Origin of the sequence: Millisia brevis NBRC 105863 (assembly GCF_001552615.1) — a bacterium.
GTDB classification, from domain to species: Bacteria; Actinomycetota; Actinomycetes; order Mycobacteriales; family Mycobacteriaceae; genus Millisia; species Millisia brevis.
In genome coordinates this window covers 1-230,686 of record NZ_BCRN01000008.1, presented here as the reverse complement: position 1 = coordinate 230,686, position 230,686 = coordinate 1, and the positions used below count along the sequence as shown (strand labels likewise).

202 protein-coding genes, 4 tRNA genes, 1 other RNA gene and 1 pseudogene (1 of these 208 cut by a window edge) are annotated in these 230,686 nt (G+C 68.6%); 99 read left to right on the top strand and 109 right to left on the bottom strand.

Annotation, left to right across the window (positions count from 1 at the left end; all coding sequences use genetic code 11):
* A protein-coding gene (locus tag MB1_RS13500) for a DUF6668 family protein (RefSeq protein ID WP_157084060.1) crosses the window boundary here: on the bottom strand, nt 1-434 show its 5' portion. Its footprint begins 673 nt before the window's first position; the window shows 434 of its 1,107 coding nt (coding positions 1-434); its start codon is at nt 432-434; the stop codon falls past the left edge of the window.
* A gap of 130 nt (nt 435-564) precedes the next feature.
* Complete coding sequence (zwf, locus tag MB1_RS13495) at nt 565-2,058, bottom strand: glucose-6-phosphate dehydrogenase (RefSeq protein ID WP_066907917.1); 1,494 nt, start codon at nt 2,056-2,058, stop codon at nt 565-567.
* A gap of 277 nt (nt 2,059-2,335) precedes the next feature.
* Between zwf and MB1_RS13490 the strand changes: the two genes are divergently transcribed.
* From MB1_RS13490 to MB1_RS13480, 4 genes and pseudogenes are all read left to right on the top strand, one after another.
* Nucleotides 2,336-3,973 (top strand): MDR family MFS transporter, encoded by a 1,638-nt coding sequence (locus MB1_RS13490; protein WP_084351737.1) that lies wholly within the window; start codon nt 2,336-2,338, stop codon nt 3,971-3,973.
* Between the two features lie 82 nt (nt 3,974-4,055).
* Nucleotides 4,056-4,151, top strand: a pseudogene (locus tag MB1_RS26960) (DUF2510 domain-containing protein); the annotation flags it as partial.
* Nucleotides 4,152-4,391: 240 nt separating this feature from the next.
* Nucleotides 4,392-4,661, top strand: coding sequence for a hypothetical protein (locus tag MB1_RS26560; protein WP_245650177.1), 270 nt, complete (start codon nt 4,392-4,394; stop codon nt 4,659-4,661).
* A complete protein-coding gene (locus tag MB1_RS13480) occupies nt 4,651-5,505 on the top strand; it encodes a hypothetical protein (RefSeq protein ID WP_157084058.1) in 855 nt (284 codons plus the stop codon). Before MB1_RS26560 ends, MB1_RS13480 begins: the two co-directional genes overlap by 11 nt.
* Nucleotides 5,506-5,575: 70 nt before the next feature.
* Here the strand turns inward: MB1_RS13480 and MB1_RS13475 are convergent, their stop codons facing one another.
* Nucleotides 5,576-6,514 carry an SMP-30/gluconolactonase/LRE family protein gene (locus tag MB1_RS13475; RefSeq protein WP_169801659.1) on the bottom strand — a complete coding sequence of 313 codons (939 nt, stop codon included), beginning with the start codon at nt 6,512-6,514 and terminating at the stop codon, nt 5,576-5,578.
* Nucleotides 6,515-6,658: 144 nt separating this feature from the next.
* On the opposite strand from MB1_RS13475, the gene MB1_RS13470 reads away from it, so the two are divergent.
* Nucleotides 6,659-7,150, top strand: coding sequence for a nitroreductase/quinone reductase family protein (locus tag MB1_RS13470; protein WP_066907909.1), 492 nt, complete (start codon nt 6,659-6,661; stop codon nt 7,148-7,150).
* An 85-nt stretch (nt 7,151-7,235) separates the two neighbouring features.
* Here the strand turns inward: MB1_RS13470 and MB1_RS13465 are convergent, their stop codons facing one another.
* Complete coding sequence (locus MB1_RS13465; protein ID WP_174531956.1) at nt 7,236-8,384, bottom strand: hypothetical protein; 1,149 nt, start codon at nt 8,382-8,384, stop codon at nt 7,236-7,238.
* A 178-nt stretch (nt 8,385-8,562) separates the two neighbouring features.
* Here MB1_RS13465 and MB1_RS13460 point away from each other — a divergent pair, with 178 nt between their 5' ends.
* Complete coding sequence (locus MB1_RS13460; RefSeq protein WP_066907907.1) at nt 8,563-10,011, top strand: aldehyde dehydrogenase family protein; 1,449 nt, start codon at nt 8,563-8,565, stop codon at nt 10,009-10,011.
* A 22-nt stretch (nt 10,012-10,033) separates the two neighbouring features.
* On the top strand, nt 10,034-11,719 hold the full coding sequence (locus MB1_RS13455; RefSeq protein ID WP_066907904.1) for a sigma-54-dependent Fis family transcriptional regulator: 1,686 nt from the start codon (nt 10,034-10,036) through the stop codon (nt 11,717-11,719).
* Between the two features lie 83 nt (nt 11,720-11,802).
* Here MB1_RS13455 and MB1_RS13450 read toward each other — a convergent pair whose 3' ends face one another.
* Nucleotides 11,803-12,930 carry an NDMA-dependent alcohol dehydrogenase gene (locus tag MB1_RS13450; protein WP_066908054.1) on the bottom strand — a complete coding sequence of 376 codons (1,128 nt, stop codon included), beginning with the start codon at nt 12,928-12,930 and terminating at the stop codon, nt 11,803-11,805.
* Between the two features lie 203 nt (nt 12,931-13,133).
* Here MB1_RS13450 and MB1_RS13445 point away from each other — a divergent pair, with 203 nt between their 5' ends.
* On the top strand, nt 13,134-14,858 hold the full coding sequence (locus tag MB1_RS13445) for an AMP-binding protein (protein ID WP_245650176.1): 1,725 nt from the start codon (nt 13,134-13,136) through the stop codon (nt 14,856-14,858).
* A gap of 24 nt (nt 14,859-14,882) precedes the next feature.
* Nucleotides 14,883-15,554 (top strand): thiamine phosphate synthase, encoded by a 672-nt coding sequence (gene thiE, locus MB1_RS13440; RefSeq protein ID WP_084351704.1) that lies wholly within the window; start codon nt 14,883-14,885, stop codon nt 15,552-15,554.
* 66 nt (nt 15,555-15,620) lie between these two features.
* Here the strand turns inward: thiE and MB1_RS25115 are convergent, their stop codons facing one another.
* From MB1_RS25115 to MB1_RS13430, 3 genes are all read right to left on the bottom strand, one after another.
* Nucleotides 15,621-16,052: a helix-turn-helix domain-containing protein gene (locus MB1_RS25115; protein WP_169801658.1), complete on the bottom strand. Its 432-nt coding sequence runs from the start codon at nt 16,050-16,052 to the stop codon at nt 15,621-15,623.
* Nucleotides 16,053-16,156: 104 nt separating this feature from the next.
* A complete protein-coding gene (locus MB1_RS13435) occupies nt 16,157-16,675 on the bottom strand; it encodes a hypothetical protein (protein ID WP_157084057.1) in 519 nt (172 codons plus the stop codon).
* On the bottom strand, nt 16,672-17,088 hold the full coding sequence (locus tag MB1_RS13430; RefSeq protein WP_066907895.1) for a hypothetical protein: 417 nt from the start codon (nt 17,086-17,088) through the stop codon (nt 16,672-16,674). The genes MB1_RS13435 and MB1_RS13430 overlap by 4 nt, the downstream gene beginning before the upstream one ends.
* A 618-nt stretch (nt 17,089-17,706) precedes the next feature.
* Between MB1_RS13430 and MB1_RS25645 the strand changes: the two genes are divergently transcribed.
* Nucleotides 17,707-17,862 carry a hypothetical protein gene (locus MB1_RS25645; RefSeq protein ID WP_157084056.1) on the top strand — a complete coding sequence of 52 codons (156 nt, stop codon included), beginning with the start codon at nt 17,707-17,709 and terminating at the stop codon, nt 17,860-17,862.
* Between the two features lie 242 nt (nt 17,863-18,104).
* On the opposite strand, the gene MB1_RS13425 is transcribed toward MB1_RS25645, so the two are convergent.
* From MB1_RS13425 to MB1_RS13420, 3 genes are all read right to left on the bottom strand, one after another.
* A tRNA-Thr gene (locus MB1_RS13425) sits at nt 18,105-18,177 on the bottom strand.
* A gap of 69 nt (nt 18,178-18,246) precedes the next feature.
* Nucleotides 18,247-18,369 carry a hypothetical protein gene (locus MB1_RS26815; protein ID WP_281190055.1) on the bottom strand — a complete coding sequence of 41 codons (123 nt, stop codon included), beginning with the start codon at nt 18,367-18,369 and terminating at the stop codon, nt 18,247-18,249.
* A gap of 57 nt (nt 18,370-18,426) precedes the next feature.
* On the bottom strand, nt 18,427-19,620 hold the full coding sequence (locus MB1_RS13420) for a DNA polymerase III subunit delta' (protein WP_066907892.1): 1,194 nt from the start codon (nt 19,618-19,620) through the stop codon (nt 18,427-18,429).
* A gap of 119 nt (nt 19,621-19,739) precedes the next feature.
* On the opposite strand from MB1_RS13420, the gene MB1_RS13415 reads away from it, so the two are divergent.
* Nucleotides 19,740-20,168, top strand: a complete 429-nt coding sequence (locus MB1_RS13415; protein WP_084351700.1) for a response regulator transcription factor — start codon at nt 19,740-19,742, stop codon at nt 20,166-20,168.
* A gap of 24 nt (nt 20,169-20,192) precedes the next feature.
* On the opposite strand, the gene MB1_RS13410 is transcribed toward MB1_RS13415, so the two are convergent.
* Nucleotides 20,193-21,164 carry an isopenicillin N synthase family dioxygenase gene (locus tag MB1_RS13410; protein WP_066907889.1) on the bottom strand — a complete coding sequence of 324 codons (972 nt, stop codon included), beginning with the start codon at nt 21,162-21,164 and terminating at the stop codon, nt 20,193-20,195.
* Between the two features lie 176 nt (nt 21,165-21,340).
* Here MB1_RS13410 and MB1_RS13405 point away from each other — a divergent pair, with 176 nt between their 5' ends.
* Nucleotides 21,341-22,282 carry an SDR family oxidoreductase gene (locus MB1_RS13405; protein ID WP_066908046.1) on the top strand — a complete coding sequence of 314 codons (942 nt, stop codon included), beginning with the start codon at nt 21,341-21,343 and terminating at the stop codon, nt 22,280-22,282.
* A gap of 9 nt (nt 22,283-22,291) precedes the next feature.
* On the opposite strand, the gene MB1_RS13400 is transcribed toward MB1_RS13405, so the two are convergent.
* The gene (locus MB1_RS13400) at nt 22,292-24,031 is read right to left on the bottom strand and encodes an ABC transporter ATP-binding protein (protein WP_066907886.1); all 1,740 of its coding nucleotides are present in this window, start codon (nt 24,029-24,031) and stop codon (nt 22,292-22,294) included.
* A complete protein-coding gene (locus MB1_RS13395) occupies nt 24,028-25,860 on the bottom strand; it encodes an ABC transporter ATP-binding protein (protein ID WP_066907883.1) in 1,833 nt (610 codons plus the stop codon). Before MB1_RS13395 ends, MB1_RS13400 begins: the two co-directional genes overlap by 4 nt.
* Nucleotides 25,861-25,942: 82 nt before the next feature.
* On the opposite strand from MB1_RS13395, the gene MB1_RS13390 reads away from it, so the two are divergent.
* Nucleotides 25,943-26,752, top strand: a complete 810-nt coding sequence (locus tag MB1_RS13390; RefSeq protein WP_066907880.1) for a TetR/AcrR family transcriptional regulator — start codon at nt 25,943-25,945, stop codon at nt 26,750-26,752.
* On the opposite strand, the gene MB1_RS13385 is transcribed toward MB1_RS13390, so the two are convergent.
* Both MB1_RS13385 and MB1_RS13380 read right to left on the bottom strand, forming a co-directional pair.
* Nucleotides 26,657-27,481, bottom strand: a complete 825-nt coding sequence (locus tag MB1_RS13385) for an ABC transporter permease (protein WP_066907877.1) — start codon at nt 27,479-27,481, stop codon at nt 26,657-26,659. The genes MB1_RS13390 and MB1_RS13385 overlap by 96 nt on opposite strands.
* Nucleotides 27,478-28,473, bottom strand: a complete 996-nt coding sequence (locus MB1_RS13380; protein WP_066907874.1) for an ABC transporter ATP-binding protein — start codon at nt 28,471-28,473, stop codon at nt 27,478-27,480. Before MB1_RS13380 ends, MB1_RS13385 begins: the two co-directional genes overlap by 4 nt.
* 99 nt (nt 28,474-28,572) lie before the next feature.
* On the opposite strand from MB1_RS13380, the gene MB1_RS13375 reads away from it, so the two are divergent.
* The gene (locus tag MB1_RS13375) at nt 28,573-29,253 is read left to right on the top strand and encodes a TetR/AcrR family transcriptional regulator (protein ID WP_066907870.1); all 681 of its coding nucleotides are present in this window, start codon (nt 28,573-28,575) and stop codon (nt 29,251-29,253) included.
* On the opposite strand, the gene MB1_RS13370 is transcribed toward MB1_RS13375, so the two are convergent.
* Together MB1_RS13370 and MB1_RS13365 are read right to left on the bottom strand one after the other, a co-directional pair.
* Complete coding sequence (locus tag MB1_RS13370) at nt 29,238-29,861, bottom strand: YitT family protein (RefSeq protein ID WP_066908043.1); 624 nt, start codon at nt 29,859-29,861, stop codon at nt 29,238-29,240. The genes MB1_RS13375 and MB1_RS13370 overlap by 16 nt on opposite strands.
* A 267-nt stretch (nt 29,862-30,128) precedes the next feature.
* Entirely contained in the window at nt 30,129-30,821 is a 693-nt protein-coding gene (locus MB1_RS13365; RefSeq protein ID WP_066907867.1) for a DUF2848 domain-containing protein, read from the bottom strand.
* 131 nt (nt 30,822-30,952) lie between these two features.
* Between MB1_RS13365 and MB1_RS13360 the strand changes: the two genes are divergently transcribed.
* Nucleotides 30,953-32,284 (top strand): MFS transporter, encoded by a 1,332-nt coding sequence (locus MB1_RS13360; protein WP_066907864.1) that lies wholly within the window; start codon nt 30,953-30,955, stop codon nt 32,282-32,284.
* Here MB1_RS13360 and MB1_RS13355 read toward each other — a convergent pair.
* Entirely contained in the window at nt 32,256-32,897 is a 642-nt protein-coding gene (locus tag MB1_RS13355) for a GntR family transcriptional regulator (RefSeq protein ID WP_066907861.1), read from the bottom strand. The two genes, MB1_RS13360 and MB1_RS13355, sit on opposite strands and share 29 nt — an antisense overlap.
* A gap of 56 nt (nt 32,898-32,953) precedes the next feature.
* On the opposite strand from MB1_RS13355, the gene MB1_RS13350 reads away from it, so the two are divergent.
* Entirely contained in the window at nt 32,954-33,796 is an 843-nt protein-coding gene (locus MB1_RS13350) for a carbon-nitrogen hydrolase family protein (protein WP_066907858.1), read from the top strand.
* Nucleotides 33,797-33,870: 74 nt separating this feature from the next.
* Here the strand turns inward: MB1_RS13350 and MB1_RS13345 are convergent, their stop codons facing one another.
* Both MB1_RS13345 and MB1_RS13340 read right to left on the bottom strand, forming a co-directional pair.
* The gene (locus MB1_RS13345; protein ID WP_066907855.1) at nt 33,871-34,197 is read right to left on the bottom strand and encodes a helix-turn-helix domain-containing protein; all 327 of its coding nucleotides are present in this window, start codon (nt 34,195-34,197) and stop codon (nt 33,871-33,873) included.
* Between the two features lie 2 nt (nt 34,198-34,199).
* Complete coding sequence (locus MB1_RS13340; RefSeq protein ID WP_066907852.1) at nt 34,200-34,553, bottom strand: type II toxin-antitoxin system RelE/ParE family toxin; 354 nt, start codon at nt 34,551-34,553, stop codon at nt 34,200-34,202.
* Nucleotides 34,554-34,728: 175 nt separating this feature from the next.
* Between MB1_RS13340 and MB1_RS26035 the strand changes: the two genes are divergently transcribed.
* The 19 genes from MB1_RS26035 to MB1_RS13245 all read left to right on the top strand — a co-directional run bounded on the left by MB1_RS26035 (nt 34,729) and on the right by MB1_RS13245 (nt 55,364).
* Nucleotides 34,729-35,073 carry a hypothetical protein gene (locus MB1_RS26035; RefSeq protein ID WP_066907849.1) on the top strand — a complete coding sequence of 115 codons (345 nt, stop codon included), beginning with the start codon at nt 34,729-34,731 and terminating at the stop codon, nt 35,071-35,073.
* Nucleotides 35,070-35,627 carry a DUF3558 family protein gene (locus MB1_RS25110; RefSeq protein WP_169801656.1) on the top strand — a complete coding sequence of 186 codons (558 nt, stop codon included), beginning with the start codon at nt 35,070-35,072 and terminating at the stop codon, nt 35,625-35,627. The genes MB1_RS26035 and MB1_RS25110 overlap by 4 nt, the downstream gene beginning before the upstream one ends.
* 269 nt (nt 35,628-35,896) lie before the next feature.
* Complete coding sequence (locus MB1_RS13325; RefSeq protein WP_066907843.1) at nt 35,897-36,256, top strand: NADH-quinone oxidoreductase subunit A; 360 nt, start codon at nt 35,897-35,899, stop codon at nt 36,254-36,256.
* 72 nt (nt 36,257-36,328) lie between these two features.
* Nucleotides 36,329-36,883: a NuoB/complex I 20 kDa subunit family protein gene (locus MB1_RS13320; RefSeq protein WP_066907840.1), complete on the top strand. Its 555-nt coding sequence runs from the start codon at nt 36,329-36,331 to the stop codon at nt 36,881-36,883.
* The gene (locus MB1_RS13315; protein WP_066907837.1) at nt 36,880-37,554 is read left to right on the top strand and encodes an NADH-quinone oxidoreductase subunit C; all 675 of its coding nucleotides are present in this window, start codon (nt 36,880-36,882) and stop codon (nt 37,552-37,554) included. Before MB1_RS13320 ends, MB1_RS13315 begins: the two co-directional genes overlap by 4 nt.
* Nucleotides 37,554-38,897 (top strand): NADH-quinone oxidoreductase subunit D, encoded by a 1,344-nt coding sequence (locus MB1_RS13310; RefSeq protein ID WP_066907836.1) that lies wholly within the window; start codon nt 37,554-37,556, stop codon nt 38,895-38,897. The genes MB1_RS13315 and MB1_RS13310 overlap by 1 nt, the downstream gene beginning before the upstream one ends.
* Nucleotides 38,894-39,703, top strand: a complete 810-nt coding sequence (gene nuoE, locus MB1_RS13305; protein ID WP_066907832.1) for an NADH-quinone oxidoreductase subunit NuoE — start codon at nt 38,894-38,896, stop codon at nt 39,701-39,703. Before MB1_RS13310 ends, nuoE begins: the two co-directional genes overlap by 4 nt.
* 1 nt (nt 39,704) lies before the next feature.
* Nucleotides 39,705-41,081, top strand: a complete 1,377-nt coding sequence (gene nuoF / locus MB1_RS13300) for an NADH-quinone oxidoreductase subunit NuoF (protein WP_066907829.1) — start codon at nt 39,705-39,707, stop codon at nt 41,079-41,081.
* Entirely contained in the window at nt 41,078-43,627 is a 2,550-nt protein-coding gene (locus tag MB1_RS13295; protein ID WP_066907826.1) for an NADH-quinone oxidoreductase subunit G, read from the top strand. The genes nuoF and MB1_RS13295 overlap by 4 nt, the downstream gene beginning before the upstream one ends.
* Nucleotides 43,627-44,970, top strand: coding sequence for an NADH-quinone oxidoreductase subunit NuoH (gene nuoH, locus MB1_RS13290; RefSeq protein WP_066907824.1), 1,344 nt, complete (start codon nt 43,627-43,629; stop codon nt 44,968-44,970). The genes MB1_RS13295 and nuoH overlap by 1 nt, the downstream gene beginning before the upstream one ends.
* Nucleotides 44,963-45,562, top strand: coding sequence for an NADH-quinone oxidoreductase subunit NuoI (gene nuoI, locus MB1_RS13285; RefSeq protein ID WP_066907821.1), 600 nt, complete (start codon nt 44,963-44,965; stop codon nt 45,560-45,562). Before nuoH ends, nuoI begins: the two co-directional genes overlap by 8 nt.
* Complete coding sequence (locus tag MB1_RS13280) at nt 45,562-46,416, top strand: NADH-quinone oxidoreductase subunit J (protein WP_084351696.1); 855 nt, start codon at nt 45,562-45,564, stop codon at nt 46,414-46,416. Before nuoI ends, MB1_RS13280 begins: the two co-directional genes overlap by 1 nt.
* Nucleotides 46,413-46,712 (top strand): NADH-quinone oxidoreductase subunit NuoK, encoded by a 300-nt coding sequence (gene nuoK, locus MB1_RS13275; RefSeq protein WP_066907818.1) that lies wholly within the window; start codon nt 46,413-46,415, stop codon nt 46,710-46,712. Before MB1_RS13280 ends, nuoK begins: the two co-directional genes overlap by 4 nt.
* A gap of 1 nt (nt 46,713) precedes the next feature.
* Nucleotides 46,714-48,606, top strand: coding sequence for an NADH-quinone oxidoreductase subunit L (gene nuoL / locus MB1_RS13270; RefSeq protein WP_066907815.1), 1,893 nt, complete (start codon nt 46,714-46,716; stop codon nt 48,604-48,606).
* Between the two features lie 28 nt (nt 48,607-48,634).
* Entirely contained in the window at nt 48,635-50,191 is a 1,557-nt protein-coding gene (locus MB1_RS13265; RefSeq protein ID WP_066907812.1) for an NADH-quinone oxidoreductase subunit M, read from the top strand.
* Nucleotides 50,188-51,780: an NADH-quinone oxidoreductase subunit NuoN gene (gene nuoN / locus MB1_RS13260; RefSeq protein ID WP_066907809.1), complete on the top strand. Its 1,593-nt coding sequence runs from the start codon at nt 50,188-50,190 to the stop codon at nt 51,778-51,780. The genes MB1_RS13265 and nuoN overlap by 4 nt, the downstream gene beginning before the upstream one ends.
* Before the next feature lie 133 nt (nt 51,781-51,913).
* On the top strand, nt 51,914-52,828 hold the full coding sequence (locus tag MB1_RS13255; RefSeq protein WP_066907806.1) for a polyphosphate polymerase domain-containing protein: 915 nt from the start codon (nt 51,914-51,916) through the stop codon (nt 52,826-52,828).
* Between the two features lie 92 nt (nt 52,829-52,920).
* The gene (locus MB1_RS13250) at nt 52,921-53,598 is read left to right on the top strand and encodes a DUF4956 domain-containing protein (protein WP_066907803.1); all 678 of its coding nucleotides are present in this window, start codon (nt 52,921-52,923) and stop codon (nt 53,596-53,598) included.
* On the top strand, nt 53,598-55,364 hold the full coding sequence (locus MB1_RS13245; RefSeq protein WP_245650175.1) for a CotH kinase family protein: 1,767 nt from the start codon (nt 53,598-53,600) through the stop codon (nt 55,362-55,364). Before MB1_RS13250 ends, MB1_RS13245 begins: the two co-directional genes overlap by 1 nt.
* Before the next feature lie 96 nt (nt 55,365-55,460).
* Here the strand turns inward: MB1_RS13245 and MB1_RS13240 are convergent, their stop codons facing one another.
* From MB1_RS13240 to MB1_RS13210, 7 genes are read right to left on the bottom strand one after another with little or no spacing between them, the layout of a single operon-like run.
* Nucleotides 55,461-56,159 carry an HAD family hydrolase gene (locus MB1_RS13240; RefSeq protein ID WP_066907800.1) on the bottom strand — a complete coding sequence of 233 codons (699 nt, stop codon included), beginning with the start codon at nt 56,157-56,159 and terminating at the stop codon, nt 55,461-55,463.
* Nucleotides 56,156-57,229, bottom strand: coding sequence for an alkene reductase (locus MB1_RS13235; RefSeq protein ID WP_066907797.1), 1,074 nt, complete (start codon nt 57,227-57,229; stop codon nt 56,156-56,158). The genes MB1_RS13240 and MB1_RS13235 overlap by 4 nt, the downstream gene beginning before the upstream one ends.
* Nucleotides 57,222-58,184, bottom strand: coding sequence for a pseudouridine-5'-phosphate glycosidase (locus tag MB1_RS13230; RefSeq protein ID WP_066907794.1), 963 nt, complete (start codon nt 58,182-58,184; stop codon nt 57,222-57,224). The genes MB1_RS13235 and MB1_RS13230 overlap by 8 nt, the downstream gene beginning before the upstream one ends.
* The gene (locus tag MB1_RS13225) at nt 58,181-62,017 is read right to left on the bottom strand and encodes a non-ribosomal peptide synthetase family protein (RefSeq protein WP_066907792.1); all 3,837 of its coding nucleotides are present in this window, start codon (nt 62,015-62,017) and stop codon (nt 58,181-58,183) included. The genes MB1_RS13230 and MB1_RS13225 overlap by 4 nt, the downstream gene beginning before the upstream one ends.
* A complete protein-coding gene (locus tag MB1_RS13220) occupies nt 62,014-62,985 on the bottom strand; it encodes an EamA family transporter (protein ID WP_084351694.1) in 972 nt (323 codons plus the stop codon). Before MB1_RS13220 ends, MB1_RS13225 begins: the two co-directional genes overlap by 4 nt.
* Nucleotides 62,982-63,689 (bottom strand): uracil phosphoribosyltransferase, encoded by a 708-nt coding sequence (upp, locus tag MB1_RS13215; protein WP_245650174.1) that lies wholly within the window; start codon nt 63,687-63,689, stop codon nt 62,982-62,984. The genes MB1_RS13220 and upp overlap by 4 nt, the downstream gene beginning before the upstream one ends.
* A complete protein-coding gene (locus MB1_RS13210; protein WP_066907789.1) occupies nt 63,670-64,341 on the bottom strand; it encodes a phosphoribosylanthranilate isomerase in 672 nt (223 codons plus the stop codon). Before MB1_RS13210 ends, upp begins: the two co-directional genes overlap by 20 nt.
* Nucleotides 64,342-64,461: 120 nt before the next feature.
* On the opposite strand from MB1_RS13210, the gene MB1_RS13205 reads away from it, so the two are divergent.
* Both MB1_RS13205 and MB1_RS13200 read left to right on the top strand, forming a co-directional pair.
* Entirely contained in the window at nt 64,462-64,962 is a 501-nt protein-coding gene (locus MB1_RS13205) for a MarR family winged helix-turn-helix transcriptional regulator (RefSeq protein ID WP_066907786.1), read from the top strand.
* A gap of 43 nt (nt 64,963-65,005) precedes the next feature.
* A complete protein-coding gene (locus MB1_RS13200) occupies nt 65,006-65,644 on the top strand; it encodes an NAD(P)-dependent oxidoreductase (RefSeq protein WP_066907783.1) in 639 nt (212 codons plus the stop codon).
* Nucleotides 65,645-65,755: 111 nt separating this feature from the next.
* On the opposite strand, the gene MB1_RS13195 is transcribed toward MB1_RS13200, so the two are convergent.
* From MB1_RS13195 to MB1_RS13170, 6 genes are all read right to left on the bottom strand, one after another.
* Nucleotides 65,756-66,733 carry a glycine betaine ABC transporter substrate-binding protein gene (locus MB1_RS13195; protein ID WP_066907780.1) on the bottom strand — a complete coding sequence of 326 codons (978 nt, stop codon included), beginning with the start codon at nt 66,731-66,733 and terminating at the stop codon, nt 65,756-65,758.
* Nucleotides 66,730-67,470, bottom strand: coding sequence for an ABC transporter permease (locus MB1_RS13190; RefSeq protein WP_066907777.1), 741 nt, complete (start codon nt 67,468-67,470; stop codon nt 66,730-66,732). The genes MB1_RS13195 and MB1_RS13190 overlap by 4 nt, the downstream gene beginning before the upstream one ends.
* Nucleotides 67,467-68,717: an ABC transporter ATP-binding protein gene (locus MB1_RS13185; RefSeq protein WP_066907774.1), complete on the bottom strand. Its 1,251-nt coding sequence runs from the start codon at nt 68,715-68,717 to the stop codon at nt 67,467-67,469. Before MB1_RS13185 ends, MB1_RS13190 begins: the two co-directional genes overlap by 4 nt.
* Nucleotides 68,714-69,355: an ABC transporter permease gene (locus tag MB1_RS13180; RefSeq protein ID WP_066907771.1), complete on the bottom strand. Its 642-nt coding sequence runs from the start codon at nt 69,353-69,355 to the stop codon at nt 68,714-68,716. The genes MB1_RS13185 and MB1_RS13180 overlap by 4 nt, the downstream gene beginning before the upstream one ends.
* Before the next feature lie 157 nt (nt 69,356-69,512).
* Nucleotides 69,513-71,867, bottom strand: a complete 2,355-nt coding sequence (locus MB1_RS13175; protein ID WP_066907768.1) for an arylsulfatase — start codon at nt 71,865-71,867, stop codon at nt 69,513-69,515.
* 200 nt (nt 71,868-72,067) lie between these two features.
* Nucleotides 72,068-72,940, bottom strand: a complete 873-nt coding sequence (locus MB1_RS13170) for a LysR family transcriptional regulator (protein ID WP_066907765.1) — start codon at nt 72,938-72,940, stop codon at nt 72,068-72,070.
* Between the two features lie 143 nt (nt 72,941-73,083).
* Between MB1_RS13170 and MB1_RS13165 the strand changes: the two genes are divergently transcribed.
* Nucleotides 73,084-73,416, top strand: a complete 333-nt coding sequence (locus MB1_RS13165; RefSeq protein WP_066907762.1) for a YidH family protein — start codon at nt 73,084-73,086, stop codon at nt 73,414-73,416.
* A gap of 30 nt (nt 73,417-73,446) precedes the next feature.
* The gene (locus MB1_RS13160; protein ID WP_066907759.1) at nt 73,447-73,791 is read left to right on the top strand and encodes a DUF202 domain-containing protein; all 345 of its coding nucleotides are present in this window, start codon (nt 73,447-73,449) and stop codon (nt 73,789-73,791) included.
* 9 nt (nt 73,792-73,800) lie between these two features.
* Here the strand turns inward: MB1_RS13160 and MB1_RS13155 are convergent, their stop codons facing one another.
* The 3 genes from MB1_RS13155 to MB1_RS13145 all read right to left on the bottom strand — a co-directional run bounded on the left by MB1_RS13155 (nt 73,801) and on the right by MB1_RS13145 (nt 78,567).
* Complete coding sequence (locus MB1_RS13155; RefSeq protein ID WP_500778534.1) at nt 73,801-74,742, bottom strand: formylglycine-generating enzyme family protein; 942 nt, start codon at nt 74,740-74,742, stop codon at nt 73,801-73,803.
* A gap of 125 nt (nt 74,743-74,867) precedes the next feature.
* Nucleotides 74,868-77,960, bottom strand: coding sequence for a type I DNA topoisomerase (gene topA / locus MB1_RS13150; protein ID WP_084351692.1), 3,093 nt, complete (start codon nt 77,958-77,960; stop codon nt 74,868-74,870).
* 403 nt (nt 77,961-78,363) lie between these two features.
* Nucleotides 78,364-78,567 carry a cold-shock protein gene (locus tag MB1_RS13145; RefSeq protein ID WP_066907756.1) on the bottom strand — a complete coding sequence of 68 codons (204 nt, stop codon included), beginning with the start codon at nt 78,565-78,567 and terminating at the stop codon, nt 78,364-78,366.
* 323 nt (nt 78,568-78,890) lie between these two features.
* On the opposite strand from MB1_RS13145, the gene MB1_RS13140 reads away from it, so the two are divergent.
* Complete coding sequence (locus tag MB1_RS13140; protein WP_439646944.1) at nt 78,891-81,365, top strand: DEAD/DEAH box helicase; 2,475 nt, start codon at nt 78,891-78,893, stop codon at nt 81,363-81,365.
* Nucleotides 81,366-81,439: 74 nt separating this feature from the next.
* Here MB1_RS13140 and MB1_RS13135 read toward each other — a convergent pair whose 3' ends face one another.
* Nucleotides 81,440-83,212 (bottom strand): BCCT family transporter, encoded by a 1,773-nt coding sequence (locus MB1_RS13135; RefSeq protein ID WP_084351690.1) that lies wholly within the window; start codon nt 83,210-83,212, stop codon nt 81,440-81,442.
* Between the two features lie 372 nt (nt 83,213-83,584).
* On the opposite strand from MB1_RS13135, the gene MB1_RS13130 reads away from it, so the two are divergent.
* The gene (locus MB1_RS13130; RefSeq protein WP_066907753.1) at nt 83,585-85,333 is read left to right on the top strand and encodes a BCCT family transporter; all 1,749 of its coding nucleotides are present in this window, start codon (nt 83,585-83,587) and stop codon (nt 85,331-85,333) included.
* A gap of 202 nt (nt 85,334-85,535) precedes the next feature.
* On the opposite strand, the gene MB1_RS13125 is transcribed toward MB1_RS13130, so the two are convergent.
* The 5 genes from MB1_RS13125 to MB1_RS13105 all read right to left on the bottom strand — a co-directional run bounded on the left by MB1_RS13125 (nt 85,536) and on the right by MB1_RS13105 (nt 91,622).
* Nucleotides 85,536-86,099: a type II secretion system F family protein gene (locus MB1_RS13125; protein WP_066907750.1), complete on the bottom strand. Its 564-nt coding sequence runs from the start codon at nt 86,097-86,099 to the stop codon at nt 85,536-85,538.
* The gene (locus MB1_RS13120) at nt 86,096-86,935 is read right to left on the bottom strand and encodes a type II secretion system F family protein (RefSeq protein WP_066907748.1); all 840 of its coding nucleotides are present in this window, start codon (nt 86,933-86,935) and stop codon (nt 86,096-86,098) included. The genes MB1_RS13125 and MB1_RS13120 overlap by 4 nt, the downstream gene beginning before the upstream one ends.
* Nucleotides 86,932-88,110: a TadA family conjugal transfer-associated ATPase gene (locus MB1_RS13115; RefSeq protein WP_066907745.1), complete on the bottom strand. Its 1,179-nt coding sequence runs from the start codon at nt 88,108-88,110 to the stop codon at nt 86,932-86,934. The genes MB1_RS13120 and MB1_RS13115 overlap by 4 nt, the downstream gene beginning before the upstream one ends.
* Nucleotides 88,107-89,282, bottom strand: a complete 1,176-nt coding sequence (gene ssd / locus MB1_RS13110) for a septum site-determining protein Ssd (RefSeq protein ID WP_169801654.1) — start codon at nt 89,280-89,282, stop codon at nt 88,107-88,109. The genes MB1_RS13115 and ssd overlap by 4 nt, the downstream gene beginning before the upstream one ends.
* 1,566 nt (nt 89,283-90,848) lie before the next feature.
* Nucleotides 90,849-91,622: a Fic family protein gene (locus tag MB1_RS13105; RefSeq protein WP_066907739.1), complete on the bottom strand. Its 774-nt coding sequence runs from the start codon at nt 91,620-91,622 to the stop codon at nt 90,849-90,851.
* A 238-nt stretch (nt 91,623-91,860) separates the two neighbouring features.
* Between MB1_RS13105 and acs the strand changes: the two genes are divergently transcribed.
* The 3 genes from acs (at nt 91,861) to MB1_RS13090 (ending at nt 95,456) form a co-directional block, all read left to right on the top strand.
* Nucleotides 91,861-93,789, top strand: a complete 1,929-nt coding sequence (gene acs, locus MB1_RS13100) for an acetate--CoA ligase (RefSeq protein ID WP_066907736.1) — start codon at nt 91,861-91,863, stop codon at nt 93,787-93,789.
* Nucleotides 93,790-93,871: 82 nt separating this feature from the next.
* The gene (locus MB1_RS13095; protein ID WP_066907734.1) at nt 93,872-94,387 is read left to right on the top strand and encodes a phage holin family protein; all 516 of its coding nucleotides are present in this window, start codon (nt 93,872-93,874) and stop codon (nt 94,385-94,387) included.
* 130 nt (nt 94,388-94,517) lie between these two features.
* Complete coding sequence (locus MB1_RS13090) at nt 94,518-95,456, top strand: alpha/beta fold hydrolase (RefSeq protein WP_066907731.1); 939 nt, start codon at nt 94,518-94,520, stop codon at nt 95,454-95,456.
* A gap of 60 nt (nt 95,457-95,516) precedes the next feature.
* On the opposite strand, the gene MB1_RS13085 is transcribed toward MB1_RS13090, so the two are convergent.
* The 3 genes from MB1_RS13085 to MB1_RS13075 all read right to left on the bottom strand — a co-directional run bounded on the left by MB1_RS13085 (nt 95,517) and on the right by MB1_RS13075 (nt 98,252).
* Nucleotides 95,517-96,707, bottom strand: a complete 1,191-nt coding sequence (locus MB1_RS13085) for a MarP family serine protease (protein WP_066907728.1) — start codon at nt 96,705-96,707, stop codon at nt 95,517-95,519.
* An 88-nt stretch (nt 96,708-96,795) separates the two neighbouring features.
* Nucleotides 96,796-97,623 (bottom strand): NUDIX hydrolase, encoded by an 828-nt coding sequence (locus MB1_RS13080; RefSeq protein ID WP_084351686.1) that lies wholly within the window; start codon nt 97,621-97,623, stop codon nt 96,796-96,798.
* Entirely contained in the window at nt 97,620-98,252 is a 633-nt protein-coding gene (locus MB1_RS13075) for a TlpA family protein disulfide reductase (RefSeq protein WP_245650173.1), read from the bottom strand. The genes MB1_RS13080 and MB1_RS13075 overlap by 4 nt, the downstream gene beginning before the upstream one ends.
* Before the next feature lie 159 nt (nt 98,253-98,411).
* Here MB1_RS13075 and MB1_RS13070 point away from each other — a divergent pair, with 159 nt between their 5' ends.
* Nucleotides 98,412-98,690: a hypothetical protein gene (locus MB1_RS13070; RefSeq protein ID WP_066907725.1), complete on the top strand. Its 279-nt coding sequence runs from the start codon at nt 98,412-98,414 to the stop codon at nt 98,688-98,690.
* A 233-nt stretch (nt 98,691-98,923) separates the two neighbouring features.
* Nucleotides 98,924-99,598 carry a Crp/Fnr family transcriptional regulator gene (locus MB1_RS13065; protein ID WP_066908026.1) on the top strand — a complete coding sequence of 225 codons (675 nt, stop codon included), beginning with the start codon at nt 98,924-98,926 and terminating at the stop codon, nt 99,596-99,598.
* 74 nt (nt 99,599-99,672) lie between these two features.
* Here MB1_RS13065 and MB1_RS13060 read toward each other — a convergent pair whose 3' ends face one another.
* Genes MB1_RS13060 through sp36 form a run of 3 tightly spaced genes read right to left on the bottom strand, consistent with a single transcriptional unit; the run spans nt 99,673 to nt 101,127 of the window.
* A complete protein-coding gene (locus MB1_RS13060; protein ID WP_245650172.1) occupies nt 99,673-100,476 on the bottom strand; it encodes an MBL fold metallo-hydrolase in 804 nt (267 codons plus the stop codon).
* A 4-nt stretch (nt 100,477-100,480) separates the two neighbouring features.
* Nucleotides 100,481-100,960, bottom strand: coding sequence for a RidA family protein (locus tag MB1_RS13055; RefSeq protein ID WP_066907723.1), 480 nt, complete (start codon nt 100,958-100,960; stop codon nt 100,481-100,483).
* 2 nt (nt 100,961-100,962) lie between these two features.
* Nucleotides 100,963-101,127: a Sp36 family protein gene (gene sp36, locus MB1_RS26030; RefSeq protein WP_169801652.1), complete on the bottom strand. Its 165-nt coding sequence runs from the start codon at nt 101,125-101,127 to the stop codon at nt 100,963-100,965.
* Between the two features lie 49 nt (nt 101,128-101,176).
* On the opposite strand from sp36, the gene bagA reads away from it, so the two are divergent.
* Complete coding sequence (gene bagA, locus MB1_RS13050; protein ID WP_066908018.1) at nt 101,177-102,211, top strand: ATPase BagA; 1,035 nt, start codon at nt 101,177-101,179, stop codon at nt 102,209-102,211.
* Nucleotides 102,208-103,329, top strand: a complete 1,122-nt coding sequence (bagB, locus tag MB1_RS13045; RefSeq protein ID WP_500778533.1) for an ATPase BagB — start codon at nt 102,208-102,210, stop codon at nt 103,327-103,329. The genes bagA and bagB overlap by 4 nt, the downstream gene beginning before the upstream one ends.
* Nucleotides 103,330-103,472: 143 nt before the next feature.
* On the opposite strand, the gene MB1_RS13040 is transcribed toward bagB, so the two are convergent.
* Nucleotides 103,473-103,790, bottom strand: a complete 318-nt coding sequence (locus MB1_RS13040; RefSeq protein ID WP_066907721.1) for a WhiB family transcriptional regulator — start codon at nt 103,788-103,790, stop codon at nt 103,473-103,475.
* 330 nt (nt 103,791-104,120) lie between these two features.
* Here MB1_RS13040 and MB1_RS13035 point away from each other — a divergent pair, with 330 nt between their 5' ends.
* The 3 genes from MB1_RS13035 to MB1_RS13025 all read left to right on the top strand — a co-directional run bounded on the left by MB1_RS13035 (nt 104,121) and on the right by MB1_RS13025 (nt 107,804).
* Nucleotides 104,121-106,487, top strand: a complete 2,367-nt coding sequence (locus tag MB1_RS13035; RefSeq protein WP_066908015.1) for a penicillin-binding protein — start codon at nt 104,121-104,123, stop codon at nt 106,485-106,487.
* Between the two features lie 121 nt (nt 106,488-106,608).
* Nucleotides 106,609-107,604 carry a metallophosphoesterase gene (locus tag MB1_RS13030; protein ID WP_084351684.1) on the top strand — a complete coding sequence of 332 codons (996 nt, stop codon included), beginning with the start codon at nt 106,609-106,611 and terminating at the stop codon, nt 107,602-107,604.
* Between the two features lie 126 nt (nt 107,605-107,730).
* Nucleotides 107,731-107,804: transfer RNA gene (locus MB1_RS13025), tRNA-Pro, on the top strand.
* Between the two features lie 126 nt (nt 107,805-107,930).
* Here MB1_RS13025 and MB1_RS13020 read toward each other — a convergent pair.
* The 5 genes from MB1_RS13020 to MB1_RS13000 all read right to left on the bottom strand — a co-directional run bounded on the left by MB1_RS13020 (nt 107,931) and on the right by MB1_RS13000 (nt 115,281).
* Nucleotides 107,931-110,162 carry a SulP family inorganic anion transporter gene (locus MB1_RS13020; RefSeq protein ID WP_066907719.1) on the bottom strand — a complete coding sequence of 744 codons (2,232 nt, stop codon included), beginning with the start codon at nt 110,160-110,162 and terminating at the stop codon, nt 107,931-107,933.
* A gap of 436 nt (nt 110,163-110,598) precedes the next feature.
* Entirely contained in the window at nt 110,599-112,062 is a 1,464-nt protein-coding gene (locus tag MB1_RS13015; RefSeq protein ID WP_066907717.1) for a catalase, read from the bottom strand.
* Nucleotides 112,063-112,376: 314 nt separating this feature from the next.
* On the bottom strand, nt 112,377-112,961 hold the full coding sequence (locus MB1_RS13010) for a hypothetical protein (RefSeq protein WP_066907714.1): 585 nt from the start codon (nt 112,959-112,961) through the stop codon (nt 112,377-112,379).
* Between the two features lie 26 nt (nt 112,962-112,987).
* Entirely contained in the window at nt 112,988-114,010 is a 1,023-nt protein-coding gene (locus MB1_RS13005) for an aspartate-semialdehyde dehydrogenase (protein ID WP_066907711.1), read from the bottom strand.
* A 5-nt stretch (nt 114,011-114,015) separates the two neighbouring features.
* Entirely contained in the window at nt 114,016-115,281 is a 1,266-nt protein-coding gene (locus tag MB1_RS13000) for an aspartate kinase (RefSeq protein WP_066907708.1), read from the bottom strand.
* Nucleotides 115,282-115,571: 290 nt separating this feature from the next.
* On the opposite strand from MB1_RS13000, the gene leuA reads away from it, so the two are divergent.
* Nucleotides 115,572-117,383 carry a 2-isopropylmalate synthase gene (gene leuA / locus MB1_RS12995; RefSeq protein ID WP_066907705.1) on the top strand — a complete coding sequence of 604 codons (1,812 nt, stop codon included), beginning with the start codon at nt 115,572-115,574 and terminating at the stop codon, nt 117,381-117,383.
* 114 nt (nt 117,384-117,497) lie between these two features.
* Here leuA and MB1_RS12990 read toward each other — a convergent pair whose 3' ends face one another.
* The 7 genes from MB1_RS12990 to MB1_RS12960 form a co-directional block, all read right to left on the bottom strand.
* Nucleotides 117,498-118,085, bottom strand: a complete 588-nt coding sequence (locus MB1_RS12990) for a sugar O-acetyltransferase (protein WP_066907702.1) — start codon at nt 118,083-118,085, stop codon at nt 117,498-117,500.
* A 50-nt stretch (nt 118,086-118,135) separates the two neighbouring features.
* Nucleotides 118,136-119,329, bottom strand: a complete 1,194-nt coding sequence (locus tag MB1_RS12985; protein WP_066907699.1) for a globin domain-containing protein — start codon at nt 119,327-119,329, stop codon at nt 118,136-118,138.
* A gap of 66 nt (nt 119,330-119,395) precedes the next feature.
* On the bottom strand, nt 119,396-119,884 hold the full coding sequence (locus MB1_RS12980) for an RrF2 family transcriptional regulator (RefSeq protein WP_066907696.1): 489 nt from the start codon (nt 119,882-119,884) through the stop codon (nt 119,396-119,398).
* A gap of 180 nt (nt 119,885-120,064) precedes the next feature.
* Nucleotides 120,065-121,117, bottom strand: coding sequence for an NAD(P)-dependent alcohol dehydrogenase (locus MB1_RS12975; RefSeq protein WP_218000238.1), 1,053 nt, complete (start codon nt 121,115-121,117; stop codon nt 120,065-120,067).
* 135 nt (nt 121,118-121,252) lie between these two features.
* Nucleotides 121,253-121,852 (bottom strand): hypothetical protein, encoded by a 600-nt coding sequence (locus tag MB1_RS12970; protein ID WP_066907694.1) that lies wholly within the window; start codon nt 121,850-121,852, stop codon nt 121,253-121,255.
* Complete coding sequence (locus MB1_RS12965; RefSeq protein ID WP_218000237.1) at nt 121,845-123,557, bottom strand: vWA domain-containing protein; 1,713 nt, start codon at nt 123,555-123,557, stop codon at nt 121,845-121,847. Before MB1_RS12965 ends, MB1_RS12970 begins: the two co-directional genes overlap by 8 nt.
* Nucleotides 123,554-124,615 (bottom strand): hypothetical protein, encoded by a 1,062-nt coding sequence (locus MB1_RS12960; RefSeq protein ID WP_218000236.1) that lies wholly within the window; start codon nt 124,613-124,615, stop codon nt 123,554-123,556. Before MB1_RS12960 ends, MB1_RS12965 begins: the two co-directional genes overlap by 4 nt.
* 212 nt (nt 124,616-124,827) lie before the next feature.
* On the opposite strand from MB1_RS12960, the gene MB1_RS12955 reads away from it, so the two are divergent.
* Nucleotides 124,828-125,667: a crotonase/enoyl-CoA hydratase family protein gene (locus MB1_RS12955; protein ID WP_066907688.1), complete on the top strand. Its 840-nt coding sequence runs from the start codon at nt 124,828-124,830 to the stop codon at nt 125,665-125,667.
* Between the two features lie 25 nt (nt 125,668-125,692).
* Here the strand turns inward: MB1_RS12955 and MB1_RS12950 are convergent, their stop codons facing one another.
* Nucleotides 125,693-127,270 (bottom strand): long-chain-fatty-acid--CoA ligase, encoded by a 1,578-nt coding sequence (locus MB1_RS12950; protein ID WP_066907685.1) that lies wholly within the window; start codon nt 127,268-127,270, stop codon nt 125,693-125,695.
* 376 nt (nt 127,271-127,646) lie between these two features.
* Here MB1_RS12950 and MB1_RS12945 point away from each other — a divergent pair, with 376 nt between their 5' ends.
* From MB1_RS12945 to MB1_RS12935, 3 genes are all read left to right on the top strand, one after another.
* Nucleotides 127,647-128,363, top strand: a complete 717-nt coding sequence (locus MB1_RS12945) for a GntR family transcriptional regulator (RefSeq protein ID WP_084351683.1) — start codon at nt 127,647-127,649, stop codon at nt 128,361-128,363.
* Nucleotides 128,364-128,426: 63 nt separating this feature from the next.
* A complete protein-coding gene (locus MB1_RS12940) occupies nt 128,427-129,710 on the top strand; it encodes a Mur ligase family protein (RefSeq protein ID WP_066907682.1) in 1,284 nt (427 codons plus the stop codon).
* 70 nt (nt 129,711-129,780) lie between these two features.
* Nucleotides 129,781-130,506, top strand: a complete 726-nt coding sequence (locus MB1_RS12935) for a type 1 glutamine amidotransferase (protein ID WP_281190041.1) — start codon at nt 129,781-129,783, stop codon at nt 130,504-130,506.
* Nucleotides 130,507-130,521: 15 nt separating this feature from the next.
* Here the strand turns inward: MB1_RS12935 and recR are convergent, their stop codons facing one another.
* The 5 genes from recR to MB1_RS12905 form a co-directional block, all read right to left on the bottom strand.
* Entirely contained in the window at nt 130,522-131,151 is a 630-nt protein-coding gene (recR, locus tag MB1_RS12930) for a recombination mediator RecR (RefSeq protein ID WP_066907679.1), read from the bottom strand.
* A 7-nt stretch (nt 131,152-131,158) separates the two neighbouring features.
* Nucleotides 131,159-131,488 (bottom strand): YbaB/EbfC family nucleoid-associated protein, encoded by a 330-nt coding sequence (locus tag MB1_RS12925; RefSeq protein ID WP_066908001.1) that lies wholly within the window; start codon nt 131,486-131,488, stop codon nt 131,159-131,161.
* Between the two features lie 152 nt (nt 131,489-131,640).
* Entirely contained in the window at nt 131,641-131,826 is a 186-nt protein-coding gene (locus MB1_RS12920) for a hypothetical protein (protein ID WP_157084055.1), read from the bottom strand.
* Nucleotides 131,827-132,681: 855 nt separating this feature from the next.
* Nucleotides 132,682-133,386 carry a helix-turn-helix domain-containing protein gene (locus tag MB1_RS25105; protein WP_157084054.1) on the bottom strand — a complete coding sequence of 235 codons (705 nt, stop codon included), beginning with the start codon at nt 133,384-133,386 and terminating at the stop codon, nt 132,682-132,684.
* Between the two features lie 145 nt (nt 133,387-133,531).
* A complete protein-coding gene (locus MB1_RS12905) occupies nt 133,532-133,981 on the bottom strand; it encodes an SRPBCC family protein (RefSeq protein ID WP_066907667.1) in 450 nt (149 codons plus the stop codon).
* Between the two features lie 190 nt (nt 133,982-134,171).
* On the opposite strand from MB1_RS12905, the gene MB1_RS12900 reads away from it, so the two are divergent.
* From MB1_RS12900 to MB1_RS12885, 4 genes are all read left to right on the top strand, one after another.
* On the top strand, nt 134,172-135,566 hold the full coding sequence (locus MB1_RS12900; RefSeq protein WP_066907998.1) for an FAD-binding oxidoreductase: 1,395 nt from the start codon (nt 134,172-134,174) through the stop codon (nt 135,564-135,566).
* A 76-nt stretch (nt 135,567-135,642) separates the two neighbouring features.
* The gene (locus MB1_RS12895; protein ID WP_066907665.1) at nt 135,643-136,950 is read left to right on the top strand and encodes a class I SAM-dependent methyltransferase; all 1,308 of its coding nucleotides are present in this window, start codon (nt 135,643-135,645) and stop codon (nt 136,948-136,950) included.
* Between the two features lie 34 nt (nt 136,951-136,984).
* The gene (locus MB1_RS12890; protein ID WP_218000235.1) at nt 136,985-138,145 is read left to right on the top strand and encodes an alpha-hydroxy-acid oxidizing protein; all 1,161 of its coding nucleotides are present in this window, start codon (nt 136,985-136,987) and stop codon (nt 138,143-138,145) included.
* Between the two features lie 163 nt (nt 138,146-138,308).
* Nucleotides 138,309-139,898 carry an MFS transporter gene (locus MB1_RS12885; protein ID WP_066907659.1) on the top strand — a complete coding sequence of 530 codons (1,590 nt, stop codon included), beginning with the start codon at nt 138,309-138,311 and terminating at the stop codon, nt 139,896-139,898.
* A gap of 10 nt (nt 139,899-139,908) precedes the next feature.
* Here MB1_RS12885 and MB1_RS12880 read toward each other — a convergent pair whose 3' ends face one another.
* From MB1_RS12880 to sigK, 5 genes are all read right to left on the bottom strand, one after another.
* On the bottom strand, nt 139,909-140,778 hold the full coding sequence (locus MB1_RS12880; protein WP_066907656.1) for a sigma-70 family RNA polymerase sigma factor: 870 nt from the start codon (nt 140,776-140,778) through the stop codon (nt 139,909-139,911).
* Between the two features lie 4 nt (nt 140,779-140,782).
* Nucleotides 140,783-141,019 carry a hypothetical protein gene (locus MB1_RS12875; RefSeq protein ID WP_066907653.1) on the bottom strand — a complete coding sequence of 79 codons (237 nt, stop codon included), beginning with the start codon at nt 141,017-141,019 and terminating at the stop codon, nt 140,783-140,785.
* Nucleotides 141,020-141,059: 40 nt separating this feature from the next.
* Nucleotides 141,060-141,491: a hypothetical protein gene (locus tag MB1_RS12870; protein ID WP_066907650.1), complete on the bottom strand. Its 432-nt coding sequence runs from the start codon at nt 141,489-141,491 to the stop codon at nt 141,060-141,062.
* A gap of 133 nt (nt 141,492-141,624) precedes the next feature.
* Complete coding sequence (locus tag MB1_RS12865; protein ID WP_066907646.1) at nt 141,625-142,356, bottom strand: anti-sigma factor; 732 nt, start codon at nt 142,354-142,356, stop codon at nt 141,625-141,627.
* Nucleotides 142,346-142,915, bottom strand: a complete 570-nt coding sequence (gene sigK / locus MB1_RS12860) for an ECF RNA polymerase sigma factor SigK (protein ID WP_066907643.1) — start codon at nt 142,913-142,915, stop codon at nt 142,346-142,348. Before sigK ends, MB1_RS12865 begins: the two co-directional genes overlap by 11 nt.
* A gap of 265 nt (nt 142,916-143,180) precedes the next feature.
* Between sigK and MB1_RS12855 the strand changes: the two genes are divergently transcribed.
* Together MB1_RS12855 and MB1_RS12850 are read left to right on the top strand one after the other, a co-directional pair.
* On the top strand, nt 143,181-143,840 hold the full coding sequence (locus MB1_RS12855; RefSeq protein ID WP_066907640.1) for a fasciclin domain-containing protein: 660 nt from the start codon (nt 143,181-143,183) through the stop codon (nt 143,838-143,840).
* Between the two features lie 20 nt (nt 143,841-143,860).
* A complete protein-coding gene (locus tag MB1_RS12850) occupies nt 143,861-144,424 on the top strand; it encodes a lipocalin family protein (RefSeq protein WP_369406869.1) in 564 nt (187 codons plus the stop codon).
* A gap of 71 nt (nt 144,425-144,495) precedes the next feature.
* Here MB1_RS12850 and MB1_RS12845 read toward each other — a convergent pair whose 3' ends face one another.
* Both MB1_RS12845 and MB1_RS12840 read right to left on the bottom strand, forming a co-directional pair.
* Nucleotides 144,496-146,634, bottom strand: a complete 2,139-nt coding sequence (locus MB1_RS12845) for a 3-hydroxyacyl-CoA dehydrogenase NAD-binding domain-containing protein (RefSeq protein ID WP_066907634.1) — start codon at nt 146,632-146,634, stop codon at nt 144,496-144,498.
* 17 nt (nt 146,635-146,651) lie between these two features.
* Nucleotides 146,652-147,896 carry an acetyl-CoA C-acetyltransferase gene (locus MB1_RS12840; RefSeq protein WP_066907631.1) on the bottom strand — a complete coding sequence of 415 codons (1,245 nt, stop codon included), beginning with the start codon at nt 147,894-147,896 and terminating at the stop codon, nt 146,652-146,654.
* 171 nt (nt 147,897-148,067) lie between these two features.
* Between MB1_RS12840 and MB1_RS12835 the strand changes: the two genes are divergently transcribed.
* Entirely contained in the window at nt 148,068-148,643 is a 576-nt protein-coding gene (locus MB1_RS12835; RefSeq protein WP_066907629.1) for a nucleosidase, read from the top strand.
* Here the strand turns inward: MB1_RS12835 and MB1_RS12830 are convergent.
* Genes MB1_RS12830 through MB1_RS12820 form a run of 3 tightly spaced genes read right to left on the bottom strand, consistent with a single transcriptional unit; the run spans nt 148,579 to nt 152,971 of the window.
* Entirely contained in the window at nt 148,579-149,982 is a 1,404-nt protein-coding gene (locus MB1_RS12830) for a condensation domain-containing protein (RefSeq protein WP_084351675.1), read from the bottom strand. The two genes, MB1_RS12835 and MB1_RS12830, sit on opposite strands and share 65 nt — an antisense overlap.
* A 2-nt stretch (nt 149,983-149,984) precedes the next feature.
* The gene (locus MB1_RS12825) at nt 149,985-151,487 is read right to left on the bottom strand and encodes a hypothetical protein (protein ID WP_066907626.1); all 1,503 of its coding nucleotides are present in this window, start codon (nt 151,485-151,487) and stop codon (nt 149,985-149,987) included.
* A 17-nt stretch (nt 151,488-151,504) separates the two neighbouring features.
* Nucleotides 151,505-152,971: a condensation domain-containing protein gene (locus MB1_RS12820; protein ID WP_084351673.1), complete on the bottom strand. Its 1,467-nt coding sequence runs from the start codon at nt 152,969-152,971 to the stop codon at nt 151,505-151,507.
* Between the two features lie 751 nt (nt 152,972-153,722).
* Between MB1_RS12820 and MB1_RS12815 the strand changes: the two genes are divergently transcribed.
* The 3 genes from MB1_RS12815 to MB1_RS12805 all read left to right on the top strand — a co-directional run bounded on the left by MB1_RS12815 (nt 153,723) and on the right by MB1_RS12805 (nt 156,476).
* Nucleotides 153,723-154,718, top strand: coding sequence for an ATP-binding cassette domain-containing protein (locus tag MB1_RS12815; protein ID WP_066907621.1), 996 nt, complete (start codon nt 153,723-153,725; stop codon nt 154,716-154,718).
* A 62-nt stretch (nt 154,719-154,780) separates the two neighbouring features.
* Nucleotides 154,781-155,566: an ABC transporter permease gene (locus tag MB1_RS12810; RefSeq protein WP_066907992.1), complete on the top strand. Its 786-nt coding sequence runs from the start codon at nt 154,781-154,783 to the stop codon at nt 155,564-155,566.
* Nucleotides 155,567-155,606: 40 nt separating this feature from the next.
* Nucleotides 155,607-156,476, top strand: coding sequence for a glycosyltransferase family 2 protein (locus tag MB1_RS12805; RefSeq protein WP_066907989.1), 870 nt, complete (start codon nt 155,607-155,609; stop codon nt 156,474-156,476).
* Here MB1_RS12805 and MB1_RS12800 read toward each other — a convergent pair.
* Nucleotides 156,456-157,748 carry a glycosyltransferase gene (locus MB1_RS12800; protein ID WP_066907986.1) on the bottom strand — a complete coding sequence of 431 codons (1,293 nt, stop codon included), beginning with the start codon at nt 157,746-157,748 and terminating at the stop codon, nt 156,456-156,458. The genes MB1_RS12805 and MB1_RS12800 overlap by 21 nt on opposite strands.
* Nucleotides 157,749-157,852: 104 nt before the next feature.
* Here MB1_RS12800 and MB1_RS12795 point away from each other — a divergent pair, with 104 nt between their 5' ends.
* Nucleotides 157,853-160,714 (top strand): glycosyltransferase, encoded by a 2,862-nt coding sequence (locus tag MB1_RS12795; protein WP_066907618.1) that lies wholly within the window; start codon nt 157,853-157,855, stop codon nt 160,712-160,714.
* A 2-nt stretch (nt 160,715-160,716) separates the two neighbouring features.
* A complete protein-coding gene (locus MB1_RS12790) occupies nt 160,717-162,138 on the top strand; it encodes a hypothetical protein (RefSeq protein WP_369406868.1) in 1,422 nt (473 codons plus the stop codon).
* Nucleotides 162,139-162,222: 84 nt separating this feature from the next.
* Here MB1_RS12790 and MB1_RS12785 read toward each other — a convergent pair whose 3' ends face one another.
* Nucleotides 162,223-163,131: a cation diffusion facilitator family transporter gene (locus tag MB1_RS12785; protein ID WP_066907615.1), complete on the bottom strand. Its 909-nt coding sequence runs from the start codon at nt 163,129-163,131 to the stop codon at nt 162,223-162,225.
* Between the two features lie 145 nt (nt 163,132-163,276).
* Here MB1_RS12785 and MB1_RS12780 point away from each other — a divergent pair, with 145 nt between their 5' ends.
* Nucleotides 163,277-164,155 carry a class I SAM-dependent methyltransferase gene (locus MB1_RS12780; RefSeq protein WP_066907612.1) on the top strand — a complete coding sequence of 293 codons (879 nt, stop codon included), beginning with the start codon at nt 163,277-163,279 and terminating at the stop codon, nt 164,153-164,155.
* A 25-nt stretch (nt 164,156-164,180) separates the two neighbouring features.
* Here the strand turns inward: MB1_RS12780 and MB1_RS12775 are convergent, their stop codons facing one another.
* The 6 genes from MB1_RS12775 to ffs all read right to left on the bottom strand — a co-directional run bounded on the left by MB1_RS12775 (nt 164,181) and on the right by ffs (nt 171,428).
* Nucleotides 164,181-164,942, bottom strand: a complete 762-nt coding sequence (locus tag MB1_RS12775) for a hypothetical protein (RefSeq protein ID WP_157084052.1) — start codon at nt 164,940-164,942, stop codon at nt 164,181-164,183.
* 111 nt (nt 164,943-165,053) lie between these two features.
* A complete protein-coding gene (locus MB1_RS12770) occupies nt 165,054-167,477 on the bottom strand; it encodes a DNA polymerase III subunits gamma/tau (RefSeq protein WP_066907608.1) in 2,424 nt (807 codons plus the stop codon).
* A 9-nt stretch (nt 167,478-167,486) separates the two neighbouring features.
* Entirely contained in the window at nt 167,487-169,157 is a 1,671-nt protein-coding gene (locus MB1_RS12765) for a hypothetical protein (RefSeq protein WP_157084051.1), read from the bottom strand.
* Nucleotides 169,158-169,324: 167 nt separating this feature from the next.
* Nucleotides 169,325-169,906 carry an HhH-GPD-type base excision DNA repair protein gene (locus MB1_RS12760; RefSeq protein ID WP_066907602.1) on the bottom strand — a complete coding sequence of 194 codons (582 nt, stop codon included), beginning with the start codon at nt 169,904-169,906 and terminating at the stop codon, nt 169,325-169,327.
* 61 nt (nt 169,907-169,967) lie between these two features.
* Entirely contained in the window at nt 169,968-171,242 is a 1,275-nt protein-coding gene (locus tag MB1_RS12755) for an aspartate aminotransferase type Ic (RefSeq protein ID WP_066907980.1), read from the bottom strand.
* Between the two features lie 89 nt (nt 171,243-171,331).
* Nucleotides 171,332-171,428, bottom strand: an RNA gene (gene ffs / locus MB1_RS12750) — signal recognition particle sRNA small type.
* Between the two features lie 137 nt (nt 171,429-171,565).
* Here ffs and MB1_RS12745 point away from each other — a divergent pair.
* The 5 genes from MB1_RS12745 to MB1_RS12725 all read left to right on the top strand — a co-directional run bounded on the left by MB1_RS12745 (nt 171,566) and on the right by MB1_RS12725 (nt 175,616).
* Nucleotides 171,566-171,650: transfer RNA gene (locus tag MB1_RS12745), tRNA-Ser, on the top strand.
* A 106-nt stretch (nt 171,651-171,756) separates the two neighbouring features.
* Nucleotides 171,757-172,707 (top strand): alpha/beta fold hydrolase, encoded by a 951-nt coding sequence (locus MB1_RS12740; protein ID WP_084351719.1) that lies wholly within the window; start codon nt 171,757-171,759, stop codon nt 172,705-172,707.
* A 53-nt stretch (nt 172,708-172,760) separates the two neighbouring features.
* On the top strand, nt 172,761-173,675 hold the full coding sequence (gene gluQRS / locus MB1_RS12735) for a tRNA glutamyl-Q(34) synthetase GluQRS (RefSeq protein WP_066907599.1): 915 nt from the start codon (nt 172,761-172,763) through the stop codon (nt 173,673-173,675).
* 202 nt (nt 173,676-173,877) lie between these two features.
* Nucleotides 173,878-174,801 (top strand): DUF2189 domain-containing protein, encoded by a 924-nt coding sequence (locus MB1_RS12730; RefSeq protein WP_066907596.1) that lies wholly within the window; start codon nt 173,878-173,880, stop codon nt 174,799-174,801.
* A gap of 83 nt (nt 174,802-174,884) precedes the next feature.
* Complete coding sequence (locus tag MB1_RS12725) at nt 174,885-175,616, top strand: queuosine precursor transporter (protein ID WP_245650168.1); 732 nt, start codon at nt 174,885-174,887, stop codon at nt 175,614-175,616.
* Here the strand turns inward: MB1_RS12725 and tgt are convergent.
* Complete coding sequence (gene tgt / locus MB1_RS12720) at nt 175,586-176,842, bottom strand: tRNA guanosine(34) transglycosylase Tgt (RefSeq protein ID WP_439646943.1); 1,257 nt, start codon at nt 176,840-176,842, stop codon at nt 175,586-175,588. The genes MB1_RS12725 and tgt overlap by 31 nt on opposite strands.
* Before the next feature lie 151 nt (nt 176,843-176,993).
* Between tgt and MB1_RS12715 the strand changes: the two genes are divergently transcribed.
* From MB1_RS12715 to MB1_RS25100, 6 genes are all read left to right on the top strand, one after another.
* Nucleotides 176,994-180,428: a bifunctional proline dehydrogenase/L-glutamate gamma-semialdehyde dehydrogenase gene (locus tag MB1_RS12715; protein ID WP_066907590.1), complete on the top strand. Its 3,435-nt coding sequence runs from the start codon at nt 176,994-176,996 to the stop codon at nt 180,426-180,428.
* Between the two features lie 360 nt (nt 180,429-180,788).
* The gene (locus MB1_RS12710; protein WP_169801651.1) at nt 180,789-181,820 is read left to right on the top strand and encodes a Fic family protein; all 1,032 of its coding nucleotides are present in this window, start codon (nt 180,789-180,791) and stop codon (nt 181,818-181,820) included.
* Nucleotides 181,821-181,895: 75 nt separating this feature from the next.
* On the top strand, nt 181,896-182,270 hold the full coding sequence (locus MB1_RS12705; protein ID WP_066907584.1) for a PadR family transcriptional regulator: 375 nt from the start codon (nt 181,896-181,898) through the stop codon (nt 182,268-182,270).
* Nucleotides 182,270-183,625 carry a permease prefix domain 1-containing protein gene (locus MB1_RS12700; protein ID WP_066907580.1) on the top strand — a complete coding sequence of 452 codons (1,356 nt, stop codon included), beginning with the start codon at nt 182,270-182,272 and terminating at the stop codon, nt 183,623-183,625. The genes MB1_RS12705 and MB1_RS12700 overlap by 1 nt, the downstream gene beginning before the upstream one ends.
* Nucleotides 183,626-183,706: 81 nt before the next feature.
* Nucleotides 183,707-185,131 (top strand): MFS transporter, encoded by a 1,425-nt coding sequence (locus MB1_RS12695; RefSeq protein WP_066907577.1) that lies wholly within the window; start codon nt 183,707-183,709, stop codon nt 185,129-185,131.
* A 198-nt stretch (nt 185,132-185,329) separates the two neighbouring features.
* A complete protein-coding gene (locus MB1_RS25100; RefSeq protein ID WP_245650167.1) occupies nt 185,330-186,778 on the top strand; it encodes a plasmid pRiA4b ORF-3 family protein in 1,449 nt (482 codons plus the stop codon).
* A gap of 195 nt (nt 186,779-186,973) precedes the next feature.
* Here MB1_RS25100 and MB1_RS12685 read toward each other — a convergent pair whose 3' ends face one another.
* Both MB1_RS12685 and MB1_RS12680 read right to left on the bottom strand, forming a co-directional pair.
* Nucleotides 186,974-188,893: an ABC transporter ATP-binding protein gene (locus MB1_RS12685; RefSeq protein WP_084351671.1), complete on the bottom strand. Its 1,920-nt coding sequence runs from the start codon at nt 188,891-188,893 to the stop codon at nt 186,974-186,976.
* An 11-nt stretch (nt 188,894-188,904) separates the two neighbouring features.
* On the bottom strand, nt 188,905-190,641 hold the full coding sequence (locus tag MB1_RS12680) for an ABC transporter ATP-binding protein (RefSeq protein WP_066907572.1): 1,737 nt from the start codon (nt 190,639-190,641) through the stop codon (nt 188,905-188,907).
* Between the two features lie 209 nt (nt 190,642-190,850).
* Here MB1_RS12680 and MB1_RS12675 point away from each other — a divergent pair, with 209 nt between their 5' ends.
* A complete protein-coding gene (locus MB1_RS12675) occupies nt 190,851-192,923 on the top strand; it encodes a CocE/NonD family hydrolase (protein WP_245650166.1) in 2,073 nt (690 codons plus the stop codon).
* Between the two features lie 40 nt (nt 192,924-192,963).
* Here the strand turns inward: MB1_RS12675 and MB1_RS12670 are convergent, their stop codons facing one another.
* From MB1_RS12670 to MB1_RS12660, 3 genes are all read right to left on the bottom strand, one after another.
* Nucleotides 192,964-193,734, bottom strand: coding sequence for an LppP/LprE family lipoprotein (locus tag MB1_RS12670; RefSeq protein WP_066907569.1), 771 nt, complete (start codon nt 193,732-193,734; stop codon nt 192,964-192,966).
* A gap of 263 nt (nt 193,735-193,997) precedes the next feature.
* Nucleotides 193,998-195,053: an alpha-hydroxy acid oxidase gene (locus MB1_RS12665; protein WP_066907566.1), complete on the bottom strand. Its 1,056-nt coding sequence runs from the start codon at nt 195,051-195,053 to the stop codon at nt 193,998-194,000.
* 18 nt (nt 195,054-195,071) lie between these two features.
* On the bottom strand, nt 195,072-196,070 hold the full coding sequence (locus MB1_RS12660) for an ABC transporter permease (RefSeq protein WP_157084049.1): 999 nt from the start codon (nt 196,068-196,070) through the stop codon (nt 195,072-195,074).
* A 103-nt stretch (nt 196,071-196,173) separates the two neighbouring features.
* Here MB1_RS12660 and MB1_RS12655 point away from each other — a divergent pair, with 103 nt between their 5' ends.
* Together MB1_RS12655 and MB1_RS12650 are read left to right on the top strand one after the other, a co-directional pair.
* Entirely contained in the window at nt 196,174-196,869 is a 696-nt protein-coding gene (locus MB1_RS12655; protein ID WP_066907562.1) for a TetR/AcrR family transcriptional regulator, read from the top strand.
* Between the two features lie 10 nt (nt 196,870-196,879).
* Nucleotides 196,880-197,857 (top strand): NAD(P)H-quinone oxidoreductase, encoded by a 978-nt coding sequence (locus MB1_RS12650; RefSeq protein WP_066907560.1) that lies wholly within the window; start codon nt 196,880-196,882, stop codon nt 197,855-197,857.
* A 13-nt stretch (nt 197,858-197,870) separates the two neighbouring features.
* Here MB1_RS12650 and MB1_RS12645 read toward each other — a convergent pair whose 3' ends face one another.
* Genes MB1_RS12645 through MB1_RS12635 form a run of 3 tightly spaced genes read right to left on the bottom strand, consistent with a single transcriptional unit; the run spans nt 197,871 to nt 200,837 of the window.
* Nucleotides 197,871-198,764: an NAD(P)-dependent oxidoreductase gene (locus tag MB1_RS12645; protein ID WP_066907558.1), complete on the bottom strand. Its 894-nt coding sequence runs from the start codon at nt 198,762-198,764 to the stop codon at nt 197,871-197,873.
* A gap of 50 nt (nt 198,765-198,814) precedes the next feature.
* Complete coding sequence (locus MB1_RS12640) at nt 198,815-199,849, bottom strand: HtaA domain-containing protein (protein ID WP_245650179.1); 1,035 nt, start codon at nt 199,847-199,849, stop codon at nt 198,815-198,817.
* A gap of 10 nt (nt 199,850-199,859) precedes the next feature.
* Nucleotides 199,860-200,837 (bottom strand): IS481 family transposase, encoded by a 978-nt coding sequence (locus MB1_RS12635; RefSeq protein WP_066907556.1) that lies wholly within the window; start codon nt 200,835-200,837, stop codon nt 199,860-199,862.
* A gap of 223 nt (nt 200,838-201,060) precedes the next feature.
* Between MB1_RS12635 and MB1_RS12630 the strand changes: the two genes are divergently transcribed.
* Nucleotides 201,061-202,050 carry a cation diffusion facilitator family transporter gene (locus MB1_RS12630; protein WP_084351714.1) on the top strand — a complete coding sequence of 330 codons (990 nt, stop codon included), beginning with the start codon at nt 201,061-201,063 and terminating at the stop codon, nt 202,048-202,050.
* 12 nt (nt 202,051-202,062) lie between these two features.
* Here the strand turns inward: MB1_RS12630 and MB1_RS12625 are convergent, their stop codons facing one another.
* Nucleotides 202,063-204,090, bottom strand: a complete 2,028-nt coding sequence (locus MB1_RS12625) for a heavy metal translocating P-type ATPase (protein WP_066907554.1) — start codon at nt 204,088-204,090, stop codon at nt 202,063-202,065.
* A 117-nt stretch (nt 204,091-204,207) separates the two neighbouring features.
* Here MB1_RS12625 and MB1_RS12620 point away from each other — a divergent pair, with 117 nt between their 5' ends.
* The gene (locus tag MB1_RS12620) at nt 204,208-204,585 is read left to right on the top strand and encodes an MmcQ/YjbR family DNA-binding protein (protein ID WP_066907552.1); all 378 of its coding nucleotides are present in this window, start codon (nt 204,208-204,210) and stop codon (nt 204,583-204,585) included.
* Between the two features lie 24 nt (nt 204,586-204,609).
* Here MB1_RS12620 and MB1_RS12615 read toward each other — a convergent pair whose 3' ends face one another.
* From MB1_RS12615 to MB1_RS12605, 3 genes are read right to left on the bottom strand one after another with little or no spacing between them, the layout of a single operon-like run.
* A complete protein-coding gene (locus MB1_RS12615; RefSeq protein WP_066907549.1) occupies nt 204,610-205,062 on the bottom strand; it encodes an NUDIX hydrolase in 453 nt (150 codons plus the stop codon).
* Between the two features lie 56 nt (nt 205,063-205,118).
* Entirely contained in the window at nt 205,119-206,168 is a 1,050-nt protein-coding gene (locus tag MB1_RS12610; protein WP_084351667.1) for a CPBP family intramembrane glutamic endopeptidase, read from the bottom strand.
* A gap of 35 nt (nt 206,169-206,203) precedes the next feature.
* Nucleotides 206,204-206,653 (bottom strand): hypothetical protein, encoded by a 450-nt coding sequence (locus MB1_RS12605; RefSeq protein ID WP_066907546.1) that lies wholly within the window; start codon nt 206,651-206,653, stop codon nt 206,204-206,206.
* Nucleotides 206,654-206,939: 286 nt separating this feature from the next.
* Between MB1_RS12605 and MB1_RS12600 the strand changes: the two genes are divergently transcribed.
* Both MB1_RS12600 and MB1_RS12595 read left to right on the top strand, forming a co-directional pair.
* The gene (locus MB1_RS12600; RefSeq protein ID WP_084351665.1) at nt 206,940-207,722 is read left to right on the top strand and encodes an ABC transporter ATP-binding protein; all 783 of its coding nucleotides are present in this window, start codon (nt 206,940-206,942) and stop codon (nt 207,720-207,722) included.
* Between the two features lie 63 nt (nt 207,723-207,785).
* Nucleotides 207,786-208,928, top strand: coding sequence for a SufD family Fe-S cluster assembly protein (locus MB1_RS12595; protein WP_066907540.1), 1,143 nt, complete (start codon nt 207,786-207,788; stop codon nt 208,926-208,928).
* 92 nt (nt 208,929-209,020) lie between these two features.
* Here MB1_RS12595 and MB1_RS12590 read toward each other — a convergent pair whose 3' ends face one another.
* Nucleotides 209,021-209,650, bottom strand: a complete 630-nt coding sequence (locus MB1_RS12590) for an acyl-CoA-like ligand-binding transcription factor (protein WP_066907965.1) — start codon at nt 209,648-209,650, stop codon at nt 209,021-209,023.
* A gap of 118 nt (nt 209,651-209,768) precedes the next feature.
* Here MB1_RS12590 and MB1_RS12585 point away from each other — a divergent pair, with 118 nt between their 5' ends.
* The 4 genes from MB1_RS12585 (at nt 209,769) to MB1_RS12570 (ending at nt 213,475) form a co-directional block, all read left to right on the top strand.
* Nucleotides 209,769-210,596, top strand: coding sequence for a mycofactocin-coupled SDR family oxidoreductase (locus tag MB1_RS12585; RefSeq protein WP_066907537.1), 828 nt, complete (start codon nt 209,769-209,771; stop codon nt 210,594-210,596).
* A 63-nt stretch (nt 210,597-210,659) separates the two neighbouring features.
* Nucleotides 210,660-211,514: a mycofactocin-coupled SDR family oxidoreductase gene (locus MB1_RS12580; RefSeq protein ID WP_066907535.1), complete on the top strand. Its 855-nt coding sequence runs from the start codon at nt 210,660-210,662 to the stop codon at nt 211,512-211,514.
* Nucleotides 211,511-212,488 (top strand): AAA family ATPase, encoded by a 978-nt coding sequence (locus MB1_RS12575; RefSeq protein WP_439646942.1) that lies wholly within the window; start codon nt 211,511-211,513, stop codon nt 212,486-212,488. Before MB1_RS12580 ends, MB1_RS12575 begins: the two co-directional genes overlap by 4 nt.
* 6 nt (nt 212,489-212,494) lie before the next feature.
* Nucleotides 212,495-213,475 (top strand): vWA domain-containing protein, encoded by a 981-nt coding sequence (locus MB1_RS12570; RefSeq protein WP_369406867.1) that lies wholly within the window; start codon nt 212,495-212,497, stop codon nt 213,473-213,475.
* Between the two features lie 146 nt (nt 213,476-213,621).
* Here MB1_RS12570 and MB1_RS12565 read toward each other — a convergent pair.
* From MB1_RS12565 to MB1_RS12555, 3 genes are all read right to left on the bottom strand, one after another.
* Nucleotides 213,622-213,712 (bottom strand) — tRNA-Ser (locus MB1_RS12565).
* Between the two features lie 55 nt (nt 213,713-213,767).
* Entirely contained in the window at nt 213,768-214,532 is a 765-nt protein-coding gene (locus MB1_RS12560; RefSeq protein WP_066907532.1) for an ABC transporter permease, read from the bottom strand.
* Nucleotides 214,529-215,593 carry an ABC transporter ATP-binding protein gene (locus MB1_RS12555; RefSeq protein WP_066907529.1) on the bottom strand — a complete coding sequence of 355 codons (1,065 nt, stop codon included), beginning with the start codon at nt 215,591-215,593 and terminating at the stop codon, nt 214,529-214,531. The genes MB1_RS12560 and MB1_RS12555 overlap by 4 nt, the downstream gene beginning before the upstream one ends.
* A gap of 105 nt (nt 215,594-215,698) precedes the next feature.
* Between MB1_RS12555 and MB1_RS12550 the strand changes: the two genes are divergently transcribed.
* A complete protein-coding gene (locus tag MB1_RS12550) occupies nt 215,699-216,445 on the top strand; it encodes a TetR/AcrR family transcriptional regulator (protein WP_066907526.1) in 747 nt (248 codons plus the stop codon).
* Nucleotides 216,446-216,472: 27 nt separating this feature from the next.
* Here the strand turns inward: MB1_RS12550 and MB1_RS12545 are convergent, their stop codons facing one another.
* The 3 genes from MB1_RS12545 to MB1_RS12535 all read right to left on the bottom strand — a co-directional run bounded on the left by MB1_RS12545 (nt 216,473) and on the right by MB1_RS12535 (nt 218,494).
* Entirely contained in the window at nt 216,473-217,333 is an 861-nt protein-coding gene (locus tag MB1_RS12545) for a DNA/RNA non-specific endonuclease (protein ID WP_245650165.1), read from the bottom strand.
* A 151-nt stretch (nt 217,334-217,484) separates the two neighbouring features.
* The gene (locus MB1_RS12540) at nt 217,485-217,952 is read right to left on the bottom strand and encodes a nucleoside deaminase (RefSeq protein ID WP_066907523.1); all 468 of its coding nucleotides are present in this window, start codon (nt 217,950-217,952) and stop codon (nt 217,485-217,487) included.
* A gap of 8 nt (nt 217,953-217,960) precedes the next feature.
* The gene (locus tag MB1_RS12535) at nt 217,961-218,494 is read right to left on the bottom strand and encodes a tRNA adenosine deaminase-associated protein (protein WP_066907520.1); all 534 of its coding nucleotides are present in this window, start codon (nt 218,492-218,494) and stop codon (nt 217,961-217,963) included.
* A 151-nt stretch (nt 218,495-218,645) separates the two neighbouring features.
* Between MB1_RS12535 and MB1_RS12530 the strand changes: the two genes are divergently transcribed.
* The 4 genes from MB1_RS12530 to MB1_RS12515 all read left to right on the top strand — a co-directional run bounded on the left by MB1_RS12530 (nt 218,646) and on the right by MB1_RS12515 (nt 224,767).
* On the top strand, nt 218,646-219,539 hold the full coding sequence (locus MB1_RS12530; RefSeq protein ID WP_066907517.1) for a prephenate dehydrogenase: 894 nt from the start codon (nt 218,646-218,648) through the stop codon (nt 219,537-219,539).
* Nucleotides 219,540-219,700: 161 nt separating this feature from the next.
* Nucleotides 219,701-222,463 (top strand): ATP-binding cassette domain-containing protein, encoded by a 2,763-nt coding sequence (locus tag MB1_RS12525; protein ID WP_066907514.1) that lies wholly within the window; start codon nt 219,701-219,703, stop codon nt 222,461-222,463.
* Nucleotides 222,460-224,202: an ABC transporter ATP-binding protein gene (locus MB1_RS12520; protein WP_066907511.1), complete on the top strand. Its 1,743-nt coding sequence runs from the start codon at nt 222,460-222,462 to the stop codon at nt 224,200-224,202. The genes MB1_RS12525 and MB1_RS12520 overlap by 4 nt, the downstream gene beginning before the upstream one ends.
* Nucleotides 224,203-224,221: 19 nt before the next feature.
* Nucleotides 224,222-224,767 (top strand): YceI family protein, encoded by a 546-nt coding sequence (locus tag MB1_RS12515; RefSeq protein WP_066907508.1) that lies wholly within the window; start codon nt 224,222-224,224, stop codon nt 224,765-224,767.
* Nucleotides 224,768-224,811: 44 nt separating this feature from the next.
* Here MB1_RS12515 and MB1_RS12510 read toward each other — a convergent pair whose 3' ends face one another.
* Nucleotides 224,812-225,447, bottom strand: a complete 636-nt coding sequence (locus MB1_RS12510; protein ID WP_369406866.1) for a putative glycolipid-binding domain-containing protein — start codon at nt 225,445-225,447, stop codon at nt 224,812-224,814.
* Between the two features lie 398 nt (nt 225,448-225,845).
* Between MB1_RS12510 and MB1_RS12505 the strand changes: the two genes are divergently transcribed.
* Together MB1_RS12505 and MB1_RS12500 are read left to right on the top strand one after the other, a co-directional pair.
* Complete coding sequence (locus MB1_RS12505) at nt 225,846-226,991, top strand: DNA cytosine methyltransferase (protein WP_066907502.1); 1,146 nt, start codon at nt 225,846-225,848, stop codon at nt 226,989-226,991.
* 70 nt (nt 226,992-227,061) lie between these two features.
* Nucleotides 227,062-227,904 carry a hypothetical protein gene (locus MB1_RS12500; RefSeq protein ID WP_066907500.1) on the top strand — a complete coding sequence of 281 codons (843 nt, stop codon included), beginning with the start codon at nt 227,062-227,064 and terminating at the stop codon, nt 227,902-227,904.
* 58 nt (nt 227,905-227,962) lie between these two features.
* Here the strand turns inward: MB1_RS12500 and MB1_RS25640 are convergent, their stop codons facing one another.
* On the bottom strand, nt 227,963-228,301 hold the full coding sequence (locus MB1_RS25640; RefSeq protein WP_157084048.1) for a hypothetical protein: 339 nt from the start codon (nt 228,299-228,301) through the stop codon (nt 227,963-227,965).
* Complete coding sequence (locus MB1_RS25635) at nt 228,298-229,674, bottom strand: phage exclusion protein Lit family protein (protein ID WP_169801650.1); 1,377 nt, start codon at nt 229,672-229,674, stop codon at nt 228,298-228,300. The genes MB1_RS25640 and MB1_RS25635 overlap by 4 nt, the downstream gene beginning before the upstream one ends.
* 239 nt (nt 229,675-229,913) lie before the next feature.
* Here MB1_RS25635 and MB1_RS12495 point away from each other — a divergent pair, with 239 nt between their 5' ends.
* Nucleotides 229,914-230,360, top strand: a complete 447-nt coding sequence (locus tag MB1_RS12495) for a very short patch repair endonuclease (protein WP_281190025.1) — start codon at nt 229,914-229,916, stop codon at nt 230,358-230,360.
* Nucleotides 230,361-230,686: the final 326 nt, after the last annotated feature.

The window sequence follows — 230,686 nt, the reverse complement described above, 5'->3', positions numbered from 1 at the left end:
CCCTGCCAGTCGATCCGCCAGGACGCCGGGGCCGCCCCCACGACCTCGGCCCGCAGCTCGGCGATGCCCTCGGGCATCGGGTCGGGCCGGTGGGCGACGGTGATCAGCCCGATCAGCACCGCGGCGCCGGTATCGCCCGCGGCGTATTGGTCGAGCAAACGCTGGGCCGCGTGCAGCCCACCAGCGGTTTCGCGGGCGACGATCACCACATTGGTGCTCTGCCCGGTGTCGTCGGCGCCCGGCCAGCGGCGACCGGCGTCGGCCGCGAATCCCAGGACCCGTTCGAGCGTGGTCACCCCGGCACCACCGGACGCGCCGAGCAGCCACACCCGCGGCGGCGCACTGGCGACGTACGGGATCGGCCCGCTCCACACCCCGGCGGCACGGACCACGGCGTCCGACACCGGCCGCGAGGCCACCGGCCTTCGACTCACACCTGACACGAGATCCTCAGAGTTCGTTGTCGTCATCACTCCCCCTCGATGCAGAGTGTCCCACGCAACTTACTCCCCGAAGCGACCCCGTCGCCGAAACAATGGTGAGTTGTTCGGCACGGAAAACGGCTCAGTGCCGGGTTTCGCGCCACCGCCGCTCGAATGGGAGCCGCCAGGCGTGGGGTGCGACCAACTGATGAATCGCATTCGGACCCCAGGTCCCTGGCTCGTAGATCTTCACCTCGGGAGGATCGTTGAGCAGTGGGATCGACCGCTCCCACAAACTCTCGATACCGTCCGCCGTTGTGAAAAGGGTCTGATCACCGCGCATCGCGTCGAGAATCAAACGTTCGTACGCCTCGAGAACTTCGTCGGCCCGCTCGGTTTCCTTGGTCGAAAACTGCATCGACAACTTGTCCAGGCGCATACCGGGGCCCGGCCGCTTTCCGTAGAACGACAGCGAGACCTTCGACTCGTCGGCCAGGTCGAAGGTCAGATGGTCCGGCCCCTGGGAGCCGACCCCGGAACCGTTGGGGAACATCGAGCGCGGCGCCTCCTTGAAGGCGATCGAGATGATGCGCTGTCCCTCGGCCATCCGCTTGCCGGTGCGCAGGTAGAACGGCACCCCGGCCCATCGCCAGTTGTCGATGCCCACCCGCAGCGCGATGAAGGTCTCGGTATCCGATTCCCGCGAGACACCCTCCTCCTCGCGGTAGCCGACATATTGCCCGCGCACGACGTCGGCCGGCTGAATCGGCAACATCGACCGGAAGACCTTGTTCTTCTCCTCGCTGATCGCGCGCGGCTCCAATGCCGTGGGCGGTTCGATCGCGACGAATGCCATCACCTGGAACAGATGGGTGACCACCATGTCCTTGTAGGCGCCGGTCGATTCGTAGAAGTTCGCACGCCGATCGAGGCCGAGCTTTTCCGGAATGTCGATCTGAATGTGGTCGATGAAGTTGCGGTTCCAGATCGGCTCGAACAGGCCGTTGGCGAAGCGGAACGCCAGGATGTTCTGGGCGGCTTCCTTGCCCAGAAAGTGGTCGATGCGGAAGATCTGGCTTTCCTTGAAGATCTTGTGCACCTGCCGGTTCAGCTCGACGGCCGATTGCAGATCCACACCGAACGGCTTTTCCATGACCACGCGGGCGCCGCGCACCAGATCGGCTTCCTTGAGCATCTCGATCACCGGCAGCGCAGCCTTCGGCGGCACCGAGAGGTAGTGCAGCAGATGGGTATCCGCGCCGAGGTCCTCCTTGGCCTTCTTGACCGCCTCCGCCAGCGCCTCGGCTCCGGCCCCCTGCGGGACGTAGGTGAACCGACCGGCCAACGCCTCCCACTGCGCATCGGTCAGCCCGCGGCTGCCGAACTCGCGCACCGACTCGACGACGATCTGCCGGAACTGGTCCTCGCTGAGTTCCTCGAGCGATGTTCCGACGACCTCGATATGCGGCGCGATCGTCGAGAGCATCAGGTGGATCAACCCGGGTAGCAACTTTCGGCGAGCCAGATCGCCGGTCGCACCGAAGAGCACCACCACATGGGGGGCGATCAAATCGCCCTCGAACTTGTGGGTCCGCGGACCCGGATATGCGATGGTCCGTTCAATCGGATCGGTCATGCACGGATCATCCCATCGGGTACCGGGTTTCTGCAGGACACGCGCACCTTTTCGATCGGTGAACAACCGGTGTCGAAGCCGTCGCCGAGCCGGGCCGGTCGCCCGCTTCGATATCCCCCGTTTGCCTCCCCATGACGGGATCAGCATACTTACATAGGTGAAGTATGAATCTCCGGATCGGCGCACGCCGACACCGTCGCCCTCCGGCGACCATTCCCCGGTATCCGCCCCCGCCGACCATCCGCACCCGACGCACGTGCCGGGCGAGAGCGCCGCGATGACCCACCGCGAGATCCTCGAGGCCCTGACCGGTCTGCTGGCGGCCCTCTTCACCGCCCTGATCAGCGTGACCATCGTGTCGACGGCGCTTCCGACGATCATCGCCGACCTGCACGGATCGCAGACCGCGTACGCCTGGGTGATCACCACCGCCCTGCTGACCAATGCGGCCTCCACCCCGATCTGGGGCAAATTGGCCGACATCTTCAACAAGAAGCTGCTCGTTCAGCTCGCGATCATCATCTTCGTCGCCGGCTCGGTCCTCGCGGGCCTGTCGACCAATGTCGCGATGATCCTGAGCGCCCGCGCGATCCAGGGTGTCGGCATGGGCGGCCTGACCGCTCTGGTGGTCGCGATCATCGGCACGATTGTCTCGCCGCGACAGCGCGGGCGGTATTCCGGCTACCTCGGCGCCGTCATGGCCGTGGCGATGTCGGGCGGACCGATCCTCGGCGGCCTGATCGTCGACAGCCCGCTCGGGTGGCGCTGGTGCTTCCTGATCTCGATCCCGCTGGCCGTGATCGCCTCGATCATGTTGCAGGCCAAGCTGCGTATCCCGACGCGCCGCAAGGAGCAGGTGTCGATCGACTGGCTCGGCGCGGTGCTGATGACCACCGGCGTCAGCGTGCTGTTGATCTGGGTGTCGTTCGCCGGCGACAGCTACCCGTGGATCTCCGCGCAGACCGCCGGTCTGGTCACCCTGGGCGTCGCCCTGCTGGCCCTGACCGTCTGGGTCGAGTCGCGGGTCTCCGATCCGGTGATCCCGCTGACGATCATCCGACAGCGCACCACCGCCCTGGCGATCGTCGCGTCGATCTCCGTCGGTATCGGACTGTTCGGTGCGACCACCTTCCTGACGCTGTACTTCCAGACCTCGCGCGGATACTCGCCGACCGCGGCGGGCATGCTGACGATCCCGATGGTCGCGGGCATGCTGATCGGCTCGGTCGGGTCGGGTCGGCTGATCACCCGCTTCGGCCGGTGGAAGCCCTTCCTGATCGCCGGGTCGACGCTGCTGACCCTCGGCTTCTTCCTGCTCTCGACGATCGATCACACCACCGACGTGCGGGTGGTCGGCGCGATGATCACGGTGGTGGGACTCGGCACCGGCCTGTTGATGCAGAACCTGGTGCTGGCCGTCCAGAACACCGTCGGCGTCGCGCAGATCGGGGCCGCGTCGAGCATGGTCGCGTTCTTCCGCACCTTCGGCGGCGCGATCGGCGTCTCGGTTCTCGGTTCGGTGCTCGCGACGCGGGTGGCGTCGCTGATGAGCGCGGCTCTCGGTTCGGCCGGTGGCGGCGATTCGTCTTCGGGAACATCCGATCTCAACCTCGACACCCTGCCCGAACCCGTCCGCGAATTGGTGCGGGCGGCCTACGGTGACGCGACCGGACGGGTCTTCCTGATCGCCGCATTTGTCTCGGTCATCACCATTGTCGCGGTGTCGTTGATCCCGAATCGCCCGCTGCGCACCACCATCGATATGTCGCAGGCCGAGACCGCCGGTACGGAGAAGGTCACGAACGGGTCGCCGGCAGTCGGTGAGCGTCCCGGAGCCGAAGCCGACACGACAGGCTCCGCGCCCGGCCCGCGGGCTTCGGAGACCCCTGCCGACCAGCGGGTGGTGCGATCCTGACAGCCGTCCGGGGGCCCGCGACCGATCCGGACCGTATCGCTGCTCACGAGCCTGTTTCTGTGGTATCTGGTAGACCGGATCTATGACCATTCCGCAGCCTGCTGCCGGCTGGTATTCCGACCCGGTCGGTTATCAGCGGGAACGGTACTGGGACGGTTCGGAATGGACCGGCAAGGTGCGCAATACGGGCAGTTCGGATATAGATCGCCGTTCATTCGCCGGATATGCTGCGCGGCAGGGATATTCGTCCCGGCCGGCACCTCAGCGATATGCACATCGACCGGCCGGCTATCCGTCCGACGGCGCCGGCCGGCCGATGCGGGACGAGGGTGCCCCTCGTAGGTCCCACGCAACACCCGTCGGTCGGCAGCCCTACGCGCCGCAGCCCGGCGTCGGGGTCGACCAGCAGTTGTCCATCATGCCCGCCGCGCTGGCCAACGCCGTGATGCGCGAACTGGCGGGCGGGTCGTATCTGATCTCCTCGTCGCCGACCGCTGCGATCGTCGGGCCCCGCCCGGTGCCGCACGGGCTGCACCTGCTCGCCACGATCATCACCGCCGGCATGTGGTCGGTGGTCTGGTTGGGGCACACCGTTTCCCAAGCGCATGTTGTTCGCCTGACGATGGACCCGGTCCGCGGAGTGGTACGCGAGTACCTCCCCTTCCGAAGGAGCCCATATGCGGCGTAATCCTCGAACCAATGCCGTGCTGATCATCTCCGGCCTCTTCGTCCTGCTGGGCCTGGTCTCCGGCGACATGATGGTGCTGCTTCCGCTGGCGATGTTGCTGACGGTGTTCATGCTCGCCCGCCGACCCACCATGGACGATCGTGGCGACCTCGAGTTGCGGGCCCGCGCCGAGTATGAGCACCACGCCCTGATGCTCGGCCACGACGCGGTCGGCATCTACGGGCGGTTCCAGCCGACTCCGCTCGATGCGGTCCGCGAGGACCTCCTGCCCGAGCAACTGCGGTCGAGCACCACCGCCGCGACCCCGACCGCCGCTCCCACCGCCGCGACTCCCACCGCTGTCCCCGCGCCGCCCGTCCCGGCCGCGCCCACCACCCCCGCGACGGCCGGCGACGCACCGGACACCCCCGCCTCGACCGACGCCGCACCGGCACCGGCACCGGCACCGGCACCGGCACCGGCACCGACGATCCCCGCACCCACCGCCACACCGGCACAGGCACAGGCACAGGCACAGACGGTCGATCACCGGCCCACCGTCGGTGTCACCCCTGCGGCCGCTGCACCCGAGGCGCCCACGGTCGTCCATCCCACCGAGGTCTACGAGTCCGGCACCACACGCAAGCTCGGCAGCGGATCGCTGGACTGGGTGCCGCGCCGGTCGCACGCAGCGCCCGCCACCCGCGCGACCCCACCGATTCCGCGGGAGTCGGCGATCTTCACCGAGGCGAGCACCGTGCCGACGGTCGACGACGCGGCCCCCTCGTATGCCGGCGGCGAGACGCTGCCGAAGCCGGCGACCCGCCCGCGTCGACAGGATCATCTCGAGGCCGCCGCGGGCTGATCGAGCCCGCCTCCCGGGCCACGCTTCGAGCCCTGCCGATGCCTGCGGTCGGGAGAGCCGGTCGGGGTGGTCAGGCCCCGTCGAGGACCAGCAACGCCCCGCTCAATGTGGTCGCGTGCGCCCGCTGTGGGGTGCTCGGGTCGACCGCCAGGGCCGTGACCGGCTCGCCGGCGTAGACGGTGCACCCGGCGCCGGTCGCCGGGTCGACGCGCACGATCCGCCCGGTGGTCGTACCGACCAGCAGTGCTCCGTCCGCGGCCACCACCAGGTCGTCCGGTATCGCGGTGCCCGCCGACGAGAGCAGGTCGGTCAGTACCTCCGGATGCGCCGGGTCGGCGACGGGTACCCGAAGAATCCGCCCGGTCGGGCTGCCGGTGATCGTCACGTACAGGTCGCGGCCGTCCCCGGACAGCGCGAGCCCGTTGAGCGACACCCCGTTGACCTGCGGCTGCGGGGAGAGGTTGTGCGGCGCGGCGGCGGTCCACGGCTCGTCGAGGCCGCCGTCGGGATGGATGCGCAGCAGCCCGCGGCTGCTGTCGGCGACGAAGATCGTGCCGTCGTCGGCGATCGCCATCCCGTTGGGCATCCCGAGTCCGTCGATCACCACCGTCGGCGTCGGCTGCTGCGCGGTCGGGTCGAACCGCAACACCGCACCGGCGGCGGGCCCCGGCAGCAGTCCGGTCGGCGAGTTGCCGGTGGTGACGTACATCCACCCGTCCGGCCCGAGTCGCACCGCGCCGGGAGACGGAACCTCGACAACGGCGGTAACCTCGCCCGCCCCGTCGTACCGCTCGACGCGGCCGGTCAGATTGCGGGACACCCACAGCCGACCGTCCGCGTCGATACCGAGGTTCTCGGCCCAATCGAGGACCGGCACCGCCGGGGCGAGCCGCGTGACCGCGACCGGCGCACAGCCCTGCGCCGCGGCGACACCCGGCGCCGTCACGCCGACCCCGAGCGCGCCCACCAGGACACCGCCCGCCAGCACGCCGATCACCCGGTTCACCACCGCGGCCCTCGCTTCCGTTGCACACGACGTTCCCTGGAGCGTCGCCGAGGACAATAATGCCGCGCCGCCCCTGTGCGGACCGTGTTGTGCAAGCCACCCACTTCACAGCCCGCGGCGAGCTCGCCGGCGACTACCCTCATGGCTATGGCCGGTTCCGGGTTCGCGCACCGACTGAAGCGGTGGATCTATCGCGGCGACCGGCCGGACAGCATCGCCAAGGCGTTGAATCGCTTCTGGGGCAATCGGTATCGGTCCGGCGGCCCGTTGGCCCGGTCGCGTGATGTCGAGTTGGAGATCACCGGCCGCTCGACCGGACGCCCGGTGGCCTTCCCGATCGTGCTCGCCGATTACGACGGCGCGACTTATGCGGTCTCGATGCTCGGCGCCCGCGCCAACTGGGTACTCAACCTGCAGGCGGCGGACGGCCGGGCGATCCTGCGGCACGGGGCGGCCGTGCCGGTGCGGTTGATGGAGGTACCGGCCGCACAGCGGCCCCCGATCCTGCGGCGATATCTCCAGGTGGCACCGGGTGCGCGCCCACACATTCCGGTGGACCGATCGGCGCCCGTGGACGACTTCGCGGCGATCGCCGCCGACTATCCGGTCTTCCGTGTGGAAGGCTTCGCGCTCGATTGAGTTCGGTACCGCCCGGGCCGACCGGCGCCGGCGCGGCACCGGGTCGCCCGTGCCGACCGGCCCGGGCGACCCGACTCCGGCGCACCTATCGACGCGCGACCGCCTCCTCCTTCTCCTCGGAGGCGGTCGCCGGCGCCGCACCATCGACGGGTTCGGGGGTACGCAATCCCCAACTGTCGGCGCCGACCACGTAGAGCAGCAACACCAGGATCAACCAGTTGATGAAGCCCAGACCGTTGCCGCTGATCGAGGCCCCCTCGGCCACCGCCGGTTCGTGCAGGATGCTGCCGGCGAGGACGTGAAAGTAGAGCAGGAAGAGTCCCACCGCGATCGCGGCGGTGACCAGGATGCGCACCAGCGGCGTGCCGATATTGCCGAAAGCGTTGGCCCACAGCACCATCGCGAATACCCAGCACACGCCCAGCTGGGCGGGGTACTGGTGGATCACGTCACCCAGGATCTCCGCGTTGCGCGAGCCGACCAGTACCCGCACGACGGGCAGCAGAACGAAGTAGAGCGCGGTGCCCAGTCCGACGGCTCCGACGGTCGAGGCGATCGCCACCGCGGCCGGTGAGCGCAGGCGCGACCAGGGACGGTTGTCGAGCAGGGAGCCGGTCAACACGATCACCACGATGCTGCAGTAGAACCAGCCGATCACCGTGTCGACCGACATCAACGCGGCGCCGGGCGGCGTGGACAAGGAGATCGCCGGCAGACCGAGGATCAGAAACAGCGCCAGGGTTACCGGGAACCAGAAGGCGATCTCGGACCACCCGATCAACGGCTGCCGCAGACCGAGCTGCGGCCACGGCCAGTGCTGCCAATTGACCACCGTCAACACGTAGGTGCCGAAGGCGAACAGGACGAAGAGCGCGCCGCTGAAGTAGCCGAGGCCGTCGGCCCGGTCGGCGGCGAAGTCCGGAAAGAAGTGCCCCAGGCCGTAGGCGAGCAGCAGGGTGACGACGATCGAAAAGACCGCTGTGGCACCGGTGATCGCCAACCCGCGCCAGGGCTGCGGGAGCGCGGCGAAGGGGTGGAATTCGAGATTGAAGCCGGCGAACACCACAAAGATGATCGCCCAGAACAGATATCCGTTGAACGGCAGCGGATAGATCCCGAGGGGGCTCCACTGGGGATCGGCGAGCAGCCACCAGCCGAGCAGGGCGAGAACGACGGTGATGGCGGTGGCCGCGGCGCCGTGCCGCAGCCACGCGCCGGTAGATGAAGTGAGCAACGAGACTCCTTGGATCGAGGTCCGCAACATCGTGTGACCCCGCACACAGCGCTATCTGTCCGCGAATCGGGCAGTGCCCGGTCGAACGGCGACGGTGTCCGGAAAGCGGACAGTTGCCGCCCGGGCCATCGGCCGAAGATGAGCCACGTCACACTTCCGCTCGACCCAGGAGAAAGCCATGACGTTCGCCGCACCGGCCATCGATCTCACGGGAGTCGAGGATCATGCCTTCCACCAGCTCATCGACGGCCGCCCGGTGCCGGGAGCCGATACCCAACCGGTGATCGATCCGGCCACGGGCCGAGTGATCGCACAAGCGCCGGTCGCCGACGACGCCCAGGTCGACGCGGCGGTGGCCGCGGCGAAGGCGGCATTTCCGCGGTGGCGCGACACCCCGCTCGCCGAACGCGCCGTCGTCATCGAGCGGATCGCGGACGCGATCGAGGCGCGCCGCGAGCAGATCGGGCGGGTGATCGTGCTCGAGAACGGCAAGCCGATCGTCGCGGCGCTCGGTGATGTGGACCTGGCGGTGCAATGGGCGCGCCACGTCGCCGGTATGTCGCTCGACGGTGAGGTACTGCGGGACGACAGCGACGCCTATATCGAGGTGCGCCGCAAGCCGATCGGGGTGGTCGCGGCGATCATTCCCTGGAACTTCCCGTTCTTCCAGACCGTCTACAAGCTTGCGCCCGCGCTGCTCGCGGGAAACACCGTGGTGGTCAAACCGGCGCCGACCACCCCGCTCAACGCGATGCTGCTCGGTGAGATCCTGGCCGACCTGGTACCGGCCGGGGTGGTCAACATCGTCGGCGACGCCGGCGCGGTCGGCCCGCAGTTGACCGACCACCCGGACGTCGGCAAGGTGTCCTTCACCGGCTCGACGGCGGCCGGCCGCAAGGTGATGGCAAGCAGCGCCGCAAGTCTCAAGCGTGTGGTGCTCGAGCTCGGCGGCAACGACGCGGCGATCGTGCTGGCCGATGCGGATATCACCGCAGCTGCGGCCGGCATCTTCACCTGGGCCTTCGTCAACTCCGGGCAGGTCTGCATCAACATCAAGCGCATCTTTGTGCCCGCCGCGATCTACGACGAGTTCTGCACCGAACTCGGCCGCCTCGCAAGCGCTGCGGTGCTCGGCCACGGGCTCGATCCGGCGACCGAGTTGGGGCCGATCCAGAATGCCCGGCAGTTCGAGGCGGTGCAGCGCTATCTGGAGGTTGCCCGCCGCGACGGCACGATCGTCGCCGGTGGCCATGTGGTCGAGGGTGACGGCTACTTCGTCGAGCCGACCGTGGTGCGCGATATCGACGACAGCAGCTCGCTGATTCGCGAGGAGACCTTCGGGCCGATCCGGTCGGTGCTGCGGTACGACGATCTCGACGATGCGATCGCCCGCGCCAATGACACCCCCTACGGCCTGGGCAACTCGGTGTGGGGCACCGATATCGCCGCTGCCACCGCCGTCGCCGATCGGCTCGAGAGCGGAACTGTGTGGGTGAATACCCACTTCGCGCTCGAACCGGGGGTGCCGTTCGGTGGCCGCAAGCAGTCGGGGCTCGGCGTCGAGTTCGGTCGGGAGGGGCTCGAGGAATTCACCGACGCTCATGTGATCCACGTCTCCCGACAGTAGGTTCGAAAGTACAGTTGTGACCATGTCCGGAGCGTTTGCGGTGCCGCCGTTGCGGTATGTGCCGCCTCCGATGACCAGGGCGGCGATCGTGCAGTCGTGGCAGCGATCGGAGCGTGCGGGTCTGGTCCCGCAGGACACGATCGGCGAGGTCGAACGCGAGTACAACCCGTCGAGCAGACTGGTGGCGACCGCCCGCCCGGTCCTGGATGTTCTCGCGGAGGAATTCCGCGGGCTCCGGGCCGGCGGGCTGCTCGCCGACAACTCGGCGACCGTCGTCGACGCGTTCTTCGGCGATCAGGACCTGGCGACCGCGACCGAGGGGATCGGCGCCCGACCGGGGGTGGTCTTCGACGAGGAGAACACCGGCACCAACGCGATCGCCACCTGTTACGAGACCCGCGAACCGGTCGAGATCCACGGTGCGGAGCACTACCTGGAGTGCATGAAGACGCTGAGCTGCTACGGGGTGCCGGTCATCAACCCGGTGACCCGCAGGCTCGAGGGGATTCTGGATCTGATGATGGATTCCGGGATCGATACCCGCGTCATGCACACCGTGCTCACGCAGACCGTCCGGGACATCACCGCGAGGATGCTCGCCGACTACGACACCGATGTGCTGCACTCCCTGGCGGCTTTTCGCGCCCTGACCCGCCGTACCGACGACGTGGTGCTGCTGTTCGGCCGCGATTTCGTTCTGCAGAACAACCGCACCGCGGACGTGCTGTCGGCGGTGGATCTGGCCGACCTCGAACGGCTGGCCGGTGAACTGCGGGGACGGTCGACCACCGTCGCCCTGGAGTTGGAATCCGGCCGCGTCGTGGGCGTCGAATCGCACGTCGTCGGCAGTATCGATGCATCTCTGCTGCGGGTGCGGGACGGCGGCGGTGGTCGTCCGGCGGTGCCGCGCGCGATCGGGCGAACCCTCTCCTCGACCGAACGGCTCTCCGACCGGATCGCTGCGCTCGCCGGGCAGGACGGCAATGTCCTGGTCGTCGGAGAGCACGGTTCGGGGCGCAGCCGCACCGCGCGGCAGATCGCCGGGCCCGCCGCGACCGTCCTCGATGCCGCCGAGCTGGCCGGGGGCGTTCCGGTCGATCTGCCGGACGGACCGGTGGTGATCGAGGATGTTCGCAGCCCCGGAGCGGACCCGGATGTGAGCCCGGATGCGAGGATCGATGCGGTGATCGGGGCGTTGGCCCGGCAGCGCCGACGGTTGATCATGACCGCGACCGGGACGGCCACCGACAGCGCCGCACTCGGCTATGCGGGCAGCTTGTGCCCGGAGTGGGTGGAGCTGCCGCCGTTGCGCGAGCGACTGTCCGATCTGTCGACGATCACCGGGGAGATGCTCGGTCGGCCGGAATTCACTCGGGGAGGTCGGGTTCGGCTCAGCCGCCCGGTGCTCGATGTGCTGCGGGCACACAGTTGGCCCGGGAATTGTGCCGAGCTCGAAATGGTCCTGCGGCATGCGGTCGATCGCCGGTCGGTGGGCGACATCGTGGTCGCGGATCTGCCGGCGCGCTACCAACGGCCCTCGCCGGCGCGAACGGGGTTGACGCCGTTCGAATCCGCGGAACTCGACCTGATCGAGCGAACCCTGGCCGCGTACAACGGCAACAAGGTGCACACCGCCAAACATCTGGGCATCAGCAGGTCCAAGCTCTACTCGCGGATGCGCTACTTCCAGGAGGCGGCGGCGCGCTGACCGCGCGGCCACCGAGTGGAGCGGGCCGTAGACCCACCGAGAAAGGGGGCGCCGGGCGGCGCCCCCTTTCTCCGGCGAGCCGGTCAGTCCTCGTAGAGGATGACCCCGCGGATGTTCTTTCCGTCGAGCAGGTCGGTATATCCCTGGTTGACGTCGTCGAGAGTGTATGTCTGCGTGACCAACTCATCGAGCTTGAGGATTCCCTGCTGGTAGAGCCGCAGGAGCTTGGGGATGTCGGCACGCGGATTCGCCGAGCCGTAGAGCGCGCCGCGCAACTGCTGCTGGTAGTGGGTCAGCGTGAACAGGTCGATCTTCGCGTCGCGGGCGACCGCCTCGGCGACCGAGGTGAAGACCATGATGCCGAGCTTGCCGATCAGCGAGAACGCGGTCTCGATATCGGAGCCGAGGCCGTTGCCCACCGTGTAGGCGAGTCGATCGGCCATCCGGTTGTGGGTCAGGTCCGAGACGATCCCGCGCGCCTCCTCCATCGACGACGCACGATGGGTGGCGCCGAACTTCTCCACCGCCAGTTCGGTCTTCCAGTCGAGCGGATCGACCGCGACGATCGTGGTGGCCCCGGCGACGCGGAAGCCCTGTACCGCGTTCATCCCGATACCGCCGCAGCCGACCACCACCGCGGTGTCGCCGATGCGGGTATCGGCCGCCCACGATCCGGTGCCGAATCCCGTTGCCACACCGCAGCCCACGAGCGCCGCCTTGTCCAGCGGAATGCTCTTGTCGATCTTCACCGCCGAGTTCTGGTGCACCACCGTGTACGGCGTGAAGGTGCCGAGCTGCACGAACTGACCGACGCCCTGCCCCTGCCAGTGGAAGCGGTGGGTGCCGTCGTAGACGCTGACCCCGGAGAACAATTCGGCCCCCATATCGCACAGGTTGCTGTGCCCGGAGACGCACGGCGGACACTTGCCGCACGACGGAATGAAGGTCAGCACCACGTGATCGCCGACCTCGAGGTCGGTCACCTCGTCGCCGACGTCCACGATCACCCCGGCGCCCTCGTGCCCGCCCAGGCAGGGCGACCAGTCCAAATCGTAGGCCCCGTAACGCAGGTGCTCATCGGAGTGGCACAACCCGGAGGCCGCCAGCTTCACCCGAACCTCGGGCCCCCTCGGAGGATCGAGCGTCACATCCTCGATGGTGAACTTCGCGTCCGGGCCCGCCTTGTGCAGCAGCGCGGCGCGGGTGGCGATCGTTTGACCTTGCATCTCATCTGCCTTTCGTAGAAGCGCAGGCACATCGTGTGACGCGCGCCACCCGGATATGTGTCCGTTCTCGAGACAGTCCCGAGCAACCCGGCGGTGATGTGTGAATCCCGGTCAGTTGCAGGCGGTGTCGAATGTGACGATTCCCCACTACGGCAGCGCGTGACATCGCCCGACCCTGTGAGGATGACGTGACATCGAAACCGTTCGAGGAGAACCGAACCGGCGAGGAGGCAACCAGCGAACGGCGGCCGGCAGAACCGTGGTGGCGGCCGATCACCGGCGCCGATTTCGGCCGGCACATCCCCGACTCGTTCAACATCGCCCGGGCGTGCGTCGACCTGCCCCACCCGCACGACACCGCGCTGATCGTCGACACTGCCGGCGTGTCGACCACCCATACCTTCGGGGATGTCGCGTCGCTCAGCCGCCGAGTCGCCGGGGCGTTGGGTGAGCTGGGACTCGCTGTCGGCGACCGTGTCGCGGTGATGATCCCGCAGGGTGTCGAAGTCCTCGCCGCCCACCTGGGTGCGTTCCGCGCCGGGCTGGTGACCGTGCCGCTGTCGGTGAAGTTCGGCGCCGAGGCGGTCGGTCATCGACTCCGCGACTCGGGTGCGCGGGTTCTGATCATCGACGCCGCGATCCATCACCGTATCGCCGACGAACTGGTCGACATCCCCGACCTCGCTGCGACGGTGCTGGTCGGAGAGCCGGACATGAGCAGCGGACCAACGGGATTCGAGCCACCGGGATTCGGGCGACTGCGATTCGATGCTCTGCTCGCCTCCGCGCCGGAGTACCACGGGACGGCCGACACGACACCGGATTCGCCGGCGATCATCATCTACACCTCCGGCACCACCGGTAGTCCCAAGGGTGCGGTGCACGGACATCGCGCCTTGGCGGCGCATCTGCCCGGCGTGCGAATCGCGTTCGATGATGCGCCGCAACCGGATGATGTGTTCTGGACCCCGGCGGACTGGGCCTGGATCGGTGGACTGTTCGATGTGCTCTTCCCGGCCCTTGCCCTCGGCTGCCCGGTGGTCGCGTCACCGGATCCGTTCACCCCACAGGGGGCGATCGACCTGATGCGGCGCCACCGGGTCACATTGGCGTTCATCCCACCGACGGCCTTGAAGCATATGCGCGGCGCCGACCTGCCACCCTCGGCCGATCAGCTGGTGTTGCGAATGATCGCCACCGGCGGTGAATCGCTCGGTTCCGCGCTGCCGAACTGGGTGAACGCGACGCTCGGTGTGCCGATCAACGAGTTCTACGGGCAGACCGAGATCAACATGACCGTCGGCACGTCCCGGTCGCAGTGGACGCCCGCACCGGAGTCGATGGGCCGCGCCTTCCCCGGCTTCACCGTGGCGATTCTCGACCCGGACTCTCGACCGGTGCCGGCCGGCGAGGTCGGCGAGATCTGCGTCGCGGCGGACAATCCCGGGCAGTTCCTGGAGTACTGGCGGCAACCGGAGAAGACCGCGGACAAGCGGCGCGACGGCTGGATCCACACCGGCGACCTCGGCTCGAGCGACGCGGCGGGCAACCTCTGGTACCGCGGCCGCATCGACGACGTCATCTCCTCGTCGGGGTATCGGATCGGTCCCGGAGAGATCGAGGAGTGCCTGCTCGGGCATCCCCGGGTGGCGATGGCGGGCGTCGTGGGCGTACCCGACGCGCTGCGCGGCGAGTCGATCCAGGCGTTTGTTGTCCTCACCGAGTCGCCGGGTGGTGAGAGCGACACCGACCGGGACCTGATCGCCGGACAGCTCCAGGTGCGGGTCAAGCAGAAGTTGGCCTTCTACCAGTACCCCCGGGTGATCCGCTTTCTCGACGAACTGCCGCTGACCACCACGGGGAAGATCCTGCGCCGCGAACTGCGACGGCTCGCCGGCGCGGCGGACGCCTGAACCGCGGCGCTCTATCCTGCGGGGATGGACCGAGCGGCGGGCAATGTGATGGTCGATCTGTCGATCTATCTGGTGACCGACGGCGCGCAGGCCGCCGGGCGCGGGCACGACATCGCTGCCGTCGTCGAGGAGGCGGTCGCCGGCGGGGTGACGACGGTGCAGGTGCGGGAGAAGCATGCGCCCGCCCGCGATGTGTTGGCGCTGGTGGAGACGTTGGTCGAGCGGCTGCCGGGGCACGTCCCGGTGCTGGTGAACGACCGGGTCGACGTCTTCTGCGCCGCCCGGGCGCGCGGGGTGGGCGTCGCCGGGGTACACATCGGGCAGGGCGACCTGCCGGTCGAGGTGGTGCGCGAATTGGTCGGACCGGACGCGATCATCGGGTTGACCGCCAATACGGCGGCGGAGATCGCGGCCGCCGAGGCGGCGGACGTGCGTATCGACTACGTCGGGATCGGCGTGGTGCGGGCGACATCCTCGAAGGCGGACGCCCCGGAGGCGATCGGTGTGGCCGGGGTGGGGGCGCTCGCGCGCGGCACCGCCCTGCCGGCGGTGGCGATCGGCGGCATCGTGGTCGACGACGTTCCCGGCCTGCGCGCCGAGGGTCTCGCGGGGGTGGCGGTCGTGTCGTGGATCTGCGCGGCCGACGATCCCCGCGCCGCCGCGCAGGAACTCACCCGCGCCTGGGGCCGGGTATGACGCCGAACCATGGAGCCGCCCAGGGAAATCGAAACCCGACCTTTCATTAGGAGTACATACCCCATATCAGACCGGGCGCCCCGTTTTTAGGGTGGGTTTGGCGGAGGACGGTTCGCGTTGGCACCCGGGACTGTTGATGCCGCCGTCCTTCAGTCCCGCAATGTACCCGCGCACCTGCGCAACCTGCATCGGGGTCAGGTCTGATACATCCAACTGGCGGATACGGGGCGGAGGCGCCGGTTCCCAGTCTTCCGGCTCCCCGAACCCGGCGGCACGCAGCACATCGGCAACATCGGCCCCGACAGCTTGCGCGGCCGACCGCAGGGTTGCCAACGGGGCCGATGTTGGCCGGCCGTCGTTGACACCGCTTTCCAGTTGCCTCCATCGGGTTTCGCTGATCGAGGCCGCCTTGGCAGCACCGCGACCGGACAACCCGGCCGCCTCCCTGGCGGAACGCAACAACTCACCCACTGCCCGAGACTCCTCAAGATTGGTCATGCGCACCAATATAGACATATTGCGCGCAACTACGCGATCTCAGTACGCACGCTAGCTTTCGTGGACCGTGGACCGGCTTCTCTCGTGGCCCCATACCGACCTGATCAATCCTCCGCGATCAGCGATTCGTTGAGCTTGAACAACCTCTTCTGCATCCACTCAACCAAGCAGCCACTATCTGGCGACACCTCGGTATCCGGCACCTCACCGCCGACATTCCGGGCCCAACGGTCACCTTTCGGCGACCTATGAGGGGAGTGGTGGGTGAACAGGTGTATGCCGCGCAGGAACCTGCCGACCGCCACCGCGGGCGATAGTTCATCTCCGGGCTTGTACCGAAAGTCCTCGGCCGCGAAAACATTGTCCACCTGCAGGTGGACCCCGCCCCACCGTTCGGGATTGATCCGCCCGTGAGTGGCTCGAAGCTCCTTGGCCTCGGGACTTGTCGGGTCATACACCGTCACCAGCATCGCCACTGGCGGGCCGTCGTACCCGACTCCCTCTCCCTGTTCGACGACAGCCGCATATGCCACCCTCATCGTCTCGGGCCACCCGTCGACCTGGCGAATAGTGACCACACCAACCCGGTGGGTCAGAACACCGATCTCCGAACCGAGCTTCACCGGGTTTCCTCTCGCCGGTCATCCGCACGAAGATCCAACCCGATACTGATCCCCTGATCGTCCCGGTCGTTGGCCCAGACGCGGAACCCGTACCTGCCAAGCTTCGTGATGCGATGCTCAACCGGAAACCACAACACGCGGTTCTCTGCCGTCGATGCGTGTCCCGGGTACTCGAAGTCAATGCCACCGACCGCCACTCCGTCAGGGTCGTAGACGACGGCGTGAATGATGTGGTCCCGGTTGAGATCGTCCGGTGTGGCTTGCCCAAGCACCACCATCTGGAGGAAACCAGTGTGGCCGGTCCCCACATGTTCCCTGGGCACGGTGACGTAATCCCACACCCCGCCGGTGATGTCGGCTTTTGCGCCGTTGCCTTCGACGTGGTCGGCGAACAGGGCGCCAGTGATTAACATTCGGTTATCGACCCCTCCCGGTCGGTCACGCCCTCGGAGCCTGATCCGCTCGCGAGGGCACTATTTCCTCGCCGATGGTAAGTGGCCGGGCCGACAGGTTTCGGGTCGCCGGGTGACGGTGCGGCAACTGTTGCCGTGGTTACGGTTCGCCGGTGTAGGCAGCTGGGTCGTCGGGGCCCAATCGTGCGAACCCGCCAGCAACACCGTGGCCGCCTTCTTGGCCCTGCAACTCGGCTTGCACTTGCTCGGCGATGAGGATGTGCAACGAGCACCGGCAGTTGATTAGCGACTCCGGTGGTTCTGCGGGGTCCCGGAGGTGGAGTAGTCGGGCGACGGGTCCGACGGTGAACCGTTCGCACAACCTGACGATCTGCCCATCGGCTATGCGGTGGTGGTGTCGCACCCCGTGGTCTCGTTCCGATAACCACGCTTTGCCCCCCGGCCAGTTCGGAGGCCAACACGGCGGCCTGCAGCGTCCCGGCGTTCAGAGCCGCGGTAGTTTCGGTGCGGGCGATGCGTTGGGCTCGCCACCGCCACTCCAAATCCGCATCCGTTTTCGCATCCAACAGGCGGGCCAACCGGGCGCGCATGCGGCGCCGGTGTTCGGGCCACATCGGGGTGGGCGAGCCGGTGTTGCAGGGCGGTGATGCGGTCTCGGAGCCGCCGGGATTTCGCGTCGATACCGAGGATCCGGCCAACCCGGTCGGTCACCTGATCCACCGTTTCGGCGTGCTCGAGTGCTTCCACGAGTTCGGGGCGGATGTCTTCGAATAACCCTGCAGGCCAGTCCCGCAACCGGTCACGAACCTGCCGCATGTAGTCGGCGGCGAACCGGGTTGGGGCCAGGTCGGGGGCGTCACACAGACCGCGTTCTCGAAGAAGCTTCGAGAACGCGGTCTTCTCGATCGGGGAGCTGTCGCTCCTCGCCGAAATGTTGGAGGTGCCGGTAACCGAGCTTTGGCCGCGGGTGGAGACGATCCCCGGAACCGATCCGACATCGGGCGCCCGGGGGGTTGAGCCGCCTGGGGGAATCGAACCCCCGACCTTTTCATTACGAGTGAAGCGCTCTACCGACTGAGCTAAGGCGGCGTGGCCGTGTGGGCCGCGGACGAGTGTAGCCCGGGGACCACGTCGCGGAGAAACGAGTGGGTGCGACGGTCAGCGCCGGTTGGAGTAGTCGTGCTTGTTCGTGTCGTCCCGGCGGAAGACGCGACGGGCGTAGGGCCACACGACCACCAGCGCGCCGATGATCATCACGAGTGAAAACAGTTCGAACAGCATGCCTCCAGTCTGCGTGGATCGTGCGCCCGCCGCCACCGTCCGCCGCCGGACGATCGGTCAGCGCGCGGCCGCGGCGGCGGTGATCTCGGCGACCATCGCCGCGAGCGCGAAGCGCGGTTTGACGTTCATATCCAGCGCCGAGCGGCAGGCGAGCACCGCTTCGAGGCTGCGCAACAGTTGGGTGGACGACAGCTGTTGGGCCAACTCACGGGCCTGACGATCCCGGTCCGGGTGCGTCGCGGCGACCGAGGCGCGCATCGAGACCGCCAACGCGTCGCGGAACATCCCGGCGAGGTCGATCAGCGCCCGGTCGAGGGTGTCGCGGCCGGTGCGGGTGGCGCGCGACTTCTGCCGCCGCTCCAGATCGCGGATCACGCTCATCGCGCCGCGCAGGGTGCCGGCGGTCCCCTTGCCGGTACCTCCGGCGCCGAGGGCGGTGCGCAATTCCTCGAGCTCGCGTTCGTCGCGCTGCTCGCCGACCTGGCGGGCTTCGAGGTCGGCGGCCGCGGCCAGCGCCTCGGCGGCGGCGTAGGCGCGGGCCGGCTGCAATGCCGCCGACGCCAGATCGAGGGCGCGGTTGCGGTGTTCGCGAGCCTGCTCGTCGCGGGCGAGGCGGCGGGCCCGGCCGACGTGACCACCGGAGATCCCGGCGGCGATCCGCGCCTGCTCCGGGTCGAAGCCGTCGGCCTCGATCAGCACCCGGGCGATCGCATCGACGGAAGGGGTCGTCAGCGCGACATGCCGGCAGCGGGAGCGCAGCGTCACCGAGATGTCCTCGGGGTCTACCGACGGGGCGCACAGGAGAAAGACGGTGCGGGCGGGCGGTTCCTCGACGATCTTGAGCAGCACGTTGCCGGCGCCCTCGGTGAGGCGGTCGGCGTCCTCGACGATCACCACCTGGTAGCGCCCGACACCGGGCCGCCGGGACGCGACGGACACCAGCTCGCGCATCTCCTTGACGCCGATGCTCAGCCCCTCGGGGATGACGCGGCGGACGTCGGCGTGGGTGCCGGCGAGCACGGTGGAACAGGAATGGCAGTGCCCGCAGCCGGGCATGCCCGGGTCGGTGCATTGCAGGGCGGCGGCGAAGGCGACCGCGGCGTTGGAGCGGCCGGAGCCGGGTGGGCCGGTGAACAGCCACGACTGCGTCATGCGGGAGCCGGGGTCGTCGAGGCGCGCCGCGACCGCGGCGTCGGTGAGGCCGGCCACCACCTCGTCCTGGCCGACCAGCCGATCGAAGACGCTCCCCATCCTCCGGACACTATCGGTCGGCACCGACAGTCGGATGCGGCGTCTCCCCCACGCCCGGGGCAGACGGCCGGCCCGCCCATCCCCGTCCGCGATCGGGCCACAGCCGCTACCCTCGTGGTGTGGCAGAGATCACTCGCGGGAACACCCCGGACCAGGGGCTGGCCATCCTGCTCTACAGCACGTCGGCGCTGGTGCGCGAGCAGATCCGCCAGGCGCTCGGCGTCCGTCTGCATCGCGATCTGCCGCCGCTGCGGTATATCGAGTCGGCGACCGCCCCCGCCGCCATCCGGCTGATCGAGCAGGGCGGGATCGCCTTGGCGGTCCTCGACGGCGAGGCGAGCCCGACCGGGGGCATGGGTCTGGCCAAGCAGTTGCGGGACGAGGTCGACCCGTGCCCGCCGATCCTGGTGTTGATCGGTCGACAGGACGACCGGTGGCTGGCGCGCTGGTCGCGGGCCGACGCGGTGGTCGCGCAGCCGATCGATCCGCTGGAGTTGTCCGAGACGGTGACCTCCCTGTTGCTCGAACAGCTCGCATCACGCCCCTGATCGCCGACCGGAACTGCCAAGCGTTCACCCGAGGGTGATCGCCTCCAGGCGTTCGGCGATGAACTCCCCGGCCACCACCGGCGGTAGGTCATCGCGTACCCCGATCGGCGGCCGCAACGGGGTGACGACGGCGTCGTGGTCGAGTTCGTAGAAGAAGATCAGCGACACCAGGTCCTCCTCGGGGGCGTCGTCCTGCGGCGGGAGCACCCGATGACGCCCGGCCGGCCAGCGCCCACCGGACCAGTATTCGAGCAGGTCACCGATGTTGATGGTCAACGCCGCCGGATCGTACGGCGCATCGGCCCAACCACCGTCGGCGCTGAAGACCTGTAGACCGCCGGGACCCGGCTCCCGGTCGAGCACGGTGACGGTTCCGAAATCGGTATGCGGCCCGATGCGGAACTGCCCGGGCTCGGGCCGGCCGACCGCGGTCATCGGCGGATAGTGATTGATATTCGACGTCCATGTGGCGGCGCCGGCAAGGTCGCGGAAGGGATTGTCGGCGTCGACCATCCCGAGCGCGCCGGCCATCAGGGCCAACAGATCGTCGGAAAGCGCCTTGACCCGGGTTGTCCACGCCTCGAACAGTTCTCGCAGACCGGGAGTCTCGGCGGGCCAGACGTTCGGAGCGAACCAGAAGTTGTCGACCTCGGGGATGCCGACCGGGGTTTGGGCCCCCGAGTTGTAGGTCTCCTTCAGGTCGGGCGGCGTCTCGGTGCCCTCGGCGTAGCCGTTGGCCTCCATCCCGGGCCCGATCCAGCCGCGGCCGCCGACGCCGACGGCGTACCGCCCCTTGGTCTCCGCCGGCAGGGCGAAGAACTCGCGGGCGGCGGCGCGCAGGTCGACGGGCAGACTCGGGTCGATCCCGTGTCCGGTCACCAACAGGAAGCCCGCCTGCTGCAGGGAGGTGTCGACGTCGACGCAGACCTGTCGAGCCTCGTGACCGCCGGCGCGCCATCGGGCGAGGTCCACCGTCAGGATCGGGCTCTCGCTCATGGTCGTCTCCGTTCTGCGGCGGTAGGACGCCTTCATGATCGCCCGGTGGCCGGCATTTCGCCGGATGGGCGGTCGGCGGCCGCGGGCACGTCCCGGCTATCGGTGGATCGGCAGGTCCTGGATAGGCCCGGGCGGGTCGACCATCCTGGAGGAACACCACCAACAAGGAGAATGTGATGCCCCGCAGGCCCATCGAGATCGACGTACCGGATCTGACCGGAAAGCGAGCCGTCGTCACCGGCGCGAGCGACGGGATCGGCCTGGGGATCGCAGGTCGGCTCGCCGCCGCGGGAGCCGAGGTGATCATGCCGGTGCGCAATCCCACCAAAGGCGAGGCCGCGATCGCGTCGATCCGGAAGGCCACCCCGGACGCGAACGTCTCGCTGCGACAGTTGGATCTGTCGTCGCTGGCGTCGGTCGCCGCATTGGGCGAGACGCTGCTGGCCGAGGAGCAGCCGATCCACATCCTGATCAACAACGCCGGTCTGATGACCCCGCCGGAGCGCCAGGCCACCGGCGACGGATTCGAAATCCAGTTCGGCACCAACCATCTCGGTCACTTTGCGTTGACCGGCCACCTGCTTCCGCTGCTGCGCGCCGGGCAGGCGCGGGTGACCTCCCAGGCCAGCGTCTCCGCTCGCAGTGGCGGTATCAACTGGGACAACCTGCAGTGGGAACGCGAGTACAACGGCGACAAGTCCTATAGCCAGTCCAAGATCGCCTGCGGCCTGTTCGGTCTCGAACTGGATCGCCGCAGCCGAGCCAACGGTTGGGGCATCACCAGCAATGTCTCGCATCCCGGTGTGGCGCCGACCAGCCTGCTGGCCGCCCGACCCGAGATCGGCCGTGACAGCGACACCCTCGGCGTGCGCCTGATCCGCGCGCTGTCGTCGCGGGGCATCCTGCTGGGCACCGCGCAGTCCGCCGGCCTTCCCGCCGTCTACGCCGCTACCTCGCCGCGGGCCGAGGGCGGAAAGTTCTACGGTCCCAGCGGCCCCGGCCATCTCGGTGGCGCCCCGGGTGAGCAGAATCTCTACAAGCCGCTGCGCAGCACCGCGGACGCCGCCCGACTCTGGGACGTCTCCGAGGAGCTCACCAAGGTGCAGTACGCCGCCTAACCCCGTCGTTCAGCCGGTCGGCGCGAGCCGCCATCCCGCCGCCCGGCTGCGTTCGTTCCAGAACGCCGCGTACCGACCGGCCAGCGCGAGCAATTCGTCGTGGGTGCCCTCCTCGACGATCCGCCCCCGTTCGAGGAACAGGATGCGGTCGGCGTGGCGGATGGTCGACAAGCGGTGCGCGACCACCAGAACGGTTGCCCCCGCGGTCAGTTCGCGAACGCCACGCACCACCGCCGCCTCGCCGGCCGGATCGAGCGCGCTGGTCGCCTCGTCGAGCAGCACCACCGGGGCGGCCTTGAGCAGGGCGCGGGCGATCGAGACGCGTTGACGTTCACCACCGGACAGCGCCGCGCCGCCCTCGCCGACGCGGGTATCCCACCCGTCGGGCAGCCGGTCGACGATCTCGTCGACCCGCGCGGAGCGGGCCGCCCGCAGCACCTCCTCGTCATCGGCGTCGGGGCGACCGATGCGGATGTTGTCGATCACCGACTGGTCGAAGAGGTAGACGTCCTGGAAGACCGGCGAGATCCGCGACAGCAGAACGCCGGAGTGGTAGTCGCGCACATCGTGGCCGCCGAATTCGACCGTGCCGGAGTCGACGTCGTAGAAGCGGGCGGCCAGCCGCAGCAGCGTGGTCTTGCCGCTGCCACTCGGCCCGACGATGGCGGTGGTCGTGCCGGGGGCCGCGGTGAACGACACATCGGACAGCACCGGTGTCGGATCGTCCTGCCGGTAGCCGAAGGTCACGCCGTCGAAGCGCAGCCCGGTATCGCGCGGCTGTGCGGACTGCTCCGGTTCGGCGACGGCGGGGGTGTTGAGCAGATCGTTGATCCGGTCGGCGGCCACCGCGGCGCCCCGGATCGCGGTGCTCATGTCCGCGGCCTGGGCGACCGGCTCGATGAAGCGTGAGCCGACGGCGATCAGGGCGATCGCCACCGCCGGCGACAGGTCTCCCCCGGTGGCGAGGCTCAGCACCAGCCAGACCAGCAGGATGAACGCCAGTTGGACGACGAAGGCGAACAGGAAGAGCGAGGGAACGGCCGCGAGGATCGAGGTGCGTCCTGCCTTGCGCTGCCGGTCGAGCGCATCGGCCAACTGTCCGGAGCCGTGCTCAACGGCGCCGAATGCCCGCAGAACGGGTTGTGCCTGAGCGAATTCGAGGACCCGAGTGTTGGCCTCTGCCGCGGCGGCATGGCTCCCGACGGCGGCGCGGCCGTAGAGCGAGTTGCCCCACCGATTCACCAGATAGAGCACCGGCGCGGCGATCACCATCGCCACCGAGACCCGCCAGTCGACGAACAACATCGCCACCGCAACGGTCGTGGGGACGATGATCGCGGTGACCAAGGGGGCGACCAGATGAGCGAAGACACCCATCACCTCGCGGGTACTGGAGACGATCACTCGCGACGCCCGCCCCGCGGTGGCGGGTCCGAACCAGCCGAGCGGCAGCGTGGCGAGGTGGTCGCCGAGCCGCATCTGCAGGTCGCGCAGCATGCCGATGCCGATGTTGAGGCCGATCATCGCCTGTTGGTAGCTCGCCACCGCGACGACGATCAGGGCAACACCGATACCTGCCAACCATGTCCAGGCCTGGTTGAGCCGGTCGTCGAAGACCGCTTCGAGCAACGGGGCGAGCATCGCGTATGCGATCCCCTGGGCCACGGCGAGAATCACCAGGGCGGCGGCGTAGCGCGGCAGCAGCGACCGGTGCGCCGGCGGTACCAGTGCGATCAGGGAGCGGATCATCGGGCGACCTCTTCGCTATCGGCGAGGTCGCGCACCGCGGCCTCGTTGGCATCCCACAGTCGGCGGTAGACACCGTCGACGTCGACCAGTTCCCGGTGGGTCCCTTCCTGGACCACCCGCCCCTCGTCGAGGACCACCAGACGATCGACGTCGGTGATCGTGTGCAGGCGATGCGCGATCACCAGGACGGTGCGGTCGGCGACCAGATGGGCCAACGCATCCTGGATGGCGGCCTCGGACTCCGGGTCGGCGAAGGCGGTGGCCTCGTCGAGGACGAGGATCGGGGTATCGGCCAGCAGGGCGCGGGCGATCGAGAGGCGTTGCGCCTCACCGCCGGAGAGCACCGCGTCCTCGCCGATCACCGAGTCGTAGCCGCGGGGCAGCTCCAGGATGCGCTCGTGGATCTGCGCCGCGCGGGCGGCCCGCTCGATCGCCGCGTCGTCGGCATCCGGGTCGGCGATCGTGAGGTTGGCGCGGACGGTGTCGCGCAGCAGCCGCACATCCTGGAAGACGAATCCGACGAGACGGTAGAGCTCCGCCGCCGGGATCGATCGGATGTCGCGGCCGCCGATGGTGATCCGCCCTCGCGTGACGTCGAAGAAGCGGGGCAGCAGCCGCGCGAGGGTCGACTTGCCGGAGCCGCTGGGGCCGACCAGGGCGGTGATGGTTCCCGGTGCGAGTTCGACGGTGACGCCGCGCAGCACGTCCCGGTCGGAGCGGTAGGCGAAGTGCACGTCCTCGAAGCGCACCCGGCCGGGTTCGCCGTCCACCTGCTCCGTCGGCAGATGGTCGAGTTCGGCGGTGGTGTCGAGGTCGCGCAGTCGGACCGCCGCCGCGTTCGCCTGCCGCAATGACTGGGTGGCGAAGCCGACGGTCAGCACCGTCGCGCCCAAGCCCGGCCCGAGCAGCAGGAACGGCAGCAGATCCAGCGGCGGCATGCCCGCACCGATCAACAACAGACCCGCGACCAGGACCACCGACATCAGGAAGACCGGGTTGAGCAGCACACCGGCACCCGCCTCGATCCGGGTCATCGGCGCGGTCCAGGCGCGGAAGTAGGCGGCGAATCCGTCGACGGATTCCTGAAATCGCTTGTGCGCGCGCCCGATCTGTCCGAAGGTCCGCACCACCTGGATGCCGTCGACGAATTCGACGGTCGCGGCCTCACCGCGCCGTTCCCAGGCGTAGTACTCGCGCATCTTTTCGCTGTATCCCGAGCCCATCATCTTGGCCAGCGCCAGGCTGTAGCCGAGCAACGGCAGCAACAGCACGATCGCGAGCCGCCAGTCGACCCAGAACAGATAGATCAGGGAGATTCCCGGAACGGCCATGGCGGCAACAAATTCCAGGCGGGCGTGGGCGACCATGACGTGCAGGGCATCGACGTCATCCTGCAGGAGCTTCTTGACGTCGGCCGAGCTGCGGTCGGTGAACCAGCCGAGCGGCACCCGGGTCAGCTTGGCGGCGAGCATCGTTCGCAATGTCAGCTGGTTGCGGTTGTCGAGGAAGTGGGTCCACAGCAGGGAGCCGGAGTAGAGCAGTCCGCGCACACCCAGGACGGCGATCGCGATCAACGCCGTGCGCCGGGCAGCGTCCGGGTCGCCGTCGAGCAGCAACCGGGAGGCTTCGACGATCAGCACGAAGGGCGCGACCGCGCAGACCGAGGCGACCAGCACGATCAGGCTCGCAACGGTCAGCCGACCACTGATCGGCGCCAGGATGAAGGCCCTCGCCTCCCGTTCGGCCCGCTTGGCCGCTCGCGGGTCGGCCGGCTCGGCCCCGGCCTCGGCCTCGGCCTCGGCCGGAGGTTTCTGATCGACGCCGTCCATCTCGCTCCTATTTCTCACACGCTATGGGAAACTGGCGCCCAGGGTATCCCCGAATCGTGAAGAAGGAAAGGCTTCCCTAAGCATGAGTCCACGGCGTATATCCGAGGGGTCCGGAGCGCGGCCGGGTCGACCGGCCCGCATCTCGCGGTCCGCGATCATCGAGACCGTCCTCGACCTCGGATTCGACGCCGCGACCACCTCGACGGTCGCCGAACGCCTCGGGGTCGACCAGTCGACGCTCTACGGTCACGTCCGCAATCGGGCGGACATGTTGGACGCCGCCGCCGAGGAGGCGATCCGCCGCATCGAGATGCCGCAGCCCGACGGGGGGTGGCGCAGCTACGCGCGGTCGTGCACCGAGGCCATCTGGGATATCTACGAACGTGTTCCGGGCCTATCGCGCTACCTGCGCACGACGATGAGCACGCCGCCCACCATGATCACGCACGCCGCGACCATGATGCAGACCCTGATCGATCTGACCGGATGCTCGGAGTATCTGGCCGCGTTGGTCGTCGACACGATCGGCGACATGGTCACCGATTCACACCTGATGATCACCGCGCTGGACGCTCCGGTCGCCGGGATACCGGGTACGCCGACCGGCCGGGAGCGGGCGTCGGCGATCGTCGACTCCGGCGCCTCCGATGCCACTGACGCCTCCGATGCCACGGATCGGTTCGCCCACATCATGTTCGAAGCGATGGGCACGCCGGAAGCACCCAGCACCTGGTGGCGCGACAAGATCGACCTGGTGCTCGACGGGGTCGCACATCGATTGGCGGAACCGGGTCGATCAGGCAGCGACCCGGAAGGACCGGGCGGCGATGGCCGTCCCGACCACCCCGATCACGATCGTCCACATGATCGAGGCGGCCACGGGTTCGCGTAGCGGCCACGCACCGGACTCGACCGGCACCTGCCCGCCGAACAGTTCCCGCAGCGCGGCGACGACGGCGCTGATCGGATTCCACTCGGCGACCTGCCGCAAGCCGACCGGCATGGTGTCGACCGGAACGAAGACGTTCGACAGCATCAGGGTGCCGAAGATCAACGGCGCCACCTGCTGCAGCATCAGCGGGTCGCGGATCGCCGTCCCCAGGGCCACCCCGAGGATCGACAGGGCGACCCGAAAGGCCAGCAGCAGAGCAAATCCGGCCACGACCATGCCCGCCGACGCATGGATGCGCCAGCCGATCAGCAGACCGGCTCCGGTCATCGCGCCGATGACGACGACGCCGGTGATCGCCTCGGCGACCGCGGATCCGAGCGGTACCGTCACCGATCGGATCGGCAGCGCCCGCAGCCGGTCGCTCATCCCCCGGTTCGCATCGGCATTGGCGGTGCCCGCGGTGGAGGTCAACCCCATGGCGGCGACCAGCACCAGTACCCCCGGCACCAGGAAAGCGCGATATTCGGCCGCGGTGCCTCCACCGGCGAGGGCCCCGCCGAAGAGGTAACCGAACAGCAGCATCATGCCGAGCGGCGCCGCCAGGGTGACGGCGAGCAGGCCCGGCGAATGCCGGTAGACCGTCAACGACCGCCGTGCGACCACCCCGACCGCAGGGAGGAGCGCGACACGGCGTTCGGTCGTGGGAGTCGTTGTGACACGGTCGATCACGGAGCTGTCCTTTCGGTCGCGGCGAGGAAGGCGTCGTCGAGAGTGGGCCGCCGACGGTCGAGGTCCCGGACCACGATTCCGGCGCGATCGAGCGCCCGCACGACCTCCACCAGCAACAGGTCCGCCGGGATCTCGAAGGTGATCCGATCGGCAACCGATCCGCCGGCGGCGCCCGCTCCGACCCCGGATCCGGTGTCCGCCTCGGTCGCGCCGGGCGCAGGCAGCGCGCGGCGTCCACCCAGTGCGGCGATCACCTCCTCGAGCCCATCGGGTTCGGCGGCATCGACCAGTTCCACGTCGAGGCATCCGTGGGCGCGGCGCACCACGGCGTCCGGCGCGCCGGTGGCGACCACGACGCCGCGGTCGACGATCGTCACCGCATCCGCCAATCGCGCAGCCTCGTCGAGATATTGGGTGGTCAACAGCACCGCGGTACCCCCGGCGACCAGGCCGCGTACGTGGTCGTGCACCGCCCGACGGTTGCGCGGGTCGAGCCCGGTGGTCGGTTCGTCGAGGAAGAGGACCGCCGGGGACGCGACCACCGCGCAGGCGATGTCGAGGCGCCTGCGCATACCGCCGGACCACGTCGAGACCAGTCGATGCGCGGCGTCGGCCAGCCCGAATCGGGCCGGTAGGTCGTCGATGGCCCGACGCGTCTCAGTCCTGGACAGCCCGCCCAGCCGGGCGATCATGCGCAGATTCTCGACGCCGGTCATCCTCGGGTCGACGGCACTGTCCTGCCCGATCAACCCGATGCGCCGGCGCACGAGGTCGGCGTCACGCACGACATCGGCGCCGAGGACGCGGGCGGTGCCCGCGGTCGGACGCAGCAAGGTGGCGAGCATCCGCACGATCGTGGTCTTGCCGGAGCCGCTGGGCCCGAGCAGCGCGTGCACGGTGCCGGGCTCGACCAGCAGATTCAGGGTGTCGACCGCGGTTCGATCGCCGAATCGTCGGGTGAGATCGATCGCCTCGATGGCTGCGTCCGTCATGAGAACCTCCGATCCGCAAACACTGTAAGCAGTTATAGCAGATTGCGTACATCGTTCGCATTTGTCGAAGGTGACCGGGCGTGCGGCATGCTGTAGGTCATGTCGGACGGGCGATCACTGTGGCGGCGGTCCGCCGATCGTCGACCGGGCCCCAAGCCGACCCACACCCTCGAGGACATCGCGGCGGCCTGCGTGCGGATCGCCGACGCGGACGGGATCGGCGCGGTGTCGATGCGGCGGGTCGCCGCCGAGTTGAACGCCGCGGCACCCTCGCTCTATCGGTACGTCGGCGGCAAGGACGACCTGCTCGCGCTGATGGCCGACGCCGTCCTGTCCGACGTCACCTATCCGCGCCCCACCGGCGACGTCCGCACGGATGTCCATGCCCTCGCGGAGGTGTCGCGGGCGATCCACCTGCGTCATCCGTGGTTGGTGGCGACCGCTTCGACGACGCAGCCCGGACCCCGCGCGCTGGTCTTTCTCGACCGCCTGGTCGGCGCATTGGCGCCGGGCATGCGGGAGGGCGATTCCCCCATGCTCGGCGCCGCGATGATCTCCGGCTGGGTGGCCATGTTCGCCGCCCGGCAGTCCTCCACCGAGTCGACCGCCGCGGTCGGCGCACATATCGCGGCGATGCTCGCCGACGGCGATCTGCCCCACCTCGCCGGGGCGATGAGCTCGACCGGACCGACACCCGGCGACGACGACACCTTCACCGCCGGCATCGACGCCCTGCTGTTCGGCATCGTCCGGGCGCGGACGGATCAGCCGCCGAGATAGCGCCCCGGCCGATGATTCAGGGCCAGAACGATATTGAGCACCACGGCGCCCAACGCCGAGATCAAGACGTTGGTGAACGGCACCACCGCGAGAGCGACCAGCACCACGACGACGTCGAGAGCCATCTGGACGTAGCCGGCCCGCCAGCCGAACCGCTCCTGCAGGATCAGCGCCAGGACGTTGAAGCCGCCGAGGCTCGCGCCGTGCCGGAAGAGCACCAGGATGCCGACGCCGATCATGAGGTTGCCGCCGAGCGCCGCGTAGAGCGCGGGCAGGTGAATGTCGCCGAGCGCCCACTGGTGCACCTCGCTGAACAGCGACATCGCCGAGACGCACACGATCGTCTTGAGCGTGAACGCCCACCCCTTGAGCCAGAGCCCGAGGCCGAAGAAGGGGATGTTGACCAGGATCAACAGCACGCTCAGCGGTAGCCCGGTCGCCAGACTGACCAGCAGCGCGACACCCGCCGTTCCGCCGGTCACCGCGTCCGCCGAGCGCAGCAGGAACAGCCCGAGCGACGCGAGGAACGTACCGGTCACCACGGCGAGGACGTCCTCGGTCGTGGTGTGGCGGATGACGGCCGGCTGCGGAATCGGCGGAACGGTCACGGCGAGTTCTCCTTCGCTCGACTCGGCTCGGTCATCGTAAGCGCGCCCGACCGGCCCCGCCCGTCCGCGATGCCACTCCACCGACCTCACCGTCCGCCGGGCCGCCCATCCGCATCGACTCCGGTCTGTATCGACCCCGTCCGCATCTGCCCCGGTCTATATCGACCACCGCCGGCATCGATCACCTCCGGTCGGGTGCGTCACCCGGGTGGTCGCGGGTCCCGACCCGGACCGATCGGGACCGGCGCGACCGCAACCGGGTCGGTACTAGCCGATCGGAGCGGGCATCGGCGCAACCCGGTACCCACACTCGAGCGTGTCGCCGGTCGTCGGATCCCCGAGCTCGACCCGCCAGGTGTCGACGAACTGGTCGACTCCCGGCAGCATCGAGATCGTTCCCGAGATGAGCACGGTGCCGCGGGTTTTCAGGCCACGCTCGGCAAGCACGTCGAGCCAGTAGAACGGATCGAGCAGGTCGGCGACCGTACCGTCCTGGATCAACGTATCGGCGCCGGCCCCTCCGTGACCGACCCACGCCCGCATGGTGATCCGGTCCAGGTGCCCGGCGATGTCGATCAGCCGCCACGCCTTTCGCGACAGCACATCCGGGGACGCGTTCTTGCTCCAGGCGACGCCGTGCCGTTCCAACTCCCGGTCGGTGTGGTCGCAGGCCGCGACCAGCAGGACGTCCTCGTCGCGATCGCCCAGCAGGACGATGCCCCATTCGGCCTCTCCCGACGTGCGGCCGTGCTGAACGCTGACGATGTCGGTCTGCTGCGCCAGGTAGGGCGAAACGGCGTACAGCGACGGCGTGGTGGTCGGCGCCGGAACGCCGAGTTCGGCCAATTCCGCGATGTGGTGCGCCACCTCGGCTTGGTTGCGTCCGGCGTAGCCGGCATTCAGCAGCACGGTGGGTTCGACGGACTCCGTGCGGCCATCGGGCAGGTGAAAGGTCAGCATGGCTACAACTCCTCGTTACGAGCTTGTTTCCGAATCTTCCGCGCAGTTGCGCATACCGCTTGTATACATCAAGTATGGAGGACGTACAACGGAACCCGGAACGACCGGGACTGAACTGGAGCTGAATTGCGATGACGACACCAGTCGACAGAAAAAGCCTCGTCAAGGCATTCGCGGCAAGCCTCACCGGCACCGCATTGGAGTGGTACGACTTCGCCATCTACTCCGCCGCCGCGGCCTTGGTTTTCCCGGCGGTCTTCTTCCCGTCGGACGATCCACTGACCGGAACCCTGCTGGCCTTCTCCACGTACGCCGTCGGATATGTGGCCCGCCCGTTGGGCGGCTTCGTCTTCGGACGGCTCGGCGACATCATCGGCCGCAAGCAGCTTCTGGTCATCACGCTGCTGTTGATCGGCGTGACCACGTTCCTGATCGGCCTGATCCCGCCCTACGCCAGTATCGGGATCGCGGCTCCGATCCTGTTGGTTCTCATGCGCTTTGCCCAGGGCGTCGCCGTCGGCGGCGAGTGGGGTGGCGCGGTCCTGCTGTCGAGCGAATACGGAAAGCCGTCGCAGCGCGGGTTCTGGTCATCTGCCGCGCAGATCGGCCCGCCCGCCGGCAACCTGCTGGCCAACGGCACCCTCGCCCTGCTCACGTTGGCCCTGACGGACAGTCAGTTCGAATCCTGGGGCTGGCGTATCGCATTCCTGCTGTCGGCCGTGCTCGTCGGATTCGGCCTGTGGATCCGCCTCAAGCTCGAGGACACCCCGGTCTTCAAGGCCCTGCAGGAGTCCGGCGAGCGCGCCGAGGCGCCGATCAGCGCGGTCTTCCGCACCCAGACCCGACCGTTGGTGGCCGCGATCATGTCCCGGATCGCCCCCGATGTGATCTATGCGTTGTTCACCGTCTTCTCGATCACCTACGGCGTCAACAAACTCGGCTTCGACCGCAGCCAGGTGCTGGTCGCCATCCTGATCGGCTCGGCCTTCCAGCTCGGACTGATCCCGCTGGCCGGCGCGATCTCCGACAGGATCAACCGGCGCCTCGTCTACGGCATCGCCGCCGTCGGCGGAGTCCTCTGGGTCCCGGTGTTCTTCCTCATCATCGGTGGCAGCTCGTGGCCGCTGATGATCCTGGGAATCGGCGTGGGGCTGGCCTTCCACTCCTTCATGTACGGACCGCAGGCCGCGTTCGTGACCGAGCAGTTCACCGTCCGGCTCCGCTCCACCGGCAGCTCGCTCGCCTACACCATCGCCGGCGTCTTCGGCGGCGCGCTTGCCCCGCTGATCTTCACCTACCTGCTGAGCCGGACCGACTCCTGGGTACCGGTGTTCTTCTACATCGCAGCCGTCGGCGTCATCACCATCACCGGGTTGGCGCTCGGCCGCAATCCCGACCTCGACGAGGAGGAGAAGTTCGCGGCGGTGCCGGCCGCTACGTCCGGAGAAGTACCTGCAAGGTGACCTCGAGGTGATCGTCGATCGCCTCGTGCGTACGAGCCTCGTCGCCACTTTCCAGAGCGGCGACGATGGCCTCGTGCTCGACACAGACCCGGCGTTGGCGATTCGGCGAGGCGAACAACGCGGCGAGACCCGCACGCATCTGCCGCACCCGCAGGCCGGCGTAGGTACGCGAGAGCAGATCGTTGCGCGCCGCGTCGATCAACGACTGATGAAAGAGCCTGTCCAGATCGATGAACGCCTTCGCATCATCACGGGAATCGCTGCCCGCCAGGGCATCCTGCGCCTTCGCCGCCTCACGCATCTCGGCGACCGGCGCGGTCCCCGTCGCAAGTACCCGCGATGCGGCGTGCCGCTCGAGCGCCCCTCGCAGGTCCATCAACTCGGTGAGCTGTCGCCCCGACATCGCGGGCACCAGGGCGCCACGCTTCGGGACCAGTTCGATCAATCCTTCGGCCTCGAGCATCAGCAGGGCCTCTCGGACCGGGGTGCGCGACACCCCGATCTGCGTCGCGAGGTCCTGTTCGTTGAGGAACGTCCCTTCGCTGGTCGGCGAGGTGAGGATCTGATCGCGCACGTACGTGTACGCCTTTTCCCGGCCCGAGAGCTTCTGCATACTGCCTGTATACACCCCGGCCGTGAGCCGGCTCGATCGAACGAGGAGCATGTCGTATGTCATCAACCCGGCGGATAGCGCTCGCGCAGGTGAACAGCACCGCGGACCCGGACGAGAATCTCGGAATCATCGAGAACCACACAGCCGCAGCCGTTGCCGACGGGGCGTCGATCGTCGTGTTCCCGGAGGCGATGATGCGTCGATTCGGTGAGCCGTTGGCCGAGGTGGCGCAGCCCGTGACCGGACCGTGGGCGAATGCCGTGCGCAGGATCGCCGAGCGCCACGGCGTCACTCTGGTCGCGGGCATGTTCACCCCCACCGACAGTGGGCGCGTGCGCAATACGGTGATCGTTGTCGGCCCCGGTGTCGACGCCCACTACGACAAGATTCATCTCTATGACGCCTTCGGGTTCGCCGAATCCGACACCGTGGCGCCCGGCACCGAGCCGCTCGTCGTCGACATCGGCGGGCTGATGCTCGGTGTCGCAACGTGTTACGACATTCGCTTCCCGGCCCTCTTCCAGACCCTGGCCGACCGCGGAGCGCAGTTGATCTCCGTATCGGCCTCGTGGGGCGCGGGCCCCGGCAAGGTCGATCAGTGGCAGCTGCTCGCCCGGGCGCGCGCACTCGACTCGACAACCTTCGTCGCGGCCTGCGGGCAGGCCGATCCAGCCGCCGATGGCGGGCCGGCGAGCGGATCCGCTCCGACCGGCGTCGGGCACAGCCTGGTGGTCGGCCCGAACGGCGTCGTCCACGGGGCCCTGGGAGCGGCATCCGAGCTGCTGATCGTCGACATCGATCTCGACGAGCTGGGAGCGGTTCGGGCATCGTTGCCGGTTCTGGCGAATCGCCGCAGCTTTCCCTCCGACGCGGAGGTCCTCACGTCCGAGCGGGCGTGAGGACGCCACCCGAGCGGCCGCGGACAGGCCGACCGAGCCATCATCGGTCGGGCTCCGCACCGGCCGCCGAAGCGTCACTCCCCCGCAGCCAGCACCAGTGTGCGATCACCGAAGGTGGCGGTCACCGCGATGGTGCCTCCGAGCGCTTCGACGTACGCCTTCAGGGTGGCGAGCGCCGATCGACCGAGATCACCGGCCTCCAGGGCGGAGATGGTGGGTTGGGTGAGGTCCAAACGCTCGGCGAGTTCCTTTTGGGTCACGCCCTGCTCTTCACGAATCTCGCGAAGTCGGTAGGCCCGCTCCTCCACCTCCATGCGCACCACGTGCTCGGTCACGGTGGCGATATCCACGGGACGCTTCGCCCGCACGTCATTCCAGGAAACAGTCTTGGGCTTGCTCATCTTCACTCCACCTCACCGTCGAGCCATCGATCGAATCGGTCGTCCGCTATCGGAATATTCGTGTCGTACCACTGCGTCCACTCGCCCGCCTTGTCGCCGGCGACGAGCAGGATCGCTCGGCGCCCCGGGTCGAAGGCAGACAGAATCCTCACCTTGCTGCGCCCCGTCGAACCCGGACGCAGCTCCTTCATGTTGTGATGCCGAGAACCCCGGATCCGATCGGCCGTCGGTCGACCCAATGAGGGGCCCTGCGATTCCAGGCGGGCGATCGCGGCAGCGACCAGGTTGTAGGTTGCATCGTCCAATCCCAAAACCCACGACTCCACGTCCTCCCAGAGCCGCACATCCCAGGGCACACCTCCGAATATAGATCAGGAGCGATATCGATTCAAGTCGATATTCATCGATCCATCCCGCGGCGTGCACACTCGGCTTCCGTGGTCACCGCGCCGACAACGACCGAGATACTCGGGAACCTCTTCCGCAGGAGTTGCGTCCAAGACAAAGGACCGCTGACGACGGAGGTAGACCATGCCCGAGGGTGACATCCTGCGCATCGAACCCGGCGCAGCCGAGCGCATCGCGCAAGCCTTCGACAAGCATGCGGACAACCTCGCAGATGCGGCCTTCCGCCTGAGGAATGCGCGATACTCCACGGGTTTCGCGGGCTTCCCGTCCGCAGTGGAACTCGACGACGGCTTCAAGAACAAGGCCACATCGGCGATTTCTCATCTGCAGGTCCAGATAGACGCGGCCCGAACCTGCGCCGCCCAGCTTCGTGCCGCCGGCGCGGCGTACGCGGAGACCGACACGTCCAGTTCGACGGCGATCCACGCCTCGGGCGACAGTGTTGCCCCCGGGCCGGGCCTGCGGTGAGGGTTCGAGCCACGATCGCGGGAACAGTTATCGCGACATCCGCCCTCGTAGGCTGCTCCAGCTCCCCGGACACCGCACCGACCGACACCCCTCAACCGACATCTGCGCAATCCTCGGCGTCCGCAGCAACGGCTCCCGCGTTGCCCGAGGTCACCTTCAACCCGTGTGACGACATCGGCGATGCACTACTGCTTCGATTCGGTTTGGATCCCGCAAATCGGGACCGGAACGAGTTTGCGCTCGGGAGGGAGACCATCCTGGCGTGCAATGTCGTCGGCGACCACCGCGCGGTGGGCTTCGTCGCCCAAAACACAGCATGGGAGGACATACCCTTCGACGTCACGCCGCAGCCGGCCTCCGTCAACGGACGGGAAGCGTGGTACGTCCCCGGCGGACTGAGCGATGACTCGTGCACCGTCCTGATGCGCACGAACTTCGGGGCGGTCATCGTGGACAGCGCCCCCGGACTGAGCCGACATCCGGACCCGAGTCTGGATCGCTGCGACTCGATCATGGAGATCGCCGAAGCGGTCGAACCGCTTATCGACAACTGAAATCTCGGGCATCGCACCGAATCGCGGCGTGCACTCTCGGCTTTATTCATCGACAACCACCTGAGCACCGCAGCCGGCTACAGGCACGCCAACGACGCCGTTCGGAACATTCGGATAGCCTTGCCTTACTTATCATCTGAATTTTCCGAAACCTCGCTTCGGCCCCATCCAATCACCTGACGTTGTCGCCCACACCGCCTACTCTGAGTGTCGTAGCTCACATTGGTACGCCCGTGTGATTTCTGCGATGGCGATGGGGAGGTGGGTCGGTGAACCCGTTCGTGCCGATCCTCGTGCTCGGCGGAATCGCCGCGGTCTTCGCCGTGGTGTCGATGGGGATCGCCCAGTTGGTCGGGCCCCAGCGGTACAACCGCGCGAAGGTCGAGCCCTACGAATGCGGTGTCGAGCCCACCCCGCAGCCCGAGGGCGGTGGCCGCTTCCCGGTGAAGTTCTATCTGACCGCAATGCTCTTCATCATCTTCGATATCGAGATCGTCTTCATGTACCCGTGGGCGGTCCACTTCGACGCGCTCGGCCTGTTCGGCCTGGTCGCGATGGCCATCTTTCTGTTCAACGTCTCGGTGGCCTACGTCTACGAGTGGCGGCGGGAGGGTCTGCGATGGGACTAGAACGCGCCCGCGCGACCCGTCGGCAGCGGGCACGCGACCGACCTCGACCGGAATGCGACTAGGAGCGGATCGATGGGTATCGAAGAGAAGGTTCCGAGCGGCTTCCTGCTGACCACGGTCGAGAAGTTCGCCGGCTTCGCCCGCCGCGGCTCGCTGTGGCCGGCGACCTTCGGCCTCGCCTGCTGCGCGATCGAGATGATGGCGACGACGGGCGGTCGATACGACATCGCCCGGTTCGGCATGGAAGCATTTCGCGCCTCCCCCCGGCAGGCCGACCTGATGATCGTCGCCGGCCGGGTCAGCCAGAAGATGGCCCCGGTCCTGCGGCAGGTCTACGACCAGATGGCCGAACCGAAATGGGTACTGGCCATGGGTGTTTGCGCTTCCTCGGGTGGCATGTTCAACAACTACGCCGTCGTCCAGGGCGTCGATCACGTCGTCCCGGTCGACATCTACCTGCCCGGCTGCCCACCGCGCCCCGAGATGCTGATGAACGCGATCATCACCCTGCACCACAAGATCCAGGAGATGCCACTGGGCGTCAACCGGGAGTTGGCCATCGCAGAGGCGGAGAAGGCAGCGTTGGCCTCGCCGACCACCCTCGAACTCAAGGGGCTGCTGCGATGAGCGACTCCCCGAACCGCGGCGGCGCCGAGCGACGCGGCATGTTCGGCGTCCTCGGCAGCGGCGATACCTCCGGCTACGGCCGCCTGGTCCGGCCGATCCCGCTGCCGAACGCGACCCAACCCCCGTACGGCGGCTGGTTCGACGAGGTGGTCGACACCCTCACCGAGGTGCTGCCCGAGTACGGCGCCGACGCCGAGGCGGCGATCGAGCAGGTGGTGATCTTCCGCGACGAGGTAACTCTGCACATCGCCCGCGAGCATCTGCCGACCGTCGCCCTCGCCCTGCGGAACGACCCGCAGCTGCGGTTCGAATTGTGTCTGGGCGTCAACGGCGTTCACTATCCGGAGCAGACCGGCCGGGAACTGCACGCCGTATACCCGCTGGTGTCGATCACCCACAATCGGCGGCTGCGGCTCGAGGTCTCGGTCGGCGACGACGACCGGCACATCCCCTCGCTGTATCCGGTCTATCCGACCAACGACTGGCACGAGCGGGAGACCTGGGATTTCTTCGGCATCATCTTCGACGGCCACCCGTCGCTGACCCGCATCGCGATGCCGGACGACTGGGACGGCCACCCGCAGCGCAAGGACTACCCCCTCGGCGGCGTCCCGGTCGAGTACAAGGGGGCGCGGATCGCGCCGCCCGATCAGCGGAGGTCGTACAACTGATGACCGACACCACGCACGAGGCCGACACCCGCCCGGCACCCACCGAGATCACCGTCGCCGGCGGCGACTGGGAGGACGTCATCGAGGCGGCGCGGCAGACCTCCGGCGGCATCGAAACGATGGCCGAGGAGCGCATCGTCGTCAATATGGGTCCGCAGCATCCGTCCACCCACGGGGTGCTGCGGCTGATCCTCGAGATCGACGGCGAGACCGTCACCGAGGCCCGGTGCGGAATCGGCTACCTGCACACCGGAATCGAGAAGAATCTCGAACACCGCACCTGGACGCAGGGCGTCACCTTCGTCACCCGGATGGACTATCTGTCGCCGTTCTTCAACGAGACCGCGTACTGCCTGGGCGTCGAGAAGCTCCTGGGCATCACCGACGACATCCCCGAACGCGCGACGGTGCTGCGCGTGTTGTTGATGGAGCTCAACCGCATCACCTCGCATCTGGTGGCGCTGGCCACCGGCGGCATGGAACTCGGCGCCGTCACCCCGATGTTCACCGGATTCGGTATCCGCGAACGCATTCTGGACGTCTTCGAGGCGATCTCGGGCCTGCGGATGAACCACGCCTTCGTGCGGCCCGGCGGGCTCGCGCAGGACATGCCGGACGGCGGCGAGGAGGCGATCCGCGATCTGCTGCGCATGCTGCCCGGCTCGCTCGCGGAGATGTCGGCACTGCTGACCGACAACCCGATCTGGAAGGGCCGCACCGAGAACGTCGGCTTCCTGGACCTGACCGGGTGCATGGCGCTCGGGGTGACCGGACCGGTGCTGCGCGCCACGGGGCTGCCCTACGACATTCGTCGGGCGCAGCCCTACTGCGGCTACGAGACCTACGACTTCGACGTGATCACCGGCACGGGTGCGGACTGCTACGAGCGCTACCTGATCCGGGTCAAGGAGATGACCGAGTCGGTGAAGATCGTCGAGCAGTGCATGGATCGGCTGCGGCCCGGGCCGGTGATGATCACCGACCGCAAGCTCGCCTGGCCGGCCGATCTGCAGCTCGGCCCCGACGGTCTGGGCAACTCGCCCGAGCACATCGCCACGATCATGGGCCGCTCGATGGAGGACCTGATCCACCACTTCAAGCTGGTGACCGAAGGGATGCGGGTCCCCGCCGGCCAGGTGAACGTGTCGGTGGAATCGCCGCGCGGCGAACTGGCCGTGCACATGGTCTCCGACGGCGGAACCCGGCCCTATCGGGTGCATTTCCGCGATCCGTCGTTCACGAACCTCCAGGCGGTCGCCGCGGTCTGCGAAGGCGGCATGGTCGCCGACGTGATCGCCGCGGTCGCGAGTATCGATCCGGTGATGGGAGGTGTCGACCGATGAGCGCCACCGGGACCAACGGAGACCACGGCGCGGCGGGGGGCACCGGACCGATACTGCTGCGGATCGGCCGCCCGCCGAGCGAGCAACCCGCGGAGCCGTATCCGGCCGAGGTGCGGATGGGGCTCGAACGCGATGCCCGCACGATCATCGCCCGCTATCCGCAGAAGCGGTCGGCGCTGTTGCCGCTGCTGCATCTGGTCCAGTCGGTCGACGGCTACGTCACCCCGACCGGAATCGCGTTCTGCGCGGACATGATCGGGCTGACACAGGCCGAGACGGCGGCCGTCGCCACCTTCTACTCGATGTACCGCCGCGAGCCGACCGGGACCTACCGGGTCGGGGTGTGCACCACGACGCTCTGCGCGGTCCTCGGCGGCGACGAGATCCTCGCCACGCTGCGCGACCATCTCGGCGTCGACCACGGCGAGACCACCGACGACGGGGCGATCACGCTCGAACACCTCGAATGCAACGCCGCTTGCGATTACGCCCCGGTGATGATGGTCAACTGGGAATTCTTTGACAATCAGACACCGCAGTCGGCACGCGATCTGGTCGACGCCCTGCGCGCCGGGCAGACGGTGTCGCCCACCCGCGGGGCGCCGCTGTGCACCTTCCGGGAGACCGAGCGCATCCTGGCCGGCTTCCCGGACGAACGGCCCGGCGCGCTCGACGCGAGCGGCGCGGGCGGCGATCCGACCCTCGCCGGTCTGCGGGTGGCCCGCGCGAACGGCATGCGCGCCCCCGCCTTCCCCGAACCCACCGGTGACGCCACACCGGATACCGGCCCGGCGGAAGGGAACTGACATGTCCGAACAGCCGCAGACGGTCACCCCCGGCGGGCCCCGCTTGGCGCCGGTCCTCAGCGCGCAGTGGGACCAGCCGTTCAGTTGGACGCTCGACGCCTACCGCGATGCCGGCGGCTATCGGGCGGTCGAGACCGCACTGGCGATGCATCCCAACGACGTGATCGCGCTGGTCAAGGACGCCGGGTTGCGCGGACGCGGCGGCGCGGGCTTTCCCTGCGGGCTCAAATGGTCGTTCATCCCGCAGCCGGACCCGCAGCGTCGGCTGCCCGATCCCGCACATCCGCACTACCTGGTGATCAACGCGGACGAGTCCGAGCCGGGGACCTGCAAGGACATGCCGCTGATGTTCGCGAATCCGCACGCGCTGGTCGAGGGGGCGATCATCGCGTCGTACGCGATCCGCGCCTCGCACGCGTTCATCTACCTGCGCGGCGAGGTGGTGCCGGTACTGCGTCGACTGCGCGCCGCGGTCGCGGATGCCTACGCCGCCGGCTATCTCGGAAAGAATGTGCGCGGCAGCGGTTTCGACCTCGAGCTGATCGTGCACGCCGGCGCCGGCGCCTACATCTGCGGCGAGGAGACCGCGCTGCTCGATTCCCTCGAGGGCCGGCGCGGACAACCCCGGCTGCGTCCGCCGTTCCCGGCGGTCGCCGGCCTGTACGCCTCGCCGACGGTGGTCAACAACGTCGAATCGATCGCGTCGGTGCCGGCGGTGATCTCCGGCGGGATCGACTGGTTCCGGTCGATGGGATCGGAGAAGTCGCCCGGCTTCACGCTGTACTCGCTGTCCGGGCACGTCGTGCGACCCGGTCAGTACGAGGCCGCGCTCGGCATCACCCTGCGCGAGCTGCTCGACCTCGCCTGCGGTGTGCGCCCCGGCCACACCCTCAAGTTCTGGACGCCCGGCGGCTCGTCGACACCGATCCTCACCGAGGAGCACCTCGACATCCCGCTCGACTACGAGGGCGTCGCCTCGGCCGGTTCGATGCTCGGCACCAAGGCATTACAGATCTTCGACGACACGGTCTGCGTGGTGCGGGCGGTCCGGCGGTGGATCGAGTTCTACGCCCACGAATCGTGCGGCAAGTGCACCCCCTGCCGGGAGGGCACCTACTGGCTGGTGCAGGTCTACGCCCGGATCGAACGCGGTGAGGCGACCGCCGCCGACCTCGACACCCTGGTCGACATCTCCGGAAATATCGCCGGCAAATCGTTCTGCGCGCTGGGAGACGGCGCCACCAGCCCGATCCTGTCGTCGCTGAAGTACTTCCGGGACGAATACGTCGCCCACCTCGACGGGGCCGGCTGCCCCTTCGACCCCTACGCGACGACGGTATTCGCGCTCGAGAGCTCCGGAACGGAGGGCGCCCGATGACAATCACCAGTGGTAGCGACGAAACGGTCGCCGCGGACGCGGTCGAGACGGTCACCGTAACGATCGATGACCACGAGATCAGCGTGCCCAAGGGCACGTTGGTGATTCGCGCGGCCGAATTGATCGGTGTCGAGATCCCCCGGTTCTGTGATCACCCGCTGCTCGATCCGGTCGGCGCCTGCCGGCAATGCCTGGTCGAGATCGAGGGACAGCGCAAGCCGATGGCCTCGTGCACCGTCACGGTGGCCGACGGCATGGTCGTGCGCACCCAGCACACCTCCGCGGAGGCCGATCGCGCCCAGGAGGGCGTGATGGAGCTGCTGCTGATCAACCATCCGCTCGACTGCCCGGTCTGCGACAAGGGCGGCGAGTGCCCGCTGCAGAACCAGGCGATGTCGACCGGACGCCCGCAGACCCGGTTCACCGACACCAAACGCACCTACCCCAAACCGATTCCGCTGTCCCCGACGATCCTGCTCGACCGGGAGCGCTGTGTGCTCTGCGCCCGGTGCACCCGCTTCTCGGAGCAGGTCGCGGGCGACCCGTTCATCACCCTGCTCGAACGCGGAGCGCTGCAACAGGTCGGCATCTACGGCGACGAGTTCGACTCCTACTTCTCCGGCAATACCGTGCAGATCTGCCCGGTCGGCGCGCTGACCGGCGCCGAGTACCGCTTCCGCGCCCGCCCCTTCGACCTGACGTCCTCGCCGAGCGTGTGCGAGCACTGCTCGAGCGGCTGCGCGCAGCGCACCGACCACCGCCGCGGCAAGGTCCTGCGCCGCCTCGCCGGCGACGATCCGCAGGTCAACGAGGAATGGAACTGCGACAAGGGGCGGTGGGCGTTCTCCTATCCGACGCTGCCCGACCGGCTGAGCACCCCGCTGGTCCGCTCGCCGGAGGGCACCCTGGAGCCGGTCTCGTGGTCCTACGCCGTCGATGTCGCGGCGCGCGGGCTCGAAGCCGCGCGCGGCGATGCCGGGGTGATCGTCGGCGGCCGCGCGACGCTCGAGGACGCCTACGCGTACGCAAAGTTCGCGCGGGTGGTGTTGGACACCAACAGCATCGACTTCCGCGCGCGGGCGCACAGCACCGAGGAGAGCCGCTTCCTCGCCGAGCGGGTGGCGGGCGCCCGACCGGTGCACTACGCCGATATCGAGCGCGCGAGCGCGGTCCTGTTGGTCGACTTCGAGCCGGAGGAGGAGTCGCCAATCGTGCATCTGCGGCTGCGCAAGGCTTCGCGGGCGGGTCTGCCGATCACGACGATCGCCCCCTTCGCCTCCCGCGGTGCGCAGCGCCTGCACGCGACCGTCCTGGCGACCGCACCCGGCGGGCAACCGGCCATCCTGCGCGCCCTCGGCTGCGCACCTGCCACCACCCATACCCACACCCCGGCCGACACCGACACCGACACCGGAATCAACGACGCGATCGCCCGCATCGCCGCGCAGCTGCGTTCCGCGGGGGCGCTGATCCTGGTCGGCGAGAACGCCGCGGCGACACCCGGCACGCTGACGGAGGTCGCCCGCCTGGCCGATGCCACCGGCGCCCGGATCGCGTGGATCCCCCGGCGCGCCGGGGAACCGGGGGCGATCGCGACCGGCGCCCTGCCCGATCTGCTGCCGGGCGGCGCCCGGGTCTCCGATCCGGTGGCCCGCGCGATCCTCGCCGAACTCTGGCAGGTCCCGCTGCTGCCGTCGGACTCCGGCAACGAGTCCGCGGGCATGCTCGCCGCGGGCGGCGCCGGCTCGGGCGCCCTGGTGATCGGCGGCGTCGACCCCGCCGACCTGCCCGATACCGCCGAGGTCCTGGCGGCGATCGAGGCGGCGGCGTTCGTGGTCAGCCTCGAACAGCGCCCGAGCGCGGTGACCGAACGGGCCGACGTCGTCTTCCCGGTCGCCGCGGTGGTCGAGAAGGACGGCACCTTCCTGAACTGGGAGGGCAGGCCCCGCGGCTTCACCGCGGCGCTGCCCAGCGCGGGCGCGCTGTCGGATCTGCGGGTCCTCGACCGCATCGCCGACGAGATGGAGATCCCGCTGCGACTGCCCGAACCGGCGGTCGCCCGCGCCGAGTGGATCACGGTGCGCGATCGCCTCGCCGAGCGCAGGCCCGCGACGGCGACCGCGGCCCCCACCGAAGCCGCCCCACCGACCGAACCCGCCCCGCAGCCCGAGATGCCCGGCCCCGGTCGCGCCATCCTCGCCGCCGGCCGCACACTGCTCGACCACGGGCGGCTGCTCGACGGCGACCCGCGCCTCGGCGAGACCGCGCGACCGGCCGTGCTGCGCCTGTCCGCGCGGACCGCCGCCGGGATCGGGGTGCGCGACGGTGAGTCGGTATCGGTGCGCGGACCGCGCGGCTATCTGAGCCTGCCGGTCGAGATCACCGAGATGGTCGACGCGGTGGTGTGGATGCCGCTGCGCACCGGCTCCGGGTCGGTCTACGCCGACCTCGGCGCGCGGATCGGAGACCACGTCGACATCCGCGCAACCGGCACCGGTGACGGCTTCCCCGGCACCGGGGAGATCCCCGTCGTCGAGGAGATGTGATGAGCGGCCCCGTCATCCTCGCCTCGACCGTCGACCTGTCCGCCTTCGGACGCGACCCCTGGTGGTTGGTCCTGGGCAAGGCGGTGGTGATCTTCGTCTTCCTCGTGCTGACCGTGCTGGTGGCGATCCTCGCCGAACGCAAGGTGATGGCGCGGATGCAGCGGCGGCTCGGCCCGAACCGGCTGGGGCCCGGTGGCAGCCTGCAGAGCCTCGCCGACGGCATCAAACTCGCCCTCAAGGAAGCGATCACCCCGACCGGCATCGACAAGCCGATCTACCTGCTCGCCCCGATCATCGCGACCATCCCGGCGATCGCCGCGTTCGCGGTGATCCCCTTCGGCCCCCAGGTATCGATCTTCGGTACCTGGACGCCGTTGCAGCTGACCGATCTGCCGGTCGCGGTGCTCTACATCCTCGCGGTGACCTCGATCGGGGTCTACGGAATCGTGTTGGCGGGCTGGGCCTCCGGCTCGACGTATCCGCTGCTCGGTGGGTTGCGATCGTCGGCGCAGGTGGTGTCCTACGAGATCGCGATGGGCCTGGCGTTCGCCTCGGTCTTCCTGCTGTCGGGCACGATGGCGACGTCGGGAATCGTTGCGGCGCAGGACCGTATCTGGTACATCGTCCCGCTGCTGCCCGCATTCCTGATCTATGTGATCTCGATGGTCGGCGAAACCAACCGCGCCCCCTTCGACCTGCCGGAGGCCGAGGGCGAACTGGTCGGCGGCTTCCACACCGAGTACTCATCGCTGCGCTTCGCGATGTTCATGCTCGCCGAGTACATCAACATGGTCACCGTCTCCGCCCTGGCGACGACGATGTTCCTCGGCGGCTGGCACGCCCCGTTCCCGATCAGCCTGTGGTCGGGCGCGAACTCCGGGTGGTGGCCGGTGCTGTGGTTCGTCGCCAAGGTGTGGCTCTTCCTGTTCCTGTTCATCTGGCTGCGCACCACCCTGCCGCGGCTGCGGTACGACCAGTTCATGGCGCTGGGCTGGAAGGTGCTCATCCCCGGCGCGCTGGTGTGGATCATGGCCGTCGCCACCATCCGGGCATTGCGCATCGAGGGGTACAGCATCGGCACGGTCACGATCGTGGCGATCGCGATGGGCGTCGCGGCGCTGGTCGCCTTCGCCATCTGGTGGCAGTTGCGTCGCCGCAAACGCCCCGAGAAGCCCAGCGCACCCGACCCGTCCCAGCCCTTCGATCCGATGGCGGGCGGCTTCCCGGTCCCCCCGCTTCCCGGCCAGGTCGCCGAGGCGCCGACCCGCCGAGCCGGGGGTGGCCGCACCACGCCGTCCGGAACACCCGCGGACCCCACGAAGAAGGAGCCCAGCAATGCCTGACTTCACCGGCCCGCTCGCCGGCTTCGGGATCACGCTCGGGGCGATGTTCCAACGTCCCATCACCGAGGAGTATCCGGAGCGCAAGCGGCCCACCGCCGCTCGCTATCACGGCCGTCACCAACTCAATCGGTACGCCGACGGACTGGAGAAGTGCATCGGCTGCGAGCTGTGCGCCTGGTCGTGCCCGGCGGACGCGATCTACGTCGAGGGCGCCGACAATACCGAGGCGGAACGGTTCTCCCCCGGCGAGCGGTACGGCCGGGTCTACCAGATCAACTACCTGCGCTGCATCGGCTGCGGACTGTGCATCGAGGCGTGCCCCACCCGGGCGCTGACGATGACCAACGAATACGAACTCGCCGACGACAACCGCGCCGATCTGATCTACGAGAAGGACCAGCTGCTCGCCCCCCTCGAATCCGGCATGGAGGCGCCGCCGCACGCGATGGTCCCCGGCACCACCGCCGCCGACTATTACCGCACCACCATGGACCTGCCGACCCCCGAGGTGCGGACACCGGACGCGCACGAGACCGCGGCCCGGCACGCCCGTGCGGTCGACGCCGACGAACCCGCCGGATCGAGGCGATGATGGAGATCTCCACGGGTGAGGCCGTCCAGTTCTGGATCGTCGCGCCCCTGATCGTGATCGCCGCCCTCGGCGTGGTCACCGCCCGCCGCGCGGTCTACTCGGCGCTGTGCCTGGCCGCGACGATGCTGCTGCTGGCGGTGCTCTACATCGCCCAGGGTGCACCCTTCCTCGGCGCGGTCCAGATCGTGGTCTACACCGGCGCGGTGATGATGCTGTTCCTGTTTGTGCTGATGCTGGTCGGCGTCGACTCGGCGGACTCACTGGTCGAGACGATCAAGGGTCAGCGGGTCGCGGTCGCGGTCGCGGCGATCGGTTTCGCGCTGGTCCTCGCGGGCGGGATCGGCAACGCGGCGACCAACGGGTTCACCGGTTTCGGCGCGATCTCCGACCCGGCGAACCCGGCCTACGGCGGCAACGTCGACGGCCTCGCCGAGCTGATCTTCATCCGCTACGTGTGGGCCTTCGAGCTGACCGGGGCGCTGCTGATCACCGCGACGATCGGTGCGATGGTGCTCGCGCACAAGGAGAAGCTCGGCCCGGCCCTGACCCAGCGGGAGGTGTCGATCGAGCGGTTCCGCTCCGGTGATCGGGTCACCCCGCTGCCGTCGCCCGGCGTCTTCGCCCGGCACAACGCGGTCGACCTCGCCGCTCCCCTACCGGACGGCTCGCCGGCGCATCTTTCGGTCAGCCGGGTGCTGATCAGCCGGCGGGTGGCCGCGCATCATCCGGACGCGATCGAGCGGATCGACGAACTCGGCGACGACGCCGACACGTCCGAGGCGCCCGGCACGGACGGTCCGGTCGACGGAAATGGCACCGGCGCGGGTGATTCCGGGAACGGACGGCACCGATGAGCCCGGAGTACTACCTCTACCTGTCGGGGGTGCTGTTCACGATCGGCGCGGCCGGCGTGCTGCTGCGTCGCAACGCGATCGTGGTATTCATGTGCATCGAGCTGATGCTCAACGCGGTCAACCTGACGTTCGTCACCTTCGCGCGCATGCACGGTGATCTGTCCGGTCAGGTCTTCGCCTTCTTCACCATGTTGGTCGCGGCCGCCGAGGTGGTGGTCGGCCTGGCGATCATCGTGGCGATCTTCCGCTCGCGCCGGTCGATCTCGATCGACTCCGACAGTCTGCTGAAGCACTGAGATGGAACAGACAACCTCGATCGCCCTGCGGCTGGTGATCCTGTTGCCCCTGCTGGGCGCGACGATCCTGTTGCTGGCGGGCCGGCGGGCCGACCGGTGGGGCCACCTGCTGGGTACCGGCGCCGCGCTCGCCTCGTTTGTCGCGTCGCTGAGCCTGTTCATCGGCATGCTCGGCCGAGCCCCCGATGCCCGCGGCCTGCACGACGTCGTCTTCAGCTGGGTACCGGTCGGGGCCTTCACCATCGACTTCGGCCTGCAGCTCGACCAGTTGTCGGTCTGCTTCATCCTGCTGATCACCGGCGTCGGGTCGCTGATCCACATCTATTCGATCGGCTACATGTCGCACGACCCCGGCCGACGACGCTTCTTCGCCTACCTGAACCTCTTCCTCGCGGCGATGCTACTGCTGGTCCTCGCGGACGGATTCTTCGGCCTCTACGTCGGCTGGGAGGGTGTCGGTCTCGCGTCGTACCTGCTGATCGGGTTCTGGCAGCACAAGCCGTCGGCGGCCACCGCGGCGCGCAAGGCCTTCGTGGTCAACCGCGTCGGCGATATCGGTTTGGCCGTCGGCCTGATGATCATGGTCGCCGAGTTCGGCACCGTCTCCTATGCGGGCGTCTTCGCCGGCATACCGGAGGCGTCGACCGACACTCTGACCGCGCTGGGGCTGGCACTGCTGCTCGCCGCCTGCGGCAAGTCCGCCCAGGTGCCGCTGCAGTCCTGGCTCGGCGACGCCATGGAGGGCCCCACCCCGGTGTCCGCGCTGATCCACGCGGCGACGATGGTCACCGCCGGTGTCTACCTGGTGATCCGGGCGCACCCGGTCTTCGAGGCCGCGCCGATCGCCCAATCGGCGGTGCTGATCGTCGGCGCGGTCACCATCCTGTTCGGCGCGATCATCGGCTGCGCCAAGGACGACATCAAGAAGGTGCTCGCCGCCTCGACGATGAGCCAGATCGGCTACATGATGCTCGCGGCCGGGCTCGGCCCCGCGTCCTATCCGTTCGCGATCATGCTGCTGCTGGCACACGGCTTCTTCAAGGCGGGCCTCTTCCTCGGCGCCGGCTCGGTGATGCACGCGATGCACGACGAGGTCGACATGCGCCGCTACGGCGGGCTGCGATCGGCGATGCCGGTCACCTTCGCGACGTTCTTCCTCGGCTACCTCGCGATCATCGGGGTGCCCCCGCTGGCCGGGTTCTTCGCCAAGGACCCGATCATCGAGAACGCCTTCGGCGCACCGGGGCTGACCGGCCCGATCGTCGGCGGCGTCACCCTGGTCGGTGCCGGTCTGACCGCCTTCTATATGACCCGAGCGGTGCTGATGACCTTCTTCGGCAAGGCGCGGTGGGCCGAGGGTGTACTGCCGCACGAGTCGCCGCGGGTGATGACGATCCCGATGATTATCCTGGCGCTCGGCTCGATCGGCGCGGGCGGCTTCCTGGCGATCGGCGACCGACTCGAACATTGGCTCGAGCCGGTGATCGGGTCGGCGCACGCCGAACATCCGGTGCCGGTGTGGGTGATGACGTCGATCATCCTGGCGGTCGTCGCGATCGGTGTCGGGGTGGCCTACCGGCAGTACGCGCTGCGCGAGATCCCGCAGACGCCGCCGCTGGACGTCACCGCGCTGACCGTCGCGGCGCGACGCGACCTGTACGGCGACGCGATCAACGAGGCGGTCTTCATGCGACCCGGTGTCGCGCTGGTCGACGGCATCGACCGGCTCGACCGACGCGGCATCGACGGTGCGGTCACCGCCGCAGCCGCCGGCGTGGGACTGGCCTCGGGGCGTGTTCGTCTCTGGCAGAACGGATTCGTTCGGTCGTACGGGTTGGCGATGTTCGCCGGCACCGCGGTGATCCTGGCGGCGATGTTGGTGACGGTGTGGTGACCGCACGCGGTACGGCGAGGAGGGCGCAATGAGCGGGTTCCCACTTCTGTCGGCGCTGTGGATACTTCCCGCCGCCGGCGCACTGATCTGCCTCGTGCTGCCCACCGGTTTTCGGCACGCGGCCCGACCGCTGGCCCTGGGCGTCTCGCTGGCCACCCTGGGCCTCGCCGCCGCGGTCGGGATGTCCTACTCCCCGTCCGGCGACCGCTTCCAGCTGGTCGAGTCCCGGCCCTGGATACCGTCGTTGGGCACCGGATACATCCTCGGCGTCGACGGCATCGCGGTGGTGCTCGTCCTGCTGACCGCGGTGATCGTGCCACTGCTGCTGGTCGCAGGCTGGCGCGATACCTCCAACACCGACCCCGCCGACCGGTCGACGGCCACCTATGTGGGCCTCTTCCTCGCCGTCGAGGCGATGGTGCTGCTGTCGTTCATCGCCCTGGACGTCCTGCTGTTCTACATCCTCTTCGAGGCGATGCTCATCCCGATGTACTTCCTCATCGGTGGCTATGGCGGCCCGAACCGGTCGCGCGCGGCGGTGAAGTTCCTGCTGTACAACCTCTTCGGCGGTCTGATCATGCTCGCCGCGGTGATCGGTCTGTATGTGGTCACCTCCCGGCCGGGCAGCGGCACCGGTGGGGCGACGTTCGACTTCCGTCTGATCAGCGAAGCGGTCGCCGCGGGAACGCTGCCGGCCGGCGCCGGGCTGATCAACGCACTCTTCCTCGGGTTCATGTTCGCCTTCGCGGTCAAGGCGCCGCTGTGGCCGCTGCACACCTGGCTGCCCGACGCCGCGGTGCAGTCCACCCCGGCGACCGCGGTGCTGATGATGGCCGTCGTCGACAAGGTCGGCACCTTCGGCATGCTGCGCTACTGCCTGCAACTGTTCCCGGAGGCCTCCCGCACCTTCGCGCCGGTCATCATCGCGCTCGCGGTGATCGGCATCCTCTACGGCGCGCTGATCGCGATCGCCCAGACCGACATGATGCGCCTGATCGCGTTCACCTCGATCTCGCACTTCGGCTTCATCATCCTGGGCATCTTCGCGATGACCGAACTGTCCCAGGCGGGTTCGGCGCTGTACATGGTCAACCACGGCCTGTCGACGGCGGCGTTGTTCCTGATCGCCGGGTTCCTGGTCAGCCGGCGCGGCAGCGCGCAGATCTCGGCCTTCGGCGGGGTGCGTCAGGTGGCGCCGGTATTGGCGGGCACCTTCCTGATCGCGGGCCTGGCCACCCTCTCGCTTCCGGGGCTGGCGCCGTTCATCAGTGAGTTCCTGGTGCTGGTCGGCACATTCGAGCGCTACCGGGTCGCGGCGGTCATCGCCTCGGTCGCCCTGGTGCTCGCGGCGATGTACGTGCTGTGGCTCTACCAACGGGTGATGACCGGCCCGCCGGGCGCCGGAGTTCAGGGTCTGCGGGACCTCGTGCCCCGCGAACTGGTGGTCGTCGTGCCGCTGATCGCCCTGCTGATCGGATTGGGCGTGTACCCGAAGCCGGCGTTGGACATGATCACCCCCGCCGTCGCGGGCACCTCGATCGAGGTGCAGCCGCCGGCGGCCGTGGCGGACGGAGGAATCCCGTGACCGGCACCACCTCGCTGCTGGCGGCGCCGCTGCCGGCGCCCTCGATCGAGTACGGGCGGCTGGCACCGGTGCTGATCGTGCTCGGCGTCGCCGTGGCCGGCGTCGTGATCGAAGCCTTCGCCCCGGCCGCGCGCCGGTGGCTCCTGCAGGTGAGCCTGGCGGTGGCGGGCCTGGTCGCCGCGGCGGTCGCGGTGGTCCTGCTCGCCGGTCGGGTCGCGTCCTTCCCCGACGGCGGGGTGTCGATGGTCGGCTCGATGATCGTCGACGGCACCACCCTCGCGTTGCAGGGCATCGTGCTCGCGGTGGCGCTGCCCGCGATCCTGCTGGTCGCCGAGCGTCGGGTCGAGGTGACCGCGGACGGCATCCCGGCGGACGCCTTCGCCGCGCGCGCATCGACGATTCCCGGCAGCGTCGCCGAACGGCAGGCCACCCGCGCCGGGGTCACCCAGACCGAGGTCTTCCCCCTGACGATGTTTGCCGTCGGCGGCATGCTGATCATGCCCGCGTCCGGTGATCTGCTGACGATGTTCATCGCCCTCGAGGTGTTGTCGCTACCGCTGTACCTGTTGTGCGGCATGGCTCGTCGGCGGCGGCTGATGTCGCAGGAAGCGTCGCTGAAGTACTTCCTGCTCGGCGCCTTCGCGTCGGCGTTCTTCCTGTTCGGGGTGGCGCTGCTGTACGGCTATGCCGGCACCTCCGACCTGGCCGACATCGCCGCGGCGATCGACGCCGACACCGGCAGCCGCGCCCTGGCCGTCACCGGCGCGGCACTGCTGGTGGCGGGGTTGCTGTTCAAGATCGGCGCGGTGCCACTGCACGCGTGGATCCCGGACGTTTATCAGGGCGCGCCGACGCCGATCACCGCGTTCATGGCCGCGGCCACCAAAATCGCCGCGGTCGGGGCCCTGCTGCGGGTCCTGACCACCGCGCTGCCGGATCTGACCGACAGTCTGCGCCCGATGCTGTGGGCGGTGGTGATCCTGACGATGGTCGTCGGGTCGGTCGCCGCGATCTCGCAGACCAACGTCAAACGGATGCTTGCCTATTCGGCGGTGGCGCACGCCGGCTTCATGCTGACCGGCCTGGCCGCGGCCGGCGCCCTGGCACCGTCCGCGACGATCTTCTACCTCTTCGCCTACGGAATGTCGACACTCGGCGCGTTCGCGATCGTGACGCTGGTGCGCACCTCGCGCGGCGAGGCGGACGACCTGTCGAGTTGGGCGGGGCTGGGCAAGCGGTCACCGCTGGTGGCCGCGATGTTCGCGCTGCTGCTGCTCTCCTTCGCCGGTATCCCGTTGACCAGTGGCTTCATCGCCAAGTTCGCGGTCTTCCGGGCCGCCGCCGAAGCCGGTGGCGGCGCTTTGGTGGTCGTCGGCGTGGTCTGCTCGGCGATCGCCGCCGCGTTCTACGTGCGGGTGATCGTGTTGATGTTCTTCACCGACGCGGGCGAGGACCCGGCGGTGGTGACCAATCCCAGCGCGCTCACCAAGATCGCGGTCGCCGTCTGCACGGCGCTGACGATCGTGCTCGGTCTCGCCCCCCAATGGGCCCTCGACCTGGCGAATCGTGCCGCGGAATTGTTGACCTGATCCCACCGCGGGCCGACCCGGACGGGGGATTCGTCCGGGTTCCCGGGTTCCTGCCGGCTTCTTGACACGGACGCTCTATGTTCACCTGTTGTTCTTTTTGGTGACACCGAGGGTTCGCCGAAGAGGAGGTGGCATGAGTCTGATCGACCGATACCGCAAGCGCCACGTGCACGACACCGCGTCCACATCCGAGGACGACGCCGCGCCGGAAACCGCCGACGGGGCGCCCGGCGTCGCCGCGAGGGAGACCGGCTACCTGCAGACCGCCAGTCGACTGCACGCGTTCAACCGCTACGAGATCAAGTATCTCGTCGACGAATTCGACGTCCCGCGACTGCGCGAGGAACTGTCCGCGCGCATGGACACCGACCCCCACTCTCCCGTCGGCGGCTACCCGGTGACCTCCCTCTACTACGACACCGCCGATCTGCGGTTCTACTGGGAGAAAATCGAGGGCCTGAAGTTCCGCCGAAAGCTGCGGGTGCGCTACTACGGCGCCCCCGATGCCTGCACCGACGACACCGAGGTGCAGGTCGAGATCAAGCAGCGCGTCAACCGGGTCACCCAGAAGCGGCGACTGTCGTTGCCCTACGGCACCGCCCGCCGGTGGCTCGACGATCGCGAGGCGATCACCGTCGAGGGCGCGCAGGCCTTCGTCAACGAGGTCACCATCCTGGTCGGCAATCTCGACCTGCGCCCGATCGTGACCACCGGCTATCTGCGCGAGGCCTTCGTCGGGCGCGAGGCCGATCTCGGTCTGCGGGTGACGATCGACCACCGCGTCCACGGGCGCGATCGCGACTTCCACTTCGCCGCCGACGTGCCGAACCGGTTCACCGTCCCCCCGAAGCTGGCGGTCGTCGAGATCAAGGCCAACGAGCGGATCCCCTACTGGGCCACCGATCTGACCGCCCACCTCGACATGTCGGTGATCCGGATGTCGAAGTACTGCCAGTCGGTTCAGGCCTACGATCTCGCTCCCCGGTCGCGCGGCGGAGCACTCGAGAAGGTGCTCACCCCCGACCGGTTCCACACCCTCACCCGCTGAGCGATGCGGACGCGACGACGCCGTCGCAGCCGGCCCCTTCCCCGATTCCCACGCGCCGGAGTCGTCTCTTCGCGCGCCGACCGAAAGCCATCATGACCATCGACTTCCAAGATCTCAGCGGAACGTTCTCGACGTTCGATGTCGCCATCTCCCTGGCGCTGTCGTTCGTGCTGTCGACGATCATCGCGAGCGTCTACCGCTATACCCACAAGAACGTCTCCTATAGCCAGTCCTTCGTGCAGACCCTGGTGCTGTGCGGAATGATCATCACCGTCATCATGCTGGTGGTCGGCTCGAATATCGCCCGGGCCTTCGCCCTCGTCGGCGCGCTGTCGGTGATCCGATTCCGCAACGCGATCAAGGAGACCCGCGACGTCGGGTTCATCTTCCTGGTGATGGCGATCGGTATGACCACCGGAACGCGGTTCTATCTGCTCGCCATCGTCGCGACCGTGGTGATCTGCCTGGTCCTGCTGATGATGTACCGGTTCAACTGGTTCAAGAGCGATATCCAGCGCCAGGTGGTCAAGGTGCAGGTGCCGCCGGAGCGCGAGTACGTCAACCTGGTCGAGGACGTGCTGATCGCCAACTGCTCGGACTTCGAATTGGTGTCCACCGAATCGGTCAGATCCGGTGCGCTCAACGAGTTGTACTACACCGCGCAATTGAAGAAGGACCGCAAGCCGGCCGACCTGATCGCCGCGCTCGGTGAGGTCAACACCGGGCAACGGGTGACGGTGCTGACCGGATACGACCAGACGGATATCTGATGACCGAGCTGAGCGGCGGACACTCACCTCCGAAACTGAAACTGCGGCACCGCCTCCCGACGTCGCTGCGCCAACACTGGAAGCTGCTCGCCGGACTGATCGCCTTCCTGATCGTGCTGGTGGGAGTCTTCGGGTCGACGATGATGCGGCCCTACATCACCAGCGATACGACGATCGTGCAGTCGTCGATCACCGAGAACATCTCCGGCACGGTCGATCTGTTCGATACCTCCGTGGAGCACACGGTGTCGGTGGACATCACCGACGAGGAATACAACGAGATGATCACCGAGTACGAGAACAACGGTGACAAGGTCTGGGTGACCGCCGATGTGACGATCGACGGCACGACGATCAGCGACGTCGCCGTGCGGCTGAAGGGCAACTCCACCCTGATGGGTCTGCGGGGCGACAACGCCGGGGGGCCGCCCGGCAGGACCGATGAGCAGGCCGGCGAGGATCCGGCGGATGCGACGGGTGACGCGAACGGCGACGCTGCGGCGGCGCCGGCGGAAGCCACCACCGACAGTGCGGCGCCGGCGGAGAGCACCGCGGACGCGGCAGCCGGAACAGAGGGCACCGCGGAGGCGGCAGCCGGAGCAGAGGGCACCGCGGCCGACGCCGCAACCGGAGAGAGTGCGGCCGGGGGCCCGGGCGAAGGCGGAATGGGCGGCGGTATGGGCGGCATGATGTCGTCGGTATCGGCGGACGATCCGACGAGTCTGCCACTGCTGCTGGACTTCTCCCGCAATACCGACGGGCGCGCCTACCAGGGCCTGACCCAACTGTCGGTGCGGCCGGGCTCCCCGGTGCTCAACGAGGCGATGGCCCTGTCGATCACCGCGGCGACCGACCAGCCCACACAGCGGTACGCCTACACGGTGTACTCGGTCAACGACAGCGCCACGACCACGCGCCTGCTGCTCGAGGTGCCCGATGAGACGTACGCCAATTCGCTGTTCGACGACAGCGAGGGCTACCTCTACAAGGCCGACGCCTCATCGAGCTTCACCTACGTCGGCGACGACCAGGCCGACTACACCGACCAGTTCGACCAGCTCAACGGCGACGGCGCCGGCGACCTGCAGCCGATCATCTCGTTCCTGAAGTGGCTCGACTCCGCCGACGACGAGACCTTCGACCGCGAGCTCGCGGACTGGGTGGACGTCGACTCCTTCGCCGAATACGTCGCCACGCAGAACCTGCTGGTCAACAGCGACGACATGTCCGGCCCCGGCCAGAACTACTACCTCTGGTACGACCGCGACACCGGCAAGCTCTCGGTGATCTCCTGGGATCTGAACCTGGCGATGAACGGCAGCACCGACGCCGGACCCGAAGACTCGGTGTCGATGGGCGGCGGGATGCCCGGCGGCGGTGGCCCGGGCGGTGAGACAGCGGACGGTCAGCTGCCCGAGGGCATTCCGCAGGAGGTCGCCGACGCGATCGCCAATGGGCAGATGCCCGAAGGCCTCCCCGGCGGCGATCAGGGCGGCAGCGGGGGCAGCGGTCCCGGCGGCAATGCGCTCAAGGAGCGCTTCCTCGCCTCCGATGCGTTCGCCGATCTGTACACCGAGACCTACTGGGATCTGTACGACGGAATCTACGGCAACGGCACCGCCCAGACCCTATTGGACGGCCTCGCCGACTCGGTACCGACCAGCGACGGTCTGACCGCCGAGGAGTTGGCCACCGATATCGACAGCATGCGGACCTGGATCACCGCCCGCACCGATGCTCTGGCCGATATCCGATCCACCACATGATCTTTGGGGAGTTTCGCAGCCACCGAATGGATGCGAAACTCCCCAAGGACCGGTGGTCCACCGGTCGCAGGGATCAAGCGAGAAGCCGGCGGACCGTCATCGAAGCCACTCGCCGGACTCGCCCACCGTCGTGCAGGTGGTCCGCCGGTCGAGTACCTCCGCCAGCGCCTCGGGTAGGGCTTCGAACAGATCGATGATCGCGTCGGCGGATTCCAGTTCGGCGCGCCGGCCGACACCATAGGAGACCGCCACCGTCGCGGCACCGGCCAGCCGACCGGCGGTCACATCGTGAGAGGTGTCGCCCACCATGACCGCCGTGTCCGGATGCCCGCCGAGCAGGTCGAGGGCCAACTCGATGGCGTCCGGCGCCGGTTTCGGCGCGACGACATCGTCGGCGCCGACCACGATTCCGATCATTTCCGACAAGCCGGAGGACCGCATGATGCGCACCGCACCCGTATGGGACTTGTTGGTCACGACCGCCGCGTGGCAGCCCCGGCCGCGCAACACGTCGAGTGTGTCGAGCACACCCGGATAGAGCAACTCACGACCGAGGGGCACGATGTTCCGTTCGTAGCGGCGCAGATACCCCTCCGATATCCGCCGCGCCAGTGTGGATTCCCCGTCGGCGAGGCTGGATGCCATCTCGGGGAGCGACCGTCCGATCAGCCGGCGCACCCGGCCGGGCTCGATCGCCCGGCCGGTGAGGTCGCGCACCTCGGCGGCAAGTTCCGTGCCGATCAATTCCGGCGTTCGCAGCAGCGTGCCGTCGAGATCGAGCAGCACCGCCGTCATCGAACGGCCATCAAGCTCGGGTAATCGACGTACCCCTGCGCGCCGCCCGAGTAGTACGTCGACTCGTCCGCGGCGTTGTACGGCCCACCGGCCCGAATGCGCTCGAGCAGATCGGGGTTGGCCAGGAAGGCCGCGCCGACCACGACCGCTCGCACCCGGTCACCGTCGACGATCGACGCCGCCTGCGGATCCCAGTGCCCGGTCGGGGCCGATCGACGTGGATTGACGATCGTCGGGCCGGACCACAGTTCGCCGATCCGGGCGGTCGGCGCCGGTGCGACCGCCTCGAGGACGTGCAGGAACGCGATCGGTGGCAACTGCATCAACAGCGGCCGGTAGGTCTGCTCGAGGTCCTCCTCGACGATGTCGTTGTACGGGTTCGACGGGGAGATGCGCAAGCCCACTCGCCCCGGTCCGATGGCATCGGCGACCGCGGCCATCACGGCAACCGGCAGGGCGGCCCGCCGCTCGGGGTCGCCACCGTACGCATCGTCGCGCAGATTGGTATTGGCGGCGAGGAATTGATGCAGCAGAAAGCCGTTGCCGCCGTGGATTTCGACGCCGTCGAAACCGGCTTCGATCGCCAGGACGGATGCGGAGACAAATCCGTCGACGACGCGTTCGACGCCGACGGCATCGAGCGCCACCGGGATCTCGTACGGCTGCATGCCCGCCGGCGTGAAGCATCTTCCGGCCGCCGCGATCGCGGACGGGGCGACCGACCGGTGGGCGCTGGGGTAGAGCGACCGGTGGCCGATGCGACCGGCGTGCATCAACTGGACGACGATGCGCCCACCGGCCCGGTGCACCGCATCGGTGACCGAACGCCACCGCTGCGCCTGCTCCTGGGTGTGCAGGCCGGGTGTGTTGAGGAAGCCCTGACCGACCTGCGTGGGATGCACCCCCTCGGAAATGATCAGGCCCGCCCCGGCGCGCTGCGCGTAGTACTCGGCCATCAGGTCGGTGGGCATACCGTCGGCGGTCGCCCGGCTTCGGGTCATGGGGGCCATGACGATCCGATTGGGCATGACCAGGTCACCGAGCGTGGTTTCTTCGAAGAGATCAGACATGGTGGGGCTCCCCCTTCCGGAGGGTCGATGCGGATCGTTCGAAATCTGCTGCCGCTACCGCGAGTTCACCGGCGACCTCGGCGGTGCTGATCAGTACGGCCTGGTTGGCGGCCGAGGTCCGCCCACCGGTCGCGGTGTCGACGCGACGCATGACAAAGGCGGTGACGTCCTTGCCGCGGACCCCGGATCGCTCGGCGTCGAGCAGCGCTTCCTCGACGGCCACCCGAGCGACCTCGGAGTCGACGGCGTCCTCTTCGCGCGGGGGTGTGGTGACCACCACCGCCGTCGAACTGCCCAATTGGCGGTGCCGGTGGACCGCCCCCGCCAGGACCATCGGGTCGTCGATGCGCAGGGGACTGGGGAAGCCACTGCTGCGGCAGTAGAAGGCCGGGAAGTCGTCCGATCGGTAGGAGATGACCGGAACCGACTGTGTTTCCAGATATTCCAGGGTCAGACCCAGATCGAGGATGTTCTTCGCCCCCGCGCAGACCACCACGATCGGGGTGCGAGCGAACTGAATGAGGTCGGACGAGATGTCCATCGTCCGAGCCGCACCCCGGTGTACCCCACCGATACCCGCGGAGCAGAAGTGTCCGATACCGGCCGCATGGGCGGCGATCACCGAGGAGGCGACCGTGGTCGCACCCGGCCCGCCCGAGGCGAGCGCGTACCCGAGGTCGCGGCTGCTCACCTTGGGGATCCTCCGGCCGGTGGCGAACCGCTCGATCCGATTGTCGGTCAAGCCGATCAGGATCCGGCCGGCATCGACGGCGACGGTGGCCGGCACCGCGCCCGCGGCGCGTACCGCGTTCTGCACGGCCAGGGCGGCCTCCACGTTCCGCGGGTATTCGAGGCCGTGGGTGATGACATTCGACTCGAGCGCCACCACCGCGACTCCGGCAGCCAGGGCATCGGCCACCTCCGGGTCGACATCGAGCAGGTCCCCGATGGTCATCGCGGATCACCTCCGATCGCGCTTCCCGCCGGAGCGCCCAGCATCCGTTGGGCGGCAATGACATCCACGACTTCGCCGACGTCCTCGGCGATGAGTGAGTAGTGGTCACCGCGCAGCGTCAGGACGGTCGGCTCGACGGCCGAGTATCCGGAGGACCCGTCGAGGAAGGTGTAGTCGTCGCCGGTGGCCTTCAGGATGGTCACGCGGGCGTTCAGGGTGCGGCCGGCCAATTCGGCGAAGGTGTACTCGAACTGGAATGTACGCTCCACGATGCGAGCGATCCGGCGTACCACCTCGGACGGCAGCTCGGGGGTGGCCACGGCCATGAAGGCGACGAAGCCGTCCTCGTCGCAGACCTCGCGTACGCAGCGCTCGACGACCTCACCCCGAATCGTGCCGCCGAATACCGAATACAGGATGCGTAGATAGGTCGCGTCCTGATAGCGGGCGACCCGACGTTCCCGTCGAGGTTGCGCCTCGACGGTCGGGTTGCCCGGGCACAGCAGCACCACGTCGTCGACCACCCGGCCGGACTGTTCCAGCTGCCACGCCGCCTCGAAGGCCACGCGAGCGCCGAACGAGTAGCCCCACAGCGTGTACGGGCCGTCCGGGGCGACCGACAGGATCTGATCGATGTCGGCGCGGGCCATCGAGTCGATGCTGGTGAACGGCTCCTCGCCGGCGTTGATCCCCCAGGCCTGTACCCCGATCATCGGTCGCTGGTCGATCGCGGCACCCAGCCGACGCAATCCCATCGGCGAGCCTCCCAGACCGGGCCAGCAGAAGACCGCGCGGCCGTCGGCCCGATCGTTGAGGGGAATCAGTCGGGAATCGTCGGAGTCGAGTTCGTCGATGCGGGCGACCAGATCTCGGAATCGTGGGTACCGGAAGAGGGTCTGCACCTTCAGGGCGATCTCGCGTTGGGCGTTGATCCGGTTGATCAGGCTGACCGCCTTGAGCGAGTCGCCGCCCATGACGAAGAAGTCGTCCTCGACCGATACGTCCTCGTAGCCGAGCAGGGCGCTCCAGTGCGGTGCCAGCCACCGCTCACCCCGATTGCGCGGCTCGATGATCCGCCGCGATTCGGTACTGCCGGCCAGTCGGAATCGATCGACCAGGGCGACTCGATCGATCTTGCCGTTCGGGGTCTGCGGCATGTGGTCGAGGATCGTGATGCGAGTGGGAACCATGTAGTACGGGAGGCTGCGCCCGAGATCATCCTTGATCAGCTCGGCGGGACCGCGCATGTGGACCTTGTCCTCATCCATCCCCTCGCTGCCGATCTGCTGCTGGGTCAGCCGCCCACCCACGGCGAAGTACGATGCACTGCTGGAGATCCCGACCCGCGACAGCAACCGGTCGATCCGGACGGCCGCGGGCAGCGGATGCCCGGACCTCGAGCTGTAGCCCGCCGACATCAGCCCGAGCGCGAAATCGTTGGCCTGCAGGCGATGCAGCGCTCGGCCGAGGGCCACGTATTCCAGCGGGTGTCCAGGCGCGTCGACGGTCATCGTCACCGCGAATCGCGACTGCCGGAACGTCTCCTGGTTGATCGCGATCACGTGGTTGATCTCGACGACGTCGTCACCGATTCGCTCGACATGCCCCTCGTCGACGCCGTAGAATCCCGGCGCCAGGCCGTCGACCCCGTCGTTGTGTACCTGCACGAACCACCGCACCAGGTCCGGGAAGTGGCCACCGCCCTGCGGGACGGCATCGACACCGCCGAGGTATACATCGGTCGCACGGGAGGAGAGGGCTTCACGCCGGGCGGGATCGACGTCGACCGGAACGATGTCGAGGCCCTGATCGACGAGTGCCTCCTCCAACGTCCCGAGCATATGGCCCATCTCGATCTCGAGCACCTCATCGACGTTGGTGCGGTATACGGTTTCGATGGCGTCCCGGCGCCCGAGGAAGTGCAGCCGCAACCGATTGTCGGAGTCACCCGGAACGTCACCGTCACCGATCCGGTACAGGCCGTGCCGCTCCGGGTGGTAGTAGTAGATCCCGTCGTCGATACCGTCGAGGTTCGCGACCTCCACCAGCAGCTGGGTCGCATAGAGCGCCCCGGGCGACGCATAGGCGAACTTGGGCAGGAGCCGAGTATCGCTGTCGAATTGACCGAACCAGCGGAGCAGTTCGCTCAGCCCGTCGAAGGTCAATTGGGAGAGGTCGCGGCGGTAGCGCGGACGTTGCGGTGCGGCGATCGCCGCCAGGAGGTCGTCGCGGGTGACCGTCCCGCCGAGATATTGCCGATATGTCTTGCGGGAGAAGACCTGTCGTCGGACGTGCTGGGTGCCGGCCCGGTGGTTCAACGGCACGGCCGGGCAGTTGGCCAGCTCCCCGTCGTCGCGCAGACCCGGATTGGACAGCTGGGCGCGGACCTGGACACGATCGGCCTTGGATTGGTGATGGGCACCGTGCGCGCCCTGGTCCATCAGCGCCGCCTGCTGGGGATCCAACTCGACGGCAGCCATCAGGGCGGCGTGATCCGAGCGCGGATCCTCGACCACCACGGTCGCGGCCTGTCGGACCCAGGGATGCTCCTCGATCCGATGGCTGACCTCATCGAGCTCGATGCGGTGCCCACGGAGCTTCACCTGGGTGTCGCTGCGCCCCACGAAGGTCAGCTCGCCGGTGGCACCCGCGCGGACGAGATCACCGGTGCGGTAGTGCCGGACCTCGCCGCCGGCGGGAACCGTGATGAAGGCGGCGTCGGTGAGATCCGGGCGTCCGATATACCCCCGCGCGAGTTGCGGACCGGCGAGCAGTAGTTCGCCGACCTCACCCGGCCCGACCGGTTGGAGCTGCTTGTCGACGACCACGGCCGCGCACCCGTCGACCGGCCGGCCGATGGGTACCGTCGGCGGAGCCGATGGGCTCACATCCGCGACGTCGACGACGTGCGAGGTGGCATTGATGGTGAACTCGGTGGGGCCGTACAGATTCGTCAGCCGCACCCCCGGAATCGCGCGCAGCACATCGCGAGCCAGGGCGGAGGTCAACGGCTCGCCGCCGCTGAAGATCCGGCTCAGAGCACGCGCGCCGCCGAGGCTCTCGGTGGCGACCAGCGCCCGCAGCAGGGTGGGTACGGCCTGCAGGGCGGTCACGTCGTGGGCGTTCAACGCGGCGAGCAGGGCTTCCGGATCGCGATAGAGGCCCGGTTCGCCGAGCACCACACATGCGCCGGTCGCGTTCGCGAGCAATTCCCACTGCGCGGCATCGAAACTGATCGGCGTCTTGTGCAGGATCCGGTCGTGCGACGCGAGATGGTCGCGCCCCAACCAGGCCAGCTGATGTCCGACGGCGGCGTGCGAGACCGCCACACCCTTCGGTCGGCCGGAGCTGCCGGAGGTGTAGACGACGTACGCCAGATCGCCGGCCCGTACTTTCGGCAGGTCGATGCCGGTCGCGCTCCCCTCGCCGGGGACCACCACCGCGACCGTCGACGGCAGGATGGAACGCACCCGGTCGAACCTGTCCGCGCTGGTCAGTACGGTCCGAACGCCGGAGTCGGCGACCATATAGGCCACTCGCTGTTCGGGATAGTCCGGTTCCAGTGGCAGATAGGCGGCTCCGGACCGCAGTACCGCCCACGCCGAGACCACCAGATCGACACTGTGATCCATCAGAATCCCGACGGTGGTGTCGGGCGTCGATCGGCGTTCCCGGTCGGAGGCCAGCTCGCACGCCCACCGCGTGCTTCGTTCGACCAGTTCGGCATAGGTGACGTGGTCGTCCCGGTCGGTCAGGGCCACCGACCGGGGTCGTCGTTCGGCTCGGTCGTCCAGCAGGCTCAGCAGGGTCGGTCCCGTTGCGGTTACCTTCACGGCGCCTTCTCCTTCGAAGCTGACAGTGCATCGATGGTGGTATCGCCCGACATCACCGGGCTCACGTTCTGCGGACCGCCCGGCTGATGGCCGGCGGGCGGTTGGTGCTGTCGGGAAAGCGCGAATTGAATGAGAGCGATCGAGGCGATCACCGCGCAGGCGCCCACGATCTGCCAGGCGGTCAGGTCCTCCCCGAGGAATACGTATCCCAGCGCAACCGCCGTGACCGGGCTGAGGAATCCGAGGAAGGAGACCGCCACCGCCGGTAGCCGTTCGATGCCGCGGAACCACACCGCGTAGGCGATCAACGCCCCGATGACCGCCAGATAGGCGAATCCGCCGATATTGCGCGTGGTGACCGCGGCGGGAAGTCCCTCGACGATCAGCATCGGCGGAACCAGCAGCAGGCCACCGAGGAACAGCTGGACACCGGTGAATCCGAGGATTCCGGTGCCGGGCGGCCGTCCCCAACGCTTGGCGAGCACGATGCCGGCGGCCATGCTCAGGGCGCCGAGCAGGCCGGCGACCACACCGATCGTGCTGATCTGGGCGTTCGAGCGCAGCACCAACAGCGCGATGCCGGCGGTTCCGATCGCGCAGGCCACGAGGTGAATCGGCAGAATCCGCTGGCCCAGGAGACCGACGCCCAGCAGCAGCACGATCAGCGGCTGCACCGACATCACCAGCGCGGCGACACCACCGGGCAGTTGGTAGGCGGCCACGAACAGCAGGAAGAAGAAGATGCCGATATTCAGTGCCCCCAGGACCGCGGACCGAATCCACCAGATCCCTTGCGGCAGCGTCCGAGTCAGCACCATCAGCAGCAGACCCGCCGGCAGCGCGCGAACGACGGCGGCCAGCAGTGGACGGTCGGGCGGCAGGAATTCGGTGGTCACCAGATAGGTGGAGCCCCAGACGATCGGGGCGAACGCCGTAATCGCGTAGTCGGTGGTCGACGTTCTTCTCATCGTGGATGCCCGTCGGTGCCGAAGTAGCGGTCCCCGAAGTCGCCGATGCCGGGAATCATGAAGTTGTTGATATCGAGGCTCTCCTCGATCGACGACGTCACGATGCGCAGATCCGGATGGCGCTCGACGACGCGGCGCAGTCCGGACGGAGAGGCGAGCACGTTGACCACCACCACCCGGTCGTCGGTCACCCCGGCGGCGCGGAGGACATCGAGGGCGGTCAGCAGCGATCCGCCGGTGGCCAGCATCGGCTCGAGCAGCAGGACGTGGCCGTCCCCGATCCGTGGAGGAAGGTGGGAGTAGTACAGGTGTGGTTGCGAGGTGGCCCGGTCCCGCTGGATCAGGATCTTGCCGATCCGCGCACCGGGCAGGATCGACCAGACCTCGGACTCGATGCTCTCGCCCGCGCGCACCACCGCGACGGCGCATACCGAGCAGGTCGGTCGCACGCCGCGAAAGGTATGTCCGGGCGGGGTGCGGACGTCGATCGATTCGAAGGGGAGCTCACAGACGGCGGCCTCGAGCAGCGCCCGGAAGACCCGACGCGAGTGGGTGACGAAGTTCTCGCGGCTGGCGGTATGGTCCCGCATCCGGGTATGCGCGTCCAGAAGTGCCGCGGTCCGCGGCAACTCGATGACACGCCGATCCCGGCGCGGATCGAATCCGTTTGTACCGTTGGAGATCTCAGAGAGCTGCGAACGCACGCTGCGCCTCCTGCACGAATCGGCGGACCTTCTCCGGATCCTTGCGGCCGTCCGGCCCCTCCACGGCGGTGTGGGCGTCGACCCCCGCGGGCCGCACCCGCGCGATCGACTCCGCGACATTCGCCGGGTTGAGCCCGCCGGCCAACATCAGCGGGCGCTCGGAGCGATGCGCCAGGGCGGCGCTGATCGACCAATCGTGGGTCTTGCCGGTCGCCCCGCGGGCGCCGGTGGCGGGGTCGTAGGTATCGGTGATGTACATGTCGACGTGGGCCTGCGTCCGCTCGATATGCGTCAGCAGCTCGGCCCGATTCTCTTCGCGGACCACCAGCGCCGCGAGGATGGTCAGGTCCGGGCGCAGCGCTCGCAGCCGGGCCAGTTCGTCGATGCCGATCTCACCGTGTAACTGAACGGCGCTGCACCCCAATGAATCACAGAACCGGGCGATCTCGTCGGCTCGATCCAAATAGGTGATCAGGACTCCGGCACGACCTGCGGGCAGTCCGGCGATGATCGCGCGGGCGTCGGCCTCGCTGATGTCGTCCTTGCCCGACGGCAGCCGCAGCGGGAACCCGAGCCAGTCGACTCCGTTCTCCAGCAGCAGGTCGGCTTCTCTCGCGTCGATGATTCCGGCGATCTGAACGAGGGCCTTCATGGTGACTCCTCACCGTGGTCGGATACGGGTTCGGAATCGATGCCAAATGTTCGACATCGAACTATTTGCACCCTGAAGGTTAGATCTTGTATTCTTTGATATCAAGTGAAGGGAACGTGAATGGAAATCGACCGGGTTGATCGAATCCTCGAGCAGTGGCGCCGCGAGCGACCGGACCTCGACGTCAGCGCCATGGGCGTGCTCGGCCGGCTGGCTCGCGCAAGTCGGCTGGCCCGCACATCGATTCAGCGACTGATGGCAGGGCACGGGCTCGAACCGTGGGAGTTCGATGTACTCGCCACACTTCGACGCTCGGGAATCGACAACCCGATCACGGCAGGCAATCTCGCCGAGCAGACCATGGTCGGTTCGGCGGCGATGACCAATCGGGTCGATCGCCTGGTCGAACGCGGACTTGTCGACCGCCGCACGAACCCGAACAACCGCCGGCAGTTGCTGATCTCGCTCACCCCGGCCGGACTCCGACTCATCGACGAGGTCATGGTCGACCACGTCGCCGGCCAGCAGGAGATGCTGGCGGGCCTGACACCCGACGACATCGACACCTTCGCAGACCTGCTCCGCCGATTCCTGCTCGCCCACGGCGATCGCGTCGAATGATCCCGGTCGCCGGCATCACCGCACCCACCAGGAGGGCATACCCATGCACATCGCCGTCATCGGAGCCACCGGAATGGTCGGCCGCAGACTGGTCGACGAGGCGGTCGGCCGCGGCCATCGGGTGACCGCCCTGTCGCGGCGCCCCGGACAGGACGCTCGGGTCGACGCCCGGGCGGTGGACCTCGCCGAGGCCGGGGCCGTCGACCCCCACCTCGAGAAGGTCGACGCCGCGATCCTGACGGTGCGACTGCCACCGGGTGAGGAATCCGCACTGCTGACCCTGACCGGGCATACCCTGGATGCCTGCGCGACCGCCCGGGTTCGCCTGCTGGTGATCGGCGGCGCCGGTGCCCTGCGCTCGCCGCGCACCGGCGCCCGGGTCGCGGACGACACCGCTTACGTGCCGGCGGCGCTGCAATCGCTGGCGAGGACCGGGGTCGACCAGATGGAACTGTGCCTGCGCCGCCTACCCGAACTGGCGACCTACCTCAGCCCGCCGGCGCTCCTCGAACCGGGTGACCGCACCGGACGCTATCGACGCGGCGGCGACGTCCTGTTGACCGACCACACAGGCGTATCCCGAATAAATGTGGAGGACTTGGCAGTTGCGGCGATCGACGAGGTGGAACAGCCGGGATCCGACCGGCACTTCACCGTCGCGGCGGCGTCCTCGCAGGCCTGATATCCGGCCCACAGGCGGGAGTGTGGAAATCGGAACCAATACGGGGCGCGGACACATATATCGCGTCCGCGCCCCGTATCGGTTCCGATTTCCACATGTCGCCGGTGGGCGTCAGGTCACGAGACCCTCGCTGTGCAGCCAGTCGTAGGCGACCTGGGCGGGGTCCTGACCGTCGATGTCGACCCGCCCGTTGAGGTCCTGCATGACATCGTCGTTGAGCAACTGCGAGACCGTCTCCATCAGATCGGCGATCTGCGGATGCGCGTCCAGCGCTTCCTTGCGCACCACGGCGGTACCGCTGTAGGGCAGGAAGAACTTCCGGTCGTCCTCGAGCACCGTCAGGTTCAGATTCTTGATGCGACCGTCCGTGGTGTACACCATGCCGAAGTTGCACGGCGAACTGTTGGCGGTCGCGCTGTAGACGACGCCGGAGTCCATGGTGGACACCTGGTTGAGCGGCACGCCGTCCGGCGCCTCCAACGGAATCTGGTACGCGTCGAGCATCGGGCGGAAACCGTCCGGACGCGAGAAGAATTCGTCGTTGACACAGAACGTCCGATCCGCGATCGGCAGCGCCGCCATCTCGGACATCGTGGTGACCCCGAGCCGCTGCGCGGTATCCGCCGCCGCCGCGAAGGCGTAGGTGTTGTTGAAGTTCGCCGGCGGCAACCAGACGAGGTTGTTCTGCTCCAGCTCGGTGTCGTGCACCCGCTGCCACAACTCCTGCGGATCGGCGATCGTCTCGGTCTCACCGAGATAGGCGATCCACGCGGTGCCGGTGTACTCCCACAGGATGTCGGCGGTCCCGTTGAGCTGGGCCTGCCGGGACGAGGCCGAACCGGGAGCGTTGGTCATATCGGTGATGTTCGCCCCGGCCGCCGCCAGGTAGGTCGCGGTGATCTTGCCGAGCAGGACCGACTCGGTGAAGTTCTTCGACGTCACCGTCAGATCCGCACCCTCGAGCGGCGTGGAACCGTCGGTCAGGGTGGTGCTCTGGAACGTGCCGGCCGAGCTGACCAGCCCGCAGCCGGTCAGCGAGGCGGCCAGCAGCGCGATCATCGCTACCAGGTACGGACGATGGCGCCTCATGTCAGACCTCGCGGGGTAGCGGCGAGCTCGACCAGGCGGCCGAGCCAATCGATGATCATCGCGAGCAGCGCCACCAGGATGGCGCCGGCGATGAGCAGTTTCGGCAGGAACAGGCTGACACCGGTGGTGATCAGGGTGCCGAGGCTGGTCGCGCCGATGAAGGTCGACAGCGTCGCGGTGCCGACCAGGATCACCAGCGCGGTGCGCACACCGTTGAGGATCACCGGAACCGCCAGCGGCAGTTCGACCTGGAAGAGCGTACGAATCCCGGAGTAGCCGATACCGCGCGATGCCTCGATGGTCCGCTGATCCACCTGGCGCAGCCCGATGATGGTGTTCTGCAGAATCGGCAGGATCGCGTAGACGACCAGGCCGACCACCGCCGCCTTGAAGCCGATGCCCAGCCAGAAGGTGAACAGCACCAGCAGACCGACCGCGGGTGCGGCCTGGCCGATGTTCGCGATGTTGACCGCGAACGGGGTCAACCAGCGCAGCCCCGGCCGGGTGAGCAGGATCCCCAAGGGGATCGCGATCAGGACCACGATCACCGTTGCGGTCAGGGTGAGCTCGATGTGGTCGATGATCGTGGACTGCAGGGTCGACCAGCTCAGCGAGGCCAGCTCGGTCTCGGTGAATTCCGTTGCCGCGTACCAGCTGAAGAAGCCGATACCGATCACGAGGATCACCAGCGGCTCGAACCAGACGTCGACGGGCAGCTTCTTGAACCGTGATGTCATCCGTCGACGCTCGATTCCGGGTCGGCCGGAACGACCGGGATCGGTCCGGTGGCGTGCTCGACGTAGGTCTCCTGCTTGTCGGTGCGGGCGACCTCGAGCTGTCCCTTGATCACGTCCATCACCGACTGGATCGTCAGCGAACCGATCGCCGCGCCGCGCCCGTCGGTCACCAGCGTGCCGCCCTGGCTGGTCGCCAGCATCGAGTCCAGCGCGTCGTTGAGCGTCGAGGTCTGCGCGACCCGCGGGAGGCGATTGTCGACGTAGTCGGCGATCTCGTCGCGGATCGCGATCTCGTCGACCGACGGCCACGACAGCGGCAGCCCCTGCTCGTCGACGACGACCACCCAGGTCGCGCCGGCGGCGTGCGCGCGCTCGAGGACCGCGGTGGTGCGCTCGCCGACGGTGGCGGTGACCACCGAGTCGTAGTCGATATCGCGGACCCGCAGCAGGGTCAGCTGGGCGAGCGTGGCGCCCGACCCGATGAACTCCTCGACGAACGGCGTCGCCGGGTTGGCCAGGATCTCCTCCGGGGCGGCGTACTGCTCGACGTGACCGCCCTCGGACAGGATCAGCACCTTGTCACCGAGTTTGGTCGCCTCCTCGAAGTCGTGGGTGACGATGCAGATCGTCTTGCCCAGCTCGGCCTGGATGTTGATCAGGCTGTCCTGCAGACGCACCCGGGTGATCGGGTCGACCGCGCCGAAGGGCTCGTCCATCAGCATGACCGGCGGGTCCGCAGCCAGTGCCCGGGCGACGCCGACACGCTGCTGCTGGCCGCCGGACATGTCCTTGGGCAGCCGCTCGGCGAAGACGCCGGGATCGAGTCCCACCAGATCGAGCAGGTATTCGGTGCGCTCGGCGATCCGCTTCTTGTCCCAGCCGAGAACGCGCGGGATCGCGCCGATGTTCTTGCTGACCGTCCAATGCGGGAACAGGCCGGCGGACTGGATGACGTATCCGATGCCCTGGCGCAGCTTGTCGGGGTCGCCCTTGGTGACGTCGCGCCCGTCGATGAGGATGCGGCCGTCGGACGGTTCGATCAGTCGGTTGATCATCTTGAGGGTGGTGGTCTTGCCACAGCCCGAAGGGCCGACGAAGGCCACGATGTGGCCCGCTTCGATACCCAGATCCAGCCGCTCGACGGCGGGCTTGTCCGTTCCCGGATAGCGCTTGACCACACCGTCGAGATGAATGGACGCGCCGGTGACATTGCTCGTGGGTGCTGCGGCGGCATCGGTATTGGTCATGACGACAGTCCTTTGGGAATGGTGAAGCGGCCGAGGAGAACGAGCAGACCGTCGAAGACGAGGGCGACGATCACGATGAGAAGGGTTCCGGTGAGCGCCATCTCGAGGGCGTTCGCGCCGCCGAGGCGGGCGAGGCCGGAGAAGATCAGCGAGCCCAGGCCCGGTCCCAGGACGTAGGCGACGATCGCGGCGATGCCGACGATCATCTGGGTCGAGACCCGGACCCCGGTCAGGATCACCGGCCAGGCGATCGGCAGTTCGACGGTGAACAGGATTCGCCACCGGGACAATCCGATACCGCGGGCGGCTTCGACGACCGAGTCCGGTACGGACCGCAGTCCGACGATCGCGTTGCCGATGACCGGCATGGCGGCGAAGAACGCCAGCATGATGAACGAGGGCACCACACCGAGCCCGAACGGAACAATCAACAACGCCAGCAAGGCAAGTGACGGGATCGTCAGCGCCACCCGACTCGAGGTCAGGGTAAGCGCGGCGGCCAGGGGCGTGCGGTAGACAGCCACGGCGATGGCTACCGCAACCAGGGTGCCGATCAGAACGGTCTGAAAGGACAACGAGGCGTGTTGATAGGTAAGAAAGGTCAGATTTTCAGCGTGCTGCTGGATGTAGTTCCACAAGTGTCAGGTATCCCATCGGTATGGTCCGACATTCTCTGCTGGGCACGAGCGATGCAAACAGTACCCCCGTTCGTCCGACTCCACAGGGCAATTGCCGGTGAAGGTGCCGCGTAACGGACTGTATGCAGGGGTGTCGGGACACCTCGGGGCGAGATGTCTATTGATGTCCGAGCAGGCGTCGTTGCCGATCGACAGGGGTGATGAACTCGCTGTGGTCGTTCTCGTCGAGATCGACTCGGACATCGACGAGAGTGCCGGAGAAAGCATTACGAACGGGCAGGTAGTCGTCGGTGACCGGGGTTCCGCGATCGACACCGACATTCAGTGTCTCGTCGAACGAGAAGTAGTAGGCAGCGGTCTGTTCGACGCGCCCCTTGGCCGAGATATGGCCATCGGTGCGGATCGTGACGTCCCCACCCTTTCCGAGACCTCCTCCGTCGTAGTGGAACTCGATCCGAACCTCGTGCGGGCCCGGTGGGATCGGCTCGGCGGCGGCCACGGTGACCACCTGTCGGCCGTAGCTGTTGTAGGCGTAGCGCGGTCGACTGTCGACCAGGTAGAACGACCAACCGCCGAATCGCCCGCCCTGCGCGATGATCACGCCGTCCGCCCCGTCCGGGGGCACGACAATTCGGGCGGTGATCGCGTGGCTGCGGTTCTTCACGTTCGGCGCGGTCTCCTCGGTGAACCGCCCCATACCGGCGCGGTAGGTGACCGAGTTGCGGCCGGCGAAGAGGTCGATACGTCCCGCCACCTGCGGATTCTCGCGTTCGGTGACGCGGTCGTCGAGCGGAAAGACCTGGTACTTCGCCGCTTCGATGACAAAGAGGTCCTGCAGACGCCGCAACGTGCGGGGGTGCTCGGCCGCCAGATCGTGGGCCTGGCTCCAGTCCGTCGTCGTGTCGTAGAGCTCCCAGACGTCGTCCTCGAAGTCGGGCAAGCCCTCCGGGACCATCTGCCAGGGGATGCCGTGCCGGGTGACCGCGGTCCAGCCCTCGTGGTAGATCCCCCGATTGCCGCACATCTCGAAGTACTGGGTGCGCCGCCGCTCGGCCGCCTCGGGGGCATCGAACGAGTAGCACATGCTGACTCCCTCGATCGGCTGCTGGGTGACCCCGGCGACGCTGACCGGATGCGGAATCCCCGCGGCCTCGAAGATCGTCGGAGCGATATCGATGACGTGATGCCATTGGTGTCGGATCTCGCCGCGGGCACGAATGCCGTTTCCCCAGCGCACGATCATGCCGTCACGGGTGCCGCCGTAATGCGAGGCGACCTGCTTGGTCCACTGGTAGGGGGTGTTCATCGCGAGCGCCCAGCCCACCGGGTAGAGCGCGTAGGTGGTCGCGTCGCCGAGATTGTCCAGATTGTCGAGCATCTCCGCGGTGCTGTCGACAAATCCGTGTCCCACCAGGTGTTCGTGCATCGTGCCCTCGACGCCGCCCTCACCGGAGGCACCGTTGTCGCCGAGGATGTAGATCACCAGGGTGTCGTCGAGGACGCCGATCTGCTCGAGCGCCTCGACCAGCCGCCCGACCTGCACGTCGGTGTGTTCGGCGAACCCGGCGTAGGTCTCCATGAACGCCGCCGCGACCCGGCGTTCGTCGTCGGTCAGTTCGTCCCAGTGCGGGACGACGTCCGGCCAGGGCGCCAGATCGGCGCTCTCGGGCACCACGCCCAGCCGCTTCTGCTGGGCGAGGGTGGCCGTCCGCTGCGCGTCCCACCCGGCGTCGAAACGGCCCCGGTACTTGTCGATCCACTCGGGCGCGACGTGGAAGGGTGCGTGCGTGGCACCGAAGGCGAGGTAGGTGAAGAACGGCTTGTCCGGGGTGGTGGTCTGCTGCGTGGCGATCCAGTCGATCGCGTGGTCGACCAGGTCCTCCGACAGGTGGTAGCCGTCCTCCGGCAGCCGATCGGGCTCCACCGGGGTGGTGCCGTCGAAAAGCTGTGGATACCAATGGTTCATCTCGGCGCCCATGAAGCCGTAGAAGTGGTCGAAGCCCTCGCCGATCGGCCACCGATCGAACGGGCCGGAGGCGCTGATCTCGCGAGGCGGGGTCTGATGCCACTTTCCGAATGCCGCTGTGCTGTAGCCGTTACCGCTCAGGGTCTGCGCGATCGTCGCCGCGGAGGCCGGCCGAAATCCGGTATATCCCGGTGCACTGCTGGTCATCTCGGTGGTGACACCCATGCCGACCGAGTGATGATTGCGACCGGTCATCAGCGACTGCCGGGTCGGCGAGCAGAGGGAGTTGACATGAAACCTGCTGTAGCGCAAGCCGTCATCGGCAAGCTTCTCGGCGCCGGGCATCTCGCAGGGTCCACCGAAGCTGCCGGAGGCTCCGAAGCCCATATCGTCGATCAGCACCACCAGAACGTTGGGCGCGCCGTCCGGCGGTCGCAGATCGGCGACCGGCACGAAGGGTTCGGTCTGCTGATGGACACTCAGCGCCGTCGCCACGACGCCGGTGGTGACCGGAATCGGTAGAACTTCGCGAACCTTGCCCGTCATTCGGCGTCTCGTCATTCCTCGTCGAGGGGCGGGCGCTGCGCTGGGCCCGAGGAAGCCGGCTCATCGGGGTAGCTCCCCCGGGCGGCGTGTCTGTCAGATTCTCACCGCCACGGCCCCGCCGCAATCGGACAAGACGACCTGGCCAGACCGGTTTTCGATGGTTCCCATCGACGCGGTCTATCGACCCGAACCGAATTGGATCACACCGCGACGGCACGCGCCAGGGCCACGAAGCTCTCGGCGGCCGGCGAGAGCGGTCCCGGACGCCACACCAACTGCGCCCGATACCGCAGTTCCGGATCGGTGGTCACCACCCGGGCACCCTTGTTCCGCGCGTCGCGGGCCATCGATTCGGGCAGGAAGGTCGCCCCCGCACCGGCGATCACCAAAGGCACGATCATGGCGCGATGGACGGTCTGCACGGAGACCAGCGGGGTGACGCCCACCCGGTCGAGGGCATCGTCGAGCACGGTGCGCGCATCGGAGCCGCGCGGGGTCACCACGAACCGGGTCGCGGCCAACTCCGCCAATCCCACCGGGTCGACGTTGGCCTGATCAGGGGGTGTGACCAGCAACAATCGTTGTTCCGCCAGCAGCAGCGCGGACAGGTCCTCCGCCGGTACCGCGGAGTCCATCAGCCCGAGTTCGGCCTCGCCGCTGCGCACCAACCGGCCGACGCTCGCGCCCTGCTGGGGGTCGGTCACGTCGACCGCCACCTGTGGATACCGCCGCAGGAATCGGCCGAGCAGGTCGGCCAACGGGTCGACCGCCAGGGTCGTCTGGGCGACGATGTCGAGCCGACCACCCGACAGCCCGAGCACCTCGCGCACCGCCGCCGCCGCGGTCGCCAGATCGCGCGAGACCTGCCGGGCGGGCGCGACGAGGGCCTCGCCGGCCGGGGTCAGGATCGCGCCCTGCGGGAGTCGATGGAATAGGGCACCGCCGAGTTCGGTCTCGAGCGTGGCGATCGAGTGCGACAACGACGGTTGCGAGACATGCAGTACACGTGCAGCATTGGTGAAGCCTCCGTGCTCCACCACCGCGAGGAAGTATTCCAACTGCCGTCGTTCCACCCACGGAGCGTAGACCCGAGTCAGCGGTGCGGTCGCCGTGTCACAACCACTGGAGTCGATATGACAAGGCCGGGTACGGACGATCCGTACCACTTCATCCGGATCAGTTCTACGCTCCTGCACTCCTGTCGGGTCCGCCCGACATGATCGATCGCGAACCGGACTACCGGTTCACCCTGGCCAACGAACGCACCTTCCTCGCGTGGATCCGGACGGCGCTGGCGCTGCTGGCCGGCGGCGTCGCGGTCGGCCAACTGTTCCTGGGTCCCACGGCCAATGATCCGGGGCATCGGACCCTCGGGATCGTCTGCATCGTGCTGGCGACGATCATCGCGATCGGCGCGGTCGTCCGCTGGCAGCAGGTACAGGCCGCCATGCGGCGCGACGACCCCCTGCCGAGGTCGCGGATGGTCTGGCTGACCGTCACCGGATTCTGCGTCCTCGCCGTCGTCTGCAGCATCCTGGTGCTGACGTGATCGAGCCGTGAGACCCGCGCGGGTCCACATATGACCACATCGGAGCCGGGCTTCGCCGGTCGTCGCGATCCGGGACTGCAACCGGAGCGCACCGCGCTGTCGTGGCGGCGCACGATGTTGACCGCCGTGGTCGCCGCGCTGATCTGCGTCCGGGCCTGGGTGGTGACCCCGTCGGCGTGGCTGGTGGTCGCGGCGGCGGCCGTCCTGGTCGTCGTGGGCCTGACCGCAGCCGGCCAGACGCTGCGGTTCGCGCGCTACCGCCGGGACCCGGCCGATCCGCGACCGGTGCCACTGCCGCTGCTGCTGGGCACCGGCGCGATGATCGCGGTGGCCTCGGTCGCGTGCCTGATCGGAGCGGCGCTGCGCCCCTGGTAGCGGGCCCGCTCAGTCCCGCACGATGCAGCGGAAGCCGATATGGCAGGTCGACGAGTCCTCGGTCTCGCCCTGGCGGGCGGCGGGCCGGTAGCGCAGGCAGTAGTTCGGGGCGCAGAGGTGCGATCCGCCCTTGATGACCCGGCGGTTGTAGGGCTCGCGCGGATCGACCGGGCCCGGGGTGGTGATGCGCGGGTTCGCCGGGACGCAGCACGACGAGGCGGGGGCGACGTTCTTACCGCTCGCCGCGTGGTTGGCGAAGTAGTAGTCGCTCGTCCACTCCCAGACATTGCCCGCCATATCGTGCAGGCCGTAGCCGTTGGCCGGGAACTGCCCGACGGGGGCGGTGCCGGCGTAGCCGTCGGTCAGCAGGTTCTCCCAGGGGAACTGCCCCTGCCAGACGTTGCCGCCCGGCCGGCCGCCGGGCTCGTGCTCGTCGCCCCATACGAAGGGCTTGCGGTCGAGGCCGCCGCGGGCGGCGAACTCCCATTCGGTCTCGGTGGGCAGGTCCTTGCCGGCCCACGCCGCATAGGCCGCGGCGTCCGACCAGGACACCTGGGTCACCGGGTGGTCCTGCCGGTCGGCGACGTCGCTGTCCGGGCCGTCGGGTCGGCGCCAGTTCGCCCCCGGCAGGAAGGACCACCAGCGGGCGACGCTGTCGAGCGGCACCGGCCCGGGCGGTGGGGTGAACACCAGCGAGCCCGGCACGAGCAGTGCCGGGTCGGCGCCGGGGTAGAGAGCCGGGTCCGGGGGGATCTCGGCGGTGGTGACGTGCCCGGTGGCGGCGACAAATTCGGCGAACTGCGCGACGGTGACCTGATGGCGGTCGATCAGGAAGCCGTCGACGGTCACCCGGTGGACCGGCCGTTCCTCCGGGTAGAAGTCGGCGGAGCCCATCCAGAAGGCCCCACCGGGAATGCGGACCATGTCGCGGACCGCTGCCTGGGACGTCACCACACCAGCGTGGCAGAGGTCGGCCGGTCCGCGCCGCCCGGGTGCCGGCCGATCGTCGACGTCACAGGGCCGCCGAGACGACTATCTCCTCGGCGGCCCTGTGAGGTGAACCCGTGCACAGTCGGCTACTCGTCGGCGCTTCCCTCGACCTCGGGAGCCTCGACGGCCTTCGCCGGGGCCTTCTTGGCGGGCGTCTTCTTCGCGGCGGTCTTCTTGGCCGCGGTTGCCGTCGTCTTCTTCGCCGCCGTCTTGGTCGCCGCCGTCTTGGTCGCGGTGGTCTTGGTCGCGGTGGTCTTCTTCGCCGCCGTCTTGGTGGCCGTCGCCTTCTTCGCCGCCGTCTTGGTGGCGGTCTTCTTGGCCGGTGTCTTCTTCGCGGCGGCCTTCTTGGTCGCCTTCTTCACCGGTCCGCGGGCGCGGCGATCGGCCAACAGCTCCGAGGCGCGCTCGTCGGTGATCGTCGCGACCTCGTCGCCCTTGCGCAGGCTCGCGTTGGTCTCACCGTCGGTGACGTACGGGCCGAAACGGCCGTCCTTGATGACCATCGGCTTCTCGGTGGCCGCATCGACACCCAGTTCACGCAGCGGCGGCGCGGCGGCCGCCGAACGGCCCCGACGCTTCGGCTCGGCGTAGATCTTGAGCGCCTCGTCGAGGGTCACCGAGAAGATCTGCTCCTCGGTGGCCAGCGACCGTGAATCGGTGCCCTTCTTCAGGTACGGCCCGTAGCGGCCGTTCTGCGCGGTGATCTCCTCACCGTTGGCCGGGTCGACTCCGACCAGCCGGGGCAACGACAGCAGCTTGAGCGCGTCGTCGAGGGTCACCGTCGCCGGGTCCATCGTCTTGAACAACGATCCGGTGCGCGGCTTGGGTCCGGCGGGGGCCTTCTTGGCGGCCCGCTTCGTGGCCTTCTTCGCGGGTGCCGCGACCTCGACCGCGACCGCACCCGCCCCACCGGACGGATCGATCGGCGCGATATCGCTACCGGACGGCACCGCCGCGGCCGGCGGCTCCGGGTCGGGCCCGGGATCGGCGATCAGCTCGGTCACGTAGGGGCCGAAGCGGCCCTCCTTGACCACGATCTCGCGGCCGGTGACCGGGTCGACGCCCAGTTCGCGCCCCTGCTGCGGGGTCGCGAAGAGCTTCTCGGCGAACTCCTGCGTCAGCTCGTCCGGCGGCAGATCGTTCGGCAGGTTCGCCCGCTGCGAGATCGGGTCGCCGCCGTCGGGGTTCGCGACCATGCGCTCGAGGTAGGGCCCGTAACGGCCGACCCGCACGCAGACCTCGCGGCCCTCGCTGTCGTCGAAGAGGCGGATCGAGTTGATCTCGCGGGCGTCGATGTCCTCGAGGTTGGTGCCGACCATCTTCTTGAGGCCGCCGACGGCCGCCACCGAACCCTCGGCGCCGTCGTCGGAGCCGAAGTAGAAGCCGGAGAGCCAGTGGTTGCGCTGTTCGCGTCCACCGGCGATCGCGTCGAGGTCGTCCTCCATCGCGGCGGTGAAGTCGAAGTCGACCAGCCGGCCGAAGTGCGCCTCGAGCAACCCGACCACGGCGAAGGCCACCCAGGAGGGCACCAGCGCACTGCCGCGTTTGTAGACGTAGCCGCGGTCGAGGATCGTCTTGATGATCGAGGCGTACGTCGAGGGGCGGCCGATGCCGAGCTCCTCGAGCGCCTTGACCAGCGAGGCCTCGGTATACCGAGCGGGCGGGTTGGTGGTGTGGCCGTCGGGCTCGAGCGCGGTCGGGGTGACCCCGGCGCCCTCCTCGAGGACCGGCAGCCGGGATTCGGCGTCGTCGCTCTGGCCGCCGGCCTCCTCGTCGACGCTCTCGACGTAGGCGCGCAGGAAGCCGGGGAAGGTGATCGTGCGCCCGGACGCGGAGAACACGCAGTCCTCGCCGGTGCGCGCCTGTCCCCCGATCCGCAGGGTGAGGGTGTTGCCGCGGGCATCGGCCATCTGGGAGGCGACCGTGCGCTGCCAGATCAGCTCGTAGAGGCGGAACTCGTCGATATCCAGGGCGGCGTGCAGCTCACCGGGGGTGGAGAAGCGGTCGCCCGAGGGGCGGATCGCCTCGTGGGCCTCCTGGGCGTTCTTGACCTTGCGGGTGTACTGCCGCGGGCTGGGATGGACGTAGTCCGGGCCGTAGAGCTCGGCGGCCTGGGCGCGGGCCGCCGCGATCGCCGACTGCGACAGCGTGGTCGAGTCGGTACGCATGTAGGTGATGTAGCCGTTTTCGTACAGCCGCTGCGCGATCCGCATGGTGCGCTCCGAGGAGAAGCGCAGCTTGCGCCCGGCCTCCTGCTGCAGCGTCGAGGTCATGAACGGCGGATACGGCTTGCGGGTATAGGGCTTGTTCTCGGCGGAGGTGACCGTATGGCCGACGCCGTCCAGTGCCCCGGCCAGCGCGCGAGCGGCGGCCTCGTCGAGGACGCGGACCTCGTCGCTGCGCAGGTTGCCTGTCGAGTCGAAGTCGCGGCCGGCGGCCACCCGGCGACCGTCGACGGTCAGCAGACGGGCGCCGAAGGTGCGCGGGCTCGCGCTCTCACCGGCGTCGAAGGTGGCGGCGATATCCCAATAGGACGCCGACCGGAAGGCCATCCGCTCGCGTTCGCGCCGCACGATCACCCGGGTGGCCACCGACTGCACGCGGCCCGCCGAGAGCTTCGGCATGACCTTCTTCCACAGCACGGGGCTGACCTCGTAGCCGTAGAGGCGGTCGAGGATGCGGCGGGTCTCCTGGGCGTCGACCAGGTCGATATCGAGTTCGCGGGTGTCCTCGGCGGCGGCGCGGATCGCCGGCTCGGTGATCTCGTGGAAGACCATCCGGTGGACCGGGATCTTCGGCTTGAGGGTTTCGAGCAGGTGCCAGGCGATCGCCTCGCCCTCACGGTCGGGGTCGGTGGCGAGGAAGAGCTCGTCGGCGTCCTGCAACAGGCCGCGCAGCTCCGAGACCTTCTGCTTCTTGTCCGGGCTGATCACATAGAGCGGCTGGAAATCCCGATCGACGTCAACTCCGAGTCGAGCCCACGGTTCACCCTTGTATTTGGCCGGCACATCCGCCGCACCCCTGGGCAGATCGCGGATATGCCCCACCGAAGCCTCGACAACATACCCGGAGCCGAGATAGGGGGCGATTTTCCGGGCTTTGGTTGGAGATTCGACAATTACCAGCCGTCGCGGTGTCGATGTCCCTCCGGACGCTGCGCCGTTCTTCCCGCCAGCCACCTTCAGTCCGAGCCTTCCCGGTCGCCCCCGGCGGGCCAACCCTGTGAACCACCGCTACCTGCGCGTTGCAGGCTCCCACGTGCGGGGCCGCACCCACAACACTCTTTCTACAGTGACATATGTGGACGTGCGCGGTCGCATCAGCACCGCGCAACCCCCGTGCACGCGGTCGAACCCGTGAACCCCGACCACCGACCGAGGAGCCGAAGTCGGCCCCGATCCGAAACCGAACCAACCGCCCCGATGCGGAATCCGTAGGCATCCGCCGGGTTTCTCCGGTCATTCGCAATCGATCGAACCGCCCACGTTCGGATCTGAGCGATCGATCACAAGCCCCCGAATGAACCTCGTCCCCCGCCGCGGATGCGACGAGGGACGAGATTATTGATTCAGAGCCGCTCGATCAGAGTGCGCGAACACCCGTCGCCTGCGGACCCTTGGTTCCCTGTCCGACCTCGAACTCAACACGCTGGTTCTCTTCGAGGGTACGGAAACCGTTGCCCTGAATCTCCGAGTAATGAACGAAGACGTCGGGAGAGCCGTCCTCCGGCGCAATGAAGCCGAAGCCCTTCTCCGCGTTGAACCACTTCACAGTCCCCTGGGCCATGCTAGTCAATCCTTCTTCTTGAACACCGGGTTCGTCGAACTCGACGTGCGGGTCCGACGGGCCGGTTCCGACCGCTGCACTTCTTGAATCCCCCCCAGGGACCGCCAAGCACGGCGCCCGCAACAACGATCCTGCGAGCGTTAACACGAACACAAAACCTGCGACCAAGCACCAGTGAAGCACGTCGCGGCGCAACCGAAAAGCGCAAGGAGCAGACTTTTCGTAAAAAGTTGATCTTGACGGATGTCCAGCACGACCCCGGAAGAGTCCGAGAAACGCGTCGGACAAGGAGAAACCCGTTGATCGGAGTACCTTTGAGCACCGTGGAGGAGCCGATCGATCAGCATGACTACGCTTCGGATCTGCTTGCTCACATCCTCCCGGCGCCATCCTCCGCATCGTCGAATCCGACGGTTCACCGCGTCGATCTGCCGGCACGATCCGCCCGATATGCCGCATGGCCGAGCTGGATGCCGCCCGAGATCCGGGACGCCCTGGTTGAATTCGGCACCCCTCGGCCGTGGTCGCATCAACGCGACGCCGCCGACTCGATATGGACCGGACTCCATACTGTCGTCTCCTCCGGAACCTCCTCCGGAAAGTCGCTGGCCTTTCGGATGCCGATCCTGACGACGCTGCACGAGGATTCGACCGCGACCGCGCTCTACATCGCGCCGACGAAGGCACTCGGTGCCGACCAATTGCACGACACCCGACTGCTCTGTGATCGCCTGTTCGCCACCAGCGGAACCACGATCGGGCCCTGCGCCTACGACGGCGATTCGTCACCCGATGTTCGACGGTGGGCAATGGAAAATTCGCGTTGGATCTTCACCAATCCCGACATGATTCACCACGGACTGCTCCCCCGACACGAGCGCTGGGGACGGCTGCTGCGCCGGTTGCGCTACGTCGTGATCGACGAGTCGCATGTCTACCGGGGGGTATTCGGGTCTCATGTCGCGCTGGTCCTGCGTCGGTTACGCCGGCTCGCCCGACGCTACGGCAGCGATCCGGTGTTCATCCTGGCATCGGCGACCACCGCCACCCCCGGCCGCTCGGCGACCACACTGATCGGGTCGCCGGTCGCCGAGGTGACCACCGACGGCTCGCCGCACGGGAAGCGCAGCTTCGTGCTGTGGGAGCCGGCCCTGTTGGAGCCCGGGTCGAACCCAGCGTCGGAATCGGGTGCGGAAACGGACACTTCGGCATCCACCATCGCCGCGTCCGGTCCCGACGGCGGTCAACGGCGGCGATCCAGCGGGGCCGACGCGGCCGAGATCATGGCCGGGCTCGTCCTGCAGGGGGCGCGCACGTTGACCTTCGTCGGCTCGCGTCGCGGCGCCGAGTTCACCGCTCTCGGTGCGCGTCGCCGCGTCGCGCAGGTCGATCCGGCTCTCGCCGAGCGCATCGTCAGCTACCGGTCCGGCTATCTGCCCGAGGAACGACGCGATCTGGAAGCCGGCCTCAACGACGGCCGGATCGTCGCGGCGGCCACCACCAATGCGTTGGAGTTGGGCATCGACATCGCGGGGCTCGACGCGGTCGTGCTGTCCGGATTCCCCGGCACCCGCGCATCGTTTTGGCAGCAGGCCGGTCGGGCCGGTCGACGCGAACAGCACAGCGTGGTGATCATGGTCGCGCGGGACAACCCGCTCGACGCCTATCTGGTGCACCACCCGGATGCGTTGTTCGACTCCCCGGTCGAGGCGACGGTCATCGATCCCACCAACCCCTACGTCCTCGGGCCGCATCTGCTGCACGCCGCGGCCGAGATCCCGCTGACCGCCGATGATCTGGACGATATGGCCGGCCATGCCGTGGCCGCGGACCTCGTCGAGGCGGGCCTGCTGCGGCGGCGCCCCACCGGCTGGTTCATCACCCCCGACTCGTTGGCCGCGGCGCAGATCGACATCCGCGGGGGTACCGGAACACCGGTCGCCATCGTCGAGCACGACACCGGCCGGCTGCTCGGCCACGTCGACGCCGCCCGCGCGCCGTACCACGTCCACCCGGGTGCGCTGTACCTGCATCGCGGCGAATCCTTCGTCGTCGACGACCTCGACCTCGACGGCGGGGTCGCGCTCGTCCACGCGGAGACCCCGGACTGGTCGACCACCGCGCGCAGCGTCACCGACATCCGGCTGATCGACACGGTGACCTCCCGCGCCTACGACGGCATCGAGACCGGCCTGGCCCGGGTCGAGGTGACCACCCGCGTCGTCGGATACCTGCGCACGCTGTCCGACGGGACGGTGCTCGACATGGTGGAACTGGCGATGCCCCAGGATGTTCTGGTCACCCGGGCGGTGTACTGGACGATCACACCGGAACTGCTCGAGCGGGCGGGCGTCGACCCCGCGACGACGCCCGGAGCCCTGCACGCCGCCGAGCACGCCGCGATCGGACTGCTGCCGCTGGTGGCGACCTGCGATCGCTGGGATATCGGCGGAGTTTCCACGGCCGGACACCCCGATACCGGCCTACCGACGGTCTTCGTCTACGACGGAAACCCCGGCGGCGCCGGATTCGCCGACCGCGGATACGCGCAGCTGCGACATTGGCTGGGCGCCACCGCCGATGCCGTCCGCTCCTGCGACTGCCGCTCGGGCTGCCCCGCCTGCGTCTACTCGCCGAAATGCGGCAACGGCAACTCGCCGCTCGACAAGGCGGCGGCCATCGCCGTGCTCGACACGGTCGGTGCGGTGCTGGGAGCGGCCGACGGCGATCCGGAATGGTCGGAACACAGCGCGACCCCCGACGTCGATGACGGCGGAGGTCGCGCGGTATCCCTGTGAATCGGCGACCTTGGGGCCGACCGACGGGCGTTCGGTTGTACCGGTGGTCTTTCGGCCGCACCGACGGCCTTCGGTTACGGCGTGGACGGATCGATGATCGGTTGTGATCCGGTCGAGGTGGCCTCGTATCTGCCGTCCATACTCGAGCCGACGCCGTGGCCCGGCTCGGTACCCTCCACCGCGATCGCGAAGTCGTCACCGTGCCCGGACACTCCGGTCACCACCGCCTGCTCGACCGCCGCCGTGGCGTAGCGACCGCGCACGATGATCGGGTCGTGTCGCAGATCCCGCAGCAGCGACGCGGCCATGCCGATCATGATGACCAGGAACGGCAGAGCCGCCACGATCGTGATGTTCTGCAGGCCCGACAACGCATCGGCACCGCCGATCTGCAGCATGACCGCCGCTACCGCGCCGGTGGCCGCGCCCCAGAAGATGACATTCCACCGGCTGGGCTCGAGGGTGCCGCGCTCGGACAGGGTACCCATGACCATCGACGCGGCGTCGGCACCGGAGACGAAGAAGATCGCCACCAGGATGATCACCAGCACCGAGGTGAGCCCCTCGAGCGGCAGGTGCGAAAGCATCTCGAAGAGCATGTTCTCCGAGGCGATCTGGCCGTCCTCGGTCAGATCGGTGCCCGTGCTCTGGAACCTCAGGGCGGCGCCGCCGAAGACGGCGAACCACACCAGCGAGACCAGGCTGGGCGTCAACAGCACGCCGGTGACGAACTGCCGGATGGTGCGGCCCCGCGAGATGCGGGCGATGAACATGCCGACGAAGGGGGTCCAGCTGATCCACCACGCCCAGTAGAAGATCGTCCAACTCGACAACCACGCCTGCATGTTCTCGCCGCCGGAGGCGTCGGTGCGCGCGGCCATCATCGCGAGGTCCTGCAGATAGGACCCCACCGTCGTCGGGATCAGATTGAGGATGAAGACCGTAGGTCCGGCGACGAAGACGAAGAACGCCAGCACGACGGCGAGGACCATGTTGATATTGGCCAGCCACTGAATGCCCTTGGCGACACCGGACACCGCGGAGAGGATGAACGCGATCGTCAGGATCACGATGATCACGATCAGCAGGGTGTTGCCGACCGCTCCGACCCAGCCGACCACCTGCAGACCGCTGCCGATCTGCAGCGCACCGAGCCCGAGCGAGGTCGCCGAGCCGAAGAGGGTGGCGAAGATGGCGAAGATATCGATCACCCGACCGGGCCATCCCCGAACGGCCTTCTCGCCGAGCAGCGGGGTGAAGACCGCGCTGATCTGCAGGGACCGACCGCGCCGGAAGACCCCGTAGGCGATCGCCAGCCCGACGACCGCATAGATCGCCCACGGGTGCAGGGTCCAGTGGAACAGCGTGGTCGCCATCGCGGTCTCGAGCGCTTCGTCGCCGCCGGGTGTGCCGGGAGGTGGACCGATGAAGTGCCACAACGGTTCCGCGACGCCGTAGAACATCAAACCGATGCCCATGCCGGCGGAGAACATCATCGCGATCCAGGAGGTGGTCCGGAACTCGGGTGCCTCGCCGTCGCGCCCGAGCGGGATGCGCCCGAACTTGCCGAGCGCCAACCACAGGACGAATATCACGAACCCGCTGGCGGCCAGCGAGAAGAGCCAGCCGAAGTTGTGGACGACGAAGCTCAGGCCGGACGACGCCGAACTCGCCAGCGATTCCGTGCTGAAGATGCCCCACACGACGAAAGCGAGTGAAACAACGGCTGTTACGCCGAAGACGATGGTGTCGATTCCGGATCCGCCGTCGGGCCGATCGATTTCCGAGTCCAGCGCCGGATGATGGTGGCCATCTCCGCCCGGCACGGTGGTTGCGTCATCAGTCATATCGCATCATCGAGCTGTCGCCCGACTCCCTCCCCGAACGCCACGAGCAGATCGCTCCTGCTGGATTACCCTGCCCCCACTGCCGATTGTTCGCAACTTGTTCACGATCATTTCGGTCACAGGGCCCGCCCATTCGGATGCCACTCCGGACAATGCACGAAAGGCGGTTACTTGCAACGCGAGTCGCCGACCCCTCGCCGGAATGACCGACCGGCTGCCCCGGATGTCGCCGGCGGGCGCGCGGCGCCGCCCACCGACCCGTGAGCCACCCGCGCGTAACCGGTTCGCATCGCTCGGCGTAGCAGCTTGACCCTTGTCCGGATTGCCTCTTTTATGGCATTTCCTGGATTTCGAGACGAGAGGAGGGGGCTCGTGAGCACAACCGCCCCCGAGAGCGATGGATCATCGACCGAGGCGACGACATCCGCGACGGGCGGACACGGTATCCGCCCAAGCGTCTTCTGGCCGGCGCTGATCCTTCTGGCGATCGTGGTCGCGATCTCCACCATCTTCGCCGACGGCACCGGCGAAGTACTTCAGGCGTTGCAGGACAACGTCATCGGGACGTTCGGGTGGTACTACACCCTGATCGTCACCGGCTTCGTGCTGTTCTCGATCTGGGTCGGCGCCGGGAGGTTCGGCGATATCAAGCTCGGCCCCGACGATGCTCCGGCCGACTACAGCTTCCTGCAGTGGTTCGTCATGTTGTTCGCCGCCGGTATGGGCATCGGCCTGGTCTTCTGGGGTGCGGCCGAGCCGCTGAGCTTCTACGCCGCCCCGAAACCCGGAGTCGAGGGCGATGACATCGAGCTGGCCCAGGAGGCGATGGCACAAACCTTCCTGCACTGGGGTCTGCACGCATGGGCGATCTACGTGGTCGTCGGGCTCGCCCTGGCGTACGCCATCCACCGTCGTGGACGCTCGGTCTCCCTGCGCTGGGTGCTCGAGCCGCTGCTCGGCGATCGGGTCAAAGGCACCGCCGGCGACATCATCGACGTGGTCGCGATCATCGGAACCGTCGCCGGCGTGGCGACCTCGCTGGGTCTGGGCGTCTCACAGATCGCCGCGGGCCTCGAATACCTCGGCGTCGTCGATCAGGCGAACAACACCGTCCTGGTGGTGCTGATCGTGGTGATCACCGCGATCGCGACGCTGTCGGTGGTGTCCGGTCTGGACAAGGGCATCAAGTGGCTGTCGAACTTCAACCTCGGCCTGGCCGCGCTGTTCGTCGTGGCGCTGCTGCTGCTGGGCCCGACCCTGTTCATCCTGCGGTCGTTCGTCGAAAACATCGGCGGCTACCTGTTCGGCATCATCCCGTTGAGCTTCGACACCAGCGCCTTCTTCGGCGCCGACGGGCAGCAGTGGCAGGGCTGGTGGACCACCTTCTACTGGGGATGGTGGATGTCGTGGGCACCGTTCGTGGGCATCTTCATCGCCCGCATCTCGCGTGGCCGCACCGTTCGCGAATTTGTCTTCGGCGTCCTGCTGGTGCCGACGCTGGTGTCGATGGTGTGGTTCTCGGTCCTGGGCGGCAGCGCGCTGTACCGCGAGTTGTTCGGCGAAGGCGGCCTGATCGCCGAGGACGGCACGGTCTCGGCGCCCTCGGTGCTGTTCAATCTGGTCGGCGACCTGCCGGGCGGAACCCTGCTGGCCGGAGTGACGATCGTGTTGGTCACGATCTTCTTCGTGACCTCGTCGGACTCCGGTTCGCTGGTGGTCGACATGCTCGCCTCCGGGGGCGACCCGAACCCGCCGACCTGGAGTCGCGTGCTGTGGTCGGTCATCGAGGGCCTGGTGGCGATCAGCCTGCTGCTCGCCGGAGGCCTCGCCGCCCTGCAGACCGGCGCCATCCTGGTAGCGCTGCCTTTCAGCGTGATCATGGTGGCGATGTGTTTTGCGATGTACAAGGAATTCCACTCCGAATACGTCGAAACCGAACGCCTCAACCGGCTCGCTCGGCGAAAGGTGCTCACCGAGGAAATCGGCGGGACGGTCACCACCGATCTGGTCGAGAACTTCGACGATCACTTCGGTGACCGGGTCGATCAGCATATCGACGAGAAACTGAGCCGCACCGGAGAACTCCCGGTGGTCGATCGCGGCTCCGATCGACCTTCCTGATTCCCCCGACCCACCCGATTCGGCAGCCCCATCCCGATTCGGTAGGCATATGAATGTTCGCGGCCCCGCTCGAGTTTCTCCTCGGGTGGGGCCGCGATCGTTTCTCCGACCGACCCCCTGGCCGCGTTTCCGGCCGGCCTCCGCGCGCCCCTTTTTCGGTCGGCCCGGGGCGGAGTTTTCCGGTCGGCCCGGCGTTCCCACATCACGGCAGCATTCCGCCGCCGACCAGACCGTCGACCAGACCGAGAACCACCGGCACGATGCCGATGCAGACGAAGGCCGGCAGGAAGCACAGGCCGAGCGGACCGGCGATCAGTACCCCGGCTCGTTCGGCGCGGGCGGTGGCGACCTCGTCGAGGTCGCTGCGCCGGCGGTCGGCCAGTTCGTCGAGCGCCGCCGCCATCGAGGCACCCGAGCGGGCCGAGCGGCGCGCGGGCCCGGCCAGATCCCGGATCGCCCCGGCCGGATCGGGGCGGGACCACACCGCCTGCGGGTCGGCACCCAGCGCGATCAGGTCGGCGGAGCGCCGCAGTTCGCGCGCCATCGCGGTCGGTGCCACCATCGCGGCGGCGCGGCCGGCGATCTCCGCGGACAGACCGGACCGCAGACAGGCGGCAAATAGGTTGTAGGCCGCCGGTTCGGCGAGCGGGTCGTCGATCTCCCGGGCCGGCGGAGAGCTCCGACGCGGGCGGGCGGGCGCGGTGATCCGCTTCGGAGCAGGCGCGGCGAGCAGGCTCGCCGCCAGCACGAGCAGGACGGTGATCACCGGGCCGCCCGATCGGTGATCGCATCGGACCAGAGCACTCCCAGGCAGGCCAGGGTCACCCCGATCGCCAGCAGGGCGCCACCCCACCCGGAGCCCAGCAGGACGGCGAACGGCTGCGCCCCCATCAGCTGCCCGAGGGCCACACCGGGCACCGGGAGCAGCGCCAGCACCGTGGCCGTCGCCCGGGCACCGGCGAGGGCGGACCGCACGCGTGCCTCGAAGCGCAGCCGCCGTTCCAGGTCGCTGCGCACCGCCTCGAGCAGGACCGCGGCCTCGAGACCGTACCGATCGGTCAGCTCGGCCACCCGTCCGACGCGGCGCAACGCCGGGGTCTCGGCGGCGGCGAACGCGGCGGCGATCGGGCCGCCGAGGCGGGCGCCGGCCGCGGCTCGGCGGAAGACCTCCCCCACCCCGACGGAGCGACCTTCCGAGACGTCCGTTCCCGAGCCGCGACGCTCCGCACCCATCGCGAGGGCGATCTCGTCCGCGGCCGCCGTGCAGGCCGCGGCCGGGTCGGCCCCGACCCGCAGTTCGGCGACCATCGCCTCGAGCCCGGTGGACGTCGCCCGCTGGTCGCGCTCCCGGGTGCGGGCGGCCAGCAGAGCGCGCCGCCGGGCGCGCAGGGTCGCGCCGAGAACCACCACGGACACCCCGACCGCCCACCCGGCCCACAGCGATACGGCCGGCACGATCAGCGCCACCACCAGCGGCAGGATCGCCGCGGAGTCGATCGAACGGAGCTGCGAGGCGGACGGACGACGGGGCTGGCGGACCCTGCGGCGCGGAAACGACACGACCGCCAGAGCGGCGGCGGCCACCAGCAACGCGCCGATCATCGGGCACACCGCGCTGCCAGCAGCCGGTCGAGCCGATCGCGGCCGGGACCGTCGGGCCGGCCGGGGGCCCAGGCCGATCGAACGACCACCCGGTCGTCCTCGCGGCGGTCCAGCACCCCGATATCGCGCAGATACCGCCGGCCGGAGGCCTCCCGATGGACGTGCAGCACCACCTGCACGGCCGCGGCCAGTTGGCTGTGCAATGCGGCTCGCCCCAAACCGCCCGGCGCGGCCAACGCCTCGAGCCGCGCCGGCACTTCGTCGGGGCTGTTGGCGTGGACGGTGCCGGCGCCACCGTCGTGCCCGGTGTTCAACGCGGCGAGCAGGTCGATCACCTCGGTGCCGCGTACCTCTCCGACCACGATCCGGTCCGGACGCATCCGCAGCGACTGGCGTACGAGGTCCCGGACATCGACCCGGCCGACACCTTCGACGTTGGCCTGGCGGGCGACCAGCCGCACGACGTGGGGATGGTTCGGCGCCAGCTCGGCGGAGTCCTCGACGCAGATGATGCGCTCGGCCGGATCGACCCGGGCGAGCAGCGCGGACAGCAGGGTCGTCTTGCCGGCGCCGGTCCCGCCGGCGACCAGGAAGGCCAACCGGGCGCGGACGATCCGGTCGAGCAGTTCCGCCGCTTCCGGGGCGATCGCGCCGGCGCGCACGAGGGAGTCGAGGTGCTGTGTCGCCGGTCGCAGGACTCGCAGCGAGATGCAGGTACCCGCCGGAGCGACCGGTGGGAGCACCGCGTGCAGGCGGACGCCGAAGGTGCGCTGCGGGGTCGACGGCAGTCGGCCGTCGACCCAGGGTTGGGCGTCGTCGAGCCGACGACCGGCGGCGATCGCGAGGCGTTGGGCCAGGCGCCGGACAGCCGCCTCGTCGGGGAAGCCGATCGCGACGCGCTCGAGGCCGCGGCCCCGATCGGCCCAGACCCCGTCGGGTGCGGTCACCAGGACGTCGGTGATCGCCGGATCGTCGAGCAGGGCGTCGAGTGGGCCGGCACCGGTCAGTTCCGTTTCGAGCGTGCGCAGCGCCTCCAGCAGGTCCGCGTCGCCCAGCAGCCCGCCGGATTCGGCGCGCAGAGCAGCCGCCACGCCCGCCGCGTCGAGGTCGGCGGTCCCGGCGGTCAACCGCTCCCGGACCCGATCGAGCAGTTGGTCGGTCAGCCGGGGTGTCACCGCGCGATCCGGTCGCCGAGGCGATCGGCCACCGTCTCGGCGCAGATCAGCAGCGGTGACCGGCGCCGCGGTGTCCAGCCCTGCCGATCGATGCGCGCATCGAGCCCCGGCTCCGGGCGCATGGCGGCCAGCAGCGGCAGTTCCAGCAGGTCGGCGACCTCGCTCGGCCGCCGCCCGAGAGCGGACGGCCCCCGCACGACCACCCCGATCTCGGAGGTCAGCGCGCGCAGCCGGCCGATCACCGGGCCCGCGGCGGCGATCGCCGGGGTGGTCGCCGGGCAGATCACCACCACCAGATCGGCCGCACCGATCGCCAGGTCGGCGGCGGCATCGTCGACGCGGGGACAGTCGACCACCGCCGGGTCACCGGAGGCGCGCACCGCGTCGAGGACCGCCCGCATGGCGGCTGGCCCCGGATGGGCACCGTCGGTAGTGCGGGCACCGGACAGCACCGCCAATCCGTCACCGGCGGGTACCGCGGCGAAGAGGGCGTCCGCCGCGATCCGTCCCTCCTCGGCAACCAGATCGGGCCAACGGATGCCGGGCCGGTCCTCCCATCCGATCAGCAGGTCCAGCCCACCGCCGAGCCGGTCGGCGTCGATGAGCAGAACACGTCGCCGGTCATCGGCCGCGCCGGAGGTGGGGGTGATGCAGGCGCGGGCCAGGGCGACCGCGAAGCAGGACGCACCCGCCCCGCCGCGGGCGCCGACGACCGCGACGAGGCCGCCGCCCGCGGCGCGTTCCGTCCCGGCGGCCAGCAGCCGCGCCAGTTGCGCGTCGTCGCGGGGCAGCACCAGTACGCCGGCGGAACCCAATTCGCCGGCCAGCCGCCAATGCGACAGCTCGGCACGCCCGGCAGCCACCAGAATCACCCGATCGCGGGGAACCGGGCCGGCCCGCAGTATCGCCTCGGCGGCCGCGGTGTCCAGGACGACCGCGTGCGCGGCGCGCCAGTCCACCGGGCCGATCGACGGCACCGGTGCGGCTTGCCCCGGATCCGCCGGCCCGTCCGCTCGCCCGTCACCGGTGGTGGAGGTCACCTCGATGATCGACGCGCCGGCGGCCGCGGCGGCTCGTCTGATGTCCGCGCGCAGACCGGCGTCGGCGACCGCCACCAGGACGGCCGACGCGACGCCGGGATCCGTTGTCGCAGTTTTTGATCCGTTGCCCATGTCGGACATCATTCGATCGATCGACGCGCGCCGCCAGAGGAGTACGGCGGGGTGTGGATAACGCCGCGCGCCCGGGGATAACACACTTGACACCGGCGCCGTATATCGAAGCGAAGCGTCGAGTTCGATCGAAATATTCGCGCTACGACTTTCATTCGGTTTTGTTGATTAGGCCAAACCGACCGATGCCCCGTTTTGATAGATGAAAAGCAAACAGTCGCAAGTTGAACCAACGTCCAGATAAAATGAACGACCCCCGCCAGGGGGGAGGAGGCGGGGGTCGTCTGTGTTCAGCCCCGGGGGGTCGGGCTGAATACTCCTGGACTACCGTCCAGGCAAGTTGATAGTACACCCGGGAAAGGGTGCGTTTGCAAGTTCAACCTTTCAATGCGCCCGACTTTCCCCCCTGAATGCTCTCGAATCGCAAATCCGTGGCCGCACAGCATCAATGAGTAACCAAGTCTCAAACTCACCGGGGCGGACGGCCGGCCCTCGCACCTCGAACCCGCGACGGCGATCCCACCCTCGACGGGCGACCCCGCAGCCGTCGACATTCCGGATCCGCGATTCCCCGCCGGCGCGCACTTTCCGGCCGCGGCCGCACGGGCGCAGCCCTCGCCGCGACATCGGTGAATACGCACCACATCCGAGTTGCCATCCGGACGTCGCCGTCGAACCGCGACCGAGTGCACGGATTCCTCCCCGGACCGAACCGTCCGACCGCTCGGCCGGACCCTTCCGCCCCACCGACCCGTCCCGCACCCCGCCTCATCGGACCCGCAACGGCCCGTCCCATCCGGCCGCGATCGGACGTCCGCCGTCGCCGGCCGGCCATCCGACGGGTGTCGTACGGCGGAACCGGCCGGGCCGCACCGCCGCAGAACCCTCACCGACGCCGCCTCGCCACCGTCCGCGCACGACCATTTTCGACCACCTCCGGCGGGTGGCATTCGCCGATATCGACGCCGATCGCACACGATGGGGCTGCATATCGGTGGAATCCGCCCGGGTATCCGCCGGCTGTCGAACAACCCGGTTCCGCGATCCGCCCGGCACCTCGCCGGCGGCCGACTTTCCGCCCGAGCCAACCCGCGGACCTGATCGACGGCAGGGGTCGGCCGATTTCCGATCATCGAACGAAAGACCTTGCGGTGATCGGCATCACACGGTAGAAAGGGAGATGTAAGGAGAAGCGGTTGGCCAAGGCCGATTCGGAAGAGAAGAATCGTTCTCCCGACCGTGAATCCCGGTACATCTATCACGTACCCACGCGTAGCACGCCGCGATGAGGCTAAAGCGTTGTGGGGCCTGCGAATTCGATTATCTGGCCGTTCGGACGGCATAGAAGAGGCAGCGCAGCGACAGGAGGTCCGCGCACAACGGTGGGGATTTCGTTTCACGAAGATCCACCGGTCGCGAGTTCCGCGAGATAACGAATCGCCGAGGCCGTGCGGAACCAAAGAGGTTCCGCCGCAACCAAACCAAGCACGCTTGGTAGCATGATGCTTGTACCGTGGGTGGTGGGCTCCGAGTAATCGGGCCCACCACCTTTCTTTTTGTCCGCCGCTATCCGGACGCGAGCGAATCGGCGATCTTGACGGCCTCGGCCGCTCCTGCTTCCATTGCCCGACAACACATTTCCACCCATTCGAGGACCGCTTCCGGTGAGCCCTCCGCATATGCGGTCAGCGCCGTGCGGTAATCGCCGGGTCGGCGCATCCACTCGATCTCCGGGACCCCCAAACCGTGGGGATCGAGCCCGGAGGCGATCGCCGTCAGGCGAGCCGCGCCGCGCGCCACGACACCGTCGTGGCTGCCGAAAGGCCGCAGCGACAACAACTCCGCGTGCGCGATCGCCGTGACGATCGGCGCCGGGGCCGCCGTGGCCCCGGTCAGCAGTTGGGCGAGCAGGTCGAGCCGGCGGGCCACCGCCGTCGAGCGGGGGCGGCCGACCGAGGCGGGATCGGCGTCGGCACCCGCCGCCAGGACATGCAGGCGGGCGAGGACCTGCAGCGGGGCGCGCCGCCAGGTGGCGACGGTCGTATCGATCGCATCGACGCCCAGAGCGGTCGCCACCGCGATCGCCGGCGTGGTCGGAACCTCCTGCGGATCGCTCCACGACGGCACGGAGCCGGCCCCACCGGGCTGCTCGGCCGCCGCCAACAGGTCGGACGCGCGGGCCGCGCGCGAACCCGCGATCGCGGCGCTGCGGGACCATCCGCGCAGATTGAAGCGGTGTCGGTGCACCGCGGCCAGCGCCGAACGCGCCCGCTCGGCCGCGTCGACGATGCCGGGCGCCGACACCAGCGCATACAACGGATCGGAAGCCGGGACAGTCATCGTCCGCAGAGACTACTGCGGCCGCCCCACCCGAACGGACAGCACCCGCTGCCGGCGAATCGGGTGGGATTTCCCTCGGCACCGCCATGGATTCCGATCAGGATGTCGACTTCGGTGCGTTCCGTCCGCCTTGTGACTACGCTCACCAGGAGGACTTTCGACGTCGCCGGCACACATATGTGCAGGTGTCGATACGCGCATTTACAGCCACCCATCGAGCACGAGGAGCGCCGCAGCCATGACCGATACGGTCTCGCCCAGCCATCCGGTGTCCTATCCCCCGTCGCCCGAGTTCGCCGCACAGGCCAACGCGACGGCCGACCTCTACGCGGCCGCCGAGAAGGACTCGCTCGCCTTCTGGGCGGAGCAGGCCGACCGCCTGCACTGGGAGACCCCCTACCAGGAGGTACTCGACTGGTCGGATGCCCCGGTCGCCAAGTGGTTCGTCGGGGGCACCCTCAACGTCGCCTACAACTGCGTCGACCGGCACGTCGCCGACGGCCGCGGTGACCAGGTCGCCATCCACTGGGAGGGCGAGCCAGGCGACAGCCGCGACATCACCTACTCCGAACTTCTCGCGGACGTCTCCCGCGCCGCCAACGCGTTCACCGCGTTGGGCCTGGTCGCCGGGGACCGCGTCGCGATCTACATGCCGATGATCCCCGAGGCGATCGTCTCGATGCTCGCCTGCGCGCGCCTCGGGCTGACCCACGGCGTCATCTTCGCCGGCTTCTCCTCCGCGGCCGTGCGCCAGCGCGTCGACGACGCCGGCGCCCGACTGGTGATCACCACCGACGGCCAATGGCGCCGCGGCAAGCCCGCCCCGCTCAAGGCCGCGGTCGACGAGGCCGTCGACGGCGCCGAGTCGGTCGAGCACGTCCTGGTGGTCAACCGCACCGGCTCGGACGTCGACTGGGTGGAAGGTCGCGATCTGTGGTGGCACGACACGGTCACCCCCGCGTCGCCGGAGCACACCGCCGAGGCCTTCGACTCCGAGCACCCGCTGTTCATCCTCTACACCTCGGGAACCACCGGTAAGCCCAAGGGCATCCTGCACACCTCCGGCGGCTACCTGACCCAGGCGTCGTATACCCACTACAACGTCTTCGACCTCAAGCGCGATACCGATGTCTATTGGTGCACCGCCGATATCGGCTGGATCACCGGACACAGCTATATCGTCTACGGACCGCTGTCGAACGGTGCCACCCAGGTCGTCTACGAGGGAACGCCGAATTCCCCCGACGAGCACCGACATTGGAACATCGTCGAGAAGTACGGCGTCACGATCTACTACACCGCGCCGACGCTGGTCCGCACATTCATGAAGTGGGGCAGGCAGATTCCCGATGCGCACGATCTGTCGACCATCCGCCTGCTCGGCTCGGTCGGCGAGCCGATCAACCCGGAGGCCTGGCGCTGGTACCGCGAGGTGATCGGCGGCAACTCGGCACCGATCGTCGACACCTGGTGGCAGACCGAGACCGGCGCGATCATGATCTCGCCGTTGCCCGGCGTCACGGCGACCAAGCCGGGATCCGCGCAGACCCCGCTGCCGGGCATCGCGGCACGCGTCGTCGACGAGACCAAGCCGGTGGAGCTCGGCGAGAGCGGCTTCCTGGTCATCGAGAAGCCGTGGCCGTCGATGCTGCGCGGTATCTGGGGCGACATGGACCGCTACCGCGATACCTACTGGTCGCACTTCGCCGAGCAGGGCTGGTACTTCGCCGGTGACGGTGCGCGTTTGGACGAGGACGGCGACCTGTGGGTGCTCGGTCGCGTCGACGACGTGATGAACGTGTCGGGCCACCGCATCTCCACCTCCGAGGTCGAGTCGGCGCTCGTCGGCCACCCGGCGGTGGCCGAGGCGGCGGTCGTCGGTGCGAGCGATGAGACGACCGGCCAGGGCATCGTGGCCTTCGTCATTCTGCGGGAGGGTGTCGAGAACACCGGCGAGGCGCTGATCAAGGAACTCAAAGCGCAAGTCGCCACCGACATTTCACCCATCGCCCGACCGCGCGATCTCAAGATCGTCCCGGAGCTGCCCAAGACGCGTTCCGGCAAGATCATGCGCCGGCTGCTGCGCGACGTCGCCGAGGGCCGCGACCTGGGCGATACGTCGTCCTTGGTCGATCCGAAGGTTTTCGAGGCGATTCGCGGTAGCTGAATGGCGATCGCGCCCAAGTGGTCGATTAGGGTGTGAGCGGTAAGCATCGACCTGAGAACGGGCGAGGAATGCGAGGGCGAACGTGACCGGCAGCGGGGACTTCCACAAGCGTACGGCGGGGACCAATGGTGCCTCCCGGACCATCACGTCGATTCCGCTGACCGACGCCGATTCGGTTGCCGGCGGCGGGGCGGCCTCGGTCGGCGCGTTGGTGCGCGACGCGACCACCCAGCTGTCGACGCTCTTTCGCGCCGAGGTCGCCCTGGCGAAGGCCGAGGTGACCGGCGAGGTCAAGAAGGGGATCCAGGGCAGTCTGTTCTTCGTCCTGGCGCTCGCGGTGCTGATCTTCAGCGCCTTCTTCTTCTTTTTCTTCCTCGCCGAACTGCTCGACGTGTGGCTCTACCGCTGGGCCGCCTTCCTGGTGGTCTTCGCCATCATGGTGGCGATCGCGGGATTGCTGGCACTCTTCGGCTACCTGCGCGTGCGGCGGCTGCGGATGCCGGAGAAGACAATCGATTCGCTGCGGGCGACCGCGGGCGTGATCCCGGGCGCCGGGGGGCCGACCACCCCGGCGCTCACCCGCGGCGAATCACTCTGACCTCCCGGTGGTTCCGGCGTCCTGGCCGTCTCCGGCCCTCTTGCGTCCACCGCTGCGGCGTCGGTCGACCCCCGGGTCGACCGACGTCGGGGCGGATGACGCGGGGTCGGTCGATCGGCACCGGCCGCCGATGACCCCGCCGTCACCGGCTGTAGTGCGCTTCGACGGTCCCTGGCGGCATCGCGATGTGCGGGCCAACGGCATCAAATTGCACGTCGTCGAGGCGGGGCCGGACGATCCGGACGCACCGCTGATCATCCTGTTGCACGGGTTCGCCGACTTCTGGGCGACCTGGCGCCTGCAACTCCCGCTGCTCGGTGCGGCCGGTATGCGTGCGGTCGCTGTCGATCTGCGGGGATACGGCGACTCCGACAAGCCGCCGCGCGGATACGACGGCTGGACCGGCGCCGGCGACGTCGCGGGGCTGATTCGGTCACTCGGATATTCCGACGCCACGGTGGTCGGACACGCCGACGGCGGACTGGCCGCCTGGGCAACGGCGATCCTGCACCCGCGCGTGGTGCGGTCGCTGGTACTGATCTCCGCGCCGCATCCGATCGCGCTGCGTCGCGCGGTGTTGACCGACCCGGCGCAGGCACGTGCGCTGATGCCGTCGCTGCTGAGCTACCAACCACCGCTGGTCCCGGAACGCCGGTTGGTCGGCGGTCGCGGTATCCGGGTCGAGCGCATGCTCGCGCAGCGGTCCGAACCGAGCTGGCGGGCCGACCCGCAATTCCGTACCACCGCAGACCTGATGCGCACCGCCATCCGGATCCCCGGGGTCGCGCACGCCGCGCTCGAGTACCAGCGCTGGGCGTTCCGCAGCCGTTTCCGGCCCGATGGGCATCGCTTCCTGAGCCGCATGGACCGGCAGATCGACGGCCCGGCGCTGCACCTGCACGGTCTCGACGATCCGCTGGTGCTCACGCGCACGGTCGACGATTACGCCACGTGGGCACCGCGGATGCGGGTCGACCATCTGCCGCGGACCGGCCACTGGGCCCATCTCGAACGCCCGGAGGAGATCGGCGGGCGCATCCTCGACTTCGCCGCGACCACCGAACGCTAGGGCCCGGCCCGGCACCCCCGACCGCTGGGCCCACCCGGCGCCGCCGGGTGGGCACACCGATCAGAGCGCGCAGGACCCGGTCGAGACCGGCTGGACGGCGGTACTGCCGGTGGCCAACTCGTCGGCCACCTCGGCGCCGGTCAGCGCGAATCCGGTGTCGTTGTTGTCGACCGCGGCCCCGAAGACCACCCCGATGACCTGGCCGTTCTCGTCGATCAGGGGTCCGCCGGAGTTGCCCTGTCGGATCGCGCCGCGGACGGTGTAGACCTCGCGTTCGACCTGGGCGCTCTGGTAGATGTCCGGCCCGCGCAGCAGCAGTTGTTCGCGCACCCGCGCGGCGCTCGCGGTGTAGTCGCCGCCGCCGGGATAGCCCAGCACCAACGCATTGGTACCGGAAGGAACCGAATCGGTGGAGAACGGCAGGACCGGGGCGTCGAGGCCGGGAACGTCGAGGATGGCGACGTCGACCGACGGGTCGTAGAGCACCACGGTGGCGTCGAGCGTTCCGGCGGTGCTGTCGACCTGCACGGACGACGTGCCGGCCACCACGTGGGCGTTGGTGAGCACCCGTTGCGGCGCGACGACGAAGCCGGAGCCCTCCAGCGCCTTCTGGCAGCTCTCGGCGACCCCGTGGATGCGCAGCACGCTCGGCCGCACCTGCTGGGCGATACCGCCGTAGAGGATCGAGTCGTCGGGCGGCGCGACCTCCGCGAGCGGGGTGCGTCCGAACGGTCCGATCACCGACGGCAGCCCCGAGGTGTTCAACAGCGAGGCGAACTCGGCCGGCACGTTCTGGACCCAGGGCGGAACGAGGTCGTTGACGGTGCTGAGCACCGTCGATCCGCGAACCGCCGCCGCGATGGTCGGCTGCGAGGACGACGTCAACGGCAGGGCGAGCAGCCAGGCGGCGACCAGGACGGCGGCGGCGTGCAACACCGCACCGATCGTCGAGTCGACCGAGAGGATCGCGCGGGAGCGGATGCCGCCGCGCAGGGCTCTGCCGAGCACCATGCCGGCGACCTCACCGATCACCACCAGCGCGACGATCAGTCCGACGCCGATCAGGATCCGCAAGCGGGCGTCGTCGACGCTGGCGATCAGCCGCGGCGCGAGCAGAATGCCCGCCACCGCACCGAGGATCACGCCGAGAAAGGCCAGGGCGGACGCCACCGCACCGTGGCGCCACCCGGAGGTCGCGGCGAGGATAGCCAGAAGGATGACGGCGAGGTCGAGCCATCGGGATCCGCTCACTCGGGCCGCGTTCCTCTCACGATCGGCCGCGGGATCGCCCACGCGGCTGCTGCCTCGCGCATACGGCGAGGGTCACGGACATCGGTCATTACGACCCCGGAGCCAGGCGATCGAGCGTCTGGTCGAGATCCCGAACATCGTCGGTCGGCCAGGGGATCGTCCACCCCGCCGCGTCGAGCACCGCCGAGATTACGCCTGCGGTGAAGCCCCACACCAACATGCCGCCGACCTCGAAGGCCGCACCGACATACCCGAGCGGATGCTGGACGCGGAATCGGTTGGTCGGGTCGATCAGCTCCTGCAGCGGCACCCGCACGACGGTCTCGGTTTCCCCCGGGTCCATCGCCCGCACCGGCGACGGCCGCCACCAGTAGCCCAGGACCGGGGTCACGTCGAATCCCGACGGCGGGATGTAGATCGGGTCGAGGGTGGCGAAGACGCGGACGCCGTCCGCCTCGAGGCCGGTCTCCTCGACCGCCTCGCGCAGCGCGGTCGACACCGCGTCGCGGTCCTCCGGGTCGGTCGCGCCGCCGGGGAAGGCGACCTGGCCGCTGTGCGAGCGCAGGGTGCCGGCGCGGCGCAGCAACAGCAGATCGGCGCCGGACGGAACACCGACACGCCCGGTCGCGGGGAGCTCGACATGCCCGCTCGCGGGGTTCGCCGGCGCCATCGGGGGCGCCCCGTCGTCGCCGAAGAGCATCAGGACTGCGGCGGCGCGGCCGGCGGGACGGCCGGGGCCGGAGACCTCGTCGCGGGTGGACGGCCGAGCGACGGTCAGCGCGGGGCGCACCCGATCGATCGCGTCCGACAACGGCTGCAACCAGTCGGGCACCCCGGATGCACCCGAGCTACCCGACACATCCGGTACCTCGGGCACCCCGGGCGGCGTGGTCGCGATATCGAAGGGATCGCTCATACCGAGACGCCCAGTTCGGCGGAGACCAGGGCGGCGACCTCGTCGACCGATCGGAAGACGCCGGCGTGCACGGTGGCCACCGATCCGTCGGGCCGCAGCAGGACCGAGACCGGCAGCACCTCCGGCGCACCGACCGCCGTCGCGATCCGCGCGTCCGGATCCTGCAGGCCCTCGAGGGTCACCCCGTAGGCGTCCAACCGGGCCAGCGCGGCGGCCGGGCGCAGGTCGCGATGGACGGTCACCACCGACACCGCGCCGTTCGCCCGCTCGGCGAACTGCTGCAGGATCGGCAGTTCCTGCGCGCAGGGACCACACCAGTAGGCCCACAGATTGATCAGGGTGGGGGTGCCGGCGACCACGGCGCCCGCGTCGATCGGCTCCCCCGTCGCCAGGCATTCGACCGTCAGCCCCGCCAAGGGCCCGGTCGGCGTCGCCGCCGGGTCGACCGGACAGCCGGCGACCGCGGTCGTGGCGCGGGCGGCGGCCAACTCGGCGCTCACCGGGGCATCGGCGACCGGAGCGGCCTCGGGGGCGGCGTCCGGGCGCGTCCACATCCAGCCGACGACGGCCACGATCACGACCACCGCGACGATGGCAACGACCGGTAGCACCGGCTTTGCGGTCTTCACCTGCGCGCACCGGAATTCCGGACCGCCGGGTTCGCGGCGGGAACGGTCGGGTCCCCGACGACAACAGCGGTGGTGAGCATCCGCACGAGTCTACGTTCTGCCCGACTCGCCGTGCCCCAGTGTTCCCTTCGTTTCGTCGGCCGTGTTAACTGTGCAACCATGCAGGCTCTTGCCGTCGTGCTGTTTCCCATGATGCTGATGCTCTTCGCTCTGTCCATGGAGCGTGTCGAAGCGCGACTGTCCCGCCTGAACGTCCGGGAGCAGGAAGTGGAGGAATTCCTCGACCAGGCCCGTGGCGACGATGTCGCCGCGCTGGCCGTCGAAGGTTTCCCCAACGCGCTCGCCCGGCTGCGGCTGCGCACCCGCAAGCGGCCGGGGGCACGTACCCCCGCCCTGCCGGCCGGTCTGGTTACCGAAGAAGACCGCCGCGCAAGCTGAAATTCCGGCCAACTCCCCCCACATAGACACAAACGTTCGGCCCTCCGATACGGTTTGGTTCCAACCACCGGTGGCGTCGATCACTCGACCGCGCCGCAGACGTCGTAGTATCTGCGGAGGGGTCGGTGTGACCGAGTCGATGGTGAGCGGGCATCCGTCCGGCTGTAGGGGACAACATCTCCGGTTGACCGGGACATCTGCGCAGGAAGGCTGTGCACGTGAAGGAGAATGACGTGGACGAGGTACTGGCGCGCGCCGGCATCTTCCAGGGGGTGGACCCCGCAGCGGTGGCAGCGCTGACCAAGCAGCTGCAGCCGGTGGATTTCCCGCGCGGCCACATCGTCTTCAACGAGGGCGAACCCGGCGATCGGCTGTACATCATCGTGTCCGGCAAGGTGAAGCTCGGCCGCCGCTCGCCGGACGGCCGGGAGAACCTGCTGACGATCATGGGGCCGTCCGACATGTTCGGCGAGCTGTCGATCTTCGACCCGGGGCCGCGCACGTCGACCGCGACCACCGTGACCGAGGTCCGCGCCGTCAGCATGGATCGTGACGCGCTGCGTTCCTGGATAAGGGATCGGCCGGAGATCGCCGAGCAGTTGCTGCGGGTTCTGGCGCGCCGTCTGCGCCGCACCAACAACAACCTCGCGGATCTGATCTTCACCGACGTGCCCGGCCGTGTCGCCAAGCAGCTGCTGCACCTCGCGCAGCGGTTCGGCACCCAGGAGGGCGGCGCCCTGCGGGTCACCCACGACCTGACCCAGGAAGAGATCGCCCAGCTGGTCGGTGCGTCTCGCGAGACGGTCAACAAGGCCCTCGCCGATTTCGCGCACCGCGGCTGGTTGCGCCTCGAGGGCAAGAGCGTGCTGATCTCGGACTCCGAGCGCCTGGCGCGCCGCGCGCGGTAGCGCCGCACACGAACGACGACAAGGGCGGCGCGGTCGAGGATCCTCGACCGCGCCGCCTTTTGTCCTTTGGCCCGTCAGCTGCGCAGATAGTCCAATTGCGCCTTGACCGATTGTCGCGCCGCCGGCCACAGCCGCTTGTCGATGTCGGCGTAGACCAGCTTGACCACCGCGAGCGGTGACGCGTCCGCGCCGAGGGTCTCGAGTGCGCCGCGCACCTGGTCGAGCCGCTGCTGCCGATGTACCCGGTAGGCCCGAGCCGCTTCGGCGGTGTCCGCGCCGTCCGGACCGTGCCCGGGCAGCAACCGCTTGCCCTCCCCGACGTCGCTCAGTCGGTCGAGCGAGGCCAGGTAGTCGCCGAGCGTGCCATCGCGCGAATCGATGACCGTCGTTCCCCGGCCGAGGATCGTGTCCCCGGTGACGACGGCGTCGTCGAGCACCAGGCTCACCGAGTCGGCGGTATGCCCGGGGGTGGTGACCACGGTCAGCCGGACGCCGGCCGCCTCGATCACCTCGCCGTCCCGCAGTGGCTCCCCGCCGCGGCAGTACTTCGGGTTCAGCGCGCGAACGGGCGCACCGGTCAGCCGCGCGATGCGCGGGATGCCGCCGGTGTGGTCGTGATGGCGGTGCGTGATCAGCACCAACGGCACGTCGGCCGCATCGACGATCCGGTCGATATGTGCGCGGGTGCGCGGACCGGGGTCGACGACGATGCGTTCGCGGGAGCCGGGCGCGCCCAGCAGCCAGGAATTCGTGCCGTCGAGCGTCATTTTGCCCGGGTTGTCGGCCAGCAGCACGCTTGCGGTGTCGGTGACCGGCCGGACCACCCCGTAGGCGGGGTGCTCGATCGGTCCACCGGGGACGGCATCATCGCCGGCCACCGGATCAGCCCTCGATCTCGACGATCAGTTCGACCTCGACCGGGACGCCGAGCGGCAGTTCCGCCACACCGACGGCCGATCGAGCGTGCGCGCCGGCGTCGCCGAAGACCTCGCCGAGCAGGTTCGACGCCCCGTTGATCACCGCGGGTTGCCCGGTGAAGCCGTCGGCGGAGGCCACGAAGCCGACGACCTTGACCACCCGCACCACCGAGTCGATACCGACCAGGGCGTGTACGGCGGCCAGCGCGTTGAGCGCGCAGGTGCGCGCGGCGTAGGCGGCATCCTCGGGAGCGACCGCATCGCCGACCTTGCCGACGTGGGTGGGCTTACCGTCGACCAGCGGAACCTGGCCGGAGGTGTAGACGAGGTTGCCGGTGCGCACCGCGGGGATATAGGCGGCGACCGGGGGAACCACCGGCGGCAGTTCGATGCCCAGATCGTGCAGGCGGCGCGTCCAGGACACCGCGGTTTCGGAGGCACTCATCGTCAGCCCTTCGGACGCTTGAAGTAGGCCACCAACTGCTCGGCCGACATGCCGGGCTGAACCGTGACCAGTTCCCATCCGTCGGCGCCGAAGTTGTCGAGGATCTGCTTGGTGTTGTGGATCAGCAACGGTGCTGTCAGGTACTCCCACGCGGTGGCATTGCTCATGTTGGTCAGACTAGTGGCCACTTGTTTGTAATCTCGTGGGGTGTCTGAAATCCCTCCCGAGGCGGGTACCGCCGGCTCGACCGCGCCGGACGGCGACCATTGGCCGGCGGCCGCCGATCGGGCTCGCCTGCATTTCGTATCCGGCAAGGGGGGCACGGGGAAGACGACCGTCGCCGCGGTGCTCGCGCTCGCCCTGGCCGCCGGTGGCCGCAAGGTCCTGCTGATCGAGGTCGAGGAGCGCCAGGGCATCGCGCAGTTGTTCGATCTTCCGCCGCTGAAGTCGACCGAGACGCGGATCGCCAGCGCCGCGGACGGCGGTGAGGTCTACGCGCTTGCCGTCGATATCGAGGCGACCTTCCTCGAATACCTCGACATGTTCTACAACCTCGGCTTCGCCGGGCGCGCGATGCGCCGCGTCGGCGCGGTCGACTTCGCGACGACGATCGCGCCGGGTCTCAAGGACGTCCTGCTCACCGGCAAGATCAAGGAGTGCGTGGTCCGCCGCGATCCCGACGGCAGCCATACCTACGACGCGGTGGTGGTCGACGCGCCGCCGACCGGCCGCATCCACACCTTCCTGGACGTCACCCGCGCGATGTCCGATCTCGCCCGCGGCGGCCCGATCCGCTCGCAGGCCGACGGAGTCGTGCGGCTGCTGCATTCGTCGGAGACGGCGGTGCACCTGGTGACGCTGCTCGAAGCCCTGCCGGTACAGGAGACCGTCGACGCGGCGACCGACCTGCGCAAGGCGGGGATGAACCTCGGCGCGATCATCGTCAACCGGTCCCACCGGCCGTTGTTGCCCCCGGAGGAACTCGCGGAGGCGGCCGAGGGGCGGATCGACGCCGCGCGGGTCGAGGCGGACCTGCGCTCGGTGGGCATCGAACTGTCCCCCGAGGACTTCGCGGGCCTGTTGACCGAGACGATCGAACACGCCGCGACGCTGCAGACGCAGGTCACCAGCGCCGAGGGGCTCGCCGAGCTCGACGCGCCGCGACTGGTGCTGCCGGAGCTGCCGGACGGGATGGACCTCGGCGGGCTCTACGAATTGGCCGGCCTGATGATCGAGGAGGGCGTGAAGTGAACTCCGCATTCGATGTCTCGGAGATGCTGACCAACCCGGCCAACCGGATCGTGGTCTGTTGTGGCGCAGGCGGGGTCGGCAAGACCACCACCGCCGCCGCGATCGCGCTGCGGGCGGCCGAATCGGGCCGCCGAGTGGTCGTGCTGACGATCGACCCCGCCCGCCGCCTCGCCCAGGCACTCGGCGTCCAGGAGTTGGACAACACCCCGCAGCCGGTGGCCCTCGGGCCGGAGGCGACCGGCGAGCTCTACGCGATGATGCTCAATATGCGGCGCACCTTCGACGAGATGGTGCTCGAACACGCCACCCCGGAGAAGGCCGAAGCGATCCTGGCCAACCCCTTCTACCAAACCGTCGCGACCTCGTTCTCCGGGACGCAGGAGTACATGGCGATGGAGAAGCTCGGCCAGTTGGTCGGTCAGGAGCAGTGGGACCTGGTCGTCGTCGACACCCCGCCGTCGCGCAACGCCCTCGACTTTCTCGACGCGCCGCAGCGGCTCGGTTCATTCCTCGACGGTCGGATGATCCGACTGCTGATGGCGCCGGGCCGCGGGATCGGTCGGATGGTCACCGGGGTGATGAGCCTGGCGATGAAGGGGGTCTCGACAGTGGTGGGCAGCAATATGCTCGCCGACGCGTCCACCTTCGTCCAGTCGTTCGATTCGCTGTTCGACAGTTTCCAGCAGCGCGCGACGATGACCTACAACGTGCTGCGCAAGGAGGGGACCAACTTCGTGGTGGTGTCCTCGGCGGAGCCGGACGCGCTGCGGGAGGCGTCGTTCTTCGTCGACCGGCTGCGGGCGGAGTCGATGCCGCTGGCCGGGTTGGTGGTCAATCGGACCCATCCGCGGTTGAGCGATCTGCAGGCCGATCACGCCGCGACCGCGGCCGACGCGCTGGCCGCCGAGGAGCGCACCGCTGCCGCCGATCACCGCTTGACCATCGGTGTGCTGCGCATTCACGTCGAACGGGCCGGGACCGCCAAGCGCGAGTTGGGCCTGCTGCGTCGATTCACCGCCGCGCACCCGCAGGTGCCGGTGGTCGGTGTGCCGTCGCTGCCGTTCGAGGTCTCGGACCTGACCGCGTTGCGCGCGGTCGGAGATCAGCTGACGGCCTGACCGATCGTCCGAAAACCCGCGGCTACCGAAACCCCGGCAACATCCGCCAAACCATTGTCCGGTACCCGCCGTCTCGGATACCATCGGCCCGACAGACAAGGACGTCGACCCGCGGCAGGCGGGTCGACGTCACGATCGAACGGTCAGCTCACGTTCTGATGTCGGCGCCGGGCCTCGAAGAAATCGGCCCACGACTCGACATCCGGATACTGCTTCAGCAGCGCTCGCCGCTGGCGCTCCGTCATACCGCCCCACACCCCGAACTCGACACGATTGTCGAGCGCATCCGCCCCGCACTCCATGAGAACCGGACAGTGACGACAGATCGTGGCCGCCTTGCGCTGCGCAGCTCCCCGCACGAAAAGCTGATCGGGATCAACTCCACGGCATCTCGCGTCCGAGACCCACGCGATCCTGGCTTCTGCCTGTGCAACGCTCTTCGCTGAGGTTGTCATCCGCATGCATCACCCTTTCACCTCGACCGGGAGACCGAGGTCCACCAGCCGCCCGCGCGTGACCTCACAGCTCGGGCCGCGCAGGGAAGCGACAATCACACTGCTGTGAGCGCCGCCCCACTTTTGCACTGCACTGTTATGTGAATCACACCTGCCGTAGGTCAATCTAAAGGAACGACGCCGCGAGCCGCAAGATCGGCAACGGTTTTTTTGGTACGGGCGTGCAAACGTTGACCAAATCGCAACAAAGCGGTTGGTCCGAGAGGTCCCGCACAACCGGCACCGGAGGCCGCCGGTGGAAGCACGTAGGCTGTCCGAGTGTCGATCGCAAAGACTATCGGGAAGCTGGCGGGCTGCTCCGCGCTTGCCGGTGTAGTTCTGGCAGGTGTCCTCTTTCCGGCGGCGGGCGGCTTCGGACTGGCCTCCAATCGTGCGGCCGACACGGTCGACAACGTCTCCGCCGAGCTGATCGAGGGCACCGTCCCCGCGGTCTCGACGATGGTCGACGCCGACGGCAATCCGATCGCCTGGCTCTACGACCAGCGCCGATTCGAGGTGCCGAGCGATCAGATCTCCAATGACATGAAGCTCGCGATCGTCTCGATCGAGGATCGCCGCTTCGCCGACCACGACGGCGTCGACTGGCAGGGCACCATCCGCGCGCTGCTGACCAACACCACCAGCGGCTCGGTCCAGCAGGGCGCTTCGACGATCGACCAGCAGTATGTGAAGAACTACCAGCTGCTGGTGGTCGCCAAGACCGACGCCGAACGCCGCGCCGCGATCGAGACAACCCCCGCGCGAAAGATCCGCGAGATCCGGATGGCGCTGACGCTCGACGACAAGCTGACCAAGGACGAGATCCTCACCCGCTATCTCAACCTGGTGCCCTTCGGCAACTCCTCCTACGGCATCCAGGACGCCGCCCGCACCTACTTCGGCGTCGACGCCAAGGACCTCTCGCTCACCCAGTCGGCGATGCTCGCCGGCATGGTGCAGTCGAGTTCGGCGCTCAACCCGTACACCAACCCCGAGGGTGTCCTCGAGCGTCGCAATACCGTGCTCGACACGATGATCCAGAACATCCCGGCCCGCGCGGACGAGATCCGCGCCGCCAAGGACCTGCCGCTCGGCGTGCTGCCGGAGCCGCAGGGACTGCCGCAGGGCTGCATCGCTTCCGGTGACCGCGGCTTCTTCTGCGACTACGCCATGCAGTACCTCGCCGAGGCGGGCATCAGCCGCGAACAGGTCAACCAGGGTGGCTACCTGATCCGCACCACCCTCGACCCGCGTGTCCAGGACTCGGTCAAGGCGTCTCTGGTGCGCAACACCAGCCCGACGGTCGACGACGTCGCCACCGTGATGAACGTGATCGCCCCCGGCCAGGACTCGCACCGGGTGATGGCGATGGCGTCGAGCCGCACCTACGGCCTCGACGGTGACGCCAACCAGACCGTCCAGCCGCAGCCCTACGCCCTCTCCGGCCACGGCGCGGGCTCGATCTTCAAGGTCTTCACCGTCGCCGCGGCGATGGAACGCGGCCTCGGCACCAGCGCCATCCTGCAGGTTCCGCGTCGCGTCGAGGTTCGCGGGCTCGGTGACGGTGGCGCCCGCAACTGCCCGTCCGGGGTCTACTGCGTCGAGAACGTCGGCAACTACCCGGCGTCGCTGTCGGTCCCCGACGCGCTGGCGCAGTCGCCGAATACCCCCTTCGTCCAGCTGATCCAGCAGGTCGGCGTCACCCCGACGGTCGACATGGCGGTCCGTCTGGGCCTGCGGTCCTATGCCCAGCCCAATACCTCCGGCTTCGGCGAGCAGTCGATGGCCGACTACCAGAAGGCCGCGAACCTCGGTTCGTTCACCCTCGGCCCCACCTGGGTCAACCCCCTGGAGCTGTCGAACGTCGCCGCGACGCTCGCCTCGGGCGGCCGCTGGTGCCCGCCGTCGCCGATCGATTCGATCTTCGACCGCAACGGCAACCCCGTCTCGCTGACCCAACAGGCCTGCGAGCAGGTCGTCGACCCGGGCCTGGCCAACACTCTGGCCAATGCGATGTCGAGGGACGACCTGGCCGGCGGTACCGCCGCAGGCGCGGCCGGCAGCGTCGGCTGGACCTACCCGGTCTCCGGTAAGACCGGTACCACCGAGTCGAATATGTCCTCCGGCTTCCTCGGCTTCACCAACCGCCTCGCGGGCGCGGTCTACACCTACGGCGATTCCCCGACGCCCGGCCAGATCTGCTCCTTCCCGATCCGGCCCTGCTCGAGCGGCAACCTCTACGGCGGCAACGAGCCGGCCCGAACCTGGTACGGCGCGATGCAGTCGATCGGAACCACCTTCGGTGACATCTCACTGCCGCCGATCGACGACCGGTACGTGCGCGGCTCGCAGCAGGCGCAGGTGCCGGACGTGGCGGGTATGTCGCAGTCGGCGGCCACCCAGCGCCTCGAGGCCGCGGGCTTCACGGTGTCCCCGTCGACCACCGCGGCCGCCGCCTCGCGCGGCACGGTGCTCTCCTCGTCGCCGGCCGGTTCCGCCGTGCCCGGCTCGGCGATCACCATCTACGTCAGCGATGGATCGGTGCAGACCGCGCCGCCGCCGCCGGCCGAACCGGACAGCAACCCGCCCGCGATCGACCTGCCGGAGCTCGACACCCCGGCCGCCGGCGACAACGCGACCCCGGCGACCCCCGGCCAGCCCTGACGCGCGCAGACTCCGCCGATATGGCGCCGCCCGATGCCGGCGCCATATCGGTGCGGGTGTGGCGCAGTCGGTCGGCGCCGCGAAATGCGGCGAACGGCGCACCGTTGCGTATTGTCGAGGAATGAGCCGTACAGCCCTGCCCGTCCGATCGACCTCCGGCTCATCGTCCACTCTGGGCAATGTGGCCACCGCGGCGCTGACCGGTGCGGCTCTCACAGCCGCCGGAATCGGTTATGCGACCCTGATCGAGCGCAACGCCTTCACGCTGCGCACGCTGACCTTGACGATGCTCCCGCCGGGCACGACACCGCTGCGCATCCTGCACATCTCCGATCTGCACATGACGCCGAGTCAGCGACTCAAGCAGCACTTCCTGCGCAGTCTCGATTCGCTGGAGCCGGATCTGGTGATCAATACCGGCGACAATCTCTCGCACCCCAAGGCCGTTCCCTCCGTGGTGCAATCGCTCGGACCGCTGCTGAATCGTCCGGGCGCCTTCGTGTTCGGATCGAACGACTACTTCGCGCCGGTTCCGAAGAATCCACTGACCTATCTGACCCGCACCGTGCCCAAGAAGCCGCGCGGGGAGGCGCTGCCCTGGCAGGACCTGCGGGCGGCGTTCACCGAGCAGGGCTGGCTCGACGCCACCCACTCGCACCGCACCTTCACCATCGGTGACCACCACATCGCGATCGCCGGTGTCGACGATCCGCATATCGGCCGCGACCGCTACCCGACGATCGCCGGACCGGCCGATCCCGAGGCGCTGACCATCGGGCTGACCCACTCGCCCGAGCCCCGCATCCTCGATCAGTTCGCCCGCGACGGCTACGAACTCGTCCTGGCCGGGCATACCCATGGTGGACAGCTCTGTGTGCCCTTCTACGGGCCCGTGATCACCAACTGCGAGTTGGACCGCAGCCGGGCGAAGGGACTCTCGCAGTGGGGCGAGCACACCCTCCTGCACGTCTCCGCGGGACTCGGCACCAGCCCCTGGGCCCCGGCCCGATTCTGCTGCCGTCCGGAAGCCAGCCTGATCACCCTCGAGCCGATCGCTCCCGGCAACGCCCGCGCCTCGCAGCTTATTCGCGTGCCGCGCACCACCGCGACGGTCTGAGCGTCGACAGCCTCGTCGCCACCGGTGGGTCCCCGCCCATGGGCCCGGAAATGGCCCGCTACGGCGCTCTGACCAGCCGGTTTAACGTCCGGGGCATAGCTGCTGTACGCTACGACGGGCAGCAAGCGGGGTGTGGCGCAGCTTGGTAGCGCGCTTCGTTCGGGACGAAGAGGTCGTGGGTTCGAATCCCGCCACCCCGACGCTAGGTCGAGATAGCAGGAGAGGGTCCGTTCGGTACTACCGAACGGACCCTCTCCGTATATCCGGGACGTCCGTATATCCGGGACGTCCGTGTATCCGGAAGCGTCCGACGTCCCTGCAGCCGGCTATCCCGTCGGATCCGCGTTCTCGGCGAGGTCGTCGATCTCCGTGGCGCGCACGTGCAGCATCCGGGCCCGGCCGACGTCGAAGAAGAGCCCGGCGATCGACAGCCGCCCGTCCGCCGCGGCCTGGCCGACCACCGGATGCCGGCCGAGCCGCTGCACCTGCAGCGCGACGTTGATCAGCGCCAGTTGGTCGGCCTCGCCGAAGCCGGCGGCGGCCGCCTGTCGCCCTACCGGATGCCCGGAACGCAGCAGCGCGACCGCCTGGTCGCCGTGCCGCAGCCACTCGCCGACCGGGCCGTCGAGCGGCTCGTCGGCCAGCAGCCCCTTCATCGCGCCGCAGTTCGAGTGCCCGCATACGATCAACGACGTCACCCCGAGGGTGGACACCGCGAACTCCAGGGCCGCCTCGACCGAACGGTCACCGTCGCGGTGTTCGGGCGAGGGGACCAGGTTGCCGACATTGCGGACGGTGAACAGATCGCCCGGGCCGCTGCTGGTGATCACGTTCGGCACGACCCGGGAGTCGGCGCAGGTGATGAACATCGTGTCCGGGTCCTGCGTCTGCGCCAGTGGCGCCAGGCTGCGCTGCAGGTCCTCCGCCCGGCCCCGGTGGAACTGGTCGATGCCGGCGAAGATGTGCGTCAGCGAGCGATGCCGGCGCAGCGGCTGCGGTAGTCGGGCGTGCGCGGCCTCGGTCTGCCGGTCCCGCCAGCGCTGCGCCGAATCGTCGGTACCGGGTCGCACGGTACGGCTGGGCCGGATATCGCGGCTGCGGGCGAGGCGGGACTCGCCCTTCTCCCGGACGGTCACCGTGCCGCCGGCCGCCTCGTGTGCGCTCTGCCAGGCATGCAGCGCCGCCGTGGTCGGATGGTCGAGGTAGTCGACGTCGACCTCGACGATCGCGTGCGCCCCGGCCGGGATGCGGGCGAGTTGGCTGTCGAGCCGGGGTAGGGACAGGAACGAACAGGATCCGTGGATCGACACCGTCCACAGATCGTCGCGGACGCGATGCAGGTCGACACCGGCGCGCACCACCCGCCACAGCAGGATGACCACCGCCAGCGCCAGACCGATCGCGACGCCCTCGAGAAGGTTGAGGAAGACCACCGCGACCAGGGTGACCACGTAGACGATCAGATCGCCCGTGCGCCGGGCGAGGGTGACGTCCTGCTTCTTGATCAACCCGATCCCGATCATCACCAACAGGCCGGCCAGCGCGGCCAACGGAATCTCCTCCAGCGCGGCGACACCCACCAGGGCGAACAGCAGCACCCAGACTCCGTGCAGGATCGCGGAGGCGCGGCTGGTGGCACCGGATTCGACGTTGGTGGCGCTGCGCACGATCACACCGGTGACCGGCAGGCCACCGAGGGCACCGGAGGTCATATTGGCGGCGCCCTGCCCGAACAGTTCCCGGTCGAGATTGGTGCGGCGGCCCGGGCTCATCCGATCGACCGCGACGGCGGACAGCAGCGACTCCACGCCGGCGATCAGGGCGACGGTCAGCACACCGAGGGCGACCGAACCCCAGGCCCCGTCCGGCACCTCGGGCAGCGCGATCGCATCGATGATGTTGCCGTCCAGAGCGATCCGTCGCACCTCGGTACCCAGCGGGATCGACAGGGCGGTCACCGCGACCACCGCGACCAGCGGACCGGGGATGCGGCGCACCCGCGCCGGGGTCCGCTTCCAGGCCACCATGATCGCGACCACCCCGAGCCCGACCATCGTGTCGGCGACGCTGATCTGCTGCAGCGAGGTCGGCAGCCCGATCAGGTTGGCCCACGCCGAACTTCGGGCGTTGTCACCGAGCAGGACGTGCAGCTGCTGCAGCACGATCGTGACGCCGATGCCGGCGAGCATCGCGTGGACCACGACCGGCGAGATCGCCAGTGCCCACCGGGCGACCCGCGAGGCGGACAACACGATCTGCACCAGCCCTGCGAGGACGGTGATGAAGCAGGTTACCTGCCAACCGAATTCGGCGACCAGCGCAGCGACCACCACGGTCAGTCCCGCGGCGGGGCCGGATACCTGCAGCGGTGATCCCCCCAGGAAGCCGGCGACGATACCGCCGACGACGGCGGCGATCAGCCCGGCCTGAATCGGCGCCCCGGAGGCGACGGCGATACCCAGGGACAGCGGCACCGCTACCAGAAAGACCACCAGGCTGGCAGCGAGGTCGGAGCGCAGGTCACGTCCGGGACCGGCGGCGCCCTCGGGCGCCGGCATATCGACGGGACGGTCCTGCAGTGGTGTTGGTGAGACGGCATCGGGCACGGTAACTCCTCGAAACATCGTCGGGAATATTCGAGCATCTGCACAATCCACACGAAAGGAATCCGGTCCAAGAATTACACCAGTTCGTGCCGATATGCCATCAACGGAATTATTCGAGCAGTCTTGTCATACAGCGCGCCCGGGCTATTGCCGGCATCCCGAAACGTTCTGTTTATCCACTCTGTGACCAAGATCATCTTCAGCGTATTTACCGGACCGTTACCAACCTGCTAGCGGTGGCGATTTCACCTATGACCCCGCCGCACCGGCTACGGTCGAATGTTATCGATCACATATCTCCCGACCAACCGGCTGAGCGCGACAAAGGGGACATACCTCGCGAAGGTATGTCCCCTTTGTGGGCGGGCCCGCCGAGCGGGCTCCACGATCAGTCGCGCGCCGCGGTGACCCCCTCCTCCACCCGCTTGCCGAGATCCGGATCCACCTGATGCCAGTACTCGAACACCCTGCTCAGGACCGGCTCCCGCACACCGTCGAGGACGTGGCCGATGATGTTGTTCGCCAATCGTTCCCGCGCGGCGTCGTCCAGGACGTCGCGCACCAGGGTGCCCGCCTGCACGAAGTCGCCGTCATCGCGATGCCGCTCGACACCCGCGCGCTCGAATCGGGGTTCGAAGCCGCCCCAGGAGCCGTCGTACCCGTACCTGGCGGTATCCGCCGCGGGTCCTCCATAGCTGTTCGGCGCGTATACCGGCGTATTCGGCGGGTTGTATCGATAGGTCATCGACCCCTCCTTGGCGTAGGAATTCACCGGCGCCTTCGGAGTGTTCACCGGCAACTGGGCATAATTCGTACCGATGCGATAGCGATGTGCGTCCGCGTAGGAGAAGATGCGCCCCAGGAGCATCTTGTCGGGGCTTGCGGCGATACCGGGGACCAGATTCGACGGCTCGAATGCGGCCTGTTCGATCTGGGCGAAGAAATTCTCGGGATTCCTGTCGAGCGTCAGTTTTCCCACCTTGATCAGCGGATAGTCCTTCTGGGACCACACCTTGGTCAGGTCGAAAGGATTGAAGCGATAGGTCAGCGCGTCCTCGTACGGCATGATCTGGACGTACAGGGTCCAGCTCGGAAAGTCACCGCGCTCGATCGCGTCGAAGAGGTCTTTGCGGTGGACATCCGGGGCGGAACCGGCCAGTTCGTCCGCCTGATCCTGCGTGAGGAATTCGATGCCCTGATCGGTCTTGAAGTGGAACTTCACCCAGCAGCGGTCGGTATCGGACCGGTAGAACTGGTAGGTATGGGAGCCGAATCCGTCCATATGGCGGTACGTCTTCGGGAGGCCGCGGTCCCCCATCAGCCAGGTGACCTGGTGTGCCGACTCCGGACTGAGCGTCCAGAAGTCCCACTGCATGTTGTGATCGCGTAATCCCGACTGCGGCAAGCGCTTCTGGCTCCGAATGAAGTCGGGGAATTTGATCGAGTCCTGGATGAAGAAGATCGGGGTGTTGTTGCCGACCAGGTCCCAGTTACCTTCGGAGGTGTAGAACTTCAGCGCGAATCCGCGCGGATCGCGCCAGGTGTCGGGGCTGCCCTGTTCGCCGGCGACCGTCGAGAAGCGGGCGAGCGCCTCGGTGGTCACCCCCTTCTGCAGGGCGGCCACCTTGGTATACCGCGAGATGTCCTCGGTGATCTCGAGGGTGCCGAACGCCCCCGCGCCCTTGGCGTGAACCACGCGTTCCGGTACGCGTTCCCGGTTGAACTGGGCCAACTTCTCGACCAGGTAGTGGTCGTGCAGCAGGACCGGTCCGTTGACTCCGCTGGTCAAGGATTCCGAATCGCTCGGCACCGGGATTCCGGAGTTGTTGGTCGTCGGCTTCGGATCGGACATGCACTGCCTCCTCCCGACGGGCCGGGTTCGGCGCGGGAGGGGTCGACGCGCGTCCGACGACCGATCCACCGGGTCCGGCGTCACGTCGTGCTCAATTGCGTAAAAGTCTTGCGATACACGGATAGTCGCGCATCACACGGGCTGGAACACACCATCCGGGGCCGACGTCCGATTCGGCTCGAACCGCGGCCCACCGGTGGTGCATCCACATCCGAGTATCGTCCGGAACTCGGAGACGTCAAGATATGACGCCCTAACCTCGGCCGGCCGCCGGGACCCCGCGGGACCCACCGATCCCGCCGGCGAGTGCGCCGCTACCAGCCGAATTCGAACTGGTACCACGGTCCATCGGTGGGGCCGACCGGCATCTCGGTGTATCCGATCTGCCCCTCTCCGGGCGGCAGGCCGAGGCGATCGACTCCCTCCGGCCGGTAGGCGATCCCGGCGGGCCCCAGGAAGGTGGTGTCCATGTAGAGCAGGCAGCCGTCGTCGTCGCGATCGACCGACCGCACGGGGTAGACGCCGCGCCACTGCGTATCGGACGTCGGAGCGCAGGATTGCGCGGTGGCGGTCAGGGCGCCCTTCGAGACCTCCCAGCCGAGGCGGGGCATCGCGCCGCTCGCGATCGCGGCCACCATGATCAGTCCGACCGCCGGAGCGATCAACGCGCCGTTGTCCCAGCGGTACTTCCACACCTGTACGCCGACCAGGACACACCAGATCAGACCGAGGCCGAGCAGCGGCAGCAGCGCCAGAACCACGACGATCAGGCTCGGATAGAGCGGCAAGCTCGCTACGAGCAGAACCAGGAACAGCACCGCCACGGCGATCGGGATGACCCGCCGCACCAGCAGTCGCCACCACCGCGGCGCGACGGGGCGCGGTGTCCCCGTCGTCACCCGGTGACCTCGCTCGTCCGAGCCGATCAGACGAGCAGTTCGGCGATCTGGACGGTGTTGAGCGCGGCGCCCTTGCGCAGGTTGTCACCCGCGACGAAGAGAGCCAGGCCGTGCCCCTCGGGCGCGGAGAAGTCCGCGCGGATCCGGCCGACCAGCGACTCGTCGCTGCCCGCCGCCTCCAAGGGGGTCGGCACGTCGGTCAGCCGCACACCGGACGCCGACGCGAGGATCTCGGTCGCCTCCTGCGGCGACAGCGGCCGATCGAACTCGGCGTTGATTGACAGCGCGTGCCCGGTGAACACCGGAACCCGCACGCAGGTGCCGCTGACCAGCAGGCCGGGGATGTCGAGGATCTTGCGCGACTCGTTGCGCAGCTTGCGGTCCTCGTCGGTCTCGCCGGAGCCGTCGTCGAGCAGCGATCCGGCGAGCGGCAGCACGTTGAACGCGATCGGTGCGACGTACTTGACCGGCTCGGGGAAGGCGACCGCACCGCCGTCGTGGACGAGCTTCTCGGCGTCGCCGATCACCGCGCGCACCTGACCGGCGAGCTCCTGGACGCCGGCGAGCCCGCTGCCGGAGACAGCCTGGTAGCTCGACACGACCAGTCGGCGCAGGCCCGCACGATCGTGCAGCGGCTTGAGCACCGGCATCGCGGCCATCGTGGTGCAGTTCGGGTTGGCGATGATGCCCTTCGGCGGGGTCTTCGCCAGCTGCCCGTTGACCTCGCTGACGATCAGCGGGACGTCCGGGTCGCCGCGCCAGGCGGAGGAGTTGTCGATGACGGTGACGCCGGCGGCGGCGAACCGCGGCGCCTGCACCCGCGACATCGTCGCGCCCGCGGAGAACAGCGCGACGTCGAGCCCGGTCGGGTCGGCGGTCTCGGCGTCCTCGATGACGATCTGCTCGTCACCCCAGGGCAAGGTCTTGCCCGCCGAGCGCGAGGAGGCGAAGAACCGGATGGTGTCGACCGGGAACTTGCGCTGGGCGAGGATGCTGCGCATCACCTCGCCGACCTGGCCGGTCGCGCCGACCACTCCGATGGAGACCATGTCGATTACCTCCCGGTACCGGCGTAGACGACGGCTTCCTCGTCGCTGCCGAGGTTGAACGCTTCGTGCAGGGCGACGACGGCCTTGTTCAGGTCGTCCTCGTGGCAGAGCACCGAGATGCGGATCTCCGAGGTGGAGATCAGTTCGATGTTGATGCCGGCGCCGGCCAGCGCCTCACAGAACGTCGCGGTGACGCCCGGATGGCTGCGCATACCCGCGCCGACCAGGGAGACCTTGCCGATGTGCTCGTCGTAGAGCAGTTCGGTGAAACCGATTTCCTTCTGCAGCTCGGTCAGCCGGCGGACCGCCTTGGGGCCGTCGGCCTGCGGCAGGGTGAAGGTGATGTCGGTCTTGCCGGTCTCGACCTTGGAGATGTTCTGCAGGACCATGTCGATGTTGATGTCGACGTCGGCGATCGCGCGGAAGACCTTGGCCGCGTAGCCGGGGACGTCGGGCAGACCGGTCACGGTCACCTTCGCTTCGCCCCGGTCGTGCGCGACGCCGGTGAGCAGGGCCTCTTCCATCGGGATGTCCTCCATCGATCCGGTGACGATCGTGCCGGGCTTGTCGGTATACGACGAGCGCACGTGCACGGGAACGTTGTAGCGGCGCGCGTATTCGACGCAGCGCAGCATGAGCACCTTTGCGCCGCAGGCCGCCATCTCGAGCATCTCCTCGAAGGAGACGGTCTCGAGGCGCCGGGCGTTCGGCACCTTGCGAGGGTCGGCGGAGAAGACGCCGTCGACGTCGGTGTAGATCTCGCAGACGTCGGCCTTCAGCGCGGCGGCCAGCGCAACCGCGGTGGTGTCGGAACCGCCGCGACCGAGGGTGGTGACGTCTTTAGAGGTCTGGCTGACGCCCTGGAAGCCGGCGACCAGCACGATCTTGCCGTCGTCGAGCGCCTTGCGAACCCGGCCCGGGGTCACGTCGATGATCTTCGCGTTGCCGTGGGCCTCGGTGGTGATCACGCCGGCCTGCGAGCCGGTGAACGACTGCGCGTCCTCGCCGAGACCGGAGATCGCCATGGCGACCAGGGCGTTGGAGATCCGCTCGCCCGCGGTCAGCAGCATGTCGAGCTCGCGCGCCGGCGGGATATCGCAGACCTGCCCGGCGAGGTCGAGCAGATCATCGGTGGTGTCACCCATGGCCGACACCACGACGACCACATCGTTGCCGGCTCGCTTGGTCGCCACGATCCGCTCGGCCACCCGCTTCACGCGCTCCGCCGTGGCCACCGAGGATCCGCCGTACTTCTGGACGACGAGAGCCACCACTGCCCCTTTCGGACTGTCGGGCCGCATGGGTCGCGGCACACAATTGACCAGCTTACCGAGCCCGCCGGCCGGTGGCGACGGCGCGTTCGCCCCCGGGTGGGGAGGCGCCGGGTGCGGACTCGATTCGGGTCGACCCCAACTCGGGGAGTAGAGTTCTGAGGCATGCTCACGGTGTCGCGGCTCCTTCGGCGCCGCGGCGGGTTCTGACCAGATAACCGGCAGCCCGTCGCGGGTGATTCCGCGTGCCGGTTGACCATTGAATACCGAACCTCGAAAGAGCCTCCGTCATGACTCCCGCTGACGCATTCACCTCGACGTCGCGCACCATCGCCACACCCTCTCGGCCGGCCCCCGCCGATCAGCCCGTCTGGAATACCCAGAAGAACTCCTCGATGCCGGTCCACCGGTACCGCTCCTTCGCCGAGGAGGTCGAGACGATCTCGCTGCCCGACCGCACCTGGCCGGACCGGGTGATCGATCGGGCCCCGCTGTGGTGTGCGGTCGACCTGCGCGACGGCAACCAGGCGCTGATCGACCCGATGAGCCCGGCCCGCAAGCGCCGCATGTTCGACCTGCTGGTGCGGATGGGTTACAAGCAGATCGAGGTGGGCTTCCCGGCCGCCAGCCAGACCGACTTCGACTTCGTCCGCGAGATCATCGAGGACAACGTCATCCCGGACGACGTGACGATCCAGGTGCTGACCCAGTGCCGGCCCGAGCTGATCGAGCGCACCGTCGAGGCCTGCCGCGACGCGGCGAACGTCATCGTGCACTTCTACAACTCGACCTCGGTGCTGCAGCGCCGCGTCGTCTTCCGCGCCGACCGCGACGAGATCACCCGGATCGCCGTCGACGGCGCCCGCAAGGTGCTCGAGGAGACCACGAAGTACCCGGACACCAACTGGTCCTTCGAGTACTCGCCCGAGTCCTATACCGGCACCGAGCTGGAGTACGCCGTCGCGGTCTGCGACGCGGTGACCGAGGTGATCGCGCCGACGCCGCAGCATCCGATGATCATCAACCTGCCGGCGACGGTCGAGATGGCGACGCCGAACGTCTATGCCGACTCGATCGAGTGGATGCACCGCCACCTGGCGCGCCGCGACTCGATCCTGCTGAGCCTGCACCCGCACAACGACCGGGGCACCGGCGTCGCGGCCGCCGAACTGGGCTTCCAGGCCGGCGCCGACCGCATCGAGGGCTGCCTGTTCGGCAACGGCGAGCGCACCGGCAATGTCTGCCTGGTCACCCTGGGCCTGAACCTGTTCAGCCGCGGCGTCGACCCGCAGATCGACTTCACCGATATCGACGAGATCCGCCGCACGGTCGAGTACTGCAACCAGCTGCCGGTACCCGAGCGCCACCCCTACGGCGGCGACCTGGTCTACACCGCGTTCTCGGGCAGCCACCAGGATGCGATCAACAAGGGCCTCGATCAGATGAAGATCGACGCCGACGCCGCGGACGACGACGAGTCGAACATCCTGTGGCAGGTGCCCTATCTGCCGATCGATCCGAAGGACGTCGGCCGCAGCTACGAGGCGGTCATCCGGGTCAACTCGCAGTCCGGCAAGGGCGGCGTCGCCTACATCATGAAGGCCGACCACGGCCTGGTGCTGCCACGCCGACTGCAGATCGAGTTCTCCCGAGCGGTCCAGCAGGTCACCGACGGTGAGGGTGGCGAGGTGACCCCGAAGGAGATGTGGGACATCTTCGCCGAGGAGTACCTCAACCCGATCCGCCCGCTGGAGCGGATGCGTCAGCGCGTCACCGCCTCCGAGATCGACGGCGGCACCGACACCGTGACCGCTGTGGTCCTGGTCGACGGAGTCGAGCGGGAGATCACCGGTTCCGGCAACGGCCCGGTCGCCGCCTTTGTCGACGCCCTGGCCGGTATCGGCTTCCAGGTCGGCGTCCTCGATTACGGCCAGCACGCGCTGTCCGCCGGTGACGACGCCCAGGCCGCGGCCTACGTCGAGGCGAATGTCCTGCGCCCGGACGGCGAGTCGATCTCGGTCTGGGGTGTCGGTATCGCCCCGTCGACCACCACCGCCTCGCTGCGGGCGGTCGTCTCTGCCGTCAACCGCGGCCTGCGGTAGCCCCCGCGCCGGAACGGGTGTGTGGGGAGCCCCGCATCCACCGGCCGGCGGACACACTCCCCAATAGCGTTGGCTCGAGCCGGTACCCCGTCGGGCGTACCGGCTCGAGCGCGTTTACGGGGTGTCGAGGTGGCGGATGACCCGGGCCGGGTTGCCGACGGCCACCACGTTCGCCGGGATGTCCTTGGTGACGACGGATCCGGCGCCGATGATGCTGTTCGCGCCGATCGACACGCCGGGGCAGACGGTCACCCCGCCGCCGAGCCAGACGTTGTCGCCGATGGTGATCGGCTTCGCGGCCTCGAGCTTGTCGCGCCGCGGCTGCGGGTCCAACGGGTGGATCGGCGTCAGCAATTGGACGTTCGGGCCGATCTGGCAGTCGTCCCCGATGCGGATCGCGGCGACGTCGAGCGCGGTGAGGTTGAAATTGATGAACGTCCGCGCGCCGATCGAGATGTACTGCCCATAGTCGACGAACAGCGGCGGGCGGATCACGACGTCCTCGCCGAGGTCGCCGATCAACTCCGCCAACGTCGTTGCCGCTTCGGCGGCGCCGAAGATGGTCTCCCGGTGGTACCGGTCGGCCAGCGCCGCCGCGCGCCGCGCCGCCACGTCCATCTCCCCGTCGGCCACGTACCAGTCGCCGGCCTGCATCCGCTCGAGGGTGCTGCGGGGGTCGCCCGCGAAGTAGTCAACCGCCATGGATCCGATCGTAGGCCGGGACCCGGCGGGCGCGATGTGCCCCACGAGGGTCAGTCGGTACCGGCCGCCCCGAGGCGCAGCAGTTCCGGACCGAAGGTCTCGTAGTGGATGCGGTCCTCGGCGACGCCGAGCCCGTGCAGGTCCTCGCGAACCGCGCCGAGGAAGCCGGCCGGTCCGCAGACCATCACGTGCGCACGCGGATCGATGGTGATGTCGGACAGGTCCATCCGGCCGATGCGGACGGCGTCGGCGGCGCCGGTGTCGACGCCGTGTTCGTACCACTGCCGCAGGGTCGCATCGGGCAGCGCCGCCACCAGCTCGGCCAGCTCGCCGCGATGCGGCTGCCGGCTGCGCGAGCGATCGGCATGGAGAACCTGGATCGAGCGCGAATCTGCCTTCTCCACCAGATGATTCAGCAGACCGATCACCGGGGTGCAGCCGATACCGGCCGAGGCCAGCACCAGCGGGGCATCGTCGTCGGGTAGTGCCAGATCACCGAACGGGGTACTCACGCGCAGGGTGTCGCCCTCGAACACCCGCTCGTGCAGATATGTCGACACCTCGCCGTCCCGCTTGACGCCGATTCGCCACTCGTCGATGCCGGTGGGGCCGGTCAGGCTGTACTGACGAATCTGGTTGGCGCCGTCGTCCAGCGGTACCTGCACCGAGATATATTGGCCCGGACGAAAGCTCGGCAGATCCTGCCCGCCGGTTGCGACCAGGGTGAAGGAGACCGCGTCCGGCGACAGCTGGCGGCGCTGCTGTACGACGACGGTTCGCCAGACGTCACCGGGAGCAACCCCGGCCGCGGAATAGAGCGCCGATTCCTCGCCGATCAGTAGATTTGCCATCTCCCAATACAGTTCGTCCCACGCCTCGGCGACCTCGGGAGTGACCGCCTCGCCGAGGATCTCGACGATCGCAGCGAAGAGGTGCTCGTGCACGATGGCGTACTGGTCGGCGGTGACTCCGAGTGAGGCGTGCTTGTGCGCGATCCGATTGATCAGAAACGAGCGCCGGGCGGCGTCGGGGTCGAGTTGCAGATGCGCGAAGAGCGCGATCGAGCCGGCGAGGACCCGGGGCTGGTCCTCGGTCTTCTGGTTGCTGCGATTGAACAGATCCTGAAGCAGGGTGGGGTGCGCCGCGAAGAGCCGGCCGTAGAAGGTGCGGGCGATATCGGGCAGCGCACCTTCGACCGCCGGAAGGGTGGCGGCCAGAACGTTTTTCGTGTGTTCCGAGATCATGACTCTCCTTGTTGTATCGACGGCGCAGGGCGGCGCCGTACGGGACTGTCGATCACCGGATCGCGCTCACGGCGCCGACCCGGATGCGGAGGGAGCGCCCGGGGAGTCGACACCGACGGGCGGTCGCAGGTTGAGCAGGACGGCGGTCATCGGCTCGGCGACGAGGTCGCCGACCGTCAGGGAATCGAGGCTGTCGAAGAAGGCCTGCCGCGCCCGGCCGAGGGCGCCGCGCAGCCGGCAATTGCGGCGCAGCGGGCAGGGCTGTGGCCCTTCGCATTCGACCATCTCACCGGGGCCCTCGAGGATGCCGGCGAGCCAACCGAGCCGCGCCGTGGATCCCAGTTCGGTGATGACCAGCCCGCCGCCGCGCCCCCGACGAGAGTGGACGACGCCGAGCTCGCACAGGCGGCCGACCACCTTGGCGACGTGGGTATAGGGCACCTCGAGTTCCTCGGCCAGCCGGCGCGAGGTGATCGGCCCGGCGGCGGGGTCACGATCGACGGCCAGCCGCATCACGATGCGGAGGCCGATATCGGTGAACCTGGTGAGCTGCACGTTCTCAGTCAAACATAATTGGAGTCTCGGATACCAATTATCGCGAGAAGGTGACGCGGGACACGGTTCGGGGACCGACGCGGCCGGCGCACGACACTGCCCGACACCCCGGGGTGGGCCCGCGGATCGCGGACCGCCGGAGGTGCCGGGCAGCGGAAGGTGGAGCCGGAAGGCGCCGGGTCAGAAGGTGATGAGCGGCTTGATGACGCCGTCGCGCTTATTCGCCATGTAGTCGAAGGCGGTCTCGACGTCGTCGAAGGCGAAGGTATGGGTGGTCATGACCGTCGGATCGAAGCGACCCGAGGCGATGAGGGCGAAGATCCGCTGCATGCGGTCGTTGCCGCCCGGGCAGAGGCCGGAGCGGATCGTCTTGTCCGCCATGCCGAGTCCGAAGGCGTCGAGCGGAACCTGCAGCGGCTCCGGATGTTCGCCGTGGTAGCCGACATTGGAGACCCGCCCGCCGGCCTTGATCACCCGCAGGCAGGCCTCCCAGGTGATCGGCGAGCCGAGCGCTTCGATCGCCGCATCGACACCCTCGCCGCCGGTCGCCTCGAGGATCTGCTGGACCGGGTCGCCGGCGGTGAAGTCGATGATGTCGGTGGCGCCGAAGGTTTCCGCCAGCTTCTGGCGTTCCGGGATCGACTCGACCGCGAAGATGCGGGAGGCGCCGAGCAGGTGGGCCCCGAGCGTCGCGGACAGCCCGACCGCGCCCTGCGCGAAGACCGCCACGGTGTCGCCGATCCGCAGTTCGCAGTGTTCGGCGCCCATGAAGCCGGTCGAGAGCATGTCGCAGGCGTAGACCGCCGCCTCGCTGCTCACCACATCCGGGATCGGCGCGAGATTGCCCTTGGCGTACGGGACCACGAAGTATTCGGCCATATTGCCGTCGCGCTGGGCGGTGTACTGGTAGCCGCCGAGCGGGCCACCGCACTGGCTGGTGTAGCCCGTCTGACAGTAGCGACACTGGAAGCACGGGGTGACGGCGTTGACCGCGACGCGCTGCCCCTCGGCGAAGCCGGTGACGTTCGACCCGAGCGCGTGCACCGTGCCGAGCGCCTCGTGGCCGAGGGTGACCCCGGGTTCGACCGGAAGCGTCCCGCCGACGGTGTGCACATCCGACGTGCAGATCAGCGCGTGCGTGGTCTTCACGACCACCTCGTTCGGACCCGGCTCGGGAATCGGTTTGTCCACCACCGCCGTCGATCCGACCTGCGGCATGACAAAGGCCTTCATCCGACTCATGATCAACCCTCCAACAACTGTGACCGGTGTTACACCGATGCTGGCAGTTCGCCCGATCGACCGGTTGTCCCAACTTGGGACATCACCGGGTCGGGTGGACGGTGTACAAGGGACGGATCGGTGGCGTCAGGGCTCGGGATCGCCGTGGCGCCTGCGCAATTCCCGGGTGAGGTCCTCGGCGCGCTCGACGTCGACGTCCGGCGTCGACGCGGCGAGCCGTTCGATCGCACCGGCGATCACCCCCAACTGCGCGGCCAACTGATTGGCCGCGTGCTCCTGCGAGGAGGAGCTCCGGCGCCCGAGGTAGGCATCGATACAGCGCGGCAGGTCGCCCCCGACGATCTCCTCGACCACCGCCAGGCGTTCCGGATCACCGGTGCGGGTGACCAATTGGTCGCCGAGATGGTCGAGACGATCCAGGATCACCCGGATCGCCGCGGTCATCCGGCGCACGGCGGCCGGCACCCCGGCCGGGAGGCGATCGGTCTCGCGGCGTACCCGGTCGTCGAGAAGGTCTGCCCGCAGCCGCAACTGGTCGGTCAGGGTGCTGTCGGCCTGCTTGCGTTCCGACGGCGCCAGCAGTGCGCCGACCCCGTACAGCGCAGCCGCGGCCAACGGCCACGCCTCGACCCCGACGAAGGCCAGACCGGAACCGGCCAGGGCGCCGGCCATCCCGGCGAGGTTCTTGCGCGAGGTCAACCAGCGAGTGACGGGTCCATCAGACATAGCCGCGGATTTCGGTGAACGCCGCGTCGAGGGAACCGTCGCGGGCGTCGAAGGTGCGACCGCCGGTCACCGCCGCCAACTCCTCCATCTCCGCGACATTCGATTCGCCGAACAGCACCGGGAACACCGGGACCGCGCGCACGGCATTCGGACGGTTGTCGAAGACGTTCCGGAAGGCGGTGAAGTCGGCGCCGGTGGTGTTTTCGCCGTCGGTCATCAACACGATCGAGGTGAACCGGTCCGGGTCGGCCTGGATCTGCATCTCGGCGAGCACATAGGCCGCCTCCAGCGTCGTGTAGATCGCGGTCTCGCCACCGGCCGTCAGCGCATTGCCTTCCGCGGCGATCCGGTCGAGCACCGGCTGCGGATCGTCCTGCGGCACGGTGAACAGCTTCGGTTCCTTCGGCGCGGACGCGAACGGCAGCAGGACCACCTCCTCGCGGCCCCGGAACCGGCGGAACTGTCCGACCAGCGATGTATCGGCGCCGGCGAGGCGGGCGAGGGCGCTGTGCAGCAATGGCATCCGGTTGTCCCGGTCCATCGACCCGGAGGTGTCGAGCACGTAGATGGTGCGGGATGCGCGGCGCACCTTGTCGAACCAGCTGGTCAGCAGGGTATCGACGACGGCGCTCGACGTGGGGAAGGGCAGTTCGACCAACGTCGCGGTGCCGAACTCCGCGGCGAGCGGGACCCCGGGAATCGCGGGCCGCCAGTGCCCGGTGTCCATGATCCGTTGCTGGACATCGGTGGTGCGCAGGTACTCGGTCAGCCGGCGGTGGGCGTCGCGGGTCTGCTCGGACGCCGAATTGAGCACGGTGAACGGATAATCGGCCGTCACCACACCGTCGGTGGGGTAGATCAGCTCGAGCGGTTCGGGCAGGTTCCCGGCGGCGTTCATCGACAGCAGCACCGACTCGTAGTTGATCAGCCCGTCGACCGCGGGCCCGGGATCGGTGCCGGTCGCTCGACCGATATACGCCTCCTGCAGGAAGCCCGACGACCCCGCCGACAGGGTCTGCGCGGAGAAGAAGTCGGTCAGCGCCGGCGCGGTGGAGGCCGCCTGCTGCTCGGTCAGCGCGGCGCCCGAGCCGACCAGGGCGGTCGCGACCGCCACGACCGCCGAGAAGCCGCTGTTCGACGCGGACGGATCGGTCATGCCGTAGGTGAATTCGCCGGCGCCGGCGGCCGCGGCGATCCGCGCCCAGTCGACCGGCCGATCGATGAACCCGAGCCGCTCGGCCACCGAACGGCGCAGTCCGAGCACCACCGGGGACGACATGATCTCCACCGAGGTGCCGAGCACGCCGCGGGTCTCGGGCCGCAGGTCGAGGTATCGGTTCGAGGAGAACCACAACGCGTCGTAGGAGCCGTCGACGGTGCCCTCGGCGATCCGTTGGGCGGCGGTCAAGGTGCCGGTGTACTCGAGGTCGACCCGCACCCCGGTCGCGCGGGCGGCCTCCTCGAGGACCGGTTCCATCGCGACCAGTTCGCTGCCCGCCAACACCCGCAGGGTCGTCTCCGGGCCGGACAGGTCGGAGGACGCCTCGCTGCCGGTCACCGAGTCGACGGCGCCGCACCCGACGACCACCATCAGCATCGCCATCAATACGGCCGGCAGCCCGGTCGACAGCCTCGTCGGCAGCCCGGTCGGGATCGCGGCCCGGGACGCCGCTCGGCGGTGCGATGCCGCGCCGCGGCGGATCATGCCGCACATCCGAGAGCACCGAGGAAACGTTCGGAGGTCTCGAAGGTCGGCGGTTCGACCACGTCGATCAGCTCGGGCGGTGCGGCGACCGATGCATCCTGCAGCGCCTGCGCGAACGGTCCGGGTTGGGTGGGTCGGAAGCCGTGTTCTGCGGCCAATCGGGCCAATTCGGGGTCCTCTTCCAGGAGTTGGCCGACGCGATCGCCGGCGGAGGTCAGCGGCACCAGGACGTGCCGGGAGTACACCGTGGGCCGCGGGTACAGCAGGCGCGCATCGGTCGGCAGGACCGACTTCTCTGCGACCTGCTGCCCGACGAATTGCGCCTCGTAGACCAGCGCCATCGGTACCCGCCCCATCCCCGAGGACAGGTAGTCCTCGAAGAGCACCTCGGTGGTTGCCGGTTGATAGCCCTGGTCGACGAACAGCGGACCCACCAGCGGGGCCACCCGATCGACCCCCGCCGGATCCGAGACGACGTGGTCGCCGTTGGCGACGTAGGAGGCGATCGCGAGGTACATCGATGCGGAGTTGGAGTCGCAGAGCGCCGTCGTCGACAACAGGATGTTGCGGCGGGCGGGGAAGGCGGTGTTTCCCGGCAGTTGATCCCACCGCGCACCGGTCTGCGCCACGTCGAGGTAGCGGCGCATATCGAAGAAGGTGCCGCCCGGCTCGACCATGCCCTCGGCGGTCAACAGGTCGACGATCGGTGCATAGGTCGCGATCGCCATCGGCGAGGAGAACGGTGCATAGGTCCGCGCGGCCGGCCGGTCCCGCAGGATGCGATCGGCGGCGGGATGGCTGGACGGGAAGGCGAAGTCGTACTGATCGAGGGGAACGGTCTCGGCGATGCGGCGCGACCCCGCCGGATCGACCCGCAGCTCGATACCGTTGTGCGCGAAGATGTCACGGACCCGCTGATCGGAGAAGAAGGGCAGCTTCTCCGATCCGATCACCCCGGTGACCACCTCGGTCGGTCCGTCGGATCGATCGGACCACAGGTCGCGGTAGACGATCACTCCGACAACGGCCAGCAGCGCGACGGCCAGCACGGCGGCCAAAACTCGTCTTCCTCCCGAACCCGACATTGGCCGATCACAGCCGATCGGGATGAAGATCCACTGAAAAGTGGCTGACACGGACACCAACAACCGGCATCGGCCGACTCGGTGACCGCGCCGGGAACCCGGATAGTCTGGGCTCGTTACCGGCGCGGCGGTCGACGCCGGTTGGTTGGTGTCGACCGCCGATGCCCACGTTGGACGGAGATCCCATGACCACCGAGCCCTCGATCACGCCCGCGTCTGCGGGCGTCGCGCCCACCGATCGCATCATCGTGGAGGTGGTCGACGGTATCGCCCACGCGACGCTCCATCGCCCCGACAAGCTCAACGCGCTCGACATGCCGATGCTGCGGGCGCTGGTCTCGACGCCGAAGCGCATCGCGGCGGATCGGTCGGTGCGAGCGGTGATCCTGCGCGGGGCGGGCGATGTCTTCTGCAGTGGCCTCGACTTCGGATCGTTGCCGGGTCCTACCGGTATGGCCCGCGCGGCGTTCAAGCTGCCGGTCCAGAAGACCAATCTGTTCCAACAGGCGTGTTGGGCGTGGCGGGAGCTACCCGTGCCGGTGCTCGCGGTGACCGAGGGGCATTGCTACGGGGGTGGCCTGCAACTCGCGCTCGCCGCGGACTTCCGCTTCTCCGCGCCCGACTGTCGGTTCTCGATCATGGAGGCTCGGTGGGGCTTGATCCCCGATATGACCGGGACCGTGACGCTGCGCGAGTTGCTGCCGATCGACGTCGCCAAGCGCCTGGCGATGACCGGTGAGATCTTCGACGGCGTGCGGGCGGCGGAGCTGGGTCTGGTCACCGAGGTGGCCGACGATCCGCTCGCCGCCGCGCAGGGCTTGGCCCGGCAGATCGTCGAACGCTCCCCCGACGCCGTCGCGGCGACGAAGAAGCTGTTCAACGCGAACTGGTCGGCGGTCTCGGCGCGGTCGGCGCTGTGGAACGAGTTTGTCGCGCAGGTGAAGTTGATGACCGGCGAGAACCACCGCATCGCGCGCCGGGCGGGGCGCGACCGCGCGACGCCCGTGTGGAAGCCGCGCCGCTGACCGGCCGTCCCGCCCGGTCGAGGGATCACGCGCCGGGCAGCGGTCCCCCGTGGCTCTCCCGCAGCCGACCCTTGACGACTTTGCCGGATGCATTGCGCGGCAACGTGTCGACGTACTCGACGACGGCCGGGTGCTTGTAGCGGGCCAACGTGTCGCCGAGGAATTCGCGCAGTTCCTCGAGGGTCGGCGGGGCGTCGCCGGCGACCACGGCGACCGGCACCTCACCCCAGCGGTCGTCGGGGCGACCGATCACGGCGACCTCGCGGATGGTGGGGTGGCCGGCGATCGCGTTCTCGACCTCGGCGCAGTAGATGTTCTCCCCGCCGGAGATGATCATGTCCTTCTTGCGGTCGACGACGTAGAGGAAGCCCTCGTCGTCGGCGCGCACCAGGTCGCCGGAGTGGAACCAGCCGCCGTCCATCGCCGCAGCGGTCGCCATCGGGTTGTTCCAGTATTCCTTCATCAATGTCGGCCCGCGGTAGACGATCTCACCGACATCGCCGGCCGCGACGTCGTTCATGTTCACGTCGACCACCCGGGCGCTGATGCCGGGGATCGGCTTGCCGATCGAGCCGAGCTTGCGGCGCGAATCGGCGCCGGCGAGCACGCAGGTGATCGGCGACATCTCGGTCTGCCCGAAGACCGCGACGATCTGCGCGTCCGGGAAGGTGCGTTCCATCGCCTCGAGCACCGCGTCGGTCGCCGGGGCGGCGCCCCAGGAGAGGCTGCGCAGCGCGAAGTCCCGATCGGCGATGCCGGGGACCGCGCAGACCGCCTGCCACTGCACCGGCACCATGAACACGGTGGTGATCCGCTCCCGCTCGAGGGTGTCGACCACCTCGACCGGGTCGAACTCCTTGAGCGGGTGGATGACCACGGTATGACCGATCATCAGCGCCGGCGCCACGGAACCCAGTGCGGCGACGTGGAAGCTGGGCGCGGCCATCAGCGCTCGCCCGTCCTCGTCGGTGAGGCCGAGAGCGCGAATGCAGGTGACCGACTGCGCCACCATGTTCAGGTGCGTCAGCACGGCGCCCTTGGGTCGACCGGTGGTGCCGGAGGTGTACAGGATCAGCGCCGGATCGCTCTCCGGCAGTTCGACGAACGGCCGCCCGTCCCCGTCCTCGGCGATCAGCTCCTCGTACCCGAGGGTCGTCTCGTCGCCCGCCGCGCCCATGACGATCACCGTCTCGATCCGGTCGGTCGCCTTCCGGGTCGCGGCGACCAGCGGAGCGAGGACCGGCTCGGTGAAGATGATCGTGCCGCCGGAATCCTCGACCAGGTAGGCGATCTCGGGTGGGGTCAGCCGGAAGTTGACCGGTACGGCGATCGCTCCGACCGCGTTGATCGCGATGACCGCTTCGAAGAACTCGGTGCGATTGAGCGTCAGCAGCAGCACCCGGTCACCCCGACGGACCCCGCGGCGGTGCAGCGCGTCGGCCAGCTTCTCGGTGCGCTCCCACAGCGTTCGCCAGGTGGTGTCGACGCCGAGGAAGCGGAAGGCGACGCCATCGGGGCGCGAGGTCGCGTGGTGGAGCACCCACGACACCCAGTGGTTGCGATTGCTCACCAGCAATCGAGCGGCGTCGGACGCGGCCGCCATCACCTCCGCCGGCTGATCGGACCCGGAGTGGGCCCCCGAGACGGGCGCGGAAGCGGACGACGAACCCGCCGCGGCGGCGGACGGAGAGGGGACGGATGCAACCGGTACGGACAACGGAACCTCGCATCATTCGGGTCTCAAATGTCAAATATATGTGATGTGTGATGGATAGCCTAGCGCATATGTGAGGGCTACTGTGTCGAAAACCACTCTCCGGTTCGGGTCGCGCGACCCGAACAACGACGATGGTGGGTCGATAGTCGAGACCGGTGGGTGTGCGCACCCGCACCGACCGCACCGACCGCACCGACCGCACCGACACCCGATCACTCGAGCGGACCTCGCCCGAGCCCGAGCGACAGGAAGACCACTGGCGATGGACGAGACCCCGAGCTTCCGAGGCGATAGCTCCCTCGGCTCCGGGCGACTCGGCACCGGCAAGGTCTCCCGCCAACAGCTGTCCGATGTGGTCGCCGCCGCGATCCGGGATCGCATCATGTCGGGCGGACTGCGCCCCGGCACCGCGATCCGCATGGACGAGACCGCGGCGGAACTCGGCGTCAGTGTGACACCGGTGCGCGAGGCGCTGTTGACGCTCAAGTCGGACGGCATGGTCGCGCTGACCCCGCACAAGGGATACCGGGTCGCCGACCTGACCCGCAGCGATATTCGGGACGTCTTCTGGCTGCAGTCCCAGCTCGGCGCGCAGCTCGCGGATCGGGCGAGCCGGCGCATGACGCCACCGGTGCGCGATCGGCTCGGCGGCTACCTCGAACAGCTGGGCAAGGCGGTCGAGGTCGGCAGCGCCGACGAGATCGAGCGCGTCGAGTTCGAATACCACCGGGAGATCAACCGCTTGGCGGACGCCCCGAAGCTCAGCGGCTTCCTGGTCGCCGCCCTGCGCTATACCCCGGTGCGTTTCTATTCGTCGGATCGCAGCTGGGGCGACGCGGCGGTGGCGTCACTACGCGATCTGATCGATGCGATCGACGCGGGCGATCACGCCCGGGCCGGCGAGATCTCCGGGGCCCATTTCCGCGACGGCGCCGAACGACTGATCGTCCACCTCGAGGCCGGCGGCTTCTGGGACTGACCCGCTCCGTCGGTGCCATCGTCGGTCGGGTCCCGGGGACTCGGGTATGCCACACTTTCCGGCATGGCATCCCCTTCGAGTCGGCGGACAATGCGGCGGCGAGCCCGACTGGGTCTGCGGGCGGCCGATCTGGCCGCCCGCGCCTCGCGCGCGGCGGGCCGCGGCAACGGCTCGATGATCGGCGGATTGATCGCCCTCAAGATCGACCCGACCATCATGCGTCAGCTCGCCGCCGACAAGCGTTCCGTGGTGATCACCGGAACCAACGGCAAGTCGACGACCACCCGCATGACCGCCGCGGCGCTCGCGACGCTCGGCGACGTGGCCACCCAGGCGGACGGCGCCAATATGGACGCCGGCATCGTTGCGGCCCTCAGCGCGCACCCGAACGCCGAGTACGCCGCCCTCGAGGTCGACGAACTGCACGTCCCGCACGTCTGCGACGAGGTCACCCCCGAGGCGGTGATCCTGCTCAACCTCAGCCGTGACCAGCTCGACCGGGTCCACGAGATCAACGGGATCGAGCGGCGGCTGCGGGCCGGGCTGACCGCCCATCCCGAGGCGACCGTCGTCGCCAACTGTGACGACATCCTGGTCACCTCCGCCGCCTACGACAGCCCCAATGTGGTGTGGGTCGCCGCGGGCAACGCCTGGGTCGGCGACTCGGTCAGCTGCCCGCGCACCGGCGAGCCGATCGTCTGGGAGGGCACGCACTGGCGCAGCACCGGCTCGGACTTCGCACGCCCGGAACCGGATTGGTGGCTCGACGAGACGCATCTGTACGGGCCCGGCGGCCTGTCGCTGCCGATGACGCTCGCCCTGCCGGGCCGGGCCAACCGCGGCAACGCCGCGCAGGCCGTCGCGGCGGCGGTCACCCTCGGCGCCGACCCGGAGGCGGCCCTCGCGGCGGTGTCCACCGTCAGCGAGATCGCCGGTCGCTACTCGACCGTGCAGCACGGCCCGCACGAGATCCGCATGCTGCTGGCCAAGAACCCGGCCGGCTGGCAGGAGGCCCTGTCGATGATCGACTCCGACGCCGAGGGGCTGGTGATCGCGGTCAACGGGCAGGTTCCCGACGGCGAGGACCTCTCCTGGCTGTGGGATGTGCGCTTCGAACACTTCGAGTCCACCCGGGTGGTCGCCGCCGGTGAACGCGGCACCGACCTCGGGGTGCGGCTGACGTACGCCGGCGCCGAGCACAGCCTGATCCACGATCCGCTCGAGGCGATCGCGTCCTGCCCGCCCGGCCGCGTCGAGGTGCTCGCCAACTACACCGCCTTCCGCGACCTCAATCGGGCATTGACCCGGGCGCGGGCCCGGTCGACCGAATTGGCGGGGCATGGCTGAGCCGGCAGGAACGAAATCGAGCGGGGCGCAGGCGACCAACGAGCACGGCCAGGACGGGGACACATCGACTGTGAGCACTTCGGGGGCACGGGAATCGGCCGTTCGCATCGGCCTGGTCCTGCCGGACGTGATGGGCACCTACGGCGACGGCGGCAACGCGCTCGTGCTGCGGCAGCGACTGCTGATGCGCAATATCCCGGCCGAGATCGTCTCGATCACCCTCGGTGACGGGGTCCCCGACTCGATGGACATCTACACCCTCGGTGGCGCCGAGGATTACGCGCAGCGGCTGGCGACCCGCCACCTGCTCGAACATCCCGGCATGCAGCGCGCCGCCGGGCGCGGAGCGCCGGTGCTGGCGATCTGCGCAGCGATCCAGGTGCTCGGCCACTGGTTCCTCACCGGCAGTGGCGAACGGGTCGACGGCGTCGGTCTGCTCGACCTGACCACCTCGCCGCGGCCGACCCGCGCGATCGGCGAGCTGGCGGGCACCCCGCTGGTCGAAGGCCTCACCCAACCGCTCACCGGGTTCGAAAACCACGGCGGCGGTTCGGCTCTCGGCCCCGACGCCCGCCCCCTGTCCGCGGTGACCCGCGGGGTGGGCAATGGCGCCGGCGATCCGGTGGACGGCGCGGTGCAGGGCTCGGTCTACGGCACCTATATGCACGGCCCGGCGCTGGCCCGCAATCCGGAGTTCGCCGATCATCTCCTGGCGCGAGCGATGGGTATCGACGCTCTCGAACCGCTGCCGATCGCGGAGATCGATCAGCTGCGCCGCGAACGCCTCAGCGCCTGACCGGCCGGACGTCGATCAGGAACGCAGGACGAGCCGACCGGTCAGGGCACGCCCCAGGGTCAGCTCGTCCGCGAATTCCAGATCGCCGCCCATCGGCAGACCCGAGGCCAGCCGCGAGACGGTCAGCCCGGGGAAGTCGCGCATCATCCGCACCAGATAGGTGGCGGTCGCCTCGCCCTCGGTATTGGGATCGGTCGCCAGGATCACCTCGGTGACCTCGACCCCGTTGTCGGGGGTGGCCAGCCGGGTCAGCAGTTCGCGGATGCGCAGCTGATCGGGGCCGATACCCGACAACGGATCGAGCGCCCCGCCCAGGACGTGATAGCGCCCGCGGAACTCCCGGGTACGTTCGATCGCCTGAACGTCCTTGGGCTCCTCGACCACACAGATCATCGAGGCGTCCCGCCGCTCGTCGGCGCAGACCCGACAGCGTTCACCGTCGGCGACGGTGCCGCAGACCGCACAGAACTGCACCCCGTCCCGAATGCGCTCGAGAACGGCGCCGAGCCGGTCGATATCGGCAGGATCGGCCGACAGCAGATGAAAAGCGATGCGCTGGGCGCCCTTGGGGCCGACACCGGGCAGCTTGCCCAACTCGTCGATCAGATCCTGGACCGGGCCCTCGTAGACCGAGGCGACGTACACGCAGCTCCTATCCGGGGAAGCCGGGCAGCCCCGGAATCCCGCCCGCGAGACCGCCGAGCGACTCGGCGGCCAGCCGCCGGGTGCCCTCGTTGGCATCGGCGATCGCACCGATCACCAGGTCCTGCAGGGTCTCGACATCCTCCGGATCGACCACCGACGGGTCGATCGTCAGGGACACCAGGTCGCCGCCGCCGGTGACGGTGGCCGTGACCAGGCCATTGCCGGCCTGACCGGTGACCTGGGCCGAGGTCAGCTTCTCCTGCGCCTCGAGCAATTGCTGCTGCATGGCCTGCGCCTGCTGCAGCAGCGCGGAGATATCGGGCTCACCCGGTTGCACCACGGCGGCGTGTCCTCTCGGGAGGGTCGTGAACGGACGGATCGAATGGGAAGAACGCTTCCTCCAGCTTAGCCACAGTCCTCCCGGGGGCTCGCGAAGGACGTTGTGACCTCGCAGCGGTCGGCACGACGGACAATCGGCGCCCGGCTGGTTCACGCGGACAGGACCTCGAGGAAGCGACGGACCGCGGCGGGTTCGCGGGCGCCCGCGAAGGCGCGATGGTCCACCGGCAGGCGTCCAAGCGCCCGCCGCAGAACTCTGCGGTCGTCGGGCCGGACGTCTCGACGCATGGCTCGCAACGACGATGACATGAAGGCGATCTCCGCCAGAGCAACCACGTCCTGAGCGTGGCGATCAGGCTCCCGACCATCCTCAACACAGGCGTGCGCCTTGACCACGAGACTCCCCAGGAGGGTGGGGCGCCGCACGTATCCGCGCAGTCCTGCGACATCGACCGGTACGCGAACAGCCCGTGTCAGAGCTTGATTTCCACCACGTATGCCGAGCCCCGGCCGCCCCGAACCGGTCGACGGATAGCGCTTCTGGGGTTCCCAGGCCCTCCGGAATCATCACGTCGACCAGAGCCTTTCCCTTCGAGTAGCGGTATCCATACCCGTCGACTGTCGCCCGCTCCTCGTATCCCGCGGCAACCAGATAGCGAGAGGCTTCTCGCAAGGCGCTGCGCCGCGTCCACACCCCGACGACGATGTCGCCGTCATCGGTGGGCCGGGCACCCGTATCCGCGTGCTCGTAGCGGTGCAGCGCCGTCATCTGCCCGCCGACAAGGACCCAGGGAAAGGGTTGGGTGCTTTCGAAAGCCACGAGGGTCTTCCACATGGCCTCTTGATGGGAAGGCGTGTCCGGCAACACGATGGGGGTTACGTCGACGGTGGGAATCTGCTCCGGAGTTGCCCGGAGTATCGATTCCCAACTCTCCAGCCGCCGTGCGGGCACGCTGCACCCCGCAGCGAAAGCGTCCCGCACTGCGGTGATGCACCGGCGCTGATCCTCACCGTCGATGGCGGGAGCAAGTCCGATCCTGGTGCATAGATTCTCGACGAATCCGGAGATCCTGCCGGGGCTTGCGTCCACCCCCGATTCCCCGTCGACCGCCACCTGCTCACGTACGCTCCCGATCGTTTGGCCCGTGATCGCCGCAAGCGCTGTGCACACCGCGTCATCGCACGGGTCGCTCACGTCCGAGCAACCTCACGCAGCGCAGCGTCGATCAACTCGCGACCAACGGCACACGTCCTCACATCGCTGTCCTCGGCGAGGTCGGCTCCCACGATGAGGCGGTGCGCCACCGCGCCGATCCCACGCAACACATCGGCCCGGACGATCCGCAGCGTGAGGTTGCCCTCCACGCTCTCGATCAAATAGAAGTCCCCGACCAGACGATTACGGGTGTCCGCGCTGACATAGGCATCGACGCTACCGCCGGTGGCCATCGCCAGCCCATATCGTTCGACGGCACTGACGCCGGTCGCCACCACACCATCCGCGGCCAACAATTCGGCGATGTCCTCGGAACCCATGCGGTAGCGCACCACTTCGTCGGCGCGCCGGGACAGCCATCGCCGAACAAGCGCGACGGTGTCGCCTTCTCGGCGCCTCGCGAGCCGCTTGCGCAATCGATGACGCTCGGTAGCCGAGAGGTTGTCTCCGGCACCGTCGCACAGGGCCGCGGCACTCCAGGCGACTCGAGTCGAGAACGATCGAGTTGTTGCCCCTGCTTTCATCAACTCCGCGTGGCGGGCGAGGCTGTCGCTGTCAACCAGCCACTGAGCGCCCATCCGCTCGGCACGCAGAGTTCCAGCGGATATCAGTGCGCGCACACGATTCTGCGCAACCCCGAGTTGCTGGGCAGCTTCCTTGGTCGTTACCGAGCCGCGCATAGACACAACTATAGCGAGAAAGTCATAGAAGTGTATATATAGCCAGGTGGTGGGGGGTAAACCGCGTTGCTCAGCCCGACTTCCGGCTACCCGCGTTCCGGCAGGCCGGCGGGCGTGTCATCCCCACCCGCCTGCCTTCGCGGGTCTATTCCGTGCCGGAGTCGGACAGCTCGCGCGCGAGGTTGGTCAGCACGTCGCGCTGGATGGCGGCCAATGCGCGCGGGGCGAAGAGGCGCTCGAAGAATCCGCCGATGCCGCTCGCGCCCTGCCACGAGCTCGTGACGGTGACCCGCGAGCCCTCGCCGGCCGGCGCGACCTGCCAGGCGGTGACCATCGTCGAATTGCCGTCGGTCTCGGTCACGGTGGAGTCGGCGACCGTCACGGTGGCCAGCACATTGCGCGAACGCTTGGACGTCGCCTGCAGGATCCAGCCGACGACGGTGCCGGCGCCTTCCCCACCCTCGACCACGCGGTAGTCCCGGTAGTGCTCGGTGAGGATGCGCGGGCGGACCTGGCGATAGTCGGCCAGCGCGGTGAGAACACGCTGCGGCGGCGCGGGGATGGTGACGGTGGCGGTCGAGGTCACAGTGGACACGTGAGTGGGTCCCTCCTGAACTGAGTTTCGGGTGCGCACCCGTGGGTGCCGATGTACCGCATCATCCTGCCCCCGCGGGGCGACCGGCCGCCACCAGGTGTGACGGTGATCTGTGGAAGTCGTCGGACCCCGCGACTAGTCTGGCGAAGTGGCGCTTTCACGAGCGGATCTCGATCTGGGGGCGAAGCCGATCACCGGCTTCGCGGAACATCGCCGCGTCGTCGAGGACCTGATCGAGCAGTTCCGCGCGATCCCGGCGGACTCGCCCGTGCGGCTGGCCAAGAAGACCTCCAACCTCTTTCGCGCCCGCGCGGCCAACCGCGGCCCGGGCCTGCGCGTCGACGGGCTGGACGCGGTCATCGCCGTCGACCCGGACGCCCGCACGGCCGACGTGGGCGGCATGTGCACCTACGAGCACCTCGTCGCGACGACCCTCCGGTTCGGACTTCTCCCTCTGGTCGTTCCGCAGCTCAAGACGATCACGCTCGGCGGCGCGGTCACCGGCCTCGGCATCGAGTCGACGTCCTTCCGCAACGGGCTGCCACACGAGTCGGTCCTCGAGGTCGACGTGCTGACCGGCAGCGGCGAGGTCGTCACCGCCGGCCCGGACGGGCCGCACGCCGATCTGTTCCGCGGATTCCCGAACTCCTACGGCACCCTCGGCTACTCGACGCGATTGAAGATCGCCCTCGAGCCGGCCCCGCCCTTCGTCGCCCTGCGTCATGTCCGTTTCCACGCGCTCGGCCCGCTGATCGACGCGATCGACGAGATCGGTGCGAGCGGTAGCTATCTGGGCGAGACGGTCGACTATCTCGACGGGGTGGTGTTCACCGCCGACGAGTCCTATCTGACGCTCGGCCGCAAGACCGACGAGCCCGGGCCGGTCAGCGACTACACCGGGCAGCGGATCTACTACCGGTCGATCCGGCACGACTCGACCGCACCGAAGCGCGATCGGCTGACCATCGCCGACTACATCTGGCGGTGGGACACCGATTGGTTCTGGTGCTCCCGGGCATTCGGCGCCCAGAACCCCCGGATCCGCCGGCTCTGGCCGAAACGGTATCGGCGCAGCAGTTTCTACTGGAAGTTGATCGCCCTCGACCAGCGCTTTTCGATAGCCGATCGGCTCGAGGCGCGCAAGGGCAATCCGCCGCGCGAGCGGGTGGTGCAGGACATCGAGGTGCCACTCGACCGCACCGAGGAATTCGTCTCCTGGTTCCTCGACGCCCTTCCGATCGAGCCGATATGGTTGTGCCCGTTGCGGTTGCGCGAGTCGGGTCGGCCCGACGACGCCGACCGCCGCTGGCCGCTCTACCCACTGGAGCCGAAACGCACCTACGTCAACGTCGGCTTCTGGTCATCGGTCCCGATGACCCCGGGCGACCCCGGCCACGCCAATCGACTGATCGAGAAGCGGGTCTCCGCACTCGACGGGCACAAGTCGCTCTACTCGGAGGCCTACTACGGCCCCGAGGAATTCGACTCCCTCTACGGCGGAGCGCACTATCGGCGGCTCCGCGACATATACGACCCCGATCACCGTCTGCTCGACCTGTATTCGAAGGTGGTACAGCGGCGATGACGACGGCAACGACGCCGTCGCGCAGCTGTACCAGGGTCACCGATACCGATATCCGCCCTCCACGAGAGGAACGATCATGACGTTGCTTCGAGATTCGAACAGCCCGACCGCGCAGCCCCCGTTGACTCTCGCCGAGGTCCTCGAGATCTTCACGGGCGAGGCGTTGCCGCTGCATTTCACCGCCTACGACGGCAGCTCCACCGGCGACCCGGATGCCAAGTTCGGGCTGAACCTGAAGACGCCGCGCGGGGTCACCTACCTGGTGACCGCCCCCGGAGACCTGGGGATGGCCCGCGCCTACATCTCCGGCGATCTGGAGATGACCGGCACGCACCCCGGCGACCCCTACGACCTGCTCCAGGTCCTGCGCGAGATGCACTTCACCCGGCCGTCGGCCCGCGACCTCGCATTGGTCGCCCGCTCCCTCGGCCTCGAAAGGTTCATCCCCGTCGCACCGCCGCCGCAGGAGGCGCTGCCGCGTTGGCGGCGGCTCGCCGAGGGATTGCGCCACTCGTTCACCCGCGACGCCGAAGCGATCCACCATCACTACGACGTCTCCAATACGTTCTACGAATACGTTCTCGGCCCGTCGATGACGTACACCTGCGCCGCCTTCCCCGACGCGGCGGCCACGCTCGAGGAAGCCCAGGACAACAAATATCGACTGGTCTTCGAGAAGCTGAACCTGAAGCCGGGTGACCGGCTGCTCGACATCGGCTGCGGCTGGGGTTCGATGGTCCGCTACGCGGCGCGCCACGGGGTAAAGGCTCTCGGCGTGACGCTGTCGAAGGAACAGGCGCAGTGGGCGCAGGCCGCGATCGAGAAGGAGGGCCTCGGCGACCTGGCCGAGGTGCGGCACAGCGACTACCGCGACATCACCGAAACCGGCTTCGACGCGGTGTCCTCGATCGGTTTGACCGAGCACATCGGGGTGTCGAACTATCCGAGCTACTTCCGGTTCATCTCCGAACGGCTGCGACCCGGCGGTCTGATGCTCAATCACTGCATCACCCGCCCGGACAACCACAAGGACCCGCGCGCCGGTGGATTCATCGACCGGTACGTCTTCCCCGACGGGGAGCTGACCGGTTCGGGCCGCATCATCACCGAGATCCAGAACATCGGACTCGAGGTGCGGCACGAGGAGAATCTGCGCGAGCACTACGCCCTGACCCTCGAACAGTGGTGCCGCAACCTGGTCACCAACTGGGACGCCTGCGTCGCCGAGGTCGGTCCGTCGACCGCTCGGGTGTGGGGTCTGTACATGGCGGGTTCGCGGCTCGGGTTCGAGCGCAATATCGTCCAGCTCCACCAGGTGCTGGCGGTCAAGCTCGACGAGCAGGGCTCGGCCGGACTTCCCCTGCGCCCCTGGTGGAACGGCTGACACCGGACCGCACACGGCGCGTAATGTGCGGGACGTGAGTTTCGGACAGTTTCAGAACGAGACCTACTTCCTCGGCCTCGGCGGGACCCGCCCGGCATTGCCGGTGACCGCCGCCGGGCTCGAGGCCCGCGCCCGCGACACCCTCGCGCCGGAGGTATTCGCCTACATCGCCGGCGGCGCCGGTACCGAGCGCACCATGGCGAACAACATCGCCGCGTTCGACGAGCATTGGCTGGTCCCGCGGATGTGGACCGGGTCGTCGGCACCCGACGGTCGGGACCTGTCGGTGACGGTGCTCGGTACCGCACTGCCCGCACCGGTGCTGACCGCGCCGATCGGGGTGCTCGAATTGGTGCACCCGGACGCCGAGCGCGCGGTCGCGCGGGCGGTCGCACCGCTCGGTGTCGGCTCGGTGCTGTCGACGGCGGCATCGACCACCATCGAGGACTACGCCGCGACGATCGCCGAGGCCGGCGGCGCGCCGTGGTGGTTCCAGCTCTACTGGCCGGCCGACGACGAGGTCGCCCGCTCGCTGGTCGAACGGGCCGAGAAGGCCGGCGCCGCCGCCATCATCGTCACCGCCGATACCCCCGGCATGGGCTGGCGGCCGCGGGATCTCGAACTGGCCCACCTGCCCTTCCTGCAGGCCAAGGGCGTGGCGAATTACTTCTCCGACCCGGTCTTCCGCGGTCGCCTGCAGGCCCCGCCCGAGGAGTCGGAGCAGGCGCGGCAGATGGCGGTGCTGACCTGGGTCGGGATGTTCGGCAACCACACCCTGCGGCCGGAGTCGATCTCCACCCTGCGCGAGTGGACGACGCTGCCGATCGCGGTGAAGGGCATCCTGCACCCCGACGATGCCCGCGCCGTGGTCGACGCCGGCGCGAACGGTGTGATCGTCAGCAACCACGGCGGCCGACAGGTCGACGGGGCGATCGCCTCCCTCCAGGCCCTCGGCGGGATCGTCAGCGCGGTCGGCGACCGGGCGGATGTGCTACTGGACTCCGGCATCCGTTGTGGCAGCGATATTCTCGCCACCCGCGATCTCGGCGCCAAGGCGGTCCTCTACGGCCGGCCCTGGGTCTACGGCCTGGGCCTCGCCGGTGCGGACGGCGTCACCCACGCGCTGCGCAGCCTGCTGGCCGACCTCGACATCACCGCGGGCATGGCCGGTATCAGCCGCTTCACCGAAGCCTGATCGACGGCCCACCCGAGACTTCCCCGCCGGTACGGCCGACGTCGCGGCTCGTCCCGCCGACCCTTTTGTGATCCACGGCACGTTAGCCGGTTGATCGTTCGTTCCCCCACAGCGAGCTCACACGTCTTGCCGTTACGGCGCGTCACTCATACATTCACCAGTTATGACGGAGACCATAGCCGGCTCGGATTCCCGCACCCCGCAGCGTTCCCGCGCCCGGTGGGTCGCCCTACTGGTGATCTGCATCGCCGAACTGCTGGTGCTGCTCGACAACACGATCGTCGTGGTCGCGCTGCCGACGATGGCCCTCGACATGCAGGCTCGCTTCAGCTCGATGCAGTGGATCGTCGACGCCTACACCTTGACCTTCGCCTGCTTCCTGCTGGCGCTCGGCCACCTCGCCGACCGCTACGGCCGACGCCGCATCATGATGATCGGCCTGGCCGGCGTCGCGGTGATGTCCCTGGTCGGGGCCCTGGCCACCGGTATCGAACAGGTCCTGATCGCCCGGGCGGGCATGGGCGTCTTCGCCGCCGCCGTCTTCCCGGCGACGCTGGCCCTGGTCATCGCGATCTTCGAGCCGGGCAAGGCCCGGGCGCTGGCGGTGGCCGCCTGGACGGCGATGGCGGGCTTCGCCGTCGGGATCGGGCCGACGGTGGGCGGCTGGCTGCTCGAGCACTTCAGCTGGCATTCGGTGTTCTGGATCAACGTGCCGATCGCGCTGCTGGTGGCGGGCGCGGCGATGATCTGGGTCCCCGAGTCGCGGTCCGGCCACAGCGGGCGGATGGACATCCCGGGCATCGCACTGTCGCTGGTCGCCGTCGGCGTCCTGGTCTGGACGATCATCGAGGCGCCGCACCGCGGCTGGGTCTCGCCGGTGTCGATCGCAGGCTACGTCATCAGCGTGCTCGCCCTCGTCGCCTTCGTGCGTCGCGAGTCGCGGGTGGAGTTCCCGGTACTGAACATCGGACTGTTCGCGCTGCCGCGCTTCTCGATGCCCGCGATGGCCATCGCCGTCGCCTACTTCTCGATGTTCGGATTCCTCTTCCTGATCAGCCAGTACTTCCAGGGTGTGCGGGAGTACGGGCCGTTGCAGTTCGGCCTGGCGTCCCTGCCGTTCGCGGTGGCGGTCGCGGTCACCGCACCCGCGGCGACGATGATCGCCCAGTGCGCCGGCGCGACGGCCATGATCGTCCTCGGTCTGGTGGTGCTGTCGGGCGGCATGTTCATCGCCGGATCGGTGACCGTGGATACCCCGTACGTCGGCCCGGTCCTGCTGTCGATGGTGCTGATGGGTATCGGGCTGGCGATCGTGCAGGGCCCGGCCACCGACTCGATCATGGGGTCGGTGGGTCTGGACGAGGCGGGCGCCGGCTCGGCGGTCAACGACACCACCCGCGAGATCGGCGGCGCCCTCGGCATCGCGATCCTCGGATCGATCGTCGCGTCCTACTACACCAGCACCGTGCGTCCGCTGGTCGATGCGGTACCCACCGCCCTGATGTCCGACCTGGACAAGGAGTTTGCCGCCAACAGCGTGCTGGCCGTCCTCGAGATGTCCAACCGCGACACCCCGGCGCTCTTCGACGCCGCGAAGGCCGACCTGATCCTGTCGATGAAGTCGGCGACCCTCGAGGGGTTCCAGTACGCGACGTGGGCGACGGTCGGCGCCTGCCTGGTCTGCGCGGTGATCGTCGCGCTGCGCATGCCGTGGAAGCCCGCCGCCTCGGCGCTGCTCGACACCCGCGGCTGACCGCGCACCGTCACCGCTCGATCCGTCGCGCGTCCTTCCGTCGGACCACCTCGGCCAGGACCTCGGGCGCGGCGCGGAAGGTGATCCCGGCGACCTTGCCGTCGATCAGGGTGAAGTCGAAGACCACCCGCGCGACGCCGCGATCGAACCAGGCCGCGGCCGGGCGGTCGCCGGTGTAGACGGCCAACGCGGCATGCGCGGCCCCGTTGAAGAACGCCGAGATCGCATCGCTGCCGTCGATCCGTTCCGGAGTACCGAGCAGGACCGCGGCCTCGTCGGCGCGCACCTGCGCATCGGGGGCGAGCAGGTCGAGCAGCCGGGCGAGGTCGCCGCCGCGGGCGGCGTCCATGAACGCGTCGACCACCTCCCAGTCGGCGAGCTGATCCTCGGGCGACGGTTGGGTGATCTTCGCGCGGGCGCGGGAGGCGAGCTTGCGGGCCGCCGCCGGGGTGGTGTCGAGGACCGCCGCGATCGTCGCAAACGGATAGCCGAAGCTGTCGTGCAGCACGAACGCCACCCGCTCGTCCGGGCGCAGCCGTTCGAGCACCACCTGCAGGGCGACGCCGACGGTGTCGGCCAGAGCCGCGAGATCGGCCGGGTCGCGGGCGCTTTCGTCCGAATCGTCCCGGGCGAGGTGGACATCGATGTCCTCGACCGGCTCGGGGGCGCGGGCGCGCAGCCGGTCGAGGCACAGCCGGCCGGTCACCGTGGTCAACCAGGCCGGCAGCCGTTCGATCTCGGTCTCGGTGGCGTGCAACCGCAGCCACGCCTGTTGGACGACGTCCTCGGCGTCGGCGGCGTTGCCGAGCATCCGACCGGCCAACGCGATCAGGCGGGGCCGCTCGGCCTCGAATTGCTCGGTCACCGCGGCATCGGTCATCGGATCAGTTCTCCGGCAGGTCGGCGAACGCCTTCTGCATCGCGCGGTACCAGTCGAGCGACTTCTTCGGCCGCCGCCACCGGCCCTTCATCGCGTCGCGCGCCTCCTGATGGGTGGCGTCACCGGCCTTCTCGGCCTCCTTGAGGTGCCGGTCCTGCGCCTGGATGACGTCGTCCGCGGACGCGCCGTGGTGTTCGACTTCGCAGGGGCCGCCCAGCTGACGGCAGGTCATGGTCTTCATGGTGTCTCCTCGATCGGGTGGTGATGGTGGGGAGCCGGGCTCAGGCGCCGGCGGCCTTGCGGACGATGGCGCGCAACCGCTTCTCGACGTCGTCGTTCCATTCGACGACCGCGTAGGCGACCGGCCACATCGCGCCGTCGTCGAGCTGCGCGTTCTCCTGGAAACCGACGGTGGGATAACGGGTATCGAACTTGGTGGCCGGCTGGACGAAGGTGAGCACCTCGCCGTCGCGGGCATAGGACGGGAACCCGTACCAGGTCTTCGGATCGAGGTCGGGAGCCTCTTCGGTGACGATGACGTGGTACCGCTCGGCGACCTGCTTGTCCAGACCGGTCAGCTCTCCGATAGCGTCGATGCAGGCCTGCAATTCCTTGATCTTCTTCGTTGTGCCCTTGACGCCCTTCATCGCGGCGAGTTCCTCCGCGCGCTGCTTCATCGCGGCTCGTTCCGCCGCGCTGAATCCGTCAGCCATGACTCGTCCCTTTCCCGGGTTCGTCCGCCGGTGGTGCGGACCTTTCCCTACTATGACGAGCCGCACACGACAGATGTGACCGGTCCGGGTCGGTCGACACCGACAACCGCCGACATCCGGCTGTCGCCGCAGGTCAGACGAGTGGCAGTTCGGCGAAAATCTCGCCGGGAGCGACCGATCCGCCCGGTGGTTCGACACTGAAGCCCAGCCCGGTCGAGGTGCCGATGTCCTCGAGCACCGCGGTGGTCGAGGGCGCGACGTCGTCGGGGGCCATCGTGCCGGCGGAGACCGGCCCGGCCGGACCGAGCAACCACATCTGATAGACCGTGCCCGCCGCCGGCGGCGGCACATTGTTCATCACCAGGACGCCGGCGTCGGTGGTGCGGGAGAAGACCACCGTCGCCGTGCCGTCGCCGCCGATCGCGGCGGACACCGTGCGCACATCGGACGCCGCGAAAACCTGCTCGGACACCGTCTCCGGAGACGGATTCAACAGACTGCCCACCGCCACGCCCGCGAGCGCGATCACCACCGCCGCTGCGGCGGCCAGCCCGGGCAGCAACCACCGCCGTATCCCCGGTCCACCGGCGCCTCCACCGCCGTCCCGGTCGAGCGCGCCGAGTACCTCCGCCCGCAGCCGATCGGGAGGTTCGATCGCGGACGCCTCGGCGATCCGCGCCATCACCTCACGGGCCTGGTCGACCTGTCGATCGAATTCTGCGACCACCGGGGCCGGGGCGGATTCCAGGGCACGTTCCAAGCGGCGGCGCTCGACATCGTCGAGGGCATCGAGCGCGTACAGCGGAGCGAGGTCGACCGGGTCGTCGTCGTGCGGGGACCCGGCGACCGACCGGTCATCCGTCATCTCGCCCCACTCCCAGGCAGGACTTCAACCGCTGCAGCCCGTCGCGGATCCGGGTCTTGACCGTCGGAAGGGTCACCGACAGGTTCTCCGCGACCTCCCGGTAGGTCAGGCCCCGGTAATACGCCAACTCCACCGACTGCCGCTGCAGATCGGTCAGGGAGTCGAGGCAATCGGCGACCCGCCGGCGATCGTCGCGAACCACGACCGCCTCCGCCACCGCATCGAATGCCCGTTCCGGCGCATTGGCCCGCAGGTCCCGCTCACCGCGGGACTGTTCGGAACGCACCCTGTCGACCGCCCGGCGGTGGGCCATCGTGACCAACCAGGTCGACACCGAACCGCGCGAGGCGTCGTAGCGCTCGGCATGCCGCCACGCCTGCAGATAGGTTTCCTGCACGGTCTCCTCGCTGTACCCGGGGTCGCGCAACACCCGAAGAACGGTGCCGTACACCACGGCGGATGTCAGATCGTAGAGCCGCGCGAACGCGTCCCGATCGCGCGCCACTATGCGCGCCATCAACGTCTCGAGGACCTCGGCACCTTCTCCGACGTCCGTCACCGGCGATCTCCGCTCATTGCCGCCGAGACTACAACGTCGCTGCTCGAGTACGGCCACAACCGTTATTCGGAGCTGTCCGGCACCCGGATGGGCGCCGCCTGCGGGAGGGGATTCACAGAAATCGGAAATTCCACCCATCCACCCCGGGAGCCGCTCCGAATGACAGGTGACCAACCCTGCGGCTGTCGCCGGTCGATCCGAGCCGGCGGCGGGTCGCTGTCCGACACCCCGGCGGCTGCGGCCGCGCGACACGAGGAGCACTTCGATGGGCATCAATCGCAGAAGCATCGCCATCATCGGTATCGGCGCACTGAGCCTGGGCATGGCGGCATGCAGCAGCAACGACTCCACGACCGCCGACACCACCGCGGCGGAGACCTCGGTGGTCGAGGAGACCACCACGATGGCGACGACCACCGAGGAAGCCGTCGCCGCCGGACCACTGGGCCCCGGATGCGCGGCATATGTCGAGCAGGTGCCCAGCGGGCCGGGCTCGGTCGAGGAGTTGGCCAACGGTTCGCTGGTCGAAGCGGTCACCACCGTTCCGATCCTGACCACGCTGGCTTCGGCGGTGTCCGGCGGACTCAACCCCGAGGTCAATCTGGTCGAAGCTCTCGAAGGTGGCCCCTTCACCGTCTTCGCCCCCGTCGATGACGCGTTCGCGGCTCTCGACCCGGCGACCCTCGAAGCGCTCGCCGCGGATCCGACGGCATTGACGCAGGTCCTGACCTATCACGTGGTGGAGGGTGAAGCTGCCCCCGGGGAGATCGCCGGCGTCCATCCGACACTGGAGGGCTCCGAGGTGACCGTCGCCGGCGCCCCGGATGCGTTGACCGTCAACGACGCCAACGTGATCTGCGGTGGTATCGAAACCACCAATGCCACCGTGTACCTGGTGGACGGCGTCCTGACCCCGGCCCAGTAATGCGCAGGATCAGCAGGCTCGTGGCGATCTCGGCGGCCGCGGCGCTCGCGCTGCTGTCCCCGGCGGTCGCGTCGGCGGCCCCGCTGGCGCCGGTCGCGCAGGTCGACGTCGAGCGGTACGCCAGCGGCACCTGGTACCAGTTGGCCACCATCCCGGCGCCGTTCTCGATCGACTGCTACCTCGACGCCACCGCCGAGTACGCGGTGATCGACGAGAACAATATCGCGGTCACCAACTCGTGTACCACCTTTGCCGGTGAACGGCGCGGGGTCGAGGGCAATGCGCGGGCGAACGGGGTCGGCGAATTCCACGTCAGCTTCCGGAACATCCCGTTCCAGGGCAGCGAGGACGGACCGACCAACTACGTGCTCACGTACGTCGCCGACGACTACTCGTGGGCACTGGTGGGCAATCCGAGCCGCACCTCCGCGTGGGTGCTCTCGCGAACGCCGGCGGTGTCCGATGACGGATGGCGGCAGATCCGCTCGGTGGTCGAGGCGCGGGGATTCAACTCCTGCTTCCTGATGACGTCACCGACCACGGGTGGGCTCGATCGCATCGTGCCGCTCTGCACCCTCGAGTAGGCGCACACCCGGAACCGACAAGAGGTGGCACCCGGCGAACCGGGTGCCACCTCTCGGGTGTCGCGAACGAATTACCGGAGCGAGTCCGGCGGGGTGAAGCGCTCACCGTAGGTCTTGGCGAGCTCCTCGGCGCGGGCGACGAAGCCCGCCTGACCGCCCGGGTAGCCGACGATGAACTGGTGCACACCACCGGTCCAGGCCGGGTAGCCGATGCCGAAGATCGAGCCGATGTTCGCGTCGGCGGTGGTGTTCAGAACACCCTCGTCGAAGCACTTCTGCGTCTCGATCGCCTCGATGAACAGCATGCGGTCGATCAGATCCTGGAACGGGATCGTGGTCGGGCCCGACGAGAACGCCTCGCGCAGACCGGGCCACAGGCTCACGCGCTTGCCGTCCTGGTACTCGTAGAAACCGGCGCCGGCGGCCTTCGACGGACGCTTGAACTCGTCGACCATACGGTCGACCACGGTATCGGCGGTCGACTCGATCGGCTTGTTGCCGGCCGCGAGCATCGCCGCCTCGGTCTCCTTGCGGATCTTCTGCATCAGGGTGAGCGTCAGCTCGTCCGACAGCTGCAGCGGCGGGGCCGGGTAGCCCGCCTGCGATCCGGCCTGCTCGATCGTCGCGGGCTCGATGCCCTCGCCGACCATGGCGATCGCCTCGTTGATGAACGTGCCGATCACCCGCGAGGTGAAGAAGCCGCGCGAATCGTTGACCACGATCGGGGTCTTCTTGATCGCCTGCACGAGGTCGAACGCCTTGGCCAGCGCGGCATCCGAGGTGTTCTCACCGCGAATGATCTCCACCAGCGGCATCTTGTCGACCGGCGAGAAGAAGTGGATACCGATGAAGTCCTCCTGGCGCTTCACGCCGGTGGCGAGACCGGTGATCGGCAGGGTGGAGGTATTGGAGCCGAGCAGCGCGTCCGGCGCGACCAGGTCCTCGATCTCCTGGAAGACCTTGTGCTTGAGCTCCTGCGACTCGAAGACCGCCTCGATCACCAGATCCGCTCCCGCCACGTCCGCCGGGTCGGCGGTCGGGTGGATACGGGCCAGCAACTCGTCGGCCTTCTCCTGCGTGGTCTTGCCCCGCTGCAGCGCCTTGGCCTCGATGTTCTCCGAGTAGGCCTTGCCCTTGTTGGCCGATTCGATGGTGACGTCCTTGAGGACGACATCGATGCCGGCCTTGGCACAGACGTAGGCGATGCCCGCGCCCATCATGCCGGCGCCGAGCACGGCCACCTTGGAGAAGGTGGTCTTCTCGTACCCGTCGGGGCGCGACTGGCCGTTGTTGATCGCCTGCAGGTCGAAGAAGAACGCCTGGATCATGTTCTTCGAGACCTGGCCGGTGACCAGTTCGACGAAGTACCGCGACTCGATGGTCGAGGCGTTGTCGAAGTCGACCTGCGCACCCTCGACCGACGCGGCGAGGATCGCCAGCGGTGCGGGCATCGGGGCGCCCTTGAGCTGCTTGCGCAGGTTGGCCGGGAAGGCCGGCAGCACCTGAGCGAGCGCCGGGGACTTCGGGGTTCCGCCGGGGATCTTGTAGCCCTTGACATCCCAGGGCTGTACACCCTTGTCGGGGTTCGCCGCGATCCACGCCTTGGCGGCGGGTACGAGTTCCTCGACCGAGCCGACGATCTCGTCGACCAGGCCGGTGTCCTTGGCCTGCTGCGGGCGGAACCCGTTCTGGCCGCGGGTGAGGACCTGCATGAAGGCGTTCTGGACGCCCAGCATGCGGGTGACGCGGGTGACGCCGCCGCCACCGGGCAGCAGGCCGAGCGCGACCTCGGGCAGACCCACCTGGGCACCGCGCACGTCGGCGATGATGCGGTGATGGGTGGCCAGCGCGATCTCCAGGCCGCCACCGAGGGCCGCGCCGTTGATCGCCGCGACGACCGGCTTGCCGAGGGTCTCGAGCCGACGCAGGTCCGCCTTGACCTCTTGGACCAGGTCGAACGCCTGCTGTGCGTGCTCCGGGGTGATCTGGATCAGCTGCTTGAGGTCGCCGCCGGCGAAGAAGGTCTTCTTACCGGAGGTGACCACGACGCCGGTGATCGAGTCCTTCTCGGACTCGAGCCGGTCGACGGTCTCCTTCATCGACGCGCGGTAGGCGTCGTTCATGGTGTTGGCACCCTGGTTGGGATCGTCGATCGTCAGGACGACAATGCCGTCCTCGTCCTTGTCCCAGCGAATGATGTTGTCGCTCATGGTTGTCTCGAGGCTCCTCAGACTCGCTCGATGATGGTGGCCACGCCCATGCCGCCGCCGATGCACAGGGTGATCAGGCCGTAACGGGCATTGCGACGCTCGAGCTCGTCGACGACGGTGCCGGTGATCATCGCGCCGGTCGCGCCGAGCGGGTGACCCATCGCGATCGCGCCGCCGTTGACGTTGAGCTTCTCGTCCGGGATCTTCAGCTCGCGCTGGTAGTGCAGCACGACGGAGGCGAAGGCCTCGTTCAGTTCGAACAGATCGATATCGTCGAGGCTCAGTCCGGCGGTGGCCAGCACCTTCTGGGTGGCCGGGACCGGGCCGGTCAGCATGATCGTGGTGTCGGCGCCACTGGTGGCGGTCGCGACGATGCGCGCCCGCGGGGTCATGCCGAGGTCCTTGCCCACCTGCTCGCTGCCGACGAGCACCAGCGCGGCACCGTCGACGATGCCCGACGAGTTACCGCCGGTGTGCACGTGGTTGATCTTCTCGACCCAGTGGTACTTCTGCAGCGCGACGGCGTCGAATCCGCCCATCGCACCGATGCCCTCGAAGGACGGCTTGAGCTTGCCGAGATCGGCGACCGTGGTGCCGGGGCGCATATGCTCGTCGTGATCGAGGATGACCAGACCGTTCTGATCCTTCACCGGCACAACGGACTTGGAGAAGTAGCCCCCGGACCACGCCGCGGCGGCCTTGTCCTGCGAGCGGACCGCGTAGCTGTCGATGTCCTCGCGGGAGAACTCGTCGATCGTGGCGATCAGGTCGGCGCTGATGCCCTGCGGGATGAAGTAGGTGTCGTAGGCGGTCGCCGGGTCCATCGCCCAGGCGCCGCCGTCGGAGGCCATCGGCACACGGGACATCGACTCGACGCCACCGGCGATGACCAGCTCGTCCCAGCCGGAGCGCACCTTCTGGGCGGCGGTGTTGACCGCTTCGAGGCCGGAGGCGCAGAACCGGTTGAGCTGGTAGCCACCGACGGTGTCCGGCAGTCCGGCCGCGAGGACGGCGGTGCGGGCGATATCGGCGCCCTGGTCACCGACGGGGGTGACAACGCCGAGGAGCAGGTCGGAGATCCGATCCTCGTCCAGATCGGGGAAACGCACGCGCAGCTCGTCGATGAGGCCCGTCACCAGGGAGATCGGCTTGACCGAGTGCAGCGACCCGGATGCCTTTCCTCGTCCGCGGGGCGTCCTGATCGCCTCGTAGATGAATGCTTCGGTCACAGTGTCGTCAGTCCTTCCGAAGTTGCTCGTCATCGAGACTCTCGTCATCGAGACTGGGAGGTGGGCACACACTCGATCCCCCACCCAACACCCACTGTTCCCCTCACGCGGGCCGGCAACAAGGACCGATCCGAGCAGCAGTTGTGACCGAACGGACACCCGACGGCAGCGAGTCCTCGGTCGCCGACCGCTACGGTCCCCACCATGACGCTCAGTGCCCCGATCTCCCCCGATTTGCCCCTGGTGGTCTCGGCGACCGAGCAGGAGGTCGCCGAGTTGGTGACCGATTGGCCCATCCTGGTGACCGGGGTCGGGAAGCTGCGTTGCGCCTTTGCCCTGATGGACGCGCTGCGCGAGGTGCGGCCGTCCGGGTTGATCAATATCGGCACCGCCGGGGCGCTACGCGACGGGTGGACCGGCACGCACGTCGTGCGGCGGGTCCTGCAGCACGACTTCGACGAGGATCTGGTCGCTCGGCTGGTCGGCCAGCCCGTCGAGGGACCGATCGACCTCGCCGACGAGGGACCGGTGCTGGCCACCGGCGACGAGTTCGTCAACTCGACCGAACGGCGGCTCGCGCTGGCTCGGGTGGCGGATCTGGTCGACATGGAGGGGTACGTCGTCGCCGCGGTCGCCCGTCGCTCGGGGCTGCCGGCGACGTTGATCAAGCACGTCAGCGACCAGGCGGACGAGAGCGCCGGGACGTCGTGGGTCGCTACGCTCGATGCCAATGCACAGGCGCTGGCAGCCGACTGGACACAGGGTCGTCGGGAGCGATAGCAGAGCGCAGAATTCCGGTGAGCACCGCGAGAAATACCGGGATCGTCTCCCGGGCGACCTCGGTGTCCGGGAAGCGACTGCGTATCGACAGGCCCCGATCGGTCCGCCAGACCCAGAACTGGGCATCGTCGGCGGTGGTCACGCTCGAGATGTGGTGAGCGTCGACCGCCTCGTGTCGTTCCGCTCCCGGCAGGTTGCGATAGTCGACCGAAGAGACCATGAAGATGTCCTTGCGTACGCGATGGAACTCGCCCAGTGCCGCCACCACCTGCGCCATCGGCACCTCCCCGAGCCGCATGGCCGCACGCACCGCCACACCGGTCCGGCGGATGGTCTCGACGACATCGCCATGGGCGATCACCCTGACCGGAGCGTTGGTGGTGAACCACCCGACCGCGTGACGCCTGTCGGCGTCCCGCCGCGTGTGCATCGGGAACAACACCGGCAGCTCCGACCCACCGCCGCAGTGCCGGACCGCCTCGGCCATGGCCGCCAGGACACCGGCGAAGACACTCGCCCCATTGCTGCGGCACAGCTCGGAGAATCGTGCGGCTTCGCTCGGACCGAGGAGGCTGCGGACGTCGACGCCCTGGGGTTCGCGCGCTCCGAGGCCGACTCCGAGATTCAACGGAAAGGACGGGGGTACGCCGCCGCACCGGTCGAAGAAGCGCACCCATTGTGCGAGGCGATGATCCGTGGGAAGGATCGGGTCCGCGGCCGCTTCCCGCGCGCAGTAGTCGACGAAACTGCCGGGTATCGGCAAACTGTCGGAGAAGTCCTGCCCGTATTCGGCGAATCCGTGGTAGAGCCGGTACAGATCATCGATGACGACCGCGATCGAGTAGGCGTCGACGTGCGCGTGGTCGAAGGCGCACAGAATCGTCGAGACACCCTCGCGATCAACGGCTCCCAGGAAGTAGGCCGGGGCACGGAAGGGTCGGCAGGCGGCATCGAGCGCCGCGCGGAGGGGCGCGGGCCAGGTGTGGTCGGCGACGATCTCCGGGTTCGCGACGATCCTCATCGTGCCGGCGTCGAACTCTCGACGGCCGACGGTACCGTCGGCGCGGGGCACGAACCAGGTGCGCAGCGTCCCGTGCCGAACGATCAGGGCGCGATAGGCGGCCGCGAGCGCGGGGCGATCGAGCGGACCCGGCACCCGCAACGATGCGGCGAGCCAGGTGCTCTCGACACCATCGGCGAGCGCCTCGGCCAGGTGCATGTACTGGTTGAACGACAGGGGCACGGTGGAGTCGCGTACGGCGCAGCCGGACACCTCGACGTTCCACGACAACAACCGACCCGGATCGATCCGATACCGGTCGATGGTGGTGACCCGCACCGTCAGCGCTCCACGGCGACCCGACCGGCCGAGGCGATGTCGCTCCTTTCCGCCCCGATCGCTCGATCACCGACCGTGGTCACCTCGGTGATCACCGCGCGCAGGTGCTCGAGATATCGGAGCACCCGGGACTGAGCGAAGGGTGTATCCGGAGACTGACTTCCGACATAGAGGCGGTCGTGGTCGCGGTTGAACCACAGCGAGGCATTGGCGGTACGGCCCTCGCCGGTGAAGACGACACCTCGCCGGCACGCCGGTTCGTCGACGTCGGGAATCTTCCGGAAATCGATGTAGGAAAACAGGTTCGGCGCAGTGATGACCGAATCGGGCGATGCGCCGACGGCGATCAGGGCCGCAAGCGCCGCCCCCGGTGGGACGACGGCCAGCTTCCTGGCCCGCCGAGATGCGACGTAGGCGTCCGGCACCAGTTCGCGGAAGGTGCGCACGCCGGACACCGCGAACTCCACCGGGGCGAAGGAACTGAACCAGCCGTATTCGCCGGCGAGCGACTCGAGCCCCACCCGGCTGTTGAACACGGTCATCCCGTAGTAGCTATCGGAACCGGCCAGCTCGTAGTCGGTGATGGCAAGGGCCGCATAGAGTCCCGTGATGAGCCTGCCGCCGGCCTCCACGCAGATGCGCTCGAAATCGGCGATGCGGTCCCCGTCGAGCAGGACCACTCCCACGGGCCGTACGGGAGCGGTTTCGCCGACCCCCAGGCCGAGATCGAGGGCGAAACGCGGCATCCGTCGATCGTGGCGCACGAACGTGCGCTTCCACGCGTCGAACTCGGCGGACCCGGCGACATGGTGGGCAGTCAGTTCGGCTTCCAGTCGCGCGAATTCGGCGAACCCCTCGCACGTACCCTCCGTTGCCGGAGTGTCCCGATCGGTCGCATCGGCGCTCCCGGCCGCGGTCGTCACACCGGCACCGCGGGCCTCCCGGTAGAGCCTGCTGATCTCGGCCACCGCGAAGACCTGCGACGCCCCGTCGCTCAACCCGTGATCGGCGCCGAAGAAGAACGAGAAGCTCCCCTCCCGCATGACGGCGCCGAATGCCAACCCCGGAAACGAGTCACTCGATGTCTCCCGCCCGAAACGGGTACGGATGTGGTCGATTATCTCGGCCGAGCTCGACAACGCCGTGGGATCCACCGACTCCAGGCCGACCGTCCGCGCCGGCATCACCCGGGCAACGACCTCACCGTCGACCACGTCGTACCACGTCCGCAGGATCGCATGCCGACGAACGAACGTCAGCAACGCGGCTGTCATCGCGTCGATGTCGAGGTCGCCGTCGATGTCCGTCCCGGACCCGAGGTATGCCCGGTGCGGTTTGCCCTCGCGCCTGGCTGCCAGCGCGGCGCGGACGTGATTGTCCACCAGAAAGGTCGACGCGCCGCGCTCGGTTGCCGTCGCGTCGACGGAACGCGGGTCCGGTGTCACCCGCCAACCGATTCCCATTCCCGGCTCGGGACGCCACGAATCGAGGTCGATGATTTCCACTTCGACACCGTCCTTCCTCAGGCGGGCTGCGCGGTTCCCGCGGAGTCGTTGCGCTCGGTGGTGGAGACGATGACGCGATCGACGCCGTGTTCGATCACCTCACGAAGGACCCCACACGATGCGGAGACCAGGCTCGTAATCGCCGCACCGACGTGCGCGCCGGCAGGAAATCGGGCGGAGGCCGTGATGCCGGACGACGTTCGCGCCAACCAGAAGTAGACCTCGGTATCCGAACGAGCCGCACTGCGGACCGTCTGCGCACGCAGGTCTGTCCACTCCCCGGCACCGGACATGGAGCGCAGATCCAGGTAGGACACCACGAACTGGGGTTCCGCGGACGTGCCGAGCAACTCGGCGATACGCGGATACGGAAGACGGGACAAGCGTTTGGCCTCGGCGATACCCACAGCCGCGGCCGCCAGGGCATCACGGAACGTGCCGGCGAAGCTGACGTCCACCTCGAGCGGTCCGATGCCGACATACCAGCCCACCGACTCGAGGAATCGAGCCTCGTGCCGGGTATGCATCGGCATCACCAGACGCAGCCTGGACCCGCCCGTCAGTTCCTGGTGCGCGACCGCCAGCGCCGCGATCACGGCCGTCTGAGTGGTGTGCCCCGCCGCACGAGACAATGTTGCCAGCGTGCCCATCTGTTCGGCATCGGCAAGCTTCCTGACCCACCCTTGTTGCGGAACGCCATCACTGCCCGCGCCCTCGCGAACAGCGGCAACACCTGCGGGCAGCGCGAGGCTCGGGAAGCTGCCGGCTTCACCGAGAAAATGCCGCCAACGCCGGACCGCCTCGTGGTCACCATCGATCTCGGCACCGATACCGCGGTCGCGCGCACTGAAATCCACATGGCTTCCGATCTCCGGCAATTCCACCGGTCGACCGTGGAACTCGGATGCGTACAGACGCGACAATTCGGTGATGGACAGCAGCATGGAGTAGGCATCCATCACCGAATGGTCGGCGGCGAATACCAGGAGAAACCGGTCCTCCCGATCGCACGCCCCGATTTCGGTGATGGTGGCCACCAGGCAGTGGGGCCAGTCCAAGGGCGACAAACCGTCGTCGAACCAGGCGGTGAGTCCAGCGGCCACCTCATCCCGAGGGAACCGTCCCATATCCTGCGATGCGAACGTCAACCCGTCCGCCGAATAGGTCCGCCGAACCGGCCGATAGTCGCCGGCCTCGTCCACCCCGCGGGTCACCGTGGTCCGAAACGCCTCGTGCCGACGGTGCCACGCCAGCAGCACCCTCGTCAGCACCTGCGGATCGAACGGCTCATGCACTTCGAAAACTGCTCCGAGCCAAGAGATTTTTCCGTTCCCGCGCACCGCCCCTCGCACGTGATGCTCATGGTCGTAGGCGAGAGGTCTGGCGTCGACGCCCCAGCCCCTCACCGGCACGTCGGACCGCGGAGTGAACCGCGTGACCCTGCCCTCCGGGAACTCGTATTCGGCAAGTTCAGTGAACTTCATGACCTTCAACACCTACTTCGCCACGGACCGACTCATTGACGGAGAAAGACGATGCACCTTTGCCCGAATTCATTTCATGCGCGGCGAACAAACATCCACGACTCCATGCGCAGCCAAAGGATGTTCGTAGCCGTACTCGGACCTACCCGGACCGAGCGGATTCATTTCCGCCCGCTATTGGCAATCCACTGCGATCACACTCGACGGGCCTGCCGGCGGTAAGCAATGATGCCGACCGGTCTGATCCTAGAGGAACCACTGGCAGTAACCACCAGATGAATGGCGAGTGCGCTTGATCACAATTTAATCGCTTGGTATCGAACTCCGAGTCGGTCCCTACTCCCGGTCTCTACACATCGTCCGTTACCGCCTCGGCGGACGCCCAACCGGCACTATTCGCATCGAGAATGGTCTTCCATGTATCCAATTCGCCCCACGAGTCTCCACTGGAGCCGATCACAGGTTGGTATACACCCCAGTACGGTACGAATCGAAAGTCTAATGTTGCGCCGAATTCGAAGGGGTCATACGCTCGCAATCATCACCCGGTCGTCGAAGCGGCCACCCCGTTGTTGCCACCGCATGGATGTCGCCACAACAACCCCGATGGAAGGCTATCCAGCCATAGTCCCGTTCGGACACGTCGTCCAACCGATGTGGTCCCGTCCGGGCATCACCGGACCGGCCGGCACCGAATGCGCACCGACGAGCAGTCACCACCGGATCGACGACCTACGCACAGGAGTGGGCGATGAGCGAAACCGATCTCGCGATCGATGCCGTCGGGCTGACCCGCCGATACGGCCGGACGGTCGCTGTCGACCGCATCGACCTGGCGGTCCCGGTGGGGGGCGTATACGCCGTACTGGGAACCAATGGCGCCGGGAAAACCACGACGGTGCGCATGCTGGCAACCCTGGAACGACCCGACGGCGGTCGCGCGCGCATCTTCGGTCACGACGTGGTGTCGTCGGCCGGGGCGGTGCGGTCATTGATCGGGGTGACCGGGCAGTACGCCTCGCTCGACGAGGACCTCACCGCCGAGGAGAATCTGCTGATCTTCGCGCGCCTGGTCGGCGCGTCCCGGAGAGCCGCGCGTCGCAGAGCGGCGGATCTGCTGGACGAGTTCGGACTGAGCGACGCGGCGCGCCGCACCGTGCGCGGCTTCTCGGGTGGCATGCGTCGACGGCTCGACCTGGCCGCCTCGCTGATCACCCGGCCGCGCTTGCTGTTTCTCGACGAGCCGACCACCGGACTCGATCCGCGTACCCGCGCGCAGATGTGGAACACCCTGCGAGAGATGGTCGCCACCGGATCGACCGTGCTGCTGACGACGCAGTACCTCGATGAGGCGGACGAGCTGGCCGATCGTGTCGCCGTGATGGACCGTGGGCACGTCGTCGCCGAGGGCACCGTCGACGATCTCAAGTCCGCGGTCGGGGACAGCTCGGTCACGATCACCCCGCTCGACCGCGACCAGTGTGCCGCGGCGGCCGCGGTGTGTTCGGCGTTGTCGCCGGCGCAGGCGACGGTCGACGACGACGGTCGGACGGTCGTCATCCCCATGTCGAACCTGGACGGCCTGGCCGAGTTGCTTGCCGCACTGCGGGATCGACATATTCCCTTGGCCGCCGTCAACGTCGCCCGTCCCACGCTCGACGACGTGTTCTTCCGGTTGACCGAGCCGTCGACGCACGACCGGACCAACGCCTCGGCGATCCGACCGACCCTCCCGTCGGCGTCATGACCGCCACCTCGGTCCCTCGAACCGACGATCCGCACCGCGCGGACGGGCTCGCGGCCGTCCCGATGATCGACGAACCGCCCCATCACATCACGGTGCGCCGGTCGATCGCCCAGTCTCTGACCATGACCCATCGCGGGATGCTGAAGATCAAGCACAACCCGCAACAGTTGTTCGATGTGATCGCTCTTCCCATCGTCTTCACGGTGATGTTCTCGACCATCTTCGGCGGGGCGATCGCGGGCGACGTGCAGGCCTACCTGCCGCTCCTGATTCCCGGTGTCCTGGTGCAGGTTGCGGTGGCGGCATCGGTCATCACCGGCGTGCAACTGCGCGAGGACCTCGACAAGGGGATCTTCGATCGGTTCAAATCACTTCCGGTCGCCCGGATAGCTCCGCTGGCCGGCGCCCTGCTGGCCAATGCGGTCCGCTATGTGGTCGCGACCGTCATCGCGGTCGCCGTCGGAGTGGCCCTGGGATACCGACCGGCGCACCCCATCGGCCTGGCGGCGGCCTGCCTGCTGGTCGTGCTGGTCGCCTTCGCGCTGAGTTGGATCTTTGCGCTGGTGGGGGTGCTGCTCGACAAGGCGTCGACCGTTCAGGGGGTCTCGATGCTGGTGCTGATGCCGCTGACCTTCGTCTCCAACGCATTGGTACCGGTCGACACCTTGCCCGAATGGATGCAGGTGGTCGCCAACGCCAACCCGGTCTCCCATCTGGTCTCCGCGGTGCGCAGCCTCGCCGACGGCGGCGACGCACGCGTTCAGATCGTCTACACCCTCCTCGGCGCGGCGGTCATCCTGGCGGTCTTCGTGCCGGTGACCCTGCGCACCTACATGCGAAGGACCTGACGTGAACCCGACAGCTCCGCACCGGGCCGACCCGGAATCGATGGCACCACTGTTGTCGGTGGTGGTTCCCGCCTACAACGAGGAGGACACCATCACCGACTGCCTCGACCGACTGACCGATCAGCTCGAGCACATCCGGGAAATCGTCGTGGTCAACAACAACTCGACCGACCGCACCGTCGACCTGGTCGAGTGCATCGCCGAACGTCATCCGCAGGTGCGGCTGATCAACGAGGCGCAGCAGGGTCTGGTGTACGCGCGTTGCGCCGGAATGGACTCGGCGATCGGGGACCTGATTGCCCGTATCGATGCCGACACGCTGGTCCGGCCGGGTTGGGCCCGCACCATCGTCGAGTTCTTCCGGGACGATACCGACGATCGGTGGTCGGCGCTGTGCGGTCGCGGAGAGGCCTACGGAGTGCCGTTGTCCGGGCGATTCGAGAAGTGGAAGATCGCGTTGCACCCGTTGGGTGATCGACGGGTCGGCCGCGCCGTCAAGGAGGTCCCCGTTCTCTACGGCTCCAATATGGTGATTCGCCGGGAGGTGTGGAAGCGCATCCGAGACCGGGTCAGTATGCGGCGGGATGTTTTCGAGGATGTCGATGTGGGCCTGTGCGTCAACGATATCGGCGGGCGGAACGCCTTTCTCGGCACGCTGACCGTCGGGGTCTCGCCGCGCCGCATGGAGACCGGTTTGCGCGATTTCGCCGGGTACATGAGCTGCCTTCCCCGTACCTTCCTCTTGCACAGGCGATTCGGATTCGCGGCCGGCGCGGCGTTGATCTACGTCCCGACCCTGGTGGTCCTGCATGCCGGACGGTTGGTGGCCATCCGCGTGTACGACGACCGGACCGGGCGATTCACGACGAGTCGGCCGCGTCGACAGACGTCAAGCCGGGTGCGCCCCTGATGTATCCGCGGTGCGCTCGATCAGGTCGGCGGCCGCTGCGGCGGCTCGGTCCGACGGAATGAGCTGCTCGCGCATGCCCTGCGCCGCCGCCCGCGTCGTCGCGGACAGCCCGACCCGCAGGGCGTCGGCCAGCCGGCCAGAAGTGATCCGGGACATCGGAAGGTGGGTACCCACATGAGCTGCCGACACCGCTTGGCCCCACATCGGCTGATCCGCTCCGATCCACGTCACGATCGTCGGCAGACCGGCCCGCAGGCCGGCCGCCACCGATCCGGCGCCACCGTGATGAATCGCGGCCCGGCAGTGCGGCAGGATCGCATCGTGGTCGATGTGGCCCACCACCCGTATCCGTTGCTCCTCGCCGGTGGCGTCCCGCATGAAATCGCTCCAGCCACCGGCGATCAGCAGCCGCAGACCGAGTTCACGGGCAGCTCCCAGCACCGCTGCCGCGAGCGCATCGAGACGCGACGGCATCATGCTGCCGAACCCGACGTAGACCGGCGGCTCATCGGCGGCGAGCCACTCGAGCAGATCGTCGTCGGGTCCGGTGTCGCCGACACCGCGGCGGGCGGCAGCCGGCAGATTCAGGAATCCGACGAGCGGACGTCGGCTACCCCATTCGCGCACCAGATCGGGAAACAGGGCCGGATCGTAGGCCTGGATCTCGGGGACACCGGTCGCGGCGATGGCGGAGGCGAAGGGGCGGCGCAGGGCGGGCAAGCCCAGCTCGGCGCGCAGGCGGTTCTCCGCCCGCGCCGAACCCATCCACATCAACCACTCGGCGGCGGACCAACTCGGTGCGGCGGCCCACCCGGGTGCGTCGATGCCGACGTGCGACAACAGCGACGTTGTGGAGTTGCGTCGGATCGGGCCCAGATGCAAGGGAATATGCGCGATTCCGCGGACCTGCGCCACATTGTGCGCACGTTCCTGACCCACGCTGGTCGACACGATCGCGTCGGCGTGCTGCGTCTCGTCCAACAGCTGGGCGTGCATCTCGCGGCCACCGCGCACTGCCATCTCGGCGATCGCCGCGAGCCGGGTGCGCGGGTTGGCCGACTTGAGCCGGACGCGCACCGTATCGGACTCCAGAATCTCCTTGGTGCTCCGGCCGTACGCCCGAGTCGGCAATCCCGCTCCCGCACCGAATGCCACCAGATTCGGTGGCACCAGCAACGACACCTCGTGTCCCCGGGTGCGCAGCTCGGTGCCGATCGCGACCGCGGGTTGCACGTCCCCGCGGCTGCCGTTGGCGGCCAAGACGAATCGCATGGTCACTCCCTCCCCTTCGGAACCGACGAGCCGGCGGTGCTCAGGGTAGGCGACGATCCCATTCCACCGAGTGCGGCAGCCCTCGCGCCGGTCGGTGGTGAGCGATGAAACTCGCTCTCGCCATCCACGGAACCCGCGGCGACGTACAACCCGCGGTGGCGCTGGCCCACGCGCTCACCGAACGCGGTCACGATGTTCGACTCGGCGTTCCGCCCAATCTGGTCGGCTTCGCCGCCGACTGTGGGGTGGCCGCGGCTCCGTTGGGGCTCGACACGCGCCGGCACATCGAGTCCGTGAGCGCACTGCGGAGGGCCGCCGGTCGGCACCCGGTTCGGCAACTGCGCGTGGCCCGGGAGATTCGCGACCTGGGATACGCCGAATTGATCGACGGCATGGGCGAGTTGGTGACCGGCGTCGACGCGATCATCGCCGGGTACATCACCGAGCAGGTTGCCCTGGCCTACGCCGAGCGCGCAGCGGTACCGTTGATATCCCTGCACCATGCACCGATACGCCGCAACAGTTCCGTCGGTCCGATGCCGACGCCGGGGCGGACATCCGGCCCGGCCGCGACTCGGGCGCAGTGGTGGCTATTCGATCGACTCTTCGGTGTGTTGACCCGACGGCGAGACGGCCGACTGCGCGAGCGCCTCGGATGTGCGCCGGCCGCGCGGTCGCCGCAGGAACAGATGCGCGCTGCGCCCGGTATCGAAGTGCAGGCCTACGACGAACTGTTCGCGGTGACGGACGACCCGCTGTGGGCAGCCGACGCCGCGTTCCGGCAACGGCCGGTCGTCGGGTTCTTCGACCTGCCACGGCCGCTGCGCGAGAACGTTCGGGCGCCGGAACCCGGCTGTGACATCGACACCTGGCTGCGCAGCGGCGCCCCGCCGATCTATGTCGGCTTCGGGAGCATGCCGGTCACCGATCCGGCGGCGATGATCGACGCGGCGGTGACCGCCGCCCGGCGGCTCGGGTATCGGCTGCTGCTGTGTACCGGGTGGAACGATATGCCTGCCGATCCGGGCGTCGCCGGTGACGATGTGCGTGTGGTACGGGCGGTCGACCATAGCGAGGTATTCGGTCGATGTGCGGCGCTCGTCCACCATGGAGGAGCCGGAACGACCGCCGCCGCACTGCGTTCCGGAGTTCCCTCCGTCATCTGCCCGTTCGGGTCCGACCAACCGTATTGGGGACAACAGATCGAGAAGCTCGGCGCCGGAACCTCGTTGCCGGTCCGGCGGCTCGACGGCGACCGCCTGACCGCCGCGCTGGAAATAGCCCTGGGTGCCGATGCCCGCCGCGCGGCGCACACCGCGGCGCGCATGGTCACCGCCGGCGATCTCGCCCTCGCCCGGGCGGTCGACGCCATCGAGGCGACGGTCACACCCGTCGGGAAAACGAGCCCGGCGCGAACGGACACCGTCGGCGCGGCGTCCGGCGAAGGCGGGCACGGCCCGGACCCGGGCCGAACGTCGCGACTGACCGACGAGGACTCCACCTACTGGTTTCTTCGGCAGGCGCTCGGCTGGTCGGTGGTGCTGCAGATCCTGTGGACCACCGACGCTCCGGTGCCGCGCGATGTGCTCCTCGACGTCCACGCCCGACTGGCGCACGGACGGCTGCACCGGCGTCTGATTCCGTCGACGGTGCCCGGTGCCCGGCCCCGCTGGACCCGCGCCGGCCACGCACCCGAGATGCGGCTCGACGAGAGCCCCGTCGACGACGGTGCCGTCGAACGATGGGCGGCCGAGGAATTGGCGACCGTCGCGCTCGACGCCGAATCCGGACGGTGCTGGCGGTTGCGGGCGACCGGCACCGAATCCGGGGGTACCGCCATTTCGCTGTGCGCCCTGCACCTGGTCGCCGATGGCCGCACGATGGTGTCCGCGGCGGCCGAGGCCATGGCGGCAGCCACCGCAGCCGTGGCGGCAGCCGAAGCCACAGCCACCGCAGCTGCGGCCGCCGGAACCGTGACGACGGCGGGTGGAACCGAGACGACGGCAGCCGGAGTCGACGAAGCACCCCTGATCGGCGACCCGGAATCGCGGCTGGGCATGACGGTTCGGGTGCGCGCGACGGCCGCGGACGCCGCGGACGCCGCCGGACGCGTGCTGGCCGCCGGTCGGGGGCTGGTGCGCGCCGCGCGATCGGTCCGGGCGGAGCGGTCGGAGCGAGCGGAGCGGTCGGAGCGAGCAGGGGCGACCGGCTCGGACGCCGGCGTCGCGCCACGGTCCACCCGCAATGCGCCGATGGCCGTACGAGCGCCCCGTGCGGTCGGTTCGTGGGCGAGTGTGCGTGTCCCGATCGGTGCCTGGGAGCGGGTGGCGGCCCGCCATGCGGGTACCCCCAATGTGCTGTTCGTCGCCGTGATCGCCGGGCTGCTGCGCTCGAGCGGGTACGCACCGCTGGGTGAAACGATCAAGGTCGGTATCCCGGTCGACCGGCGGGCCGGCGTGGCCGACCGCCGCACCAACGCCACCGCTGGGGTCTCGGTTCTGCTCACCGACGAGCCTTCCGCCGCACAGGATCTCGGCGTACTGCGCGCCTCGTGCAAGGCCGCGTACAAGCGGCTCGAAGCCGGGCATCGCTCGGCGACCGCACATCTGCAACCGCTGGTCTGGCTGATTCCGCCGGCGTGGCTGGTCGGCGCGGCCACGGCAGGTGACGGGATGCCGGACGGGATGGTCTCCAACCTCGGGGACGTCCCGGCCGGCGCGCTGTACTGGGGACCGACCCACGCGAACTGGATGACCTTCCGCGGCATGGCCCAAGGGGTCGACCCCGCACTGCCCCACCGATTCGGCGACGGAGTGCAGGCGTGGGCGTTGCGCACCGACACCCACTTCACCTTCTCGGTACTCGGTTGCGACGAAACCCGTTTCGGCGACGGATCGCTGCCCACCCTGCTGGCCGCGGAACTGTCGGCCTGGGATCTGCCCTTCGATATCCGATCAGGAGCATGACGATGACCACACGCACCGGGACCACACGCACCGAGACGGACCACCGCGATATCGGCGCCACCGACAAGGCCCCGCGGGTGGCGGGATCGGACGAGTCCTACCTGCTGGCCGAGGATCTGTTCGGAGCGTCGGCGCCGATCCAGTTCTCGTGGGTATTCGACGACGACCCCGGGCAGGGCGCCGTCGATGAGCTCTGCCGACACCTCGCGACCGGCGCTCTGCACCGGGCGGTGCAACGCACCCGCGTCCCGGCGGCGCGCCACCGGTGGGTGCGGTCGCCCCGGACCGCGACGGTGGGGACGAGCGAGACGATTCCCGACGACGCGATCGGCGAATGGGTCGACTCGGTGCTGCGCGGCGCGGCGCTGCGACCGGTCGACGGCGCGGGCTGGCAACTCGACACGGTGACCACCACCGCCGGGCGTCGGGTGGTCTCGCTGCTGCTGTCCCATATGATCGCCGATGGCCAGGGCGTCTTCCGGGCGCTGTCGGCGGCCGCTTCGGGTACCGCCACGTCGCTACCTCCGGCCGAGGGCGGATGGCGTTCGGTGCGCGAGGACATCGCCGACGCGGGCCGGCAACTGGCGGCCGCGGCACGGTCACTGCGGGTTCTGGTGACACAGACGATTCGGCAGCGCCGCAGCACATCCGCCGGCGCATCGGCCGACGGACCGGACCCCGACCGCCGGGCGCAGCCGGCTGACGGGCGAGCAGGCCGACCCACCGGCCGGGCGGCCGACGTCGACGCGACCCTCGCGATCGTCGATGTGGACAGCCGGACGTGGAAGCAGCACGCCGCAGCCCACAGCGGTACCTCGAACGGACTGTTCGCCGCATTGCTCGCCGGAATCGTCACCGCGTCCGAGTACCCCGTCAACGGTCCGATGCGGGTGTGCATCGCGGTGAACCGCCGCGAAGGCGAGAGCGACGACCGCGCCAACGCCTCGGGCGGGGTGTGGATTCGCCTACCGGAACCCGTCGACGGCCGGTACGACCTGGCGGATATCCGCATGCGCAGCAAGGCGGCGTTCACCGCCTACGCCGAATCGGGGGCCGAACAGGTGACCGACAACCTGCAACCGGTGGTGCGGTTGCTCCCCAAACGGTTGGTGGGCAAGCTGATCCGCGCCATCCCCGGACCGGACACCACCGTCTCGAACCTCGGCGTCGCTCCGGACGACGCGTTGTCCATCGGCGGCAAGACGGCGTCGTCTTTCGCCATTCGCGCGATGATGCTCGGCGGCTCGGCCGCCGACCGACGCGGCCGCGGTCCGGGTGTCGCCGCCTGGCTCGTCGAGTACGGCGACCGGATGACCCTCACCTTCCTGGGGCTCGACCCCGACCATTTCGGAGATGCCGAACAGCTGCGCGTCCGGATCGGGAACGAGTTGTCCGCCAGGGATATCGACTTCACGTTCTGGTGATGTGGCCATGACCGATGCACCCATGGTGGACGGTCCGAACGCCGGGAAGCGCGGGAGTGCGGATCACCGGCGGTTCGACACCGCTCAGCCCAGGCGCCACGGTTCGTAGGAACGCGGGTCGCCCAAGGGTTCGACGTGGATGATGATGCTGAGGTCCTCGAGCCGCTCGGTCAACTTCTGCTCGACCTCCTCGGTGACGTCGTGGGCGAACTGGATCGTCCACTCGCCGGGGACCAACATGTGCATCTGCACGAACCGCTGATGACCCGCCTCCCGGGTACGTATGTCGTGGAAGACGACGCCCCGGTCGCCGAATTCGGCGAGCGCCGCGTCGATCTCCGCACGATCGTGGTCCGCGAGCGAGGCATCCATCAGGCCGGATCCCGACCGCCACACCAGGCGGAAACCCACGAACAGGATGTTGATCGCCACGCCGATCGCGACCAACGCATCCAGCGGCGCCCACCCGGTCAACCCGACGAGCCCGACTCCGACGATGACACCCGCGGTGGTCCACACGTCCGTCAGCAGGTGTTTGCCGTCGGCCTCGAGCGTCAGCGAGCGGTACGCCCTCCCGGCCCGCAGCAGGATCATCGCGACGACGCCGTTGACGATGCTGGCGACCACCGAGATCACCAGGCCCAGCCCGACGGCGTCCAACTCCTGCGGGTTGAGCAGGCGCTCGACGGAGACGTAGATGATCGCGCCGGCGGCGACGATGATCATCACGCCTTCGAGGACGGCCGAGAAGTACTCGGCTTTGGTGTGCCCGAAGTTGTGGCTCGAGTCGGCGGGCCGGGCCACCACGCGCAGGGCGACGAAGGCTCCGATCGCGGCGACCAGGTTGACCACGGACTCGACCGCATCGGACAACAGGCCGACCGAGCCCGAGACCTGCCAGGCCCACAACTTCAAGCCGATGACGACGATCGAGGCAACGATGCTCAGCAGGGCGAATCGCGACAGATCGCGACGCTCACCGGTGGCGGTCACCGAGCCATTCCATCACAACGGCCGCCTGTCCACCGCCGGGAACGGATGCTCGCGACCGCGTGGGGCGACCCGCCCACCGATCGGCCCGCGGCCGGCATTCTGACCGGGACCCCAGCGCCATCACCATCGAGCAGGAGCACACCCGATGACCTCGCCGAACGTGCCACAACCGGCAGCCGACGACCCCGTCGACGAGCAAATCGTCGCCTGGAAGGGGCCCTCCGGGCGGGCCTGGGTCCGCAAGCAGGCCGTCCTCGACGAGATGTTCGCGCCGCTCGCAGCCTTCCTGGTCGACACGGTGACCGCGGATGCCCCCGATGCGCGGCGGGTCCTCGATGTGGGCTGCGGCGCCGGGGCCACCACGCTCGCGGTCGCCGCGGCGATCGGCGCACAGGGTGGTTGGGCGGTCGGTCTGGACATCTCCGAGCCGCTGCTGACCCTCGCCCGCTCCCGGGCCGATGCCGAGGGCGTGCCGGCCCGCTTCGTGCAGGCCGACATCCAGGACGGGCCGGTGGCCGACGGGGCCTTCGACGCGGTGATCTCCCGCTTCGGTGTGATGTTCTTCCGCGCCCCGGTGGCGGCGTTCACCAATCTGCGTCTCGCCGCCGCCCCCGGCGCGGCACTGCGCATGCTGACCTGGCGCGAGCCCGACGCCAACCCCTTCATGACCACCGGGGAGACCGCCGTCGCTCCCCTGCTGGGGCTGCCGATCCGCGAACCCGACACCCCGGGGCCGTTCGGCCTCGCCGGTCGCGACTACGCCCTGTCGGTCCTCGAGCGGTCCGGATGGTCGGCCGCGGACGCGCAGCCGATCGACATCGAATGTCGCTTCCCCGAGTCGGAGCTCACCGGCTACCTGACGTCGATCGGCCCGGTCGCCCCGCGCCTGGCCCAACTGCCCGACGACGAGCGCGCACGGATGGTCGACATCGTTCGGGCCGCCTACGAGCCCTTCGTGGAAGGCGACACCGTCCGCTTCGTCGCCGCCGGCTGGTTGCTGTCCGCCACCAACGACGGGCGGTAGGGCGGGGTAGTCGGCACCCCACCGCCTAACGGCCCAGAATCCGGTCGAGGATATCTCCGAAGTCGAATCCGGCACTCCCGCTCGCCGGCGCACCCGGGTCGACCGTGCCCGGATCGCCGGGACCGGGATCGATGGTGCCGCCGTCGACCCCGAGCCGGACGTTCGGGCCGAAGCAGGTGTAGCCGCCGGCGCCCGCCCGCGGTGCCTCCTGCCCGTTGAGCGTCAGATCGACCCGAGTGCCCTGTGCGCCGAGCCATTCCGCGGTCACCGATTCACCCGCCTGCAGTTGGAATCCCCCGACGGTATCCATCCCCAAACCGGGAAGCGTGTAGCTGGTCGTCTCGCGCTGGATGGCGACCGGATGCCAGACGGTCGCATGGCCGGACATATCCCGCACCTCGCCGCCGGAGTGGGTCAGGCGCAGCGGTACCTCCCAGTCGGCCCCGAGACTGTAGGTCGGGCTGCCCCAGCCCGGCCGCTCGTACGGGCGGTAGCCGCCGAAGTCGGTGGTCATCGTGACGCGCATGTCGCCGTTGAGCACCCAGTGGCCGGGGACCTCGGCGGGCAGGTCGACCTCGACCGCGAGGGTGGCCGGGAACTCGACGGTCTCCCCGCCGTTCGTCGGGTGCGGCCCGACGCAGCTCACCCGAATGTCGCCGCTGCGGTGGGTCTGCTCGTACCTGCTCTGCGCGGTCGCGGCGCCCGGTCCCAGCGCCGAGAGCGTCATCGCGGTCACCGCCGCCAGCACCGCACCGCGCGCCCCTGCGCCCACCACTCGACCGCCCATTCCTCACCTCACAAAGACGTACCGTATGTCCGTTAGAGCCTACCTAATCGGACATACGGTATATAAAACCGTCGCAGAACGGGTCGATAGCAGCCTTTCTCGGTCGGGTGCTCAGTCGCCGATCGGGCGCGCGCCGAGTTCGGATTGCAGCAGTTCGAGCGCGATTTCCTGCGGATCCCGGCGCGGCTGGGAGGGGCCGTCGTTGCCCGAGTCGCGGTCGCGGGCGGCTTCGGCGAGCATCTCCTCTTCCTCGTCCTCCATCGGCGGTGCCTCGGGGATCGGAGGTTCGTCGTCCGCCGGTGGCGGCGCGATGCGGCGTTCCGGTCGCGGGGGCGCCGCTTCCGCAGCGGGTGCGGCGTCCCGCTTGGGCCGGGTGAAGGTCGGCTTCTCCTTGCGGTCGCCGCGTGCGGGTGCGGCGGTGCGGCGGTCCGCCGGCCGGGCCGGCTCCGCCTGTCCGGTGACGCATTCGACGGTGACGTCGACTCCGAACACCTCGCGGAAGGCACCGCGGATCGCCTCGGCGTTGCGGGGTTCGACCAACCGCTTGGCCAGCGGCACCGACTCGTGGGTCAGCACGAGCCGGCCATCGCCGACCGCCTGCACCGACGCCCCGGAGAGCATCACCTCGACGGTGCGGCTATGACCGCGCACGACGTCGCGGACCCGTTGCCAGTTCGCACGAACCGATTCGAGGTCCACGCCGGTAGGCGCCGCAGACTGCGCCGGCGGCGGGGCGTGCTGCGCGTCCGCCGGCGCGGCGGGCGCCGGTTCGGGCCGCCCGGCGACGGGTTCGCGTCGATGCGCGGCGGATTCGTCGCGCTGCGCCACCGGCTCGGTGCGCTGTGGTGCGGCCTCGCTGCGCTGTGGTGCGGGCTCGGACTGCTGTGGTGACTCGTCGGGCCGGGGCGCGGCGGGGTCCGGTCGCCGGCCGGCGGGACGCTGCGATTCGCCCCGGGACTCGGCAGACCTGGACTCACCGGCCGCCGGTCCCGGCACAGTCGGTGTAGCGGCAGTCGGCGTCGGGGTTGTCTGTGCGGCGGCCGGAGCGGGCCCCGAGTCCTGCGGGGTATGGGCCGGTTCGATCGAAGCGTCGACGGCGGCTGTCGAACCGCTGTCCGCCGATGGTGTCGCTGCCGCGGGCTCGCGGGGCGGCTCCGCCGAGGTGGCCCGTTCCGCCGGCTCCACCTCGCGCGGGTGCGGCGCCGCGGGGGCGGATTCGGTACGCGCGCTGGGGCGTACGAAGGTGCGGCGAGAGTCGGCGTCGTCACCGGTCGGGGGCACCGACGAACCGGCGGAGGCGGGTCCGGCCGGGGTGGGAGCGGCCGGGGTGGAAACCGAAGCGGACGAGGGGGCCGGAGCGGACGCGGCGACGGACAGCCCACCGGCCACGGAACGCTCCACCGTTTCGACCCGCTGCAGGAGCGCGGCCTGGTCGTTCGCCGCATCGGGCAGCAACATGCGCGCGCACATCACCTCGAGCAGCAAGCGCGGTGCGGTGGCGCCGCGCATCTCGCCGAGTCCCGCGTGCACCACCTCGGCGTAGCGGGCGAGCGTGGCCGGGCCGATCCGCCCCGCCTGCTCGACGATGCGTTCGGCGACATCGGACGGCACGTCGACCAGGCCGCGACCGGTCGCGTCGGGAACCGCCCGCACGAGGATCAGATCGCGCAGCCGATCGAGCAGGTCGACCGCGAAGCGCCGGGGATCGTGCCCGGCGTCGACCACCTTCTGCACCGCCCCGAAGACCCCCGCGCCGTCGCCGGCCGCGAGCGCTTCGATCGTCTCGTCGATCAGCGCAACGTCGGTGACGCCGAGCAGCGCGACCGCGCGGTCGTAGCGCACCAGGCTGTCCTCGGCGCCGGCGAAGAGCTGATCGAGGATGCTGAGGGTGTCGCGCGGCGAGCCGCCCCCGGCTCGGATCACCAGCGGATAGACGGCGTCCTGCACCTGGACCGACTCGGCGGTCGTGATGCGTTCGAGCAGCCCGCGCATCACCTGCGGGGCGAGCAGCCGGAACGGGTAGTGATGGGTGCGCGACCGAATCGTCGGCAGCACCTTCTCCGGTTCGGTGGTCGCGAATACGAAGATCAGATGCTCCGGCGGCTCCTCGACGATCTTGAGTAGCGCGTTGAATCCCGCCGTGGTGACCATATGGGCCTCGTCGACGATGAACACCCGGTAGCGCGATTCGGCCGGCGCGTAGAAGGCGCGATCGCGCAGTTCACGGGTGTCGTCGACACCGCCGTGGCTCGCGGCGTCCAGTTCGACGACGTCGAGGTTGCCGGGGCCGCCGGGGGCGAGCGCCACACAGGACGAGCAGACACCGCAGGGCGTCGACGTCGGCCCCTCCGCGCAGTTGAGCGAGCGGGCCAGGATGCGCGCCGAGGACGTCTTTCCGCAGCCACGCGGGCCGGAGAAGAGGTAGGCGTGGTTGATGCGGCCGGAATCGAGGGCCACCGACAACGGTTCGGTGACGTGCTCCTGACCGACAACCTCGGCGAACGTCGACGGACGGTATGTGCGGTACAGGGCCACGGGTCGAGCCTATCGGGGCAGTCCGACCGATCCCGCGTCGGTCGGACGTGCGCCGATACGACCGGTGGAACCGGTAGTCACCGAGAACGAGACCGTCGGAAGCTCGTCGACCGACTCGGCCGGCGCCGCCGCGGGGCGGGCGGATACCCGGCCGGTGGCGCTGCCCGGGACCGGCGCCAGCGCGGGCGGCTCGGACGGTCCGGGTGCGCTCGGGGGCATCGCGACCCGTCCCGTGGTGCTGCCCGCCACCGGAACCATCACCGGAAGCGGGGCGACCGGAGCGGTGGGTGGAGCGACAACCGTCGTTCGCAGCGCGTCGACCGCGGGCGGAGCCACCACCCGCCCGGTGGCGCTGCCGGCCACCCGCGTCGACGGCGCGGCACCGATCCGACCGACCGGCGGATCGACGGGATCGAGGTCCGGAGCGGGCGGCGGTGCCTGTTCGACCAGGGAATCGAAATGCCGCCGCGCGTGCTCGATCCAGGTGCGTCGACCGATGGCCGGGTAATGGTCGACCAGGTAGGCGCCGCGCGCGGTCCGCAGCGTCTCGCGCGGCAGATTGTCGCGTCCCCCGAGCAGCGCGACCAGGTCCGCGGCCCACCGCGCGCCCTCGGTCACCTCGTCGCGAATCGCGTCGGTCATCCGCAGCGGCTGGGTCGGGTAGCCCTCCCACCGGCGGCGGACCAGGTCCGCGAGCAGGCCGGCGCAGAGCAATTCGGACGGCCGCACCGGCTGCGCCGAACCGTACTGCGACTCGATCGGCTCGAAGGCGTAGGCGTGCACCGGGGTTCCGTCGATCGATGTGCCCGAGTAGACCGTCGCCGGCAGGTGGGTGCCGTCGGGACCGTCGACCGTTGTCTCCTCACGAGTCCGGCCGGCCCGCGACATCGGCAACAGGTCCAGGAAGGTGTCGACCTCGGATACCGAACGGGCGGGCAGAACGCGCGCCTCCGGGCGAAATTCCAGGCCCTCCGCCAGTCGGTGGGCCATCGAGGGCCCCCATTCCGACGGCCGGTCGACGCCCGGCCGGTGCGGGTCGACCCGGATCGCCTGGAAGTCCGTCCGTTGTGCCAGGAGGGGAAACAGATCCCGTCCCGTCATCTCGACGGCTTCGAGGTCGTTGTCCAGGGGTTCGAGCGATCGGTGGAGCTCGAGGCGATCCTCGGCGGTGAAGATCCGGATCGCGCGGCGCCCCTCGAAGATGCGCACCTGCGGCTGTTCGTTCTCGCACAGCACCAACCAGGTGTGATCGAGGAAGAGATCGACCTGGTTGTACCAAGGATTGTCTATCGCGTCGTCGATGTCGAGAGCCGCCGACATCCTCCGCAACCACTCGAACCCGCCCCGACGGATCAATACCGAGTGCGGCCGGCCGAAGTCGAGCAGCAGTCCGTCGGCCTCCGCCGGCAGATTGCGCACCAGATGTCGGCCGCGCATCTCCATGAAGTGCGCCGGTTGACCGTCCGGGGACACCCGCTCGGTCATCACCGCGGCACAGGTGACGTCCTCGTCCTCGATCTTCCACAGCAGCGCGTGCCGGTCACCGGTGGTGACCAGGTACCAGTTCGCGAATCCGACCAGGATGCGACCGAAGACGCTTCCATCCAGTTCGCCCGCCTCGAACCGCGCCATCGCGGTGCGCACGGCTTCGGGGGTCAGATGATCGGGAGCCGTGCTCACGGGAACCTCTCGCTCTACGCGGCCGCTGGCGACCTGCGTCTTCTACCAATGGACCGAACAACGGACGGCATTGGTGACGTCCCGACCAACCCAACGATAGCGCGAGCCATTGTTTCCCGGCGAAAGCCCCGTTGTCGGGGCGCGGCACGAACCCGCCGACCGACCGGTCAGGCCTCGGCGGCCTGCTTGGCGGCGGCCTTCTGCTGCTTCTTGAACTGGCGGACCTCCTGGAGGGTGGTCGCGTCCACGACGTCGGCCACCGACCGGCGCGAGTCGGGCTCGCTGTAGGCACCGGTCACCTTTTCCCAACCGGCGGGGGTCACCCCGAATTGCTTGGCGAGCAGCGCAATGAAGATCTTCGACTTCTGGTCACCCCAGCCGGGCAGCGCCTTCAACCGACGGAAGACCTCCTTCGCGTCGGGGTCGCCCTCGGTCCAGATCGCCGCGGTATCCCCGTCGTAGCGGTCGATGATCACATTGGCCAATTCGTGCACCCGTTTGGCCATCGATCCCGGGAACCGGTGGATCGCCGGCGGTGTCGAAGACAGCGCGACAAAGGCGTCCAGATCCGATTCCGCGATGCGGTGGATATCGAATCCGTCCATTCGATCGGCGATCTTCTTCGGGCCGGTGAACGCGGCTTCCATCGGGAACTGCTGATCCAGGGTCATGCCGATCAGCAGCGCGAAGAAGTCCGAGCCCAACAGCGCGTCGGCCTGCGGATCCTGGGCGATGCACACCGTGGTCATGGGCCCAGGGTAGTCGGCGGGTCGTCGGGCGAACGTGGCCCCGCGACCCACCGACAAACCGCTAGACCTCGACGGTGCGACCGGAGAGCTTCTCCGCCGATGCCAGCAGGACACAGCCGGCGACGCCCTCGATCGCGGGCTCGAGGTCGGCGAGAGTCGGGAAGGTGGGCGCGATCCGGATGTTCCGGTCGTCGGGGTCCTTGCCGTAGGGGAAGGCCGCCCCGGCGGGGGTCAACGCGATACCGGCCTTCTTGGCCAGGGCGATCGTGCGGGCCGCGCAGCCGTCCAGCACGTCGAGGCTGACGAAGTAGCCGCCCTTCGGGTCGGTCCAGGTGGCGACCTTCGACGCGCCGAGCCGATCCTCGAGGATGCGGCCGACCATGTCGAACTTGGGGCGCAGCAGCTCCCGATGCTTGGCCATGTGGGCGCGCACCCCGGCGGCATCGCCGAAGAACCGGACATGCCGCAGGTGGTTGACCTTGTCCGGGCCGATCGAGCGGACCGCGTTGTGCCGCTGGTACCAGGCGATGTTCTCGTCGGAGGCGCCGATGAAGCCCACCCCGGCGCCCGCCAGGGTGATCTTGGAGGTCGACGCGAACAGGAACGGACGGTTCGGGTGGCCGCTGTCGGCAGCCAACGCGACGACGTCGACGTTGTCGACGATGTCGTCGGTCAGCGGGTGCACCGCGTAGGCGTTGTCCCAGAAGACCCGGAAGTCCGGGGCGGCGGTCGGCATCGCGAACAGGCGCCGCGTCACCTCGGCGGAGAAGATGACACCGGTCGGGTTCGAGTAGACCGGCACTGTCCAGATGCCCTTGATCTGCGGATCGGCGGCGACGAGCGCTTCGATCCGGTCGATATCCGGGCCGTCCTCGAGCATCGGCACCGGGATCAACTCGAAGCCCAGGTGCTCGGTGATCGCGAAGTGGCGGTCGTATCCCGGACTGGGACACAACACCTTGACCACCGGCTCGTCCTTCCAGGGCCGGGGGGAATCCACCCCGCCGTAGAGGACGGAGAACACGATGACGTCGTGCATCATCGCGAGGCTGGCGTTCTCCCCGGCGAGCAGATTGCCCACCGGGATGTTGAGCAGTTCCGCGAAGATCGCGCGCAGATCGGCCAGACCGGTCGCGCCGCCGTAGTTGCGCACGTCGGTGCCCGACGAATCCTTGTAGTCATCGGCACCCGGCAGCGCGAGCAGGTCGTTCGACAGGTCCAGTTGATCGGGCGAGGGTTTGCCGCGGGTCAGATCGAGGGCGAGGCCCCGCTGACGCAACGCCTCGTAGGCGGCGGCCTGCCGTTCGAACTCGGCGGCCATCTCGTCGGGGGTCATCAAGCCGTACTGCGTTTGCGTGCCGGTCACCGTACCGAGGCCTTCCGCATCGATTGCCACCCTGCGGCCCTCGTGCCGGGGTGGACACAAGAAAGCGGACCCCGCGCACCCGGCAGAGCCCGTTGACCCTTGCTGCCTTCCGGCCCTGGGGGAGTTCACAGGATGCGCGCCGCGCGGGATCCGCCGACAAGTCTAGTCACACCGCCGTACCGGTGGCCAAACCCCCCGTCCGATCGCCCCGATCCGGATCACTCGGCGTCGCATCGTGGCCGGTCACGGGCGGCATTTCGGTCCTGCGCGGTCGACTCGGTATAGTTCACCGCGGAGGATTCGCCTAGTGGCCTATGGCGCTCGCCTGGAACGCGGGTTGGGTTAACGCCCTCAGGGGTTCAAATCCCCTATCCTCCGCCGATCGAAACGCTCGCATCCGGACGTCCGGGTGCGAGCGTTTCGTCGTTCGGGCGTGCGGTCGGCACGCGGGCTCGCGCCGTCGCCGACCACCTACGATGGCGGCATGACGGTCCCGTCCTCCTCGACCCGTGTGACCACCTTCGACCGCGACGACCTCACCTTCGACGTCATCGACAGCGGCCCCCTCGATGCGTCCACGTCTCCGGTGGTGCTGCTGCACGGCTTCCCGCAGCGCGCCGCCTCGTGGTCGGCCGTCACCGAGCGTCTCAACGCCGCCGGCTACCGCACCTTCGCACCGGACCAGCGCGGGTACTCGCCGGGCGCCCGTCCGACCGCCCGCGGCGCCTACCGGATCGACGATCTGACCGAGGACATCGTCGCGCTGATCGACGTGATCGGTGAGCCGGTCCACCTCGTGGGCCACGACTGGGGCGCGATGGTGGCGTGGGCCCTCGCTGCCCGCCGTCCGGACCTGATCCGCTCCCTGACCGCGATCTCGGTTCCCCATCCGGGGGCGTTCATTGCCGCGATGCCGCGCGGGCAGATCCTGCGCTCGTTCTACATGGGCGTCTTCCAGTTGCCCGTGCTGCCCGAACTGGCCGCGCGACGAGCGCCGGGACTCATGCGCAAGTCGCTGATCGCCACCGGCATGTCCGCCGCGGAAGCCGATCGGGTGATGACCGATACCGTCGAGGACGGCGCCCTGACCGGCGGTCTGAACTACTACCGCGCGATGCCGCTCTACGGGCGGTCCTCGTCGGTCGGTCGCGTTCGGGTCCCCACCACCTACGTGTGGAGCAGCGGCGACGTCGCGCTCGGCCGGCACGCCGCGATGACCACCGGCGGCTACGTGCGGGCGCCGTACCGGTTGATCGTGCTGCCCGGCTCGCACTGGATTCCGGATCAGCAGCCGCAGGCGGTGGCCGACGCGGTCCTCGAGCGGGCCCGGTCCGTGGAGGACGCTCCGCTGCGTGCCACATCCGTGGACGACACCCCGCAGCCGGCCGTGGCCGGATCCGACGAGTCGGTCCGGAGCTCGACGAGCCCCGAATGAACGGCCACGGAATGAATAGCGCCGAATGAACACGGTCGAATGAGCGGCACTCGGTGAACGACGGCGCGGGACGGTACGCGCCGAGCCCGACCGGTGATCTGCACCTGGGCAATCTGCGCACCGCGATGCTGGCGTGGCTGTACGCCCGCTCGACCGACCGGCGGTTGTGGTTGCGATTCGAAGACCTCGACACCGGCCGCGCCGATCCCGCGGCTGCGGGCAGGCAGCTCGCCGACCTGCTCGCGCTCGGCCTCGACGTTGACGGCGACCCGGTGGTCCAGAGCGACCGGATCGAGCGCTACCGCACCGCGATCGACGACCTGACCGCCGCCGGCCGCACGTACCGCTGTTGGTGCACGCGCCGCGAGATTCACGCCGCGGTATCGGCCCCGCACGCGCCGCCGGGCGCCTATCCGGGCACCTGTCGCCGGCTGACCGCGGAGCAGATCGTGGAACGGGAGGCATCCGGGCGTCCGCCGGCGATCCGACTGCGCGCGGACATCGCTACCGAAACCGTCACCGACCTGCGGTTCGGCTCCTACACGGGCGTCGTTGACGACTTCGTTCTGCAGCGCGGTGACGGCACCCCGGCATACAACCTCGCGGTGGTGGTCGACGACATCGCGATGGGCGTCGACCAGGTGGTGCGCGGCGATGACCTGCTCGATTCCGCGCCGCGTCAGGCCCATCTGACCGCCCTGCTGGGCGGGGTCGTTCCCGAGTACGCGCACGTGCCATTGGTGCTCGGGCGGGATGGGGCACGGCTGGCCAAGCGCGATGGCGCGGTGACGCTGCGGCAGCGCCTGGCCCTGGGCGAGACCTCCGCGCAGGTGCGCTCCGCGCTGGCGGCGTCGCTGCATCTGGCCGCTCCCGGCGAGGTGGTCGACATGGCCGACCTGCTCGACCGGTTCGACCCGGCCCTGCTGCCCACCGAGCCGTGGACGCTCACCCCGGAACCCTGCGGATGAACCCTCCGGCCGCCGCGCCGAGCGGGAATAGCATCGCCCGGAATCGATTCGTCGCCGATCACCGCGGTCACCGCGCCCACCTGGCAGCTACCGGCGGACCGGTCCCGCCGGTTGTGTCCGGTTCTCGCGCCCTGCCCCTATAACCCGGGGAGCCTCCAACGTAGAGTCGATCGCGACGACAATGTCTACGCGGAGGAAGCGAATGACCACAGGCGGCAACGACCCTTACCAGGGGCAGGGGCAGGGCGGTGATCCCCAGTGGCCGGGCTATCCCCCAGCACAGGGTGGTTACCCCAATCAGGGCGGATACCCGCAGCAGGGGGGCTACGACCAGGGCGGTTACCAGCAGCAGGGCGGCTACCAGCAGCCCGGCTACCAGCAGCCGAACCAGCAGAACTACGGCCAGCCGGGTGCCGGTGATCCGTACGCGGCCGCAGGCTACCCGCCGCCCGCCTACCAGGGCTCCGGCAATGACGCCTACGGCAACCAGGGCTTCGGCGGCGGCGCGCAGCTGAGCGTCGGCGACGCGATCGGCTACGGCTGGAAGCGCTTCAGCAGCAACCCCGTGCCGTGGCTGCTCGTGATCGTGGCATTCGCCGTGGTCTCCATCATCATCCAGTGGATCAGCAGCCAGGCCGGTACCGGCCTGTTCACCGTCCTGCTGTTCAACCTGGTGTCGACCGTGGTCGGCGCGATCTTCGGTGCCGCCTTCGTGCGGGGCGCGCTGCACGAGCTCGACGGCAACCGGCCCGGCATCGAGGCCTACTTCCAGTTCCCGAACGTCGTGAACATCGTTCTCGCGTCGGTCCTGGTCAGCGTCATCACCGGGATCGGTTTCATCCTGCTGATCATCCCGGGCATCATCGCGGCCTTCCTGCTGATGTTCACCCAGATGTTTGTCATCGACCGCAACGAGGCGCCGGTTGCGGCTCTGAACTCGAGCTTCCGGGCCACGTCGGCCAACGTCGGACCGCTGGTGCTGCTGTTCATCGCCCTGATCGGCCTCAACATCGTCGGTGCGATCCTGCTCGGCATCGGCCTGCTCGTCACGGTTCCCGTGTCGGTGATCGCGCTGACCTACGCCTACCGCGTGACGGTGAGCGGACGGGTGGCTCCGGTCGCCTGATTCTTGGACCCGGTAACGACCACACGCCGGCCGCGAGTCCTTCGGGATTCGCGGCCGGCGTTGTTGTTGCGTAGATTCGCCCGGTGACAACCCCCGAGCCGTCGACCGCGCCGAACCCCGCTCACCTGCGGGTTTACTATCCTGCGATCGTCGCGCTGTTCACCACGACGCTGCTGATCTCGAATATCGCGGCCAGCAAGGGCGTGGCCTTCTTCACTGACAGCCACGTCACCCTCGGTCCGCTGCAGATCCTGCCGATCGTCACCGACGGCGCCTTCCTGCTCTTCCCGCTGGCGTACATCCTCGGCGACGTGCTCAGCGAGGTCTACGGGTTCAAGGCGGCCCGCCGGGCGATCTACATCGGATTCGGCGCCCTGCTGTTGATGGTCGTGTCCTTCCAGATCGTGCTGGCGCTGCCGCCCGCGCCGTTCTACGACAACCAGCAGGCGCTCGAGACGGTGGTCGGCGCGGTCCCCCGACTGGTGCTCGCCGGTCTGCTCGGCTACCTGGTGGGGCAACTGTTGAACGCGGCCGTCCTGGTGGCGATCAAACGGCGCACCCGCGAGAAGCATCTGTGGGCGCGGTTGCTCGGGTCGACCGTGGTCGGCGAATTCTTCGACACCCTGGTGTTCTGCTCGATCGCCGCCGGTGTCATCGGCATCACCACCGGCGGCGACTTCGTCAACTATGTGCTCGTCGGATTCCTGTGGAAGACGCTGGTCGAGGTCGCGGTGCTGCCGATCACCTACCGGGTGATCGCCTACCTCAAGCGCAACGAACCGTTCTACCGCGCCACGGCGGCCGGTGAGCCGTAGAACCGGCCGAGGAACTCGGTGCGCAGGGCGTCGAAGTTTCCGGCGATCAGCGCCGCGCGCATCGCGTCGACCAGGCGCACGGTGAACCGCTCGTTGTGGATGGTCGCCAGCGTCGAGGCCACCATCTCCTTCGCCTTGAACAGGTGATGCAGGTAGGCGCGGGTGTAGTGCCCGCAGGTGTAGCAGTCGCAGTCCGCGTCGATCGGGGTGAAGTCCCGCCGGAAGCGGGCGGTGTTGATGTTGAACCGCCCGTCGGGGGTGTAGATCGCGGCGTTGCGCGCCACCCGGGAGGGGTTGACGCAGTCGAAGGTGTCGGCGCCGGCCTCGACCGCGGCGAACAGGTCGTCCGGCTCGCTGATCCCGAGCAGGTGGCGAGGCTTGTCGTCCGGTAGTTCCTCGGTCACCCAGCGCACGATCGTGCCCATCCGGCTCTTCTCGAGCGCGCCGCCGATGCCGAATCCCTCGAAGCCGCGACCATTCTCATCGGCCAGGGACAGCAGCCCCCGGGTGGCCTGGCGGCGCAGATCCTCGTACTGGGCGCCCTGCACCACCCCGAACAACGCCTGCTCCGGCCGATCGGGGTGGGCGGCCGCCAGCCGGGCCCGTTCGTCGAGACAGCGCTGCGCCCAGCGGTGGGTGCGCGCGACCGAGGACACCTGGTAGTCGCGGGTATTGGCCAGCGTGGTCAGCTCGTCGAAGGCGAAGATGATGTCCGCGCCCAGGGCGTGCTGGATCCGCATCGACACCTCGGGGGTGAAGCGGTGCTTCGAGCCGTTGAGGTGTGAGGTGAAGGTGACCCCGTCCTCGTCGACGCGGGCGAGGTTGTCCTTGTTCTTCGCCTGCACCGCCTGGGCGTGCGCGTCGACCGCCTCCATGGCGAGGACCTTCTTGTAACCCGCACCGAGCGAGAGGACCTGGAAACCGCCACTGTCGGTGAACGTCGGGCCGGGCCAGTTCATGAACCGGCCCAGTCCCCCGGCCTCCTCGACGATGTCGTGTCCGGGCTGCAGGTACAGGTGGTACGCGTTGGCGAGCAGCGCCTGGGCGCCAAGGTCGGCCATCGTCTCCGGCAGCACCGCCTTGACGGTCGCCTTGGTGGCGACCGGAACGAACGCCGGGGTGTTGATGACGCCGTGCGGGGTGGTGAGCACCCCCGCGCGCCCGCCTCGGTCGTCCAGACGGGCGGTCACCTCGAAGGACGGCCCGATGCCGGTCGACTGATCCACGCCGTCTATTCCACCATCCGTGTGCGCGGACGCTTCGCCCCGATCGTGCTCTCGGCTCCCTGCACCGTCCGGTTCGCCACAAAGCCGGCCGCCGAGCGGCGGCGGTCGGATACTGACGGATAGGACCGGACCACACGGTGAGGATGACCAGATGACGACGGAGCAGCAGCGCACCACCGATGATCGGCCGTCCCTGGACGAGGTGACCACCCTTGTGCGGCAGTGGCTTTCCGAGGCCGCACAGATCCCCTCCGGCGCCGCCGCCCGCCGGCTGGCCGATGTGCTCACCGACCCGGCGGGTCTGGACTTCACGGTGGGGTTCGTCGATCGCGTCATCCGCCCGGAGGATCCCCGCATCGCCGCGGAAAGCCTGCAGGACCTGGCCACGAATGTGCCCGCCTTCGTCCCCTGGCATCTGCGCACCGCACTGCGAACGGGTGCGGCCGCATCCCGGGTCGCGCCGCGGCTGGTCGTGCCGATCGCCCGACGGGCCCTGCGACAGATGGTCGGCCACCTGCTGATCGACGCGGGCGACAAGCGCCTCGGTACCGGGATCGCCCGTATCCGTGCGCGCGACGTCCGGCTGAACATCAATCTGCTCGGCGAGGCGGTCCTGGGCGAACGGGAGGCCGATCGGCGCCTCACGGAGATCCGTCGACTGCTCGAACGGGACGACGTCGACTATGTATCGGTCAAGGTGTCGGCGGCCATCGCACCGCATTCGGCCTGGTCGTTTGATGCGGCGGTCGATCACATCGAGCAGAGCCTGCTGCCGCTCTACCGGTTCGCCGCCACGTCGGCGTCGCGCACGTTCATCAATCTGGATATGGAGGAGTACCGCGATCTCGACCTGACGATGGCGGTGTTCATGCGGTTGCTCGACCGCCCGGAATTGCTCGATCTCGAAGCCGGGATCGTCCTGCAGGCCTACCTGCCCGACGCCCTCGGAGCGATGATCACCCTGCAGGAATGGGCCGCGAGCCGACGCACTCGCGGCGGAGCACCGATCAAGGTGCGGCTGGTCAAGGGCGCCAATCTGCCGATGGAACATGTCGAGGCGACGCTGCACAACTGGCCGGTCGCCACCTGGCCGCGCAAGCAGGATTCCGACACCAACTACAAGCGGGTGCTGCACTACGCCCTGCAGCCCGAACATATGCGCAATGTTCGGCTCGGCGTCGCCGGACACAACCTGTTCGACGTCGCCTACGCCTGGTTGTTGGCCGGGCAACTCGGTGTGCGGGAGTACATCGACATCGAAATGCTGCTCGGCATGGCCGAGGGCCAAGCCGAAGCGGTTCGCCGCACGGTGGGCGGCCTGCTGCTGTACGTACCGGTGGTGCACCCCAAGGACTTCGACGTGGCGATCTCGTATCTGGTGCGTCGCCTCGAGGAGGGCGCGAGCCAGGACAACTTCATGTCCGCGGTGTTCTCCCTGCACGACGATCCGGAGTTGTTCGCCCGCGAACGCGACCGGTTCGCCGCCTCGCTGGCGGCCGTCGACGGCGAGGTGCCGCTGCCGAATCGTCGTCAGGATCGGCGCCGTGACGACCCAACCGCGGCGATCCGGGAGGACGGATTCGACAACGTCGCCGATACCGATCCGTCGCTGGTGCCGAACCGGGAGTGGGCGGCCGACATCATCGCGTCGATCGACGGATCGACTCTCGGTGACGATCTGGTGGCCGAGTACACCGTCACCGAGCAGTCGCAGCTCGATGCGCTGGTCGATCGCGCCGTCGCGGCCGGCCGGGAGTGGGCGGCGCTCGGTGGGGCCGGTCGGGCGAAGATCCTGCGCACGGCGGCGGCGAGCCTGGAGAGGTCTCGCGCCAGCCTGCTGGAGGTCATGGGCGCGGAGTGCGGCAAGACGATCGATCAGGGTGACCCCGAGGTCTCCGAGGCGATCGACTTCGTCAACTACTACAGCGAATCTGCTTGCGCCCTGGACACCGTCGACGGCGCTCGGCAGGTGCCGGTCGGGCTGACCGTGGTGACGCCACCGTGGAATTTCCCCATCGCGATACCCACCGGGTCGACCGTCGCGGCGCTGGCCGCCGGGTCGGCGGTGATCGTCAAGCCGGCGCCGCAGGCCAAGCGGTGTGGGTCACTGATGGTGCAGGCGTTGTGGGACGCCGGGGTGCCCCGTGACGTGCTGCACCTGGTGCACACCGACGAGGGCGAGGTGGGCCGGCGGCTGATCAGTAACCCCTCGGTCGACCGACTGATCCTGACCGGCGCGTTCGACACCGCCCAGTTGTTCCGCACGTTCCGACCCGACCTTCCGTTGCTCGCGGAAACCAGCGGAAAGAACGCGTTGGTGGTCACTCCGCACGCGGATTTCGATCTGGCGGTGAAGGATCTGGTGTCGTCGGCGTTCGGGCACGCCGGCCAGAAATGCTCGGCGGCGTCGCTGGCGATCCTGGTCGGTTCGGTGGCCAGGTCGCGGCGGTTCCTCGATCAACTCGTCGACGCGGTCGGCTCGCTGACCGTCGGCTACCCGGCCGACCCGACGACGCAGATGGGCCCGATCATCGAGCCGGCGGCCGGCAAGCTGAAGCGGGCGCTGACCGAATTGGCCCCCGGCGAGCGGTGGTTGGTCGAACCGAAACAACTCGACGACACCGGCCGCCTGTGGTCCCCGGGGGTGAAAGCGGGTGTCGCCCGAGGCTCGGAATTCCACCTCACCGAGTACTTCGGACCGGTACTCGGGCTGATCGAGGCCGCCGACCTCGACGAGGCCCTCGCCATCCAGAACCAGGTCGACTACGGCCTGACCGCCGGATTGCACTCCCTCGACCGCCACGAACTCGAACACTGGCTCGAACGGGTCGAAGCTGGAAACCTGTACGTCAACCGCGGAATCACCGGGGCCATCGTGCGGCGGCAACCGTTCGGTGGCTGGAAGAAGTCCGCCGTGGGTGCCGGCACCAAGGCGGGCGGACCCAACTACCTTGTCGGCCTCAGTGATTGGGTGACCGTGCCGGCCACGCGCGGCGCCGATCCCGTCGAAGCGATCGCGGTCGCCCTCACGGGCACCGCGGCGTCCGAACTGACCGATGCGCAGCGGGCTTTCCTGCTGCGGTCGGCGCGATCCGATGCCGCCGCCTGGAACGAGGAGTTCGGCGTCGCGCGCGACGTCTCGGATCTGCGGGTGGAACTGAACTACCTGCGGTACGCACCGATCGGGGTCACGATTCGCTACGAGGACAACGACGTGGCGCAACTGATCCGAGTATTGGTCGCCGGCATTCGCTCCGGAGCGCCGTCGCGAGTCTCGGCTGCCGAGGAACTACCCGACAGCGTTGCGGAGCTGGTTCGCCGCCACGCCGACTATCTGGTCGAGGACGACGCCGCCTGGGGGGCCCGCCTCACCGGAGCGGACGCCCCGGCGCGGGTGCGACTACTCGGCGGGGACCGGCAACGTTTCGCCGAGCACAGCAAAGGTCGGGCCGATATCGCCCTCTACGCGCAACCGGTGACCGAGGCGGGGCGCATCGAGATGCTGCCATTCCTGCGGGAGCAGGCGGTGTCGGTCACCGCCCACCGCTTCGGCTCCCCGACCGTGCTGGTCGAGGATCTGTTCTGAGCATGCCCTCCGGCATGCACCCGGGAGGAGTGACAAGGGCCTGGTGGCTGCCTGCCCGCAGCGCTCGATGCTCGAGATGCCGTCGACCGCGAGCCCCCGCGGGCATGAGGAATCGCGACCCGCCATCGAGGGGCAGATCGGCCAGGAGCGCGGTTTCGTCAGCCACCTACAACAACCGTTGGCGGCTCAAGCCCAACCTAAAACTTTCAGGCACTCATGTTATAGGTTACGCGCATGGACCCAACGAAGTTTGTAGCTACGGACTGGGGACGCGCAGTTTCGACCGGAGGCGGCGCTCCGTACTACGCATTCGTGCCCGCAACCGTTCCCAAGCACCTGACTCTGAGACCGGAGACGATCATGCTGCTGTCGGAGGCAGATGCATCGCTTGGTCGACTTGCCGGTTCCGGGCGACTGCTGCCGGACCCACACCTCCTCGTCAACGCCTATATCACTCGCGAGGCCGTCGCCAGTTCACGCATCGAGGGAACCCAGGCGTCGGTTACCGAGGTATTCGACGCCGCGGTGACGGGCCGATCGACGCGACAGGACGTACAAGAAGTCCGCAATTACATCTCGGCGCTCCAGCACGGTATTGACCGCCTGGCCGGTGGCTTTCCCTTGTCCCTGCGCCTGATGAGAGAGATGCACGAGATCCTCCTGACCGGCGTCCGCGGCCAGGAGCGCACACCCGGCGACTTCCGCCGGAGTCAGAATTGGATCTCCTCACCGGACAATCGCCCGGCAACGGCTCGGTTCGTGCCACCGACTGTCGAGAACATGCAACCGGCGCTCGACGACTGGGAGAAGTATCTGCACCTTTCGGAGCACAAGCTACCGATGGCGATCAGGTGCGCCCTACTGCACTATCAGTTCGAAACGATCCATCCATTCCTGGACGGAAACGGTCGTATCGGACGCCTATTCATCATTCTCTATTTGATGAATGAGCGGAGGCTCCCGGCACCGCTCCTATACATATCGAACTACTTCGAGCAACACAAAAGTGAGTACTACGATCGCCTGCAACACCTTCGGGAGCGGGGAGAGATCCATGAGTGGCTCGAGTTCTTCCTGAGAGCGATACACGTTCAGGCAATGGATTCGGTAGCTCGCGCCGAGCTCCTCGCCGACCTGCGAGAATCCTACCGAACGGCGTTGAAGGGACGACGAAGTCGGGCGATCGAGGTGGCAGATTTGCTGTTCGCAAACCCGGTCATTACCGTCCGAGCGGTCCAAGACCGCCTTGCCGTCAGTCAACCCGGCGCCGCAAATCTGCTCCGGACGCTTTCCGACGCAGGAATCGTTCACAGGATCGGCGAAGGGTCCGGAACACGACATCGTTGGGTCGCCAAGAGCATCCTGGAGATCCTCGACCCGAGTACGGGCTAAACGTTCGAAGCATGAGACCTATACCTAGAGCTGCTAGGGTAGTGATCCCTACCAGCTCTAGGTATAGGAACGCGCATGCGCATCGACAAGGACCTGGTGGCAGCTTCGGCCACCCCTCTGGTGCTCGGGATTCTCGCCGAGGGCGAGTCCTACGGGTACGCCATCGTCAAGCGGGTCAACGATCTGTCCGACGGGCGGATGCAGTGGACCGACGGGATGCTCTACCCCTTGCTCCACCGGCTCGAGCGCAACGATTATGTGCGCGCCTCCTGGGGAACCTCCGAGACGGGTCGTCGCCGCAAGCAGTACGCGATCACCTCGACCGGCCTCGACGCGTTGGCCGAACGGCGCGCCCAGTGGAGCGTGGTGTCGGACGCGCTCGACCGAGTGTGGCAGTCTGCCGCCCTACCTCCGATTCACCGCATCAACCCGGCCGGCGGTTTCGCGTGATGAGCGGAGTCGAGGAGCAGATCGACCAGTGGCGCGGCTTCGTCCGCCGCCGCCCGGCAATCACCGAGGCCGACATCGACGAGATGGAAGACCATCTGCGCGAACGGATCACCGAACTCGAGAGCGCCGGCCTCGACGCCGACGAGGCGTTCCTGGTGGCGGTCAAGCGGATGGGCAATCTCGACGAGGTCTCCCGCGAGTTCGCCCGCGCCCACTCCAATCGGTTGTGGAAGCAACTCGTTCTGCTCCCGACGGCCGAGGACGGTGTGAGCGGCTGGGACCGCCGGCGCGACCTGGTCGTCCTGCTCGGTTTTGCGCTCGGGGCGGGCGTCGCCGTCAAGCTGCTGCTGACGTTCGCGGACGGTGAGATGGCGCAGGTCCGCAACATTTCCTTCGCGGTACTGCCGTTTCTCGCGGGCTGGTTCGCCTGGTCCCGCCGGGTGTCCCCGAAGGTCTGCGCGGTGGTTGCCGCGCTCGCTGCGGTGCCCTTCCTGGCGGTGAACCTCTATCCCTTTGCGACGGACGGCTCGACCCCGGGGATGACGGCAGTCCTGGCGTTCACCCATGTACCGGTCTTGCTGTGGCTGCTGGCCGGTGTGCTGCACACCGGCGGCGACTGGCGCTCACCCGATCGGCGCATGGATTTCGTGCGGTTCGCCGGAGAACTGGCGATGTACCTGGCGCTGATCGCCCTGGGGTCGGGCGTCCTGCTCGGCTTGACCGCCGGGGTGCTCTCGTTGGTCGATGTCGACCTCGAACCGGTTCTCGAACAATGGCTGTTGCCGTTCGGTATGCCGGGAGCGCTGTTGGTGGCGGCGTGGCTGGTCGACGCGAAGAAGAGCGTGGTGGAGAACATCGCGCCGGTGCTGACCCGGGTGTTCACGCCCCTGGCATTCCTGATGCTGCTGGCCGACCTCACGGTGCTGTTGGCGAACGGCCCGCTCACCGAGGTCGACCGCAACCTGCTGATCCTGATGGACGCCGTGCTGATCGTGGTGCTCTTCCTGCTGCTCTACTCGATCTCCGCCCGCGACCCGTTCGCACCACCGGGTCTGTTCGACTGGCTGCAATTGGCGGTGGTCGTCGCGGCGCTCGCGGTCAATGCCGTGGCCCTGACCGCGATGCTCACCCGCATCGCCGAATTCGGGTTCACCGCGAACAAGACCGCCGCACTGGGCCTGAACCTCGTCTTGCTCGTCCATCTGGCGTGGTCGGCGGTGTTGCTCGCCGGATTCCTGCGCGGCAGGCGGCCGTTCGCCGCCGTCGAGCGTTGGCAGACAACCTATCTGCCGGTGTACGCGGCCTGGGCGGCAATCGTGGTGCTGATATTCCCACCGCTTTTCGGATTCGTCTGAGGTCATGACCGGTCCGAAGCGGCCGAGGATGTTGTCGGGTCCCCCACCGGAGCCCGCCTCAGCACGCACTAGACTTCGCTGGTGACGCACGACGACCCCGGACCCAACAGTTCGGGGTTCGAGACCGTAGCCGACGCGCCCAGCCTCTTCGATCTACGCCACAGGTGGATCACCCTGGCGGCGATCGTGCTGATCTTCCTGGTGGCTTTCGAGAACCTCGCGGTCACGACGGCGATGCCGGTGATCAGTACCGCCCTCGACGGTGAACGCCTGTACGCGTTGGCCTTTGCCGCCCCGCTCGCCACCGGGGTGATCGGCATGGTGGTGTGCGGTCTGTGGTCGGACCGATCCGGGCCGCGTATTGCGCTGTGGACGTCGATCGCACTGTTCGTGTCCGGGTTGGTGATCTGTGGCCTCGCCCCGACGATGGACGTTCTGGTGGCCGGTCGGCTGATCCAGGGTTTCGGCGGTGGGGCGCTCAACGTGGCGCTCTACGTCCTTGTCGCTCGGGTGTATCCGGATCGGCTGCACCCGGCGATCTTCGGCGGATTTGCCGCCGCCTGGGTGCTGCCCGCACTGATCGGGCCGGCGATCGCCGGCTTCGTCGCCGAGCGCATCGGCTGGCCCTGGGTCTTTCTCGGCGTGGCTGCCCTGGTGATTCCGATCATGGCGGTACTGATTCCGGTACTGCGGCCGCTCGACCTCGACTCCCCGCCTGCCGGCCGGCTCCGCACGTCGATCCGCCCGGTGCCGTTTGCGATCCTTGCTGCCGCAGCGATCCTGGTGCTCAGCATCGTCGCCGAACACCCAGGTATCGGGATCGTCGCCGCTGCCGTGGCAGCGATGGTCGCGCTGCTCGCCACCCGGCCGTTGCTCCCGCCGGGCACATTGCGCGGGCGGCCGGGACTGCCCGGCGTGGTGCTGGTGCGCGGTCTGGCCGGTTCCGCGGTCATGGTTGCCGACGTCTACATCCCGTTCCTGTTGACCGATCGCTACGGCTTCTCGGCGGTGCTCGCCGGTCTCACATTGACGATGAGCGGGGTCGCCTGGGGATTGGCGTCCCTGGCACAGGGATACTGGAGCGAGCGGATCAGCCACCGGCACGCGATCCTCGGCGGCGCCCTGACGGTGTTCGCGGGAACCGCGCTCGTCGTCGTGACCGCCTGGTGGCACCTTCCGCCGGTGCTGGTCACGGTGTCGTGGACGATCGCCGGCGGCGGGATCGGACTGATGTACCCGCGGATCAGCACCTCGGCGCTCGCCCTTTCCACCCCGACGACCAAGGGATTCAACTCGTCGGCGCTGTCGGTGGCCGATTCGTTGGGCACCGCGCTGATCCTCGCGATCGCCGGCGCCGTCTTCGGTCTGATCACCTACCGAACCGGCTCGTTCACCGCCGTCTTCACGATCACCGCCGTGCTCGCCCTCGGCGCGGTGCTCGTCGCCGCGCGGGCCACCGCCGGCCGGGCCCTGCAACCAGTCGAGCCCAACCCGGGTCCGGGCTGATCAGTCCCAATCCGGCCTGGTGGTCGGAAAAAGTTGTGGAGCAACACTTTGTGGGGTGCGCCCAGTATGGTGGCCTCCGCCAATAGGTCGAGCGGATCGCGGGCTGCGCTCCGAGGTTGCACGGACGCCCGTAGGCCGTACGAGAATTGCTCACGTCGGCGTGCCGATCACGGCGCCCGCGGGATCAGGGGGAGGCGCGTGGCATCGGAAGACTTCGAGGCAGCGGAGATCCGGAAGTTCATCGAGCTCGTACAGACGGGAGCGGCGCAGGAGCAGTTTGCCGCTCCTATAACCGATATGGACAGTATGGATGACCTCTGGCGGCGACCCGAGCCGCAGCTTCTCCCCGTCCCGGCGACGGTGCAGGGTTTCCGACTCCGGATCGACCTGCAGCGCGCGAAGCCTCCGGTCTGGCGCCGTATCGAGGTACCCGGCGACATCACGCTGCCCCGGTTGCACGAGGTGATCCAGGCGTCGATGGGGTGGACGGACAGCCACCTGCACCGCTTCCGCACGGGCAACGGCCGTAACGCACCCGAATTCCTCACCCAGTTCGATCTCGACGACGGCGACGAGGGCATGCTCGAAATCGACGTGCGGCTCGACCGGATCCTGTCCGCCACGGGCGACCGACTCTGGTACGACTACGACTTCGGCGACAACTGGGAGCACGTACTGCGCGTTGAGAAAGTTCTCGACACACCTCCCCCGGCCGCCGTGTGCATCGCTGGAAAGCTGGCCTGCCCTCCGGAGGATTGCGGCGGCATCTGGGGCTACGACGAACTCGCCGATTGGGTGCGCGGCGACTACGCCGAGGCACTGCGACCCGAAGTGTTCGACAGCACCGCGGACGGACGCGACTGGCTGCCCGACGGCTGGCACCCCGATGCGTTCGACATCGATGAAACCAACCAGCTGATCGCCATGGTCACCGCCGAGCCGGTCGCTGTCGTCGAGGAACTCGCGTCGCTGCTCGAGCTTTCACGAAACCGCGGCACACGCGGTCTGCGCGATGCTCTCGCGCATCCGTCCGCTCACGGCCCGACCGAGATCAGCGCGGATGCGGCGGTCGAGCTGACCGAGCCGTTCCGCGTGCTGCTCGACGTCATCGGCGGCGGTGCGCCCCTTACCGGCGCAGGATACCTGAAACCGGCCGACGTCGAGCAGATCGCACAGCGCACCGGCATCGCCGACTGGTGGATCGGGAAGGCCAACCGCGAAGACCTCACCTGGCCGATCGCGGACCTGCGTGCCTCGGCACGAGCACTGGGGCTCGTGTCCGTCCGCAAGGGACGGATCGCCCCGACCCGACTGATCACCGACCACACGGGCGACGCGCAGGCGATACTGCGTCACATCATCAACCGCCTTCCGCTCGGCAGGGATCCAGCCGACAGGCATGCCGGCTGGGCAGCCCTCGCCGTGGCCGGGAGCGAGACGCCGGTTCAGTTGTGGGACGAAAACATCAGCTCGCTCATGTACGAGCTCGGCTGGCGCAGCGGCGGCAATCCCTACGGCGGACCTCCAGCCGACAGCCCCACGCTCGATGTGCTCCGACTGCTCGCGGGCGCCGCACGCAAGGGCCCGCGGGCGCACGGCGTGAACCACTCCGTCGCCGCTCTGGCCCGAGCAGTCATACAGACATAAGGCGAGACGACCGACGACGCGAAACTCGTCCCCAGCACCGATGCGCAATGCAGCGGGGAGGTCGACGACGACGCCGGCCACTGCACTGCGGACCGAGGTGGCCGCCGATGTGACCCGGTTCGCAGACGAACTCGACGAGGACGGCCAGCGGCTGGTGATCCGCAACGGCGATCACCGGGAACGCGCGATCCTCAGTCAGCCACCCGCCGGTTCCAGATCCACCGTTCCGCCGGCACTCGCCCGGGCGGCGTCAGCCAGCCGCCGGTAGGCACCGTCGGCCGCGTAGAGCTCCTCGTGGGTGCCCTGCTCGACGATCCGACCGTCGTTCATCACCAGGATCAGGTCGGCGTCCCGAATCGTCGACAACCGGTGCGCAATCACGAAACTCGTCCGGTCCTGCCGGATCGACGCCATCGCCTGCTGCAGCAACCGCTCGGTGCGGGTGTCGACCGAGCTGGTCGCCTCGTCCAGGATCAGCACCGACGGGTCGGCGATGAACGCCCGCGCGATGGTGATCAGCTGCTTCTCACCCGCGCTGACACCCCCACCGCCCTCGGTGATCACCGTGTCGAGCCCCTCGGGCAGCGAATGCGCGAAGCGGTCGACGTAGCTGACCCGAGCCGCCTCCTCGATCTCGGCGCGGGTGGCGCCGGGGCGGCCGTAGGCGATGTTCTCGGCGATCGTGCCCTCGAACAGCCAGGTGTCCTGCAGCACCATTCCGGTGCGCTCCCGCAGCTGGGCCCGGGTCATCTGCGCGGTGTCGGCACCGTCGATGGTGATCCGTCCGGAGTCGATGTCGTAGAACCGCATCAACAGATTGACCAGGGTGGTCTTGCCGGCGCCGGTCGGACCGACGATCGCGACCATCCGACCCGGCTGCGCCACAAAGGACAGGTCCTCGATCAGCGGCCGCTGCGGGTCGTAGCGGAAGGACACGTGGTCGAACTCCACCCGCCCGGTCCGCCCCTCGGGCACCACCGCGTCGACCGCGTCGGGGCTCTGCTCGTCGGCGGTCAACACGTCGAAGACCCGCTCCGCCGAGGCGACACCGGACTGCATCTGGTTGACCATCGCGCCGATCTGGGTGAGCGGCTGGGTGAACTGCCGGGAGTACTGAACGAACGCCTGCACATCGCCGAGCGTCATCGTGCCCGACGCCACCCGCAGACCGCCGAGGACCGCCACCAGCATGTAGTTGATATTTCCGACCATCATCAGCAGCGGCATGATCATCCCGGAGATGAACTGGGCGCGCCAGGACGACTGGAACATCTGCTCGTTCGACCGGGCGAAGGTCGCCGCGATCTGTGCCTCGCGCCCGTAGGCGGTGGCCAGTTCGTGGCCGGAGTAAGCCTCCTCGACGATGCCGCTGACCTCACCGGTACTGCGCCACTGGTTGACGAAGTGCGGCTTGGACCGCCGCGCCACCAGGGCGGTGATGATCACCGATACCGGGATGCTGATCAACGCGATCAGCGCCAGGGTCGGCGAGATCCAGAACATCATCACCACGATGCCCAGCACGGTGAACACCGAGGTGAGCAGCTGGCTGAAGGTCTGCTGCATCGCCTGCGACAGGTTGTCGATGTCATTGGTGACCCGGCTGAGCAGGTCGCCGCGCGCGTGGGTGTCGAAGTATCCGAGCGGCAGTCGGTGGATCTTGGCCTCGACGTTGGAACGCAGCCGGCGCATCGTGCGCTGGACGGCGAGGTTGAGCGCGAGGCCCTGCCACCAGCCGAGCAGCGCGGCGATGGCCACCAGGACGATCGCGAGGATCAGCGTGCGGCCGACGGCGTCGAAGTCGATACCGACACCGGGCACCGCATTGGTGCCGGAGACCATATCCGCGAGCTGGTTCTGGCCCTGTTCGCGCAGGCCGGCGATCGCCTGCTCCTTGCTGATCCCGGCGGGCAGCGTCGAGCCGATCAGGCCGTTGAAGACCAGGTCGGTGGCGTGGCCGAGGACCTTCGGGATCACGACCGTGCACACGACGCTGCCGAGGACGCACAGCACCGCCAGCGCGAGGAGGAAGCGCTCGGGCTTCAGCCAGCCGAGCAGGGTGGTCGCCGAGGCGCGGAAGTTGCGGGCCTTGGAACCGGGGGCTTGCGGGTTCATTCCGGGACGGGTCACGGCGCACCCACCGAGGACAGCTGAGACTCGACGATCTCCGAGTAGACCGGACAGGATTCGACCAGCTCCGCGTGTCTCCCGTCCCCGACGACCGCCCCGTCCTCGAGGACCAGGATGCGGTCGGCGTCGATGATCGTGGCGATCCGCTGGGCGACGACGATCACCGTCGCGTCGGCGGCCGCGGGGCGCAGGGCCGCGCGCAGAGCCGCGTCGGTGGTGGTGTCCAGGGCGGAGAAGGCGTCGTCGAAGAGGTAGATCGCCGGACGGCGAACGATGGCGCGCGCGATCGACAGGCGCTGGCGCTGGCCGCCGGAGACGGTGGTGCCGCCCTGGGAAACCGGCGACTCGAGCCCCTCGGGCATCGCGCGGACGAAGTCCTCGGCCTGCGCGATGCGCAGCGCCTCCCAGAGTTGCTCGTCGGTGGCATCGGGGTTGCCGTAACGCAGGTTGTCGGCGATCGTGCCGGAGAACAGGTAGGCCCGCTGCGGGACCAGCCCGATCCGCGATCGCAGCGCCGCCGGGTCGAGTTCGCGAACATCGACCCCGCCGACGCGCACCTGACCGGCGGTGACGTCCATCAGCCGCGGGATCAGGTTGATCAGCGTGGTCTTGCCCGAGCCGGTGCTGCCGATGATCGCGGTGACCGTGCCGGGGGCCGCATCGAAGCTGATCCCGTCGAGGACCGGGCGCTCGGCGCCGTGGTAGCTGAATTCGACGTCGTCGAAGACGATCCGACCGGCCGATTCGGTCATCTCCCGCGGGTGCTCCGGGGCGGTCACGGTCGGCCGGGTGGAGAGCACCTCGTCGATGCGTTGCGCGCACACCGCGGCACGCGGCGCCATCATCGCGACGAACGACGTCATCATCACCGACATCAGGATCTGCATGACATAGGACATCAGCGCGGTCAGCGCGCCGATCTGCATGCCACCGTCGTCGATCACGTGGCCGCCGAACCAGATCACCCCGACGATCAGCAGATTGGCGATCATCATGACGATCGGGAACATCACCGCGAACAACCGGCCGGCGCGCAGGGCGACATTGGTCAGGTCGACATTGGCGGCTTCGAAGCGCTCGGCCTCGTAGTCCTCGCGCACGAACGCCCGCACGACCCGGATACCGGTGATCTGCTCGCGCAGCACCTGATTGACCCCGTCGATCCGCGACTGCATCCGCCCGAAGATCGGCGTGAGCATCACGATCAGCACGCCCATCGAGATCGCCATCAGCGGGACGCCGATCGCCAGCAAACCGGACAGTCGCAGGCTCTGCCGCAGGGACATCACGATCGCGCCGACGCACATGATCGGCGCCATCACGAGGATCTGCGTCGACATCATCATCAGCAGCTGCACCTGCTGAACGTCGTTGGTATTGCGGGTGATCAACGACGGGGCACCGAACCGGCCGACCTCGCGCGCGGAGAAGGTCTGTACCCGATCGAGGATCGCGGCGCGCAGGTCGCGGCCGGCGGCCATCGCCGCGCGGGCACCGCACCAGGCGCCGGCCACCGAGCAGACCACCTGCACCAGGGTCACCGCGAGCATCCACCGGCCGGTCGACCAGATGTATCCGGTATCGCCGACGGCGACGCCGTAGTCGATGATGTCGGCGTTGAGGACCGGTAGATACAGAGCGGCGGCCGTGGCGATCGCCTGGAGGACCAGGACCCCGACGAGCAGCGTGCGGTACGGCCGCAGGAAGCGCACGGCCAAACGGATCAGTTCCATGATTTCTCCGACGGTACCCCCACCCTCCGACGCGGCCCGACCGATTTTCGTGATGCCCCGTTTGCCCGTTTCTGCTGCGGCGACGGGCCGGCGGTCCGACCGGCCCGAGGACGCAACCCGCGCGCCGAACCGCCCCGCGACACCACCGAAACATCCGAGATGCGGTGTTCGTGTAACCGCGCGTACCCGGCAGTAGTACCTTCTGTGACGTGCCACACACGACGCGGGGATCGTCCCGGCATCCCTCCACCTCCGGCCTGCGACGCCGGGTCCGATCGGCGGTCACCGTGCTGACCGCCGGACTGCTGGTCGCGATCGTCGCGCCGCCCGCCGTCGCCGCACCCACCCGGCCCGACCTGGCGCAGCAGTGGACCGCCACCCACGACGACGCCGGCGCCTACCCGTCGGTGGCGATCGACTGGGACGTGCCGATCACGATGAGCGACGGGGTGCAGTTGCGGGCGAACGTCTACCGCCCCGCCGGCGCCGACGGCGTGGCGATCGCCGATCCCACACCGACGATCGTCAACCTCACGCCCTATACGAAGATGGTCTCCGGTCTGGTCGGCGCGGTCTACGACCAACCGGCGATCTCCGACGGGCTGGTCGACTTCGTCAACGGCATCAACCTGTCGGGGACGCCGGTCAGCGGGATCGGCGAACTTGTCGGGGTGCTCGGCGGCGGCGGGATGCGCAACTTCGCCGTCGACTACGACCTGATCCGCGCCGGCTATACCCAGGTGGTCGTCGACGTGCGGGGTACCGGCTTCTCGCAGGGGATCTGGCAGGTATTCGGCGAGCGCGAACAGCAGGACACCGTCGAGGTGATCGACTGGGCCTCACACCAGCCGTGGTCCAACGGCCGGATCGGTATGAGCGGGGTGTCCTACTCGGCGATCAATCAGTTGCAGGCGGCCGCCCGGCAACCCGCGGCGCTGCAGGCGATCGTGCCGGTCGAAGGCGGTCGCGACATCGTGCGCGATATCGTCGCGCCGGGTGGCGGCTTCGCGGTCGGTTTCGTCCCGGCGTGGCTGGCATTGGTCAACGGCACCAAGTGGCTGCCGAACGTCCAGTCGATCCTGCAGGGCACCTTCGACTGGAGATGGTTGACCGACCGCCAGGCGAGCCCGCTGACGTTCACCGACCTGATGATTCAGGCGCTGACCGTTCCCGACCTGCAAACGATTCCACCGGAGTTGAGCGGCTTTCTCACGTCGGGGTCGCCGGTGCGGGAGTCGCTGCTGACCGATACCTCCCGCATCCGCACACCGATGTTGGCGTACGGCGGGTGGCGCGACATCTTCCACGACGCGATGGTGCAGACCTACGCGTCGTCCCCACTCGAACCGGGTCGCAAGCAGCTGGTGGTCGGCGATACCTACCACCTGAACTTCGGCAGCGATCTCGGTCGGCCGGGTTCACCGCCGCGCCTGGACGTCTGGCAGCGGGCCTGGTTCGACCACTGGCTCAAGGACATCGACAACGGTGTCGACCGCTACGGCCCGGTGACGCTGCAGCAGAAGGGCACCGGCGACTGGATCACCGCGCCGAACTTCCCGCGGCCCGGGATGACCTACCAGCGGCTCTATCTCGACGGCACCCCGAGCGGGACGGCGCCGCATGCGGTCGCCGACGGCAGCCTGATCGCCCAGCCGCCCGGCGCGTCGGACCGCCTGACCGTCGCTCCGAATCTGTCGACGGTCTGTTCACCGGACGCGGCCGTGGCACTGGCCGGTGCGGCCGCGGTGATCGACGCCTGCGGGTCGGACAGCCGGATCGCCGAGGGGGCGGCGCTGACCTTCACCACCGCACCGGTGGCGGCGGCGACCGAACTGTCGGGGCCGATCGGGGTGCGGCTGAACACCGTGCACGACACCACGGACGGCTATTGGGTGGTCACGGCCAACGATGTTGCCCCCGACGGCACCTCGGCGATGCTCTCCTCCGGTCAGATGACCTCGTCGCTGCGGGCGATCGACGACGGCCTGAGCACCCGGGCGCCGAACGGCGACTACACCCGCCCGGTCCCCTATCTGACGCTCGACCGTCTGCAACCGGTGATCCCCGGCGTGCCGACCACCCTCGATATCGGCCTGCCCGCCACCGACGCGGTTCTCGCGCCGGGGCATCGCCTGCGGGTCGACGTCTGGGCGTCCGATGTACCGAAGTCGATCATGCTGCGCCCCTTGCTGAACGCCGCACAGCTGGCGCCCCAGCATCTGCAGCTCGATCCGAACGCTCCCAGTTACCTCACGCTGCCGGTTTCCCGCCCGGTCGGTTGAGCGTGCCGCCGGATCGGTCGGCCGCCCTCGGGTCGAGCGATCACAGATAGGGCGGGAACTGCCCCTCGGCGGTGACTCCGGAACCATTCCACCGGTAGGTCACCGTCGAGGGGCCTCCCTGCGGGGAACTGAACGGTTCGTCGCCGACGATCCAGCGGTACCGCGCGGTGACGGCATCGGGCGTGACGTCGATGACGCTGGTATACGACGTCGCTGCCGCCGTCCCGGTGCCCAGGTACGTGCCGTGATGGAAGAACAGGATCTGGGTGGGCGATCCGGCCGTCGCGTACTGCACGTCGACCTGCAGATAGGACAGGTCCGGGCAGGCATCGATCGGATCGGTGCTCGCCTCACGAATCGCCCACCCGACGTTGCCGATGCCGTCGTCGACCCCGGCCAGGATCGACCACACCGCGGGCGACGAGGGATCGAGGCATAGTCCGTTGCCGGCGGCCGGGCCCAGCCCGGCCGTGGTGTCCGGCGCCGGCGCGGCGCCCGAACCGGAGCTCCCGGACCCAGCGGAACCGGTATCGCCCGAGGCGTTCCCGCCGGACCCCGAAGACGGCGTATCGGCAACGGGAGTTCCCGCCGCGCCCCCGGCCGCGCCGGAGTTCCCGACGCCGCTCGACGCTCCCGCTCCGGAACTCGCGGCGGTCTCGCCGACGGTCGCCGGCGATGCCGACGTCGTACTGCCGGGCGCCGGTGCGGTAGCCGCGACGGTCGGTGTCGTTCCCGAGTCGGCGGCACCACATCCGGTCACCAGAACGAGTGCGCCCAGAATTCCGGCGAGTATCGATCGTTTGTGGAACATGGAGATACGACTCCTTCGAGGTATTGCGTGCGACGTATTTCGAGCGAATTCCGCGGCCACGTTCACCTCGGATATCCTCCGCATATCGGGGCGCGTTACTCGAAATGCCGCTGTTCCAGCCTCATTACGCCACGCGAACGACATATTCGACGATCCGATTCGCCGCCGTCGATTACCTGCCACGGCTGCCGACAATCACCCTCTACGCATAGCCGGACACAACCGGATAACGATATGGGACCCATTGCGAGAAGAGGGAAGCGCTAGGGAGCGGGCGCCACCCAGGCCCGGCGGGCATCCCGCACCTGCGCGAGATCGGCGCAGCCGAGCAGCAGCAGGTTCTCGCGGAGGTCGGCGATCAGTGCGTGCCCCATATCGGCGACGCTCGTCGCACCGCCCGCGGCCAGCGCCCAGATGACCGGTCTGCCCACCAGGACGGCGTCGGCGCCGAGTGCCAGGGCGACCAGGATGTCGGCGCCGGACCGCAGCCCGCCGTCGACCAGCACCGGCACGCGACCGTCGACGGCGGCGACCACCTCGGGCAACGCGGCGGCGGTCGAGACGGCACGGTCGAGCTGCCGGCCGCCGTGGTTGCTGACGATGATCCCGGCCGCACCCGCATGGAGCAGCCGCGCGACGTCGTCGCCGCGCAGCACGCCCTTGACCAGAACCGGCAAGCCGGACAGGTCCGCGAGTCGACCGATCTCGGCCGGTCCGATCGTCGGATCCTGGGCCAACGCGGTGTGCTGGGGAAGCCCGCCGCACAGATCGAAGCCGATCCCGGGCGGCATCTGGGAGACCGCTTCCGGCGGACCGTTCGGCAGGCGGTGTTTGGCGGACACCACCGGGGTATCACCGGTCAGGACCAGCGCGGTCGCGCCGGCGTCGACCGCGCGGCGCACCAATTCGTCGGTGATCGCCCGCGCGCGCATCGTGTAGACCTGAAACCACCAGGGCCCGTTGGCGGCGGCCCCGACGTCCGCGAGCGACCAGCTCGCTCGCGAGGAGATCACCGACAGCAGTCCGGCCGATCGGGCGCCGCGGCGGGTGGCGACCTCGCCGTCCGCGTGCGCGAGGCCCTGATGCGCGGTCGGCGCGAACAGAATCGGCGCGGCCAGCGATGCGCCGAGCAGGTCGGTGGTGATGGCGACCTCGTCGATACCGGCCAGCACTCGGGGCCGCAGGCGGCGGTCCTGCCAGGTGCGCGGTGCCTCGGTCAGCGCGGTCTCGCCGACCGCGCCGGTGGCGAAATAGGCAAAGACCTGTTCGGAAAGCAGATCCGCTGCCCGTCGACGGTGGTCGGCGAGCAGCGGATGCATGGTGACATCGTACGGGCGTCACGCTCCGATGACGGCGGGCTCCTTTGTGCGGGAGCGGGCGGCCCCCAGTCCCCAGAGCGCGAGTCCGGCGACCAGCCAGATGGTCAATGCGGTCACCGGTCCGGCGATACTCGCCTCCGGGAAGTAGGCGACAAGTCGGACCAGGCTCGCGCCCGCTCCCGGCGGCATCCACTGACCGATCGTGCTCCACGGCTCCGGCACCAACAAGGGGGAACTCGCCGCACCGGAGAGCGGATTGCCGATCAACATCATCGTGACGGCGCCCAGGCCGACGCCGACGGTTCCCAGCAGGGTTCCGAGCCCCAGCACGGCCGCCGCGGACGCGCCGACGGTCAACGTGGTCGCTGCCGCCACGGCGAGATAGTGCGCGTCGATGACACCGAGCCACCACATGACCGCGGGGAACATCAGACCGGCCGCCGCCGAACCGACCACGATGAGGATCAACCGCTGCCGACCGGCAAAGGCGAGGACGGCGACCGCACCGAGGGCGATCCCCGCGATGATGTACGGGAAGGTGCCGGCGGCCAGGCCGGAGGCGCGCACATCGGAACTCGGCGGGGCGACCACATCGGTCACGGTGGGCGCGCCGGTGGTCGTTCCGGCCCCGGCGATCTGCGTGACCATCTGCGACAGCGCCGGCGACGCGGCACTGGCGACCAGCACCTCGGTACCATTCGCGGATACGACGAGAGCTCCCTCGGCACTGCGGGTTTCGATATTCGTGATCGCGGCGTCCCGACTGTCGACCGACTGGAGGGAGACCCCCTCGTGACCGGCGGCGGCCGCTTGCATCTGTTCGACCACCGCGGGTGGGGCGACGACATCGATCGTCACGTCGTGCGGGCGCGCGTTGACCGCCAGCGCCACGAAGATCGCCAGGACCGCGGACAGGACGAGCGGAACGATCAGGCCGGCGGCGACGGCGCGGACGCCGGCGGGCGGGGTGTGACCGGTGTCGGGGCGGTCGACGACCGACGGCGAGGTGGTTGTCATGACGGTCTCCATAATAAAGAAGGAACATTCGCTTTTGCGATGCCCAGTGTGCGCCCGGGATCCGACAGGTGTCAAGAACGAACATTCGCTTTAGGATGGGCTCGTGCCGAAGGTCTCCGAGGAACACCGTGAACAGCGCCGCCAACAGATCATGCGAGCGGCGGTGACCTGCTTCGCCCGATCGGGGATCCACACCACGTCGATGGCCGAGGTCATCGCGGAATCCGGGCTCTCCGCCGGCGCGGTCTACCTGTACTTCCGCTCGAAGGACGAGATGATCGCCGCGGTCGCCGAGGACTTCCTCCAGGGGATCCTCGCCACCCTGGAGAGCAGCTTCGACGTCGATCCGCCGCTCAGCCCCGCCGAGATCGCCTACGCATTGCTCGGCCGCGTCGTCGGTACCGACGAGCGCGCGCCGCTGCGCAATCTGCCCCTGCTGATGTCGGTCTGGGGCGAGGGGGCGAGGGATCCGGCGATCCATCGGCTCACCACATTCTGGATCACCGATCTGCGACGACGCATCACCGACGCCCTGCAGCGCTACGAATCCGCCGCCGGGCTGCGGATTCCTGCCGACACGCTCGCACCGGCGGTGATGGCCCTCGTCCAGGGCTTCCTCATCCAGACCGCGCTCGGCGGCAACCCCGACCTCGACCAGTACCACGTCGCGGTCGGCGCGCTCCTCGACCCGGTGCGGTCCGACGGCGCCGCCACGTCATCCGCGCCCCCGACCGACTCCGCATCCGCGGCCGATCAACAATCCGAGCAACCCTCAACCGCCGCGGCGGGCGCCGTTTAGCATCGACGGCGTGCGCGCGATCACGATTCCCGAATTCGGTGACGAGCAGGTCCTGACCCTAGCCGATGTCCCCGATCCGACACCCGGCCCCGGCGACGTGCTGATCGACGTCGCAGCCGCAGGCGTCAATCGTGCGGATTTGTTGCAGCGCAAGGGCTTCTACGATCCACCGGCAGGCGCGTCACCGTTGCCCGGGCTGGAGGTCAGCGGTACGGTCGCGGCGGTGGGTGCCGACGTCACCGACTGGCGGCCCGGCGACCGGGTTTGCGCGCTGCTGACCGGCGGCGGCTACGCGCAGCAGGTTGTCGTCCCGGCCGGGCAGGTACTGCCCGTCCCGGAGGGTGTGGACCTCGTCGACGCCGCGGGGCTGCCCGAGGTGGTCTGCACGGTGTGGTCGAACGTCTTCGACACCGCGCGATTGCGGGCGGGCGACGTGCTGCTGATCCACGGCGGCTCGAGCGGGATCGGCACCATGGCGATCCAACTCGCCGTCGCCGCGGGCGCGACCGTCGCGGTCACCGCGGGGACCGCCGCGAAGCTCGACGCCTGCCGCGACCTCGGCGCGACCATCCTGATCAACTACCGCGAAGAGGACTTCGTCACCGAACTGTCCCGTCTGACCGATGGTCACGGCGCCGACGTCATCCTCGATGTGATCGGCGCAAAGTACCTCGACCGCAACGTTTCCGCCCTCGCCGACGGCGGCCGGCTGGTGGTGATCGGACTGCAGGGCGGGGCGACGGCGGAGCTGAACCTCGGCAAGCTGATGGCCACCCGCGGATCGGTCATCGGAACCACACTGCGCAGCCGGACGGATGCGGACAAGGCCCGCGTCGTCGCCGGGGTACGCGAGCAGGCCTGGCCGCTGATCGAGGCGGGCACGGTGCGGCCGATCATCTTCGAGCGCGTTCCGTTCGCCGAAGCGCCACGGGCACACCGCATCCTGGCCGATTCGCACCACGTCGGCAAGGTGCTGCTCGTCCCCTGACGCGCCGCGGCGGTCAGTATCCGGCGTCGACCACGTACCGCGGTTGCTCGCCGCTATCGAGGCGACCGACCTGCTCGCGCAACAGCTTTGCCGCCCGATGCTGCCAGCCGAGTGCGCCGCCACCGACGTGCGGGGTGATGATCAACCCCGGCTGCGCCCACAGCGGATGGTCGGCCGGCAGCGGCTCGGGGTCGGTGACGTCGAGTCCCGCGCGCAGCCGGCCGGCTGCCAGCTCCGCGACCAGGGCGTCGGTGTCGACGATCGGACCGCGCGCGACGTTGACCACGATCGCACCGTCCGGCAGAGCAGCGAGCCATGTCGCGTCGAGCAGCCCGGTGGTGGCGGCGGTCAACGGCAGCGCGACGATCACCACATCGGTCTGCGGCAACAGCGCCGGCGCGTCGTCGAGGGTGACCTCGCCGGTCCGCGAGACGCCGGTGACCCGCGCGTCGAGGGTCTCGAGGGTGTCGATCACCCGGTTGCCGATGTCGCCGGTGCCGAGCACCAGGACCCGCTTGCCGGCCAAGCTGTTCGGCCGGAACCGATCCCACTCGTGGCGGGCCTGCTGCTCGGCGCTGCGCGGCAGATCACGGATCAACGCCAACGTCAGGGCGATCGCCATCTCGGCGGTGCTGCCGCCGTGGATGGTCTTGCCGGAGCAGAGCGTCACCCCGTCGGGAATCATGCTCGGCCACGGATCGACCCCCGCGGACATCAACTGCACCACGCGCACGGCGGGGGCGATCGACAACATGTCGCGCACGTGTTCGGGGGCGTGCGCGGGGCCGTAGACCGGCGCCCACACGACCACGTCGTCACGTGGCGGGGGACGCGGTTCGTCCCAGACGAAGACGTCCAGGTCGTCCAGCAGTTCCGCGACATCGGATTGCACGGCGAGCACCGTCATGACGGCAACTGTACTGCGCGCCGCGGATCGGTCCGCGACGATTCGCCGGGCTAGCGGTGGCGTTCGATCGTCCCGATGCGCGACGGCTGCGTTCCGAGATCGGTCGCGGACAGCGGGGTGATCTCGATGCGCCGCATCTCGTCGGCGCCGACGTTCGGGCCGGTGGACACCAGGGCGGTCAGCACGGTGGTGTCCTCGCGTTGTTCGATCCACGGGTCGGCCAGCGCGACCTCGACGGCGTTGTAGCGGGCGGCTGCGGTCACGGTGCCGACGTACCGGATCACCCCATCGGCCGCATCGTCGGACCGGCTGAAGGCCACCCGCCCGTCGGGCAGGCGCTGGGCCCCGTCGCGTGCGGTCACCGATCCGCCGGCCGCGGCGGACGGACCGATCACCCCGGAGGCATCGAGGATCAGATCCGCGGTCGGCTCCGGTGGGGTCAGCGGGCCCGGTTCGGTGGAGTAGTCGATCGGGACGAACAGTTCCTCGGCCGCGTTGACCGCCCCGGCCGCCGGGTACACGTAGATCCCCCACCGGTCGCCGGGCGTGGTTGCCGGTGGGTCGACAACGACGGTGGCGGTGAACGTTCCGTCGGCATCCATCGGTTGCGCCACCCGCGCGATCGAGCGGTACATGTCGATCGGGACGCGGGGGATCGACCCGCGCGCGTCGGGGGTGATCAGCCACGCCATCCGATCGTGCGGGTGCGTACGGGTGGCCGCCGGGGCGTCCGCGCTGGGTTGCCACGTCTGCGGGAAGGCGCTGTAGAGGGCGTACACCCCGTTGGGTTGTCCCGGCGGGATCGGGAAGGGATATCCACCGCGGTTGGCGCCCGGGTCGAATCCGGTGCCGTGCACCAGCAGAACGTCGCCGCGATGCACGGCCCGCCCGTCGATCGCGGACCCGTCGGCAAAGGTCACCCGGATGCTCGGGTTCTCGACGATCGCGGGGAAGCCGGGCGCATCGTTCGGGATCACCGGAACCGCATCCGCGGTGGGCACCTGTCCCGCGATCGGACCGGTGAGCACCACCGCCAGCACGCAGATTCCGGTCACGATCACGCGCATATCGGTCACCCGGGGCATATCGGTCACCCTAGGTGTTCTTCCCGGGGAGGTTGTGGGCGGTGATGCGGTCGATGGGTGTTTTGCCGTCGATGCCTGTGTGGGGTCGGTGGTGATTGTATTCATGGACCCAGGCCTGGTAGGTGGCGGCGCGGGCGTCGTCGGAGAGGTAGGTGTGGGCGTAGGCCCATTCCTGGTTCAGGGTGCGGTTGAACCGTTCGACTTTGCCGTTGGTTTGCGGCCGGTAGGGCCTGGTTCGTCTATGTGCGACGCCTTCACCGAGAGTGCCCGCGAACAGCTTTGAGCGGTAGCATGATCCGTTGTCCGTGAGGACACGTTTGACGGTGATGTGGTGGTGATTGAAGTAGGCGTTCGCGCGGATCCAGAACGCGGACGCGGTTTCCTTCCGCTCATCGTCGAGGATCTCCGAGTACGCCAGGCGGGAGTGGTCGTCGACCGCGTGGTGGATGAACGCGTAGCCGCGACCCTGTTTCTTGTTGTTGCGGCCACCAATGGTGCGGCCGAGCTTGCGGTGCCCGCCACCGTCGGGGATCCGGCCGAGTTTCTTGATGTCGACGTGGATCAGTTCGCCGGGCGCGTCGTGCTCGTAGCGGACCGGCCGGGGCCGCCGGACCGGCAGGCCGGTGTTCTGATCAAGGTGCCGCAACAGGGGCATCTTGTAGCGTCGTAGGACCGCTCCGACGGTGCTGCGGGCGAGCCGCAGATGGTAGGCGATGCGATGCGGACCCCAGTGGCGTGTGAAGCGCAGGTTGATGATTCGCCGTTCGGTCTTGGTTGGGGTGCGCCGGGGACTGCGTCGTGGGCGGCTCGAGCGGTCGATCATCGCCGCCGCTCCGCCGGTCCGGTACCGATCGGCCCACTTCTTCGCTGTGGTGGGCGAGCACTGGAAGCGTTCCGCGGCGCGGCGGATCGTCCACCCCTCGACGACGATGGTCATCGCGAGTTTCAATCTGCCCTTCGGGGCGAGCAAGGCGTTAGCGTGGGACATGAGGACCTCTGGTGGTCGGCGTGTGTGTGGTAACCACACCGATACCGGAGGTCCTCACCTATTGACCGGAGCCACACCGTCCACAACGTCCCTGGTCATTACACCGTCGCGGGGCCGGGCGACGGGCCCGCTTCCTTCCGCCGTCGCGGCGGTGGCGCCGTGAGACCATCGTTCGGTGGCGGAGGATGCGACCTCGCAGACCGGGACTGCGACCGACGAGTCGATGCTGACGGTGATCATCGCGTTCACGATGAACGTGCTGGTCGCCATCGCCAAGACGATCGCGGCGGCGATCACCGGTTCGGCGGCGATGGTCGCCGAGGCGGCGCATTCCTGGGCGGACGCGGGCAACGAGATATTTCTGCTGATCGCCGAGCGCCGCGGCGGTCGCGGGCGCGACCTGCGCCACCCCTTCGGCTACGGCCGCGAGACCTATATCTGGTCGATGTTCGCCGCCTTCGGACTGTTCACCGTGGGCGCGGTTGTCTCGGTGATGCACGGGATCTCGGCGCTCACCGCGCCGGAGGACGAGACGAACTACACCGTCGGATACATCGTCCTGGCGATCGCCGCCGTGCTGGAAGGCATCTCGTTCCTCCAATCGGTACGGCAGGCCCGCGCGGGTGGGCGGCGACTGTCGATGCACCCGCTGCGGTTCGTCTCCCGCACCTCCAACACCACGCTTCGGGCGGTCTTCGCCGAGGACGCCGCCGCCCTGATCGGCCTGGCGATAGCGGCCTCCGCCATGGCCCTGCATCAGATCACCGGCAACCCGATGTGGGACGCGGTCGGCTCGATCCTCGTCGGCATCCTGCTCGGGGTGATCGCGGTCTTCCTGATCCAACGCAACGGCGAATTCCTGCTCGGCAAGCCGGTGCTGCCGGCGATCCGGGTGCAATTCCTGCGCGCGCTGCTGGAGCACAAGGAGATCGACCGGGTCACCTATCTGCACGTCGAATACGTCGGACCGAACCAGTACTACCTGGTGGCGGCGGTCGATCTGGTGGGCGATCAGGTCGAACACACCGTCGCGGTGCACCTGCGGGCCCTGGAGGCCGAGATCGAACGCAATCCCGCCGTGATCGAGGCGGTCCTGACGCTGGCCACCGCGGAGGAGCCGACGCTGACGCTGCCGGATCTGTTCGACCCGCAGACGACGACGCGCCCGACCGGCCGGAACCGATCGGGCGCGTCCGAGTCGCCGAAGGCGTAGGAACTACGGCGCTCAGGCCGGTCGATCCTCGTGCTCGATCCCGGCGTGTTCGCGACCGTGCTCGAAACGCAACAGCCGCAACGCATTGGCGATGACGATCAGCGTCGACCCCTCGTGCACCAGCACCACCGGCCCCATATCGAAACCGAGGATCGACAGCGGCACCAGGGCGACGACGATCGCCAACGAGAACACCAGGTTCTGGCGCACGATCCGCGTGGTGGCGGCGCTCAACCGCATCAGGAACGGCACCCGGCCGATGTCGTCGCCCATGATCGCGACATCGGCGGTCTCGAGTGCGGCGGCCGATCCCGCTGCCCCCATGGCGATTCCGACCGACGAGTTGGCCATCGCCGGCGCGTCGTTCACCCCGTCACCGACCATCGCGGTGATCGCGCCATCGCGGGAGAGCAGCTTGATCTGCTCGACCTTGTGCTCGGGCAGCAGACCGCCGAGAGCCGAATCGACACCGACATCCCGACCGACCGCGTCCGCCACGCGCTGGTTGTCGCCGGAGATCATCACCAGTGACGACACCCCACCGTCGCGCAGGGCCTCGATGACCGGCCGGGCCTCGGCGCGCGGGGTATCCATCACGCCCAGGACGCCCAGGGGACGCCCGGCGCGCGCGACGATCATCGTCGTGCATCCGGCGGCCTGCAGGGTCTCGACCATCGGCCGTACGCCGTCGACGTCGATGCCCGCGTCGGCGAGCAGCAATTCGGTGCCGATCAACACCTCGTCACCCTCGACGATGCCGCGCACCCCCCGACCGGTCACCGAGGCGACATCGACCGCCGTCGGCGCGTCGGCATGCCGAACGGCCAGGCCCTCGACGATCGCCACCGCCAACGGGTGGTCGCTGAGCCGCTCGACCGCGTAGGCGGTGCGTTCGAGTGCGAGACGGTCGACGCCGTCCATCACCTCGGTGGCGACCAGGCGTGGGGTGCCCCAGGTCAGGGTGCCCGTCTTGTCGAACGCGATCCGGTCGACCTTCCCGAGCAGTTCCAGCGGCCCGCCGCCCTTGACCAGCAGTCCGGCCCGTGCGGCGCGGGCGACGCCCGAGAGCACCGCCGCCGGGGTCGCGATCGCCAGGGCGCACGGCGACGCCGCGACCAGCACGACCATCGCTCGGTAGAAGCTGTCGGCGAACGGCTCGTCGACGAACATCCAGCCGATCCCCATCACGGCCAGCACGGTCGCGATCACGGCCGGGACGTACCAGCGCTGGAAGCGGTCGATGAAGCGCTGGGTCGGCGACTTCGCCTGCTCGGACTCCGCAACCAGGGTCACCACCCGCGCGAGCGTGGTGTCGCCGACGTTGGCGGTGGCGGCCACCTCGAGCAGGCCGGAGCCGTTGATCGTGCCGGCGAAGACGCGCGCGTGGACCGGCACGTGGCCGCCGGCGAGGGCCCGCTGCGGGTCGTCGACCGGCTGCTTGCCGACCGGGATGCTCTCCCCGGTGATCGGCGCCTGATCGACCGACGAGGTGCCGGCGACGACGACGCCGTCCACCGCGATCCGGGCGTTCGGCTTGATGACGACGATGTCGCCGATCGCCACCTCCGCGGTCGGGCGTTCGACGATCTCGCCGTCGTCCTGCTTGACCAGCGCGGTCGCCGGCGCCAGCTCGGCGAGCGCCTCGATCGAGCGCTTGGCGCGGCCCATCGCGTACTCCTCGAGCGCGTGGCCGATGCTGAACAGCGCAAGCAGCACCGCCCCCTCCGCCCAGCGGCCGATGCTCGCGGCGCCGACCGCGGCGACCAACATGAGGAAGTCGACCTCGAAGCGTCCGCGCAGGGTCGAGGTGATCGCGGTGCGGACGGTGAAGAAGCCGCCGAAGAAGAAGGTCGCCAGGAAGAGGATCAGGGCGATCCGCTGCTGGTCGAAGGCCAGGTCCGCGGTGAGCCCGATCAGGTAGGTCACCACGGCGGTGATCGCGAAGCCCAGTTCGAGGGCCGCGTTCCCGCCGTGACCGTGCGCGTGGGTATCGGCGTGGGCGCTGCCGGTGGGTCTGGTGGAGGTGTCGTTCGCTGACATACCTTCACGCTAGATCAACACATGCATACATTGCAATATATTGATGAACAACGATCGGGGCGGCACCTCCCGCGCGAGAAGTCCGGGTTGTCACCGCCGTATGGCACGCTTCCGACCATGGGAGATCGCCCCGACGTGCCGGCCCGCGTCCTGCGCCGTCTCGACGCCATCGTGCTGCCGTTGCCCGAGGTGGTGCGGGAGAGCGCCTGGGTCGGGGTGCGCTGGCGGGTCCGGGGTGCCACCATCGCCCACGTCTTCGGGGGCGAGGATCAGCTGCTGCGCATCGTTTTTCGTGCGGAGCCGGGCGAGGTCCTCGCCTTCGAGAATCTCGGCGACCCGTACTTCCGCACCGAGTGGGGCAGCAATGTTGTCGGCATGATCCTCGACGACCGCACCGACTGGGAGGAGCTGCGCGAGGTGCTGACCGACAGTTACTGCGTGCAGGCGCCCGCGGAGTTGGCCGGCGCCGTCGACCGTCCTCCGGCGGCCGACTGAGCGAGGGGTAGCCCTCCGCCGGGGTTACTCGCTCTCGGCGGCCGCCCGAATCAGTGCGGCGATCGCGACGTCGATGATCTCCGCGCGATCGTCGAGGTCGGGTACCTCGGTCAGCGGTATCCATCGCGCGAAGTCGGTGGTACCGCCGACCTCGGTGGTTCCCAGCGTTCCACCGACGATGGTCGCCGCGAAGATCAGGCGCTGCGAGCGGACCGGCAGCGTTCCGTCCGCCGCCGGGCGCAGCAGGAAGCCGTCGCCCACGATGGGTCCGGCGACCACCTCGTAGCCGGTTTCCTCGTACACCTCCCGCACGAGGGCCTGCGCCAGGCTTTCCTCGAACTCGACGCCGCCGCCGGGCAACGTCCAGGCCGGGTGTCCGCGCTCTCCCCCGTTGAACCAGGTCAGCAGGATCTCGCCCGCGTCGTTGACGATCAACGCGTACGCGGCCAACCGCACGTGGTATTCGGAATAGTGCATGCAAAAAGCATAGGTAGCGCGGTCTTCCGTCGCCGGTTACGCCGCGAATCGGCCGTCTACCCGGCGGGCACCGGAGTGCGGCCCGGGCCCGACCTTCGGGTGATCCTCCAGACGATCGCGCAGACGCCGATCAGCAGGGCGCACAACACCAGGACCAGCGGTGAACCCGTGCCGACGGAGCGGTCCCATCCCGCGGCGAAGTCGGCCCACAGCACCAACGCGAGCAGAAAGGCGAGCGTGTTGTTGACCGCGTGGATCACGACGGCGATCTCGAGCCCGCCGCTGCGCCAGGTGATCAGGCACAGGGTGGCACCGAAGATGAAGTAGTACAGGTTGAGCCACGGGTCGAGGGCCAGATGCGACACCGTGAACAGCACGCTCGACAGCAGCACGCCGATGACCAGGCCCACCGCCGGAGTGCGCCCCCAGCCACCGCCGACCCGGAAGGCGAGCCCGCGGAATCCGTACTCCTCGGCGGCCGCCTGCAGCGGTGTCAGCAGGACGGTCACCACGAAGAGGGCGATCAGGTCGGCGACGCTCCAGGGGATGCTGTCCGTCGGCGTCAGGGCGGTGACGACGGCCAGCCCGACCGTCCACAGCGGGACAACCACCGCCAGGCAGCGGCCGAAGATCTCCCAGCGGAAGACCGACAGCACCGAGTGCAGCGAGGCGGCGGGAACACGGTAGAGCCATAGTTGAATCACCATCGCCCAGGGCAGGATCACGGCGATGCCGAGCAGGGACGCGGCGTGCAGTGCGGGGGTGTACCCCGCGCCGCCGAGCAGCACGCTGTCGTTGCCCAGTACCGCGTCGATGCCGGCGCCCCCGATGCCGATGATCATCCCGATGATCAGCATGCCGGCGAACAGCAGAACGAGCGCCGCGATACCCCGCCCGATTCCCGGTTTCCGAGCGGCGTACACACGGTGGTACTCGACGCCGGCCGGCAGCGTCACCGGTGCCGGCGCGGCACTCGGTGGCGGGTGACCGCCGCTCGCCCAGCCCGCGGGAGGTCCGTAGTGGACTCCGGTACGCGGCGGTTGCGACGGAAACGGCTGCGACGGTGGGTATGCCGACGGTTCGATGTTCTGCGGATCGTTGGCCATCAGAGCATTGTGTCAGGCCGACCGGCCGGTGCGGGCTACCCGCGGGACTCGGTGCTCCACAGCGCCAGCAGCGAGCCGGGGCCCACCGGCCGCGCGCCGACCGCTTCGACGCGGGAGCGCAGTTCGCGGTCGGCGGTGACCACGACGACGTCGACATCATCGGGACTCTCGCGTCGAAGCCGTTCGGCCAGTTCGACGATCGTGGCATCACCGTCGGCGGGGGCTCGCACGATACGCAACCGACCGTCGTCGGAAATCCCGTCGGCGCGGGCCGCAACACCCTCGAGTACCAGGTGAACCATGGGGTCGTCGCCACCTCCGTCGCCGCCTATACCGGCGAGCGCGGAGGGCTCGTCCCGCACAACCGCGATCAGATGGTCCGCCAATCTCCGGGCTGCTCCACCACGATCGCGCCACCATCCGTCCGGCCGCGAACCCACCACGTTCGCTCCATCCACGATCACCTGCCGGGTCACCGATTCCATGGGGTCAGTCAAGCAGCAGCCGGCACGCGAACACTATTGAAAAGTAAACATATTTCCGGATTCCGGAGAAGTGTTCCGGACTTACGGGAAGGGAATGCGATCGCCTCTCGTCGAAGACGCGACATACGACGAATTGCAGACAATTCTAGCAGGAATGCCCGGGTGGTGGGGTCTCCACCCGGGGGCGGGGTGGGATTGATCTCGAGTGCCGGTCACGCCAGGCGGACAGGAATAGAGTGGAAATGAGTGGAGATGCAACGGAGCATCTTCCCCGAAAGGAGTTGTCATGTCGGCAGAAAACCCGGCAGCAGGGACCACCACAACGGCCCCCCTTCCTTCCGGGGAGGTGGACGCATCGGCACCGTTGCTCGAATTGTCGGGCGTGGATATCGCCGCCGGCGACACGTTGATCTGCCGCGACATCTCCCTGACCATTCGCCCCGGCGAATGCCATATCCTTTTGGGCCCGAACGGTTCCGGAAAGTCGACCCTGCTCGGCGGCGTCATGGGCATCCACCCGTTCCGCATCGTCTCCGGCACCGCCCGCCTGGCGGGCCGGGATATCGCCGAGATGACCGTCGACGAACGGGCCCGTGCCGGGGTGGGGATGGCCTTCCAGCGGCCGCCGCACCTCAAGGGGGTCAGCGTCGAACGGTTCGCCCACGCGATCCGCGCGAAGGCCGCACTCTCCTCGGCAGCAAGCGATCTCGGGCTGACGCATCTGCTCGAGCGCGACGTCAACGCCGGCTTCTCCGGCGGTGAGGCCAAGCGCTGGGAGGTGCTGAAGCTGGCCCTGCAGGGCCCGTCGCTATGCCTGCTCGACGAGCCGGAGTCCGGTGTCGACCTGCAGCACGTCGGCGTCGTCGGCGATGCGGTCAACCGGCTGCTCTCCGAGCCGGATCGTTCCGGGCAGCCCCGCGGCGCCCTGGTGATCACCCATACCGGGTTCATCCTGGACTCGCTGCAGGCCGATATCGCCCACCTGCTGGTCGACGGTCGGATCGTCGCGTCGGGTGACCCGCGCGAGATGCTCGACTCGATCCGCCGCAACGGCTACCGCGCGGCCTGACGTTCGCGTCGGCCGCATCGGAGCCCCCGAAGGGCCCTAACAGGACTCGAAAGGACATTCGTCATGACCACCATCACCCACCGTCCCGGCATGGGCCAGGCCGACACTCTCGGCAACGGCGCCGCCACCGCGGACCTGCTCGCCGCCGTCGGCTGGGAGAGCCACGAAACCCGTTCGGCGACCAGCATTCTCGTCGACCAGGGCTTCCAGCAGATCTCGACCACCGATGACGATCTCGTCGTCATGCCGCTGGCCGACGCGCTGGTCACCTACCCCTGGGTGCAGGACCTGGTGTTCGGGTTGATCGACCCGGAGCAGGACGAGACCCTGCGCCGGGCGTTCGAGTCCACCCGCACCCCGCTGGGCACCTTCACCTGGGTCAAGGACGGCGCGCACGTCGAGTTGCCGGCGCAGTCCTTCACCGTGATGACCGTTCCGCAGGAGCGTCAGTTCGTGCACGACATCACCGTCTACGGCGCCGGGTCGATCATCGATACCGTCAGCGGCTCGGCGGTCGCGCCGGGATTGACTCGCGGACACCACGTCTCGGTGTCCGAGACCTACGTCGGCGAGGGCGCACAGGTGCGGTCGATCAGCGTCGACCGGTGGGGACGCAATATGAAGGTGCACACCTACAATCGCACCCGCGTTGCCGCCGGGGCCTCGTTGAACACCGTCTCCGTGGCGGTGTCCGGGCTGCGCAAGCAGGTGGACGACTCGTTGGTCGAGGTCGGGGCGAACGCCTCGTGTATCGATCACTCGATCGTGCTCGCGCCGGAGGGCACCGAGCGGATCATCCGGTCGGTGGTCGACCTGGTGGCCGAGGGCGCGCGCACCGAGCAGGTCGCCCGCATGGTGTCCGACGGCGGCGTCATCCGCAACGACAGCGTGCTGGTCGGCTCGGCCCCCGGGGTGCGCGGCTTCCTGGAGTGTGACGGCCTGATGCTGCGCGATACCGGGCGGCTCGAGTCGGTGCCGGCCCTCGACGCGAAGGTCGACCGCGCCCAGCTCTCGCACGAGGCATCGGTGGGCATGGTCGACAACGAGCGGCTCGACTACCTGATGGCGACCGGGATGGACGAGGACTCCGCGCGCGACCTGATCGTGCAGGGCTTCCTCAACTTCGGTGACGACCGCATCCCCGCGTCGGTCCGCGAGACCGTCGAGCGCCTGATCGAGGCCGCCCGCGGCGCCGAGAAGATGTAGTCCCCACACGCGGCGTTGCACAGGACGTGCGGGAGAGCGACACCGAGGAGAATGGCTCCTCGGCTCATCTCTTCCACACGTCCTGTGCTCGTTCAGGGGGTGTACGGCGGGACCATCAGGTCGAACATGCCCCGCAGACAGTCGCGCATCGTCAGGTCCGACCGCGAAAGCCAATGCTCATGGGCGGCAACCGACGCCGCGGTGACAGCGTGGGCCACCGCCACCGGGTATCGGTCGTCCTGCGCCATCCCCAGTCGATCGGCCACGAATCTCCGCATCTCCGCTCGCCACTGCCGGTAGACGAGGTTGGCGCGCGCCTGGACCGCCGGCACCGACATGATCAACTCCGCTCGATGGCGCGCCCACTCGTCCTGATCGCGGCCGTGATCGAGTGCCGCGATGAACGCCGCGGTCACCGTCTCGGCGGGTGGGATCCCTCGCTCCGATCGCTCGAGCAGTTCCCGGAAGACCTCGAACTCGGCGTCGGACTCCACCCACACCACATCGGCCTTGGTGGGGAAGTACCGGAAGAACGTCCGTCGGCTGACGCCCGCGGCGGCAGCGATGTCCTCGACCGAGGTGTTGTCGAATCCGTTGGCGACAAAGAGCCGTTGGGCATGCGCGGCCAGTTCGTGCGCACTGGTGGTCGCCGGGCGGCCGCCGCGATCGATCGCGACCACGTCGGCATCGACCTGCTGCGCGGACTCGGATGGCTCGGCCATGGCGTCCATCATGCTCCCGTCCCGACGGGGTCGACCACGAAGCCCTGGCGTTATGTCACTGAGTGACATATCCTCGCCCTGAGATCTGGATCACAGGATCGGCAAGGAGATACGCACCATGGGCAAGTTGGAAGGCAAAGTCGCCTTCATCACCGGCGCGGCCCGCGGTCAGGGCCGCAGTCACGCCATCACCCTCGCCCGCGAGGGCGCGGACATCATCGCCGTCGATGTCAGCGAACAGATCGACACCGTCCCCTACCCGACCGCACGCCCGGGCGATATGGACGAGACGGTGCGCGCCGTCGAGGCCCTCGATCGCCGAATCATCGCTGCGGAGGCCGACGTTCGGGATCTGGCCGCGCTGACCCGGATCGCCGACGACGGTGCGTCACAACTCGGGCGCATCGACATCGTCCTGGCCAATGCGGGCATCAACTCGATGTCTCCCGCGCTGGAGATGGACGAGACCACCTGGCAGACGATGATCGACATCAACCTGACCGGGGTCTGGAAGACGATTCGGGCCGCCGCGCCGCATATCGTCGCCGGCGGCCGAGGCGGATCGGTGGTGATCACCAGTTCGCTGGCCGCGATGCACGCCAACGCCAATATCGCGCACTACTCCGCCGCGAAGGCGGGCCTGGTCGGCATGATGCAGGTCCTGACGATCGAGCTTGCACCACAGAGCATTCGGGTCAATACCGTGCACCCGACGACGGTCGCCACCGAGATGATCCTCAACGACTCCACCTATCGACTCTTCCGCCCCGACCTCGACAGCCCGACCCGTGCGGACTTCGAGGAGGCGGCGCGCACCCTCAATCGGCTGCCGATCTCGATGACGCAGCCGGAGGACATCTCGAACGCGGTGCTCTACCTCGTCTCCGACGACGGCCGCTACGTCACCGGAACGACGCATATCGTCGACGCCGGCGGACGCCTCTGAATCGAGCCGGAATCGGCTCATCACCTCTGCACGACAACCCTTTTCACTTCTTGGAGCACAATCATGGGTCTACTCGACGGCAAGACCGTTCTGATCACCGGCGGAGCCCGCGGCCAGGGCCGCGCACACGCGGTCACCTCCGCGCGTGAAGGTGCCGACGTCATCCTGCTCGACATCACCACCACCCTCGATTCGGTGGACTACCCCCTCGCCACCGCCGACGACATGGCCGAAACGGTCGCTCAGGTCGAAGCGCTCGACCGCCGCGCGCTGTCCTTCGACGCCGACGTACGCGATCAGGACCAACTCGACGAGGTGGTCCGCGCCGGTATCGCCGAGTTCGGCACGATCGACGTCCTGATCGCCAACGCCGGCATCTGGACGCGGGCACCGTTCTGGGAGATGACCGACGGCATGTGGCAGGACATGCTCGACGTCAACCTCACCGGGGTCTGGCGATCGGCAAAGGCGGTGACGCCGCACATGATCGAGCAGCAGAGCGGTTCGATCGTGATCACCTCGTCCGTCAACGGTTTGGAGCCCGGCGCCAACTACGCCCACTACGTCGCCACCAAGCACGCGGTGATCGGCCTGATGAAGAACATCGCCCTGGAGTTGGCGCCCTACGGCGTCCGATGTAATTCGATCAATCCGGGCGCGATCCTCACCCCGATGACCAATCAGCAGGGCGCGTACGACATGTTCGCCGGGCACGAGGGCGGCACCTACGACGACATGATCAATGGCGGCTACGGCTTTCACGCGCTGAAGGGGAATTCCTTCATGCCGCCCGAGGTGATCGCCAATACCGCTCTCTACCTGAATTCGGCACTGGCCGCCTCGGTGACCGGGGTGACCATTCCGGTGGACGCCGGACACCTGTTGCTGACCGGGGTGAACCCGGCGCCGGTGAAGTGACCGATCAGCGAACGGCGTCGGTGCCGACGGGCACCGGCGCCGGCGGCGGGACCGATCTCGCCGCGGTGCGGCGGCGGATCAGTACCGATGTGGTGGGTCGGGAACGCGAACTGGATCTGGTGCTCGCCGCGATCGCCGCGGGGCGCGATCTGATCCTCGAGGGGCCGCCCGGCACCTCGAAGAGCACCCTGCTGCGGGCGATCACCGGCCACTGGGGCATCCCTTTGGTGCTGGTCGAGGGGAACGCCGACCTCACGCCGAGCCGTCTGGTCGGCCACCACAACCCCTCCCGGGTCCTGCGCGAGGACTACAGCGCGGACAACTTCGTCGCGGGTCCCCTGGTCCAGGCGATGCGCGACGGCGGATTCCTGTACGTCGAGGAGTTCAACCGGGCGCCCGAGGACACGATCGACGTCCTGCTGACCGCGATGGCCGAGCGAGTGATCACGATCCCCCGCGTCGGCGTGGTGACCGCGGTCCCGAGTTTCCGCGTGGTCGCGTCGATGAATCCCTACGACAACGTCGGCACCACCCGGCTGTCGACGTCGGTCTACGACCGGATGTGTCGGCTGGTGGTCGACTATCAGCAGGTCGACGCCGAACAACGGATCGTCGCCCGCCGGGCGCCGGGAGCCGCCCCGCGGGTGGTGATCGATGCGGTGGCCGTCACCCGCGCCACCCGCGTTCGGGAGGACATCCGGCAGGGCAGCAGCGTTCGCGGGGCGATCGACCTGGCCCTGATCGTCGGGCAGCTCTGCGCGATGCGCGAGATTCCCATTCCGGGAGGCGACGCGCAGCAGCCGCCGAGGGATCTGCCGCAGGCCTATACCGCGACCTTCCTGGATGCGATGACGATCGCCCTGTCCGGCCGCATCCATCTCGACGATCTCGCCGCCGGCAACGCCGAGGCGGTGCTGACCGAGATCTGGCAGGACCACTTCCTGCTGAACCCCGCCGCCGCGGAGCCCGGTTGAAGATCGGTGGCGGCCGATTCGCCGATCACCCGACCGTCCGAGCAGCGGACGGGTCGACAGCGGTTGGCACCCCTGCGTCGGAAGCCGAAGCAGCTGACCGAGAGCCCGGATCTCTTCGTGCCCGGTGGTCGGGGCGGACTGGTCCTCGCCGGTAGTGATCGTTCGCGGCGGGGCGCCGCGCCGCCCGGGGCGGGTGGCGCGGGGCCGGGGATCACGGACGAGTCGGCCGAGGTGCAGGCCGCCGACGCCGCGCGTGCGGTGCAGACGGCGGCCCGCGCCCGCGCACACCGGATCGCCCGCACGCTGCTGTTGGCTCCACCTCGACTGCGCCGTCGGGCTCCGCGTGGCCCGTCCGGCACCCTGGTGACCCGGCGGTGGAGCGGCGACTCGGACGAGATCGATCTGGACGCCACCCTCGAGGTGCTCGCCGCCACGCCGCTGCCGGCCGACGAGGACATCCTGGTGCGCCGGCGGGTCCGGACGCGGCGCACCGTGGTGCTGGCCGTGGATGTCTCGGGGTCCAGCCGCGGCGAAAAGGTGTTGACCGCGGCCGCGACCGTTGGCGCCCTCGCCGGTGAACTCAGCCGGGACGCCGTCGGGGTCGTGGCGTTCTGGTCGGACGCGGCGATCATCCTGCGGCCGGGCGAGAAGCTCGAGCCGGAGCGGTTGATCGACGACCTGCTCGCGATGCCGACCGAGGGATTGACCAACGTGGCGTTCGCCCTGCGGACGTGCGGCGACCTGATCGGCCGCGCCTCGCCCGGCCGGGCGCGGATTCTGCTGCTCAGCGACTGCGTGCACAATGCCGGGCCCGATCCGCGCACCCTGCTCGCCGCCCTGCCCCGCCTGGACGTGCTGCTCGATGTGTCCGGTGAGCACGACCTCAATCTGGGCGGCGACCTCGCCCTCCTCGGCCGCGGTCGGTGCCGGCCGGTGCGGACCTTCCGGGACGTCGCCCCCGCTCTGCGTCGCATCTTCGCCGAGTAGCAGCTGCCGGGCCGGGAGGCTGTGCAACGGTCTTCCTCAACGCGAGGCCGAGGAGATAATCGTCGCGGCGGACCTGTGACGCGAATGGTTGCACACGCCACCCCAAAAAAAACCGCCCCTCACCCGGATCGGGTGAGGGGCGGTTGTGGCGGTGGCGGAGGGATTTGAACCCTCGGTGGGGGGTTACCCCACACACGCTTTCGAGGCGTGCTCCTTAGGCCGCTCGGACACGCCACCGTGTTCCACCATACAACCCGGCGCCCCGTGGACGAAATCGCCCTATTTGCGCAGGTCAGCGGTCGAGGGTGCGGTAGCGGCGGACCGCCAACGGTACGAACACGAGCAGCAGGGCGGCGGGCCAGAGGACCGCGAGCAGGTCGGCGTTGTCGACCGCCCAGGTACCGCCGGCCACCGTCGGGTTTCCGAACAGATCCCGCACGGCGGTCGCGGTCGACGACAGCGGGTTCCACTGGGCGATCGCACCCAACCACGGCGGCATGGTCGCCGGGTCGAGGAAGGCGGTCGACAGGAACCCGACCGGCCACACCAGGATCTGGATCGCGGTGACCGTCTCGGCTCCGGACGCGGCCAGGCCGAGGTAGATCCCCACCCACAGCAACGCCAGGCGCAGCCAGAGCAGCAGCAGGTACGCGACCAGCGCCGGTGCGAGCGCCTCCCATCGCCAGCCGAGCAGGAAGCCGGTGATCGACATCGTGATCAGCACGGCGACCGAGCCGGCCAGGTCGGCGAGCACCCGGCCGAAGAGGACCGATCCGGCGCTGATCGGGAGGGATCGGAAGCGGTCGGTGATCCCTTCGCGCAGATCACCGTTGACCGCGGTCATGGTCGATTCGAGCCCGAAGAGCATCGACAGGGCCAGCACCCCGGGGACCACGAAGGGGATGTAGTCGCCGGCGGATCCGGCGATCGCCCCGCCGAACATGCCGGCCATCATCAGCATGATCAGCACCGGGAAGAGCAGTTCGATCGCCAGCGCGAACGGTTGGGCGCGCCAGTGCCCGAAGGTGCGGCCGGCCAGCACGGCGGCGGTGCTCATCGGTCGCCCCCGATCGAGCCGGCCACACCGAGCGCCCCCGCCGAACCCGCCCCGGCCGACCCCGTCGAGCCCGAACCCGCCGAGCCGGGCACCGAGCCCGAACCCGTGCCCGAACCCGTGCCCGTGCCCGCCGAGGAGGATCCGGCGTGCAGGTGCAGGAAGACGTCGTCGAGGGTCGGTTGGCCGACCGACAGGTCGTCCGGTGGCAGCCCGTGGTCGGCGAGAAAGGCACAGACGGTGGCGATCTCGGCCGGGGCGGGAACGACGACCCGCAGCACCGAACCGCCCGGCGCCACGGTCGACCAACGCGCGTCGAGCAGGTGCGCCGCCCGGTCGCGCGCGGCTTCCCCGGCGAAGGTCAGATCGACCCAACCGGACCCCACCCGGGCCTTGAGCTGGTCGGGGGTGCCGTCGGCGACCGCCACCCCGTCGCGCAGCATGACGATCCGGTCCGCCAGTCGGTCGGCTTCCTCCAGATACTGCGTGGTCAGCAGGATCGTGGCCCCCTCGGCGACCAGCCGGGCGATCGCCTCCCAGACGATGATCCGCGCCTCGGGGTCGAGCCCGGTGGTCGGCTCGTCGACCATCAGCACCGGCGGCGAGGTGACCAGGCCGGCCGCCAGGTCGAGCCGCCGCCGCATCCCGCCCGAGTAGGTGCCGACGATCCGGTCGGCCGCGTCCACCAGATCGAACCTGTCGAGCAACTCGTCGCTGCGCCGCTTGGCGGCGGCCCGGTCGAGGCCGGCGAGCCGGGCGATCATGCGCAGGTTGGTTCGCCCGCTCAGCTTCTCGTCGAGCGCGGCGTGCTGGCCGATCAGGCCGATCGACCGGCGCACATCGGCCGCCGCCGTCCGCACGTCGAACCCGGCCACCGCCGCCGTTCCCGCGTCGAAGCGCAGCAGGGTGCTCAGGATGCGAATGGCGGTGGTCTTGCCCGCACCGTTTCGTCCGAGGAGCGCGCATACCGTCCCCTCGGCGACCTCCAGATCCAGCCCGTCCAGGGCCGCGCGGTCGGCCCCTCGGTACCGCTTGACGACTCCCCGCATGTCGATCGCCGACATCCAGCCTCCTCATCCGTCTCGAACCGTACGATGTACCGTACGTCGTACGATCGAGGAGTGCAACCAGGATGTCGGCGCCACGACGCCGGGCGGAAAGATGCGGTTATGGCCAAAGCGAAGGTGGGCGACCCCGGACGACTGGTCGGGCTGCTCTGGCAACCGCCCGAACGCCCCGGTCGCAGCGGGCTGAGCGTGCCGCGCATCGTCGACGCGGCGATCGCGCTGGCCGACGCGGAGGGCATCGACGCGGTGACGATCCGGGCGGTCGCCGAACACCTCGGTACCGGGGCGATGTCGCTCTACACCCACGTACCGGGCAAGCCCGAGTTGCTCGAGTTGATGGTCGATCGGACCGCGGCCGATACCTATGCCGACCGCACCGTCCCCGGCGAGCAGCCGACCTGGCAGGACGGCATCCGCCATATCGCCGTCGGCAATTGGGACAACACCCTCGCGCACCCCTGGCTGACCGATATCCCGCCGGGCCGACCGGTGCCGGGGCCCGGCATCTGCGACAAGTACGAACTCGAACTGGCCCCGCTCGCCGATATCGGGCTGTCCGATGTCGACGTCGATCTGACCCTGACGACGGTGCTGGGACTGGCCGGTTCGGCGGCCGCCCGGCAGATCGGCCTGGACCGGGTGCGGGAGCTCAGCGGGCAGGACGATCCGTTGTGGTGGGAGACCGTGGGGCCGCTGTTGGCGTCGGCCGTCGCGCGCCGCAGCTATCCCCTGTCCGGTCGGATCGGTACCGCGGCGTCGATGGAGTACAACGCCTCCGAGGATCCGCGACGCACCCTGAACCGGGGTATCGAACTGCTGATTCGCGGCATCGAACAGGACGTGGGCTGACCGCGCTCGAGTGTCGACTCGGCCGAGTCACCACCGGATGTCGGCGGTCGACTCCACGCGTCGGCTCGCTTCGGGCCACTCGGTGAGATCGGCCTCGCCGACCACCGGCGCGAACCGCACGCCCGTGCGGTCTTCGAGCTGCGCGATCGGAACCTGGAAGAGTCGGAACGCGTCGAGGTCGAACGCTTCGAGTCCGTCGAGGTTCTGGGTCAGCAGGAACGCCCGCGCCCGCAGGGTGCCGTCGACGACGTAGGTGATCACCTTCCAGAAGTCCACCGGGATCTGCACATCCCGGTAGACCCGATCGTCGGCGTCGAAGACGGGCCCACCGAAGACGCTGACGGCGAGGTCGTCGACCTCCACATCGCTCAGGACGGCGTCCTCGAGCCGACCCCACAGGCCCGCTTGGGCGCTCTGGTTGAAGGTGTCCATCTGCGGCGCGATGTTGGTGTAGTAGAACGAATCCCGGTTGGCCGCGTCGACATCGGCGGCCGATCCCCACAGCAGGTCCGCCCGGCGGGCGATGTGCCCGCGGTCGAGGCGGTTGTTCCGATAGAGCTCGTTGCCGACCTGCGCGGACGCGGCGAAGCGCGGGTCGAGGCGGAACTCGAGGCCCTCGCGCGGCGCGTCCCGCAAGGTTGCGCCGTCGATATTCCAGGCGACCCAGGCCGCCAGCCGGCGGGACGCGCGCAGCGCCAGCGAGAAGTGGGTGTAGTCCGCCACCGACAGCCCCTCGGTGGTCATTGCGATGTCCGGCTGCAGGGTGGGGGACATCGTCGGCAGATCCACGGTGACGCCGAGGAATGTCGGTGCGTAGCCGAGCGATTCGGCCGCTGTGTCGATCGCTTCGCGGGTCGGCGAGGTCTCGGAGCTCGGGGGGATGGTCACGGCAACGTCCTCTCCGGTGAACGGCTCGCGGAAGCCCGAGGGGGATCGGGCCGGTACGTCGTCCGCTGCGAGCCGCTGATCCCATGGTGCGCGGGCGGAGCGGCGCGGTCACCGGGGTACCCGGATGGCGCCGAGCCGGATACCTGCCCGCTCAGCCGTGGCGGCGGGACTCGAAGAAGTCGACCAACAGTCGGGCGCATTCCGGTTCGAGAACCCCGGCCTGCACTTGGGGGCGGTAGGTCAGCCGCCGGTCGCGCACGACGTCCCAGAGCGAGCCGACCGCACCGGTCTTGGGCTCCCAGGCCCCGAAGATCACCCGTTCGACCCGGGCGGCGACCAGCGCGCCGGCGCACATCGTGCACGGTTCCAAGGTGACGACGAGGGTGGTGCCGCCCAGCCGCCAACCGTCGCCGTGGACCCGCGCGGCGGCCCGCAGGGCGAGCACCTCCGCATGGGCGGTCGGGTCGCCCGACGCCTCGCGCAGGTTGGTGGCGGCAGCGAGTTCACGGCCGTCGGCATCGACGACGATCGCGCCCACCGGCACCTCGTCCGGCGGCGACGCGGCGGCGACCTCGAGCGCCCGACGCATCAGCCGCTCGGGGTCGCCCGCTCCGGTCATGCCTACCGTCAGCGCGGCAGCCGATCGAGCACCGCGGCGAGCTGATCGGCGAACCCACAGCGCTGGGCGATCGAACCGAGCTGCTCATCCGGGTAGAGGTCGGTGTCGGCGACGATCACGCTGAGCACCGGCTCGGGCAGGCCCAGATCCGACAGGATCCCGGCGTCGCCCTCCTCCCACGGATCGATGTCGTCGAGGTCGTCCGGGTCGATATCGGGGACCTCGATATTGAGCGCGTCGAGGACCTCGGCGGCGATGTCGTAGTCGAGGGCCGCGGTGGCGTCCGACAGCAGCAGGCGGGTACCGGCGGGGGCGGGGCGCACGATCACGAAGAACTCGTCGTCGACGTCGAGCAGCCCGAACACGGCACCCGCGCTGCGCAGTTCCCGCAGTTCGGTCTCGGCCGCGGCCAGACTCGACAGCGCCGTCGCACTCATCGCCGTGCACTTCCATTTGCCGTCTTCGCGAACGACCGCGATGCCGAACCCTTCCAGGTCGTCATCGCGCTCGGCGCTGCGTGACGTCCCTCGCTGTTGAGCCATGACGCAACGGTAGTCGGCCCCGTGCGCACGGTAGAAGTCCAGGCCACCCTCGCGGCGACAGCAGGCCCCGCGGGCGCCGGTTGGACCCATCGCTCGGTGGCGATGCGGCGGTATGCAAACGCGTCCGACGGGCATATGCGACCCTCAGGCGATGAGCCGCATCGACACCACCCCCCTCCCGCCGGTCTGCATTCTCGGGCTGGGCCTGATCGGTGGATCGTTGCTGCGGGCGGTGCGCCGCAACGGCCATGCCGGGTACGGCTGGAATCGTTCGCAGGCCGCCGTGCACCGGGCTCGCGAGCGGGGGTACGACGTGCGATCGGACCTGGACGCGATCCTGACCCGCGCCGAGACCGAGGGCGCTCTGATCGTCGTCGCGGTGCCGATGCCCGCGGTCGAGGAGATCTTCGCGCGGATCGCGAAGGTCGCGCCGAGTTGTCCGGTCACCGATGTCGTCAGCGTCAAGGGACCGGTCGCGGCCGCCGCGGCCCGGCAGGGGCTGTCCGATCGTTTTGTCGGTGGCCACCCGATGGCCGGTACGGCGCATTCCGGGTGGGACGCGGGCGACGCCGACCTCTTCGACGGAGCGGTCTGGGTGGTCGCGGACGATCCCGGCGCCGACCCGCGGGTGCGGGCCCTGGTCGAACAACTCGCCGGCGAATGCGGCGCGACGGTGATCGCGGCGGGGTCGGTCGAGCACGACGCGGCGGTCGCCCGCATCTCGCATCTGCCACACCTGCTCGCCGAGGCGCTGGCGATCGTCGGCGCGCAGGACGACCTGGCCGCGCGGCTGGCGGCGGGCTCGTTCCGCGATGGCACCCGGGTCGCGGGCACCGCGCCCGCGCTGGTGCGGGCGATGTGCGAGGCGAACGCGACCGCGTTGGTGACCGCCCTGGACGAGGCGGTGGACCTGCTGTCCGCGGCGCGTCTGGCGTTGGTCGAGGACGGCTCGACCGAGGCCCTGGTCGAGGCCGGTTACGCCGCCCATCAGCGGATCGCCCGGGTGCGCGCGGGCGATGCGCCTCCGGCGCCGACCGCGTCGTAACCTCCCCGCCCGGCGCCGTTCCCCACGCCGGGCGTGCCGAGGCGATCGGACCGTGGGTAAGGTTAGCCTTACGTTCAATCATCGATTTGCTCGCGCGCTGACCACGTCGCGCGTCCCGGCGGATCTCCCAGCCGACCTGCCCGGCTGGAAAGGGGACATCAATGGCCCGCAGAGGCTTCCAGGGCGCGGTGCTGCGCACCTTCGGCGCGCGTGACCACCTGGCGACGGTGACCGACATCGAACGGATCGCCCCGCACTTCCAACGGGTGCGGTTCGCCTGTGCCGACATCTTCGAGGATCTGTCGCCCGGCCCGACCGCGTGGCTGCGCTTCTGGTTCCCGGACCCCGACGGCTCCGATACCGAACACCAGCGGGCCTACACCCTCGTCGAGCACGACGAGTCGGGCGGGAGCTTCGCGGTGGACTTCGTCCTGCACGAGCCGGCGGGCCCGGCCTCGTCGTGGGCGGTGCGCACCGAAGTCGGGTGGACGGTGCCGGTGATGGCGCTCGGGTCGCGGCCGTTCGAGGTGCCGGAGGAGTTGCCGGCCGGCTACCTGTTGATCGGCGACTCGGCGTCCACCCCGGCGATCAACGGGGTGCTCTCCGTGCTGCCGGAGACCGTGCCGGTCGAGGTCTACCTCGAACAGCACCATCAGGACGACCCGCTGATTCCGATCCAGCACCACCCGCGGCTGCGGCTGCACCGGGTCCCGCGACAGGATGCGGGGTCCCTGGCGGCGGCGATCGAGGCGCGCGACTGGTCCGACTGGTACGCCTGGGCGACGCCGGAGTCGGCATCGCTGAAGTCGGTGCGGGCGCGGCTGAAGGACTTCGGCTTCCCCAAGACCGAGGTTCACCAACAGGCCTATTGGATCCACGGCAAGGCGATGGGCAAGCGGCGCGGCGATGCCGAGCCGACGGCCGACGAGCCGCAGGCGACACCCATCGCCGACGCCTCGTCCCCCGCCGGCCTCCCATCCGCTGTCGACGCCGCCCCCACCGAGACCCCGTCGCCGGTCGATACGCCCGCGGCGGGCACCCCGCCGTCGCTCCCGTCGATATCGCCGGTCCCGGACTCCGAATCAGCCGCCACACCGGCCGGCCCCGCAACGATCGACCCCGTACCGACCGGCTCTGTACCGGCGGCCGCAAGCGCGCGACCGGCCGGACGCTGGCGATCCCAGGCCGGAGCTCGACTGCTCTCCCCGCTGCGCCCGACGCTGATCGTCGCCGGCGTCCTGCAGGCGATCGTCACCATCCTGCAGTTGGCCCCGTTCGTGGTACTGGTCGAGTTGGCACGGCGTCTGCTCGCCGGCGCCGAGGCGGCGCAGCTGTGGCCGCTCGGACTGTGGGCGGTCGGCCTGCTCGGCGCTGCAGCCGTGCTCGAATCGGCACTGTTGTTGTGGCTGCACGCCGTCGACGCCCGCTTCGGACGGGATCTGCGCCGCAGGTTGCTCGACAAGATGGCCCGGCTGCCGCTCGGCTGGTTCACCACCCGCGGTTCCGGCGGCGTCAAACAGCTCGTTCAGGACGACACCCTGTCGCTGCACTACCTGGTGACCCATGCGGTGACCGACGCGGTGGCCGCGGTGCTGACCCCGCTGTTGGTGCTGATCTATCTATTCACCGTGGACTGGAAACTGGCTCTGCTGCTGCTGGTTCCGGTGCTGGTCTACGTGCTGACCACCTACACGATGGTCATCCGCTCGGGCGCGAAGATCCAGCTCGCGCAGCGCTGGGCGACCCGGATGAACGGCGAGGCCGCCGGCTACCTCGAGGGTCAACCGGTCGTGCGGGTCTTCGGAGGCGCCGCCGCGTCGTCCTTCCGTCGCCGGCTCGACGCCTACATCGCCTTCCTGGACGACTGGCAGCGCCCCTTCGTCACCCACAAGACGGTGATGGACATCGCCACCCGGCCGGCGACCTTCCTGTGGCTGCTGGTCGGTGTCGGCACGCTGCGGATCATCGGCGGCGGACTCGACCCGGTGGACCTGCTGCCGTTCCTGTTGCTCGGCACCACCTTCGGTGCCCGGCTGCTCGGCATCGCCTACGGGCTCGGCGGGGTCCGCGAGGGCACCACCGCCGCGCGCACCTTGCAGGTCGCCCTCGACGAGGCCGAGCTCGAGACCCGTCCCGCCGATACTGCGACCACCTCCGGCGGCACCGGACGGGTGGTGTTCGACAACGTCACCTTCGGATACCGCCCCGATGTACCGGTGTTGACCGATATCTCACTGACTCTGGAGCCGGGCACCGTGACCGCGCTGGTCGGGCCGTCCGGGTCCGGCAAGTCGACGCTGGCAAGCCTGCCGGCGCGCTTCCACGACCCCGGCGCCGGGACGATCCACATCGACGGCCGCGATATCCGCGAGCTGACCGCCGACGAGCTGTATGCCCGCGTCGGTTTCGTCTTCCAGGACGCCCGGTTGGTCGCCGGGACCGTGCGCGAGAACATCGCGCTCGCCGCGCCGGAGGCGACGGACGCCGATGTCGAACGAGCCGCCCGCGCCGCACAGATCCACGATCGGATCCTGCGGATGCCGCACGGCTACGACACCCCGCTCGACGGGGCCTCGACCCTGTCCGGCGGCGAGCGCCAACGGTTGACGATCGCCCGCGCGATCCTGGCCGATACCCCGATCCTGATCCTCGACGAAGCGACCGCCTTCGCCGACCCGGAGTCCGAGTACCAGGTGCAGCGGGCGCTGAGCAGCCTCGCGGAGGGCCGCACGGTCCTGGTGATCGCCCACCGGCTGCACACGATCACCGGTGCCGATCGCATCGTCGTGCTCGACGAGGGGCGCATCGCGGAGTCGGGAACGCACGAGAGCCTGCTGGCCGCCGATGGCCGCTATCGCCAACTGTGGGAGGCGATCCCCGTCGAACAGGTGGTCGGCTCGACCGCCGAGGAGGTCTCCCGATGATCCGCACGGTGTGGAATCTGTTGCCCGCCGGCAGCCGCGGTCGAGCGGTGACCTACGGCGTCCTGTCGGTGCTGTCGGTGGTGCTGCGCGCCGCCGGTGTCGTTGCGCTGGTCCCCTTGATCGGGGCGCTGTTCACCGATGCGCCCGGCGACGCGCTGCCCTGGTTGGGGGTGTTGACGGCCTGCACGCTGCTCGGGTGGGTGGTCGACGCGCGGACCGCGACGATCGGCTTCGATCTGGGCTTCACCCTGCTCGATACCGCGCAGCATGCGGTGGCCGACCGTCTCGGCCGGGTGCCGATGGGGTGGTTCACCGCCCCGAATACCGCGAAGGCCCGGCAGACGATCGCCGCCAGCGGCCCGCAGTTGGTGCAGTTGTTCGCCTACCTGTTGACCCCGTTGATTCAGGCGGTCTTGGTGCCGGTGGCAATCGGTCTGGCCCTGCTGGCGGTGTCGTGGCCGCTCGGTCTGGTCGCGCTGGCCGGAGTGCCGCTGCTGCTCGGCGCGCTGTGGGCGTCCGGACGGCTGACCGCGAACGCCGATGCCGCCGCGTCGGAGGCGAATGCGGCGTTGACCGAGCGGGTGATCGAGTTCGCCCGCACCCAGCAGGCGCTGCGGGCGGCGCGGCGGGTGGAGCCGGAGCGCAGCCACGCCGGGGCCGCCCTGGACGCCCAGCACGGCCGCACGATGCGGCTGTTGCTGCTGCAGATCCCGGGGCAGATCCTGTTCAGCGTCGTCACCCAGATCGCGTTGATCGCGCTGGCGGTGACCACCGTCGTGCTCACGGTGCGCGGGTCGTTGACCATCCCGGAGGCGATCGCGTTGATCGTCGTGATCGTCCGTTATCTCGAACCGTTTGCCGCGCTCGGCGATCTCGCGCCGGGCGTGCAGGCCACCGCCGGCACCCTCGCCGGGTTCCAGGCGGTGCTCGACGCGTCGGATGCGTCCGAGGCCAACCCCTCGGACACCCCGATCACGGGAGGCGCGGCGCCGGCGGTCGAACTGCGGGATGTCACCTTCGGCTACGGCGACGACGCCCCGGTCCTCGATGGACTGTCGGTGACCTTTGCCCCCGGATCGACCACCGCGATCGTCGGGCCCTCCGGCGCCGGCAAGTCGACGGTGCTCGGGCTGATCGCCGGGCTGACCCGCCCCGGCAACGGGACCGTGCTGATCGACGGGCAGTCGACCGACGCGGCCGCACATCCGGCGGTGAGCATGGTCTTCCAGCACCCGTATCTCTTCGCGGGCACCATCCGCGAGAACGTCGCTGTCGGCGATCCGTCGGCCGACCCGCAGCGGTTCGACGAGGCGCTGGGCCGGGCCCGCGTCGACGAGATCGTCTCGCGGCTGCCGGACGGCCTCGATGCGCAGGTCGGCGAGGCGGGGTCGGCGCTCTCGGGTGGTGAACGGCAGCGGGTGTCGATCGCGCGTGCCCTGCTCAAGCCGGCGCCGATCCTGCTGATCGACGAGGCGACCAGCGCCCTGGACACCGAGAACGAGGCCGCGGTGGTCGCCGCTCTCGACGACGACCGCGTCGCCCGCACCACCGTGGTGGTCGCCCATCGGCTCGAGACGATCCGCGGGGTCGATCGGGTGCTGTTCCTGCGCGACGGCGGGATCGTCGAGGACGGTTCGGTGGCGCAGTTGTTGGACGCGGGCGGCGAGTTCGCCGAGTTCTGGCGGCAGCGGGTCGACGCCGCCGGCTGGCGGATCGGACCGATCGCCACCGCCGACTGACATGCCCTAGCGTTGAGGCATGGAGACCTGGTCGCTGGGACCCGAAGACGGCACGTTGACCCTCCGCACCGGAGTGGCCGGTCGTGCCGCTCGGATGGGCCATCGCCTCACCCTTGCTCCGCAGTCCTGGTCGGCGACGGTCGACTGGGTGGACGACCGTCCCGCCGCGGTGCGGCTGACGGTGGATGTCGACTCGCTACAGGTCGAATCCGGTGAGGGCGGCGTCACCCCGCTGACCGGCGCCGAGAAGGCCGTCGCCCGTGGCAATGCGCTCAAGACCCTCAACGGGTCGACGTTCCCGACCGTCGAATTCCACGCCGATTCGGTGACCCCCGACGACGACGGCTACCGCCTAGCGGGGACGGTCACCATCCACGGCTCGACCCGGCCGATCGAACTCGCGGTAACCGTCACCCGAATCGACGGCGCCTGGCAGATCGACGGCGAGGCGATCATCGAGCAGACCGCGTTCGGGATCAAACCCTTCTCGATGATGATGGGCGCGATGAAGGTGGCCGACGCGGTGACCGTCACCCTCTCGGCGACGGTCACCGGAACCGACTGAGCGCGCCACCGCCGGCCGAGTGAGCGCGGCGGCAGCGCCCGGATTCAGCGGCGGGTGGCCAACCCCGGGTAGTCGATGATGAAGCCATCCGAATCGACGGTGACCAGGTTCGTCCCCACCGGCGAGCTGACCTCGACGGTGCCGTCTCCGACGTTGCGGTAGCTGATCTCGACCGACTCGACGCGCCCGGACAGCGGCCACACGTAGGCCACCGGCAGCACGATCGTCTCGGTGGTCTCCAGCACGCCCGCCCGGCGGATCGCCAGCGTGTTGAACAGCGGGCTGGAGATCATGTCGACGTCGAGCGCACCGCCGAGCTGCGAACGCTCGGGCTCCTCGCCGCCGCCGATCAGCCAGTACCCCTGGGAGTCGAGGCTCAGCGACAGTTGCCGGTCACCGTGGGAGGCGGTGGTCAGATTGATCGACAACCGCTTGGATACCCCGGCATCATCGGTGACCAGATCGTAGGAGGCACCGAAGGCCTCCTTGCTGTCCGTCGCCCGCACGATGAGCCGGCCGGTCACCTTCAACCGATTCCCGGTGAGCTGAACGCGGGCGGATTCCATGCGCGAACCATCCGGGCCGATCCAGGTGAGAATCCTGGGCCATCCCGCATCGCCCGCAGATCCCTCGCCCGTCGTTCCGGGGGCGGCCGCTGTCTCCGATGCTGCTGAAGTCACCAGTTAACGGTAAAGGACAATGTCGCGTTCCGATCGAATCCGACGGTATTGCTCTGCCGGAACCGTCCGATACGCAGGTGCGGACCCCGCCCGACCGGCCCGATGCGCACAAAAAAGCCAGCGAACAATGGTGCCGGAAATCATAGGAACCGCGGATACCGCTTATCGATCACATGCCGGCCTCCGGCGGCCGCAGGCGGTGGCGGCTCGTGTCCGGGCCGGCGCTGTCGGTGGGAACCAGTAACGTCCTGTTTCGGCCACAACGGGTGGTCGCCGGGCCGCCCGATCATCGGATGGTCGCGTTGGGCGGCTGCGCGGGAGCGGTCGGGTTCGGGTAGCTGCGTTCGGGTGGTTGCGTTCGAGTGTCTGAGGAGGTCGGTCCGGTGTCCGGTGGTCGCATGGTCGGGCTCTTCGCGGGCATCGGCGGCCTCGAGGCGGGGCTGGCCGCACACGGCTGGCGGGCCGAACTGCTGTGCGAGGTCGATCCGGGCGCCCGCGCCGTCCTGGGCGCGCATTTCCCGGATCTGCAGCAACACGATGACGTGCGCACCCTGCGCGCCCTGCCCGCCGGCACCGAACTGGTCGCCGCCGGCTTCCCCTGCCAGGACCTCTCTCAGGCCGGTAGGACGGCCGGGATCACCGGCGAGCGCTCCGGCCTGGTCGACGAGGTCTTCCGGTTGATCACCCGCCGTCGCGGGCCACGCTGGCTGGTCATCGAGAACGTGCCGTTCATGCTGCAACTCGGCCGCGGCGCCGCGATGCGGCACATCACCGATGCGCTGACCCAGCTCGGCTACTCCTGGGCCTATCGGGTGGTCGACGCGCGCGCCTTCGGGCTGCCGCAGCGCCGCCGCCGTGTGCTGATGCTCGCCTCCCGCACCGAGGACCCGCGCGAGGTGCTCTTCGGTACCGAGGCCGATACCCCGGAGACGGCCGATCCCGCGACGGTGCCGTGCGGTTTCTACTGGACCGAGGGGGTGCGCGGGCTCGGCTGGGCGGTCAACGCCGTGCCGACCCTCAAGGGTGGTTCCACCATCGGTATCGCCAGCCCACCGGCGGTGCTGACGCCGTCCGGGGAGGTGCTCACCCCCGGCATTACCGACGCCGAACGGCTTCAAGGGTTCGCACCAGGCTGGACCGCCCCGGCGGTCGAACTCGCCGGGGTTCGACCCGGGCATCGGTGGAAGCTGGTGGGCAACGCGGTCAGCGTGCGGATGGCGTCGTGGGTCGGCGAGCGCCTCGCCGACCCGATCCCCTACGACGAGACGAACGACGTGCCGTTGTTGCCGGGGCAGGCGTGGCCCACGGCCGCGTGGGGGCGCGGCGGCACGGTCCATCGGGTGACGGCGAGCGCGTGGCCGGTCACCGAGCCGTACCAGGACGTCGCCGGCTTCCTCGAGGAGGCGAGCCTGCTGTCGCCGCGGGCCACCGCCGGCTTCCTGCGTCGGGCGCGCAGCGGATCGTTGCGTTTCCAGCCGGGCTTCCTCGACGCGGTCGAGGCGCATCTGGTGCGGATGGGCGGCGCGGTCGAACGCGTCGCATGAGGCGACACCACCGGACGGTTCGTCCCGGTTGCGGGCCCGGAGGCATCGTTCGGGCGAGGATGGTCGGGCGATGAACGACGGCCTCTTCCCCCTCCCCCAGCCCCGACACCTGTCGGCGGCCCTGCGCGCGGCCGGGGTACGCCCCTCCGCCGAGGCCGACCGGTCGGACAAGAAGAACTACGCGCAGCGGCTGTCGAACCAGCTGGCCCGCACGATCGCCGACGGGCTGCGCGGGCGGTACCCGACGATCACCCCCGATGCGGTCGGCCGCGGGCAGGAGGCGGCCGTCGACGTCGCCAAGGGGCGCAAGCGGCTCGACGTCAAGGCGATCGACCCGATCCTGGGCCTGGTGCTGTGCGTATCGATCAAGACGTACAGCTTCCAGGACTACAGCCCGTCGAGCGGCAAGCTCGGTCGCTGGACGAAGAACATCGTGCGCAACGACCATGAACTGCGCGGCGAGTCGATGGTGCTGCACCAGCGGCAGCCGTACAGCGTCCTGGTCGGGGTGCTGTTCACCCCGTACGCCGCCTGCGAGGACGGCGATCCCCGGCAGAGCAGCGACGTCGGCAAGTCGTCGTTCGCCCACCAGGTGACCACGCTGGCCAAGCGCGCCGGGCGCGGGAAGCGACCGGTACACGGGCTGCCCGACAAGGCGTGGGTGGACATCGGTGCCGAGGACAACCGGCACGATCTGTTCGAGCGCGTCTTCATCGGCCTCTACGAACCGGACGGCCCCGATATGGGCGCGGTGCGCTTCTTCGACGTCGAGAACGCTCCGCCGCGCAACGGCCGCCCGACCGAGGCGGCCACCCTCGCCTTCCCCGAGTTCCTCACCGCCGTGCACGAGGAGGTGGTGCGCCGCAACCGCTTCGCCCCCACCTGGTCGGACACCGACGACGACGAGGACTGAGCCCAATAACTCGAATACGCGTCCTGAGCCGATAGAACTCGCACCAAGGGCGGGGCGTTCAGTCACACATGGCCGAGACGCCTCTCCGGACTGCAATCGCGGCCACTATCAATGCCAACGCCTTTTCCTCTGCAGCAAAGGCGCCAAGTGCACCCAAAACAGCTGCCACGTCGTCCGGGAAGTCACCTGACAAATGTCGAGCCACTCCTGACGAACATATTTGTTGGCGGAACGATTCAAATCTGCCCTCGAACCACTCCTTACCAAAGCGGGCTTTCTCTTCGGAGTCCTCGCCGCCGATCCCTAACCCTTCGCCAAGGAGTTCTCCGCCCAACATGGAGAACAGACCATCCATCGCGAGAGGCTCCAAATCGGACACGGAGACGATATCGCTCACAGAACCTTACCTTTCAATGCTTGCCCTACCACACCTGCAACGAGCCCGGAGATCACATCAGTAATCTCATGCGTCGAATCCTTTAGTTCATCTATGCGGTTGAACGTTGGGGTAGCCGATATGAGCTTCGTGAGGGTAAAGTACGACAATGGGTAGTTAGCATCCGTCAGTCTGCTATCCTGCAACCCCAGAGTCAGTAGGGCATCAGAAACCGCACCCTTATTCAGACTATTCAAGGCGTCCATCAGCGTTTCAATTTCGATTCGTTCGATATCTTCGGCTACTGATGCAGGATAGTCCGTACACAAGCCTTCTATCTTGCGTCCAACGTCCAGACAGGAGAGAGAAATAGCACGGTCAAGGCCTTCTATCATCCGTATATATCCTGGCTGCTTCGCAGAAGTCTTGAATGCCTTCGATTCCTCCAAGCTTCGCCAATTCGATTCCGGCATCGACGACTCTGTGGCCGCCGCCTGCCCAGCCATGTTAACAACACCCCATAACATAGCTGTAACCCCGGAGGAATCCCGAATCGCCGCATGATCGAACAGTCTCTTAATGCGGGAATCGACTGCCGGATGCGTTTCAGGCGGCCTAACGAAGAGCGGGGCAGAGGATAAAGCAACCGCCAACAATCCCATAACCGAGCCGAGCAGAGCTATCCCTCTCTCCTCACCGCGACCCTCAACCATACGAGCGAGGACATCGAATGCGAACAAGTCCGCTTCAAACTCCTGCTCATGAAGGCCCATCCGTTCAGCATCACCGGAAGCGTTGAAAGTGTTCAGCGAATGCTCAAGAACCGCATGCCCGACTTCGTGCGCCAATATGAAGATGGTTCCTAGAATCCTCAGATTTCCATGGTTGATAGTCGCGCGAAATCCGAGGCGCGTTCCGATTTGAGGCGAAATTCCGAAATACCGCTGATTGAGCAGTCGGTACCGCAGAGCGCTTCCACCCGCCTTCACGATGGGCGTGAAGCTGTGGTCTGACTGGAACCGGAGAACCTCTCTCGCCATTTTTACAGAAGAAACCAGCCTGGAGCGGCTCAACGATCTCGACCAGACTAAATTTAGATCGCAAAGATACCCGACCAGCGAAAATATGCCATCAGACATCCTGATCAAATAGCTGCCGTCCGGCATAATTTCCGTGACAGCCGTGGCAGTGTCCCTGTAGCTGAACCCGACAGTCACGATACCCGAACGCTGCTCATCCGAAATACCGGCAATATCTCCGATCTCATGAAAGATCGACCTGATTGATTCCTCCATCAGCCGCATGATCGAATCGGGATCGGAAAAGTCGCCGAAAGTAGAACGAAGTCGTTTTCCTTGAAAGCGCCCATTATTCAACGAGGCAATAACCTCCAACCCCAGATCGGACGACTTCAATAGTTCAACTTCAGCCCGTCTACCCGTCAGTAGGACGCTCCGCCGGCGCCCAGCCGCGCAACGAGGGTCACCGTAGTATTCGTCGCTCACCCACATGCCAATCACTAGGGTTTCATTCCTGCGCCGCGATGCTATATCCTGGCACGCTATTTCCAGCCCAGCGCACCGGTCGTTGTCGAGACTAGCCTGGAACGGCAACACAGGCGACAATGACAGGCGTGCCGACACCTTCGGGACCGACGACGGACGCGGCGACCAGCGCGCGCATGTCCCGGCAGCGCACCCGCGATACCGCGCCCGAGGTGGCGCTGCGTCGGCAGTTGCACCGCATGGGTCTGCGCTATTTTGTCGACCGGGCACCGCTGCGGACGCTGCGTCGCAAGGCGGACGTCGTCTTTCCGCGGCTGCGCATCGCGGTCTACGTGGACGGCTGCTTCTGGCATTCCTGCCCCGAGCATGCGACGTTCCCGCGCAACAACGCGCAGTGGTGGGCGGACAAGCTCGCCGGCAATGTCGCGCGCGACCGCGATACCGATCGGGTCCTGCGTGAGGCGGGCTGGACCGTCGTGCGTATCTGGGAGCACACCGACGCCGACCAGGCGGCCGCCGAAGTTGTCGCGGCGGTCCGATCGGTCCGGAACCCGTCCCCGACCCCGGACCGCTGACCCCGGCGCGCTGACTCCCAACCTCTGACCTCGGACCGCCGACCCCCGCGCACGCTCCCCCGGCCCTCGCCACCGGACCCGCGGAAGTGACACCTTCTTCGATCGAACCGCAGAAACCGTCACTCTCCCAGCGCCTGCGGCCGGGGTCGGGCGGGGCCGCCGCCTCCGGGCCCGCCGAAGTGACACTTTCTTCGATCCAGGCGCAGAAATCGTCACTCCCGCAGTGCCTGAGGCCCGGGGGCGCGGGGCCGCGCGCTGGGCGGGGCCGGGCGGGCCGCAGGCAGGGCGGGGCCGGGCGCCAGTGCCAGGTGCGCGGGCGCCGGGAC

Bases quoted from the DNA above. Each gene is read 5' to 3' on its own strand.
- zwf (WP_066907917.1), bottom strand. From the start codon at position 2,058: ATGACCGATCCGATTGAACGGACCATCGCATATCCGGGTCCGCGGACC.
- MB1_RS13490 (WP_084351737.1), top strand. From the start codon at position 2,336: ATGACCCACCGCGAGATCCTCGAGGCCCTGACCGGTCTGCTGGCGGCC.
- MB1_RS26560 (WP_245650177.1), top strand. From the start codon at position 4,392: ATGCCCGCCGCGCTGGCCAACGCCGTGATGCGCGAACTGGCGGGCGGG.
- MB1_RS13480 (WP_157084058.1), top strand. From the start codon at position 4,651: ATGCGGCGTAATCCTCGAACCAATGCCGTGCTGATCATCTCCGGCCTC.
- MB1_RS13470 (WP_066907909.1), top strand. From the start codon at position 6,659: ATGGCCGGTTCCGGGTTCGCGCACCGACTGAAGCGGTGGATCTATCGC.
- MB1_RS13460 (WP_066907907.1), top strand. From the start codon at position 8,563: ATGACGTTCGCCGCACCGGCCATCGATCTCACGGGAGTCGAGGATCAT.
- MB1_RS13455 (WP_066907904.1), top strand. From the start codon at position 10,034: ATGTCCGGAGCGTTTGCGGTGCCGCCGTTGCGGTATGTGCCGCCTCCG.
- thiE (WP_084351704.1), top strand. From the start codon at position 14,883: ATGGACCGAGCGGCGGGCAATGTGATGGTCGATCTGTCGATCTATCTG.
- MB1_RS25115 (WP_169801658.1), bottom strand. From the start codon at position 16,052: ATGACCAATCTTGAGGAGTCTCGGGCAGTGGGTGAGTTGTTGCGTTCC.
- MB1_RS13430 (WP_066907895.1), bottom strand. From the start codon at position 17,088: ATGTTAATCACTGGCGCCCTGTTCGCCGACCACGTCGAAGGCAACGGC.
- MB1_RS26815 (WP_281190055.1), bottom strand. From the start codon at position 18,369: ATGCTGTTCGAACTGTTTTCACTCGTGATGATCATCGGCGCGCTGGTG.
- MB1_RS13420 (WP_066907892.1), bottom strand. From the start codon at position 19,620: ATGGGGAGCGTCTTCGATCGGCTGGTCGGCCAGGACGAGGTGGTGGCC.
- MB1_RS13410 (WP_066907889.1), bottom strand. From the start codon at position 21,164: ATGAGCGAGAGCCCGATCCTGACGGTGGACCTCGCCCGATGGCGCGCC.
- MB1_RS13405 (WP_066908046.1), top strand. From the start codon at position 21,341: ATGCCCCGCAGGCCCATCGAGATCGACGTACCGGATCTGACCGGAAAG.
- MB1_RS13400 (WP_066907886.1), bottom strand. From the start codon at position 24,031: ATGATCCGCTCCCTGATCGCACTGGTACCGCCGGCGCACCGGTCGCTG.
- MB1_RS13395 (WP_066907883.1), bottom strand. From the start codon at position 25,860: ATGGACGGCGTCGATCAGAAACCTCCGGCCGAGGCCGAGGCCGAGGCC.
- MB1_RS13390 (WP_066907880.1), top strand. From the start codon at position 25,943: ATGAGTCCACGGCGTATATCCGAGGGGTCCGGAGCGCGGCCGGGTCGA.
- MB1_RS13380 (WP_066907874.1), bottom strand. From the start codon at position 28,473: ATGACGGACGCAGCCATCGAGGCGATCGATCTCACCCGACGATTCGGC.
- MB1_RS13375 (WP_066907870.1), top strand. From the start codon at position 28,573: ATGTCGGACGGGCGATCACTGTGGCGGCGGTCCGCCGATCGTCGACCG.
- MB1_RS13365 (WP_066907867.1), bottom strand. From the start codon at position 30,821: ATGCTGACCTTTCACCTGCCCGATGGCCGCACGGAGTCCGTCGAACCC.
- MB1_RS13360 (WP_066907864.1), top strand. From the start codon at position 30,953: ATGACGACACCAGTCGACAGAAAAAGCCTCGTCAAGGCATTCGCGGCA.
- MB1_RS13355 (WP_066907861.1), bottom strand. From the start codon at position 32,897: ATGCAGAAGCTCTCGGGCCGGGAAAAGGCGTACACGTACGTGCGCGAT.
- MB1_RS13350 (WP_066907858.1), top strand. From the start codon at position 32,954: ATGTCATCAACCCGGCGGATAGCGCTCGCGCAGGTGAACAGCACCGCG.
- MB1_RS13345 (WP_066907855.1), bottom strand. From the start codon at position 34,197: ATGAGCAAGCCCAAGACTGTTTCCTGGAATGACGTGCGGGCGAAGCGT.
- MB1_RS26035 (WP_066907849.1), top strand. From the start codon at position 34,729: ATGCCCGAGGGTGACATCCTGCGCATCGAACCCGGCGCAGCCGAGCGC.
- MB1_RS13320 (WP_066907840.1), top strand. From the start codon at position 36,329: ATGGGTATCGAAGAGAAGGTTCCGAGCGGCTTCCTGCTGACCACGGTC.
- MB1_RS13315 (WP_066907837.1), top strand. From the start codon at position 36,880: ATGAGCGACTCCCCGAACCGCGGCGGCGCCGAGCGACGCGGCATGTTC.
- MB1_RS13310 (WP_066907836.1), top strand. From the start codon at position 37,554: ATGACCGACACCACGCACGAGGCCGACACCCGCCCGGCACCCACCGAG.
- nuoE (WP_066907832.1), top strand. From the start codon at position 38,894: ATGAGCGCCACCGGGACCAACGGAGACCACGGCGCGGCGGGGGGCACC.
- nuoF (WP_066907829.1), top strand. From the start codon at position 39,705: ATGTCCGAACAGCCGCAGACGGTCACCCCCGGCGGGCCCCGCTTGGCG.
- MB1_RS13295 (WP_066907826.1), top strand. From the start codon at position 41,078: ATGACAATCACCAGTGGTAGCGACGAAACGGTCGCCGCGGACGCGGTC.
- nuoH (WP_066907824.1), top strand. From the start codon at position 43,627: ATGAGCGGCCCCGTCATCCTCGCCTCGACCGTCGACCTGTCCGCCTTC.
- nuoI (WP_066907821.1), top strand. From the start codon at position 44,963: ATGCCTGACTTCACCGGCCCGCTCGCCGGCTTCGGGATCACGCTCGGG.
- MB1_RS13280 (WP_084351696.1), top strand. From the start codon at position 45,562: ATGGAGATCTCCACGGGTGAGGCCGTCCAGTTCTGGATCGTCGCGCCC.
- nuoK (WP_066907818.1), top strand. From the start codon at position 46,413: ATGAGCCCGGAGTACTACCTCTACCTGTCGGGGGTGCTGTTCACGATC.
- nuoL (WP_066907815.1), top strand. From the start codon at position 46,714: ATGGAACAGACAACCTCGATCGCCCTGCGGCTGGTGATCCTGTTGCCC.
- MB1_RS13265 (WP_066907812.1), top strand. From the start codon at position 48,635: ATGAGCGGGTTCCCACTTCTGTCGGCGCTGTGGATACTTCCCGCCGCC.
- MB1_RS13255 (WP_066907806.1), top strand. From the start codon at position 51,914: ATGAGTCTGATCGACCGATACCGCAAGCGCCACGTGCACGACACCGCG.
- MB1_RS13250 (WP_066907803.1), top strand. From the start codon at position 52,921: ATGACCATCGACTTCCAAGATCTCAGCGGAACGTTCTCGACGTTCGAT.
- MB1_RS13245 (WP_245650175.1), top strand. From the start codon at position 53,598: ATGACCGAGCTGAGCGGCGGACACTCACCTCCGAAACTGAAACTGCGG.
- MB1_RS13240 (WP_066907800.1), bottom strand. From the start codon at position 56,159: ATGACGGCGGTGCTGCTCGATCTCGACGGCACGCTGCTGCGAACGCCG.
- MB1_RS13235 (WP_066907797.1), bottom strand. From the start codon at position 57,229: ATGTCTGATCTCTTCGAAGAAACCACGCTCGGTGACCTGGTCATGCCC.
- MB1_RS13230 (WP_066907794.1), bottom strand. From the start codon at position 58,184: ATGACCATCGGGGACCTGCTCGATGTCGACCCGGAGGTGGCCGATGCC.
- MB1_RS13220 (WP_084351694.1), bottom strand. From the start codon at position 62,985: ATGAGAAGAACGTCGACCACCGACTACGCGATTACGGCGTTCGCCCCG.
- MB1_RS13210 (WP_066907789.1), bottom strand. From the start codon at position 64,341: ATGAAGGCCCTCGTTCAGATCGCCGGAATCATCGACGCGAGAGAAGCC.
- MB1_RS13205 (WP_066907786.1), top strand. From the start codon at position 64,462: ATGGAAATCGACCGGGTTGATCGAATCCTCGAGCAGTGGCGCCGCGAG.
- MB1_RS13200 (WP_066907783.1), top strand. From the start codon at position 65,006: ATGCACATCGCCGTCATCGGAGCCACCGGAATGGTCGGCCGCAGACTG.
- MB1_RS13195 (WP_066907780.1), bottom strand. From the start codon at position 66,733: ATGAGGCGCCATCGTCCGTACCTGGTAGCGATGATCGCGCTGCTGGCC.
- MB1_RS13190 (WP_066907777.1), bottom strand. From the start codon at position 67,470: ATGACATCACGGTTCAAGAAGCTGCCCGTCGACGTCTGGTTCGAGCCG.
- MB1_RS13185 (WP_066907774.1), bottom strand. From the start codon at position 68,717: ATGACCAATACCGATGCCGCCGCAGCACCCACGAGCAATGTCACCGGC.
- MB1_RS13175 (WP_066907768.1), bottom strand. From the start codon at position 71,867: ATGACGGGCAAGGTTCGCGAAGTTCTACCGATTCCGGTCACCACCGGC.
- MB1_RS13165 (WP_066907762.1), top strand. From the start codon at position 73,084: ATGATCGATCGCGAACCGGACTACCGGTTCACCCTGGCCAACGAACGC.
- MB1_RS13160 (WP_066907759.1), top strand. From the start codon at position 73,447: ATGACCACATCGGAGCCGGGCTTCGCCGGTCGTCGCGATCCGGGACTG.
- MB1_RS13145 (WP_066907756.1), bottom strand. From the start codon at position 78,567: ATGGCCCAGGGGACTGTGAAGTGGTTCAACGCGGAGAAGGGCTTCGGC.
- MB1_RS13135 (WP_084351690.1), bottom strand. From the start codon at position 83,212: ATGACTGATGACGCAACCACCGTGCCGGGCGGAGATGGCCACCATCAT.
- MB1_RS13120 (WP_066907748.1), bottom strand. From the start codon at position 86,935: ATGATCGGCGCGTTGCTGGTGGCCGCCGCCGCTCTGGCGGTCGTGTCG.
- ssd (WP_169801654.1), bottom strand. From the start codon at position 89,282: ATGGGCAACGGATCAAAAACTGCGACAACGGATCCCGGCGTCGCGTCG.
- MB1_RS13105 (WP_066907739.1), bottom strand. From the start codon at position 91,622: ATGACTGTCCCGGCTTCCGATCCGTTGTATGCGCTGGTGTCGGCGCCC.
- acs (WP_066907736.1), top strand. From the start codon at position 91,861: ATGACCGATACGGTCTCGCCCAGCCATCCGGTGTCCTATCCCCCGTCG.
- MB1_RS13090 (WP_066907731.1), top strand. From the start codon at position 94,518: ATGACCCCGCCGTCACCGGCTGTAGTGCGCTTCGACGGTCCCTGGCGG.
- MB1_RS13080 (WP_084351686.1), bottom strand. From the start codon at position 97,623: ATGAGCGATCCCTTCGATATCGCGACCACGCCGCCCGGGGTGCCCGAG.
- MB1_RS13070 (WP_066907725.1), top strand. From the start codon at position 98,412: ATGCAGGCTCTTGCCGTCGTGCTGTTTCCCATGATGCTGATGCTCTTC.
- MB1_RS13055 (WP_066907723.1), bottom strand. From the start codon at position 100,960: ATGAGTGCCTCCGAAACCGCGGTGTCCTGGACGCGCCGCCTGCACGAT.
- sp36 (WP_169801652.1), bottom strand. From the start codon at position 101,127: ATGAGCAATGCCACCGCGTGGGAGTACCTGACAGCACCGTTGCTGATC.
- MB1_RS13040 (WP_066907721.1), bottom strand. From the start codon at position 103,790: ATGCGGATGACAACCTCAGCGAAGAGCGTTGCACAGGCAGAAGCCAGG.
- MB1_RS13030 (WP_084351684.1), top strand. From the start codon at position 106,609: ATGAGCCGTACAGCCCTGCCCGTCCGATCGACCTCCGGCTCATCGTCC.
- MB1_RS13020 (WP_066907719.1), bottom strand. From the start codon at position 110,162: ATGCCGGCGCCCGAGGGCGCCGCCGGTCCCGGACGTGACCTGCGCTCC.
- MB1_RS13015 (WP_066907717.1), bottom strand. From the start codon at position 112,062: ATGTCCGATCCGAAGCCGACGACCAACAACTCCGGAATCCCGGTGCCG.
- MB1_RS13005 (WP_066907711.1), bottom strand. From the start codon at position 114,010: ATGGTCTCCATCGGAGTGGTCGGCGCGACCGGCCAGGTCGGCGAGGTG.
- leuA (WP_066907705.1), top strand. From the start codon at position 115,572: ATGACTCCCGCTGACGCATTCACCTCGACGTCGCGCACCATCGCCACA.
- MB1_RS12990 (WP_066907702.1), bottom strand. From the start codon at position 118,085: ATGGCGGTTGACTACTTCGCGGGCGACCCCCGCAGCACCCTCGAGCGG.
- MB1_RS12985 (WP_066907699.1), bottom strand. From the start codon at position 119,329: ATGATCTCGGAACACACGAAAAACGTTCTGGCCGCCACCCTTCCGGCG.
- MB1_RS12975 (WP_218000238.1), bottom strand. From the start codon at position 121,117: ATGAAGGCCTTTGTCATGCCGCAGGTCGGATCGACGGCGGTGGTGGAC.
- MB1_RS12970 (WP_066907694.1), bottom strand. From the start codon at position 121,852: ATGTCTGATGGACCCGTCACTCGCTGGTTGACCTCGCGCAAGAACCTC.
- MB1_RS12965 (WP_218000237.1), bottom strand. From the start codon at position 123,557: ATGATCCGCCGCGGCGCGGCATCGCACCGCCGAGCGGCGTCCCGGGCC.
- MB1_RS12955 (WP_066907688.1), top strand. From the start codon at position 124,828: ATGACCACCGAGCCCTCGATCACGCCCGCGTCTGCGGGCGTCGCGCCC.
- MB1_RS12950 (WP_066907685.1), bottom strand. From the start codon at position 127,270: ATGGCGGCCGCGTCCGACGCCGCTCGATTGCTGGTGAGCAATCGCAAC.
- MB1_RS12945 (WP_084351683.1), top strand. From the start codon at position 127,647: ATGGACGAGACCCCGAGCTTCCGAGGCGATAGCTCCCTCGGCTCCGGG.
- MB1_RS12940 (WP_066907682.1), top strand. From the start codon at position 128,427: ATGGCATCCCCTTCGAGTCGGCGGACAATGCGGCGGCGAGCCCGACTG.
- MB1_RS25105 (WP_157084054.1), bottom strand. From the start codon at position 133,386: ATGCGCGGCTCGGTAACGACCAAGGAAGCTGCCCAGCAACTCGGGGTT.
- MB1_RS12895 (WP_066907665.1), top strand. From the start codon at position 135,643: ATGACGTTGCTTCGAGATTCGAACAGCCCGACCGCGCAGCCCCCGTTG.
- MB1_RS12885 (WP_066907659.1), top strand. From the start codon at position 138,309: ATGACGGAGACCATAGCCGGCTCGGATTCCCGCACCCCGCAGCGTTCC.
- MB1_RS12880 (WP_066907656.1), bottom strand. From the start codon at position 140,778: ATGACCGATGCCGCGGTGACCGAGCAATTCGAGGCCGAGCGGCCCCGC.
- MB1_RS12875 (WP_066907653.1), bottom strand. From the start codon at position 141,019: ATGAAGACCATGACCTGCCGTCAGCTGGGCGGCCCCTGCGAAGTCGAA.
- MB1_RS12870 (WP_066907650.1), bottom strand. From the start codon at position 141,491: ATGGCTGACGGATTCAGCGCGGCGGAACGAGCCGCGATGAAGCAGCGC.
- MB1_RS12865 (WP_066907646.1), bottom strand. From the start codon at position 142,356: ATGACGGATGACCGGTCGGTCGCCGGGTCCCCGCACGACGACGACCCG.
- MB1_RS12855 (WP_066907640.1), top strand. From the start codon at position 143,181: ATGGGCATCAATCGCAGAAGCATCGCCATCATCGGTATCGGCGCACTG.
- MB1_RS12845 (WP_066907634.1), bottom strand. From the start codon at position 146,634: ATGAGCGACAACATCATTCGCTGGGACAAGGACGAGGACGGCATTGTC.
- MB1_RS12840 (WP_066907631.1), bottom strand. From the start codon at position 147,896: ATGACGAGCAACTTCGGAAGGACTGACGACACTGTGACCGAAGCATTC.
- MB1_RS12835 (WP_066907629.1), top strand. From the start codon at position 148,068: ATGACGCTCAGTGCCCCGATCTCCCCCGATTTGCCCCTGGTGGTCTCG.
- MB1_RS12820 (WP_084351673.1), bottom strand. From the start codon at position 152,971: ATGAAGTTCACTGAACTTGCCGAATACGAGTTCCCGGAGGGCAGGGTC.
- MB1_RS12815 (WP_066907621.1), top strand. From the start codon at position 153,723: ATGAGCGAAACCGATCTCGCGATCGATGCCGTCGGGCTGACCCGCCGA.
- MB1_RS12810 (WP_066907992.1), top strand. From the start codon at position 154,781: ATGATCGACGAACCGCCCCATCACATCACGGTGCGCCGGTCGATCGCC.
- MB1_RS12805 (WP_066907989.1), top strand. From the start codon at position 155,607: ATGGCACCACTGTTGTCGGTGGTGGTTCCCGCCTACAACGAGGAGGAC.
- MB1_RS12800 (WP_066907986.1), bottom strand. From the start codon at position 157,748: ATGCGATTCGTCTTGGCCGCCAACGGCAGCCGCGGGGACGTGCAACCC.
- MB1_RS12795 (WP_066907618.1), top strand. From the start codon at position 157,853: ATGAAACTCGCTCTCGCCATCCACGGAACCCGCGGCGACGTACAACCC.
- MB1_RS12790 (WP_369406868.1), top strand. From the start codon at position 160,717: ATGACCACACGCACCGGGACCACACGCACCGAGACGGACCACCGCGAT.
- MB1_RS12780 (WP_066907612.1), top strand. From the start codon at position 163,277: ATGACCTCGCCGAACGTGCCACAACCGGCAGCCGACGACCCCGTCGAC.
- MB1_RS12775 (WP_157084052.1), bottom strand. From the start codon at position 164,942: ATGGGCGGTCGAGTGGTGGGCGCAGGGGCGCGCGGTGCGGTGCTGGCG.
- MB1_RS12760 (WP_066907602.1), bottom strand. From the start codon at position 169,906: ATGACCACGGTGTGCATCGCCCAGGATCCGCAGGCCGACGCGCTGTTG.
- MB1_RS12755 (WP_066907980.1), bottom strand. From the start codon at position 171,242: ATGACCCCCGACGAGATGGCCGCCGAGTTCGAACGGCAGGCCGCCGCC.
- MB1_RS12740 (WP_084351719.1), top strand. From the start codon at position 171,757: ATGACGGTCCCGTCCTCCTCGACCCGTGTGACCACCTTCGACCGCGAC.
- MB1_RS12730 (WP_066907596.1), top strand. From the start codon at position 173,878: ATGACCACAGGCGGCAACGACCCTTACCAGGGGCAGGGGCAGGGCGGT.
- MB1_RS12715 (WP_066907590.1), top strand. From the start codon at position 176,994: ATGACGACGGAGCAGCAGCGCACCACCGATGATCGGCCGTCCCTGGAC.
- MB1_RS12710 (WP_169801651.1), top strand. From the start codon at position 180,789: ATGCTGCTGTCGGAGGCAGATGCATCGCTTGGTCGACTTGCCGGTTCC.
- MB1_RS12705 (WP_066907584.1), top strand. From the start codon at position 181,896: ATGCGCATCGACAAGGACCTGGTGGCAGCTTCGGCCACCCCTCTGGTG.
- MB1_RS12700 (WP_066907580.1), top strand. From the start codon at position 182,270: ATGAGCGGAGTCGAGGAGCAGATCGACCAGTGGCGCGGCTTCGTCCGC.
- MB1_RS12685 (WP_084351671.1), bottom strand. From the start codon at position 188,893: ATGAACCCGCAAGCCCCCGGTTCCAAGGCCCGCAACTTCCGCGCCTCG.
- MB1_RS12680 (WP_066907572.1), bottom strand. From the start codon at position 190,641: ATGGAACTGATCCGTTTGGCCGTGCGCTTCCTGCGGCCGTACCGCACG.
- MB1_RS12670 (WP_066907569.1), bottom strand. From the start codon at position 193,734: ATGTTCCACAAACGATCGATACTCGCCGGAATTCTGGGCGCACTCGTT.
- MB1_RS12665 (WP_066907566.1), bottom strand. From the start codon at position 195,053: ATGCATCCGCTGCTCGCCGACCACCGTCGACGGGCAGCGGATCTGCTT.
- MB1_RS12660 (WP_157084049.1), bottom strand. From the start codon at position 196,070: ATGACAACCACCTCGCCGTCGGTCGTCGACCGCCCCGACACCGGTCAC.
- MB1_RS12645 (WP_066907558.1), bottom strand. From the start codon at position 198,764: ATGACGGTGCTCGCCGTGCAATCCGATGTCGCGGAACTGCTGGACGAC.
- MB1_RS12640 (WP_245650179.1), bottom strand. From the start codon at position 199,849: ATGCCCCGGGTGACCGATATGCGCGTGATCGTGACCGGAATCTGCGTG.
- MB1_RS12635 (WP_066907556.1), bottom strand. From the start codon at position 200,837: ATGTCCCACGCTAACGCCTTGCTCGCCCCGAAGGGCAGATTGAAACTC.
- MB1_RS12630 (WP_084351714.1), top strand. From the start codon at position 201,061: ATGCTGACGGTGATCATCGCGTTCACGATGAACGTGCTGGTCGCCATC.
- MB1_RS12625 (WP_066907554.1), bottom strand. From the start codon at position 204,090: ATGTCAGCGAACGACACCTCCACCAGACCCACCGGCAGCGCCCACGCC.
- MB1_RS12620 (WP_066907552.1), top strand. From the start codon at position 204,208: ATGGGAGATCGCCCCGACGTGCCGGCCCGCGTCCTGCGCCGTCTCGAC.
- MB1_RS12615 (WP_066907549.1), bottom strand. From the start codon at position 205,062: ATGCACTATTCCGAATACCACGTGCGGTTGGCCGCGTACGCGTTGATC.
- MB1_RS12610 (WP_084351667.1), bottom strand. From the start codon at position 206,168: ATGGCCAACGATCCGCAGAACATCGAACCGTCGGCATACCCACCGTCG.
- MB1_RS12605 (WP_066907546.1), bottom strand. From the start codon at position 206,653: ATGGAATCGGTGACCCGGCAGGTGATCGTGGATGGAGCGAACGTGGTG.
- MB1_RS12600 (WP_084351665.1), top strand. From the start codon at position 206,940: ATGTCGGCAGAAAACCCGGCAGCAGGGACCACCACAACGGCCCCCCTT.
- MB1_RS12595 (WP_066907540.1), top strand. From the start codon at position 207,786: ATGACCACCATCACCCACCGTCCCGGCATGGGCCAGGCCGACACTCTC.
- MB1_RS12590 (WP_066907965.1), bottom strand. From the start codon at position 209,650: ATGGCCGAGCCATCCGAGTCCGCGCAGCAGGTCGATGCCGACGTGGTC.
- MB1_RS12585 (WP_066907537.1), top strand. From the start codon at position 209,769: ATGGGCAAGTTGGAAGGCAAAGTCGCCTTCATCACCGGCGCGGCCCGC.
- MB1_RS12580 (WP_066907535.1), top strand. From the start codon at position 210,660: ATGGGTCTACTCGACGGCAAGACCGTTCTGATCACCGGCGGAGCCCGC.
- MB1_RS12560 (WP_066907532.1), bottom strand. From the start codon at position 214,532: ATGAGCACCGCCGCCGTGCTGGCCGGCCGCACCTTCGGGCACTGGCGC.
- MB1_RS12555 (WP_066907529.1), bottom strand. From the start codon at position 215,593: ATGTCGGCGATCGACATGCGGGGAGTCGTCAAGCGGTACCGAGGGGCC.
- MB1_RS12550 (WP_066907526.1), top strand. From the start codon at position 215,699: ATGGCCAAAGCGAAGGTGGGCGACCCCGGACGACTGGTCGGGCTGCTC.
- MB1_RS12540 (WP_066907523.1), bottom strand. From the start codon at position 217,952: ATGACCGGAGCGGGCGACCCCGAGCGGCTGATGCGTCGGGCGCTCGAG.
- MB1_RS12535 (WP_066907520.1), bottom strand. From the start codon at position 218,494: ATGGCTCAACAGCGAGGGACGTCACGCAGCGCCGAGCGCGATGACGAC.
- MB1_RS12530 (WP_066907517.1), top strand. From the start codon at position 218,646: ATGAGCCGCATCGACACCACCCCCCTCCCGCCGGTCTGCATTCTCGGG.
- MB1_RS12525 (WP_066907514.1), top strand. From the start codon at position 219,701: ATGGCCCGCAGAGGCTTCCAGGGCGCGGTGCTGCGCACCTTCGGCGCG.
- MB1_RS12520 (WP_066907511.1), top strand. From the start codon at position 222,460: ATGATCCGCACGGTGTGGAATCTGTTGCCCGCCGGCAGCCGCGGTCGA.
- MB1_RS12515 (WP_066907508.1), top strand. From the start codon at position 224,222: ATGGAGACCTGGTCGCTGGGACCCGAAGACGGCACGTTGACCCTCCGC.
- MB1_RS12505 (WP_066907502.1), top strand. From the start codon at position 225,846: ATGGTCGGGCTCTTCGCGGGCATCGGCGGCCTCGAGGCGGGGCTGGCC.
- MB1_RS12500 (WP_066907500.1), top strand. From the start codon at position 227,062: ATGAACGACGGCCTCTTCCCCCTCCCCCAGCCCCGACACCTGTCGGCG.